Origin of the sequence: Bradyrhizobium iriomotense (assembly GCF_018129405.1) — a bacterium.
Taxonomy (GTDB): Bacteria; Pseudomonadota; Alphaproteobacteria; order Rhizobiales; family Xanthobacteraceae; genus Bradyrhizobium; species Bradyrhizobium iriomotense_B.
Genome location: NZ_JAFCLP010000003.1, coordinates 168,492 through 337,500 on the forward strand (window position 1 = coordinate 168,492; position 169,009 = coordinate 337,500).

Below are 169,009 nucleotides of genomic sequence, written 5' to 3' on the forward strand. Positions count from 1 at the left end.
CGGACGCAGAGAGCTCGGTGACACCGGAGACGACCTGCACCTTCGCCTTCACCTCGCGCATCATCGACAGGCCCTTGGCGAAATAGGGCGAGGTCAGGAAGGCGAAGGCATGCGGCAGCGCGGCGAAGTAATTGCCGCGCTCGGTGGTATCGAGAATGCGGTCGATGCGGCCGCCAAGGCGCAAGATCTGCGCGGCGAGCAACCAGAGCAGCGGCCCCTGCCCCGCGATCACCGTGCGCCCGTCAGGCACCAGCGCCGAGGATTTCAGCATGGTCTGCGCCGCGCCCGCGGTCATCACGCCCGGCAGCGTCCAGCCGGGAATCGGGAACGGCCGCTCCAGCGCGCCGGTCGCGAGGATCACGCGCTTCGCCTTGACGAAGGCCGAGGCGCCGCCGATCGAGACGGCGATGTCGAGATTGCGGTCGAGGCTCCAGACGGTCGCACGCTGGATGACTTCCGCGTTGCTCGCGCGCAGCGACTGCACGAGATCGGCACCGATCCAATAGTCCGCTCCGAGCTGGTTGCGATCGGTCACGGGCGTCGAAGCGATGGCGCGAAACACCTGGCCGCCGGGGCCGATATTCTCGTCGAGCAGCAGCGTTGAGAGACCGGCTTCGGCGGAGGTCGCGGCAGCAGCAAGACCGGCGGGCCCGGCACCGATCACGACGACGTCGTAGTCTTCGCGCTTGGGAGCCACAGTCATTTTCCGATCTCCCGCTTGCCCTTCTGAATCTCGATCTGCATGCCCTCAGCGACAGGCACGAGGCAGCCCTGACGGTTGCCGACGCCGTCGATGGTGACGAGGCAGTCGAAGCACACGCCCATCATGCAATAGGGCAGACGCGGCGCGCCGCTGACTGCAGTCGAGCGCCGCGCGTCGCGGCCCGAGGCCAGCAGCGCGGCGGAGACGGTGTCGCCCTGGCGCGCCGCGACGGCAACGCCGTCGACGAAGATCTGCACCTGTGGCCGTTTGTCCTGTTCGGATCGTCTAAACATGGGATGCCTCTTGGCTCCTTCTCTGAACTCGGTGGAGCGTAGGAAAATCAGGTGCGACGGCGATGGCTTCACCTCTCCCCAGCGGGGAGAGGTCGGATTGCGTAGCAATCCGGGTGAGGGGCCGCAGCACGAGGTGAGGCCGTAACCCCTCACCCGGACCGCATCTTACGATGCGCTCCGACCTCTCCCTTTGGGAGAGGTGATCGGAGTTCTTGGCTGCCATCGATCCAACCCAAACTCCTCGCATCTCAATAACCGCTACTGCTCGCAGCGCCCGCGCCGCCAAACCGGCTGGCCGAGAACGCGCCGACCAGCTCGGGCTCGAGCGCGCCCTGCGCCACCATGCGCGCGATCTCGAAAGCGTGGTTGGAGGCGAGCGTCACGCCGGAATGGCAGCAGGCGACGAAGGCGCCGGGATGCGTCTCCGACTGGTCGTAGATCGGAAAGCCGTCCTGCGGCATGACGCGAATGCCGGACCAGCTCCTGATCACATTGAGTCGCGACAGATGCGGAAACATGCGCTGCGCGCGGTCGGCCATCACGCCGCTGATCGAAGGCTTCAGCGTGCGATCATCGAGCTCATCCTCCTTGCTGTCGCCGATCATCACCGTGCCCTCGTCGGTCTGGCGGATCGTGGTCAGCGGATGCGGCAGGAACGGCATGGTGCGCTCGGTCACGACGACCTGGCCGCGGGTCGGCCCCATCGGCGCGTAGAGGCCGACCATCGGCGCCAGCGTCTGGTTGGCATTGCCGGCGGCGAGCACGATCTTGGCGGCACGCAGCTCGCCCTTGGGCGTCGTCAGGCGGAATTCGCCGCCGCTCTTGCTGATCGCCGAGACCGGACGCTCCGGGAAATAGTCGATGCCGAATGCCTTGAAGCCGGTGTGAAATGCGCGGAACGTGCGCAGCGAATTGACGTGGCCGTCGAGCGGGCAATAGCTGCCGCCGGAGACCTCGGGCCCGATCAGCGGCAGCGCCTTCTTCACCTCGGAGGGCCGCAACATCTCCATCTTGTAGTCGGCCGCGCCGGCCTGGTTGTGCATGCGCTTGACGAGCTCGGTGCGCTGGCCGAATTCCTCCTCGCCGAGCGTCAGATGAAAGCCGCCGTTCTGCTGCAGCGAGACGTCGAGGCCGGTCTGCTGCTTCAGCTCGGAGGCGAGCCGGCCCCATGCATGAGACGCCTGCACGGTCCAGACCGTATAGGCGGGCATGCCGAGCCCCTTGCTCTGCACCCACACCAGCGCAAAGTTCGCGCGCGACGCGCGCTTGGTGATGTCGCCTTCGTCGAGCACGGCGACCTTCTTGCCGAGCCGGCCGAGGCCCCAGGCAATGGCGGAGCCGAGCAGCCCGCCGCCGACGACGGCGACGTCGTAATCTCCTGACATAGGTTCTCCTATCGTCCCGTATCGCCTTTGCCGGCGAGCACGCGGTCGAGCCCGTAGAAGCGATCGAGCAGAATGAGGGCGGTCATGGTGATTGCGATCACGCAGGCCGAGACCGACGTCACCAGCGGATCGATGTTGTCCTGGATATAAAGGAACATGCGCACCGGCAACGTCTCGGTGCCGGGCGCGGCGAGGAAGACGGTCATGGTGAGATCGTCAAAGGACTGGATGAAGGCGAGCGCCCAGCCGCTAATGACGCCGGGCAGGATCAGCGGCAGCGTCACGCGGCGGAACAGCGTCCAGCCGCCGGCGCCAAGCGAAACCGCAGCCATCTCGACGGTGCGATCCATACCGGTCGCCGCCGCCAGCGTCAGCCGCAGCGCGAACGGAAACACGATGATGACATGGGCGATGATCAGCGCCGCAAAGCTGCCGCCGAGACCGGCCGAGGTGAAGAAGCGCAGGAAGGCGATGCCGAGCACGACATGCGGGATCATCAGCGGCGACAGGAACAGCGCTGCCAGCGCATCGCGGCCGCGGAAGCGATAGCGCGCGATCGCGAGCGCCGCGGGCACCGCGAACAGCAGCGCGACGAGGGAGGACAGCGCGCCCAGCCCAAGGCTCACCCAGAAGGCGTGGATGAATTCGGGGTAGTTCAGGATGGTCCTGAACCAGCGCAGCGAGAAGCCGTTGGTCGGCAGTGACAGAAAGCCTTCGGGCGTGAAGGCAACGAGGCAGACGACAAGGATCGGCGCCACCGTCACGATGACGAAGATGGTGTGGAAGATCAGCGCGAGCGGGCCGTTTTGTCTCATCGGAACACCTCGGCATAGCGCCGCTCGATCAGCGCGTTGCTGCCGACGACGATCAGCACCAGCGCGACCAGCAGCAGCGTGGCGACCGCCGCCCCCAGCGGCCAGTTCAGCGTATTGAGGAATTCGTCATAGGCGAGCGTCGCCGCGACCTTGAGCCGGCGGCCGCCGATGATCGCGGGCGTCGCAAAGGCGCTGGCCGAAAGCGAGAACACGATGATCGCACCCGACAGCACGCCCGGCATGATCTGCGGCATGATGATGCGGCGGATGATGGTCACGGGGCCGGCGCCGAGCGACATCGCGGCATTCTCGATCTGCGGATCGAGCCGCTGCAGCGCCGCCCAGACCGACAACACCATGAACGGCATCATGACATGGGCGAGCGCGACCACCATGCCGGTTTCGGTGAACATGAACGGAATGGGCGAACGGATCGCACCGAGCGACATCAGCAACTTGTTGACGAGGCCGTTGTTGCCGCCGAACAGCAACGCCCAGCCGAGCGTGCGCGCGACGACGGAGATCAGCAGCGGGCCGAGGATGACCAGCAGGAAGAAGCTCTTCCAGCGGCCGCTCATGCGGTTAAGGATGTAGGCTTCGGGTGCGCCCAGCAATGCCGTGAGCAGCGTGGTCAGGATCGCGATCCGAAACGTCCGCCAGAACATCTCGGCGTAATAGGGATCGGTCGCGATCTCGTGCCAGTTCTTGAGAATGAAGACCGGCTCGATGCCCTTGTACTGGCCCCAATCGTGGAACGACAGCATCACCGTCATCGCCAGCGGAATCAGCAGCACGCCGACGAACAGCATCAGGGCGGGCGCCGTCAGCGCCCATGGCGTACGCGCGCTGCGCTCCTCGGCCGCCGCGCTCATGCGCCACCCCTCGCGCGCACGCTCATGTCCTCGGGCCGCCAGGTGAGGCGAACCGCGTCGCCTTCGGCCGGCTGCGCTTTGCCGTCATTCTGGCGGATCACGATCGCCGGGCCACATTCGCTGTCGCACTGGAACAGCCAGTGATTGCCCTGGAAGATGCGCGTGATGATTTTTGCGCTGAGCCCTGTATCGCCAAAGCCGATTCTTTCGGGGCGAACGCTGACGGTCACGGGACCGCCGAGCCCGGCCGGCGCCGGCGCGCGCCAGGAGCCCGCCACCAGCTGCGTGGGTACGACGGTTCGGTCGATCGTCCCGGCAAAGTCGTTGGTCTTGCCCAGAAACTGCGAGACGAAGGCCGAGGCCGGCCGCTCATAAGTCTCTTGCGGCGTGCCGATCTGCTCGATCTTGCCCTGGCTCATCACCACGATGCGGTCGGACAGCGACATCGCCTCGTTCTGGTCGTGGGTGACGAGGATGGTGGTAGTGCCGATGGTGCGCTGGATCTGGCGCAGCTCGATCTGCATCTCCTCGCGCAGCTTGGCGTCGAGATTGGACAGCGGCTCGTCGAGCAGCAGCACGCTCGGCTTGATCACCAGCGCCCGCGCCAGTGCCACGCGCTGCTGCTGGCCGCCGGACATGCGGCGCGGATGGCGGTCCTCGTAACCGGCGAGCCCCACCATCGCGAGCGCGGCGCGGACGCGCTCGGCCCTTTCAGTGCGCGGCACGCCACGCATCTCGAGGCCAAAGGCGACGTTCTCCGCCGCGGTCATGTGCGGAAACAGCGCGTAGCTCTGGAACACGATGCCGAGGCCGCGCTTGGCCGGATGGATCGCGGTCAGGTCCTTCCCCTCGAGGCGGATCGCGCCGCGCGTGGGATCGAGGAAGCCCGCGATCATCTGCAGCGTGGTGGTCTTGCCGCAACCGGACGGGCCGAGGAAGGAGATGAACTCCCCCTTCCCCACCGACAGACTGAAGTCGTCGACGACGGTCTGCGCGCCGAACTGTTTTGCGACCCGATCGAGCTCGAGATAGGCCATGACGCTGTCTCCGCTGCGACCGATCAGCGTTCGACCTCGCGATTCCAGCGCTTGGTCCACTCCTCGCGCTTCTCGTTGATGACGGTCCAGTCCGGATTGTACAGCTTCGCCGCGCGCTCGCCGATCGGCGCCATCTTGCCGAGCTCCGGCGGGATCACCAGCGATTTCAGCACCGGACCGTAGCCATAGTCCTTCAGCATCACGAGCTGGATCTTGGGATCGAGCAGCATCTTGACGAAGCTCGCAGCGAGCGGCGAGGCATTCGGCTTGGTGATCGGACACGCCGTCGTCAGCAGCGTCGCGGCGCCTTCCTTGGGATAGACGAAGTCGACGGGGAAGCCGGTGTTGGCAAAGCTCTGCACCCGGCCGGTGCCCCACACCGCGATCACCGCCTGGCCCGACTGGAACAGCTCGGTCATCTTGCCCGGCGACGGCTCATAGGCAAGCACGTTCGGATTGATCTGCTCCTTGAAGATCTTGAAGCCGGAATCGACATTGGTCTCGCCGCCGCCATTCATCTTCGACAGCATCACCAGCGCTTCGAGGCCATAGGTGTTGTTGATCGGCGGGATCACGAGCTGCTTGGCGTATTTCGTGTCCTTCAGGTCGTTCCACGAGGTCGGCGGCGCCCAGCCTTTCTCCTTGAACACCTTGGTGTTGTACATCAGGCCGGTGGCGACGATGCCGATCGCGACGGCGCGATCGTCCTTGAAGCGGGCGGTGTCGTAGAGATCGGCCGGCAGGCCGTCGAGCTTGCCGCAGAAGCCGAGCTGGATCGCCTGGTACATCGGACCGTCGTCGACGATGGCGACGTCGATCTGCTGGTTGCCCTTCTGCGCCTGGAGTTTCGCCAGCGTGTCGGTGGAGTTGCCGGCGACGTACTCGACCTTGACGCCGTTCTCCTTCTCGAAGGCCGGGATCACCTCGTCGCGGATGGTCTTCTCGAACGAGCCGCCGTAGCCGGCGACATAGAGCGTTTTCTGCTGGGCCGAGGCGACCGACGGGGCGGCAATGAGCGCCGCGATGCTGACCGCTGTCAGAAGGCGAAGAGTCTTCATATGGACCGATCTCCAATACCGGAATGAGGTGACGTGCCGACGAGTCTCGCTGGCTGAAGCGCGTTGCCGCATTTCCTTCCGCGCAAACCCTCTCCGATCAGGGCTCCGGCCCCCGTTCGGCGGGTTTTGGCGCGATCTGGAGGTTTGAACCCCTCCAATCTGCCGAAAAAGCGGGCTGTCTCCAGTCCTGATGAAAAAGATCGCAACCTATACTTCCATCGTCCAATGAATAATGGCACCCTCTGCATGCATAAATGTTATGAATGGAAACAGGAATATGGCCCGGATCAATTCGCGGCAGGTGGAGGCCTTCCGCGCGACAATGCTCACGGGCAGCGTGACCGAGGCGGCGGCGCTGATGAAGGTGACGCAGCCGGCCGTCAGCCGGTTGCTGCGCGACCTCCAGGCCCTGCTGAAAATGGAGCTGTTCGAGCGGCGCGGCACCGGCCTGGTCCCGACCGCCGCGGCGATGGCGCTCTACACCGAAGTCGAGCGCTCCTTCGTCGGCCTCGAACGCATCACCGCGGCGGCGGAAGAAATCCGCGGACGCCGCACCGGCTCGCTACGGATCGCAGCATTGCCGGCGCTTTCGAACGGCTATCTGCCGCGGCTCACCGGTCACTTCCTGAAGGAGCGGCCAAACCTCAACCTGGCCTTCTTCGGTGTCATCTCGCCGATCGTGGTCGACTGGGTGCTGAACAATCAATGTGACGTCGGCTTTGCCGAGGTGCCGATCGCGCATTCCGGTCTGCCGAGCCAGAGACTGCCAGCGCCGGCGCGCGTCGCAGTGCTGCCGACCGGTCATCGCCTCGCGGAAAAGGAAGTGCTGGAGCCGCGCGATTTCGAGGGCGAGACCTTCATCTCGCTGTCGGCGGGATCGTCGAGCCGGCATCTCGTCGACCAGGTCTTCCATCGCCACGATGTCCGCCGCGTGCTCCGGGTCGAGACCACGCTGTCGGAGATCATGTGCGGCATGGTGTCGTCGGGCCTTGGTGTCGCGATCTGCGACCCCTTCACCGCGCAGGAATTTGCAACGCGCGGCGTCGTCGTGCGCCGCTTCGTGCCGCGCATCGACTTCGAATTCTCGGCCGTCTTTCCGGCGCAGCGCAGCCCGTCGCCGGTGGCGCTGGATCTGGTCGAGACCATGCGCAAGGCGCTGGTGGCGTTCGAGGACCTGCCGGAGACGGCGCTCAGCCGTTGAACGCGGCCTGCGCCTCCGGCAGGTCCCAGATCTTGCCGATCGCAGCGGTGCCCGCCGCCGCAATCGCAGCCTCGTCGGCGCCGAGATAGCGGCCGGCATCGACCAGCACACGGCCGTCGACCATGACCTGATCGATGTTGGCGCGATTGGCGAGCGCGATCAGCGCACGGCGCGGATCGAACAGCGGCTGAAGGTGGGGATGAGTGAGATCGACGACGGTGAGATCGGCGGTCGCGCCGGGTTCGATGCGGCCGAGATCCGGCCGCTTGATGACGTCGGCGGCGACAGTCGTGTTCGCTTCGATCAACTCGGGTGAGTTCGCGACATCAGGACGCGCCGAGGTGATTTTGGAAATCAGCGATGCCGCATTGAGCTCGCCGAGCAGATCCATGTTGTAGCCGTCGGTGCCGACCACGGTGCGCACGCCATGCTCGGCGAACCGGCTGAACGCCGCGGTGATGCCGGCGCGCGCGAACACGCGCGGACAGTTCAGCACGGTCATGCCGCGCGCGGCCATGAGCTTGAGGTCGTCGTCGCTGCTGAACATGCAATGCGCAGCCATCAGATCGGGCGCGAGCAAGCCGAGCCAGTCCAGATATTGCGCCGGCGTGCGGCCGCCATAACGCTTGCCGATGGTCTCGACCTCGCCGCGGCTTTGCGCCATGTGCGTCGTGATGGGCACACCGAGCTCGCGCGCTCGCACGGCGCAGGCCTTCAAGAGATCGGGGCCGCAGGTGTCGGTGGCATGTGGGCTCATGGCGAGGCTGATGCGACCGTCGCCGCGATTGTTCCAGCGTTGATAGAGCGCATCCCACGTCGCCATGTCGGCGGCGCCGTCGTCGCCGGAATAGCGCACCACGCCATCCGGCCCTGCCTTGGCATCGGACGTCGAGAACAGATAGGGCGCGCCGTAGAAGCGGATGCCCATCTCCTCCGCCGCATCGAACATCTCGGGGATCGAATTGCGGAACGGCTCCATCACCGTTGTGGCGCCGCCCTTGAGGAGCTGGAGGATGCCGAGCCGCGCGACCGCGAGACGCTCCTCCGCCGACAGGATATCGGCGCCGCGCTTGGTGAGCGGCAGCAGCACCGTGTAGACGATGCTTTGGTTGTTCTTGCGGCCGTTGCCGTCCTCGGTGTGGCTGCGTGCCACCGCCTCTGAGAAGCAATGATTGTGCAGGTTCAGCAGGCCCGGCAGCACGAAGCGGCCGGGGCGGTCGTAGACCTGATCGGCGCTGGGCTTGTCGCGCGTGACTGCCGCAATCTTCTTGCCTTCGACCAGAACCCAATGATCGCGCAGCACATCCTGCGCGCCGTCTTTGCGTGACAGCACATAGCTGCCGAAAATTGCTGTGGTGCTCATGCGGGGCGTACGTTCCAGAACACGGCGGTGCCGTCGAGAATGCCGGTGATGGCCTTGCGATAGGCGGTCGGCTGCTTGTACAGGCCGATCGGAATATAGGGGATTTCCTCGAACGCGACCGCCTGGATCTCGCGGCAGATGCGCTGCTGCTCGGCGAGCTGGGAGGCCGCCAGCCACTGGCTGCGCAACTCGCCCATCTTCGTGCTCGCATACCAACCGGCGACCTTGCCTTCGCCGCGGATGTTGGTGTTGCCGGCGGGGTTGAGCCAGTCGATGCCCTGCCAGTTGCCGACGGCCGCGCTCCAGCCGCCCTGCCCGATCGGATCCTTCTTCAACTGGCGCTGCAACACCACGGCAAAATCGAGCCCGGCATATTCGACGTTCATGCCGGCCTTGCGCAACGAGTCGACGGCGATCTCGCCGAGCGGCTTTTGCGCCAGCGAGTTGGTGGGGACGAGCAGCACGATCTTCTCGCCATTGTAGCCGGCGGCGTTCAGGTCGGCCTTGACCTTGTCGTAGTTGCGCGGCCCGCGGAACACGTCGAGGCCGACGTCGCTCGCCATCGGCGTGCTAGGTGCGAAATAGCCGATCGGTGACACCTGGAAGGCCGGATCGGTGCCGGCAACCGCGGTCATGAACGCGGACTGGTCGATCGCCCCCAGCAGCGCGCGGCGGACGGCGGGATTGTCGAACGGCGGCTGCAGGTGATTGAGGCGCAGCATGCAGGCATAGCCGCGGGGATCGAGGACGCGGGTCTCGATGTCGCCGGCGGCCTTGATCACCGGCAACAGATCGTGCGGCGTGGTCTCCTGCCAGTCCTGCTCGCCGGTCTGGAGCGCGGCGACGCCGGTGCCGGCATCGGGCGTGGTGGTCCAGACCACGCGGTCGTAGTGCACGATCTTCGGCCCCGCGGTCCAATCCGGCTTGCCGTCGGTGCGCGGCTGGTAGCGCTCGAATTTGGCATAGGCGTTGCGCGCGCCCTGCACGCGCTCGTCGGCGAGGTAGCGGAACGGACCGCTGCCGATGACCTCGGTGAGCGGCTTGAACGGGTCCTGGCTCGCCAGCCGCTCCGGCATCATGAAGCAGGCATTGATCGCGGCCTTGCCGAGCGCCTGCGGTAGCAGCGGGAACGGGCGCTTGAGACGGAAGCGGATGGTGCGATCATCGGCGGCCGAGAGTTCGGCCGTCGCCTCCAGCAGCTCGCCGCCAAAACCGTCGCGCGCGGCCCAACGACGGATGCTAGCAACGCAGTCGCGCGCGAGCACGCGCTCGCCGTCATGCCAGAACAGGCCGTCGCGCAAGCTGAGGTCCCACTGGAGTTGGTCGCCGGAGACGACGTGCCCCGACAGCATCTGCGGCGAAACCTGGAGCGACGAGCTCATGCCATAGAGCGTGTCGTAGACCATGAAGCCGTGGTTTCGCGACACCTGCGCGGTCGAATAGATGGGATCGACGAAGGCGAGATCGATGACGGGAATGAAGCGCAGCGTGGATTGGGATTCAGCGCGGACGATGCCCGGCAGCGACAGCGTCGGCACGGCTGCGGCGGCCTTGAGGAGCGAACGGCGGGAGATGGGCATTACAAAGGCTCCTGACGAAATCGAACTGATCGCTTTTTCTTACGTGTTCAACAAGACCGCGCCGATCGCCGCCGCGACTGCCTGCTGCGCAGGTTCAATGACGGGCACGCCGATCGCATCCGCGATCGCCGCGCGATGCGAGGCCATGCCGGCGCAGCCCATGACCACGACATCGGCGCGGCATTGCGTGACCAGCGCGCGGCCGGCTTCGATCAGCCGCCCGCGGATGTCTGCGCCTGCCGTCTCAGCCGCGCTCGCGCCGACCGACCAGCTTCCGGCATAGCGGCTGTCGACACCCATCACCCGCACCATGCGCTGCTGGCGTCGGATGCTCGACGGCGACAGGGCGATGATGCCGAAGCGTTCGCCCAGCATCAGCGCGCGGAAGATCGCGCATTCGGCGATGCCCAGCACAGGGCGGCCACCGGCCGCCTCACGCACCGCATGCAGGCCGGGATCGCTGAAGCAGGCGAGCACGAAGGCATCGGCATCGTCGCGCGACACGCGGTTCACAAGCGGCATGACGACGCTGTCGGCGTCGCGCTGCGAGCTGATGCCCGGCGGGCCCTCGGCAAGGCCGACCACCTCGATGTCAGGCCCGCCGGCGATGCGCAGCGGCGCCACCGCGTCGTCGATCGCCGTCGTCACCGACGCAGAGGAGTTGGGGTTGACGACGAGGATGCGGCGACGGGTCATGACTTGGCTCAGCGGTTGGCCGCTTCGTGGCGCAGGAAGTTTTCCGCGATTTTCTCGCCGGTGGTGATCCAGACATCCGGGCACGACTTGGCGTAGGTCAGGAACTCGCGCAGCAGGCGCAGCCGCATCGGGCGGCCGCTGCATTGCGGATGCAGCACCGTCGTCACCATCGCGCCCCAGTCGCGGACCTCGTCCAGCTCGTCCTTCCACATCGAGAGCACATGCTCCTTGGGGAAGATCGAGCGCGGGCTGAAGCGGGCGGAGAGGCCGTGCATCCAGTCGTCATAGCTCGCGGTCACCGGCAGCTCGATCGTGCCGGGCTTGCCGTCGGCGAGACGATGGCGGTACGGCCGCACGTCGTCGCGGAACGAGGAGGTGTAGACGATGCCGTGGCGCACCAGCGCGACGCGCAGCTCCTCGGTGAACTCGCCGTAAGGCGCGCGATAGCCGGTCGGCTTGACGCCGAGCCGGCGCTTCAGCGCCTCAAAGCCGCGCTCCAGCTCCTCCTCGATCCAGGGATCGCCGGGATCGGGCAAGAGATGGTGATAGCCGTGATGGCCGATCTCGTGGCCGGCTTTCAGAATCGATTCGGCCATCGCCGGATGCGCATCGACCGACCAACCCGTGATGAAGAACGTCGCCTTGAGATCGAGCTGGTCGAGCAGCTCCAGCAGTTTTGGCGTGCCGACGCGCGCCTCGTAGCCGCCATAGCTCATGGTGATGAGCCGCTGCGCATGCACCGCGTCCTTGCTGGTCCAGGCGCTCTCCGCGTCCACGTCGAACGACAGGAACATCGCCGACTTGTACGGCTTCGGCCAGGGATAGTCCGGCGCTGGATCTGCGGTGTTGGCCGGAACGAGCGGGATGCTCTTGAGTGCCTTACTGTCCAGCATTGATGGTCGCCTTCTCTAATCCGTTGTCGTTGAGTTTCCACTTGGCGAGCAGGGTACGATACGTGCCGTCCGCGATCAGCGCATCGACGGCCTCGAGCATGGCCTGCTGAAGTGCCTTTTCCTTGACCGGCAGCGCGATGCCCGTGAACTGCGTTGCGAAGGGATCGCCGACCGGCGCATAGGTGCCGGGCTCGAGGTCCATCAGATAGGGCAGCGTCTCGTTGCCCTGTACGGCGGCGTCGATACGGCCCTGCCTGAGTTGCGTGCGCGCATCGGCCGAGCCGTCGGTGCCGACGAACTGGATCGGATTGCTGCCGCAGTTCTTCTGGCTCCACTTCTCGATCTCTGCCGGAAACATGGTCCGGCGGCTGGCGCCGACCTTCTTGCCGCAGAGCGCAGCCATGTCCTTGAACTCGGACGCACGGGACTGCTGCACGAAGAATTTCGGACCGCTGCGCAGATAATCGACGAAGGACGCGATCTCGTGCCGGCTCGCATAGTCGGTGAAGCCGGACAGGATGGCATCCACCCGCCCCGTCGAAATCGACGGCATGAATTCGGCAAAGCTGGTCTCGGTCCATTCGATCTTGACGCCGAGCTTGCGGCCGATCGCCTCGCCGAGATCGATGTCGAATCCGGACAGCGCGTTGGTCGCGGGATCACGGAACTCCATCGGCGGATAGTTCGGCACCAGCGCCACCTTGAGGCTGCCGCGCTTTGCGATATCAGGTGGCAGCTCGATCGCCAACGCCGAAACGGTCATGGCGCCAACCAGCGCCGCCGCAACCAAAAGCCTCTTCATCACCACACCCCCAATGTCAGATCACAGCCGAAAGAAATGCCTTGGTGCGCTCCTCGCGCGGCGCGCCCAGAACGTCCGAGGCGCGGCCCTGCTCGACGATCGCGCCCTGGTCCATGTAGACGACGCGGTCGGCGACCTCGCGCGCAAAGCCGAGCTCGTGCGTCACCACCATCATGGTCATGCCGCTCTTCGCCAGCTCCTTCATCACCGCGAGCACCTCGCCGACGAGCTCGGGATCGAGCGCGCTGGTCGGCTCGTCGAACAGCATCAGCATCGGCTTCATCGCGAGCGCGCGCGCAATCGCCACGCGCTGCTGCTGGCCGCCGGAGAGCTGCGCGGGATAGGAGTCCGACTTGGCCGCCAGCCCGACCCGACGAAGCAGCTCGAGCGCTTCAGTGCGCACCTCATCTAGCTTTCGCCCCTGCACCTGGGTCGGACCCTCGGTGATGTTCTCCAGCGCGGTCTTGTGCGGAAACAGATTGAAGCGCTGGAACACCATGCCGGTCTTAAGCCGCTGCCGCCCGATCTCGCGCTCGGAGAGGCGGTGAAGCTTCCCACCGTGCTCGCGCACGCCCAGCAGCTCTCCGTCAAGCCAGATGCCGCCACTGTCGATCATAGCCAGCTGGTTGATGCAGCGGAGCAGCGTGGTCTTGCCCGAGCCAGAGGCGCCGATCAGGCACATCACCTCGCCGGGCCAGACGTCGAGCGAGACGCCTCTGAGAGCCTGGAACTCTCCAAAATTCTTGCTGACGGTGCGAATCGCGACGAGGGGTTTTGTCATCGCGCCAGCCGCAATGTGCCGCGTGCAAAGCGGCGTTCGAGCAGCATCTGCAGCGGGGTCAGGATCGAGACCACGAGCAGATACCAGAGTCCGGCCACGATCAGGAGCTCGATGACGCGGGAGTTGGCGTAGTAGATGTTCTCGGCGTTGTGCAGCAGCTCCGGATACTGGATGACGCTCGCGAGCGAGGTCGCCTTCACCATGCCGATGAACTCGTTGCCGAGCGGCGGGATCACCACCCGCATCGCCTGCGGCAGCACGATCCGGCGCAGCGCGCGCAGCCGTCCCATGCCGATCGCCTGCGCCGCCTCATATTGCCCGATGTCGACCGACAGCATGCCGGCGCGCATCACTTCGGAGGTGTAGGCGCCCTGGTTGATGCCGAGCCCGAGCAGCGCGGCGAGGAACGGCGTCATGACGTCCACGGCGCGCGCGCTCCACAGGCCCGGAATGCCGATGGTCGGAAACACCAGCGCGAGGTTGAACCACAGCAGCAGTTGCAGGATCAGCGGCGTGCCACGGAACAGCCAGGTGTAACCCGCGGCCACCGTCTTCAGCACCGGATTGGGCGACAGCCGCATGATCGCGACGACGATGCCGAGAAAGATGCCGAGCATCATCGCCAGCACCGCCATCACCATTGTGTTGACGATGCCTTCGAGGATGGCCTTCACGGTCAGGAAGCGGCTCACATAGGACCACTCGATCTGACCGTTCGCAAACGCGCGCACGATCGCCGCCAGCACGAGGACGATCAGGGCCGCGCTGATCCAGCGGAACCAGTGCGGCTCGCGCGCGATCCGCATGCCCGACAGATCGGGAAATCCCTCCGCGAGTGCCGGCGCCGGCTTCATTGCGGCGCCGCGTTCAGCATGGGCTGGGCCACCGCGTTGGCCCCTAAGCCCCATTTGTCGAGGATCGCCTTGTAGGCGCCGTCGGCGATCATCGCCGAGAGCTTCTCGGTCACGACCTCGCGCAAGGCCGCATCGTCCTTGCGGAACATGATGCCTTGATAGCCTTTGGCGAAGGCCTCACCGACGATGCGGTATTTGCCGGGTTCCTGCGTCTGCGCATAGGGCAGCGTCTCGCTGCCCTGCACGGCGGCATCGATGCGGCCCTGCTTGAGCTGGTTGCGGACGTCGATCGAGTTTTCGCCCGGAACGTACTGGATCGCGGGTTTGCCGGCCGGCTCGCAATTCTGCTTGCTCCACTTCTCGATCTCGACCGGGAAGCTGGTGCTGCGGGTGGTGCCGACCTTCTTGCCGCAGAGATCGGTCGCGTCCTTGGCCGCGTTGTCCGCCATCACGAAGAACTGCGGGCCGGTTGCGAGATAATCGACGAAATCGGCGGTCTCGCGCCGCGAGGCGCGGTCCGAGATACCGGAGATGATGAAGTCGGCGCGCTTGGTCTGGAGCGAGGGGATCAGCTCGGCGAACGGCGTCTCGCTCCAGACGATCTTGAGGCCGCCGAGCCGCTTGGCGAGCTCATTGGCGAGATCGATGTCGAGCCCGACCAGCTCGTTGGTCGCGGGATCGCGATATTCCATCGGCGCGTAGGTGGAGTTGACCGTGAGTTTTAGCGCGCCCGCCTGCTTGATCTCCGCCGGCAACTCGGCGGCCTGCGCGGAGGTCACCGCAGCCAGCGCGGCAACAGCGAGAGAAAATGAGAGGCGTGTCATGTCAGCTCCTTTGCCCATGTCAGCTCCTTTGCCAGCGCCGTGCCACTTGCTCAGTCGGCGTCGAGAACGGCCGGCTCGATGACGCCGGCGCGTTCGGTGATCACCCTGTATTGCTCGGGCCGCCGGTGGGCGGCGAAGTTGAACATCTTGTCCTTGCCCTGGCGGCAGAGGTCGAGATCGATGTCGGCGACGATCACCTCGTCGGCCAGCGTCTGGGCCTGTGCGACGATGCGGCCATTGGGATCGACGATGCAGGAGCCGCCGATCAGCCCGGAGCCATCCTCCTCGCCTGCCTTCGCCACCGAGATCGCCCAGGTCGCGTTCATGTAGGCGTTGGCCTGCGTCACCAGCGTCGAGTGGAAGGTGCGCAAGGCTCCGTCTTCCGTCGTGCCGCCATTGGGATCATAGGCCGCCGAATTGTAGCCGATGCAGACGAGCTCGACGCCTTGCAGGCCGAGCACGCGCCAGGATTCCGGCCAGCGACGATCGTTGCAGATCATCATGCCCATGATGGCGTGAGCCCAGGCCGAGCCGGCGCGGAAGGCGGGAAAGCCGAGGTCGCCATATTCGAAATAGCGCTTCTCGAGCTGCTGGTAGCGCGCACCCTCGCGAGGCTCGACCGAGCCCGGCAGGTGCACCTTGCGATAGCGGCCGAGAATCTCGCCGTCGCGATCGACCAGGACAGCGCAATTGTAGCGGCGGCCGTCCGGCGTCAGCTCGGCATAGCCGACATAGAAGCCGACGCGCAGCGCACGCGCGCGGTCGAACAGCTTCGCGACCGCCGGGTTCGGCATGCCGCGCTCGAAATACCGGTCGAGCGCCTCGCCCTCGAGCAGCCAGCGCGGGAAGAAGGTGGTGAAGGCAAGCTCCGGAAACACCACGAGGCTGGCGCCGCGGCCAGCGGCCTCCTCCAGCAGCGCAAGCATCCGCGCCAGCGTATGCTCGCGCGAGTCTGCTTTTTGCGTCGGGCCCATCTGGGCGGCGGCGGCGCGAAGGACACGAACCAAGATTGCCTCCAATCTGTGCGCAGTGCTGCCTCAATGGGCGAATGAACCCTTTGATGCGACGTGCAAATCTGCCGCCATTACGGGTGAGCGGGGCTGCAAAATCAATTCGTTCTGCTATGATCTTTTAGCCCTGAGTATAATTGGCAGTGATATGAACCTGCGTCAGCTCGAGATCCTCCGCGCCGTCATCCGCCACCGCACCACAGTGGCGGCGGCGGACGAACTGGCGCTGTCGCAGCCGGCGGTCAGCAACGCGCTGAAGACGATGGAGGCGCAGGCGGGCTTTGCGCTGTTCGAGCGCGTCAACAACCGGCTGTTTCCAACCGCCGAAGCGATGGCGCTCTACAAGGAGAGCGAGGCGATCTTCGCGTTGCACGCAAAACTCGAGAGCCGTGTGCGCGATCTGCGCGAGAACCGCTCCGGACATCTCGCCATCGTGGCGACCCCGCCGCTCGCCTACAGCATCATTCCGTCCGCGCTGTCAGGCTTTTTGCGCCGCCGCCCGGAGACGCGCGTGTTCTTCGACGTGCGGCGCTACGAGGGCATCATCGAGGGCGTGCTCAGCCGTGTCGCCGAGCTCGGCTTCGCGCTCGGGCTGACGCATCATCCCGGCATCGCGCATGAGGTCGTGCACACCGGCGAGATGGTTTGCGTGCTGCCGCCGCAGCACCCGCTCGCCGACAGGCCCGTCATCTCGGCCGCGGATCTCTCCGGCCTGCCCTTCATCGGGCTCGAACGCGGCACGCGGCTGGGCGAAGCCGTGCGCGACAGTTTTGCCCGTGCCGGCGCGCCATTCCAGCCGACCGTCGAGGTGCGCTACTGCAACACGGCCTGCGTGCTGGCTGCCGCCGGCGTCGGCGCCGCGGTGGTCGACCCGTTCTCGCCGCGGCAGAACGGCGGCAGCGGCCTGATCGTGCGGCCGTTCACGCCGACGACGCACGCGGTCGCCTACATGCTATGGTCGGAAGCCGAGCCGCTGTCGCGCCTGGCCAAGGCGTTTCTCAACGAGGTGCGCAAGGAAAGCGGGCTGCTGGAGCGCACAGCGCCACACCAGCAACATGGGGCAGAAAGCGACTGAGCTTCGCGACCTTTTGACCCGGGGGGCACATGGCACGCATCACCATCATCGAGACCGGACAGGTCCCGGCAAAATTTCGCGAGCACCACGGCTCGTTTCCGGACATGTTCGAACGGATGATCCGCATCGAGGATCCGACGGCGACGGTCGAGGTCGTCAGCATCCCCAACGGCGATGCGCTTCCCGATCCCGGCAAGCTCGAAGCGGTGCTGATCACGGGCGCTGCCGCCGGCGTCTATGACGGGCTCGACTGGATCGCACCGCTGGAGGACTTCGTCCGCAAAGCCTACACCAACAAGACACCGATGGTCGGCATCTGCTTCGGCCACCAGCTGATCGCGCAGGCGCTCGGCGGCACCGTGCGCAAATCCGAGAAGGGCTGGGGCATCGGGCGGCACGTCTACCAGGTGCTGCCGGAGAACGGCGTCGTCGACGGCGAAGCGGTTGCGATTGCCGCCTCGCATCAGGACCAGGTGATCGAGCCGCCAAGCGATGCGCTGACGATCCTCTCCTCCGAGTTCACCCCGCATGCCGGCCTGCTCTACGCCAACGGCGCAACGCTGACCGTGCAGCCGCATCCGGAATTCGATGTGGCGTTCGCGCAAGTATGCTGCGATCTGCGCGACGGCAAGGCGCCGGATGATGTTGTGGCCACGGCGAGGGCGTCGCTGGCGGAGCCGATGGATAATGCGAAGCTCGGCGAGGCGATTACGCGGTTTTTGGCAAGGCGCCCGGCGCCTTAGTCGCGCACTTTGCCCTCTCCCCTTGTGAGGGAGAAGGCACAGGGACATAAATGTCTCTGGACGCTTTAGGCTGGATGAGGAATGAGCCCAATTCGTCGCACGATAAGCCTGATGGTTGCACTCGTCCTAATCATCGTAGGGCTGGTGGCTCTGATATATCTCCTATTCTTCGCGCTTCGGTGGAAGGGCTGGATGCTAATGGCCGCCGGTTTCGTGACGGCGTTAGGCGGCATGTGGTTTTGGGAGGACTTTCCGAAAGCAAGAGCGAAGAGCAATGGGGGCGGTTAGATAATCAGAACGGATCCGTCCCCAGCCCCGGCACATCGGCCGGCCGCGACCCTGGCGCCGGCCAGTGAAACCGGCGGTCCTTCTCCGCAATCATGATGTCGTTGATCGAAGCCTCGCGGCGCTTCATCAGGCCGTGCTCGTCGAACTCCCACTGCTCGTTGCCGTAGGAGCGATACCACTGGCCGTTTCCATCGTGCCATTCGTATTGGAAGCGCACCGCGATGCGGTTGCCGTCGAAGGCCCAGAGGTCCTTGATCAGGCGGTAATTCTGCTCCTTCTCCCATTTGCGTGTGAGGAAGGCGACGATGGCCTCGCGGCCCTGAAACACCTCGGAGCGGTTACGCCAGCGGCTGTCCTCGGTATAGGCGAGCGAGACCCGAACCGGATCGCGCGAATTCCAGGCGTCCTCGGCCATGCGCGCCTTCTGCGCGGCGGTCTCTCGGGTAAAGGGCGGAAGCGGCGGGCGCGACATGGTGGCCTCATCGGTTGATCGGGGCCGCAAATCTATCGCTGCAATTGACGGAGTCGATAGGCCATCATCTTTCGGCCGATCACTTATCGGGCGATCAGGAAATCAAATCAGCCTTCATCAAGGCGCGGATCGATTTCGGGATCGGCTGGGCGCGGCCGCCGCTGATGAAGGCGACGCGCACCTCGGCCTTCACCAGCACGTCCTCAGCCCGGCGAACCTCCTGTGCCAGCATGATGGAGGCGCCCTTCACCGCGATCGGCCACGTCACGACGTCGAGCACGTCGTCCATCCGCGCGGGCTTGAGGAAATCGAGATGCATCGAGCGCACGACGAAGGCAAAGCCCGCGCCTTCCGTCTCCACCTGCTCGAACAGCGCCTGCTGCTCGGCGCCCATCAGCCTGAGATGATTGGTGCGGCCGCGCTCCATGTAGCGCAGATAATTGGCGTGATAGACGATGCCGGAAAAATCCGTGTCCTCGTAGTAGACGCGGACCTGCATGTGGTGGCGGCCGTCGCGGATCTCGCCGTCGAGATGGGCAGTCATTTTGGCCTAGAGCTTCTCTGTCTGCGAGCTTCCTCGAGAAACTCTTCCAAATTCCAAGACACGACACGATCCGCCGCTACATCGACCATCCCTTCGTTAATGGCAGATCTTAGCGCACGCAGCTTTTCAAGGTTTTCGGCGGTTCGTTCCATTGCGCGATGCTAGCGCTTCGGTCGCCGCCGCACAATCAGGCACAGCTATACTACGCCACCACCGGCGCCCGCCCCAGCGTCACCTCGACGATCTCCGGCGGCACGCCGACACGGACCGGCATGAGGCTGCAACCGAGGCCGCCGGAGATGATGACGTCGCATTTCAGCCTGACATGTCCATAGGCGAGCCGCAGACCCTGCTGCTTCGGAACGGCCGGCGACCAGCCGAGTAGGCGGACCTGGCCGCCATGGGTGTGGCCGGACAGTTGCAGCGCGACGCGCGCGGGCACGCGCGGCGCGATATTGGGCTCATGGGCGAGCAGGATCACGGGCGCGTCGTCGGTGACCTTGGCGAGCGTCGCGGTGAGATCGTCGGCACCGAAGCGTCCCGTGCTCCGGAAGCGCCGCGCCGGCAGGAAGGCGAGTTGATCGCCGAGCCCGGCGAGCCAGAAGGAACGGCCGTCCTTGGTGAGGCGCACGGCGTCGTTCTCGTAGACGGGAATGCCGGCCGTCTCCAACGCGCGGTGGGCGACCGTCGGCCCATGCCCCGCCTGCTGCACGGCCCTGTCGACCCAATAATCATGATTGCCCATGACGGCATGGACGCCGAGCGGCGCCTTGAGGCCGGCAAGCACCCTCGCCCACTCGCTCGACGGGATGATGCGCGTGACGTGGTGAAGGCCGGCGACATAGTCGCCGAGCAGCACGATGAGGTCGGCGTTCAGTGCGTTGGTGCGATCCACGATGCCCTCGATCCGCTCCAGCGACATCCAGGGATCGCAGGCATGAATGTCGGCGATAACGGCGATCTTGAGCGGAAGGTCCGCCGGCCACTGCCGCGGCATCGGATGATAGCGGGTGACGCGGAGCCGCAGCATCGGTTCGACGCCGACGCCGTAGGCCGCGCTCGAGACGCCGAGGGCTGACAGGGCCCCGATGGAACGGATGAAATGACGGCGCGTGATCATGGACGCTCGATGGTGATGCTGCTCCTTGATGCGACCCGATTGGAGCGGAATTGGGGTAGGCACGTGCAGACCGTCTGCAGCTGCGTGCAGAGGCCTGCACAAAACTTACCAGCGGCTTTCGCCGACCAGCGCATCCAGCCGCGTCTTCAGCTCGTCGGACGCCTGGTAGTACCAGACACCGCCGAGCAGGTCACGAAAACGTTCGTTGACCTGCGCCTCGTGCTCGATGCGGTCGATCGTCCCGACGCTGATCACGTCCTCAAGAGGCCCCGCGGCCAGCAGTGCCAGCAGCACCGGATTGGACTCGATCTTCAGGATCTCCAGGATCAGGTCGATCATCCTGTCGGGATCGTCCTCGCGCAGGTCGCGCTCGAAATCCATGATCGTGAACAGATTGTCGTCCTGGTCGCGTTCGGATTTCGAATATTGCTCGATCCAGGCGCCGGCGAGCTCTGTGACCGACATGTTGGCGCAATCGAGCGGCTCGCGCGGCGTACGCTGCGCCAAATGGTCGGCATGCCAGGCCTCGCTGTCGGCGACCCCTGCAATGCGCGACATCACGGGATCATCGGGATCGACATGCACGCCGCCAAGCAGCCAGCGCAGCCGGTCATTGTGCGCGGCTTCGCGCTCGATCCGCGCGATCACGTCCGGCCCGTGCGCGTAGAGCAGCGCCAGCAGGAACTTGTCGTTGAGCTGCATCACCGTCGGCTTGTCGGCCTCCGTCTTCAGCACCTCCAGCACCAGATCGAGCGCAGCCTGCGGCAGGCGATGCGGCAGATGATCGAAATAGAGTTTGATGGCCCAGATGCTGCCGGCCTGGTCGCGCCGGCTGACGCGCTGAAGCGCGCGCCACATCGATGCCAGCTCGCTGATCGGCAGGGAATCGAGGAATGCCTCGGTCTGGTCCGGCGTGCGCAGCTGCGGCGCCGCCGCGACGGTCTCGAGCAATCCGGTATTGTCCGCTGGCGCCATTCCTTCCCACTCCGATCCATCAGCGGCGACACCGTTCGCCGCGCGTTCGGATTAGTGATCGGATGAAACCGGCGGGTTCATGGGCTGCGGCGATCAGTCGTCGCTTTCGTCGGTGCCGAACAGGCCGAACTGTGCCGCATCGCGATTGGGCTCGGCGAGGCCGAGATGGCGGAAAGCGTGCGAGGTGAGCAGGCGACCGCGCGGAGTACGCTGGAGATAGCCGCACTGGATCAGATAGGGCTCGATGATGTCCTCGATCGCATCGCGCGGCTCGGACAGCGCGGCGGCCATGGTCTCGACGCCGACGGGACCGCCGCCATAGTTGAGCGCGATGGTCGAGAGATAGCGGCGGTCCATCGCATCCAGGCCCGCGGCGTCGACCTCGAGCGCGCTCAGCGCGTGATCGGCGATCTTGCGATCGATCGTGTCGGCGTTCGCCGCCGAGGCGAAATCGCGGACGCGACGCAGCAGGCGCCCGGCGATGCGTGGCGTACCGCGGGCGCGGCGCGCGATCTCGTTGGCGCCATCCGCGCTCATGCCGACATTGAGCACGCGCGCGCCACGGCTGACGATGCTCTCGAGCTCCTCGATGGTGTAGAAATTGAGCCGGACCGGAATGCCGAAGCGATCGCGCAAGGGATTGGTGAGCAGGCCGGCGCGCGTGGTGGCGCCGACGAGCGTGAATTTCGACAGCTCGATCTTCACCGAGCGCGCCGCCGGGCCCTCGCCGATGATGAGGTCGAGCTGGAAATCCTCCATCGCGGGATAGAGCACTTCCTCGACCGCCGGGCTGAGGCGATGGATCTCGTCGATGAAGAGCACGTCGCGCTCTTCGAGATTGGTGAGCAGCGCGGCGAGATCGCCGGCCTTGGCAATCACCGGGCCCGACGTCGCACGAAAGCCGACGCCGAGTTCTTTCGCCACGATCTGCGCCAGCGTGGTCTTGCCGAGGCCGGGGGGACCGACAAACAGCACGTGATCCAACGCCTCGCCGCGCTTGCGCGCGGCTTCGATGAAGATCGAGAGGTTCTTGCGTGCCTGCTGCTGGCCGACGAAATCGGACAGCGATTGCGGACGCAGCGCGGTGTCACCGACATCGTCGCTGCGGCGCTCGGGCGAGACCATGCGGCTGGCTTTGGGATCGCTCACTTCGCCAATTCCTTCAGGCCGAGGCGAATGAGCTGCGCGGTCTCGGCGCCTTCACCCGCGCTGCGCGAGGCCGATGCAATGGCCGCAGCCGCCTGCGGCTGGCCGTAGCCGAGATTGACCAGCGCGGAGATCGCATCCGCCACCGGGCGCGGCGCGCGCTGGTCGTCGACGGCGCCGGCAAGATGCACGACGGCCGGATCGACATTGGCGAAGGCCGGCGCCTTGTCCTTCAATTCGGTGACGATGCGCTCGGCGACCTTGGGGCCGACGCCGGGCGTACGCGACACCGCGGCCTTGTCGCGCAGCGCGATGGCGTTGGCGAGATCGGCAGGCGACAGCGTGCCGAGCACCGCGAGCGCGACCTTGGCGCCGACGCCCTGCACGGTCTGCAGCAGGCGAAACCATTCGCGCTCCTGATCGGTGCGGAAGCCGAACAGCTTGATCTGGTCCTCGCGGACATAGGTCTCGATCGACAGCACGGCGGCTTCGCCCGGCGAGGGCAGATGCTGCAGCGTGCGCGACGAGCAGTGCACCTGATAGCCGACGCCGCCGACATCGAGGATGACGAAGTCCTCGCCGTAGGAATCGATCAGGCCCTTGAGTTTGCCGATCATAGTCCGGCCACCTTCAGCCTGAGCGCCGTGCTCTGGCGGTGATGGGCATGGGTGATGGCGATGGCGAGCGCGTCGGCAGCATCAGCGGACGGCGGCTCGGCTTTCGGCAGCAATATCTTCAGCATCATCGCGATCTGTTGCTTGTCGGCGTGGCCGGCGCCGACCACCGTCTTCTTGACCTGGTTCGGCGCATATTCGGCAACGCTGATGCCGAACATTGCAGGCGCCAGCATGGCGACGCCGCGGGCCTGGCCGAGCTTCAGCGTCGCAACGCCGTCCTTGTTGACGAAAGTCTGCTCGACCGCGGCTTCCATCGGCTGGTGGCTGGACAGGACGGACGCGAGTCCTTCGTGGATCGCGAGCAGCCGGCTCGACAGAGGCAGATCGTCCGGCGGTTCCACCGAGCCGCAGGCGACGTAGATCAGGCGATTGCCCTCGGCCTCGATCACGCCCCAGCCGGTGCGGCGCAGGCCGGGGTCGATGCCGATGATGCGAACGGGGCCACGAATCGGGAGCGCAGTCATGGGCCAGTGATAGCGGCTGGCCGCGGCGGGGGAAACAGAAACAGAACGGAAGTAACAGGGGAAGTGGGGTGTCTCGGGTGAGCACCGCCGCCCACTCCCTACTCCGCCGTCATACCCCGCGAAGGCGGGGTATCCAGTACGCCGCGGCTTATCCGTATTCCTCTGGCGTCTCGAATACTGGGTCGCCCGGTCAAGCCGGGCGACGACAGCGGAATTCGGAGCCGGCGTCAGCCACCCATCTTCGCCATCAGCGCGTCCGACACCTCGAAATTGGCGTAGACGTTCTGGACGTCGTCGTGCTCGTTGAGCAGGTCCATCAGCTTGAGCAGCTTCTCGCCGGTTTCGTCGTCGACCGCGACCGTATTCTGCGGCTTCCAGATCAGCGCGGCCTTGCGCGGCTCGCCGAACTTGGCTTCCAGCGCCTTGGCGACGTCGCGATAGCCTTCGGTCGAGGCGTAGATCTCGTGGCCGCCTTCGCCGGAGATCACGTCGTCGGCGCCGGCCTCGATCGCGGCATCCAGCACCGCGTCGTCGGAGGCGACGCTGCGGTCGTATTCGATGATGCCGGTGCGGTCGAACATGAAGGAGACCGAGCCGGTTTCGCCGAGATTGCCGCCCGACTTGGTGAAGAAGGAGCGGATGTCGGAGGCGGCGCGGTTGCGGTTGTCGGTCAGCGCCTCGACGATGACGGCGACGCCGCCCGGGCCGTAGCCCTCGTAGCGGATCTCGTCATAGTTCTCGCCGTCGCTGCCGAGCGCCTTCTTGATGGCGCGCTCGATATTGTCCTTCGGCATGTTCTCCTGGCGCGCGGCGATCACGGCGGCGCGCAGGCGCGGATTCATGGCGGGGTCGGGCGTCCCCAGCTTGGCCGCGACGGTGATTTCCCGCGCCAGCTTGCCGAACAGTTTCGACTTCTGCGCATCCTGCCGCCCCTTGCGGTGCATGATGTTCTTGAATTGGGAATGTCCGGCCATGCGTGGTCTCTTGTGGAATAGTCAGCCAAAGGTGAGCGTGGGAAGCGCGGCCTTATAGGCCGCCAACCCACCGGAATCAAAGGGGCCCTGAGGCTTCACGGTAGCACTGTAAAGATAGCCACCGGAATGGACCGTGCCCAGATGTCGGGCATTGTTAACCCTGATTTCATTCCGGGCTGCGAAAATAGCCTCCGCCCGCCCGCCGACAAGAGAGACCTCATGGCATTCGGACTGTTTCGGAAGCGTCGGCCCGATATGGCTGCGCCGGTGGTCACCCCGCAGGCTGCGCAGCCGGCGGCCATTCCCGAGCCGGTCCCGGCCAATGAGGGCGATTCGGCCAAGGAAATCCTGGAACTGCTGGAACTCGAGCTCGGAGCCATGATCCGCCAGCTCGAGCGCGCCGCCAATTCGGTGGCCGGCGGCGCCGAAGCGACCGCCACGACGCTTGCCGCCATTCGCGACCGCACCGACGCCCTGACCGGCCGCACCAACGCCGCCCAATCGACCGCATCCACCTTCGCCCATGCCGCCGACAAGTTCACCCAGTCCGCGCAAGGCATCGGGGCGCAGGTCCGCGCGGCCGGCAAGCTCGCCGACGAGGCCAGCGCGGCGGCGCAGGAAGCGCGCGCCAATGTGGATCGCTTGCGCGAGTCCTCCGCCGCGATCGGCAACGTCGTCAACCTGATCGCGCAGATCGCGCGCCAGACCACGCTGCTCGCGCTCAACTCGACCATCGAGGCCGCGCGCGCGGGCGCCGCCGGCAAGGGATTTGCGGTGGTCGCCACCGAGGTCAAGGCGCTCGCGGTGCAGACGCAAGGCGCGACGGAAGAGATCACCAGGAAGATCGACGCGCTGCAGCGCGATGCCGCAGGCTCGGCCGATGCCGTGCACCGCATCTCGCAGGCGATTGAGGCAATCCGCCCGGTGTTCGAGACCGTCAACGGTGCGGTCGCCGAGCAGAACGCCACTACGAGCGAAGTCTCCGGCAATGCCGCCAGCGCCTCGGAGTTCATCATCTCGGTCGGCGAGAGCGCGGCCGAGATCGACGCCGCCACCAAGGCCGCCGAGACCCACGGCGAGAGCGTCGCCAGCGCCGGCAAGGCCGTCACCACCTTCGCGCAGAAGCTGAAATCGCGCTGCGCGGTGCTGCTGCGCCAGAGCGAGCACGACGACCGCCGCAAGACCGAGCGGTTGCCCTGCCATCTCAAGTTCGAGAGCGCGCGCGCCGTGATGCCGGTCTATGAAATCTCGATGGAGGGGGTGCTGATCGGCGGCGCAGACGCCGGCCGGCTGGCGTCGCAGGCGGTGATCGAAGGCAGCCTCGAACAGGTCGGCGCCTGCCGCCTGCGTGTGACCGAGCAATCCAAGGCCGGGGCGCGCGCGCAATTCGTCAACCCCAATGCCGAGCTCTGCGAGAAGATCGAGGACAAGCTCTGGTCGATCCACGAGGAGAACACCGAGTTCGTCACCCGCGCCATGGAAGCGGGCAACACGCTGACCCAAATCTTCGAGCAGGCTGTCGCGCGCGGCGACGTCAAGATCGACGACCTCTTCGACACCGACTATGTGGAGATCGCCGGCACCAATCCGCAGCAATACCGCACCCGGTATCTCGACTGGGCCGACCGCGCGCTGCCGCCGTTCCAGGAAGGCTTTCTCGCCAAGGACCCGCGCATGGCGTTCTGCGCCATGGTCGACCGCAACGGCTTTTTGCCGGTGCACAACAAGATCTATTCGCACCCGCAGCGGCCGGGTGACGTCGCCTGGAACACGGCCAACAGCCGCAACCGGCGCATCTTCAACGATCCGGCGGGGCTCGCCGCCGCACACAACCAGCGCTCCTACCTGGTCCAGAGCTATGCCCGCGACATGGGCAACGGGAACACGGTGATGATGCGCGAGATCGACGTGCCGATCCGCGTCAAGGGCCGGCACTGGGGCGGATTCCGCACCGCTTATAAGCTGTAATGCCCGCTCTCGTGCACTCCTGGGCAAGACGCCCGGCGCGAATCATCCTCTAAGTCAAAACTGGAATGGGAATGCCGCCGAGAGCCGATCACCGGTCCTGACTGGAGAAGCGCGTACATGTCCCTGGCACAACTTGCAGTACTGGACACCGGATCGAACCGGACGCTGGCTGAACGCCTGATCGACCAGCTCGCCGACCGCATCGGCGGCCTCGGCGTCGAGCTCGCCGACATCGCCGGCAACGTCCAGGAAGTCGCGAACCGTGTCGTCAACCAGTCGGAACGGTTCCACCACCTGCAGAAGACGGCCGAGACGATGGTCTCGGCCAATCACGACATCGCCAACGCATCGCAGGCGGTGCAGACGACGACGTCCGCCGCGGTCGGCGAGATCGCGCAGTCGCGTAGCGCCGTCGATACCGCCGTCAGCCACATCTCCGAACTGGTCGCCGCTGTGGAACGCATCGAGGCGCGCCTCAGCGCCGTGGGCTCGGCGCTGGCGCAGGTGGCAAAGGTGTCCGGCTCGATCGAGGCGATCGCGAAGCAGACCAATCTGCTCGCGCTGAACGCAACCATCGAAGCGGCGCGCGCCGGCAATGCCGGACGCGGCTTCGCGGTGGTCGCAAGCGAGGTGAAGAACCTCGCGGAAGCCACCCGCCAGGCCACGCATCAGATCTCCGACACCGTGCGCGATCTCGACGGCCAGATCGAAGGCCTGATCGGCGAAAGCAGCGACGCCTCGCAGCGCGCCAAGACCGCCGGCGAAGGCGCTCAGCAGATCTCCGGCATCATCTCGCGCGTCCAGCAGGGTTTTGCCTCGGTGGAAGCGGAGATCGACAGCGTCGCGCGCGCGGCGACCTCCAATCTCGGCCATTGCGACACCGTGATCAGCGAGCTCAACGAGCTTGCCAAGGGCGTCGACCTGTCGTCGCACGACCTCAGAAACGCCGATCAGCGGGTGGCCAAGCTGCTCGACACCTCCGAGGGCCTGATCGCGCTGATCGCCGACAGCGGCGTCGAGACGTCGGACGCGCCGCTGATCCGTGTCGTCGTCGAGACCGCCAAGCAGATCTCGGCCGAGTTCGAGGCCGCGATCGAGCGCGGCGAGATCACGCTCGACCAGCTCATGGACGAGAACTACCGCGAGATATCAGGCACCGATCCGAAGCAGTACAACACCGCCTACGTCGAGTTCACCGACCGCGTGCTGCCCGCGATCCAGGACCCGATCCAGAAGTGCGATCCCCGCATCGTGTTCTGTGTCGCCTGGGCCAAGGGCGGGTACCTGCCGACCCACAATCCGAACTACCGCCTGCCGCAGGGCAAGGACCCGGTCTGGAATAACGCCAACTGCCGCAACCGCCGCCTGTTCACCGATCGCGCGGTGAAGAAGGTCGCGGCCAACACAAGACCGTTCCTGCTCCAGACCTATCGCCGCGACATGGGCGGCGGGCAGTTCGTGCTGATGAAGGACCTGTCCTCGCCGATCGTGATCCGCGGCAGGCACTGGGGCGCCTTCCGGATGGGCTTTCGCCAGGGCTGACGACCGGTGCGACGGTGCTCCGGCATCGCTGAAATAAAAAAGCTCGAAAACAACCCCATGCACAGTAGCCGGGGTGTGCGGAATCAATGGCTTATGCCGGCAGGCCGTGGCGCGCTTTGACTCGTCGGGCAAAACAGGGGCATAATGCTATTATTCCGAAATAGCCATGCGCTCCCCTTCCTTCTCCCCTTGCGGGAGAAGGTGGCGCGAAGCGCCGGATGAGGGGTCTCTATCGGCGGCCAAAGCTGCTTCGGAATGAGAGAGGATCATACGCGGAGACAGACCCCTCACCCGATTGAGTCTGCATCTACCGGCGTCGCGGCCCTCTCCCACAAGGGGAGAGGGCACAGCAATCGGCGTTGCGATCGATGCGTCCCCGCCGTGCTCGCCGTCCCTGACTTTCCCAATCGCACGATTTTCGTCATCGCATGGTTTTGCGCATTCGCACGACCATTTGCGGCGATCGAGGGCGCGCGCGAGGGAAATGCGTCAAAACATGACGATTATCATATCAAATAGCCCAAAATCCTCGCAGCGATCGCCGCACAAATTCGTGAACGTCATGGCCTGAGGCTTCGATCGCGCAAATATGCATTGCCGGAAATTTGGACGCTTCATCGTTTCGCATCGTTATGATTATGGTCGCGCGCAAATCGCCGACGCCGCAAGCGCTCGTCGAGCAAGGGGATGCACATGGCAACAACACTCACCATCAACGGCGAGACGAAATCGTTCGACGCGCCACCTGAAATGCCCTTGCTGTGGGTGCTGCGCGACATCCTCGGCATGACCGGCACCAAGTTCGGCTGCGGCATCGCGCAGTGCGGCGCCTGCACGGTGCATGTCGACGGCAAGGCGGTGCGCTCCTGCGTGCTGCCGGTGAGCGCCGTCGCGAACCGCACTGTGACCACCATAGAGCATGTCGGCAGCACGCCTGCGGGCGCGAAGGTGCAGAAGGCCTGGCTCGAGGCCGAAGTGATCCAGTGCGGTTACTGCCAGTCCGGCCAGATCATGGCGGCTGCCGCGCTGCTGGCGGCAACGCCGAACCCTGACGATTCCGACATCGACGCCGCGATGGCCGGCAACATCTGCCGCTGCGGCACCTATGTGCGCATCCGCGAGGCCATCAAGCACGCGGCCAACGGCCGGCAGTCGTGAGGTCCGCCATGAATGCACACAACAATCTCTCCCGCCGTTCGCTGCTGACCGGCGGCCTCGCCACCGGCTTCCTGCTCGCCTTCCATCTGCCGCTGCGCGCCGCCGTCAACGAGCCGGTGCAGCCGCGCGATACGACCGAGGGCAAGTTCGCGCCGAACGCCTTCATCCGCATCGACGAGACCGGCCGCACCGTGCTGATGATGCCGCAGGTCGAGATGGGCCAGGGCACCTACACGTCGATCTCTGCCGTGCTCGCCGAGGAGCTGGATGCCGACTGGAGCAAGGTCGAGGTGCAGCACGCACCGCCGAACGACAAGCTCTACGGCAATCCGACCTTCGGCCTGCAGGTCACCGGCAATTCCAACTCGATCCGTGCCTGGTGGCTGCCGCTGCGCCAGGCCGGCGCCACCGCGCGCGCGATGCTGGTGCAGGCCGCCGCCAGCCAATGGGGCGTCGAGCCCTCCAGCTGCACGGCCGCCAAGGGCGAAGTCGCGCACGAAGCGAGCGGCCGCAAGCTCGCTTACGGCGCGCTGGCGCTCGCAGCGCAGGGGCAGACGCCGCCGAAGGATGTCGCACTGAAAGACCCCAAGGACTTCGTCATCATCGGCCAGCCCTTGAAGCGGCTCGACACGCCGGACAAGGTCAACGGCAAGGCCGTCTACGGCATCGACGCGATCCTGCCGGGCATGAAGTTCGCCACCGTCGCCGCCTGCCCGGTATTCGGCGGCAAGGTCGGCAAGGTCGATGACAGTGCCGCGATAAAACTCCCCGGCGTGCGCAAGGTCGTGGTGCTCGACGACATGGTCGCCGTGATCGGCGATCACATGTGGGCGGCGAAGCAGGGCCTCGAAGCGCTCAAGATCGAGTGGAACGAGGGACCCAACGCTGAGATCACCACCAAGGACATCTGGGACGATCTGCGCAAGGCCAGCCAGAAGGATGGAGCGGTCGCCAAGTCCGACGGCGACATCGCCAAGGCGCTGGCGAGCGGCGACAGGTTCGAGGCGGCTTACGAGCTGCCGTTCCTGGCGCACGCCTCGATGGAGCCGATCAACGCCACCGTCCACGTCAGGCCGGATGCCTGCGAGATCTGGACCGGCACGCAGATCATGACGCGGGTGCAGTCGGAGGCGGCGAAAGCCGCGGGCCTGCCGGTCGACAAGGTGATCGTCAACAACCACCTGCTCGGCGGCGGTTTCGGCCGCAAGCTCGAGCCCGACATGGTGATCGCGGCGGTGAAGATCGCAAGGCAGGTCGACTACCCCGTGAAGGTGGTGTGGACCCGCGAGGAGGACATCCAGCACGACGTCTACCGTCCGGTCTATCGCGACCAGATCACCGCGTCGCTGGTCGACGGCAAGGTTGCGGGCTGGAAGTACAAGGTCGCCGGCTCCGCCGTGCTCGCACGCTGGCTGCCGCCGGCGTTCCAGAAGGGCATCGACATCGACGCAATCGATGCCGCGGTGGATGCGCCCTACGACTTCGCCAACTTCCACGTCGAATATGTCCGCGCCGAGCCGCTGTCGGTGCCGACCGGCTTCTGGCGCGGCGTCGGTCCGAACAACAACGTGTTCGCGGTCGAATGCGCGATGGATGAACTCGCGCGCAAGGCGGGCAAGGACCCGATCGAGTTCCGCAAGTCCATGCTGACGAAGAATCCGCGCATGCTCGCGGTGCTGAGCCAAGTCGCGGAGAAATCCGGCTGGGGCCAGAAGCTGCCGCCGCGCGTCGGCCGCGGCGTCTGCGTGCAGCCGTCCTTCGCAAGCTTCATCGCGACCGTGGTCGAGGCCGAGATCGACGACATCGGCGAGATCACCCTTCGCCGCGTCACATCGGTGGTCGACACCGGCATCGCGGTGAACCCCGACACGGTGAAGGCGCAGATCGAGGGCGGACTGATCTTCGGCCTCACCGCCGCGCTCTATGGCGAGATCACCATCGACAAGGGCCGCGTGCAGCAGTCGAACTTCCACGACTACCGCATGATGCGCATCAACGAGACGCCGAAGATCGAGGTGATCGTCGTAAAAAGTGGCGAGGCGCCCGGCGGCATCGGCGAGGCCGGCGTCAATGCCGGACCGCCGGCGCTGCGCAACGCGATCTACGCGGCAACGGGCGTAGCGCTGCGGCGCCTGCCGATCGATCGAAAACTGCTGGCTGCGGGGAAAAAGGCATGAGCGGCAAGATGCGTATCCTCACTGGCATCGTCGTGATCGTCATCGTCGCGGTGGCGCTCGGAGTCTGGATCATCCGCGGGCCCGGCCCGCTCGACTTCGCCGGCGGCACCAAGGTGGCACTGGCGGATTACCGCGCCGGCAAGCCCACGGGCGTGCCGGCCAAGCTGGAGAAAGCGAGCCTCATTGAACGCGGCGAATATCTCGCCAAGTCCGCCGACTGCATGGTCTGCCACACCAAGCCGGGCGAGAAGGACTATTCCGGCGGTCTCGCCTTCAAGCTGCCGTTCGGCACGCTCTATTCGACCAACATCACGCCGGACAAGGACACCGGCATCGGCAATTACAGCGACCAGGACTTTTTGAACGCGGTCCAGCACGGCAAGCGCCGTGACGGCGCGCGGCTCTATCCGGCGATGCCCTACACGTCCTACACCCTCATGACGGACGAGGACGTGCTGGCGGTGAAGGCCTATCTGTTCAGCCTGCCGGCGGTGCGCGCCAAGGCGCCGGACAATACGCTGTCGTTCCCGTTCAACCAGCGCTGGGCGATGATCGTCTGGTCGGCCGTGTTCAATCCGGACACGCGCTTCACGCCAGACACATCGAAGAGCCCGGAGTGGAATCGTGGTGCGTATCTCGCCGAGGCACTGGCGCATTGCGGCGAGTGCCACACGCCGCGCAATCTCGGCTTCGCGCTGGATAATCGCAAGAAGTTTGCCGGCGCCATCACCGCGGGCTGGCGCGCCTTCAACATTTCTTCCGACAAGGCGACCGGTCTCGGCAACTGGAGCGATGCGGATCTGATCTCGTATCTGTCGCTCGGCCACGCGCCGGGCCACGGCTCGGCCTCGGGTCCGATGGGTGAAGCGGTCGACCACAGCTTCAGTCAGTTCGCGCCCGAAGACATCAGCAGCATCGTTGCCTACTTGCGCAGCGTGCCGCCGCAGCCCTCATCCGACCTGCCGGCCACCACGGCGCCTGTCGCCCCCGCCTCGCACCGCGACGGCGTCACGGCAGACGCGCGCGGCAAGAAGATGTTCGCCAGCGCCTGCGCCAGCTGCCATGGCTGGAGCGGCGAGAGCCCGGTCTCGCCGATGGCAACCCTCACCGGCACCTGGGCCGTCAACGACCCCGCCGCCACCAACGTCGCGCAGATCGTGATCTCGGGCACCAGGCGCCACACACCCGACAGTGCGCTGTCGATGCCGGCGTTCGGCAATGCCTACACGGATGACGAGATCGCGGCGGTCGCGAATTACGTCACGGCGCGGTTTGGTGCGAAGGGCTCGAAGCTAACGGCGAAAGACGTGGCGGAGCTACGGGAGCAGACGGCGGAGTAATCGCACGGCGAGATTGGCGCGTGACCGCGCGTCAATCTCCGCCGTCGTCCCGGACAAGCGCAGCGCAGATCCGGGACCCATACGCCGCAGCAATCGTTTTGCGAAGACTCGGAGTGGCCAGCTTCGTGCAGCAACGACGCCCTGGGGTGGGTCCCGGCCTTCGCGGGGATGACACCGAGAGTGTAGCGCCGCCAGCTAGCTCAACCGAAACCTCGGCATCGTCGGCTCAAGCCAGAGCGGCAACATCGTCCGTTCGAACGTCGGAGGCTTGAATCCCTTGTACTCCCGCATGATCATCGCCCTGACGGCGGCGAGATCCGGCTTGCCGTCAGGCAAAGGCTCGGGATTTTTGTCCGACCGAATGAAGTCGGGCGCCGTGCCCGGCAGTTTGTACAGATTGAAATCGCTTCGGCGCGTGGCGAAGTCGGCTTGCAGATAACCCTCCGCCATCATCACACTGGCCGGCGCAAGGTAGAATCCGTCTTCGCGATAGGGACCAAGAACCGAAAAGGTCCTGGAGCCCCGGGCAACGCCGACAAGCTCGTGACTGAGGCGGACCAGTTCGACATCCTTGCCGCCGGCCCTGATGTGCACCCGGCGCAGGGGAAGCTCCGCGGCGTCCTGCGTGACGACACTGACGAGCACGACCACATGCTTTGCGGTCGCGGCATATTCCTCCGGACTCATCGGCCAGGCGAAATCGATCGCCGAGCCTCGCGCCGCATTTGGCACCAATCGCGCCGTCTCGATGGCGGATTTCTCCAACCGCCTTGCGATATCGGCAGGAGACACGGCCCCGCGGGTCGCCGGCCGTGGCTTGCTCATGATCTGCGCGAACGCACCATGCGAGAGCAGCAGTAACAGTAGGATCGCGACGAGCCTTGGCACGACAAACTCCCGAGCAGATTCAGGGATGCATCCCAGTATCGTAGGGTGGTGACGCGCTAGTTAACTTAACCAGTACCGTAGGGTGGGCAAAGCGAAGCGTGCCCACGCACTTTTGCGAACATGGAAAGAGATCGTGGGCACGGCGCAAGCGCGCCTTTGCCCACCCTACGATTTCTGAGCGTGCAGCTTCGTTCGCTAGCTCAACCAGAATTTCGGCGTCGCGGGCTCCAGTCTTCCGCCCACACGCACCGGCGCGATCTTCAGCGCAAGCCCTGTCGCGTCATCCGTTTCCACCGCAACGCCGCTGAGCGTCGCGACGCCCGCGGCCGGCTCGAAGCGGCCTGACGGAATCCCTGATGTGAACCGGCGCAGCGGTTCTTCCTTCTGCATGCCGATGATGGAGTCGTAGTCGCCGGTCATGCCGGCATCGGTCATGTAGGCGGTGCCGCCCGAGAGGATCTGGTGGTCGGCGGTCGGCACGTGCGTGTGCGTGCCGACGACGAGGCTGGCGCGGCCGTCGCAGAAGAAGCCGATGCCCTGCTTTTCGCTGCTCGCTTCGCAATGGAAATCGACGACGATCGCGTCCGCGGCAACGCCGAGCGGACACGCGCCGAGCTCGCGCTCGAGCGCGGCAAAGGGATCGTCGAACGGGGTCATGAAGACGCGGCCCAGCGCGTTGACGACGAGCGCGTGCTTGCCGTTCTTGGTCTCGACCAAAGCGGCGCCGCGGCCGGGCGTGCCGCGCGGATAGTTTGCGGGGCGCACCAGGCGGTCGGCGCGCTCGATGAACACCAGGGCTTCACGCTGGTCCCACGAGTGGTTGCCGAGCGTCACCGCATCGGCGCCGGCCTCGATGAACTCCCGGTAGATCGCTTCCGTGATGCCGAAGCCGCCGGCCGAATTCTCGCCGTTGACCACGACGAAATCGAGCGACCAGTCCTTGACCATGCCGGGAAGATATTCGGCGACGGCCTCGCGCCCGCTACGGCCGACGACATCACCCACGAAGAGAATGCGCAACTTCAGAACTCCGGAAATCGAACACGTCCGATTCCGTTAGCACATAATCCAGCGCCACGTCGTGGGATAGTGCCGGAACCGCCTCGATCTCCTGCGCTGCAAAAGCAAGCCCGATGCCGACGATGTGCTTGGTTTTGCGCAAATGCGCGAAGGTGAAATCGTAATGGCCCGCGCCATAGCCGATGCGATGGCCGAGGCGGTCGAAGGCGGCGAGCGGCGTCAGCATGATGTCGGGGATGACCTCGGCCGCGGCAGGCGACGGCTCGGGAATGCCGAGCGGGCCGAGCATCAGGCGGTCGTTCGGATGGAAGATGCGGAAGATCAGCGATTGTCCGCGCGCGGTGACGCAGGGCAGCGCCAGCCTGGCGCCCTGCTCCGCGAGCTTCGTCAACAGCGGCATCGGATCGATCTCGCTGCGGATCGGCGAATAGCCGGAGACGATGCTGCCCGGCAGCAGCTCGAACGGCAGCCCGCGCTTGGCGAGCTTTGCGGCCGCTGCCGTGCGCTTCTTCTCGCTCAGCGCATCGCGCTTGGCGAGGGCTTTGGCACGGAGCTCGGCTTTCGAATTTGACATGCGCTTTGGTCCCCCACGTCATCACCCGCCTTGTGCGCCCTTGCGCACTGGAGCGGGTGATCCAGTATTCCAGAGACGCCAATGCTAGAACCTCGACGCCGCGGCGTACTGGATGCCCCGGTCCTCCGTGCGCAATTGCGCACTCGGCGGGGCATGACACCGAACCTTGAGCTGAACCGCAAGCGTGTCGGGGACGCAATCTCGACAGGCACGAACCAGAAGAAAACAGTGCGAAGCCGCGTACGCCGTTGAAGCACTCGATCCCGGAGTTCCCTACGAAAGTAGGTGGGCACCATATGTCCGGGCCCACGGGCCCGGCCAGGGACAGTTCCCTAAAGGATCGATAAGGCCCCGGGGATATATGGCTCCTGACGCACGTCGCAGCCTCGCCCGCGCAATGTAACAACGATACTGACGAATCGCCAGCCCGACCGGCAGGCCGGTGCAAAATCACCCGATCGCGATGCCGTTGCCGACGGTCCGGTTCAACACCTGGGTCGACTTCTCGATGCGCTCGGCGGCGGCGTTCAGGGCGTTCACCACCGCGGTCTGGGTCATGCGGGCGCGCTCGACGGCGGCGTTGCGGAAATCTCGGAGCTCGGTCAACTCCTGCTCGAGGGTTCGGACGCGGTTGCTGGTGTCGATCAGCTCGTCGCAGACGGTCAGCGCGGCCATCACGGTCAGCCGTGCATCGCCGATCTCGCCGAATTTTCCGCGCAGCGACTGGATGCGTGTCTCCAGGGTTTCGGCGAGCTTGAGCAGCCGCACCTCCTGGCCCTCCTCGCAGGCCATGCGGTATTGCCGGCCATTGATGGTGACGTTGATGTGGCTCATCCATCCTCTCCGGTATCGAGCACCGAGCGTATCGTGACGATTGCGGAATCCAGGCGGTCGGAGATCTCGCGATTGGTGCGCTCGAGCTTGCGCGCCTTCACCAGCGCGCCGTCGAGCTCGTCGGCAAGTCGCGACCGGTCTGCGCCCAATGCCTGGATTCGCGCCGCGAGTTCGTTCTCGTCGCGATCGGCATCGCGCCGCCGCTCGACCGCGCTTTCGAGCGAGTCGAGCGCCGCCATGAGCCTGCGGGTCGCGATCTCGATCTCGACGGCAGAGGACTCCGTCATGGCAGAGCTGTTGGACACGCGATCGTTCATGCAGTCAGCGGCGGAACCTGGCGGCCTTTGCCCAGTGGCCTTTCCCTGGAGCTTGCCGTCCGGCAAAAGACTCGGTTCGGCAAGCGGTTAGAAGCAGAAATTTACGTGGCAAGCTAGCCAAGCGCAACGCCGCCCCGAAATTGTGCACCGTTTGTCGGGGGCATGACCTCGTCGGAAAACCGGACGCCACTCTTCCGGGTCATGCCGCAAGCAACTTTTACCGCCGCCATGGCGTTTGATTGCCTTGGACTCCCGGAACCGAGGTGCTATCCAGCCCCCCATCTCCCGTGGCCGCCAGGCGCGATCCCGCGCGGCGCGCACGGCCATCAAGCGCCTCATTTCAGACGGATTTTCATCATGATGCAGCTCGACGCCACCCGTATGGCCCATACGCAGGTCGATGCCACCCGTATGGCCAATGCGATCCGCGGCCTTTCGATGGACGCTGTCGAGAAGGCCAAATCGGGCCATCCCGGCCTGCCGATGGGCGCCGCCGACATCGCCACGGTGCTGTTCACGCAATTCCTGAAATTCGACGCCGCCGCGCCCGCCTGGCCGGACCGCGACCGCTTCGTGCTGTCGGCCGGCCACGGCTCGATGCTGCTCTATTCGCTGCTGTATCTCACCGGCAATGCCGAGATGACGCTGGACCAGATCAAGCAGTTCCGCCAGGTCGACTCGCTGACCCCCGGCCATCCCGAGAATTTCCGCACCAAGGGCATCGAGACCACGACCGGCCCGCTCGGCCAGGGCATCTCGACCGCGGTCGGCATGGCGCTCGCCGAGAAGATGCTCGCCGCCGAGTTCGGCAAGAAGATCGTCGACCACCACACCTACGTGCTCGCCTCCGACGGCGACCTGATGGAGGGCATCTCGCAGGAAGCGATTGCGATGGCCGGGCACTGGAAGCTCAACAAGCTGATCGTGCTCTATGACGACAACGGCATCTCGATCGACGGCCCGACCTCGCTCGCCGATTCCGTCGACCAGGTGAAGCGCTTCAAGTCCGCCGGCTGGGCCGCCGAGAAGATCGACGGCCAGGACCAGGCCGCCATCGCCGCAGCGATCACGCGCGCGCAGAAGTCGAACAAGCCGACGCTGATCGCCTGCCGCACCACCATCGGCTTCGGCGCGCCGAACAAGGCCGGCACCTCGAAGGTGCATGGCGAGGCGTTAGGGGCCGACGAGCTCAAGGCCGCCAAGGAAAATCTCGGCATCTCGCTGGAGCCGTTCGCGGTCGCCGATGACGTGCTGAAGGCCTGGCGCGCAGCCGGCAGCCGCGGCGCTTCCGCGCGTCAGGAATGGGAAGCGCGGCTCGGCGAGCTCGGCAGCCGCAAGCGTGCCGAGTTCGAGCGCCGCCTGCGCCATGAGCGTCCGGCTTCGCTGGCGAAGGCGCTGAAGGCGCACAAGAAGGAGCTGCTGGAGAAGCCGCTCGTTGCCGCCACGCGCAAATCGTCGGAAGCGGCGATCGAGGCGATCGCAGCCGCGATGCCGATGGAATTTTTGGCGGGCTCGGCCGATCTCACCGGCTCCAACAACAACAAGGCGAAGTCGGCGACCGCCTTCTCGGCCAAGACGCCGAAGGGCCGCTTCATCCATTACGGCATCCGCGAGCACGGCATGGCGGCTGCGATGAACGGCATCTTCCTGCATGGCGGATTCGCACCGAACGGCGCGACCTTCCTCGTCTTCACCGATTATGCGCGGCCGGCGATGCGCCTTGCCGCGCTGATGGGCGCCGGCGTCGTCTACGTGATGACGCACGATTCCATCGGCCTCGGCGAGGACGGCCCGACCCATCAGCCGGTCGAGCATCTCGCCGCACTTCGCGCCATGCCCAACATGCGCGTGTTCCGCCCATGCGATTCCATCGAGGTCGCCGAGTGCTGGGAACTGGCGCTGAACCGCGTCGACGGTCCGACCGTGCTGGCGCTGACGCGGCAGAACCTGCCGCAACTCCGCACCACCGCCCCGAACGACAATCCCTGCGCAGCCGGCGCCTATGAACTGGTTCCGGCGCAGGGCGAAGCCAAGGTATCGCTGTTCGCGTCCGGCTCGGAGGTCGAGATCGCAGTTGCCGCGCAGAAGCAGCTCGCCGAGCGCGGCATCGCGTCACGGGTGGTGTCGGTGCCCTCGCTCGAGCTTTTGTTAGCGCAACCAGAAGCCAAGCGCGCCGCCATCATCGGCAATGCGCCGGTGAAGATCGCGATCGAGGCCGCGGTGCGCTGGGGCTGGGATGCCGTGATCGGCCAGGATGGCGAATTCATCGGCATGCATTCCTTCGGCGAAAGCGGCCCGGCGAAGGAGCTTTACAAGCATTTCGGCATCACCGCCGAGGCTGCGGTTAACGCCGTGCTGAAGCGCGTCAGCTGAGAGTTGAGCTTGTCAAAAAAAAGGACTACGTAACGTCTCATATGATCAAGCCCCCGCCCGGCCGAACCGGGCGTCCGCCCTAAAAAACCCACGCAGGCGCGCGAAGCGCGTTGTGCGGGACGACAACGGTCATTGAAGGAGACGAAACATGGCAGTCCGCGTCGGAATCAACGGTTTTGGCCGCATCGGCCGCAACGTGCTGCGGGCTATCGCCGAGTCAGGCCGCAAGGACATCGAGGTCGTCGGCATCAACGATCTCGGCCCGGTCGAAACCAACGCCCATCTGCTGCGTTTCGACAGCGTCCATGGCCGCTTCCCCGGCACCGTGACCGTCGACGGTGACTCGATCAACCTCGGCAGCGGCAAGATCAAGGTGACCGCCGAGCGCGATCCCTCGAAGCTGCCCTGGAAGGATCTCGGCGTCGACATCGCGCTCGAGTGCACCGGCATCTTCACCTCGAAGGACAAGGCCTCCGCACATCTGACCGCCGGCGCCAAGCGCGTGCTGGTCTCCGCGCCCGCCGACGGCGCCGACGCCACCATCGTCTACGGCGTCAATCACGAGACGCTGACCAAGGATCATCTGGTCGTTTCCAACGGAAGCTGCACCACCAACTGCCTCGCGCCGGTCGCCAAGGTGCTGAACGATCTCGTCGGCATCGAGACCGGTTTCATGACCACGATCCACGCCTATACCGGCGACCAGCCGACGCTGGACACGCTGCACAAGGATCTCTACCGCGGCCGCGCGGCCGCGATGTCGATGATCCCGACCTCGACCGGCGCTGCCAAGGCGATCGGACTCGTGCTGCCGGAACTGAAGGGCAAGCTCGACGGCGTCGCGATCCGCGTGCCGACCCCGAACGTCTCGGTGGTCGACCTCAAGATCGTCGCCAAGCGCGCCACCGATGCGAAGGAAATCAACGCGGCGATGAAGCGCGCCTCCGAGCAGCAGCTCAAGGGCATCCTCGGCTACACCAGTGCGCCGAACGTCTCGATCGACTTCAACCACGATCCGCACTCCTCGACCTTCCACGAGGACCAGACCAAGGTGCAGAACGGCACGCTGGTGCGCGTGATGTCCTGGTACGACAACGAGTGGGGCTTCTCGAACCGCATGGCGGACACCGCCGTCGCGCTGGCGAAGGTGATCTAACTTCGCTGCGATTTCGTCATTCCGGGATGGTCCGAAGGACCAGACCCGGAATCTCGAGATTCCGGGTTCGCGCTAAGCGCGCCCGGAATGACAGTCCAAATGGTTGAGACCATCTCATGGCGAACAAATTCCGCACCCTCGACGACGTCGACGTGAAGGGCAAACGCGTGCTGCTGCGCGTCGATCTCAACGTGCCCATGGACAACGGGCGCGTCACCGACGCAACGCGGCTCGAGCGCGTCGCGCCGACCATCACCGAAATCTCGGACAAGGGCGGCAAGGTCATCCTGCTCGCGCATTTCGGCCGGCCGAAGGGCCGCGATGCCAAGGACTCGCTGCAGCCAGTTGCCGAGGCGCTGTCCAAGGTCGTGAAGAAGCCCGTCGGCTTTGCCGAGGACTGCATCGGCGAGGCTGCGGCCACAGCCGTTGCGGCCCTGAACGACGGCGACATTCTCTGTCTGGAAAACACCCGCTTCCACAAGGAAGAGGAAAAGAACGATCCCGCCTTCGTCGCGGAATTGGCAAAGCTCGGCGACATCTGGGTCAGTGACGCGTTCTCGGCCGCGCACCGCGCCCACGCCTCGACCGAAGGCCTCGGCCACAAGCTGCCGGCCTATGCCGGCCGCACCATGCAGGCCGAACTCGATGCGCTGGAGAAGGCACTGGGCTCGCCGACCAAGCCGGTCATCGCCATCATCGGCGGCGCAAAAGTCTCGACCAAGATCGACCTGCTCGAAAATCTCGTCACCAAGGTCGACGCGCTGGTGATCGGCGGCGGCATGGCCAACACCTTCCTGCACGCCCAGGGCGTCGCGGTCGGCAAGTCGCTGGCCGAGAAGGATCTCGCCCCGACCGCGCTGCGCATCATGGAGAAGGCGGAAGCCGCCAACTGCGCGATCATCCTGCCGGTGGATGCCACCGTCGCCTATCATTTCGCCGCGAACGCGCCCTCGCACGCCTATGGCCTCGATGCGATCCCGGCCGACGGCATGATCCTCGACGTCGGCCCGCAATCGATCGTGCGCGTCCAGGCCGCGATCGACGATGCGGCGACGCTGGTCTGGAACGGCCCGTTGGGAGCCTTCGAGCTGCAGCCGTTCGACCGTGGCACGGTCGCGGCCGCCAGGCACGCCGCCGAGCGCACCAAGGCCAAGAAGCTGATCTCGATCGCGGGCGGCGGCGACACGGTTGCAGCCCTCAACCAGGCCCATGTGGCCGGTGACTTCACCTATGTCTCGACCGCCGGTGGCGCATTTCTTGAATGGATGGAAGGCAAGCCCCTGCCCGGCGTCGAAGTCCTGCGCATCAAGTAATTCGTCGGCAAGAAAGAAGCGGCCCTGTAGGCCCAAACGGAGAAAAAGACACATGGCTCGGATCACGTTACGTCAATTGCTCGACCATGCGGCGGAGAACGATTACGGCGTACCGGCCTTCAACATCAACAACATGGAGCAGGCGCTGGCGATCATGGACGCGGCCAACCAGGTCGACGCGCCCGTCATCATCCAGGCCTCGCGCGGTGCGCGCTCCTACGCCAACGACGTCATGCTCAAGCACATGATGGACGCGGTGACCGAGATCTATCCGCACATCCCGGTCTGCGTGCATCTCGACCACGGCAACGAGCCCGCGACCTGCATGACCGCGATCCAGGCCGGCTTCACCTCCGTCATGATGGACGGCTCGCTCAAGGCCGACGGCAAGACGCCGGGCGACTGGGGCTACAATATCGGCGTCACCAAGACCGTGACCGACATGGCCCATCTCGGCGGCATCTCGGTCGAGGGCGAGTTAGGGGTGCTCGGCTCGCTCGAAACCGGCATGGGCGACAAGGAAGACGGCCACGGCGCCGAAGGCAAGCTCAGCCACGACCAGCTGCTGACCAATCCGGACGAGGCCGTGAAGTTCGTGCAGGAGACCAGGGTCGACGCGCTCGCGATCGCGATGGGGACTTCTCACGGTGCTTACAAATTTACCCGCAAGCCCGACGGCGACATCCTCGCCATGAACGTGATCGAGGAGATCCATCGCAAGCTGCCGAACACGCACCTCGTGATGCACGGCTCCTCCTCGGTACCGCAGGACCTGCAGGACATCATCAACGCCTATGGCGGCAAGATGAAGCCGACCTGGGGCGTGCCGGTGGCCGAGATCCAGCGCGGCATCAAGAACGGCGTGCGCAAGATCAACATCGACACCGACAACCGCATGGCGATGACCGGCCAGATCCGGAAGGTGCTGAAGGACAATCCGGAAGAGTTCGATCCGCGCAAGTACCTGAAGCCGGCGATGGAAGCGATGACCAAGCTGTGCAAGCAGCGGCTGCAGGAGTTCAACACCGCGGGCCAGGCCTCCAAGATCAAGAAGGTCCTGACCACCGCCGAGATGGCCAAGCGCTACGCCAAGGGCGAGCTTGATCCCCGCGTCGCGTAAGCGATCGCGCGGTGGCGTGAGGCTAGATGCGCCCTATCCTCCCCTCGCCCCGCTTGCGGGGAGAGGGTCAGGGTGAGGGGGAGTCTCCCCGGGGGCGGTAGTAGACGGACTCGCGGAGAGTCCCCCTCACCCGGATTTTACGCTGCGCGCAAAATCCGGCCTCTCCCCGCAAGCGGGGAGAGGCGAAGAACCTCCCTCCCCCCTTTACCCTGCGACGAACGTTAACTCGGCAATTGCCCGAGAACGGTCTATTTTCACGGGCAAGGGCAGAATCGTTTTGGGAGGACCTCTCGATGAATCTGACTGAGCTCAACAGGATCGCGACCGCCATGGTTGCGCCGGGCAAGGGTATCCTTGCCGCCGACGAATCCTCCGGCACCATCAAGAAGCGTTTTGACGCGATCGGCGTGGAATCGACCGAGACCAACCGCCGCGACTATCGCGAAATGCTGTTCCGCTCCAACGAAGCCATGAGCCAGTATATTTCCGGCGTGATCCTCTATGACGAGACGATCTGGCAGACGGCCGCGGACGGCACGCCCCTCATCAAGCTGATCGAGAGCAGCGGCGCCATTCCCGGCATCAAGGTCGACGAAGGCACGCAAGGCCTGCCGATGTGCCCGGGTGAGCTCGTCACCGTCGGGCTCGACAAGCTCGCCGAGCGGCTGAAGAAATATTACGAGCGCGGCGCGCGCTTCGCCAAATGGCGCGCGGTGATCGACATCGGCAGCGGCATTCCCTCGATGACGGCGATCGGCGTCAACGCCCATGCACTGGCGCGCTATGCCGCGCTGTGCCAGGCCGCACAGATCGTGCCGATCGTCGAGCCTGAGGTGCTGATGGACGGCGACCACGACATCGATCGCTGCTATGACGTCACCCAGCGCGTGCTCAACAAGACGTTTCAGGAATTGCGCGTGCAGCGCGTCGCGCTCGAAGGCATGGTGCTGAAGCCGAACATGGCGATCTCAGGCAAGAAATGCACAAAGCAGGCCTCCGTGGAGGAGGTCGCGGAGAAGACGATCCGGCTGCTGAAGGCCTGCGTGCCGGCGGCGGTGCCGGGCATCGCCTTCCTCTCCGGCGGCCAGTCGGACGAGGAGGCAACCGCGCATCTGAATGCCATGCACAAGCTCGGTCCGCTGCCCTGGGGCCTGACCTTCTCCTACGGCCGCGCCCTGCAGGCCGCGCCGCAGAAGGCCTGGTCGGGCAAGGCCGAGAACGTCGCTGCCGGACAGCGCGCCTTCAGCCATCGCGCCCGGATGAACGGCCTCGCCTCCAAGGGCGAATGGCAAAGCAGCCTGGAAAAGAAGGCAGCCTAGATCTTGTCGAACAAACCGCCCCCGCCGCGCCCGGCGCCGCGTCTCTATCTCGCGACGCCTGTTGTCGATGATCCCGCTGCGCTCGTCGCCGAGCTGCCGGCTCTACTCGCCTCCGCCGATGTCGCGGCCGTATTGCTGCGGCTGAAGGAGACCGACCAGCGCACCATGACCTCGCGCATCAAGGCGCTCGCGCCGCCGGTGCAGAAAGCGGGCGCGGCGCTACTCGTCGACGGCCATCCCGAGCTCGTCGCACGTGGTGGCGCCGACGGCGCACACCTGCCCGGCATCGCCGCGCTGAAGGAGGCGCTGCCATCGCTCAAGCCCGATCGCATCGCCGGCGTCGGCGGGCTGACGACGCGGCACCATTCCATGGATGCGGGCGAGATGGGCGCCGACTATGTGCTGTTCGGCGAACCCGACGCGAAGGGCCAGCGTCCCTCGTCGCAGGCGATTGCCGAACGGCTGGACTGGTGGGCCGAGCTGTTCGAGCCGCCCTGCGTCGGCTTTGCGACGTCGCTGGAGGAGGCCTACGACTTCGCCGTCAGCGGCGCCGATTTCGTGCTGGTCGGCGACTTCATCTGGGCCGATCCGCGCGGGCCCAAGGCTACGCTGATCGAGGTCGATGCTGCGATCAAGAAGGCCCATGCGACGGCGCCGGGCGGCCAGGATACTGCCGGTCAGGAGCACGGCTAGCGCCTGACATGAAGCTCCAGCGCATCACCATCCTGGCCACGCTGCTGCTCACTGGGCCCGCGGCCGCGCAGCTCCAGATCACGCCGCCGGCGACGACGCCGAGCCCTTCGGCCGAGAAGCAGAAGCCCAAGGCGCCTCCGCCCGCCAAGAAAAAGGAGGCCGCGCCGGCGCCGAAGCCTTCGGCCTCGCCCAAGCCCGCCGCTTCTCCAAAACCTCAGCTGCCCGCGACCGTGATCCCGGCGCCGCCGACCGACACGCCCGGCGTCGATCTGGTGTTCGGCGCCTACCAGCGCGGCCAGTACAAGACCGCGTTCGAGCTCGCCACCGCCCGCGCTGCAGCCGGCGATCCCAAGGCGATGACCATGCTCGGCGAGCTCTATTCCAACGCCATGGGCATCCGCCGCGACTACGCCAAGGCGCTCGAATGGTACAAGCGCGCCTCCGACGCCGGCGACCGCGAGGCGATGTTCGCCCTCGCCATGCTGCGCATTTCCGGCCGCGGCGGCCCGGTCGACAAGGGCGAGGCGGTCAAGCTGATGGCCTCCGCCGCCAAGCTCGGCGAGCCCAAGGCGGCCTATAACCTCGCGCTGCTCTATCTCGACGGCCAGACCCTGCCGCAGGACGTCAAGCGTTCCGCCGAGCTGCTGCGCCAGGCTGCGGACGCCGGCCTGCCCGAGGCGCAATACGCGCTCGCGACCTTCTACAAGGAAGGCACCGGTGTGCCGAAGGACCCCGAAAGGGCGGTGCGGCTGCTACAGGCCGCCTCGCTCGCCGACAATGTCGATGCCGAGGTCGAATACGCCATCGCCATGTTCAACGGCACCGGCACGCCGAAGAACCAGCCCGCGGCTGTCGCGTTGCTCCGCAAGGCCTCGCGCCAGGGCAGCGCGATCGCGCAGAACCGCCTCGCCTGGGTGCTGATCAACGGCATGGGCGCGACCGCGGACAAGATCGAGGGCTTCAAATGGCACCTGGTGGCCAAAACCGGTGGCAAGGGCGATCCGGAGCTCGACAAGCAATTGTCCGATCTGCCGGCCGACGACCGGGCCAAGGCGGAGGCTGCCGCCAAGAAATGGCTCGGGACCAAATGACTTGACGCGGGGCCCCTCACGGGGCACCCAGTCCCTCAAACAGGCGTGTTTCTGCGCCCATCTCCCCCGATCAAGACCCAGAGCACATGCTGTATTCCGCCACTATCAACGTCATGGTCAAGGCGGCGCGCCGCGCCGGCCGCAGCCTCAAGCGCGATCTCGGCGAGATCGAGCATCTGCAGGTCTCGCTGAAGGGGCCGGCCAATTTCGTCTCGCTCGCCGACAAGCGCGCCGAGGAGATCCTGTACCAGGACCTCGCCAAGGCCCGGCCCGGCTACGGCTTTATCGGCGAGGAAGGGGGAATGCGCGAGGGCACCGACAAGAGCCACACCTGGATCGTCGATCCGCTCGACGGCACCACCAACTTCCTGCACGGCATCCCGCAATTCGCGATCTCGATCGGGCTCGTGCGCGAGGGCACGGTGATCGCCGGCGTGATCTACAATCCCGCCAATGACGAGCTCTACATCGCCGAGCGCGGCAAGGGCGCCTTCCTCAACGACCAGCGCCTGCGCGTCGCCGGCCGCCGCCAGCTCAACGAATGTGTGGTGGCCTGCGGCCTGCCCCATATCGGCCGCGGCGACCACGAGGAATTCCGCCGCGAGATGACCGCGATCCAGGACCGCGTCGCGGGCCTCCGCCGCTTCGGCGCCGCCTCCCTCGACCTCGCCTTCGTCGCCGCCGGCCGCCTCGACGGTTACTGGGAGCGCGACCTGCAATCCTGGGACATCGCCGCCGGCATGCTGATGGTGCGCGAAGCCGGCGGCACCGTGAGCGATATCGCAACGCCGGGCGACCCGCTGGTCACGGGGCACGTCGTGTGCGGGAATGAGTACGTGCACGGGGAGCTGGTGAGGATTTTGAGGAAGTAGGGGGTACTCCCCTCGTGAGACGGCCTCAGTTGGAGAGGCCGACTCCAAGGACGAATAACCGCTTAGGCTGCACAAGAGCGCCGCCATTCTCCAGTTTGCGCGCAGGCTCCCATGAGTCGTTATCAGCCACGCTTCCGGCCCGGGCTGGTAAAACCAACACTGGAACCCCAACTAAAATTCTTCTGATTCTTGGAAAAGATTCGGAGTTGAGGTTTGGACAGACTGCATCAATGGCCCTCGCTGCGATCTCGAGTTCTGTATCGTCGGCGGTCTGATGGTGAAGTATTACAATTTGCCAAGATGCAAGTTTCGTGTCGAACCCGGAAGTATGTATTGAAACAAAGGGCTCCTGAGGCTGCTCTCTGGTCAGCAAGACCGGTACGGAGATGGTACGGCTTACCCGGACTTTTGGAATTTGATCACTGAAGGTTTGCTCTATCAGATGCCTATATGTGGGTCGTTTCTTCAAGTGCCGCGGATCGCACGCTTCGTTTGTTCCAGAGCTTGCGAAAGGCGCGCCGATCAAAGGCAACGGCCCCTGAACGGGCTCGTCCTCAGGAGGCATCGGTAGCAATGCAAGGTCCACATTATAGTAGTCAAACTCCCGCTTGAGTTTCTTTCTATCAATACTTAGGAAACTCAATCGGTCCTGCGCGAGGACCGAACAGCAACATGACCAAGCGAGAAGAAGTACCAGCACACCACGACCAAAGACCCTAGATGCTGCGTGCCAGGATCGCGTAGATTCGCCTGGGTGAGTGCTCACGATATCTCAACGATTTAATAAAGGCCGCGCGGATGCGACGTTTCTTCTCATCTGAAAGATCGAGACCAGCAGAATATCCGATATCGACATCATAGTCCGCTACGTACATGCCGGTGACTTGATATTTCCCCTCCTGCACCAAGAGGCGGCAGGAACCCGCCGAACTTTTTCTAGAGCGGAAAACCAGGTCTCTCCGATTGATGTCCCGCGAAGCATTAGCCAGTTGCTCGTCGTCAGCCAATAGAAGCTGCCCATTCGTCAACTTAATGGAGACGTAGTCCAAATATCCAATAAATTGCCGCGGGAGATTGGGAAAGTCTCGTTCCAGACTCTTCCTTTCGTTCAGCACGTCTGAGAGCGAAACGTTACTCAGGTTGATCGAGTATTTAATGATGCCATCAGGTACCGAGATCGGTCGAATGGCGCTCGCATCAAACGCTCGGTGCGGGCATCGCTTATCCATATTCCAAACTGCTGGCCGCTGACGAAACACGTCTTCGCTGGAAACCACGATTGGAACACCAATGGATCCTGGTACCCCCTTGTAGTTGTTCAGACTTCGGGGCTTACTGCGTACAGGCAGATTATCCGGCGCCTGGACCAACTTGGCACCAGGATGCGTCCAGAAAACGTGGCTCTCTACCGTCGGCGTTACACAGCCACCGAGCGCTATTGCCGAACCCATCAAAGTGGCGGCCGCTGCCCTTTTCATCGGTGACCCCGGCTACTTGCTAGTTTTGAGAAACTGCCGAGCTTCCTCTAGCGACGGCTTAGCCGGAATCCAGTTCAAGCCAAATAGGACCAGGTCCGAAGTCACATAGACCGTCGCGTCCGTGCAGTCCTTTTCAATATCGACGCTCTCTGTGTTCTTGGCTCCAACGTCGGCAGCGCCCGCAAGCGATTGCTCCTTTACAGCATTCTTTTTGAGCTGCGATCCGCTGAGGACCCACTTTCCATCAATGAGAACCTTAACTTCGTTGTTGCCGGAAATTCCTACATCAATCTTGCTACCACCAATCTCAAACGAAACCGTCGAGTCCGTATTTGGAGCCTTCTCGGCCGAACCTTCTTTACCCTTCTCCTCTTTCTTAGCTTCCTCTTTCTTAGCTTCCTCCTGCTTAGTTTCGTCCTTCTTTGGGTCGTCTTTCTTCCCAGCAGAGCAGGCCTTTATCCCACCTTGAATCTCTCTCTTCCAAGACACCGAACCGCCTGCACTCAATCCTCCGAACAACTGAGCAAACTTTAGATCCAACGTCTTGATGGTCAGATTCTTCTTCGATTTAAGCGAGGCGCGCAGAGTGCCAACACAATTCTCCACTATGATCACGGCATCGTTGATCACACTGGGGTTATCTGCTTTGCAACTGGGGTTTGTTTTGAGGACGTCTATCGCCGCATCCGTTACGTCAGGGAGGGTTGTGATAACACTGTCCACTCGAACGCCGACCTCATCGATATCCGCCAGATCGACATCCACAAGGTTGAGAAACTCGCCAACTTTAAGGTTGACTTTCAATTCAGCTCCGACAGCAAAGCTTATTGCCTTGTGATCCGCAATATCCGCCGGACCAATTTCGTCTGCTAAGAGTTTTTTGGTTCGACAGTATGGCTTCTTTAGATCGATATCGACCAGTGACCCTGCCGCTGCCCTCTTTGGGACGAAGATTGTTCCAGCATTCATTGGCGAAGGACGGCGCTCCTTCCCAATTAGTTGCGGCGCGGTCCCTGAGGTGAGTACACACCTCTTGTTGCTCCACAGATAAACAGCAGTCGTGAGCGGCTCTTTTGACTTTAGAATTTCGTCCGCATGGAATTGAGCGAAAGCATCAGTCGAAAAAAGTGCAACTATGGTGCATAGCAGAAAGCGATGGATCATCTTGCCCCCCAACTCAGCCGCTCAAAATCTGCAACAGGATTGGCCACAAATCAACCATAACGTGTTGGGGCAAGCACCTTCACGGTTGACCTGTTTTCAGAAGATTCATTGAGCCTCTAAGAGGCGACAGCTTAAGGCTTCACCGGCGCCGGCGGCCCATGCGCCTCGCCTTCCCTCACAGCCTCCGGCTCCCGATCCCCCGCCAGCACACGCTGCACCGAGACGAAGAACACCGGCACCATCAAGAGCGCCAGGATCACCACGGCGATCATGCCGCCCATCACGACGCTGCCGAGCGCCTGCTGGCTGGCGCCGCCGGCACCGTGGGCGATGGCCATCGGCAGCACGCCGCAGATGAAGGCGAGGCCGGTCATCAGGATCGGGCGGAAGCGCAGGCGGCAGGCTTCGATGGTGGCTTCGACCAGCGGCTTGCCCTCTTTTCGCAAATCCTTGGCGAACTCGATGATGAGGATCGCGTCCTTTGCCGCAAGGCCGATGATGGTGATCAGGCCGACGGTGAAATAGACGTCGTTGGGCAGGCCGCGCAGCATCGCCGCGATCACGGCGCCGACGATGCCGAGCGGAACGGTGAGCAGCACCGCGAGCGGAATGGTCCAGCTCTCGTAGAGCGCAGCGAGACACAGGAACACCACGAAGATCGATAGGGCGAGCAGGAACGGCGCCTGCGAGCCCGACAGCTTTTCCTGCAGCGACTGGCCGGTCCATTCATAGCCGAAGCCGCGCGGCAGCTTGCCCGCGAGCCGCTCCATCTCGGCGATGGCATCGCCCGAGGTGAAGCCGGGCCTGGCTTCGCCGGAGATGCGCACCGCGGGATAATAGTTGAAGCCGGCGATCTGCGTCGGGCCGCGCGCCCATTCCACCGTGGCGAAGGAGGAGAACGGCACCAGCTGGCCGCGGCTGTTCTTGACGTTGTAGTTGAGGATGTCCTCGGTCCGCATGCGGTCTCGGCTATCTGCCTGCACCACGACGCGCTGCATGCGGCCGCGGTTCGGGAAGTCGTTGATGTAGTTCGAGCCGAGATTGGTCGAGATCGTGTTGTTGATGTCCTCGAAGGTGACGCCGAAGGCGCCGGCCTTTTCGCGGTCGATCACGAGATTGACCACGCCCGCCTCCGGCAGGCCTTCGATGTAGACCTTCTGCAGCACCGGGCTCGCATTGGCTTCCGCGATCAGCTGGTCGGCGGCGCGCATCAGGGCCGGATAGCCCTTCTGGCCGCGATCCTGCAAGCGGAACGAGAAGCCCGAGGAGTTGCCGAGATTGTCGATCGGCGGGGGCTGCAGCGCGGAGATTTTTGCGTCGCGAATCGACGACCCCAGATCGCGGTTGATGTCATTGACGATCGCCGCGGCCGACTCGCTCGGGCCGCGCTCCGACCAATCCTTCAAGGTGATGAAGGCCTGCGCGGTGTTCATGCCCTGGCCGGAGAAGCTGAAGCCGGTGAGGAAGGTGACGTTGTCCACGCCCGGCCGCCGCGCCAGATATTTTTCGACCTTCTCGATCACGGCCTCGGTGCGGCCGTAGGACGAATCCGACGGCGTCTGCACGTCGGTGGTGATGAAGCCCTGGTCGTCGATGGGCAGGAAGCCGCCGGGCAGACTGACGAAGGCCCAGGACAGGCCGACGAGCAGCGCGACATAGACCAGCATCAGGCGGCCGGTGCGCTTCAGGGAGAAGCCGACGGTGCTCGCGTAGCGAAACCGGCAGGCCTCGAGCAGATGATTGAACCGGCTGAACACGAAATTGGTCGAATGGCCGTGCCCCTTGGCAACGGGCTTGAGCAGCGTCGCACACAGCGCCGGCGTCAGCGACAGCGCCAGGAAGGCGGAGAAGCCGATCGCGGCAACCATCGTCACCGAGAACTGGCGGTAGATGATGCCGACCGAACCGGGGAAGAACGCCATCGGCACGAACACCGCCATCAGCACCAGCGTGATGCCGATGATGGCGCCGGTGATCTGCGACATCGCCTTGCGCGTCGCTTCCTTCGGCGGCAGGCCCTCCTCGGCCATGATGCGCTCGACGTTCTCGACCACGACGATGGCGTCGTCGACGAGGATGCCGACAGCGAGCACCATGCCGAACATCGAGAGCATGTTGATGGAGTAGCCGGCGAGCAGCAGCGTGCTGCAGGCGCCCAGCAGCGCCACCGGCACCACGATGGTCGGGATGATGGTGTAGCGGATGTTCTGCAGGAACAGGAACATCACCACGAACACCAGCACCACGGCCTCTAGCAGCGTCGTCAGCACCTTCTTGATCGAGGCCTCGACCACGGGCGTGATGTTGTAGGGGATCTCGTAGGAGATGTTGGCCGGGAAGAAGCGCGACAGCTCCTTCATCTTGGCCTCGACCGCGCTCGCGGTCGCCAGCGCATTGCCGGTCGGCGACATCAGCACGGAAAGACCGGCGGTCGGCTTGCCGTCGAGGCGGGTGTTGAACTGATAGCTGAGGCCGCCGACCTCGATGCGCGCGACGTCGCGCAGGCGCACGGTCGAACCGTCGGCATTGGCGCGCAGGATGATGGCGCCGAATTCGTCCGGCGAGGAGAGCTGGCCCTTGACCAGCACCAGCGCCGAGGTGCGCTGGCTCGAGGTCGACGGCTCGGCGCCGATGCTGCCGGAGGCGACCTGCGCGTTCTGCGCGGCGATGGCCTTGTTGACGTCGTCGGCGGTGAGCCCGTAGCCGACCAGCTTGGCCGGATCGACCCAGACGCGCAACGAGCGCTCGGTCGAATAGAGCGTGGCGCGGCCGACGCCGGGAATGCGGCGGATTTCGCCGAGCACGTTGCGGATCATGAAATCGCCGAGGCCGACCTCATCCAGGCTGCCGTCGGTCGAGTTCAGCGTGATGATCTGGAGCACTGCGCTGGAGGCTTCCTCGATCAAAATGCCCTGCTGGATCACCGCGCGCGGCAGGCGCGCCTCGACGCGCTTGATGCGGTTCTGCACCTCGACCGAAGCCGCGCTGGTGTCGGTGCCCGGCACGAAATTGGCGATGATCTCGACCTGGCCGAGCGAGTCGCTGGTCGATTCGAAATTGAGGATGCCGGAGGCGCCGTTGAGCTCCTCCTCGATCAGCCGCGTGACACTGTTGTAGAGATTTTCCGGCGAGGCGCCGGGATAGCTGGTCGAGATCGAGATCGAGGGCGGCGCGATGATCGGATATTGCGCGATCGGCAGCAGCGGCACCGCAATCGCGCCGATCAGACAGATGAACAGCGCGACCACCCAGGCGAAGATCGGCCTGTCGATGAAAAAACTCGGCATGGCGCGTTACCGCGTGAGCTTCTGGGCGTGCCGGTTGTCCGCGGTCGCATCCGCCTCCGACCAGGATTGCGGCTTGACCTTGTCGCCGGCGGCGAACTTCTGGAAGCCTTCGACCACGACCTTGTCGCCCGCCTTCAGGCCTTCGGTGACGAACCAGAGTCCGTCCTGCACCGAGCCCGTGCGCACCGGCTGCACCGCGATGTGATTGTCGTCCTTGACGACGAACACCTCGCTGCCGCCGCCGCCATTGCGCTGGATCGCCTGCTGCGGCACCGCGATGGCGTCGCTGTCGAGACCCTGGTCGATGCGGACGCGGACATACATGCCCGGCAGCAGCTCGCGCTTGGGATTGCGGAATTCGCCGCGCAGCGTCACCTGCCCGGTATGGGCGTCGACCTTGGCATCGGAGAACAGCAGCTTGCCGTCGAGCGAATAGAGCGTGTTGTCGTCGAGCACGAGGCGCACCTTGGCGGCATCGGCCGCGATGCGCTCGAGGTCGCCGCTCTCGAAGGCGCGGCGGAGCTGGTTGAGCTCGGTCACCGACTGGGTGAAGTCGGCATAGATCGGATCGAGCTGCTGGATGGTTGCAAGATTGGTCTCGTTCTGCACCGCGAGCGCACCCTCGCTGACGAGGGCAGCACCGACGACGCCGTCGATCGGCGCGCGCACGGTGGCATAGTCGAGGTTGAGCTTGGCGCGGGCGAGATCGGCCTTGCGGCCCTCGACCTCGGCATGGGCCTGGCGTTCGGCGGCGATCGCCTTCTCGTTCTCGGCTTCGGGGGCCGCGCGATCCCTGGTGAGGGTGGCAATGCGGTGCGCCTGCTGCTTGGCCTGCATCAACGCGGCCTCGGACTTGGCGACCGCCGCCTCGTTCGCCATCACCTCGACCTCGAACGGACGCGGATCGATGCGGTAGAGCGGATCGCCGGCCTTCACCTCGCTACCCTGGCGGAACAGGCGTTCGACCACGATGCCGGAGACGCGCGGCCGCACGTCGGAGACACGCGTCGGCGCGATGCGGCCCGGCAGCTCGCGCACCACGGCGCGCGGTTGCGGCTTGACGACGACGATGCTGACGTCAGGGTCGGCCGGCGGGGCGGCGGACACGGCGGAGCTTGATTCGTCGCAGCCCGCTAGCAGCGGCGCAAGGGCCGCGAGCATCATTGCAACGCATGCCGATCGCGCACGAAGTCCTGACATGAAGTGAACTGCCCCGATATTGTTGAAACTGCTTACGCCGCGCGCGCCCGTTCTGGGCGATTTGCGCGCAGCTGATGCCGTCAAGATAGAATGGACTTGCTGCGACGCAACGCATGCTGCGGGCGGCTCAATGTCACACGACCTATCGTACTGACTTTTTGAGGCTTTTCGGGACTCACCGGATTGTGAGTCGGGTTCCATCAGTGGCTGCTGCGACAGAAGATCGCAATCAATCGACGGCCTTCATCCGGTACTGGCTGACACCCCATTCCGTTCCGCCGGCATAGCCGAACAGGCCTGAGGTCGCGAGGCAGAACCAGCGCCAGCGCCGCATCCAAAGACCGGTGTCATCGCCATAGACCTTGCGCAAGGCCGCCTCGATCGTCTCGTGATGCGCGTCGAAATTGGCAAGCCAGTCGTTGGCGGTGCGCTGATAATGCGTGCCGCTCCAGCACCATTCCTTCTCGACCGTGAAGATGTCGTCGAACTGCCTGACGAGGTGATGGCTCGCCATCAGGCCGCCGGTGAAGACGTGCTGCGCGATCCAGTCGTCGCGATCGGCCGGGTCGAACAGGTGCGAGCCGGTGCGATGGGTGGCGATGTGCATGAAGAAGCGCGCCTCGGGCGCGAGCCACGAGCGCAGGCGCGTCATCAGCTTGCGCCAGTTCATCATGCGCTCGAACGTCTCGACCGCGACGATGCGGTCGAACTGGCTATCGGGCTCGAACACGTTCATGTCTGCGGTGACCACGCGCAGATTCAAAAGCCCGCGCAGCCGCGCCTCCTCCTCGATCAGGGCGCGCTGCGCCTGCGAGTTCGACACCGCGGTCACCGTCGCGTGCGGAAACTGCCGCGCCATCCACAGCGACAGCGAGCCCCAGCCGCAGCCGAGTTCGAGGATGGCCTGGCCGTCGGCGAGACCGGCATGCTCGACGGTCTGGCGCAGCGCCTCCTCCTCCGCCTCCTGCAGGGTGGTCACGTCCGTCTTGTAGAAGCAGCACGAATATTTGCGATTGGGGCCGAGCACCTTTGCGACGAAGGACGCAGGCGCCTCGTCGTGCCCGGCGTCCCCGGCAATCGGCCGCAGCATCATCCGCCCGGCGAAGGCGGCATCGTCGGCCGCGTCCAATGCCGACAGCCGCGTCGCCGCGCGGGAGCACAGGCGCTGGATCGCCGCGCGGATCACGACGTCCGGCAGCGGCACGCGTTCGGCAGTCCCGATGATCGCGGACACGACGCTCATGCGGCCACTCCCTTGGTCAGGTCTGGTCGGGCGGCGGAGGGAAGAACGGGCAAGTGCCGGCAACAGCCGGGGCACCCACAGGGCGCAGGCGGCCTGCGGGGATGCCGAAGTCTTGCAAATGTCACGCTATCAAAGCGCGGTTTCCGCCTTGGGTTCCGGAAGCTCGCCAGAAATCGGCGCATCCGGCGCTTTTTTTGGGCCGGGCCTGTGCCATAGTGCGCCCCGCAATCACGTTCGTAACGGATGATACCGGCCATGCCGTCAGGCGCCTCGCCCCGCTCCTCCATTGACATTGAATATACCAAGCTGTCCTCGCCCAGCGTCTTCCTGGTGCGGATGCTGGTCTTCCTGGTGCTGTGCACCCTGGTGGGCGTGGTGCTCTACAAGCAGATCATTCAGGCCTTCTTCGCCAATCCCGGGCTCAACGCCCTGATCGGCGGCGTCCTGTTCATCGGCATCATCCTGGCCTTCCGCCAGGTCATCCGGCTCTACCCTGAGGTGTCCTGGGTCAACAATTTCCGCATCGCCGATCCGGGCCTCGCGCCCGCCCGGCACCCGAAACTGCTGGCGCCGATGGCGATGATCCTGGGCGGCGAGCGCACCGGGCGGATGACCATCACCCAGACCACCATGCGGCACCTGCTCGATTCGATCGCGACTCGCCTCGACGAGGCCCGCGACATCTCCCGCTACATGACCGGCCTCTTGGTCTTCCTCGGCCTGCTCGGCACCTTCTGGGGCCTGATCGAGACGGTCGGCTCGGTCGGCAAGGTGATCGACGGGCTCAAGGTCGGCGGCGATTCTGGGGCGCTGTTCGACACGCTGAAGGAGGGCCTCGCCGCCCCGCTCGGCGGCATGGGCATCTCGTTCTCGAGCTCGCTGTTCGGCCTCGCCGGCTCGCTGATCCTCGGCTTCCTCGATCTGCAATCGAGCCAGGCGCAGAACCGCTTCTACACCGACCTCGAGGACTGGCTCGCCACCACCGTGCGCGAATATGGCCGCGGCGAGGTGCCTGTCGCCGCCGCCGGCGGCGGCGTTGCCAGCGGCGAGCTTCAGGCCGCGGTCGAGCGCCTGCGCTCCGTACTCGAGGACGGCAGCGCCAGCCGCGGCACCACGGCGGCGATGGCGAGCCTTGCCGAAGCCATCCAGGCGCTGGTCTCGCACATGCGCACCGAGCAGCAGATGATCCGCGAATGGGCCGACGGCCAGGGCGAGCAGAACCGCGAGATCCGGCGCCTGCTGGAACGGATCGCGCGTCAGCCGGAAAAGGGTTAGCGACATGGCTCTCGCGCGCGGCCGCCGCAACGAAGGCGCCTTCAACTACTGGCCGGGCTTCGTCGACGCGTTGTCGACGCTGGTGCTGTCGATCGTGTTCCTGCTGTCGGTGTTCCTGGTGGTGCAGTTCTTCCTGTCGCAGGAGGTGACCGGCAAGGACAAGGCGCTGGAGCAGCTCAACGCCAAGATCGCCCAGCTCAACGAGCTGCTGTCGCTGGAAAAGCTCGGCAAGCTCACCCTCGACGACCAGGTCTCGCAGCTGAGAGCCGGCCTGGCCTCGGCCGAGTCCGAGCGCGACCGCGTCAAGGGCCTCTATGAGGGCTTAGCTGCCGCCGGCAACGACGCGCAGGGCAAGACTGCCGAACTCGGCAAGGCGCTGGATTCCGAGAAAGCGGTCTCGGCGCGGGCGCTGGCGCAGATCGAGGTGCTGAACCAGCAGATCAGCGCGCTGCGCCGGCAACTGGCGGCGCTGGAGGAGGCGCTGGATGCATCGGAAAAGCGCGACAAGGAATCGCAGAACCGGATCGCCGATCTCGGCTCGCGCCTGAATGTGGCGCTGGCGCAGCGCGTGCAGGAATTGTCGCGCTACCGCTCGGAATTCTTCGGCCGCCTGCGCGCCATCCTCGGTAACCGCCCCGACATCCGCGTGGTCGGCGACCGCTTCGTATTCCAATCCGAAGTGTTCTTCGACACCGGCCAGGCGACGCTGCTGCCCGAAGGCCGTGCCGAGCTCGACACCTTGGCAGCCGCGCTGATCGAGCTCGACAAGAAGATCCCGAGCGATATCCCCTGGGTGCTGCGCGTCGACGGCCACACCGATTTGCGGCCGGTGAGCGGCGCGAACTTCAAGTCGAACTGGGATCTGTCCGCTGCCCGCGCCATCTCGGTGGTGCAATATCTGATCTCGCTCGGCGTGCCCGCCCAGCGTCTCGTCGCCGCCGGCTTCGGCGAATTCCAGCCGCTCGACACCGGCAACACGGAAGAGGCCTACAAGCGCAACCGCCGCATCGAGCTGAAGCTGACGGAGCGCTAGTGAGCGCGCTGCACCTCCGCCCCTACCGCCCCGAGGACGAAGCCGCCTCGATCGACCTCTGGCATCGCACCTGGCAGCAGGCCTATCCGCAGATCGATTTCGCCGCGCGGCTGGAATGGTGGCGCGAGCGCTGGCGCAAGGATCTGGTGCCGAAAGCCTCGATTGTCGTTGCCGAACAGGACGGCGTGCTGACCGGTTTCGTCACCATCGACGGCGAGGGTTATCTCGACCAGCTCGTGGTCGATCCCGCGCATTGGGGCTCGGACGCGGCAAGGCTGCTGGTGGATGAAGCCAAGCGGCTGTCGCCATCAGGCGTCACGCTGCTCGTCAACAAGGACAATTCGCGCGCCATCCGCTTCTACGAGCGCAACGGCTTTGCCCATGCCGGCGACGATGTGAACCCGACCTCGGGCCGGCCGGTGCTGAAGATGGTGTGGCGGGCGTGAGCCCGGTCACGCAGGGATCCTACGGCGCCGGTTATTCGTTGTCTCAGACATGGCAAGCCGATGGAGACGACCGATGAAGCTGAGCGAGCTGGCCAAGGGGTCCTCGGTGATGCTGGGCGTCATCGTCGCCGGATTTTTATCGACGACCTATGTCGACCAGCGCTTTGCGACATCGAGCGCTCCTGCACAGACGAATACCCCCGGACCATCGGCCTGCGTGGACGCAGATGGAAGCTGGAAGAACTGGCCGTGGCCCAACGTGCCGGCGCTGTCGCCGAAGTGCCGGTGATCGGAGGGCTTCTCCAACACTCCGCTGTCATGCCCCGCGGAGGCGGGGCATCCAGTACGCGGCGGCCCTTCCGCATCTGACTAGCGTCTCGGAGTACTGGATTCCCCGCCTGCGCGGGGAATGACACTGTGGTTGTGGTGACGATCGCAGCGCCTACCGCCCTCACGCCCCCTCGAACTGCAGCCTCGCCAGCCTGGCATAGAGCCCGTTCGCCGCCACGAGCTCGGCATGCGTGCCCTGCTCGACGATCTTGCCGTGGTCCATCACCAGGATGCGGTCGCAGGACAAGACGGTGGCGAGGCGATGGGCGATCACCAGCGTGGTGCGGTGGCGCATCAATTCTTCCAGAGCGGTCTGCACCAGCGTCTCGCTCTCGGCATCGAGCGCGGAGGTGGCTTCATCGAGCAGCAGCAGCGGCGCATCGCGCAGGATGGCGCGGGCGATCGCGATGCGCTGGCGCTGGCCGCCCGACAGCGTCACGCCGCGCTCGCCGAGCGGGGTGTCGAAGCCTTCGGGCAGGCGGCGGATGAATTCGGCGGCGTGCGCAAGCTCGGCGGCGCGCTCGACCTCGGCGTCGGTCGCATCGGGCCGGCCGAAGCGGATGTTCTCGCGCGCGCTTGCGGCGAACACGTTGGATTCCTGCGGCACCAGCGCGATACGGGAGCGGAAGTCGCGCGGATCGGCGGACTTCACCGGCACGCCGTCGAGCGAGATCGCGCCATTGCGCGGATCGTAGAAGCGCAGCAGCAGATGGAAGATCGTGCTCTTGCCGGCGCCGGAGGGACCGACGATCGCGACCTTCTCGCCGGGCCGCACCGTGAACGACACGGCGTCGAGCACGTTGACGTCGGGACGCGCCGGATAGGCGAAGCTGACGCGGTCGAAGCCGACCTCGCCGCGTGGCGGCACCGGCAGCGCGCGCGGTGCAGCGGGCGGAGCGATCTCGGGCTGCACGTGCAAGATCTCGAACAGGCGCTCGGCAGCGCCGGAGGCGGCCGAAACCTCGCCCCAGACCTCGCTGAGCTGGCCGAGGCCGGCGGCGGCAAAGGCCGCATAGAGCACGAACTGGCCGAGCCGGCCGGGTGTGATGGCACCGGTGAGCACGTCATGCGAGCCGATCCAGAGGATCGCGACCACGCTGGCGAACACGATGAAGATGATGATGGCGGTGAGCACGGCGCGGGCCTGGGTCGAGGTGCGCGCGGCTTCATAGGCCTGCTCGACCTCGCCGCCAAAACGCTTCTCGGCAAAATTCTCGCTGGTATAGGCCTGCACGGTGCGGATCGCGCCGACCAGCTCGCCCGCATAGGCGGAGGCATCGGCGAGCGTGTCCTGCGCATTGCGCGAGAGCCGGCGCACCCAGCGCCCGAACGCGACCAGCGGCAGCACGATCAGCGGAATGGCGAGCAGCACGAAGCCCGACAGCTTCGGGCTGGTGATCACCATCATCGCGGCCGCGCCGAAGAACATCATCAAATTGCGCAAGGCGATCGACACGGAGGCGCCGACGGCGGACTTGATCTGGGTGGTGTCCGCGGTGAGACGCGAGATCAATTCGCCGCTGCGCGCGGAATCGAAGAAGGACGGCGACAGCGACAACAGATGCGCGAAGACGTCACGGCGCAAATCGGCGACGATGCGCTCGCCGATCGTCATCACGAGGTAGTAGCGCGCCGCGCTCGCCAGCGCGAGCACGGCGACAACGGCGATCATCACCGAGAAGTAGCTGTTGATCAGCTCGATGCCCTCGGGCGTCAGGCCGAAATCGATCATCCGGCGCACCGCGACCGGCACCAGCAGCGTGGTCAGCGCCGCGATCGTGAGCGCGACAAAGGCGAGCGCGGCGCGGCCGCGATAGCGGCTCACATAGGGCGCGAGCGCCAGCAGCGGCCGCAGCTTCGCGCGCCCCTTGGCGGGCTGCTCGATCAGCTCGGCCTCGATCGACGGGGCTTCCGCCGGCGCGGTGTCGCGCTCGTCGCGGTACTGGTCATCAAGCCGTTCCACTGCGCTCATGAGATCGGACCCAAGCAGACAATGCCCCCACATAGGCCGGTGCAGGGGGAGTGGCAAATCCGGGATGTCCCTTAGGGGACGGCCCGGTTCTCAAGTCCCCACAATGGCTTGTTTTAAGGGGGCCTGTGGGGTATAGAGCCGCCCAAATCCGTCATTCGCTAGCCACCCACGAAGGCGCCGGCGCGCCGAGGAATTGCCATGAAAGCCGAAATTCACCCGAATTATCATACGATTACGGTCGTGATGACCGACGGTTCCGAGTACCAGACCCGCTCGACCTGGGGCAAGGAAGGCGACAAGCTGCACCTCGACATCGACCCGAAGTCGCACCCAGCCTGGACCGGCGGCAACGCCCAGATCATGGACCGCGGCGGCCGCGTCTCGCGCTTCCAGAAGAAGTTTTCGGGCTTTCTCAAAAAGGATTGATCCGGCCCGCAAGGCTGGAGACGAAAAACGCCCCCGGAGAGCCGGGGGCGTTTTTGTTTTCTATCACACTGTCATTCCGGGGCGGCTCACAGAGCCGAACCCGGAATCTCGAGATTCTCTGGTGCGCAAGTGCGCACCATAGTTCGCGCTTCGCGCGCCCCGGAATGACAGAGAGTGAGCTTACCGCTCGAACGCGGCCTTCAGCGCGTTGAGGTGCGGCACCAGCGGGTTGCCGATGGCGACGTGTTCGGCCGGCGGGGTGTGGATGGTGGTGTCGAGGCGGCGCACGCGGGTCTGCAGGCTCATCGAGCGATGGATCAGCTCCTGGAGCTGCGAGGGCAGCTTCTCGATGGTGTCGGCGGGGCCGGGATCGGCGGCGGTGAGCTTGACCTTGGTCTTCTCGCGGTTGGCCTGCATCAGCGTCATCTCGCCTTCCTTCACCGCGCGATGCAGCAACAGCCACGAGGCGAGCTGCATCAGGCGGGTTGTGAGGCGCATGCTCTCGGTCGCATAAGTGAGGCTGACGGCGCGGTCGAGCGCCTTGGCCTCGACGCGGCCGGCGCCGTCGAGATAGGCGGCGGTCTCTTCGACCAGGTCCATGCCCTCGCGGAACAGCGCGCCGAACGCCGCAGAATTGGTGAAACGCTCGCTGAGTTGAACGAGAGCACCTTCGGCCTGCAAACGTTCCATGGTTAACGCCCCTTACGCAACTGTTTACCCGTCCGGCTTTGGCGCCGGATTATGATGAACAAATCATTGCGCGGGCGAAGCGCGGAGTCCAGCGACAAGCGCGGATATGGTTTCCGCGCGTCATTCCTCGGAATTCAACCGGAAAGAGACGCATGTTTTGACGCGTTTTCCTGAGGCGAACCCACTTCGCTCGAAAACGCTTTGGACCAAAAAAAGAGCCGCCGGAGACCGGCGGCTTTGAAAGTTGATAACAGGGAGGCGTCAAACAGAGTGGACAGGAGCCACTCGGTGTCCAAACGAGGACAGTTCCAGTCATAAACCCGAAAGCTTAATCGACCGTAAACGAACGATTTTTTTGAGGGTTCGTTAGCCATGTCGGCCAGCGGCCGAGTGCGGTGCGGAACAATTTCGCGGTCGTCGCACCGGGCCAGCTACACATTCCGCTGTCGTCCCGGACAAGCGTCAGCGCCGATCCGGGACCCATAGCCACAGGCGGATGTGGTGACGGGGATTCGGAGTTGCCGGCGCCGCGCGACAACATCACCTTGTGGGTATGGGTCCCGGATCGGCGCGCGCTTGGGGCGCGCTTGTCCGGGACGACAGTGATCGTGCGGCGGCGACTACGACTTGAAAAAACTGTTCGCCGCATCGCGCGAGGCGCGCTTTTTGGTGGCGGCTTCTTCCAATCGCACGATCTCGGTCTTGAGCAGAGCGACGCGCTCGGTCAGTTCCTCCACTGACAAGAGTGAGAGATCCTGTCCGATTTCGTGCGTGACCTTCTTGCGCGGGCGGTCGTCATCTTCCATCGCCATGTCGTTCCTCCTGCGTTCGCGCCTGCTACACCGCTGAGGCGGTTGCCAGCTTGGGCGGCGCTGGCTAAGCAATGGCCTCGTTTCCTCCCGCACCTTTGCTCAAGGACACATCATGGACAAGCTGCCCGCGCAAATGACCGTGGTCGCCATCTCCAAGCCTGGCGGACCGGAGGTGCTGGTGCCGGAACAACGAAGCCTTCCGCAGCCCGGTCCCGACGAGATCCTGGTCAAGGTCGAGGCCGCCGGCGTCAACCGGCCCGACGTGGCGCAGCGCTCCGGCGCCTATCCGCCGCCGCCCGGCGCCAGCGACCTGCCCGGCCTCGAGATTGCCGGTGAAGTGGTCGCCGTCGGCAGCAACGCCAAGCGGCACAAGATCGGCGACAAGGTGATGTCGCTGGTCGCCGGCGGCGGCTATGCGCAGTACTGCATCGCCCAGGATGCCCAGGCCATGAGCGTGCCGCCGGCGCTGTCGATCAAGGAGGCCGGTGCGCTGCCGGAAACCCTGATGACGGTCTGGCACAACGTGTTCGAGCGCGGCGGCCTGAAGGCCGGCGAGACGCTGCTGATCCATGGCGGCTCCTCCGGCATCGGCACCATGGCGATCCAACTCGCGAAGGCGTTCGGCGCAAAGGTGTTCGTCACCGTGGGCTCGCAGGACAAGATCGACGCCTGCCTCAAGTTAGGGGCCGACCGCGCCATTAACTACAAGACCGAAGACTTCGTCACTGTGGTCAAGGAAGAGACCAACAAGGCCGGCGTCAATCTGATCCTCGATATGGTCGCCGGCGAGTATGTGGACCGCAACTACGATGCCGCCGCAGTGGACGGCCGCATCGTGCAGATCGCGACCCTCAACGGTCCCAAGATCACCGCCAATATCGCCAAGGTGATGGTCAAGCGCCTGACCCATACCGGCTCGACGCTGCGCCCCCGTAGTAATGCGGACAAGGCGGCGATGGTGGCCGCAATCGAGCAGAAAGTGATGCCGCTTTTGCGCGAAGGCCGTGTCAAACCGCTGATGGACAGCACTTTCCCGCTGGAAAAGGCCGCCGACGCCCACCGGCGCATGGAGACGAGCGCACATATTGGCAAAATTGTGTTGGAGGTCTAGGCCAGCGGCCCACTGGAGACGCCGGAAACCCTTTGATTTTCCTCGCTTTCGTGGCATCTATCGCGACGCACCGAACCAATTCTGTCCGGTGTGAAATCGTCTTCCACCGAAGAGTTGCGTCGAACGCGGAGAACTGGCCTTGCGTCTGATCAGGTGCCTCGCGCCCATCGCGCTGGGCCTCATGATTCTTGTCGCCGCGTACCCCGCGCGCGCGCTCGACGCCGTCAGCGTCCGCAGTGACGCGCCCGCGATCGACCTCACCGGCGTGCTCGAGCATCAGCGCAGCGATGCCGACCGCATCCAGGTCTCGACCGCGCCCGGCACCGACGGCATCGTCCGCCGCATCGAGGTGCGCGCCCGCGAGGGCGGACAGAACTGGGTGGTGTTCGCGCTCGCCAACAACACCGACGACCAGCTCGACCGCCTGATCGTCGCTCCGCACTACCGCATCGTCTCCTCGGGATTGCTCTGGCCCGACCTCGGGCTGTCGCGCATCGCGACGATCACGCCTTCGATCGGCGACCGGCCCGAACGTCAGGAAAGCGCAACCGCGGACGTGTTCCGTATCACGCTCGATCCCGGCGCCGTCGTCACCTTCGTCGCAGAGCTGCGCACCGACAAGCTGCCACAGCTCTATCTGTGGGAGCCGGAAGCCTACAAAGACAAGGTCAACTCGTTCACGCTCTACCAGGGTATCGTGATCGGCATCTCCGGCTTGCTTGCGCTGGTGCTGACCATCCTGTTCGTGGTGAAGGGCAGCATCATGTTCCCGGCCGCCGCGGCGCTGGCCTGGGCGGTGCTGGTCTATATCGGCGTCGATTTCGGCTTCTGGGGCAAGGTGCTCGACATGTCGAACAACGCCGAGCGCATCTGGCGCGCGGCGGGCGAGGCGATCCTGGCGGCGACGCTGCTGGTGTTCCTGTTCGCGTATCTGAACCTCAGTCGCTGGCATGTGCGCTATTCGCACATCACGGTGGGCTGGCTGGCGTTCCTGGGATCTCTCGTCGCACTCGCGCTGTTCGATCCGGCCGTCGCCTCCGGGATCGCGCGCATCTCGCTGGTGCTGATCGCCTTCGCTGGTTTCGCGCTGATCGTCTATCTCTCCACCCACGGCTTCGACCGCGCGGTGCTGCTGATCCCGACCTGGTTCCTCCTCGTGGTCTGGGTGGTTGCGGCCGGCATGACGGTCGCGGGCTCCGTCACCAACGACATCGTCGGCCCTGCCCTGCTCGGCGGCCTCGTGCTGATCGTGATGCTGATCGGCTTCACGGTGATGCAGCACGCCTTTGCCGGCGGCGGTGCCACCACCGGCGTCGTCTCCGACATCGAGCGGCGGGCCTTGGCGCTGGCCGGCTCCGGCGATCTGATCTGGGACTGGGACGTGTCCGCCGACAAGGTCTTTACCAGCCCCGAGACCGAAGCCCTGCTCGGACTGAAGCGCGGCACGCTGGAAGGCCCGGCCGCCTCGTGGCTCGAGGTGCTGCATCCGCTCGACCAGGACCGTTTCCGCGCCGCGCTCGACAGCGTGCTCGACCAGCGCCGCGGCCGCCTGGTGCAGGATTTCCGCCTGCGCACGCCGGATGGTCACTTCATGTGGTTCGCGCTGAAGGCGCGCCCGGTGGTCGGCTCCGACGGCGAGGTCTCGCGCGTGGTCGGCACGCTCACCGACGTGACCGAGCTGCGCAACGCCGAGGAGCGCCTGCTGCACGATTCCGTGCATGACAACCTCACCGGCCTGCCCAACCGCAAGCTGTTCATGGACCGGCTCGGCGCGGTCGCAAACTTCGCCAAGACCATGCCGACGCTGCGGCCGACGCTGATGGTGATCGACCTCGACCGCTTCAAGCAGGTCAACGATTCCGTCGGCATTGCGGTCGGCGATTCCATCCTGCTGACGCTCGCCCGCCGCCTCACCCGCATCCTGAAGCCGCAGGACACGCTGGCGCGGCTGGCCGGCGACCAGTTCGGCCTGATCCTGCTGTCGGAGCAGGATCCGGCGCGGATCACCAATTTCGCCGAGACCATCCGCAAGACCATCCGCGCGCCGATCGCGTTCAACGATCGCGAGATCTTCCTGACGGCTTCAATTGGCCTTGCGCTCTCCGACCCGCAGACGCAGCTGACGGACGAGATCATCAAGGACGCCGAGCTTGCGATGTACCATTCCAAGCGCATCGGCGGCGACCGCATCGACGTCTACAAGCCGGCGATGCGCGCGCGAAAGACCGACCGCCTGACGCTGGAGAGCGAATTGCGCCGCGCCATCGAGCGGCAGGAGATCACGATCCTGTACCAGCCGATCGTGCGGCTGGAGGATCGCTCCGTCGCCGGCTTCGAGGCCCTGGCGCGCTGGGATCATCCGAAGCTCGGGCGCATGGCGCCGTCGGAGTTCATCTCCATCGCGGAAGAGACCGGCCTGATCGTCGACCTCGGCATGTTCGTGCTCGACCAGACCGCCAAGCAGCTCTCGGTGTGGCAACGCGCGATGCGCTCGCGCGAGCCGATCTTCGCTTCCGTCAACGTCTCCTCGCGGCAGCTGCTGCGCCACGACCTCATCCACGACATCCGCACCGTGCTGTCGCGCTCCTCGGTGGCGCGCGGCACGCTCAAGCTCGAGCTGACGGAATCGCTGGTGATGGAGAATCCGGAGCACGCAGCGCAGATGCTGACGCGCATCCGCGAGCTCGGCACCGGGCTGTCGCTCGACGATTTCGGCACCGGCCATTCCTCGCTGGCCTATCTGCAGCGCTTCCCGTTCGACACCATCAAGATCGACCAGTCCTTCGTGCGCACCACCAACCGCGGCACCCGGCCGGTGATCCTGAAGTCGATCATCGCGCTGGCGCACGATCTCGGCATGGACGTCGTGGCCGAAGGCGCCGAGACCGATTCCGACGCGGTCGAGCTCTACCAGATGGGCTGCGAATACGCGCAAGGTTTTGCCTTCGGCGAGCCGATGGACGCCGATGCCGCGATGCGCCTTCTGACAGAAGTGCGGCTGGAAGCGGCGAGCTGATCGCTCCGCGAGTCCGGTATCGTAGGGTGGGCAAAGGCGCACTTGCGCCGTGCCCACCATCCAGAAGTGGTGGGCACGCTTGCGCTTTGCCCACCCTACGAGACCGTTGGATGCGGAGAGACAGTCAGCCCCTCACCGCCGCCGGTCGTTCTTCCGCTTCGTAAACCGCACGCTCTGGCCGTCAGGCATCCGTGTCGCCACGAAGCCGGCGGCGAGGCAGGCTTCGCGCTGCGGCATCTGGATGTCGGGGCTGCGCAAGCTGTCCCACCACGAGGCGCGATTGGCCGCGCGCGGCAGGGCTACGCCGATGATCTCCTCGATCTCTTCGAAAGTCAGCACGAATTCCGTCTGCTTCTGCCGCAGCAGATAATCGCGCAACGCGTCGTAGTCGTTCACAATCGTCCTCTCGTGCCCGGAGATCTGGCCTGCCGAAAATCGTTAGCCGCATCAACCGATTCTTAACTCATTGCGGCAGCGCCGTACCAGCTTAAACACTGCTCAAGGTTTAGGGCGCATCCATCAGGGTCGGGAGCAAGCGATGCTGTCTGGATGGCGCGAAGTCATGGCCCGCCGGCCGTGGCGGATTTCGGCGAAATTGTTGATCATCTCGTCCGTGGTGACGGTGATCGGCTTTTCCGCCATTTGCGTCAACGTCATGCTCGACATGCGCCGCGGTGAGGAGGCGCTGGCCCGCCAGACGCTGGAAAACCTCGCCACGACCATCGAATCCGACATCAGCCGCAACATCGAGATCTACGATTTGTCGCTGAAGGCAGTCGCCGGCAACATGCTGCTGCCGGAGCTCGCCACAGTCTCGAAGCCGATCCGCCACCTGATCCTGTTCGATCATGCGACGACGGCCCGGCATTTCGGCGCCATCCAGGTCTATGATGCGGAGGGCCGGCTGACCATCGACGCATCCACGCTCGACCCGGCACCCGAGAATCGCGGCGACGAGGATTATTTCAAAATCCACCGCGACAATCCCGGCGCCGGGCTTTTCATCAGCCGCCCGATGCTGTTCCGCGGCGCTTATTCGATCGTGCTGAGCCGGCGCATCAGCGACACCGATGGTGGCTTCCTCGGCGTCGTCGCGGGCGCGATCCGCTTCGGCTATTTCCACGAATTGTTCGAGCGCCTGAGCCTCGATCCCGAAGATACGATCACGGTGCTCAAGCGCGACCGCACCATCATGATGCGGCGGCCGTTCGATCTCGACGTGATCGGCAGGAACCTGAACGACCGTCAGAACTGGAAGGCCGACAATCTTCGCGTCGGCGGCTCCTATGCGGGGCAAGGCCCCGTCGACACCACGCCGAGGCTCTATGTTCGCAGCAACGGCGACAGCCCGCTGTTCGTCGTCGCCGGCAAGCCTCTGAGCGCAGTGTTCGAGCTATGGCGGAAGGAAGCCTATCGAATCGGCGCCGTGGTGCTGGCGCTCATCGTGTTCATGCTGGCATCGACGCTCGTGCTCGCGCGCGAGATCGGGCGGCGCGCCGAGGCCGAGCGCAAGCTCGAGGAGCTGGCGACGACGGATGCGCTCACCGGATTGAAGAACCGCCGCAGGTTCGACACCGTCATCGACGTCGAATGGCGGCGCGCCATGCGCCAGAAGACGCCGGTCGCGCTGCTGATGATCGATGCCGATCACTTCAAGGCCTACAACGACACGTTCGGCCACCAGGCCGGCGACCAGGTTCTGGTCGGCATCGCCATCTGCATTTCCGACTCGGTGCGGCGCGCGGGCGACTGCGCCGCGCGTTATGGCGGCGAGGAATTCGCGGTGCTGCTGCCGGACACCTCGGCCACTGAGGCCTTCAAGATCGCCGAGACGATCCGCCTCAAGGTGCAGGGCTGGTCCGACGACCAGGCGGCATCGACGGTGTCTTGCGGCATCGCCAGCCTCGTCCCCGCCGCCGGCATGGACTGGACGATCCTCGTTGCCGCCGCCGACAAGGCGCTCTACGCCGCGAAAGCCGGCGGCCGCAACCAGTCCGTGGTCGCGAGCCTGCCGAAGCTGTCGCTGGTGGCGTGAGGGGTTGCATCTACGGCGTCGTTGCGATGAGCAGCGCGCCAAATACTCAGCGTCGTCCTGGCGAAAGCCAGGACCCATTACCCCAGGGAGCAGTTTGGCGAAGACTCGTGGTCGTCGATCCGGGCCACAATTTCGTCTTGGGGTAATGGGTCCTGGATCGGCGCTACGCCCTGGACAACGCTATGCGTTGCCCAGGGCTACGCTTGTCCAGGACGACGTTGGAGAGCTACTGCCCCAGATACTTCTTCATCTCCGCGATCAGGCCGTCGCGCAGCTCGGGGCGCTTCAGGCCGTAGGCGATGTTGGCGCGGAGGAAGCCGGGCTTGGAGCCGCAATCATGACGCTCGCCCTCGAACTCGACGCCGTAGAATTTCTGCGACTTGGCAAGGCCGATCATGGCGTCGGTGAGCTGGATCTCGCCGCCGGCGCCGCGCTCCTGGGTCTCCAGGATCTTGAAGATCTCCGGCTGCAGGATGTAGCGGCCGGTGATCGAGAGGTTTGAGGGCGCGGTGCCCTTGGCCGGCTTCTCGACCATGCCATCGACCTCGAACATCTTGCCGGTGCGTTTGCCGACGCCGCAGATGCCGTATTGATGGGTGAGATGATCGGGCACCGCCTCGACCGCGATCAAATTGGATTTCTCGCCGAGCGTCGCAGCCGTCTCGATCATCTGCTTCAGGCAGCCGGGGGTGTTGAGCACGAGCTCGTCCGGCAGCACGACCGCGAACGGCTCGTTGCCGACGATGTCGCGCGCGCACCAGACCGCGTGGCCGAGGCCGAGCGGCGCCTGCTGGCGGGTGAAGCTGACGGCGCCGGCGTCCGGCTGGTTCTGCGCCAGAATCTCCTGCTCGGCCTTCTTGCCGCGCGCGGCCAGCGTCGCGTCGAGCTCGAACATCCTGTCGAAATGGTCTTCGATGACATTTTTGTTGCGGCCGGTGACGAAGATGAAGTGCTCGATGCCGGCCTCCCTCGCCTCGTCATAGACATACTGGATCAGCGGCTTGTCGACGATGGTCAGCATCTCCTTCGGCATCGCCTTGGTGGCGGGCAGGACGCGGGTGCCGAGGCCGGCGACGGGGAATACGGCTTTGCGAATTTTCATGGGATTGATCGAATACCTGAGGGCAAGCGTGACGGGAGCAATGGCATCTTGCTAGCTTGTTTGCAGCCGCTAACAAAGGCGGATGTGGGGCCTCGCGCATGCCGAGTTAAGAAAAAAGCAGCCATTAAAATTTCACCTTTGTTAAGCAATTGGCAACCGTAACCGGGCCTCCTGATGGCGGATTTTTGGCCGGACAGGTGGGACATGATGCAATCGATGGCAGGGCTGGCAAAACGTGCTGGATCCGTGACCTCTGGAGCGATGATTGCGGCCGTCTTGTTGCTGCCGGCTTGCGCACATGCTCAGGCGCGGAACGGGCTGTCGAACCTGTTCGGCGGCATTTTCTCAGGCTCGAACCCTGCTCCATCACAACCCGCGCCCGGCCCCAACGGCGCTCAACCCTGGAGCGGCGAGGACGGCGCCTCCGGCCATCCGCTGATGACGGCCGCCGCGATCCGCGAGGCCGCCGGCAATTTCAACAATTGCGTTGCCGGCATGTGGCCCGACGCCGCACGGCGCGGCATCACCCAGGACAACTTCCAGCGCTTCACCGCGGGCCTCAGCCCCGATCTGCGCATCATGGACCTGATGGACTCGCAGCCGGAGTTCACAAAATCGATCTGGGACTATCTCGACATCCTCGTGAACGACAACCGCCTCGCCAAGGGCCGCGAGGTGCTCGCCAAATACAAGGCGCAGTTCGACGCCACGGAGAAGGCCACCGGCGTCGATCGCTACATCATCGCCTCGATCTGGGGCATCGAGTCCAATTACTCGACGCAGATGGGCGACCGCAGCGTGCTGCAATCGACCGCGACGCTCGCCTGCATCGGCCGCCGCCAGGCCTATTTCAGGGACGAATTCCTCTCCGCATTGGAGATCCTCAACCGCGGCGATCTGCGCCCTGAGCAGATGCGCGGCTCCTGGGCCGGCGCCTTCGGCCCGACCCAGTTCATGCCGACCGCGTTCAAGCGCTTTGCCGTGGACGGCGATGGCGACGGACGGCGCGACGTCGTCGACAATCCCACCGACCTGATCGCCTCCACCGCCAACAATTTGAAGAAGGACGGCTGGCAGTCCGGCCAGACCTGGGGCTTCGAGGTCGTGGTGCCGCAAGGGTTCAACTACATGCTGGCCGACCGCGCCAAGGCGCAGACGATTGCGCAATGGGAGAAGCTCGGGCTGAAGCGGGCCACAGGCCAGCCCTTCCCGCACCCGGCGGAGAAAGCCTATCTTCTGGCGCCGGCGGGCGCGCAGGGCCCCGGCTTCCTGATGCTGCAGAACTACCGTGTCATCATGAAGTACAACCCGGCCGAGGCCTATGCGCTGGCGATCGGCCATTTCGCCGACCGCCTGCGTGGAGGGCAGCCCTTCGTGCAGCCCTGGCCGCGCCAGGAGCGCGAGCTGTCCCGCACCGAGCGGCTGGAACTGCAGCAGCTCCTGGCCCAGCGCGGCTTCTACAAGGGCACCCCGGACGGCCAGTTCGGCGGCCAGACAAGGGAGGCGCTCCGCAACTTCCAGGCCTCGATGGGGATCCCTGCGGACGGTTTTGCCTCCTCCAACGTGCTGGACCGGCTGCGCGGGCGGTAAAATCGCGCCGAAAGTAACCCTGAACAGGGATTTTGCCCGGCGGCCTTGACGGGGGCGGCTGTTCCCCGGTGTATGGCGCGAGAATCCGTCAAAAATCCGCAACGGAATCTGCCCGTTTGGCGCCCGATTCCGTTATTATATCGAGCCTATTCCAGACCCCATTGCGCGCGGCCGAGATCGCATGTCGAAGAAGTCCCTGTTCAAGGCGCTGACCGAGACCGGCCCGCTGATCGCGCTGGGGACGGCGCTTGCGATATTGGTCTCGGTCGCGGGGCCCGCTTCCGCACAGTTCTTCAACTTCCCCGGCTTCGGCGGCCCGCCGCAACGTTCGGCCCCGCCGCCGCGCCAAGGCGGAGGAGGAGGCGGAGGCGGCGGTGGATGGTTCGGCGGCGACTTCTTCGCGCCGTTCCAGCAGCAGCAGCCGCAGGCCCCGCGCCAGGACTTTTCGCGCGCGCCGGCACCCGCCAAGCGCGACACCACGCCGGACAAGAACGTGCTGGTGATCGGCGACGCCATGGCCGACTGGCTCGCCTACGGCCTCGAGGACGCCTACACCGAGCAGCCCGACATGGGCGTGATCCGCAAGCACAAGACCACGTCCGGCCTGATCAAGTATCAGCCGAAGGGCGAGCCTTCGGACTGGACCGCGGCGGCGAAAGGCATCCTCGAGACCGAGAAGCCCGACGTGATCGTCGTCATGCTCGGCCTCAACGACCGCATCGCGATCCGCGAGCCCGTCGCCGACAAATCCGACAAGGCCTCGGACAAGGACAAGAAGAACGACAAAGGCGCGCGCGCCAAGCAACCGGCCAAGCCCGGCGACGCCAAGCCCGACACCGCTGCCAAGCCGGACGACAAGCCTGCCGATGCCGACTTGCCGCAGGATGACGCCGACAATGCCGACGCGCCTGCGGCCGCGCCGGAAAAGACGGCGCGCAATCCGAACGGCCTCTACGAATTCCGCGACGAACGCTGGGTCGAGCTCTACACCAAGAAGGTCGAGGAGCTGGCCAATTTGCTCAAGGCCAAGGGTGTGCCGGTGCTCTGGGTCGGCCTGCCCGCAATCCGCGGACAGAAGGGGACGGCTGACATGCTGTTCCTGGATTCGCTCTATCGCGAGGGCGCGGCCAAGGCCGGCATCACCTATGTCGACGTCTGGGACGGCTTCGTCGACGAGGCCGGCCGCTTCCTGCAGAAGGGCCCGGACTTCGAAGGCCAGATCCGCCAGCTCCGCAGCTCGGATGGAGTCTACTTCACAAAGCCGGGCGCGCGAAAACTCGCCCACTATGTCGAGCGCGAGATCACGCGCCTGCTGGCGGGGCGCTCCGGCCCGATCGCGCTGCCGAGCGAGCCTGCAACGCCCGACACCAGCGCCGAGCCCGGCAAGCCGGCGCCGCGTCCGCTGGCCGGGCCGATCGTGCCGCTGGTCGCGGCCTCGATCTCGACCGATCAATTGCTGGGCGGCCCGGGCTCGCGTCCCGCCGCCGTCGACGCGCTCGCCGCGAAGACGATGGTGAAGGGCGAGCCGCTGACCGCCCCTGCAGGCCGCGCCGACGATTATGCCTGGCCCCGCCGCGAGGTCGGCCGCGAGCAGGCCAAGGGCGATACGCCGATGGCGGCGACGACGCCCGACGGCAACGCCGCGTCGTCCAATTCATCGGGAGCGGCCGCTGCGATCGCTCCACCGAAGCTCGCGCCAAAGAAGCCGCCGATGCAACTTCAGCAGCCGGCACAGGCGACGCCGTCGTTCCGCGATTTCTTCGGCTTCGGCTCTCCGCAACCCGCACCGGGGCCGCGGCAATTGGCACCGGCGCCGGGGCCGCGCAATCCGAATCCGAACCCCGCGATTCCGCGTCCGCCGGGTAATGTCGGGCGATCGGCGGAAGTGATCCGATAGTCGATTTCTGTTGATTTGAAATGTCATTCCGGGGCGCGCGAAGCGCGAACCCGGAATCTCGCGCCGTAACATCTGGATTCCGGGTTCGCCGCGTCAACGCGGCGCCCCGGAATGACGGCACGGTTCCTAGCCGTAATAGCGCCAGCGCGGCGGCGGACGGCGGGCGGGGCGCGACATCAGAAGCGCGAGCGCAAAGCCGATGCCACCGGCGACGAGCAGCGCGCCGAGCGGATTGTCCCGCACTTTCTTCGACAGCGCCTGCGTGCCGTCGCGGAAGGTCTCGCCGCTGTTCTCATAGGCGTCCTTGGCGTAGCTCGTCGCGGTATCCGCAGCATCACGCACGGCATCCTTGGCCTGGCCGTAGAGATTCTGCACCGTACCTGCAGCTTCGCGCGCCTTGCCCGACGCCTCCATCTTGGCATCGCCTGCCATGTCTCCGACTGCGCCTTCCGCGCGTCCGGCGAATTCCTTGGCTGATCCGACAATCCGATCCGTGTCCATGATGCTCCTCCTCGGGGGTCAGCCCAAGTAACCGATCAGGAGCAGCGCAGTTCCAAGTGTCAGTGAAAGTGTGTAGTGCGTAGCCCGGATGAGCGAAGCGACATCCGGGACTTTGCTTGCACCGTTCCCGGGTATCGCTGCGCTCACCCGGGCTACAAGATTTACAAGATCAGCCCGCCGTCGACGACGAGCGTCTGGCCGATGATGTAGGACGACAGCGGCGAGGCCAGGAACAAAGCTGCGCCCGCCATGTCGGCCGGCGTGCCCAATCGCCGCAGCGGAATGCGCGACAGCGCCGCTTCGAGCCGCTTGGGATTGTCGGTCGTCACCTTCGTCATCTTGGTGTCGACGAGGCCGGGCGCGATGCCGTTGACGCGGATGCCGTCCTCGGCCCAGGCCTCTCCCAGCGTGCGCGTCAATCCGACCGCGCCGGTCTTCGAGGCGTTGTAGGCGGGATTGCCCATCGTGGAATGATAGGCCGCGGTCGAGGACACCATGATCAGCGCGCCCTTGGCATCCCGCAACATGGCATGAAACCGCGTCGCGCACGCCATCAGGCTCATCAGGTTGACCTCGACGACCTTGCGGAAGCCATCCATCTCGAATTCGCCGCGGCGATAGATCACCGCGCCCTGCGCGAGCACAAGGATGTCGAGGCGATCGAACGACGGCTTGAACGCTTCGATCGCAGCGGCATTGCTGACGTCGAGCTGCGCGTAAGCAAGACCGCTAAGATCGGAGCCTTCGTCGGCCGAATATTCCGTTGCGTGAGCACGCGTGCCGCAAACGGCAACATGCGCGCCCCTCGTTCGAAAGGCTTGCGCGATGCCGTTGCCGATGCCGCTGGAACCGCCGACGACCAGCACCTGCCTGCCCGAAAAATCCAGCTCGTTCGCCATCGCGGCCTCCCCTTTTGCTTTGCTTGTTTGACCTGTCTGCGGATCGATGCCAGCCTTGTCAATCTCATAACAACAAGCAATACGCCGCGAGGAAACAGCATGTCCGAGTCTAGGGAGCTCAGCCGGTCCGTGAAGGGCCTCACCGTTCTCGTCACCGGCGCGGCCAGCGGCATGGGCCGCGCCACGGCGCGCGTATTCGCGAGTGAGGGCGCGAACGTCGCCGTCACCGATTATGACGAGCATGGCGCGCTATCCGTTGCCAAGGAGATCGTGGCGAGCGGCGGGGCAGCGAAGGCGTGGAAGCTCGATGTTGTCGACGGCGGCGAGATCAAGCACGTGGTCAGCGCTGTCGCCGCGCATTTCGGCGGGCTCGATATCGTCGTCAACAATGCCGGCATCTCCGTGCGCGTCGCGATCGACGACGAAGCTTACGAAGACGCCTGGGCCAAAGGCATCGCCGTGATGCTGACGGCGCATCCGCGCATCATCCGCGCCGCGCTGCCGCATCTGCGCAAGTCGAAGAGCCCGCGCATCGTCAACATCGCCTCCACCGAGGCGCTCGGCGCTACGGCGCTGCACAGCCCCTATTCGGCGGCGAAGGGGGGCGTCGCGAGCCTCACCCGTTCGCTGGCGGTCGAGCTCGGCCGCGAGGGCATCACCGTCAACTGCATCTGCCCGGGCCCGATCCGCACCGCCATCACCGACCGCATTTCCGAGGAGCACAAGACCATCTACGCCAAGCGCCGCACTGCACTCGGCCGTTACGGCGACCCCGAGGAGGTCGCGCATATGACGCTGAGCCTGTGCCTGCCAGCGGCGTCGTTCCTCACTGGAGCCGTGATCCCGGTCGACGGCGGGCTGATGGCGCGGAACGCGTGAGAGCCATCGAGAGAGCGTAGCCCGGATGAGCGAAGCGACATCCGGGGCTTTGCCTGCACCGCTCCCGGGTATCGCTGCGCTCACCCGGGCTACATCGTGCCTGCTACGGGCTGCCATGCGCGCCGCGCGTTGACAACTGCGAGTGCAGGAGTAGCTTTTTCGCAGACAGAGCGGGACCAACCGCTCGCGGTTCGCGGGAGAGAACACCATGACGATCGCCATCCGGCAGCTTCAGAAGCATTTCGTCGGCGAGGTTTCCGGCCTCGATCTGCGCAAGCCCCTCACCGAGGCGGAGGCACGCGAGATCGAGGCTGCCATGGACAAGTATGCTGTGCTCGTCTTCCATGACCAGGACATCACCGACGAGCAGCAGATGGCCTTCGCCCTGAATTTCGGCCAGCGCGAGGATGCGCGCGGCGGCACAGTGACCAAGGAGAAGGATTACCGGCTGCAGTCCGGCCTCAACGACGTCTCCAATCTCGGCAAGGACGGCAAGCCGCTGGCAAAAGGCAGCCGCGCGCATCTGTTCAACCTCGGCAACTGCCTGTGGCATTCCGACAGCTCGTTCCGCCCCATTCCGGCAAAATTCTCGCTGCTGTCGGCGCGGGTGGTGAACCCGAAGGGCGGCAACACCGAATTCGCCGACATGCGCGCGGCCTATGACGCGCTCGACGAGGAGATCAAGGCGGAGATCGAGAACCTCGTCTGCGAGCACTCGCTGATGTATTCGCGCGGATCGCTCGGCTTCACCGAGTACACCGACGAAGAGAAGGAGATGTTCAAGCCGGTGCTGCAACGGCTGGTGCGGACCCATCCCGTGCATCGCCGCAAATCGCTGTATCTGTCATCGCATGCCGGCAAGGTCGTCGGCATGAGCATGCCGGAGGGACGCCTCCTGCTGCGCGATCTCAACGAACACGCGACGCAAGCAGAGTTCGTCCACGTCCATAAATGGAAACTGCATGATCTCGTGATGTGGGACAACCGCCAGACCATGCACCGCGTCCGCCGCTACGACCAGTCCCAGCCCCGCGACATGCGCAGGGCGACGGTAGCGGGGACCGAGCCGACGGTGCAGCAGCAGGCGGCGGAGTAGGTGCCGCACACACCGCTGTCGTCCCGGACAAGCGCAGCGCAGGGCAACGCGCAGCGTTGTCCGGCGTGGAGCGCAGATCCGGGACCCATAGCCACAGGGCGTGGTTTGGCGAAGACTCGTGGTGACCGGCCTGCCTCAAACTCCACCCTGGGGTTATGGCTCCCGGATCTGCGCGCGCTTGTGGCGCGCTTGTCCGGGACGACAGCCGGAATCAATCCTCCTCGTCGTCCTGGACCAGCGAGCGGAGCGAGCGCCGATCCAGGACCCATTACCACCGGACGCAGTTTGACGAAGGCCGGTGGTTACCAGCCTGCCTCAAACAACGCGTCCGGTGGTAATGGGTCCTGGCTTTCGCCAGGACGACAGCTGAGGACGGAGCAACGGCGGAGGCAGGACGACAGCAACGCCAGCTACGCGTGCCCCGCCTCGTTCGAGAGCATGCCGGGGTCGATGCCGATCTTGCGCAGGGCGCGGTCGTATTTCTCGTCGACGTCGTCGCCGAAGATCAGGTCCGCATCCGCATCGCAATGCAGCCAGCCATTGCTCTGGATCTCGGTCTCGAGCTGGCCCGGCGCCCAGCCGGCATAACCGAGCGCGAGGATGGCGTGCTTGGGGCCGGAGCCGTTGGCGATCGCGCGCAGGATGTCGACGGTCGCGGTGAGGCAGACGCCGTCATCGATCCGCAGCGTCGCGTTCTCGATGTAGAAGTCGCTGGAATGCAGCACGAAGCCGCGGCCGGTATCGACCGGCCCGCCGCGCAGCACCTTCATGCTTTCGGCATTCTCCGGCAGCTTGATGTGCTCGCCCTTCCTGATGATGCCGAGCTGCTGCAACAGCTCGGGAAAGTCGATGCTGCCGGCGGGATGGTTGACGATGATGCCCATGGCGCCTTCCGCCGAATGCGCGCAGAGATAGATCACCGAGCGCTCGAAGCGGGGATCGCCCATCACGGGCATCGCAATCAGGAGGCGGCCGTCGAGATAGCCGGCTGAATTCGGAAGCGTCGGGCCCGCCTTGCGGGTGCTTTCGCCCGTCCTCTTGCCTGTGGGAGCCATCGGTGAAGCACTCCGGTTTCAATTCCTATCCTGATGTCGGACCTAGCCGCTGTCAAATCAAGGCTTGCAGAGATTTGATTCGAGTGCATCCATCACAAGCAATTCAATGGTTTGCCCTGGGGTGACCCTGTAAAGACTTGCCATGCTCACACAAGTTCCCCCGCGTACGGCGATCGGCGTCGCAACAGCCCTGCTTGCGTCAGCGCTGGCCATGACTGCCCATGCCGACGACGCCTCGCCGTGGCAGCGCGACGGGCATTCCGCAGTGCGGCTGCTCGCGGGATCGCGCAGTGGCGCCGTGCTGCTCGGCGGTATCGCCTTCCAGCTCCAGCCGGGCTGGAAGACCTATTGGCGCATGCCCGGCGATTCCGGCGTTCCGCCGCGGTTCGACTTCTCGAAATCAGAAAATGTCGAAGCGGTGACGGTGATGTGGCCGGCGCCGCTGAAGTTCGACGACGGCGCGGGCGGCCATTCGATCGGCTATCGCGACCAGATCGTGCTGCCTCTGCGCATCGTCGCCAAGTCCGCCGACAAGCCGGTGACGCTGCGTGCCGAGATCAACTACGCGGTGTGCGAGAAGCTGTGCATTCCCGTCGAGGCCAATGCCGAGCTCGGTTTCAACAGCGTCGCCTCGACCGAAGATGCGAACCTGCGCGCGGCGCTCGACACCGTGCCGAAGCCCGCCACGATCGGCGATCCCAATCCGCTCACCATTCGCGACGTCAAGCGTGACGGACCCAAGAACGTGGTGGTCGACGTCGTTGTGCCCGACAGCCGCAACGTCAATCTGTTCGTCGAAGGGCCGACGCCCGACTGGTCGCTGCCGATTCCCGCGCCGGTCGAGCCCAGCCCGCCCGGCGTGAAGCGCTTCTCGTTCGAGCTCGACGGGCTGCCGCCGGGCGCCAAACCCGAGGGCGCCGCGCTGAAGTTCACGCTGGTCGGGCCCGAGAAGTCGTACGAGTTCAATACGAACCTGGAATGATGTTTCCCGATCGTCCCCGCTCCCGTGCATATTGCACACGAGAACGTGTACTCGAGAAGGCGCAGACGTCAGCCTCTGACGCTCAAGCGGAAATCTTACGATCGGCCAGAGCATTACTGTTCCTGGACCCAGCGCAGTCCCAATTTTGGCGATGCCGAAGCAGCATGGTCAGTCTCGCAAGCGTCGTATAGGCTCTGTCAGACGTGGCATTCAGCGCCACGTCAAACCACAAGGAGCAAGCCATGATGAATCCAAGGATTCTTGGCGCGGCCGTGGTTGCGGCATCCGCCTTGTTCAGTTCTGCTGCACCAGCGCAGTGGGCCCAATCCAATCCGGACCTCTGCCAAGCTGAATTCGCCAACTGCACGGGTCTTGGAACCGGCAGCCCCCCCACCGCCCCTCGGTATCGGCAAGCATCTCGTCGAACCGCGTCTCGACAGCCGGCACCAGTAGGCGCTCCCGCCGCCGGCAGCTGGGGCAATCCCGGCGGCTGGGGCAATTCCTACGCCATGTATGGCGGCGGCGGCGGCGGTTACGGCTGGAACGGCAGCTGGTCTCAATATGCCGCCCGCAACGGCATCGTCTGCAGGCCTGGCACCAATTACAAGGGTGCTGACGGTCGCCAGCATCTCTGCCAATAACCCATCCGCACTTAAGGCTACGTCAGGCGGCCCCAAAGGGCCGCCTGTTTCATGCCGGACCGTGGTTCTCGTCCTGAGTGGGTCAACGTGGAGGCGGCCAGACGCTTGTCTTCCAGCTGATGGTCGCTGGCCGCTCTCGGCACAGCACTCACCTCATACGCGGCCTGACCACCGCGCCAGTTCATGCGTACGCGCCCTAGGCCAGGACAAAATCGTTGACCCAACCGTATCTTAACGAATGGTTGCTAGGTCAAAGGCTGCCGCAGCATGCGGAACGCTTGGTGCGGACGCTTGGGGACCTCGACGTGGCCGTGATGGATGCACAACCCGCAACGACCGGACCGGCCGGGCTGATCGCGCGGCTGCGCGGCAAGCTGACGGGCGGATCGAGCGAGGCGTCGCTGACGCGGCGGCTGGCAGGGACCATCTTCATCATCCGTGTGATCAGCGCGGGCCTCGCCTATGTCTCGCAGGTGCTGCTCGCGCGCTGGATGGGCACGTCCGACTACGGCATCTATGTCTATGTCTGGACCTGGGTGCTGCTGCTCGGCAGCATGATGGATCTTGGCATCTCGGCTTCCGCGCAAAAGATCATTCCGGAGTACCGTGCCAGCGACGAGCATGCGCTGCTGCGCGGCTTCCTCTCCGGCAGCCGCTGGCTGACCTTTGCCGTCTCCACGCTGGTGTCGCTGGCGCTTGCCGGCATGGTCAGGCTGCTCTCGCCCTGGATCGATCCAACCGAGGTGCTGCCGCTCTATATCGGCTGCATGACACTGCCCGCCTTCGTCGTCGCCAATACCCAGGACGGCATCGCACGCTCGCATGACTGGATGCAGCTCGGCCTGATGCCGCAATTCATCATCCGCCAGGCGCTGATCATCGGCATCACGGGCGCCGCCTTCCTGCTCGGCTATCATCTCGGCGCGGTCGCCGCGATGGTCGCGAGCGCCAGCGCGGTGTGGATCGCGATGACCGGGCAGATGGTGGTTTTGAACCGCAAGCTCGCCGATCACATCGAGCCCGGGCCGAAGGCCTACGACGTCAGCGGCTGGCTCGCCGTGTCGCTGCCGATCCTGCTGGTCGAGAGTTTTTATTTGCTCCTGTCCTACACCGACGTGCTGGTGCTGCAGCAATTCCGTCCCTCCGACGAGGTCGGCGTCTATTTCGCCGTAGTGAAGACGCTGGCGCTGGTCTCGTTCATCCACTACGCGATGTCGGCGACGACGGCGCATCGCTTCGCCGAATACAACGCCAGCGGCGACAAGGCGCGGCTGTCGGCCTATGTCGCGCACGCCATCAACTGGACGTTCTGGCCGTCGCTGGCGGCGACCATCGTGCTGCTTGCGCTCGGCAAGCCGCTGCTGTGGCTGTTCGGGCCGCAATTCGTGGTCGGCTACGACATCATGCTCGTCGCCGCGATCGGCCTCGTGGTGCGCGCCGCGATTGGCCCGGTCGAGCGCCTGCTCAACATGCTCGGCCAGCAGAAGATCTGCGCGCTGGCCTACGCGCTGGCCTTCGTGATGAACCTCGTGCTCTGCGTGATCCTGGTGCCGCGCTTCGGCGGCCACGGCGCGGCGGCCGCCACCTCGATCTCGCTCACCTTCGAGACGGTGCTGCTGTTCTGGATCGTGCGGCAGCGGCTGGGACTGCACGTGCTGGCGTTCGGTAAATAGGTGCTGACGCCAGGAAACGGCTGTTTCGCGACACGCGGGCGATGGAGGCGAAACTCCTATCCGCTCACGGTCCGCAGCATGATTTTTCTTATTCTACCCAAGTAGTTGCACATCAGGGAAACTTTATTCTACGTCATATTGCCCAACCGACGAGATAAACCTAAGATTCCCCAGACCATGATCGATCCACTCTACGTCGCCTCCGGATTTGGCGTCGGCCTGCTTGTCGGGATGACCGGCGTAGGTGGCGGCTCGTTGATGACGCCGCTGCTGATCCTGCTGTTCGGCGTCCATCCCTCCACCGCCGTCGGCACCGACCTGCTCTATGCCGCCGCCACCAAGACTGGCGGCAGCTTCGTGCATGGCTGGTCGCGCAGCGTGCACTGGCCGGCGGTGCTGCGGCTCGCCTGCGGCAGCATTCCGGCGAGCGCCCTGACGCTGCTGGTGCTGTGGAAGCTCGATCTCAGAAGCGATACCGAGCGCAGCCTCGTCAATCTGGTGCTGTGCTTTGCCCTGCTGCTGACCGCCACGTCGCTGATCTTCCGCAAGGCGATCATGGAGCGTTACCGCAGGACGCTGGAGCGGGTCGACGAACGCACCACGGCGATCGCGACCGTCATCACCGGGATCGTGCTCGGCGTGCTGGTGTCGATTTCGTCGGTCGGCGCCGGAGCCGTCGGCGTGACCGTGCTGCTGCTGCTCTACCCGCGCCTGCCGATGGCAACCATCGTCGGCTCCGACATCGCCCATGCCGTGCCGCTGACGCTGGTCGCCGGCGTCGGGCACTGGGCGCTCGGCGATGTCGACTGGGGCCTGATGGGCGTACTGCTGCTGGGCTCGCTGCCCGGCATCATCGTCGGCAGCTACAGCGCGACGCGCGTCCCCGAGACGGTGCTGCGCCTGACGCTTGCCAGCGTGCTGTTCGTGGTCGCCGGCAAGATCATGTTCGCGGAGCTGAATTTGTCGTCGGCCATCGTGACGGCGCTGGCCTGGACGCATTGAGCGGGGAGCGACCGCCGCTCCACTCTTGCTGTCATCGCCCGGCTTGACCGGGCGATCCAGTACTCCGAGACGGTTGTGGTCTAGCCGATGAGCCGCGGCGTACTGGATGCCCCGCCTGCCGCCTACGCTAAAGCTTCGGCGCCCCTGGACCTCTACCCCGGCGAAGCCTTGGCGTAGCCGGGTCGCGGGGCATGACCGAGAGTTATTCGGTCGACGCGTACTACTCCGCGGTCCAGCCACCGTCGATCGAGAGGTTGGTGCCGGTGATCTGCGCGGCGTCGTCGCTGCACAGGAACAGCGCCAGCGCTGCGACCTGCTCGGAGGTGACGAACTCCTTGGTCGGCTGCGCGTCGAGCAGCACGTCGTTGATGACCTGTTCGCGCGTCAGGCCACGCGCCTTCATGGTGTCGGGGATCTGCTTCTCCACCAGCGGGGTCCAGACATAGCCGGGGCTGATGCAGTTGCAGGTGATCTTGTGGGTCGCGACCTCGAGCGCCACGGTCTTGGTCAGGCCGGCGATGCCGTGCTTGGCCGACACATAGGCGGACTTGAAGGGCGAGGCGACCAGCGAGTGCGCCGAGGCGGTGTTGATGATACGGCCCCAGCCCTTCTTCTTCATGCCGGGCACCGCGGCGCGGATGGCGTGGAAGGCCGATGACAGGTTGATCGCGATGATCTGGTCCCACTTCTCGACCGGGAATTCCTCGATCGGCGAGACGAACTGGATGCCGGCATTGTTGACGAGGATGTCGACCGAGCCGAACGACTTCTCGCCGAGTGCGATCATCCCGGCGATCTCGGCGGGCTTGGTCATGTCGGCGGGCGAGTAGACCGCCTTGACGCCGAAGTCGGATTCGATCTTGGCGCGCTCCTTCTCGATGTCCTCCGGCGAGCCGAAGCCGTTGATGACGACGTTGGCGCCGGCCGCGGCAAAGCCGCGCGCGTAAGCGAGCCCGATGCCGCTGGTCGAACCGGTCACGACGGCGTTCTTGCCTGAGAGACTACCCATGTTCTTCGCTCCTTTTTGGCGGGGGCGCGGTGACGTCCCCCGTGAGATCGTAGGTCACCATGGTCTCGCCGGACTGCGGCTGGTCGAGCCAGTCCTTGTGGCGCATCGACAGATGCACGTCGCGCACGCCGGCTTCCCAATGCTCGACCATGGCGACATGCGAGAAGTCATAGTCCTTGGACGAGGATTCGTAGTTCTTGCTGCGATAGATCAAATGCACCACCGTGACGGTGCTCTCACGAGATGCCTTGGCGAGGAATTCGACGGAAGGGTCGTTCTTGAGATAATCGGGCAATTTGGAAATCAGGTCGCGCACGGCCCGGCGGGCATTGTGGATCTGCTTGTTCTTGTCGGTGTTCATCCGCGTGCGGCTGGAGAAGCGGATGTCCTTCTCGCGTTCGGTCGCCTCGAGCAGCGAATTTGGCAAATCGCCGCGCGCCGAGAACAGGTCGACCTGGAAGATCAGCATGTCACGCGCGAGCTCTGCGTCGAGCACGTAGTCGAGCGGGGTGTTGGAGGCGATGCCGCCGTCCCAATAATGCTCGCCGTCGATCACGACGGACGGAAAGCCCGGCGGCAGCGCGCCGGAGGCCATGATGTGCTCGGGGCCGATCTTCTTGCCGAGCTTCTTGAACTCGTAATTGTCGAAATATTTGAAGTTGCCGGAGGTGACGCCGACCGCGCCGACGGAGAAGCGCGTCTTGAGGTCGTTGATGCGGTCGAAATCGACCAGCCGCTCCAGCGTCTTCTTGAGCGGGGAGGTGTCGTAATAGCTTTCCGCCTCGGGATGGCCCGGCGGCCACATCGGCGCGGGCGGCACGCGCGGGACGAAGAAACCGGGCACGCCGAAGGTGGCGATCAGCGCGGCACTCGTCGAGTTGAACAGCTCGCGGCTGTGATCGCTCTTGCCGACCGGCTTCCACGGCACCGGCGCCGACACCATTTCCCAGAATTCCTTCAGCCGCTCGACGCGGGTGTGGCCCTCATTGCCGGCGATGATCGCGGCGTTGATCGCGCCGATGGAGATCCCGGCGACCCATTCCGGTTCGAAGCCGTAGCCGCACAGCGCCTGAAAGGCGCCGGCCTGATAGGAGCCGAGCGCGCCGCCGCCCTGCAGGACCAGGACGCGTTGCGCATTCGCGGGGACGCTGGCGGATTCCGGGCTATGATCGGTCATGCGGGAACAATAGCATAAGGGAACAACAGCAAATGGCGCGCCACCGTGGCGACAGTCCGCCGCCGCGTCAATGCATCCGGGGATCAAGTCTGGCTTATCGGGGCTCGGTTGAGGCCAGGATCATGGTCCAGAACACCTTGTACTTGGTGCCCGGAGCATAGCTCGCCGCAATGCCCAATTTTGTGACACCGCTCTTGAGCATGTTGGCGCGGTGCGGAGGCGAGTCGCGCCAGCCGGAAAACGCTTCCGCCAGCGTATGATAGCCGGCCGAGACGTTCTCGACCGCAGCCGTGGCCGGATAGCCGCCGGTGGCCAGGCGCTTGGCCAGCGGCGCGCGGACGTCGTGGTCCATCTTGTTGGCCGCCGCCATGGCCTGGGACTGGGATTCGGCGAGCCGCATCAGATCAGGGTCGATCACAACCGTGCCGAGCATGTTGTTCTGGCGGTATTGCGAAATCATCACCGCGGCGGCCTGCGCGTCGAGCTTGGCGCCCGGGACCGCCATGTCCGTATACATCGACGGCTGTTGGACCGGTGCTTCGTTGCCGGCACAGCCGGCGAGCAGCAAAATGATGAGAATTGCGGCCGCAGCGCGCATGAATCGAGGCCCCCAAATGAGGGGCCGTTGTTGCATACCAACCGTGGCTGAAAGGTGAATTTTGAGGAAAATCGACGCAAGTCGTTCCGGGGCGATGCGAAGCATCGAACCCGGAATCTCGAGATTCCGGGTCTGGTCCTTCGGACCATCCCGGAATGACAGCCTCTCCTAACCCGCAAATATCCGGTAGCGGCGGGGATTGAGGCCGATGGTGTCGCCGGCGCGCAGTTCCTTGTCGCGGGGGGCGTCGATCTCGATGGTTTCACCACCTGACAGCGCGACCTCTGCCCGCTGCACCGGGCCGAAATTGCGGACGTGCTGGACTGCGCCCTCGAAGGCGCCGGTGCCGGGCGGGCCGACCAGCATGTCATGTCGCCGTACGAACAGCTTTGACGCGCCAGGCACGAGGCCCTCCGCCGTGAGCTGAAGCGGCCGGTCGCCGAGCCTGATCACGCCGCCGTCGACCTGGACCGGCAGCTCGATGGACTCGCCGATGAAACCGTGGACGAAGGCCGTCGCCGGAGTCTCATAGACATCGTCAGGCGAGCCGATCTGCTCGATCCGGCCCTTGTCCATCACCACGACGCGGTTGGCGACTTCGAGCGCCTCCTCCTGGTCGTGGGTGACGAAGATCGAGGTGACGTTGATCTCGTGATGGAGCGAGCGCAGCCATCTGCGCAGCTCTTTCCGCACCTTCGCGTCAAGCGCGCCGAAGGGCTCGTCGAGCAGGAGGATGCGCGGCTCGATCGCGAGCGCGCGGGCAAGCGCGATGCGCTGGCGCTGGCCGCCGGAGAGCTGGCTGGGGTAGCGGTCGGCGAGCCAGTCGAGCTGCACGAGGTCGAGCAGCTCTTTCACGCGCGCACGGATGGTGGCTTCGTCCTTGCGGACCGCGCGCGGCTGCACGCGCAGGCCGAAGGCGACGTTCTCGAACACCGTCATGTGGCGGAACAGCGCGTAGTGCTGGAACACGAAGCCGACATGGCGTTCGCGGGCGCCCTGCGCCAGCGCGTCCTCGCCGTTGAAGGAGACCTCGCCGGAATCAGGCCAGTCGAGGCCGGCGATGATCCGCAGCAAGGTGGTCTTGCCGGAGCCGGAGGGCCCGAGCAGCGCCAGCAATTCGCCGTTGTCGACCTTGAGGTCGACGCCGTCGAGAGCGGCAAAGCTGCCGAACTTCTTGACGAGATTCCTGACTTCAATGGTCACTTGCGTCTTCTCCTTCGTCGAGATGACGTTCGAGAACGGTTTTTGCGATCAGCGTGATCAGCGCCAGCATCGCGAGCAGTGAGGCGATCGCGAAGGCGGCGACGAACTGGTACTCGTTGTAGAGGATCTCGACCAGCAGCGGCATGGTGTTGGTCTCGCCGCGGATGTGGCCGGAGACGACCGAGACCGCGCCGAACTCGCCCATCGCACGCGCATTGCAGAGCAGGACGCCGTAGAGCACGCCCCATTTGATGTTGGGCAGCGTGACGCGGAAGAAGGTCTGCAGGCCCGAGGCGCCGAGCGAGATCGCCGCCTCCTCCTCCTGCGTACCCTGCTCCTGCATCAGCGGGATCAGCGCGCGCGCCACGAACGGGAACGTCACGAAGGTGGTCGCGAGCGCGATGCCCGGCACCGCGAACAGGATCTGGATGTCGTGATCCCTGAGCCAGTTGCCGAAATAGCCTTGCGCGCCGAACAGCAGCACGAAGACGAGGCCCGAGATCACCGGGCTCACGGAGAACGGCAGATCGATCAGCGTGATCAGGAAGGTCTTGCCCCTGAACTCGAACTTGGCGATGGCCCAGGCGGCGACGAGGCCGAACACGAGATTGAGGCCGACCGAGATCGCCGCGACGATCAACGTCAGCTTGATCGCCGCCATCGCCTCCGGCTCGGCGAGCGCGGCGAGATAGGCGAGGATACCGCGCGAAAACGCCTGCGCGAACACGACAACCAGCGGCAGCACGACGAAGACGGTGAGGAACATGATCGCCAGCGTGATGATGGCGATGCGCACCGCGCGCGGCTCGGTGCGGAGGTTGTCGCGCGCGGCCGCCGCATGCGCGCGCGCCTTGGCATCGGAAGCCTGGAGCGACACGGTGTCTGCGATCTGCATCGTCATCGCATCCCCCTCAGCGCGCCGGAATCCGGCTCTGCGCCCAGCGCTGGAGCCGGTTGACGGCGAAGATGACGACGAAGGAGACGACAAGCATGACCACCGCGATGGCGGTCGCATCGGCATAGCGGAATTCGGAGAGCCGGATCACGATCAAGAGCGGCGCGATCTCGGAGACGTTGGGCAGATTGCCGGCGATGAAGATCACCGAGCCGTATTCGCCGACGGCGCGGGCGAAAGCGAGCGCGAGGCCCGTCAGCAACGCCGGCGCCAGCGAGGGCAGGATCACGCGAATGATGGTCTGCCAGCGGCTGGCCCCCAGGCTGCCCGCGGCCTCCTCGATCTCGGGGTCGAGATCCTGGAGCACCGGCTGCACCGTGCGCACCACGAAGGGGATGCCGATAAAGATCATGGCGACGAAGATGCCGACCGGCGTGAACGCCACCTTGATGCCGAGCGCGGCGAGCGGCGCCCCCAGCCAGCCCTTCTCGGCGAACAGCGCGGTCAGCGCGACGCCGGCCACCGCCGTCGGCAGCGCGAACGGCACGTCGACGATGGCATCGAAGATGCGCCGGCCGGGAAAGCGGTAGCGCACCAGCGCCCAGACGATGATGCTGCCCATCACCAGATTGACGCAGGCCGCCGCAAAGGCGAGCCCGAAGGAGACCCGGAGCGCGTTCAGGGTGCGGCGGCTGGAGAGGATGGCCCAGAACTGTTCCGGGCTCAGCTCGAGCGTGCGCAGGAAGAGGCCGGCGAGTGGAATCAGGATAATGACGGACAGCCAGGAAAGCGTCAGTCCCATCGTGAGACCGAAGCCCGGCAATGTCCGGCGTTGTGCTGCGAGTGCGCTCACCAGGCCCCCTGCTAAAGCCTCCTACGACGGCGCCCGATCAGTTCTTGTAAATCTGATCGAAAACGCCGCCGTCGGCAAAATGTTCCTTCTGCGCCTTGGTCCAGCCGCCGAAGACGTCGTCGATCGTGAACAGCTCGACCTTCGCGAAGGAGTTTTCGTACTTTTTCGCGATCTCGGCATCGCGCGGACGGTAGAAGTTGCGCGCGGCGATCTCCTGGCCTTCCTTGGTGTACCAGTACTGAAGGTAGGCGTCGGCGGCGTTGCGCGTGCCCTTCTTGTCGGCAACCTTGTCCACGATCGCGACCGGCGGCTCGGCGAGGATCGACTGCGGCGGCGCCACGATCTGGAATTTTTCGGGACCGAACTCCTTGAGCGCGAGATAGGCCTCGTTCTCCCAGGCGAGCAGCACGTCGCCGACGCCGCGCTCCACGAAGGTCACGGTGGCGCCGCGCGCGCCGGTATCCAGCACCGGAACCTGCTGGTAGAGTTTTCCGATGAAGTCCTTGGCCTTGTCGGCCGAGCCGTACTTCTTCTGCGCAAAGCCCCAGGCGGCGAGATAATTCCAGCGCGCCCCGCCCGAGGTCTTCGGGTTCGGGGTGATCACGGCGACACCCGACTTGAGCAGGTCGTCCCAGTCCTTGATGCCCTTGGGATTGCCCTTGCGGACCAGGAAGACGATGGTCGAGGTGTAGGGTGATGAATTCTGCGGCAACCGCTTCTGCCAGTCGGCTGCGGTGAGGCCCTTGCCGGCGATGGCGTCGATGTCATAGGCGAGCGCCAGCGTCACCACGTCGGCTTGCAAGCCGTCGATAACGCTACGCGCCTGCGACCCGCTGCCGCCATGCGACTGCTTGATCTCGACGCTCTTGCCGGTCTCCTTCTGATAGGCGGTCGCGAATGCCTTGTTGAACTCACCATAGAGTTCACGCGTCGGATCGTACGACACGTTCAAAAGATTGATGTCAGCGGCGAGAGCCGAGCTTGCCCAAAGCAATCCTGCCGCGAGCGGAACGATACGGCGCATCATGTCCATCTCCATTCACCTCGACGACATCGGCGTCATCGATGGCAGGCATAACTCGGGGCGAAACGCTCTTAAGTCAACGGAACCGGATTTTCTTGTTCGCAGCCTGGCAGCTCAGCTGTGCTACGAAATCTTCATCGTGTGGATGCCGCATTCTGTCTTCGCCCGGCCGCGCCAGCGACCGGCGCGCGCATCCTCGCCCTCGGCCGCTCTGCTGGTGCAAGGCATACACCCAACCGACAGGAAACCGGAGGCAGCCAGCGGATGACGCGGCAATTTGGCGCGGACGAAGATCGCCTCGAGCTCCTCGCGCGAGACATTGGCGAAGGGATTGAACTTCAGCCGCGCGCCGTCGTCCTCGACAACGGGAATATCGGCGCGCACATTGCCCTGAAAGCGCTTGCGGCCGTTGAGCCAGGCGTCGAACGGCTTCAGCGCGCGCGCCAGCGGTTCGACCTTGCGGATGCGGCAGCAGGCATCGGGATCGGAGAACCAGAGGTCGCGGTCGGGATCTTCACGCGACAGCGACTCCTCGGCCGGCTTGATCGAGCGAACATCCTTGAGACCCAGCGCCGCGATCAGCGTGTCGCGATAGGCCAGCGTCTCCTCGAACAGCCATCCGGTATCGAGGAAGATCACGGGGATCGCAGGATCGACATCCACCATCACCTTCAAGAGCGTCGCCGATTCCGTGCCGAAGGAGGACACGAGCGCAAGCTTCTCGCGCCCGACCGTCTTCAGCGCCGCGGCAATGACCTCCGCGGGCGACGCATCGCGCAGGGCGCGATCGAGCTCCGCCGCCGAAGGCAACGCAGACACGGACGAAACCTGAGGCGCGATCGCGTTCACGTGCCGACACCTTCGGAGTGACGCAGCTGCATGCGCCGGTGCAGCGCCGTGATGCGACCGTCACCTGTCGGCTGATAGAACACCGAATAGCGCTTCGCGGTCTGCATGAAGGCTTCCGCGTCGGCCTGCTTCTTGACCTCGAAAGAATCGAAACCGGCACGCAGCATGAAGACGAACTGGTCGCGCAGCACCTGCCCCGTCGCGCGCAGCTCGCCGCGATAATTGTAGCGCTCGCGCAGCAGCCGCGCCTGGCTGTAAGCGCGCCCGTCCCGGAAGGTCGGGAACACCAGCGCGACCGCGGCGATCTTGCCGAGATACGGCACGAGCTCGGCGATGTCGCGATTGTTCGGCCAGATCACGCCGACCTTGCCGGCGCGCTTGAGCAAGCCTTCGGCTTCGCCGAGGAAGCGCTCGGCCGGCACCAGGATGTCGCCGCCCTCGGGCAGCGGTGTGTCGACGGCGAGCTTGACGAAGCTGTCGTCGACGATCTTTCCGCCGTTAACGAGTGGCATAGACACGCTCCTTGAAGGGTTCGACACCGAGGCGCTTCACCGTGTCCATGAACAGCTCTTCGGGCCGCTCGCGCAGCGCCAGATAAGCTTCCACGATGTCCTCGACGACGTCGGCGACCTCGTCGAACTTGACGCCGGGACCGATCAGGGTGCCGAGCGCGGCGTTCTCGTCGGCGCGACCGCCGATGGTGATCTGGTAGACCTCCTCGCCGTTCTTCTCGACGCCGAGAATGCCGATATGGCCGACATGGTGGTGACCGCAGGCATTGATGCAGCCGGAGATGTTGATGTGGAGCCGGCCGATCAGGTTGGCCAGCTCGTGATTGGCAAAGCGCCGCGTCAATTCCTGCGCGATCGGGATCGAGCGCGCATTCGCCAGCGAGCAATAGTCGAGCCCGGGGCAGGCGATGATGTCGGTGATCAGGTTGACGTTGGGCGTCGCGAGGCCAAGCTTGTCGAGCGCCTTCCATAGCGCGGGCAGGTCGCGCTTGGCGACATGCGGCAGCGCAAGGTTCTGCTCGTGGCCGACGCGGATCTCGCCGAAGGAATATTTGTCGGCGAGATCGGCGAGCGCATCCATCTGCTCGGCGGTGGCATCGCCGGGAGGCGCGCCGATCGGCTTCAGCGAGATCGTGACGACGGAGTAGCCGGGGTTCTTGTGAGCGGCGACCGAGTTCTTGCGCCAGGCCTCGAACTCGGGATCGGCCGCGGCCTGCCGCAGCTCGTCCGGCATGTGCGGCAGCTTCTCGTAAGCGGGATAGATGAAGCGCGAGCGGATGTCCTCGATCACTTCGTCGTCGATCTGGAGCGAGGAATAGCGGATTTGCTGCCACTCCTCCTCGACCTCACGGGAGAACTTCTCGATGCCGAGCTCGTGCACCAGGATCTTGATGCGCGCCTTGTAGATGTTGTCGCGGCGTCCGTACTGGTTGTAGACGCGCAGAATGGCCTCGATATAGCTGAGCAGATCGCGGCCGTGGACGAAGTGCTTGATGGTCTTGCCGATGAACGGCGTGCGGCCGAGGCCGCCCCCGACCAGAACCTCGAAGCCGGTCTCGCCCTTCTCGTTCCTGATCAGACGCAGGCCGATGTCGTGAACCTTGATCGCGGCGCGGTCATGGTCCGACGCGGTGATCGCGATCTTGAACTTGCGCGGCAGGAACGAGAACTCCGGGTGCAGCGTGGTGTGCTGGCGGATCAGCTCCGACCAGATGCGGGGATCCTCGATCTCGCCCGGCGCGACGCCGGCCCACTGGTCCGAAGTGACGTTGCGCATGTTGTTGCCGGAGGTCTGCATCGCGTGGATGCCGACCTCGGCGAGATCGGCGAGCGCATCCGGCAGGTCCGACAGCTTGATCCAGTTGAACTGGATGTTCTGCCGCGTGGTGAAATGACCGTAGCCGCGGTCGTATTTGCGCGCGACATGTGCAAGCGCCCGCAACTGGTTCGACGCCAGCGTTCCGTAGGGAATCGCGACGCGGAACATGTAGGCGTGGAGCTGCAGATAGACGCCGTTCTGCAGGCGCAGCATCTTGAATTCGTCCTCGGTGAGCTCGCCCGAGAGACGGCGCTGCACCTGGTCGCGGAATTCAGAGACGCGCTCGTTGACCAGCGTGCGGTCGATTTCGTCGTAAGCATACATGATTAAAGTGCCTTACAGCTCGACCTGCGATCAGACCGGCAAGCCGATTGTCACGCCGTCGCGGCGGATCTGCTCGCGCAGATTGCCCGGCAGGATCTTGCCGGCATCGTCGACCTGCACCGGCGCGATATAGGGGCCGATCGCGCCGACGTCATCGGCCACAGCCTCGGCAAGCAACGCTTTCGCCTCGTCCGAGTTTCGCACGATCGCGGCATCGGTCAGTTCCACGGACCAGCCCTTGGCGGCGGTGCGATAGACTACGACGCCATCCCAGGTGCGGTTGGCGGTCACAACGGACGGGCCCGTGATTTTCAGTTTTTGTTGCAGAGGGGAGGTCATTCGGCTGCATCCAACAGGTCAGAGATGATTTGTTTGGGTGTTTGGCGGCGAAGCGAGCCGGCATGCCGGACCACGTCGCCGATGATGAGAATGGCGGGACCGCCCTGGATCCGCCGAACGAGCTCGGGCAGGTCGCGCAGCGTACCGATTGCTCCTTGCGCATCGGGCCGCGTGACACGGGCGAACACGCCGACCGGCGTCTCCGGCGAGCGGCCGGCCGCGAACAAGCCGGCGCGCACGGCGGGCGCCGCGGTCATGCCCATGTAGACCACGACCGTCATCTTCTTGTCGGTCAGGGTCGACCAGTCCACGGTTTCCGCATCGCGCGCCTTGTGAGCGGTGAGGAAAGTGATGCGGGTCGCCTCGTGACGATAGGTGAGCGGCACCTCGAAATCGGCGGCGCCGCCGAGCCCGGCCGTGATGCCGGGAATGATTGAGTAAGCGACACCGGCGGCGCGCAAGGCTTCGACCTCTTCGCCGCCGCGGCCGAACACGAAGGGGTCGCCGCCCTTCAGCCGCACCACGCGCTGGCCTGATTGCGCGGCCTCGATCATGCGCTTGTTGATGGCGTCCTGGCCGATGCCGGGCTTGCCGACGCGGCGGCCGACCGGCACGCGCGTGGTGTCGCGGCGGATGCGGTCGAGAATCTCGGGCGAGACCAGCTCGTCGTGGAAGACGATGTCGGCGTCCTGAAGTGCACGCAGCGCCTTGATGGTGAGAAGATCAGGGTCGCCGGGACCGGCGCCCACAAGCGCGACCGAGCCTTCCGGCTTGTCGGCGCGCGCGAACTCTGAGGGATCGGAGATCGCCTTGAGCGATGCGTCCGCTTCGCCCTTGCGGCCGGCGAGCACGGCGGCGCCGATCGGACCGTCGATCACGCGCTCCCAGAAGCGGCGACGCAGCGGAAACTCGGCGATGCGCTCGTTGATGGATTTGCGGAAGGTGCCGATGAACTCGGCGAGCTCGCCGATGCGCGCCGGCAGCAGCGCCTCGATCTTCTCGCGCACGCGCCGCGCCACCACCGGCGAGGTGCCGCCGGTACCGACCGCGACCACGACATCGCCGCGATCGACGATCGCCGGGAAGATGAAGCTGGAGTGCTCGAGATCGTCCATGACGTTGACGGGCAGGCCGAGCGCCTTGGCGCGAACGGACATCGCAACGCCGACATCGCCGGCGCCTGCGCAGACGATGGCGATGACGCCGGAGAGATCAGCGCTCAGCGGATCGCTGGTCGCGATTTCGATGCGCGCGGTGTCCTCAGAGTTGAGTCCAAGATCCTGATTGCCGTCGATCGCATGCACGCGGATGCGCGCGCCGGCAGCGGCGAGCACGCGCAGCTTGGCGCGCAAAAGCTCACCCGCGCCGATGAGAACCACCGGACCGGCCTTGAGATCGAGAAACACCGGCAAGAACCGCATGCGATACTCGCTTCCCCCACATCCGGGGTTGACTGGAATTATTTTCTATATATGTGTCGTTTGGAGCGCGCAAAGAGAAAATTTTTTCTTCTCTTCTGCACCGCAACTATAGAATTTTCGCCTCCAAACGCAAAGTGCCAGAGATGCATCTTCTCAAGGACGATTCCGCAGTTGTCGGAGTGAGCAGCCCGGCCCCCGTCAGCCGCTCAGGCTCGCAAGAATTTTCTGCTGATGTTGCGCCCAGCATGGACCATCTCGACCAGCTCGAGGCGCAGAGCATCTACATCTTTCGTGAGGCCTTCGCCCGCCTGAAGAAGATCGCCCTGCTGTGGTCGCTCGGCAAGGACTCCAACGTCATGATCTGGCTGGCGCGGAAAGCGTTCTTCGGCCGCATGCCGTTCCCGGCTCTCCATGTCGACACCGGCAAGAAGTTTTCGGAGATGTATCGCTTCCGCGATCATTACGGGAAGGAGTGGGATCTCGACCTGCGTGTCGAGCCCTGCCCGCCCATCGACGCCGTCGACCCAACGCTGCCGCCGGCCGCCCGTTCCGCCGCGCGCAAGACCGAGGGCCTCAAGATGGCGCTTGCCAAATACGGCTTCGACGGCCTGATCGCCGGCATCCGCCGCGACGAGGAAGCGACCCGCGCCAAGGAGCGCGTGTTCTCGCCGCGCGGGCTCGAAGGCAATTGGGACGTGCGCGATCAGCCGCCGGAGTTCTGGGATCATTTCAACGCCTCGCCGCCGCAAGGCGCGCATTTGCGCATCCACCCGATCCTGCATTGGACCGAGGCCGACATCTGGGCCTACACCAAGCGCGAGAACATCCCGATCATCCCGCTGTATCTCGCCAGGGACGGCAAGCGCTATCGCTCGCTCGGCGATCAGGACATCACCAACCCCGTGAATTCGACGGCGTCCAGCATCGACGAGATCCTGGTCGAGCTCGAGCAGACCAAGGTGCCGGAGCGCGCCGGACGCGCGCTCGACCACGAGACCGAGGACGCCTTCGAGCGCCTTCGCGTCGCCGGCTATCTCTGATCAAGGACGCTTTGCGGCTATGAACATGATCGTCACCCCCGCTTCGCCGGCCACTCCGAACGGCACCACGCGTCCGCAGGTCCGCATCGTCATCGTCGGCCACGTCGACCACGGCAAGTCGACGCTGGTCGGCCGCCTGCTGCACGAAACCGGCAGCCTGCCCGACGGCAAGCTCGAAATGCTGAAAGCCGTCAGCGCACGGCGCGGCATGCCGTTCGAATGGTCGTTCCTGCTCGACGCGCTGCAGACCGAGCGCGACCAGGGCATCACCATCGACACCACGCAGATCCGCTTCCGCACCAATTCGCGTGACATCGTCCTCATCGACGCGCCCGGCCATGCCGAATTCCTGCGCAACATGATCACCGGCGCCTCGCAGGCCGACGGCGCGGTGCTGATCATCGACGCGCTCGAAGGCGTGCGCGACCAGACGCGGCGGCACGGCTATCTCCTGCATCTGCTCGGCGTGAAGCAGGTCGCTGTCGTCGTCAACAAGATGGATCGCGTGGATTTCTCCGCGGACCGTTTCAAGGACATCAGCGACGAGATCTCCGCGCATCTCAACGGCCTCGGCGTGACGCCGACCGCCGTGATCCCGATCTCGGCGCGCGACGGCGACGGCGTCGCCGAGCGCACCGACCGCATCGGCTGGTACAAGGGCCCGACGGTGGTCGAGGCGCTCGACAGGCTCGAGCCGGCGCGGCCGCTCGAAGCGCTGGCGCTGCGCCTTCCGGTGCAGGCGATCTACAAGTTCGACGACCGCCGCATTGTCGCGGGCCGCATCGAATCCGGCAGCCTCGTTGCCGGCGACGAGATCGTGATCATGCCGGCCGGCAAGATCGCCAAGATCAAGACGGTCGAGAGCTGGCCGGCGACGCCGGTGGCGGGACGGCAAGGAGCCGGCCGCTCGGTCGGCATCACGCTCGACCGCGAGTTGTTCATCGAGCGCGGCGACATCATCGCCCATGCCGGCACCGCCCCGCGAGAGACCCGCCGCCTGCGCGCGCGCATCTTCTGGCTGCACGACAAGCCGCTCACCAAGGGCGACCAGCTGCTGGTGCGCTGCGGGCCGAAGGAAAGCCGCGCCACCGTCGTCGCCATCGAGAAGGCGGTCGACCCCGGCGAGCTCTCGAGCAGCGAGAACAAGGCGATCGGCCGCAACCATGTCGGCGAGATCGACATTTCTCTTTCGAATCCGATTGCCACCGATCCCTACACCGAGAATCCGCGCACCGGCCGCCTCGTGATCGAGGTGTCCGGGCGCATCGCCGGCGGCGGCCTCGTGCTGTCGGTCGATGCCGGCCAGCGTGCCGTGCCGGTCGATATCGTGCCGGTGGAATCCGCGCTGCGTCCCGACGAGCGCTCGGCGCGCTATCAGCACAACGGCGCCGTGGTCTGGCTCACGGGCTTGCCGGCCTCCGGCAAGTCGACGCTGGCGAAGGCGCTGGAGCGGCGTCTCTTCACCAATGGCGGCTCGCCGATCCTGCTCGACGGCGACACGCTGCGCGCCGGGCTCAACAGCGATCTCGGCTTCTCCGCCACGGATCGCAGCGAGAACATCCGCCGCCTCGCCGAGGTCGCGACGCATCTCGCCCGCAACGGCCACATCGCGATCGTCGCCGCCGTGTCGCCGGGCCGCGAGGACCGCGCCACCGCACGTCGCATCGCCGACACCGCGTTCCGCGAGATCCATGTGGCGACACCGGCCGGCGTCTGTGAGGAGCGCGATCCCAAGGGGCACTACAAGAAGGCGCGCGCCGGCGCGCTCGCTTCGTTCACCGGCATCGGCAACGACTACGAGGCACCGCAGGCCGCCGAGCTCGTGATCGACACGTCGAAGCGGACGGTCGCCGAGGCGGCCGACGAGATCGAGCGGATGCTGAAGACATCAGGCGTGCTGTTCGACGAAGTCGTGGACCTCGCGGCGAATATTTGAGGGCTGCGCGCCGCTTAAGGGGCACACTCCGCGCACATCAATGGTGTCGTCCTGGCGAAAGCCAGGACCCATACCGCGTGATCTATCGATCGGGCACGCAAGCAGTCCCGGAACTATAAGCCTTCGCCAAACTCCTCCCTGGGGTAATGGGTCCTGGCTTTCGCCGGGACGACGTCGGGAGAGACCGTCGCCTTCGCGTCCACGCGATCCGACCCAGTCCCCCACTTATCCTTGACATTTTGACAAACCCCCGGGGGTCTTCTCACCGCCCCGATTTTGGGGCTAATAGGTCCCGAAAGCCGCTCCCTTGGAGCGCATTTTGCTGCTGTCGGGTCAAAAGCAGCCAAAAACAGCCATTTCCAACAAGAAAGCCCATCATGAAACGCGTCGACGCCCACGGATTGAAGATCGCTCCCGTCCTGTTTGACTTCATCGCCAAGGAAGCGGCCCCGAAAACGGGGATCGCGCCGGATGCGTTCTGGGCCGGGGTTGCTGCCATCATCAAGGACCTCGGGCCGAAGAACCGCGAACTGCTGACGTTCCGCGACACGCTGCAGGCCAAGATCGACGACTGGCATCGTGCCAACAAGGGCAAGGGGCTCGACCTCGACGCCTACACCGCCTTCCTCAAGGAGATCGGCTATCTCGTCCCGGAGCCGGCGACGCAGAAGGTCGAGACCGCCAATGTCGACGAGGAGATCGGCAAGATCTGCGGCCCGCAGCTCGTCGTGCCCCTCACCAATGCGCGCTATGCGCTGAACGCGGCGAATGCACGCTGGGGCTCGCTCTACGATGCCTTCTACGGCACCGATGCGATTCCGCACGATCCGTCCGAGAGCGGCAAGGGTTACAACAAGGCGCGCGGCGACAAGGTGATCGCCAAGGCCAAGGCGTTCCTCGACGCCGCCGCGCCGCTCGCGACCGGCAGCCACACCGACGTCACCGCCTACAGCGTCGTCGCGGGACAGCTCGCGGTGAAGCTGAAGAGTGGCAACGCGACCGCGCTGAAAAACGCCGCGCAGTTCGCGGGCTTCCAGGGCGATGCGGCCGCACCGAGCGCGGTGCTGCTCGTCAACAACGGCTTGCATGTCGAGGTGAAGATCGATCGTGGCAGCACGATCGGCAAGGACGATCCGGCCGGCGTCGCCGACATGATCATGGAAGCCGCGGTGTCGACCATCCTCGACATGGAAGACTCGGTCGCCGCGGTCGATGCCGAGGACAAGGTGCTGGTCTATCGCAACACGCTCGGCCTGATGAACGGCACGCTGTCGGCCGATTTCGAGAAGGGCGGCAAGACGCTGACGCGCTCGCTCAATGCCGACCGCGTCTACAAGACACCGGACGGCAAGGGCGAGGTGAAGCTGCACGGCCGCAGCCTGCTCCTGATGCGCAATTGCGGTCACCACATGTTCACCGACGCGGTGCTCGACGAGAAGGGCGAGGAAGTGCCGGAGGGACTGCTGGACGCCGCCGTCTCGGGCCTGCTTGCCATCCACGACCTCAAGGGCAATTCCAAGGTCAAGAACAGCCGCACCGGATCTGCCTATATCGTCAAGCCGAAGATGCACGGCCCGGACGAGGTGTCGCTGACCTGCGAGATCTTCGACCGCGTCGAGAAAATGCTCGGCCTGCCCGAGAATACGCTCAAGGTCGGCATCATGGACGAGGAGCGGCGCACCACCGTCAACCTCAAGGCCTGCATCCAGCGCGCCTCCAAGCGCATCATGTTCATCAACACCGGCTTCCTCGACCGCACCGGCGACGAGATCCACACCTCGATGGAAGCGGGTCCCATGATCCGCAAGAACGAGATGAAGGCGCAGGCCTGGATCAAGGCCTATGAGGACTGGAACGTCGACATGGGCCTGATCGACGGTCTCCCCGGCCACGCCCAGATCGGCAAGGGCATGTGGGCCGCCCCCGACAAGATGGCGGACATGCTGGCGCAAAAGCTTGGCCATCCGCAGGCCGGCGCCACCACCGCCTGGGTGCCCTCGCCGACCGCCGCGACGCTGCATGCGCTGCATTACCACCAGGTCAACGTGATCGCGCGCCAGCAGGAGCTGGCCAAGGGCGGCCCGCGCGCAAAGCTCTCGGACATCCTCACCATCCCGGTGTCGAAGTCGAACTGGGCGCCCGACGACGTCAAGCAGGAGATCGACAACAACTGCCAGGGCATTCTGGGCTATGTCGTGCGCTGGATCGACCAGGGCGTCGGCTGCTCCAAGGTGCCCGACATCCACGACGTCGGCCTGATGGAAGACCGCGCGACGTTGCGCATCTCCAGCCAGCATCTCGCCAACTGGCTGCACCAGGGCGTGATCACCGAGGCGCAGGTGATGGAGTCGCTGAAGCGCATGGCCGTCGTCGTCGACAAGCAGAACGCCGGCGATGCAATCTACAAGCCGATGGCGCCTGCCTTCGACGGCGTCGCCTTCAAGGCGGCCTGCGACCTCATCTTCAGGGGACGCGAGCAGCCGAACGGCTATACCGAATACATCCTCACCGCGCGCCGCCGCGAGGCCAAGGCGCTGGGTTGAGCGAAGTCACTGGAACGTCAAAGCCCCGGCCTGCGCCGGGGCTTTTTCGTTGGGCTCCTGTAGCCCGGATGAGCGAAGCGACATCCGGGACCGGCAGAGCTTGGGGCAAGACCCCGGATATCGCTTCGCTCATCCGGGCTACGAAACCATCGCTCCCGGCAGACGAAACGTCGCGACAGCTTGCGGAACGGCTGCGCGCGCCTCGCGTTGTCCGGCCATCAACCATGGGAGATGGTCATGGACTGGAATCGGATCGAAGGAAACTGGAAGCAGTTCAAGGGATCGGCCAAGGAGAAATGGGGCAAGCTCACTGACGACGACCTCCAACTGATCGAGGGGCGTCGCGAGCAGCTCGAAGGCCGGATCCAGGAACGTTACGGCAAGGCCAAGGACCAGGTTCGTCAGGACGTCGACGACTGGCTGAAGTCACTGCACTAGCGCAGTATGAAAGAAGCCCCGGCTCAAGCCGGGGCTTCTTGTGTAGGGATCAGTCGCCCGGATGAGCGAAGCGATATCCGGGTCGCTAGAATACCGTCAAATATTTCAACAGCGACACCACGCCGATGATGATGACGATGACGCGCGCGATCTGCTTGGCGCGGCCGTCCATCGGCAGCATGTTGATGAGATAGAGCACGAGGATGACGACGAGAAAGGTGACGAGGACGCCGATCAGCATTGCAGGGACCCCCCTTCTGGCAAATTGCTAACGGTGTCCTAACGCCCGTCTCGCGCGCCGGTTCCATCCCGGCAACCCATTGCAACTTCTAGTAAATGCGTATTTCTACCAGCAGGCTGGCTGCCTAAAACTTTACCCTTTTCCTCTCACATGCAGAAACCGTCTGGCCATGAGGCGCCAACGGCATGTGATTGCCGATTAATGGGCCCCTCCTTTTCGATTGTTGCCGGGGCGCCTTCACGAACTTCGATTTGGGAATTGGGGGACCTCGATGCTGAATCGTCTGACCGTATCCGCGCTGCTCAAGGCGGTGATCGCGATCACGTCGGTCTGCGTGGTCGTTGCGCTCTCGCTCACCGCCTATGCCTCCTGGGACCGGCTGAAGACCGCCAACCGCATCTCGCAGATCGCCGACGCGTCCGCCGACCTGTTCAAGGCGATGCACAATCTGCGGACCGACCGTGCGAGCACCAACCGGCTCCTCAACGCGACCGAGCCGATGGATGCCGAGATCGAGAAATATCTGCGCGCGATCCGGGACGCCGAGATGCCGGCGATGGCGCACGCGCTGGAGCTGCTGCCGACGATGGAGTTTCCGCAGTCCGGCACGCTGGTGCCGGAACTCGCGCGCCTTTACAAATCGGCGAGCGAGCAGCAGAAGCAGTTCTGGGAGGAGGTCGTCAAGCCCAAGGACCAGCGCCGCGCCGGCCTGCCGAAGGAATACATGGAGACGACGCAAGGCCTGCTCGACACGCTCGACAAGCTCTCGAACGTCCTGGCCGCGACCGTCAATCACCAGGACGCGGCGATCGACCAGCTGCTCTCGATCAAGCAGAATGCCTGGCTGCTCCGCAACACCGCGGGCGAAGCGTCGCTGATCATCTCCCTCGGACTCAACAGCGGCCGGATCGCGCCGGAGGCGCGCCTCGCCTACACCCAATTCGTCGGCGGAACGGCGGCGCTGTGGAAGGCGCTGGAATTGTCGGCCTCGGGCATGGAGCTGCCGCCGGCACTGTCGTCGGCCATGGCCGCGGCCAAGACCGCCTATTTCGATCCGCAATATCTGGCCCTTCGCGATCGCCTGGCCAACACGCTCGCCAATGGCGAAAAGGCCGAAATCACCGCGAACCAGTGGACGCCGGTCACGGTGGGCCGCCTGTCCAGCGCGGTTACCGTCGCCGAGACAGCGCTCGACGCCGCCAAGAGCCATACGCTGGAACAGCGCGGTGGTGCGCTGCGCGCGCTGATCGTGCAGCTCGTGCTGCTCGCGCTCGCCCTCGCCCTTGCCGGCGGCGCGATCATGCTGGTCAGCCGCCGCGTCATCCGTCCGCTCAACACCATCCGCGACGCCATGCTCAAGGTTGCCGGCGGCGACCTCGCGGTCGACAGCGGCTATCTCGACCGCAAGGACGAGATCGGCGCGCTCGCCGGTGCGCTGGAAGCCTTCAAGCAACAGGCGACCGACAAGCTCAAGATCGAGGCGCAGGAGCGCGAGCGCAATGCGGGTGCTTCCGCGCGCCAGCGCACGATCGAGGCCTATGTCGGCGAGTTCGAGGGCGTGGTCCGCAAGACGCTCGGCGAGCTCAGCGAAGCTTCCGGCGAGATGCGCAAGACCTCGGGCGACCTGTCCGCCGTGTCGCGCCAGACCAACGACCGCGTGCAGGTCGCCGGCAAGGCCTCCAACGACGCCTCGATGAGCGTCGACAGCGTCGCCGCGGCGGCCGAAGAGCTCTCTGCCTCGATCAACGACATCAGCCAGCAGGCCGCGCATGCCGCCGGCATTGCCGGCCGCGCCGTGACCCAGGCGCGCGAGACAGACGGCACCGTGCAAGGTCTGGCAAAATCCGCCGGGCGCATCGGCGAGGTCGTCGGCCTCATCAACACCATCGCAGCGCAGACCAATCTGCTCGCGCTCAACGCCACGATCGAGGCCGCGCGCGCCGGCGATGCCGGCCGCGGCTTTGCCGTGGTCGCCTCCGAGGTCAAGTCGCTGGCAAGCCAGACCGCGAAGGCCACCGAGGAAATCTCCGAGCAGATCGCAGACATCCAGAAGGTCGCCGGCGACGCCATCAACGCGATCCAGACCATCGGCGGCATCATCGGCGAAGTGAACGAAGTGGCGACCGCCATTGCCGCCGCCGTGCAGGAGCAGGGCGCGGCGACGCAGGAGATCACACGCAGCACGCAATATGCGGCGCAGGGCACCAGGAACGTCTCGGACAACATCACCGGCGTCAAGGCCGACGCGGATGCCGCCGCTGCGGCCGCGGACAATGTGAAGCACGCCTCCGAGTTGCTGGAGAGCCAGAGCCGCCAGCTCGGCCACGAGGTCAGCGACTTCCTCGGCAAGATCCGCGCGGCGTAGGGCTGGGCTTCACACACACAATCAGCCGCGCCACCTTCGTCGTCCTGGCGAAAGCCAGGACCCATAACCACCGGCCGTCGTAACAGGCAGGCTGGTGGTTGGCATGTGCCGCCACGCTCACATTCGGGGTAATGGGTCCTGGCCTTCGCCAGGACGACGATGGGGCGCCCGTAATTTTACGGCAAAGGCACTGTCTAAGTTTTTACCCTTTTCGGGCCAAATGCACGTCAAGCGCTTGCCATAGGCAGGTGTTGCTATCGCGTGCAACCCTTTGGTCTTTCGAAGTTCGTTGGGGGGCTGCCGTTCGGGGCCACGAACTTCGAAATGCGTACCGGGGTGTCCGATGCTCAACCGCCTGACCGTATCCACGCTGCTGAAAGCGGTGATCCTCTCGACCGCGCTCGTTGTGGTCACCGGCTTCTCGATCAGCGCATGGAGTTCATGGACCCGGCTTCAGCAGGCAAACCGGATCGTTGCGGTTTCCGGCGCTTCGGCCGAAGTGTTCAAGGCGATGGCCAACATCCGGGCCGACCGCTCGACCAGCAGCCGCCAGCTCACCTCGGATGTCCAGTTGGACCAGGACATTGAGAAATATATCCGCGGAATCCGCGACATCCTGATGCCGGCGCTGGCGCGCACCGTCGAGATTCTTCCCTCGATCGGCTTGCCGCAGGGCGAAACGACGGTGTCCGACCTCGGCCGGCTGAACAAGGTGCTGCTTGAGAAGCAGGCGGAATTCTGGACCGAGGTTGCCAAGCCCAAGGCTTCGCGCCGCGCAGCTCTCGCCAAGGAATATACCGATACCGAGGATGGGCTGATGGCCATCCTCGAAAAGCTGGCGCCGATGCTCGGCGCGAGCGTCAATCATCAGGACGCGGTCATCGACCAGCTCCTGATGATCAAGCAGATGGCCTGGCTCCTGCGCCTGAGTGCCGGCGAGTCCTCGCTGATCGTCGGAAACGCACTCGGCACCGGCAAGATCACGCCCGAGCTTCAGCTCGCCTATACCAAGTTCGTTGGCGGCACCGATACGGCCTGGAATGCGATCGAGCTCGCCACGGTCGGCATGCAACTGCCGCCCGCGCTTGCCGCGGCCATGGCGAACGCCAAGACCGTCTATTTCGACCCGCAATACGCCACCACGCGCGACGGCATCATTGCCGCGGTCGCCAAGGGCGAGAAACCGTCGATGACGGCCAACCAGTGGAGCCCCTATTCGGTCGGCCGCATGGCGAGCGCAATCAAGTTCGCCGACGCCGCGCTCGAGGCAGCCAAGGACCATTCCGCGGCCCAGCGTGCGACCGCGGTGCAGTCGCTGATCGTCAATATCGCCCTGCTCATCGCCGCGATCGTCCTGACCGGCGCCGCCATGCTGGCGGTCAGCCGCCGCGTGATCACGCCGCTGCACCGGATCCGCGACGCCATGCTCAAGGTTGCCGGCGGCGATCTCACCGTCGACAGCGGCTATCTGGACCGTCACGACGAGATCGGCTCGCTTGCGGGCGCGCTGGAGACGTTCAAGCAGCAGGCGATCGACAAGCTCAAGATCGAGGAACAGGAGCGCGAGCGCAACGCCGGCGCCGCCGCGCGCCAGCGCGCGATGGAGGCCTATGTCGGCGAGTTCGAGGGCGTGGTGCGCAAGTCGCTGGGCGAATTGAGCGAGGCCTCCGGCGAGATGCGCAAGACCTCGGGCGACCTCTCCGCGGTCTCGCGCCAGACCAATGAGCGCGTCGAGATCGCCGGCAAGGCGTCCAACGACGCCTCGATGAGCGTCGACAGCGTAGCCGCTGCCGCCGAAGAGCTCTCGGCCTCGATCAACGACATCAGCCAGCAGGCCGCGCATGCCGCGGGCATCGCCAGCCGGGCCGTCAGCCAGGCCCGCGAGACCGACAGCACCGTCCAGGGGCTGGCGCAATCCGCCGGGCGCATCGGCGAGGTGGTCGGGCTGATCAACACGATTGCGGCGCAGACCAACCTGCTGGCGCTCAACGCTACGATCGAGGCTGCGCGCGCCGGCGAGGCCGGCCGCGGCTTTGCTGTGGTTGCCTCCGAGGTGAAGTCGCTGGCGAGCCAGACCGCGAAGGCGACCGAGGAGATCTCCGAGCAGATCTCGGACATCCAGAAGGTCGCGGGCGATGCCATCAACGCAATCCAGGCGATCGGCGGCATCATCGGCGAGGTCAACGAGGTCGCCACCGCCATCGCCGCCGCCGTGCAGGAGCAGGGCGCGGCGACGCAGGAGATCACCCGCAGCACACAATATGCCGCGCAGGGCACTAAGAACGTCTCGGACAACATCACCGGGGTCAAGGCCGATGCCGACACCGCGGCCGGCGCGGCGGAGAACGTCAAGCAGGCCTCGGAGACGCTGGAGACGCAGAGTCGCCAACTCGGTCAGCAGGTGAGTGATTTCCTCGGCAAGATTCGCGCGGCTTAGGGCACGCTGGGGCAACACATTCAATGTCGTCCTGGCGAAAGCCAGGACCCATAACCACCGGCCTCTGCAATGGGCAGGCTGGTGGTTATCTGCGTGCCGTCAAACTCGCATTTGGGGTAATGGGTCCTGGCTTTCGCCAGGACGACAGGGGGCTACTCCTTCGCCACCACGGGCACCTGACGGAATTTGGCGCGCACCGATTCCGGCAGCGGCGAGAAATTCATCGCGACGCCGCGGCGGTCGTTGGCGTTGCGGCTCGCGACCACCAGGCCGCCGCTACCGGCGACGATGTCACCCTTGCGCAAGGTGGGGTCGTCCTCGACCTTGACCTGGGCAAGCCCCACCGGATCCTTGCCGTTGCAGCTGCAGCCCGCAACGATCTCGTTGCGGTAGCGGAACGCATTCGGCAGGTCGGAGTACGATTTCCCGCTCTCGGTCGTGGCGTCGTCGATGTTGCTGCCATAGATCAGCGAGGTCTCGGAAGCCGGGCAGAAGCTTTTGCAGGATTGCACCTTGCTTTCGGTATCATTCCCTTGCGCCGGGAAATACCGGCCATCGCAGCCGCGCACGCAATAGGCCGCGCCGCCGCCATAGGCGGCCCGCTGCCGCGGCGCGTCGTAGCGCGGCATGTCGTCATTCGGGAACGGAGTGCGGATCTGTGGCGGCCGCGCACCGAACGCGCCGAACAGCGCCGAGAAAAAATCTTCGGCATGCGCTGGCGGCGCCAATCCTAGACCGGCGGAGATAGCGACCAGAACTGCCGCACCGCCGGCCAGTTTGCCAATCAGGCGTCTCTTCATATCACCTCACTCAAACTCTTCAGTTCACGGCAGACGTCGAGATGTTCAAGGCCTGCCGGCCTGACGGCAGCGTCGCCGCCGCGGGGCGCTTGCGAACGGGATCGCCACCTTTCGCCATCAGCGGAGCGTTCTTCGGCAGCACGACGACCTTGGCGCCGACATTGACGCGGCTGAACAGGTCGGTAACGTCTTCGTTGGTCATGCGGATGCAGCCGGAGGAGACGAACTTGCCGATCGTGGTGGGATCGTTGGTGCCGTGGATGCGATACTCGCTCGATCCCAGATACATCGCGCGCGCGCCGAGCGGATTGCCGGGGCCACCGGCGACGAAGCGCGGCAGGTAGGGCTGGCGCGCGATCATCTCGGCGGGCGGATGCCAGTCCGGCCATTCCGCCTTGCGGCTGATGCTCTGGACGCCCGCCCAGGTAAAGCCCTCGCGGCCGACGCCGACGCCATAGCGGATCGCCCGGCCATTGCCGAGCACGTAATAGAGGTATGTATTGCCGGTATCGATCACGATCGTGCCGGCCGGCTCGCTGCGGTCGAAACTAACGATCTGCTTGCGCAGCCGGTCGGGAAGCCGGGCATCCTCATCGGTCGCCTGCGCGTCGTCGTTCACATAGCCGCGCGAATAAGTCTGATCCTGCGGATAAGTATGCGGTTGCATCGGGACATAGCCAAACGTTTGCGCGCTCGCGGCTCCGAAGGGCACGACAAGCAGTGCGGCGGCGAAGGCAAAAGTGGTGATGGCGCGCGGCGAGACGCGGCGGCGGGCTGGAGAGACCATTGTCATGTGCTGCCCCATTGGATGCGCGCATCAGGGTGATGCGGCTTGCCAACAAACGCAGCCGGAGCGACTCAAGTTCCGCGCCTCATTGCGGCGGCCACGTCACAGTCAAGCGAGCGCAACTTCACGAAGCCGCGATGGAACCTGGATGCCGCCTAGGACGTTGTGAGGTCATCAATGGGCGCGCGGAAGCTTTCCGTGCGGGAGAGGTATTGTGCGCGTCCTTCCCAGTGAGCGTCTGATTCCCGGCAGCGGCGAAGGTGACCCGCTACCCGGCAGCCACGCCGAACTGCCGCCGGTCATCCGCCGCACCGAGTTCGTCGCCTTCGCGCTCGCCGGCCTGCTGCTGATCGCAGTGGTCGCGGTGCTCTACGTCGCCAAGGCGTTCTTCCTCCCCGTGGTCATGGCCTTTGTCATCGGCACCATGCTGTCTCCGGCGGCAACCTTCCTGGAAAACCGCAAGGTGCCGCGCGCCCTCGGCGCCGTCCTGATCGTGATTGCCGTGACCGCCGTGGTGACTTTCATCGTCGCCCTGATCGCCTCGCCCGTGATGGAGTGGAGCTCACGCCTGCCGGAGCTCGGCGCACAGCTGAAGGACAAGCTGCACGTGTTCGACCGGCCGCTGGCGCTGTGGCGTGAGCTGCAAGCCATGCTCGGCGGCTCGGAGGGGCTGCCCAGCTTCCAGCTGCCGAAATTCGAATGGGTGCAGCCGACGCTTGAATTCCTCTCGCCCACCTTCACCGAATTCCTGCTGTTCTTCGTCACGCTGATCCTGTTCATCGCGAGCTGGCGCGATCTGCGGCGGGCGTTGATCATGACGTTCAGCGACCGTGATGCGCGGCTGCGCACGCTGCGCATCCTCAACGAGATCGAGGTCCATCTCGGCAATTACCTGCTGACGGTGACCGTCATCAATATCGGCGTCGGCATTGCCACCGGCCTCGTCTGCGCCGTGACCGGCATGCCCAACCCGGCCGGCCTCGGCGCACTTGCAGCAACCCTCAACTTCATCCCGATCATCGGACCGATCGCGATGTTCGCCGTGTTGGTCGTGGTGGGGCTGGTCGCCTTCCCGACCATCGGCGGCGGCCTGGCTGCCGCCATCGCCTTCGGCGGCATCACGTTCCTGGAAGGACATTTCGTCACGCCGACCATCATCGGCCGCCGCCTGGCGCTGAACGCGCTGGCGGTGCTGCTGGCGCTGGCGTTCTGGACCTGGCTGTGGGGGCCGATGGGTGCCTTCCTGTCGTCGCCGCTGCTCATCGTCGGGCTGATCCTGAAGGAACATCTGTTGCCGGAGGATGCGCCGCAGCTGCCGCAGGATTGACGCGGTTTCCGCAATCGGAACTTACCCGAGGACGAAACGTTTTCCGGCTATCTCAGCCGCAAACAGTTCGGAGCCCCAGATGTCAACGAGCGATGCCGAAGCCGGGATGAGAGACTGGACCGACAAAGCCACCAGGGAACGCCTCGAGAAGGATGTAGCAGCCGTGAAAAGCGATATCGCCGCCCTCACCGATCAGATCACCGACGCGCTCAACACCTTTGCCAATTCCACCAGCAGGCAGGCCAGGCGCGGCTACCGCCAGGCGCGCGAGAACATGGATTCCGCGATCGACGACATGTCGGAGCGCGGCAGCGCCATGATGGGCGCAGCGCAGGATGCCTATGGATCGATCGAGGAGACGCTGGAAGATGCGATCACGCAACGGCCGCTGGCGACCGTCGGGCTCGCGCTCGGCATCGGCTTCCTGATCGGACTAGCCTGGCGCCGGTAAGGATGCCGGCGAAGGTTGAGGCGGCGTTGCGGCGCCGCCGATGTCGGCTTGTGATGACCAGGCTTGTGGGGATCCGAGGAGCAAGGCCATGTTTCAGCGCATCATCGACGGCATCAGTGCATCGACCGGCACGACGGTCCGGCTGACGTCGCTTGCCGCGGGCGCTGCATTCGCGCTTTTCATCACGACATGCTTCCTCTGCGCCGCAGCCTTCATCGCAGTCCTCGAGAAATACGGTCCGGTGCAGGCCTGCCTCGCGGGTGCCGGCGTGTTCTTTCTGCTGACCCTGACCGCCGCGGTGAGCTACTGGGCGTACAAGCGGCAATTGCGGGAGGAGGCCCGCATCGCGGCCGAGCGCGCCGCGAAGTCGACGGTGCAGAGCATGCTCACCGACCCCATGCTGCTCGCCACCGGGCTGCAGATCGTCCGTGCCATCGGGGTCAAGCGGCTGTTGCCGATCCTGGCTATCGGCGGCGTCGCGCTGGGAATCATGGCGAGCCGGGCCGGCGTCGCCGACGAAGCATCGCCAGAACCCGCCGAGTAACGGCTAATATCTCAGTCCAGCGCGCCGCTTCCGGCATCGACCAGCACCGGGCTGAACAGGCGCGAGGTCAGCGGCCCCTGCCCTTGGTCCAGATCGGTGCAGCAGCGACCGTGACCGATGGCGCAGCGCGGTCACGGAGGATACCAGACCCGGATTCTCCGACCCGAGGGCGCTGATCGCGGAGGCGCCGGCGGCGAGCGCAAGACAGACCGTCTGCCTTTGCAGAAGTTGCGTCCCGGGCGGGTTAAGCGGGGGCCAGCAAATGCCGCGGCAGGCCCTGCGCAATTTTACGCCAGCCGGGACAAACCGGCCCTGCTCACGCAAACGCTACTCGGATAGGCAGGCGGTTGCCGGTAAAAGCATCATCCTGATTCCCAAAGCTATTTTACTCAATGAAACCGTCCGTCAAGGCGAACCTCGCCGCATTTCAGCACGACGCCAGGCTCTATCTGACGCTCGGCATCGCCAATTGGTCCGTATTCGTCGACCATATTCCGAACAACGTCGTCAACCTGTTGACGCTGCGGAATTTCGGCTTCAGCGGCGCGGCGGACCTGTTCGTGTTCGTGGTGGGCTACGGCGTCGCCATCATCCACGGCAGGATGGCGCTGGAGCGCGGCTACGTTGTCGCGGCGACGCGCGTCTTTCGCCGTGTCTGGCGGCTCTATGCCGCCTATGTCGTGCTGTTCGTGATCTATATCGACACCATCGCCTATGTCGCCTCGCAATCGATGGCGCCGGAGATCATCCACGAATACAACATCTCCGGGATTCTCGAGCACCCGCTGCGCATCCTGATCCGCGGCCTCGTGCTCCAGGAAGAGCCGCTGAACCTCGACCTGCTGCAACTGATGATCCCGCTTATGGCGTTCTTTCCGTTCGTGCTGTGGGGGCTGCTGCGACGGCCGAATCTGACGCTGGCGGCATCGGTCGCGCTGTACCTCGCCGCGCGCTGGTTCGACTGGAATTTCCGCGTCTATCCGGACGGTGAATGGACCTTCAATCCGCTGTGCTGGCAGATGCTGATGGTGCTGGGCGGCTGGTTCGCCGTCACAGGCGCGCCGGGGCGTGTGCTGCGCGACATGTCCTGGCTGCGCATCCTCGCCGGCGCCTACCTGGTCTTCGCGATGGCCATCACATTGATGCGCCATTCGCCGACGCTGTCGGCCTACCTGCCCGATCTGCTCCTCAACAGCATCGCGCCGACCGACAAGGAAAATCTCGCGCCCTATCGCGTGGTCCACTTCCTCGCCCTCGCGTTCATTGCGACCCATCTCATTCCGGCCGATCACCCCGGCCTGACATGGAGACCGCTGCAGGCGGTGATCGCATGCGGCGAGGAATGGCTCGCGGTATTCTGCGTCGCCGTGTTCCTGTCCTTCGCCGGCCACCTCATCCTGATCACCGGGCCGAACCTGGTGCTGATGCAGGTCGCGGTGAGCATCACCGGCTTCGCCGCGATGACCGGGCTCGCCTACTACATCGCCTGGTCGAAACGGCAGGATCTGCCGGCAGCCCTGCGGCAGAAGGCCTAGAGCGCGATGATATCTGGATGAATCGTCATCGCGCTTTAGGTTGTTGTTTGCGCATAATCTTTTTCGGAAAACCGCTTCGCACTTTTCCGGATCATGCTTTAGAGCCAAATCGCGCCGGCCAAAAAATCGTGCGATTCTGCTAGGCCGAAAGCGGCCGCTGCGCTATGCCGGGACTCTGCGTGAGGAGACCGGCGTGGCGATGGCGAAAGGCGGGGGTGAAGAAGCGGAGAGCGCGCCCCGGCGCGGCCGGCCAAGGTCGATCGAGACCACCAACGCCATCCTCGAAAGCGCCTATGCGCTGATGGCGGCCACCGGCCTTGCCGCCACCACCATCGATGCGATCGCGCGCCACTCCAGCGTGTCCAAGATGACGATCTACAAATGGTGGCCGTCGCGGGAGGCGCTGCTGATCGACGCCTTCCTCCACCATGCCGCGCAGATGCTGCCGCTGCCGCCTGCGAGCGCCGGCACGCCCGCGGCGCGCGCGCGGCGCCACGCCACCGCCTATGCCGAAGCGCTCCAGGGCGAGTTCGGCAAGGTCCAGCTCGCCGTCATCTCAGAATGCATCTCCAAGACCGGCTCGGCCGAGCTGTTCTACGCCCGCTATCTGCAATTCCGCCGCAACGCGCTGGTGGACATGATCGCCGCGGGCCAGAAGGACGGCAGCATTCTGGCCGAGGGGCCCCCCGAGAATCTCTACGACGCGATCTATGGCAGCCTGTTCTACCGCTACATTTTCGGCATCGCGCCGATCACACCCGGCTACGCGCGCAATCTGGTCGATCTGGTGTTGCGGCCGAAGGACTAGCGCATGATCCGGACCCGAAGAGCCGCGTTGGCGCAAAGTGCGAAGCGGTTTTCCGAAACGATCATGCCCAAGAGAGTAAGCGCCTATCGCACAGGCCTGACCGGCGCCGAGATCTTGTCCGTGCGGTCGCGCTCGGTCATGTCGATCACCGTCTCCATCGGCGCGGTCAATTCGTAGACGTAGGAGACGTCGGTGAAGAAGCGCTTGGCGGTGCCCCCCAGCGCCTCGGGCGCGACGCGATCGAGCAGGATCAGGCCGAAATCGGAATCGGGCCGGCGCGTCGCCTCGCTGGTGTTGAATTCCTCCCAGCGGAAATGGAAGACCTCTTCGGGCGCATCGCCCGTCACCGTCCAGTTGGCGGTGATGTGCGGATGCTTGCCGACCAGCGACAGGCCCTCGTCGGAATGCGAGGCGAGCTCGAAGAACAGCAGCGACAGGCTCTGCGCGGCGCGCGCGCTGACCGCGATATCGGGGCCGGTGACGGCGATCCGATCGGCATGCGGAATCGCGCGCGCCTCGAACAAGCCCTTCAGCTTGACGCCCTGCCACTGGCTCTCGCTGAGCAGCGAGACCACGTTGGACATGGCGTGGATGCGGCCGATCAGCAGTTCGCGCGCGACGTCGATGTCCGAGCCATGGCGCAGCGTGCGGGTCACGATCGACTGGATCACGGCCAGGATGTTCTTCACGCGGTGATTCAGCTCGTCGATGACGGCGGTCAGGCGGCGCTCGAAGCCGATCCGCACCTGGATCTCCCGGCTGAGCCGCAGATTGTTGTAGGCGACATAGCCGAACAGGCCGCACACCATCGCGGTGATGGCAAAACCGATCGCCGCAACGATGATCGCGGTCTGCTCGGCGCGGCGCGCCGAATTGGTCTTCGCGTAATAGCCGAGCTGCCAGTCACGGCCGCCGAAGCTCACCGTGCGTGTCGCCGACGGCGGCGGGCCGTCCGCGCCCATGCGCGTGGAGACAACGCCCTGGTCGTTGGCGACGAGCTCGCCGCCCTCCTTGCGCGGATCCCTGAGCGCGACCGAGAACAACGACATGTCGTCATTGGTCAGCATCAGCGTGGCAAGCTCATACGAGAACGTGACGAACCCGGCCGGCTCCGTTGCCCCCTCGGGAATGACGGGCGCAGCCACGATGACGCCGATCGGGCCGTTCCCGCGCAGCAGCGGCACCGGGTCGGAAGCAACCGATCGCTTCTCGATCCTGGCCCGGGCGAGCATCGCGCTGCGCACCGGATCCTGGTCATAGCTGCGGCCGGGCAATGCCTTGGTCTCGTCACTGCGCGGCTCGAGGTCCATCAGGACGTCGATCGGATGGGTGAGGCTCGCGGGGGCGATGGGCTTGTCGCTGTAGTCACGGATCTGTGGCTTCGGAAAGCCGGCCGCCGCGATCGCCGCCTGCGCCGCGGCGAGCTCGTTCGGCTGGAGCCGGGCAACCCAGCCGGCCACGACGAAATCGGTCTTGAACGCGTAGATCGCCGAGCGCAGCGGCTCCAGCATGTTGGGCTTGAGCACCGAGGGCGCGCGGAACAGGCCTGAGGCGACACGCGCGAGCAGCTCGCGCTCGGTGAGCCGGTCCTGAACCAGGCTTGCATGGACGTCGATCGCCCGCGCGAGCGCGATCCGGTCCAGTGCCAGCTCCTGATCGTGGACGCGATAGGCCGCAAGCCCGGAAAGCAGGGCTCCGAGCAGAGCGATGAAGCCGATGATGAAACCCAGCCGGACCACGCGACTACTCAGACGGAAGCGGGAGGTCGGCAATAAACACGGAGCATATGAACGCCGCTCGAACGGCCATGTGCCGAAACAGGGTGAACCCCAATGGCGGAGATAATGGAGGAGGAGGCATCAGTACGCAACTTGGGTCGCCTGAAAAGCTTAATCCGCCCGGCCGGCCGAGGGTCCGGCCGGGGTGGAGTTGCCCCGGGCACCGGAGGTATTCAATCGCCGTGTCCGAAATTTGTTCCGCAAGGCGCAGCCCTGCCCCAGGCGTTAACGGCGAAAACCGCCTGCGCCAAGTCGTCGCGTCGGTCAGCCCGTCCGTTTCAGCCCGCCTTTGGCCTCGATGAAGCCGACGATGCGGTCGAGCCCCTCGCTCTTCTTCAGGTTGGTCATGACGAAGGGACGCTCACCGCGCATGCGCCTGGCGTCCGTCTCCATCTTCTCGAGGGAGGCGCCGACATGGGGTGCAAGATCGATCTTGTTGATGACCAGAAGGTCGGACCGGGTGATGCCGGGGCCGCCCTTGGATGGGATCTTGTCGCCGGCAGCGACGTCGATGACGTAGATGGTGAGGTCGGCAAGCTCCGGGGAAAAGGTGGCAGCGAGATTGTCGCCGCCGGACTCGATCAGCACGAGGTCGAGGCCCGGGAATTTCGCGCGCATGTCCGCGACCGCTGCGAGATTCATCGAGGCGTCCTCGCGGATTGCCGTGTGCGGGCAGCCGCCGGTCTCGACGCCGGCGATGCGATCCGGCGTCAGCGAGCCCGACCGCACCAGGAATTCCGCATCCCATTTGGTGTAGATGTCGTTGGTGATCGCGGCGATGTCATAGTGCTCGCGCATGGTCTTGCAGAGCAGGTCCATCAGCGCGGTCTTGCCCGATCCGACCGGGCCGCCAACGCCGACACGCAAGGGGCCGTGAGAAGTCGCCATAGATTCTTCCCTATCGTCGTCCTGGCGAAAGCCAGGACCCATTACCACCGAACTCGGTTGTCGCGGTGAACTGTGGCCGCGGCCGTCCATAACCACAAGCATTCGTGGTAATGGGTCCTGGCTTTCGCCAGGACGACGGCGGAGTGTGACGCAGCACGCTCACGACCTGAACAGCCGCGTATATTGCGTCTCGTGCCGCAGGCTGGCGAGATCGGCGCGGAACGTGGCGCTGCCGAGATCGTCCAATGTCGCATTCAGCGCACGATTGGCGGTGGCGGCCACCGCTGCTTCCAGCCGCACCAGCACGCGCTGGCTGTCGGTCTGGCCGAGCGGAATGAGGCGGCTGGCCGCCGAGATCCAGTTCGAGACCAGCGCATGCAGGAAGGCGTGCAGCGTCGGCGCCAGCGGCACGCCGTGCATAGCTGCGACCACACCGACGGCGACGGGATAGACCAGTGGCGTTCTGCATGCGGCAACCATGGCATCCAGGCCTTCCGCATCCCACGCGGCGCGGGAGATATCGATGAAGGCGCGGCCCTGCGAAGCCGTCTCCAGCTGCCTCTCGCGCGACGGCACGAAAGCGCTCGCGAGTTCCGCGATGTCGCGCAAGGAGGTCTCCTCGCCCGCTTCCGTGGCGCGATAGGCCTGGACCAGGAAGATCGCATCGCAGAAGCCCGAGCCGTCGCCGAGCATCGCATCGAGCCAGTCCGCGAGCGTCGCGATGTCGACGATGTCGCCCGCCTCGACGGCCCATTCGATGCCGCTGGAATAGGAGAAACCGCCGACGGGGAACGACGGCGACAGCCAGGTCATCAGCCGGTACAGCGCCGCCGCCTCGCGTTCGGCGAGGTCACCGGTACCGACAGGCTCATTTGTGGTCATGAGCATGCTTGTGGCCGTGGTGATGGTCGGGATGGTCGCAATGCTCGTCGTGGTGATGGTGGTGCTCGTGGCCATGATCATGCGCGGCTTGATCATGATGATGGTGGTCATGGCCGTGATGATCATGGTGATCGTGATCGTGATGTGAATGACCATGGTGCGCATGGTCGTCGTGCCCATGCGCGTGACCGGCGTCGGCATAGGCGCCGCCTTCGGGATCGAACGGCGCCTCGATCTCGATCACGCGCGCGCCGAGGCCTTTCACCATGGCCTCGATGACATGGTCGCGGCGGATGCGCAGGCTCTTGGCCATGATCTGCGTCGGCAGGTGGCGGTTGCCGAGATGCCAGCCGACGCGGATGAGATGATGCGGATCGCGGCCGCGGATCTCGAGCAGCGGCTCCGGCGCCGCGACCACCTCGACCAGCCTTCCGTCCTCCAGCACCAGCGCATCGCCGCCGCGGAGCGCGACGGCGTTCTCCAGGTCGAGCAGGAATTCGAGGCCGCGCGTCCCCGTCATTGCCATGCGGCGGCGGTGCCGATCGTCGAAATCGAGCACGACCGTGTCCGCCGGCGCCTCCGTAAAGCGGTGTTGTCCCCTGACCTGCGTCGCCCGGATCATGCGTCTTACCTCTTTACCGTGTCTCGACCTTCTCGGGCGTGATGTATTCGATCTTCGGCGGCGCCGTGAAGCATTTGACGGCGACCCGGCCGAACGTCTTCATGTGCTCGGCGGCGCGATGCGGTCCCAGCGCCTCCATGTTCTCCCACTGCTCGACGAACACCATCTTGGCGGGATCGGTGACGCTTTCGTGCAAATCATAGGCGATGTTGCCGGGCTCCTTCCGCGTCTCCTTGATGCAGGCGATGGCGGCTGCAATGAATTCGGCGCGCGTCTCGGGCTTGATGGTCAGGGTGGCGACGACGTAGATCACGAGAAATCCTCCCGGCTTTTCTTCTAAAGGTTACGATACCGGGCGGGACATTAGACCAGGCGGGACCGAACGCAACACCGGAAAAGCCGTCCCCGGACGCGCACTCAAGCCATATTCCGGGGACATGCGTCGAGGCGCTATTTCAGTACATGAAATATCGCTGCGCCATCGGCAGCACCTCCGCCGGCGCACAGGTCAACAGCTCGCCGTCGGCGCGGACCTCATAGGTCTCCGGATCGACCTCGATATTGGGCGTGGCGTCGTTGTGGATCATGCTCTTCTTCGAGATCTTGCCGCGGGTGTTCTGAACCGCATAGAGCTTCTTCTCGATGCCGAGCTTTCGCGCCAGGCCGCCGGTGACCGCGGCCTTCGAGGTGAAGACGACGGAGGACGCCGTGCGCGCCCTGCCGAAGGCACCGAACATCGGCTGGTAGTGCACCGGCTGCGGCGTCGGGATCGAGGCGTTGGGATCGCCCATGGGCGCCGCAACGATCGTGCCGCCCTTGACGATGCAATCCGGCTTGACGCCGAAGAAGGCCGGCGACCACAGCACGAGATCGGCGAGCTTGCCCTTCTCCACCGAGCCGATCAGCTTCGACACGCCGTGCGCGATCGCGGGATTGATCGTGTATTTGGCGATGTAGCGCTTGACGCGGAAGTTGTCGTTGTCCTTGCCCTTGTCCTGCGGCAGCGACCCGCGCTGCTTCTTCATCTTGTCGGCGGTCTGCCAGGTCCGGATGATGACCTCGCCGAGACGGCCCATGGCCTGCGAGTCCGAGGACATCATCGAGAGCGCGCCGAGGTCGTGCAGGATGTCTTCGGCCGCGATCGTCTCCTTGCGGATGCGGCTTTCGGCGAACGCCAGGTCTTCCGCGATCGAGGGATCAAGGTGGTGGCACACCATCAGCATGTCCAGATGCTCGTCGATGGTGTTGCGCGTGAAGGGGCGCGTCGGATTGGTCGAGGACGGCAGCACGTTCTTCAGGCCGGCGACCTTGATGATATCGGGGGCGTGGCCGCCGCCGGCACCTTCGGTGTGGAAGGCGTGGATGGTGCGGCCCTTGAACGCCTTGATGGTGTCCTCGACGAAGCCGGATTCGTTCAACGTGTCGGAATGCAGCATGACCTGAATGTCGTAATCATCCGCCACCGACAAGCAATTGTCGATCGCGGCCGGCGTGGTGCCCCAATCCTCGTGCAGCTTCAGCGCGCAGGCGCCGGCCTTGATCATCTCGACCAGCGCGGCGGGCCGCGAGGCATTGCCCTTGCCGGAAATGCCGAGATTGACCGGGAAGGCGTCGAACGACTGGATCATCCGCCCCATGTGCCACGGCCCCGGCGTGCAGGTGGTGGCGAAGGTGCCGTGCGAGGGGCCGGTGCCGCCACCCAGCATCGAGGTGACACCGGACATCAGCGCGTGCTCGATCTGCTGCGGGCAGATGAAATGGATGTGGCTGTCGAAACCGCCGGCGGTGAGGATCTTGCCCTCACCCGCGATGACGTCGGTGCCGGGCCCGATGATGATGGTGACGCCCGGCTGGATGTCGGGATTGCCGGCCTTGCCGATCGCCGAAATCATGCCGTCCTTGATGGCGACGTCGGCTTTCACGATGCCCCAGTGATCGACGATCAGCGCATTGGTGATGACGGTGTCGGCCGCGCCCTGCTTGTTGGTGACCTGCGACTGCCCCATGCCGTCGCGGATCACCTTGCCGCCGCCGAACTTCACCTCCTCGCCATAGGTGGTGAAATCCTTCTCGACCTCGATGATGAGGTCGGTGTCGGCCAGCCGCACCCTGTCGCCGGTGGTCGGGCCGAACATGTCGGCATAGACGGAACGCTTTATTTTGACGGACATCACAAGCCCCGTTTGCGATTGAACTGTTGGCTGCTCACAGCAAGGCCCTCGCTGTTTTCACGGCATCATCGAATTTCGTATCGAGCCACGCATTGCCGCCGCGGCAACCCGCCACGACCTGCGTGGCCCAGTCGCTGTAGTCGGCGAGGTCGTCGCGCTCTTCAGTGGTCGGATCGGTATGAATGCGCGTGCCAATATTGCTGATCTTGTCGGCGATCTTGATCAGCTTGGCGCCGGGGGACTTGTGCGGCGCGTCCTCGATCTGCTTCTGCCGCCGCTTTGCCTTCGGCAAGCTCATGTCGTCGGTGCACTCGGCAACGAGCGAGGCGATACGCTCGGAAAATCTCTGCGCGAGCTCCTCGCGTGTGGTGTCGGTGTCCTCGATTGTGTCGTGCAGCCAGCCGGCTGCGACCAGCTCGGCATCGGCGCCATCGGTCGCGGTCGCAAGCAGGTTCGCGACCTCGGCGAGGTGATTGATATAGGGCTCATTGCCGCGCCCCTTGCGCGCCATGCCGTTGTGGCGGTGCGCGGCGAGGTCTGCGGCTTCCGAGACGAGGCGGATTGGCGGGAGCATGGGAAATACCTCCGTTTCCGCCTCAACCGTGCCGCGCCATGCTCGTTCCTGTGGAGCTCACAGCTTCCCCATGACATCGCCGCGGAAGCCGTAGATCGTCTTCTTGCCGGCCAGCGCGACGAGCTGGACGTCGCGGGTCTGGCCGGGCTCGAAGCGGACGGCGGTGCCGGCGGCGATGTCGAGGCGCATGCCGCGGGCCTTCTTGCGGTCGAACTTCAGCGCAGGGTTGGTCTCGAAGAAATGATAGTGCGAGCCGACCTGGATCGGGCGGTCACCGGTGTTGGCCACCGTCAGCGTCACGGTCTTGCGGCCGGCATTGAGCTCGATCTCGCTGTCCTGGATGAAGAGTTCGCCGGGGATCATTCTATCCTCCTCGTCATTCTGGGGCTCGCGCAGCGAGAACCCGGAATCTCGAAACCAAAACCTCTGGATTCCGGGTTCGCCCTGCGGGCGCCCCGGAATGACGCGTGTGTTTACCTGATCGGCTGGTGCACGGTGACGAGCTTGGTGCCGTCCGGAAAGGTCGCCTCGACCTGGATGTCGTGGATCATCTCGGGAATTCCCGGCATCACCTGGTCGCGGGTCAAAACCTGCGCTCCGGATTGCATCAGCTCGGCGACGGTGCGGCCGTCGCGGGCGCCCTCGAGAATGAAATCGGAGATGATCGCGATCGCCTCGGGATGATTGAGCTTGACGCCGCGGTCCAACCTGCGGCGCGCCACGATCGCCGCCATCGAGATCAGAAGCTTGTCCTTTTCGCGGGGAGACAGATTCATGCGAAATCTCTTCCGTTCAACACGTCAATTCAGCCAGTCAGTTCAGCCAGAGCCGCGGCAACGCCGCGCCGGTGCGCGCCAGCACGGCCATCATGTCGGCGCGCAGGCGGGCCGCATCTTGGGCACAGAACCGCGCCATTGCAAAGCCATTCCATGCCGAGATTCCGACCTCGCCGGAGAAAGACTCCGACGCTTCCCGGATGCGCTCGACCAATGCCTCGTCACCGGGCACGATCAGGGCCGTGCCGATCGCCGCGCCACCCTTGGCCACGGCCGATCGCGCGAGCTTGGCACCGATGTTGCCGTCGAGCCTGACCGTCTCGGCGAACACCACTCTGCCGCCGCGGCGCATTCGCCAGCGGTCGACGAACTCGCCCTGCTCCATCCGCTCGCCCATGGCGGTACGGCCGAACACGACGATCTCGCAAAGCAGGAGCGAGGCGGCCTCGTCGAGCTCGATATCGAAGCGACGCTGCACGCGGGCACGGTCGAACAGGATGGTCTCCTGCGGAAGCCAGGACAAATGCGCCCCCGCGCCGGCCTTCAGCGAGATATTGAGCTGCGCCGCCGGGCCCGGCGCGCGGTAGACCTTTTCCGCCGCCGCCGTGGTCAGCGTCAGCCGCGCGCGATCCGCCGCCGATATCTCGATATCGAAGCGATCGCCGCCGGCAACGCCGCCGGCGGTGTTGACAAATACGCCGGACAGGCCCTGATCTTCCGGCGAGGGAAAGCGAACGCGGAGCGAGCCGGATTCATGCAAGGCGCCGCGCCGCGTCACGCCATCGTGCGCATGCACGTCGAACCGCACCGCGCCACGGGCGCGGTTGGCTTCGAATATCGTGGACGTGTCTGACAGTTCGCTGCGCATCCGTCTCCCCAGCCGGTCGCGGCAGGATTTTGCGGCTTACAGCGCCATCTGGCGGCTGATCTCGCTCGCGTCGAGGTTGGAGCGGTCGCAGGTGAATTTCACCGCGCCGCGATCCATCACCGCGAAACTGTCGCCGAGTTCGCAGGCAAAGTCGAGATATTGTTCGACCAGCACGATAGCGATGTTGCCGAGGTTGCGCAGATAGGAGATGGCGCGGCCGATGTCCTTGATGATCGAGGGCTGGATGCCTTCGGTCGGCTCGTCGAGCAGAAGCAGCTTCGGCCGCATCACCAGCGCGCGGCCGATCGCGAGCTGCTGCTGCTGGCCGCCGGAAAGGTCGCCGCCGCGCCGGCCAAGCATGGATTGCAGCACCGGAAACAGCGAGAAGACGTCGTCCGGAATGTGCTTATCCTCGCGCTTGAGCGGACCGAAGCCGGTCTTGAGATTCTCCTCGACCGTCAGCAGCGGAAAGATCTCGCGGCCCTGCGGCACGAAGCCGATGCCCTTGCGCGCCCGCTCATACGGCTTGAGGCCGGTGATGTCGTTGCCGTCGAACACGATCGCGCCCGAGGAGATCGGATATTGCCCGACCATGGCGCGGAGCAGCGAGGTCTTGCCGACGCCGTTGCGCCCGAGCACGCAGGTCACCTTGCCCGGCTCGGCCGAGATCGAGACGCCGCGCAGTGCCTGGGCAGCACCGTAGAACAGGTTGATGTCCTTGACCTCAAGCATCGCTCAGCGTCCCAGATAGACTTCGATGACCCGCTCGTTGGACGAGACCTGGTCGATGGTACCTTCCGCGAGCACCGTGCCTTCGTGCAGACAGGTGACCTTGACGCCGAGCTCGCGCACGAACGTCATGTCGTGCTCGACCACCATGACGGTGTGGGTCTTGTTGATCTCTTTCAAGAGCTCGGCGGTCAGATGCGTCTCGACGTCGGTCATGCCGGCAACGGGCTCGTCGACCAGCAGCAGCTTCGGGTCCTGCGCCAGCAGCATGCCGATCTCGAGCCATTGCTTCTGGCCGTGGCTGAGGCTGCCGGCGAGGCGGTTGCGGGCCTCGGTGAGGCGGATCGTCTCCAGCACCTTGTCGATGCGCTCGGACTCCGCCCTGCTGCCGCGCCAGAACAGCGTGCCCTTGACGCTGTGATCGACATTCAGCGCCAGCAGCAGATTGTCCTGCACGGTCTGGCTCTCGAACACGGTCGGCTTCTGGAATTTGCGGCCGATGCCGAGCTCGGCGATGCGGGTCTCGTCGAGGCGCGTGAGATCCGTGACGCCGTCGAACAGCACGGTGCCCTCGTCCGGCTTGGTCTTGCCGGTGATGATGTCCATCATCGTGGTCTTGCCGGCGCCGTTCGGGCCGATGATGGCGCGCATCTCGCCGGGGGCGAGCGTCAGCGACAAATTGTTGATGGCGTGGAAGCCGTCGAAGGAGACGTGCACACCGTCCAGGTAAAGCATTGCGGAGGTCGCGCGGGTGTCCATGACGTTCATTGCGCCTACTCCGCCATCTTGGGTTCGGTGACGCCATCTTCGGCCGCGGCGCTCGCAGCGGACGCTGCGGTGCTTTTTTCCTTCGACTGATCCCACCAGGCGTTGAAGGTACCGACGATGCCCTTGGGCAGCAGCAGCGTCACCAGGATGAACAGCGCGCCCAGCATGAACAGCCAGTACGGCGCCAGCACGCCCGAGGTGAAGAACGTCTTGGCGTAGTTGACGACGACGGCGCCGAGCGCGGCGCCGACCAGCGTGCCGCGGCCACCGACCGCGACCCAGATCACCGCCTCAATCGAATTGCCCGGTGCGAATTCTGAGGGGTTGATGATGCCGACCTGCGGCACGTAGAGCGCACCGGCGACGCCGGCCATGCAGGCCGACACCGTGAACACGAACAGCTTGTAGGATTCGACGCGGTAGCCGAGGAAGCGCGTGCGCGATTCCGCGTCACGCACGGCGATCAGCACCTTGCCGAGCTTGGAGGAGACGATGGCGCGGCAGATCAGGAAACCGATGATCAGCGCCAGGCAGCTCAGCGCGAACAACGCGGCACGCGTCCCCTCCGCCTGCACGTTGAAGCCAAGAATGTCCTTGAAGTCGGTCAGGCCGTTGTTGCCGCCGAAGCCGAAATCGTTGCGGAAGAAGGCGAGCAGCAACGCGTAGGTCATCGCCTGCGTGATGATCGACAGATAGACGCCGGTAACGCGGGAGCGGAAGGCGAGCCAGCCGAAGCAGAAGGCGAGCAGGCCCGGCACGACCAGCACCATCAGCGCTGCGAACCAGAACATGTCGAAGCCGTACCAGTACCAGGGCAGCTTCTGCCAGTTCAGGAACACCATGAAGTCGGGCAGGATCGGATTGCCATAGACGCCGCGGGTGCCGATCTGCCGCATCAGGTACATGCCCATGGCGTAGCCGCCGAGCGCGAAGAAGGCGCCGTGACCGAGCGAGAGGATGCCGCAATAACCCCAGATCAGGTCGATGGCGAGCGCCAGGATCGCGTAGCAGACATATTTGCCCCAGAGCGCGACGAGATAGGTCGGCACTTGCAGGAACGAGCCGGCGGGCAGCAGCAGGTTGGACAGCGGGATCAGCACGCCCAGCGCGGCGACAACCAGCAGGAAGATCGTCGCGCCGCGGTCCAGCGATCGCGTCAGCATGTGAGGGGTCATGCTTCCACCGCACGGCCCTTGAGCGCGAACAGACCGCGCGGCCGCTTTTGAATGAACAGGATGATGAGAACGAGGATCGCGATCTTGCCGAGCACCGCGCCGGCGACCGGCTCCAGGAACTTGTTGGCAATGCCGAGCGTGAAGGCGCCCACGAGGGTCCCCCATAGATTACCCACACCGCCGAACACAACCACCATGAAACTGTCGATAATGTAGCTCTGGCCGAGATTGGGGCTGACATTGTCGATCTGCGACAGTGCGACGCCGGCAATGCCGGCGATACCCGAGCCGAGGCCGAAGGTCAGCGCGTCAACGCGCGAGGTGGCGATGCCCATCGAGGCCGCCATACGACGGTTCTGGGTCACCGCGCGCATCTCCAGGCCGAGCGCGGTGTAGCGCAGCATCGCAAGCAGGATCGCGAACACGGCCAGTGTGAAGCAGAGGATCCAGAGCCGGTTATAGGTGATGGTGATCTGGCCGAGCTCGAACGCGCCGCTCATCCAGGAGGGGTTGCCGACCTCGCGGTTGGTCGGGCCGAACATGGTGCGCACCGCCTGCTGCAGCACCAGCGACAGGCCCCAGGTCGCGAGCAGCGTCTCCAGCGGACGGCCATATAGGAAGCGGATGATGCTGCGCTCGATCAACACGCCGATGGCGCCGGCGACGAGGAAGGCGAGCGGCACGGCGATCAAGAGCGAATAGTCGAACAGGCCAGGGTAGCGGGTGCGGATCACCTCCTGCACCACGAAGGTGGTGTAGGCCCCGATCATCACCATCTCGCCATGGGCCATGTTGATGACGCCCATCACGCCGAAGGTGATGGCAAGCCCGATCGCGGCGAGCAGCAGCACCGAGCCGAGCGAGAGGCCGTACCAGGCGTTCTGCACCGTGGACCAGACCGCGAGCGAAGACTGGATCGAGCTTATTGCACTGGCTGCAGCCTTGGTCACCGAGGCCGGCTGGTCGCCCATGCCGGTGAGCAGCGCCATCGCCTCCTGGTCACCGCGCGCCTTGAGTGTGGCGACGGCCTCGAGCTTCTCGACCTCCGTGGCGTCGGACTTGAACAGCAGGATCGCCGCACGGGCTTCACCGAGCGCCGTCTTGACTGACTTGTTGCTTTCCTTGGCGAGCGCCGCATCGACCGCCTCGAGCGCGGTTTCTTCGTGCGACTTGAAGACGGATTGCGCGGCCTGCAGGCGCGTTCCGACATCCGGCGACTGCAGCGTCAGGCTGCCGAGCGCAGCATCGACGCTGCGGCGCAGGCGGTTGTTGAGGCGAACTGCGCTCGCACTGTCGGGAACGCTGGCGACGGCCTCGCCGGTCGCGGCATCGATCGACTTGCCGTCGGTGCCGGTGACGTAAACCTTCTTGCTGTCAGGATCGGCCATCAACCGGCCGTCCTGGAGCGCGCTGATGATGGGGAAAGCCAGCTTGTTGCCGCTGCTGGCGATCACGCCGACCGCTTCTTCGGTGTCGGAAAAATCGTCGTTGGCAAATTTGGCGACCGCATCCTCGAACGGACCCGCAAAGGCCGGCAGTGCAAACGCGATCAGAAGCAACGAGAGCAGCAGCGAACAGAGACGGGCGGGCAAATTGGCTGGCACTGTGAATGACCCCGGCAGAAATGGGTGGAGAAGGCGGCGGGATCGCCGCCTTCCCCGATCGTGCAATGGAGCGTCAGACCCGGATCAGGAGCCCGAGCCGAGGCACTTGTTGGTCTTGGTGTTGAAGTTGCCGCACTTCTTGCCGACCCAGTCACCGATCAGGTCCTTGGAGCCGTCGAGTTCCTTCGACCAGGCATCGCCCGCGACGAGGCCCGGGGTCTTCCAGACCACGTCAAACTGGCCGTTGCCCTTGATCTCGCCGATGAACACCGGCTTGGTGATGTGGTGGTTCGGCAGCATCTTCGACACACCGCCGGTCAGGTTCGGCGCCTCGATGCCGGGAAGCGCATCGATCACCTTGTCCGGATCGGTCGACTTCACCTTCTCGACCGCCTTCACCCACATGGCGAAGCCGATCACGTGCGCTTCCATCGGATCGTTGGTCACGCGCTTCGGATTCTTGGTGTAGGCCTGCCAGTCCTTGATGAACTTCTCGTTCGACCCGTCCTTGGTCTTGATCGACTGGAAGTAGTTCCAGGCGGCGAGATGGCCGACCAGCGGCTTGGTGTCGATGCCGGCGAGCTCTTCCTCACCCACCGAGAACGCGACCACCGGGATGTCCTTGGCCTTGATGCCCTGGTTGCCGAGCTCCTTGTAGAAGGGAACGTTGGCGTCGCCGTTGATGGTCGAGACCACCGCGGTCTTCTTGCCGGCCGAGCCGAACTTCTTGATGTCGGCCACGATCGTCTGCCAGTCGGAGTGACCGAACGGCGTGTAGTTGATCATGATGTCTTCCTGGGCGACACCCTTGGACTTCAGATAGGCTTCCAGGATCTTGTTGGTGGTGCGCGGATAGACGTAGTCGGTGCCCGCGAGCACCCAGCGCTTCACCTTCTCTTCCTTCATCAGATAGTCGACGGCGGGGATCGCCTGCTGGTTCGGCGCCGCACCCGTGTAGAACACGTTGCGCTCGCTCTCCTCGCCCTCGTACTGCACGGGGTAGAACAGGATGTTGTTGAGCTCCTTGAACACCGGGAGCACCGACTTGCGCGACACCGAGGTCCAGCAGCCGAACACGACCGAGACCTTGTCCTTGGTGATCAGCTCGCGCGCCTTTTCGGCGAACAACGGCCAGTTCGAGGCGGGATCGACGACGACGGCCTCGAGCTTCTTGCCGAGCACGCCGCCCTTCTTGTTCTGCTCGTCGATCAGGAAGAGGATGGTGTCCTTCAGCGTGGTTTCGCTGATGGCCATGGTGCCGGAAAGGGAGTGAAGCACACCGACCTTGATGGTGTCGTCGGCGGCCTTGGCGCCGGTCAATGAGGCCAGACCGAGCATCAGTCCGGCGGTCGCGGCGAGCACGCCGCGGCGGCTAAATGACGCCGCTCTATCGCGAGTGGATTTGGTAAGCATTTGTGTATCATCTCCCTGACGCAGACGTGAAAAGACGCTGCGAAACGGCCCCACGGCCGCCTGCGATTAACGGAATCGCAAGAACCATGCCATGGGCTGAACACACGATAACTACTTGGTTTCATTTAATAATTCGACAGAAATCAAAGTTTCGCCGCAGTCAGATTGCCCAAAACTTGAGCGAATAAAATGTATGCTAATGTGGCAGACAGTTTATTTATTGAGCAAAATTGCGCTTCTGTCTAAATTTCCGGCATAACTATTTCTGCACCGCAACCGCTGTTTGGGGCCGACTTGCCTTGAAAGCGCCCCCTCAATGTTCCATATGAACGGCCGAGACCTCTTGCGAATCAAGGGGTCGTAGCGAGCCGCGTGTTCTTAAGCCCCTCCGGGCCTCTGGCTTGCCCCATATCTCCCAAGCCATCCGACACCCCAAACACGCAGGTGTCTTCTTGACACCCTTTTGCGCGCGCCGCGCTGAATGCGCCGGGCGCCCGCTTTTGACATGGAAAGAACCCATCTTTTGACTTCGTTTCAGGACTTCGGCCTCGCCGAACCCATCGCGCGCGCTCTTCGTGAAGAGAACTACGTCACTCCAACCCCGATCCAGGCCCAGACCATCCCGTTGGCGCTGACCGGCCGCGACGTCGTCGGCATCGCCCAGACCGGCACCGGCAAGACCGCGTCCTTCGCGCTGCCGATCCTGCACCGCCTGCTCGATAACCGCATCAAGCCGCAGCCCAAGACCGCCCGCGTCCTGGTGCTGTCACCGACCCGCGAGCTGTCCGGCCAGATCCTCGACAGCTTCAACGCCTATGGCCGCCACATCCGCCTGTCCTCGACGCTGGCCATCGGCGGGGTTCCGATGGGCCGCCAGGTCCGCGCCCTGATGCAGGGCGTCGACGTGCTCGTCGCCACCCCCGGCCGTCTGCTCGACCTCGTGCAGAGCAACGGATTGAAGCTCTCGAGCGTTGAATTCCTCGTACTCGACGAGGCCGACCGCATGCTCGACATGGGCTTCATCAACGACATCCGCAAAATCGTCGCCAAGCTGCCGATCAAGCGGCAGACCCTGTTCTTCTCGGCGACCATGCCGAAGGACATCGCCGAGCTCGCCGATTCCATGCTGCGCGATCCCGCCCGCGTCGCGGTAACCCCGGTGTCCTCGACTGCCGAGCGGATCAACCAGCGCATCCTGCAGGTCGACTTCGCGGCCAAGCCCGCCTTCCTGACCAAGCTGCTGCAGGACGAAGCGATCAACCGCGCGCTGGTCTTCACCCGCACCAAGCACGGTGCCGACAAGGTCGTGAAGACGCTGGCCAAGGCCGGCATCGCCGCCAACGCCATCCACGGCAACAAGTCGCAGAATCACCGCGAGCGCACGCTTGCCCAGTTCCGCACCGGCGAAATCCGCACCCTGGTTGCCACCGACATCGCCGCCCGCGGCATCGACGTCGACGGCATCAGCCATGTGATCAATTTCGACCTGCCCAACGTGCCCGAGACCTATGTGCACCGCATCGGTCGCACCGCGCGCGCAGGCGCCGACGGTACCGCGATTTCGCTGGTCGCGGGCGGTGAGGAGCTCAGCTATCTCCGCGACATCGAGCGGCTGATCAAGGTGGCGCTGCCGCGCGAAGACCTCCGCACCGATGCCGGCCGCCGCGATGCGGGTCCTCCCGCGCCGCAGCAACGACAGGGCCGCGGAGGCCGCCCCGGCCAGCGTCCGCAAGGCGCACGGCACGGCGACGGACGTCGGGCCGACGAAAGGCATGGCGACGGACGTCACCATAGCGCCGGGAAGCAGGGCGACGGACGCCCCGGTGAAGGCCGGCACGGCGGCGACGCGCGGCATGTTGATGGACGATTCAACGACGGCCAGAACGCCTCAAAGGGGTCTCGCCGCCGCCGCTCCGGTGCTAATAAGCTGGGACATTCGCAAACCGATCGGTCGGAACAGCGTCCCGCGCATAGCGCCGGAAAGCCTGATGGGATACAAGGCGTGGCCTTTCTGCGCCGTGAGAGTCGGCCGAACGGCCAATCGACCCGCAAACCCTATTCGCACTAGCCGTCCACGACCTGGAGATATCAATGGCTAAGGAAGAGCTGATCCAGTTCGAAGGACTGGTCACCGAAATCCTCCCCGACGCCCGCTACCGCGTGCAGCTCGACGCCGGACACGAGATCGTCGCCTACACCGCCGGCAAGATGAAGAAGAACCGCATCAAGACGCTCGCGGGCGACCGCGTGACCGTGGAGATGTCGCCCTATGATCTCGAGAAGGGCCGGCTGATTTTCCGCCACAAGGACGAGCGTCCCGCAACATCTGGCGGACCGCCGCGCGGTGGCCCGCAGCGCGGTGGCCAGTTCCGCCGCCGCTAAGCGCCGAATAGTCAGTCCGCGCACAAGCGCGGAATTAAAATGCTGACCTGTATGCTGATCCGCCGCGCGCATCGCGGCGGATCAAAAAATCGTGCACGTCCGGATTGTTTTGAAGCCCCATTTCCAATAAAATGAATTAATCGATTTTCGGCCGGACGACATTGGCATCCACCGGTATAGCCGGTTCAGACACGCTGACGACCCTTCCAGAAATTCGATCTAACCTGTCCGCGCGAGCGGGCTCTTACATTGTTTATCTGAGAGGGAACTACCCCGTGAGCATGGGAACCGTGAAGTGGTTTAACGCGACCAAGGGCTTCGGCTTCATCCAGCCCGACGATGGCGGCAAGGACGTGTTCGTGCACATCAGCGCCGTCGAGCGCGCCGGCCTCGGCACGCTGCGCGAAGGCCAGAAGATCTCCTACGAGATCGTCGCCGATCGCCGGTCTGGCAAGTCGGCCGCCGACAACCTTCGCTCCGCCGGCTGAACCCACGGACCTTCGGTCCGGATCAGCTCGACCGAGCAAGTCGAAGCAACAACGGAAAAGGCCGTGCGCGATGCACGGCCTTTTTTCATGTTGGAGACCGGTGCACTCAGTAGGTCGTGCAGGCGGTAGCCGGGCTGTAATAGACGCAGGTCGACTGGCGCGGCCTTGTATAGGCGACGTCGCTCAACGTGATCGCGCTCTTGAGCGCATAGCCGACCGACGGCGTGTAGGTGTAGCTGACCTCGCTGAAGATCAGATAAGTGCCACCGATCGCCAGCGTCGTGGGAATCGTGACCAGGGACTTCTGCGTCCGTGGCACCGATCCCTTGCTCCACTGCACATGCGCCTGCAGGCTCGAGGGATCGACATAGAGCTCGGTGATCGTCGCCAAGACCGGCGAGGTGGCATAAGGCGTCATGATGCCAGTCGAGGCGGCGAAGAAGTTGGTCATGTCGGTATCGCCGACCGACGTCGACTGCGAGGTGAGGTCCGACAGCGTCCGCGCCATCAGCGTCACCTTGCGATCGATCGCCACGGCCGACGAGAACTCGACCGTGCCGAAGAACATCACCAGCATCAGCGGCACGACCACCGCGAATTCAGTGGCTGCCAGACCTCTGCCATCGGCAAGGAATTCGTGCGCGGAGAGACGCATCGCCCGCCAGATTTTCGCAATCGCCTGCATCGTTCCGCCGATCCGTTGGTCTATTGTTTGAGCATGATCTATTCGGAAAACCGCTATGCACTTTTCCGGATCATGCTCTAGTAGGGCTCGTTCTTGAACGCGGCCGTGGCCACCAGCAGCCGCTTGCTGCCGGTGAGATTGGCGATGTCGTAGCCAAGCCCGGTCACGAACAGCGGCCACTGGTAGAACAGGCGCACCACCACGATGTCGCCGGCACTGCCCGGGCTGTAGCTCATGCTCGTGTCGAAACTTCCGGAGCCGTCGATGTGGCTCGACAGCGTGACCGCAGAGAAGGACGAGAAGCTCGTGACGTCGACGTAGAGCTTGCTGCAATCGAACAGCGCCGGGATCTGGCTACAGACGTAGGTCTTGAACGTCGCTTGCGTGCACGGCGTGCCGACGCCGGACACCGCACAGGCGGTCACCGAACCCGATTGCGCCTGCCCGGTCAGCACCACCCGCGCGGAATTCTGCGTGATGGTCTCGAGCACCTGGCTCGCGAAGAACATGAGCGCCGTCTCGATGATGGCGAACAGCAGCGCAAAGAAGATCGGCGCGACCAGCGCGAACTCGACGGCCGCGGAACCGCGGCGGTTGCGGCGAAACCGGCGCAGCACGGTTCGCAGCGTGAACCTCACGGGTGCAGGCGTTGGCATCGCGTCAAGTTTCCCCAAGAGCGGCGATCATCCGCTCCATTCGATAGCTAAAACTGATTGTTTAAGTGTTTCAGGACCGCCGCGGCCGGCGGAACACACCGTTAAGGGGTCGTTAACCAGGGACGACCCGAGGCGTACCGCGGACTGCCGAGCGCAACGGTCCGGACTGAACCGCACGATCCGGCCACCGCCAATCGAACTTGCTCGCTGGCTTCGTTAGTTGGTCTCGTTAGTTGGTCTTGGCACCCGCGCCGGCATTGCCGCTGGCATTGCTGCTGAGCGAACCGGCCTGGCCCATCGTGGTATTGAAGTAGTTGTCGCTGTCGCCCAGCGTCACGCGGCGCTGGCAAAGCGGCAGGCAGCTGTAGGACTCGCGCTCGACCCCGCGATAGACGGTGACGAGCCGATCGCTCGGACCTTCGACCTGGATCTGGCGGTCGACCAGGATTTCGCCGGCGCGATCCAGTGCGATGAAATTGGTGGCGCCGTAGCCCTTACCGGTCACGACGATCATGCCGCCGGGCTGGAGCGTGACGTCGGCGATCAGGGGATTTCCGACCACGATGGTCGCCACCTTGCCGGGCAGCCGGACCAGCTTGGCCTGGTCGACGTTGACGGCGATGGTATCGGCGGTGGATTCGGCAAGGCCGGCAGAAGGCGATGCCAGCACCGCGGCCGCAACCAGAAGACAGACGCGCGCATGGCGGCGCAGCAGTTGTTTACGCATACTCTTACCCCCGGGACGTCACAAACCGGCAGAAGCGATCAGATACAGCGGAGCCGGTGCCCGACCCCGCTAACCTGCCCTCAATTCGTGAACGTTCCGCAAATTCGCCTTCTATCGTTTGAACGGACTGACGATTTGCCGCCCTCTAGGACTCTAAAGCGCGATGAGATTGGGATGAATCCTCATCGCGCTTTAGGTTGTTGTTTACGCATGATCTTTCCGGAAAACCGCTTCGCACTTTTCCGGATCATGCTTTAGCGACGGAACGGATAGGCAAGCTGCCCTCCGATCTCCTTCGGCATGGTCGCTTCGTCCTTGCCATAGTCCTGCGGCAGTTTCCCCTCCGGCATGCGGAAGGTGCCGAACAGCACGTCCCAGACAGGGAACGTCCCGGCGAAATTGGTGTCGCCGCCGTCTTCGAGCGGAGTGTGGTGCCAGCGGTGGAATACCGGCGTCGCCAGCACGTATTTGAACGGCCCGAAGGTCCAGTTCAGATTGGCGTGCACGAAGGCCGAATGGAAGGTCGTGAACGGGGAGACCCAGATCATGACGTTCGGCGAGATGCCGGCCATCAGCAGCACGACGTCGACGCCGATCGTGCCGAGCATGAGATTAACGGGATGGAAACGGGCTGCCGAAATCCAGCTGATCTCCTCGGAGGAGTGATGGATCGCATGGTACTTCCAGAACTCGCCGCCATGGAATAGCCGGTGCAGCCAGTACAGCATGAAGTCCGACAGCACCAGGAACAGCACAGCCTGAACCCAGAGCGGCAATTGCGCCAGCGGGCCGTGGCCGTTGTCGTAGAAGGCGATGAGATCGTCGGCGTCGTGGATGTTGAAGAAGACGCTCGCCCCGACGATCAGGAGCCCGATCCGCATGGTGCGGGCGAATACCGGCACGAAGAACCAGTAGCAGATGTCGGTGACAATCTCCCGCTTGCGCCACCACGGCACGCCGGGATTGCAGGCCCAGAAGTGCTCGAGCACTGTGAAGACCAGCGCGAGCACGAAAGTGACGGGGACCACCTTCGCGATGGTCTCGCCGAGCATCAGGGCGACTTGCATGGGCAGGCTCGACATCGTCGCCTCTCTTCCGAATTGCTGGTCCTCCTACGCCTACTCCGCGAAATTTAAGGGAGGGTGAAGCCGGCGACGCAGTTGCAGCGCGTCCGGAACCGGAGCGAATTTCGATAGGTGCTTTAAGGCGAAATTCACTTTGGGCAAAAGCATCGCGCAGGAATTGGGTTTACACGATCGAATTAACTCTACCGAAAGAGCTCGGCTCTCATGGTCTTCGCGTCAACGACAGCGCCGAACGAGGCGATCCCACACCAGATGGAGTTTGTTCATGAAGAACTTGATTGCGCGTTTCGCGAAGGATGAATCCGGCGCCACCGCCATCGAATACGGCCTGATCGCCGCCGGCATCGCGCTGGCCATCATCACCGTCGTCAACAATCTCGGCAGCACGCTGAACACCAAGTTCGGCTCGATCAGCTCCTCGCTGAAGTAAGCGACCGACAAACGACGGCAAAAGCCCCGGACCTCCGGGGCCTTTGTTTTTCTGAGTACGGCGAGTTCCAGTGGCGTTGCGAAAGTACAGAACGGATGCCGCGGTTGCGGCGAGCGAGGCGCAGGCGGCGCCGACCGGCTCGCCGGCCTATTGGGTGTGCCTTGCACTGCTGCTGGCAACGGTCGCACTCGCCGCGCGCATTGCCAGCCTCTGGTGAGCACGCCTCTGGCGGACTGCGCCCAGCCGGCCGCTGCTGCCGTTGTCGGTTTGTTTAGCACTGCCGGCTAGCATCGCGCGACGCCAGACCCCGCGACAAATCCAGGCCTCAAGACGCAGCCCATGATCCTCGACCTTGCGCGCCTCCTGCTCTTCCCGGCCCTGCTGGCGTTCGCCGCCGCGAGCGATCTCTTCACGATGACCATCTCGAACCGTGTATCGCTGGCGCTGGTCGCGGGCTTCTTCGTGCTCGCCCTTGCCGGTGGCATGGCACCTTACGAGATGCTCAGTCATGTCGGCGCCGGCGCGCTTCTGCTGGTCGTGGCCTTCACGTGCTTTGCGATGGGCTGGGTCGGCGGCGGCGACGCCAAGGTCGCAGCCTCCGTCGCGCTCTGGTTCGGCTTCGCGCACCTGATGAACTTCCTGCTCTACGCCTCGCTGTTCGGCGGCGCGCTGACGCTGCTCCTGCTCCAGTTCCGGCAATGGCCGTTGCCCTACGGCCTCGCGGGCCAAGCCTGGCTTGCACGACTGCACGCCAAGGAGAGCGGCATACCCTACGGCATCGCGCTCGCGCTGAGCGCGCTGATGGTCTACCCGGAGACCGAATGGGTGAAGGCGATCGACCTCGCTCACCTCGCACTGCGCTGAACACACCGGGTAAACCCGGCGTTAAGGCGATTTAGATACGCCTCATTAACCATGCTTTGACGAATAGCTGGTCAACTGCCGATTACGGCGGCGGCAGCGTCGCGGCGTCTTGTTGGAAAGTGAAGCGTATGAATAGGGCACGCATTGTCGTCCTGACGGTCGCCATCTGCGCCGGCGGCGTCGCCGCGTACCTGGCGAGCGGCTCGGACAATTCTGCGCCGCCTCCGGTGGCTCCGGTCGCGCAGCTTCCGACCGTCGACGTGCTGGTGGCCAAGAACGACATCGGTCTCGGCCAGACCGTCAAGCCTGAAGACGTGCAATGGCAGACCTGGCCGGCCGCGACCGCCAGCTCGACGTTCATCCGCCGCAACGAGCGCCCGGAGGGCGCAACCCAGGTGACGGGCTCGATCGCACGCGCCCCCTTCATCCAGGGTGAGCCGATCCGCGACCAGAAGCTGGTCAAGGCCGAGGGCTCCGGCTTCATGGCGGCGATCCTGCCCACCGGCATGCGCGCGATCTCGACCGAGATCTCGCCGGAGACCGGCGCAGGCGGCTTCATCCTGCCCAACGATCGCGTCGACGTGCTTCTGACCCGCCGCCTCAAGAACCCCGATCAGAGCAGCGGCGCCCCCGATATCATCAGCTCCGAGATCATTCTGGCCAATATCCGAGTCCTGGCCATCGACCAGGCACCAAAGGAAAAGGACGGCCAGAACGCGGTGGTCGGCAAGACCGTCACCCTCGAGCTCAATCCCGCACAGACGGCGACACTGTCCGCCGCGCGCCAGAGCGGCACGCTGTCGCTGGCGTTGCGCAGCATCGCCGACGTCAAGATGAGCGAGATCACGCTCGATGATTCCGCACAGAAGCGCGATGGCGTTTCGATCATTCGCTACGGCATCCCGAGCGCGACGGCAAAGGCACGATGAGGGCAGTCGATATGAAATGCAGGGCAGATCTGACGACGATGCGAACCTCCGTGGTCCGCGCCCTGTCGTTATCGGCCGCCCTCGCGCTGGTGCTCGACCCGGCGCTGACCCCCGTGGTCGCCGCCAACTATCGCCCCGTGGCGCCGGCCGCCGCCGACGGCCAGATGAACGCGCGCTTCCTTTCACTCGGCGTCGGCAAATCGATCGTGATCGATCTGCCGCGCGACATCAAGGACGTGCTGGTCGCCGACCCCAAAATCGCCAATGCGGTGGTGCGCTCGGCGCAGCGCGCCTACATCATCGGCGCCTCGGTCGGCCAGACCAACATCGTGTTCTTTGATTCCGCCGGCCAGCAGATCGCGGCCTACGACATCGCGGTCAAGCGCGACCTCAACGGCGTGCGCGCCGCATTGAAGCAGGTCCTGCCTAATTCCGACATCCAGATCGACGGGCTCGGCGAGGGTGTCGTTCTGACCGGCAGTGTGGCTAGTCCAATGGAGGCGCAGCAGGCCAACGAACTCGCCGCGCGCCTCGCCGGCGGCGCCGACAAGGTGGTGAACTCGATCGTGGTCCGCGGCCGCGACCAGGTCATGCTGAAGGTGACGGTGGCCGAGGTCCAGCGCAGCATCGTCAAGCAGCTCGGCATCGACCTCTCCGCGAACCTGAACTACGGCACCTCGGTGGTGAGCTTCACCAACTCGAACCCGTTCACGGCCCTAGGTCGCAATCTCGTGGACGGCAACAATCTGACCACGAAGTTCGGCACGTCGGTGCAGGCCACGCTGCGCGCGATGGAGACCGCGGGCGTGATCCGGACGCTGGCGGAGCCGAACCTGACCGCGATCTCCGGCGAGTCGGCGACCTTCATCGCCGGCGGCGAATTCCCGGTGCCGGCAGGCTATGCGTGCGATCCCACGACGCATGTCTGTACAACCCAGATCAGCTTCAAGAAGTTCGGCATCTCGCTCAACTTCACCCCCGTCGTTCTGACCGAGGGCAAGATCAGCCTGCGCGTGATGACCGAGGTCTCGGAGCTTTCGAACGAGAATTCGATCACCCTGTCGCAGGCGGTGACGTCGACGTCGGTGAACTCGCTGACGGTGCCCTCGATCCGGACCCGCCGCGCCGAGACCTCGCTGGAAATTCCCTCCGGCGGCGCCATGGCGATGGCCGGCCTGATCCAGCAGCAGACCAAGCAGGCGGTGAGCGGACTGCCGGGCCTGATGCAGCTTCCGGTCCTCGGCACGCTGTTCCGCAGCCGCGACTTCGTCAACAACGCGACCGAGCTGGTTGTGATCGTGACGCCTTATGTCGTTCGCGCAACGGCGCCGAAGGACCTGTCGCGGCCGGATGACGGCTTCGCCGCGCCTGCGGACCCGCAGGCTGAGCTGATCGGCAACATCAACCGCATCTATGGCGTGCCCGGCCGGGCCGAACCGGCCCGGAATTACCGTGGCACCTACGGCTTCATCACCGACTGAGGCGGAACGGGGACTTCGAGATGACCACAAGACCACCCCAGCTTCGCAAACGCGCCATCGGCTTCGGCGGCGCGCTCGTCGGCATCGCGCTTGCGCTCGGCGGCTGCCAGCACGATGAAGTGACGACCGCCTCCATTCCCGACGACTACAAGCAGCGTCACCCGATCGCGGTCGAGGAGCAGAACCGCTCGATCGTCGTCTTCGTCGGCCACGCCCGCGGCGGGTTGACCGCCGCCCAGCGCGCCGACGTGATGGGCCTGGCATCGGCCTGGCTGCACGAAGGCACCGGCGCCATCCATATCGATGTGCCGTCCGGCACGCCGAATGCCCGCCCGGCAGCCGAGTCGATGCGTGAGATCCAGGCGATGCTGAGTGCTGCGGGCATTCCGCCGCGCGGCATCATCACCCGTCCCTACCAGCCGCAAGACAAGCGCTTCCTGCCGCCGATCCGGCTGACCTATTCCAGGATCGCCGCAGTCGCGGGTCCCTGCGGCCTGTGGCCGGAGGACATCGGCCCGTCGATGAAGAACAAGAGCTGGTTCGAGAACAAGGACTACTACAATTACGGCTGCGCCTATCAGCGCAACATGGCCGCCATGGTCGACAACCCGGCGGACCTCGAGCAGCCGCGTTCCGAAACGCCGTCCTACACGACGCGGCGCACCGCTGCGTTCGAGAAGTATCGCAAGGGAACTCCGACGGCCGTCGTCTATCCTGAAGCCGAAAAGGCCAAACTCAGCGAAACCGGCAAATGATCAGCTACGCTCGCCAGCCCCAAGAAGAGCAGCCGGAAGCGTCGCTCCCCCCGGTCGAGGAGCATATTGCGCCAGCGCCGCGCGTTTCGGTCCAGGCTTTCTGCGAGACCGTGGAGACCGCTGCCGCTGTGCAGTCGGCCGGTGAGGATCGCCGCCTCGGCAAGGCCCACCTGAAGATCCAGATGGGCGGCATGGCGGCCGCGATCGAAGCCTACCGCTCGGCCCCCACGCCGAACGTGATCGTGCTCGAGAGCGACGGCCGCAACGACCTCCTGGGCGGCCTCGACCAGCTCGCCACCGTCTGCGACGCCGGCACCCGCGTGGTGGTGATCGGCCGCATCAATGACGTCACACTCTATCGCGAGCTGGTGCGTCGCGGCGTCAGCGACTACGTGCTCGCGCCGGTCGGCCCCATCGACGTCGTGCGCTCGATCTGCAACCTGTTCTCCGCACCGGAAGCCAAGGCGGTCGGCCGCATCATCGCGGTGGTCGGCGCCAAGGGCGGCGTCGGCGCGTCCACCATCTCCCATAACGTCGCCTGGGCGATCGCGCGCGATCTCGCGATGGACGCGGTGGTTGCCGATCTCGACCTCGCCTTCGGCACCGCCGGGCTCGACTACAATCAGGACCCGCCGCAGGGCATTGCCGACGCGGTGTTCTCGCCCGACCGCGTCGATACCGCCTTCATCGACCGTCTGCTGTCGAAATGCACCGACCACCTCAGCCTGCTGGCGGCGCCCGCCACGCTCGACCGGGTCTATGATTTCGGCACCGACGCCTTCGATGCCGTGTTCGACACGCTGCGTGCCACCATGCCCTGCATCGTGCTCGACATCCCGCACCAATGGTCGGGCTGGACCAAGCGCGCCCTGATCGGCGCGGACGACATCCTGATCGTGGCGGCGCCGGACCTTGCCAATCTGCGCAACACCAAGAACCTGTTCGACCTGCTGAAGGCCTCGCGCCCGAACGACCGGCCGCCGCTCTACTGCCTGAACCAGGTCGGCATCCCGAAACGTCCGGAAATCGCCGCCACCGAGTTCGCCAAGGCAATCGAGAGCCAGCCGGTCGTCTCGATCCCGTTCGAGCCGCAGATCTTCGGCTCGGCAGCCAACAACGGCCAGATGATCGCGGAGATCTCTGCCAACCACAAGTCGATCGAGATGTTCCTCCAGATCGCCCAGCGCCTGACCGGCCGCAGCGAGACGAAGAAACAAAAGTCGTCCTTGCTTTCACCCCTGATTGAGAAGTTGCGGCGAAAATAAGCCGCCGCATGGAGTCGTTAAGTGTTCGGTAAGCGTAGCGGAACAGACACCGACTTTCGGGCCCCCAAGCCCGGCGCCGTGTCGCCAGAGCCTGTCGCGGCTCCGGCGCCGACGGTGTCGCGCGCGCCGCCCCCGCCGGCCGTCGCCTCGCCGCCGCTTGCCCCGATCAAAGCCCCGCCGCCGCCTCCGATGGAGAACCGCCGCTCGGACAATTATTACGAGGTCAAGGCAACCATCTTCGGCGCGCTGATCGAGGCGATCGACCTTGCCCAGCTCGCCAAGCTCGATTCGGAATCGGCCCGCGAGGAAATCCGCGACATCGTCAACGAGATCATCGCGATCAAGAACATCGTGATGTCGATCGCCGAGCAGGAGGAGCTGCTCGACGACATCTGCAACGACGTGCTCGGCTACGGTCCGCTGGAGCCGCTGCTGTCGCGCGACGACATCGCGGACATCATGGTCAACGGCGCCAACACCGTCTACATCGAGGTCGCCGGCAAGATCCAACGTACCGGCATCCGCTTCCGCGACAACCAGCAGCTCCTCAATATCTGCCAGCGCATCGTCAGCCAGGTCGGCCGGCGCGTCGACGAATCCTCGCCGATCTGCGACGCACGCCTCGCCGACGGCTCCCGCGTCAATGCCATCGTGCCGCCGCTGTCGATCGACGGGCCCGCGCTCACCATCCGCAAGTTCAAGAAGGACAAGCTGACGCTGGATCAGCTCGTCAAGTTCGGCGCGATCTCGCCCGAGGGCGCCGAGATCCTCCAGATCATCGGCCGCGTCCGCTGCAACGTGCTGATCTCCGGCGGTACCGGCTCGGGCAAGACCACGCTGCTCAACTGCCTCACCAACTACATCGAACACGACGAGCGCGTCATCACCTGCGAGGACGCCGCCGAGCTCCAGCTCCAGCAGCCCCATGTGGTGCGGCTCGAGACCCGCCCGCCCAACATCGAGGGCGAGGGCCAGGTCACCATGCGCGAGCTGGTACGCAACTGCCTGCGTATGCGTCCTGAACGGATCATCGTCGGCGAAGTCCGCGGACCCGAGGCGTTCGACCTGTTGCAGGCCATGAACACCGGCCACGACGGCTCGATGGGCACGCTGCACGCCAACAATCCGCGCGAGGCGCTCTCGCGCTGCGAATCCATGATCACGATGGGCGGCTTTTCGCTTCCGTCGCGAACAATTCGCGAGATGATCTGCGCCTCGATCGACGTCATCGTCCAGGCGGCGCGCCTGCGCGACGGCTCGCGCCGCATCACCCACATCACCGAGGTGATGGGCATGGAAGGCGACACCATCATCACCCAGGACATCTTCGTCTACGACCTGATCGGCGAGGACGCCAACGGCAAGATCATCGGCCGGCACCGCTCGACCGGCATCGGCCGTCCGAAGTTCTGGGAACGCGCCCGTTATTACGGCGACGAGAAGCGCCTTGCCGCCGCGCTGGACGCTGCGGAAGTGGCGCCGACGAAATGAGCGGATCAGCAACGCCATGAACATGCAGGTCCTCGCCCTCGCCTTCCTCGCCACCGCCGCTGTCGGCGGCATCGCCTGGGTCTTCCTCTACCCGTTGCTGTCCGGAGAGCGGCAGGCGGAAAACCGCCGCGCCTCGATCGCGCGTGCCGACGCGCCCGCGGCCAAGCAGACCGAAAAGAGCCAGCGGTCGCGCCGCGAGCAGGTCGAGAGTTCGCTGAAGGATCTCGAGGCACGGCGTCAGCAGGAGAAGAGCGTTCCGCTCAGCGTCCGCCTGTCACAGGCAGGGCTGGACTGGACACCGCAGAAATTCTGGATCGTGTCCGCGGTCGTGGCGGGCGTGCTGTTCGCGGCCGCCATGTTCGTCGGCGGCGGCCTGCTCGGCGCCGCCGGCCTTGCCTTTGCCGGCGGCCTCGGCCTGCCGCGCTGGGCACTCGGCTTCCTGAAGAAGCGCCGCGAAGCCAAATTCCTGAAGGCGCTGCCCGACGCCGTCGACGTGATCGTCCGCGGCATCAAGGCGGGCCTGCCGCTGTTCGAATCGATCAAGGTCGTCGCCGCCGATTCGCCCGAGCCGCTGCGCAGCGAGTTCCTGGCGATCATCGAGACGCAGGCGATCGGCATGCCGCTCGGCGAAGCTTGCTCGCGCCTCTACGACCGGATGCCGCTGCCGGAAGCCAATTTCTTCGGGATCGTCATCTCGATCCAGCAGAAGTCGGGCGGCAATCTCTCCGAAGCGCTCGGCAACCTCTCCAAGGTGCTGCGTGACCGCAAGAAGATGAAGGAAAAGATCCAGGCGATGTCGATGGAAGCCAAGGCCTCGGCCGGCATCATCGGCTCGCTGCCGCCGATCGTGATGTTCCTCGTTTATCTCACGACGCCGCACTACATCTCGCTGCTGTGGACCCATCCTACCGGACAGCTCATGCTGGTCGGCTGCGTCATCTGGATGTCGATCGGCATCATGGTGATGAAGAAGATGATCAATTTCGATTTCTGACGGTGGCGCATGGTCGAATTTCTCGTCTCGAAACTGCATGACGTCCGCTTCATGACCATGCTGCTGGCGGCCATCGCCGCCAGCGCCACCGTCTATACGCTGGTGATGCCGCTGTTCGCCGGCGAAGGCCTCTCCAAGCGCATGAAGGCGGTGGCAAGCGAACGCGAACGCATCCGGCAGCGCGAGCGTGACCGTCTCAACAAGAACGAAAAGGTCTCGCTGCGCCAGACACCGAAGCAGATCGTCTCCAAGGTCGTCGAGGACTTCAATCTCACCAAATGGCTCGCGCAGGAAGCCGCCCGCGACAAGCTCATCATGGCGGGCTACCGCGGCCAGGCGCCCTACATCACCTTCCTGTTTGCGCGCATGGTCGCTCCGATCGTGCTGTTCATGGGCTCGATCCTTTACGTGTTCCTAATCGCGCACATGGACAAGCCGCTGCCGATCAAGATCGGCATCTGCATCGGCGCCGCCTATGCCGGCTTGCAGGCGCCGATGCTGTTCCTCAAGAACGCGATCTCCAAGCGCCAGCTCTCGATCAGGCGCGCCTTTCCCGACGCACTCGACCTGCTGCTGATCTGCATCGAATCCGGCATGTCGGTCGAAATGGCGTTCCGGAAGGTCGCCACCGAGATCGTGGGCCAGTCGATCGCGCTGTCGGAAGAGTTCGCGCTGACCACCGCCGAGCTGTCCTATTTGCAGGACCGCAAGGTGGCCTACGAGAACCTGGCGCGGCGCACCGGGCTCGAGGGCGTCAAATCGGTGTGTCTGGCGCTTCAGCAGGCGGAACGTTACGGCACTCCGCTCGGGCACTCGCTGCGCGTCATGGCGCAGGAAAACCGAGACATGCGCATGAACGAGGCCGAGAAGAAGGCGGCCGCGCTGCCGCCGAAGCTGACGGTCCCGATGATCCTGTTCTTCCTGCCGGTGCTGTTCGTCGTCATTCTCGGGCCGACCGGCATCAAGATCTCCGAGCTGCAGTGACACGAAAGGCGGACCGCGCGCGGTCCGCCTTAGTGAAGTCAGGACGAAGCGATCGGGTGGCGGATCAGTCGGACTGGCTGAGCGAGGCGACCGGCGTCCGCTTCGGCGCGCCGCGCTGGCCCTCGCTGCGGCTCAGCATGTCCTTGAGATAGGCGACATTGGCCGCGGCCTGGTCCGGTGGCAGGTCTGCCTTCACGATGGTCTCGGCCTCGGCGAAGCGGCCCTGGAGGCCGACGACCAGGCCGAGATTCTGCCGCACCCGGCTACTGGCGCGCGGCGATGCATAGGCTTGCCGCAGCGCCTCCTCGGCCTTCGGCAAGTCCCTCGACAGCATGTAGGACAGGCCGAGATTGGAGAGCACGCCGGGATCGCCCGGTGCGATCTTCAGCGCGCTCGCGTAATAGGAGCGCGCCTCCTCGTGACGGCCCATCTGATCGAGCGCCGTGCCCTGCACCGAGAGCAGGCGCCAGTCCGGATTGTCGGGCGAATGCGCCTTCGACAGCACATCGAAGGCCTGCTGGAAATTGCCGTTGTCGGCGAGCGCGCGGCCGTACTGGGCGAGCAGCGCCTTGTTGCCAGGATTGGCGATGGTCGCCTGCTCGAGCACGGCGGCGGCCTGGGCGCGCTGGCCGTTGGCGCGCAGCGCCTGGCCATAGCCGAGCGCAGCTTCGGCATCCTTGGGATTGGCGCGGTAGCGCTCGCCATAGACTTCGACGGCACGCGAGGGATCGCTGGGAGCTGCCTCCGCCTTCGACCCGATCGAGCCGGTGACGTCGGAGAGCTTTGACATTGCCGTGCAGCCGCCGAGGCTGATCGCCACCATCGCGACGAGCGAGGCAGACGCAAGAAGCCGGGCAGGACTGAACCGTTGGCGCATGACGCTTTGACTCTCGAGCGGATGGATCGAGCCGAACGCGCCAGCAATAGACTGTTAACCCTAATGGCCGGTTAATGCCGCCCCTCACGGCGGCGTCTGCGGCGGGGCCTCGCCGCCGAGCCCCAGATCGAGGCCGAGCACCTTCATTTGCTGGTTCAGGTCCCACAGCAGTTGCAGCACCTGCGCCTCGACGTCGGTCCCCGTGCGCGGCATTCCCGGCCATTCGCGCCGGAGATCCTCACGGCTGACCAGACGCCTCGCACGGAGCTCGTCGAGGTGAAGCCGATCGATGCCGAGCACGCCGGCGGATTGCTCGACCAACCGGCCCAGCAGCACCGCCACCCCGGCTACCGCGTCGGCATCATGCCTGGGCGCCGACCTCGATACCTTGCGGTCGAGATCGGCCCAGGTCTGAGAGGTGACGAGATAGGTGTGGAGCGCATTCACGGAGGCCGGCTCGCCGCCGGCGTAGAAGGCACGGCGCATCAGCAGCCGGCGCGCCAATGCCGCCACCTGGTCCCGCCCCAGTGTGGCGTTTGAAGCGATCTCGATCGCTGTCTGGACGGCCGGATCGCGGGAACAATCCCGCCCTGCCGGCAGGCGGATGACGCCGTCCGGCAGGTTCAAGTCGAGCGGGTGGAAGCCGCCGCCATTGCGCGGCCGCGAATGGCGCGTGATCGCAAATCCATATTCGGAATTGCCGGCATCGGACATCGGGCCGAAATGGATGATGTTGAATCCGGCATCGTCGCCGCCCTGCCCTGTCGAGGATGGGCAGGACAGCACGTAGATCGTGCGCCAGAACGCATCACCCTTGCTCCGCGTCGCGCGCGGATCCGGAATCGAATAGCGGGTCAGTCCCTCGACATGCCGGTGACCGTGCAGAACCAGATCGATATTGAGCGAGGTCGCCGCTTCGAGGAAGGTCGCGGGCGCGGCGAGATACATCAGCGGCTCATCCGGCGCGCCGAGAAACCGCTTCCCTTCGCCGGTCGCCTGCGGCAGCGGATGATGGTGCAGCGCCAGCACCCGCACCAGGTTTTCGGCCGGCTCGAAATAATCGGCGCGTCCCGCCGATCCAAGGCTGCCTGCGAGCTCGACACTCAGCCGGGCGGAATCGGCAACCATGGCGCTGTAGGTGCCCTGGTCGATATTGCCGCTCGCCAGCGCCGTGAGGCTTGCGCGGTTGGAATCCAGCAGCACCAGATCGAGGCCGGCCTGGCCGTAGTAGACGCTCTTCGAGGTCCGCGGCAGATGCAGGTAATCATAAACGTCGTGACGGCCCGCACGCTGGCTCGCCCGCTTGACGTCGTGATTGCCGGCGACCGCCTGGATGTCGGTGAACAGCCCGGTCTGCCGGAAGGATGCGATGACCGCGAGCGCTTCGTCGAGCGCGCGTGGCGTCGGGTCGTCCACGAGATCGCCCGTGATCACCAGGATACGATCGGGAACGTCGGCGAAGTCCGCCATCCTCGCGCGCAGAGCAGCGACGAGCGTCTCGATCGTCGCGAGCAGCCGGCCTGACCCGTCCAGATGCAGGTCGGAGATCTGCGCAATAACGAACGATCTATCCATTTTGCGCCGCTCATTGCAAATGCTGCGCCGCCCAGAACGATGAGAAAAATACCTTGGACGAATAGCTCGAGGTGCGCCCAGAAACGCACGGCACAATCTAAAATATTCTCCAATAATGCCACAACCGCAGCGCTAGTAAAGCCCTGCGATGAACGGCAGTTCTCAACGTGGATACGAGAGTTGCCGCACGACGGTTTCGTTTCGTCCGATCAATATTCGATGGCAAGCCGCTTGCGGATTTCGTCGACCCGTTTGTCGAGCGCATCGAAGCGCGCGTGGACGGAGCGGTCGTGAAGATAGAAGACGTAGCCGCCGGCAAGGAAGGCAAAGATCCAATGATGATGCTCGACATAGCCAAAGATCACCTCGACGGCCTGGCCGATGAATGTGACCACGCTCCACACGAATTCCATTGCATTTCCTCCCGGCAGGCCTTGCCTCTAGCTGCCGGCGATCTGCGTACACCTGGCAGCCATTGCCGGAACCTAGCATGGCCCACTTGCTGCGAGTAGCGGCTCACTGAGCGGTGACAGCAAAGCCGATTGCGGCCACGGCAAAACTCTGCGAAGTCTCCTGGAGTTCGCCTGACCTGCCTGACCTGACGATCCGGACCCGCCAATGCCCTCTGTCTTCGAGACGTCCTCAACCGCCATCCCGATCACCTTCGTCACCAAGTCGAGCTGGGACGGGTTGCGCGAAAGCTTGCTGCCGGCGCAACGCCAGTTCGCGACTGCCAGCGCTTATTCCGCCAAGCCCGGCGGTTACCTCGCGCTGCCCACACCCGACGGCGCGATCGCGCAGGTGCTGTTCGGCCTCGAGGACGAAGGGGCAAGATCGCGCGATCTGTTCCGGCCGGGCGCCCTGCCCGGCCTGCTGCCGCCGGGGACCTACCGCTTCACCAATGCACCGCACGACGCACGGCTCGCCGCGCTCGCTTTTGCACTGGGGTGCTACCGCTTTTCCCGCTACCGCAAGGCCGAAAGGCCCGAGGTCCGCCTGGTGCCGCCCGACGGCGTCGACGCCGCCGAGATCGATCGCATTGCGGACGCGGCCATGCTGGCGCGCGACCTCATCAACACGCCCTCCAACGACATGGGCCCGGAGCAGCTCGCCGCAACCGCGCAAGCGCTCGCCGCCGAATTCGGCGCGAGCTTTGCCTGCACCATCGGCGAGAACCTGAAGACGAATTTTCCGCTGATTCATGCCGTCGGCATGGCATCTAGCCGCGCACCGCGGCTGATCGACATCGGCTGGGGCGATCCTGCCCACCCCAAGGTGACGCTGGTCGGCAAGGGTGTGTGCTTCGACACCGGCGGGCTCGACCTCAAGCCGTCGAGCGGCATGCTGATCATGAAGAAGGACATGGGCGGCGCCGCCAACGTGCTGGCGCTGGCGCGCATGGTGATGGATGCGAAGCTGAAGGTGCGGTTGCGCGTGCTGATCCCGGCGGTCGAGAACGCGGTCGCGGGGAATGCCTTCCGCCCGCTCGACATTTTTACGTCGCGCAAGGGCATCACGGTCGAGATCGGCAACACGGATGCGGAAGGCCGGCTCGTGCTCGCCGATGCGCTGGCGCTCGCCGACGAGGAGAAGCCCGACCTGCTGATCGACCTGGGCACACTGACCGGCGCCGCGCGTGTCGCGCTGGGGCCGGATTTGCCGCCCTTTTACACCAATGATGAGACGCTGGCCACTGAGGTCGCGCGCTGCGCGGTGAAGGAGAACGATCCGTTGTGGCGCATGCCGCTGTGGCCGCCTTACGATGCGTGGCTTGACTCCAAGACCGCCGCCATCACCAACGCACCATCGGGCGGCTTTGCCGGCTCGATCACCTGCGCGCTGTTCCTGCAACGCTTCGTCGAGCAGGCCAAGAGCTGGCTGCATGTCGACATCTACGGCTGGACACCGTCGGCGAAGCCGGCGCGGCCCGAAGGCGGCGAATGCCAGGCCGCGCGCGCCATCTACGCATTGCTGAGCGAGCGCTATGCGTGATCCAGAAAACGATCCAAGGCTGACGCCGGCGCGGGGCGACCTCGCCGCCAAATATCTCGAAGGCAAGGTCGAGGCGCAGCGCTTCGTCGAGGGTGAAGAGTTCGAGGTGGTCGAGCCGATCGCTTCTGTGCGCGAGCAGCCGTCCTCAGGCGCGATGCTGATGACGGAGGCGCTGCGCGGCGAGCGCGTCACGATCTACGATCGCAACGGCGAGGGCTGGGCCTGGGGCCAGCTCAATGCCGATGGCTATGTCGGCTGGCTGCCCGATGCAGCGCTGATGAAGCCAGCGACCGCGCCGACGCACAAGGTCAGCGCGCTGCGGACGCTGGCCTTCCCCGGTCCCTCGATCAAGCTGCCGCCGGCCGCCACGCTCGTTCTGGGATCAAGGATTGCCATCGTGCGAGAGGACGGCAGCTTCGCCGTGACGCGCGACGGGACCTTCGTGCCAAAGACACATCTCGCCCCGCTCGATCATCGCGAGCCGGATTTCGTTGCCGTCGCCGAGCGCTTCGTCGGCACGCCCTACCTGTGGGGCGGCAAGAGCAGCCTCGGCATCGATTGCTCGGGCCTGGTGCAGGTGTCGCTGACCGCTTCCGGCATCGGCTGCCCACGCGACAGTGACATGCAACTGGTAGGACTCGGCCGCACACTGGAGCCGAACGAGCGGAGCAGCTTGCTGCGCGGCGACCTGATCTTCTGGAAGGGTCATGTCGCCATCGTGCGCGACGGCGACACCATGGTGCACGCTAACGCGCATCACATGGCGACGGTGATCGAGCCGATCGAGCCGGCGATTGCGCGGATCAAGGCGGCCGGCAGCGAGGTCGCCGCGATCAAGCGGCTATAGGGTGTCCGCGTCCGCTTTACCTCCGGAAGGCGACGTCGAAACCGATATGACCGCATGTCGGTCTCGGGCCTAACTTGAGCGGAACCGACTGCGACACTCCAGCGCAGATGGAACCGGAAGTCTCATACGTTCCCCAAGCTCTCATGGAACACACGCAGCGATCGCTCAGGCAAGTCGTCGCTCGAAGGGCAACCGCCGCCGGCCTAGCAGCACCTCGCGGCGCAGCTACGGAACAACGTTACAACTGAGAGATTTGCGGAACGAAACGCGCCGTCGGTCTTTCTCTGGCTTTGGGAGGTCTCATGAGTTCTCAAGCCAGAGAAGGCGCGTGTGCATTCGCTTGGCGGAACTATCTGCTGCTCAATAGCGGCATCAGCGAGAATGATAACAGGCGTTCCGCCCTCTATCGCTACATCGCCAATCTTCGCGATATCGGCGAAGACGACTTCGATCTCTTGCAAACAGCCGCAGTCGCTTACTTGAAAAAATTGGATGAACTGCATGACGACCAATGTGCGCGACTCGCGGCAGACCAGGTTTTGGCCGAGCGTTTAGAAGCACGTTCACAACCGGAGAGGTGAATTTAGGCCATAACACCCAGAGCGAAGGAGCGAATACGATGGCAGACAAGACCGCTTCCGCAAACGATCTCGCGCGCGATCCACAACGGCGCATCGCCGCAGCGACAGCAATCGGCATGAATGCCTTGAAGCCGATGATCCACTTTCAGGTCTCGATGCTGAGGATGTGGGCCGATAGTATCGAGAAGTTCGCGGGCAATTACGAAAAGAAGCTGGAGGAAACAGCGACCACGGTCGAGGAACGAGACAAGGAACGCGCCGCGTAGATCAACTCGACTGGCAGGTGCAAGCCCGCTTTGGCGACGAGCAGAAGCATCCGCGGGGAGCCGCGCTACGCGCGCCCCCGGAATGACGGACGTTACGTCGCCACCGCCCCATTGCCCGCCGTCTCCAGCCGGAATGCCGCAGCGAACAGCGCACGTGTGTAATCCGTCTTCGGGTTCTTGAACAACTCGGCTGCCTGGCCTTCCTCGACCACCTTGCCGCCGCGCATCACGATGAGATGGCTGGCGAGCGAGGCGACGACGCGCAGATCGTGCGAGATGAACATGTAGGTGAGCTCACGCTTGCGCTGGAGCTCGCGCAACAGATCCACCATCTGCGCCTGGAACAGCATGTCGAGCGCGCTGGTCGGCTCGTCCAGCACGACGAAATCCGGCTCCAGCACCACCGCGCGCGCGATGCTGATGCGCTGGCGCTGGCCGCCGGAGAATTCGTGCGGATAGCGGAAACGCGTATCCGGATTGAGCCCGACATCCCCGAGCGCCTTGACGACGCGCGCCTCGCGCTCCTCGCCCGACAGCTTGGGCTGATGCACGGAGAGACCTTCGGCGATGATGTCGGCGACCGACATGCGCGGGCTGAGCGAGCCGAACGGGTCCTGGAACACGATCTGCATGTCGCGTCGGAACGGCCGCATCTCCTTGAAGCGCAGGCCCTGGATGTCGTTGCCGAGGAATACGATGCGGCCGTTCGAGGAGATCAGCCGCAACAGCGCCAGCCCGAGCGTGGTCTTGCCCGAGCCGGATTCGCCGACGACGCCGAGGGTCTCGCCCTTGCGCACGGCGACACTGACGCCGTCGACCGCCTTGATGTGACCGACCGTCTTGCGCATCAGGCCGCGCTTGATCGGAAACCACACTTTCAGATCATCGGCCGACATCACCACCTGCGCACCCGGCTGCGGCGGCGCCGGATCGGGCTTGGGCTCGGCCGCAAGCAGATCGCGCGTATAGGGATGTTTCGGGGACTTGAAGACCTGCTCGACCGGCCCCTGCTCGACGATCACGCCACCCTTCATGACGCAGACCGTGTCGGCGATGCGGCGCACGATGCCGAGGTCGTGGGTGATGAACAGCAGACTCATGCCGAGCCGCGAGCGGATCTCGGCGAGCAGCGCCAGGATCTGCGCCTGCACGGTGACGTCAAGCGCCGTGGTCGGCTCGTCCGCGATCAACAGGTCCGGCTCGTTGGCGAGCGCCATCGCGATCATCACGCGCTGGCGCTGGCCGCCGGAGAGCTGGTGCGGATAGCTCTTCAGCCGCGTTTCGGGCTCGGGGATGCCGACCTGCGTCAGCAGCTCCAGCGTCCGCTTGCGCGCCTCGGCATTGCTGGTGGGATTGTGCAGCTGGATGATCTCGCCGATCTGCGCCTCGATCGTGTGCAGCGGATTGAGCGAGGTCATCGGCTCCTGGAAGATGATGGAGATGTCGCTGCCCCTGATCTCCCGCATCTGCTGCTCGGACTGGTCGATCAGCTCCTGTCCCTTGAAGCGGATACTGCCCGAGGGATGGGAGGCGTTGGGATAAGGCAGGAGCTTGAGGATCGACAGCGCGCTGACCGACTTGCCGGAGCCGGATTCGCCGACCAGCGCGACGCATTCGCCGCGCTTGATCTGAAACGAGACCTTGTCGACCGCGAGCGTGGTGGCGCCGCCTTGGTGAAAGGCCACCGAAAGGTCGCGCACGCTGAGCAGGGGCTGGTTGATCGCGTCCATGATCTTACCTGAACGTCTTGCGCGGATCGAAGGCGTCGCGCACGGCTTCGCCAATGAAGATCAGGAGCGACAGCATGATCGCGACCGAGAAGAAGCCGGAGAAGCCGAGCCACGGCGCCTGCACATTGGCCTTGGCCTGCGACAGCAGCTCACCGAGCGAAGGCGATCCCGGCGGCAGGCCGAAGCCCAGGAAATCGAGCGCCGTCAGCGTCATCACCGAGCTCGACACGATGAACGGCAGGAAGGTCATGGTCGCGACCATCGCGTTCGGCAGCAGGTGGCGGAACATGATGACCGGATTGGAGACACCGAGCGCCCGCGCCGCCTGGATATATTCGAAGTTGCGCCCGCGCAGGAACTCGGCCCGCACCAGACCGACCAGCGAAACCCAGGAGAACAGCAACAAGATACCGAGCAGCACAAAGAAGCCGGGCACGAGCACCGAGGATAGGATCAGGAGAAGATAGAGCGAGGGAATTGCCGTCCAGATCTCGATGAAGCGCTGGAAGATGAGGTCGACCCGGCCGCCGAAATAGCCTTGCACCGCCCCCGCCGCGATGCCGATGATGGACGAGACGATGGTGAGGCAAAGGCCGAACAGCACCGAGATGCGGAAGCCGTAGATCAGCCGCGCCACCACGTCGCGGCCTTGATCGTCGGTGCCGAGCCAGTTGTATTCGAGATCGCGGCAGCTCTTCAGGCCCTTCTTCTCGACCACCGGCTGGCACTGCTTCTCCGTCAGCATCCAGGTTGGCGGCGACGGCGCCGGCGTCGGCAGGTCGAGATTGTGCGTGTCGTAGGAGTAACGGATCAGCGGCCAGACGATGGTGCCTCCCTTGTCCCTGATCAGCTTCTGCAAGTAGGGGTCGCGGTAATCGGCCGCCGTCTCGAAATCGCCGCCGAACGTCGTCTCCGAATAGGTCACGAAGGCCGGCCAATACAGACGCCCGTCGAACTTGATCAGGAACGGCCGATCATTGGCGATCAGCTCGGCGAACAGCGAGATCACGAACAGGGCAATGAATATCCAGAACGACCAGTAGCCGCGGCGGTTGGCCTTGAAGTTCTGCCAGCGCCGCCTGTTCAGCGGCGAAGGGGCGAACGGCTTGCGCGTGATCGGAACAACATCGCCGAGCGGCGACTTCGCGGTGGTCTCGATCGGCGTCGGCGCGGTGATCGTCATCAGACCTCCCGTGCCTCGAAATCGATCCGGGGGTCGATCCACATATAGGTCAGGTCGGAGATCAGATTGATCACGAGTCCGACCAGCGAAAAGATGTAGAGCGTACCGAACACCACGGGATAGTCGCGGTTGAGCACGCTCTCGAAGCTGAGGAGCCCCAGCCCGTCCAGCGAGAAGATGGTCTCGATCAGAAGCGAGCCGGAAAAGAAGGCGTGAATGAAGGTCCCGGGGAAGCCGGCGATCACGATCAGCATGGCGTTGCGGAAGACGTGGCCATAGAGCACCCGGTTTTCGCTGCAGCCCTTGGCGCGCGCGGTCATGACGTATTGCTTGCGAATCTCGTCCAGGAACGAGTTCTTGGTCAGGAACGTCATGGTTGTGAACGCACCTAACCCCATGGCGATCAGCGGCAGGGTCAGATGCCAGAAGTAATCGATGATCTTCCAGTACCAGGGAAACTGCGACCAGCCGTCCGAGGTCAGTCCGCGCAACGGGAACCAGTTGAAGAACGAGCCGCCGGCAAACAGGATGATCAGCAGGATGGCGAACAGGAAGCCAGGAATGGCATAGCCGAGCACGAGCACGGTCGAGGTCCAGGTGTCGAACCGCGCGCCGTCGTTCACGGCCTTGCGAATGCCGAGCGGGATCGAGATCAGGTAGGTCAGAAGCGTCAGCCAGATTCCGAGCGAGATCGAGACCGGCAGCTTCTCCTTGATGAGCTGCAGAACGCTGACGTCGCGAAAATAGCTCTTGCCGAAATCGAAGCGGGCGAAATTCCACACCATCAGCGCAAAGCGTTCCGGCGCCGGCTTGTCGAAGCCGAACTGCACCTCCAGCTTCTTGATGAAATCAGGATCGAGACCCTGCGCACCGCGATATTTGGAATTGATGGCATCGCCGCCGGCACCGACCTGCCCCGGTGCCCGCTGCGCAAAATCGCCGCCGCCCGAAATGCGCGAGGTGCCGCCGGTGTCGGCACCCGAGAGTTGCGCGATCACGCGCTCGACGGGCCCGCCCGGCGCGAACTGCACCACGACGAAGGAAACGAAGAGAATCCCGAGCAGGGTCGGGATCATCAGAAGGAGACGGCGGGCGATATAGGCGCTCATGATTATTTCGCCTGCTCGAGCTTGGCCGCCTTGGCGGGTTCATACCACCAGATGTCGGGAGCACCGACGCCGTTGGCGTAACGCGGCAGCTTCTGCGGATGACCGAACTGATCCCAATAGGCGAGCCGGTGGGTCTTGTTATACCATTGCGGCACCCAATAGCGGCCGGCGCGGAACAGCCGATCGAAGGCCCGACAGGCGACCGTCAATTCGTCGCGGCTGTCGGCCGCCATGATCTTCTCGATCATGGCGTCGATCGCCGGGCTGGCGACGCCCGCGAGATTATACGAGCCCTTGGTGTTCGCGACCTGCGAGGAGAAGAACGCGCGCATGGCATCACCCGGCGTCGCCGACATGCTGAAGCGCTGGATCGTCATGTCGAAGTCGAAATCTTCCTGCCGCGCCTTGTGCTGCACGGGATCGACGACGCGCACGCTCGCCTCGATGCCGAGCGTGCCCAGATTCTTGATGTAGGGCGCGTGGTGCGGCTGGAACGAAGGCTCGTCCAGCAGAAACTCGATCTTGAAGACCTCGCCGTTCGGCAGCACCCGCTTGCCGTCCTTGATCGGCACGCCGGCCTCGGTCAGCAGTTGCTGTGCCTTGCGCAACAAGCTTCGGTCCTGCCCGGAGCCGTCGGAGACCGGCGGCGTGAACGGCGCCGCGAACACCTCCTCGGGAATCTGGCCGCGGAACGGCTCCAGCAGCTTCAGCTCTTCCGGCGACGGAGGCCCGTTGCTGGCCATCAGGTCGGAATTCTGGAATGGCGACACCGTACGGGCATAAGCGCCGTACATGATGGTCTTGTTGGTCCATTCGAAGTCGAAGGCGTTGATCAGGGCCTCGCGCACGCGCGGGTCTTTGAACTTCTCGCGCCGCGTGTTGATGAACCAACCTTGCGCACCGGACGGCGTATCGTCGGGCACGACCTCCATCTTGACGCGACCATCCTTCACGGCCGGAAAGTCGTAGCGCGTCGCCCAGATGCGGGAGGTGAACTCCTCGCGATAGAGATAGTTCTTGCCGGTAAAGCCCTCGAAGGCGATATCGCGGTCGCGATAGAATTCGTAGCGCACGACATCGAAATTGTAGCTGCCGCGGCAAACCGGCAGATCGGCGGCCCACCAGTCCTTCACCCGCTCGAACTCGATGTAGCGATTGACCTCGAACCTGCCGACCTTGTACGGACCCGAGCCGAGCGGAATCTCCAGCGACGACTCGTCGAACGGGCGGGATGCGTAATACGCCTTGGAGAAGATCGGCAGACCCGCGACATAGAGCGGCACGTCGCGCGCACGTCCCTTGGCGAAGGTGACGACGAGCGTCGCGTCGTCGAGCGCTTCCGCACTGACCATGTCACGCATCTGCACGATGATCAGCGGATGTCCCTTGGTCTTCAGCGCCGTCAGCGAAAACGCCGCATCGTGGGCAGTGAGCCTGGTCCCGTCATGGAATTTCGCCTCGGGCCGCATGGTGAAGCGATAGACCAGCTTGTCGGGCGATATCTGCACGGATTTGGCCGCCAGCCCGTACATCGCGTCCGGCTCGTCGTTTGCCCGAACCATCAGCGGCGAAAACGTCATGTCCATGCCTTGCGCGCCGTCGCCTTTCAGGATGAAGGCGTTGAGCGAGTTGAAGGTCTGGTAGGACTGGTTGTAGGCGCGCACCGACGGAATGAGGGAGAACGTGCCGCCCTTCGGCGCGTCGAGTTTGACGTAGTCGAAGTGGTGGAAGTCGGCGGGATATTTGAGATCGCCGAAGGCCGAGATGCCGTGGGCCTCGGCCGGCCCCTCCGACGCCGCCGCGCCGCGCGACAGAGCGGCGCTGAGCGCACCGCCGGCACCCAAAACCAGCACATGCCGGCGTGAAAGTTGCGCCATGCGGGGGATATCCTTCACGACTTCTTTGCGATCCGCGCCGCCTTGTCTGCGTCGTACCACCAGATGAACGGGAAACCGGACTGACCGTATTTGGGCAATTCCGAGGGCCGGCCGAAGCGATCCCAGCGTGCGGTGCGTATCTTGGTGTAGGTCCACTGCGGCACGACGTAGTGATTCCACAGCAGCACGCGGTCAAGCGCCTTGGTGGCCGCGACGAGATCGTCGCGATCCCTGGCGTAGATCAACCGTTCGATCAGCTTGTCGACCGCCGGATTCTTGATGCCCGTGATATTGCGCGAGCCGGCAATGTCGGCCGACTTGGATGACCAGAACTCGCGCTGCTCGTTGCCCGGCGATTGCGACTCGCCCCAGGAGTTGGTGACGACGTCGAAATCCCAGTCGCGCGTCCTGTTCTCGTATTGGGTCGGATCGACCGTCCGCACGCTGACGGCGATGCCGAGCCGCTCCAGTGACGGCTTGTAGAACAGCGTGACCCGTTCGAAGCTCGGATCCTGGTTCAGCAATTCAAGCGAGAACTGAGCGCCGGTCTTGACGTCGATCAGCTTGCGGTCGCGCACCTCGTAGCCGGCCTCCTTGAACAGGCGCAGCGCCTCGCGGAGATTGTCGCGCACGGCTTCCGGACTGCCGCCGACCGGATTGGTGTAGGCCGTCGTGAAGACTTCGGGCGGCACTTCGGCACGAACAGTCTCGAGGATCTCGAGCTCCTTGCCCTGCGGCACCCCGGTCGCCATGAGCTCGTCGATGCCGTCGAAATAGCTGCTGATGCGCTTGTACTGACCGTAGAAGATCTGCTTGTTCATCTCCTCGAAGTCGAAGGCATAGTTGAGCGCACGGCGCACGCGCGGATCGCTGAACTTGGCGCGGCGCAGGTTTGGGACGAAAGCCTGCATCACACCCGAGCTGCGATTGGCGAACTCCTCGAGGATCACGCGCTTTTCGGCCACGGCCGGGAAATCGTAGGCCGTCGCCCAGTTCTTCGCACTGTTCTCGGTGCGCCAATCGACCTGATCGGCCTTGAAGGCCTCGATCGCGACGGTGGCATCGCGGAAATACTCGTAGCGCAGCTCGTCGAAATTGTTGCGGCCGACATTGGCGGGGAAATCGCGCCCCCAATAATCCTTGACGCGCTCCAGCACGATCGAGCGACCGGCAACGAATTCCTTGACCTTGTAGGGTCCGGAGCCGAGCGGCACTTCCAGCGTGGTCGCGGAGACATCGCGCTTGCGGCCCTGCGCGTCGGTGCCCTCCCACCAATGCTTCGGCAGGACCGTGAGCTGGCCCACGATCTGCGGCAGCTCGCGGTTGCCCGGCGCATCGAACACGAATTTCACGTCGCGCTCGCCGACCTTCTCCGCCTTCACCACATGGCTGTAATAGGCCGAGTACATCGGGTGGTGCTTCTTGAACGAATCGAGCGAGAAGATCACGTCCTCGACGGTGACGGGCTTGCCGTCGTGCCATTTGGCCTGCGGCCGCAAGCGATAGGTGACGAAGGAGAAATCGTCCGGATGGCTGACGGCTTCGGCCAGCGCGCCATATTCGGTCGAGACTTCGTCGAGCGCGGGCGTCAGCAGGGATTCGTAGATGAACGCGACCGCTCCGGAAACCTGGCCCTTTACCCCCGACACGACGATGTTGAAATTGTCGAACGTGCCAACGGCGATCTGGCGCGCGACGCCGCCCTTCGGCGCTTCCGGATTGACGTAGTCGAAGCGCTTGAAGTCGGCGGGGTACTTGACCTTTCCGAACAGCGAAAGCGCATGGCGCCAGGTCAGCCCATTTGAAGGCAGTTCGCTCGCCGATTGCGCCTGGGCCGCGCCGACGACGGGAACGCCCGCCACGGAACCGAGGACGGGAAGCGCTGCGGCCGCAGTGCCGGTGAGCAGGAGATCGCGTCGGGTGATGGCCAAATCAACATTCCTGTCTTGAAGGAGGCTACTCCTTTAAGGTCCCAATATAGGCGAGGTTTCGACGGAATATGTTGCTTTTTCCTCATGTTGGAAGGCCGGACGGCCTCTCAGATGCGGCCAAAAGCCCCGATAACGAGCCCGCGAGGTCCGGATAAGGAAACGGCCAGGCTTTTCAGCCTGGCCGCATCTTCCAAGATCGATTCTTGAAGGCCTTACTTCGACGCCGTCGGCAGCGGCTGCGGATGCTCCGACAGCGAGTTCAGATAGGCGATAACGTCGGCGCGCTCGGAATCCTTGGGGATACCGGCGAAGCCCATCGCGGTGCCCGGGATGAATCCCTTCGGATTGGCGATGAACTTGTTGAGGTCGTCGAAGGTCCAGGTGCCGCCCTTGCCCTTCATCGCGGCCGAGAAGTTGAAGCCACCACGGCCCTGGCCCCTGGCCTCGCCGACGACGCCATAGAGGTTCGGACCGACGCGATTCGGGCCGCCCTTCTCGAAGGTGTGGCAGGCGCCGCACTTCTTGGCGGCGGCCGCGCCCTTCTCGACCGAGGCGGTCTGGAGCAGCTTTTCGATCGGCTCGGAGGAGGCCGCGGCAGCGCCGCCTTCCTTGCCGTGGCCGGCGTCTTCCTTCACCGCGATCTCGAAACCCGGCTTTTCCGGCATCTTGGGGGAGAACAGCGCACTCGCGGTGAAGCTCGTCACCAGCAGGATGAGACAGGTGCCGAGCACGGCACCGAGAATCTTGTTGAGTTCGAAAGAGTCCATTTCCGGCCAGGCCCCACACCGCAAGAAGGAAACAGCGGCCCAAGCGGCCGCCAGGACGAGCCTCGGGAGAATCAGAACGTTCCTTGTTGTTTCCCCGAGTTTTGCCACTGAGATATCGGTTTGCCCGGGGTCTGGCAACCCGTATAAGCGACCCGGCTTCGAACCCGTCCCCACCCCATTTCTCGGCGCGGAAAACGCTCCGTTTCCAGGCCCTTGACCCCAGACCTTTGAACCCAATGATCGATCCCCGCATCCTGGTGCTGATCCCGGCCCGCATGGCCGCCACCCGCCTGCCCGGCAAGCCGCTCGCCGATATCGCGGGCCTGCCGATGATCGTGCATGTGCTGCGCCGTGCGGAAGCCGCCGGCATCGGCCGGGTTGCGGTAGCCACGGACACGGACGAAATCGCCTCGGTCGTGACCGCCCATGGCGGCGAGGCCGTGATGACCCGCGCCGACCATCCTTCCGGCTCCGACCGCATCCACGAGGCCATGCAGAAGCTCGATCCCGCGGGCAAGGCCGAGATCGTGATCAATCTCCAGGGCGATTTCCCGACCATCACGCCGGCAACCATCCGCGAGGTGCTGCCGCCCTTTGACGATCCCGCGGTCGACATCGTGACGCTGGCCTCGCAGATCCACACCGAGGAGGAGGACCTCGCGCCGAGCGTGGTGAAGGCCATCGGCTCGCCGATCGGGCCGAAGCGATTGCGTGCACTTTATTTCACCCGCGCCACCGCCCCTTACGGCGACGGACCGCGATACCACCACATCGGCCTTTATGCCTATCGCCGCGCGGCGCTGGAGCGGTTCGTGTCGCTGCCGCCCTCGCCCCTCGAAAAACAGGAGAGCCTGGAGCAGCTCCGGGCAGTGGAGGCCGGCATGCGCATCGACATCATGATCGTCGACAGCGTACCCCGCGGCGTCGACACGCCGCCCGATCTCGAAACCGCGCGCAGCCTCCTTTCCAAATCCTGAGCCGCTGCTACAAGGCCGACCATGAGCAAGATGAAGATCGCATTCCAGGGCGAACCCGGAGCCAATTCCCACATCGCCATCGTCGAGGCCTACCCCGACGCCGAGCCGATGCCCTGCGCCACGTTTGAAGACGCGCTGTCGGCGATCTCCTCGGGCGAGGCCGATCTCGGCATGATCCCGATCGAGAATTCGGTCGCCGGCCGCGTCGCCGACATCCATCACCTCTTGCCGGCCTCCGGCCTGTTCATCATCGGCGAATGGTTCTTGCCGGTCCGCCATCAGCTGATGGCGGTGAAAGGAACCAAGCTCGAAGACATCAAGAGCGTCGAGAGCCATGTGCACGCGCTCGGTCAGTGCCGGCGCATCATCCGCAAGCTCGGCATCAAGCCGATCGTGCACGCCGACACCGCCGGCAGCGCCCGCGACATTTCCGAGCGAAAGGACAAGACCGTCGCCGCGATCGCCTCGCGCCTCGCCGCCAAGATTTACGGCCTCGACATCCTCGCCGAGGACATCGAGGACGAGGCCCATAACACCACGCGCTTCGTGGTGCTGGCCCGCGACCCGAAATGGGCCGCGCAAGGCTCGGGCCCGCTGGTCACCACTTTTGTATTCCGGGTGCGCAATCTTCCCGCAGCGCTCTACAAGGCGCTCGGCGGCTTCGCCACCAACGGCGTCAACATGACCAAGCTCGAGAGCTACATGGTCGACGGCAATTTCTTCGCCACGCAGTTCTACGCCGACGTCGACGGCCACCCTGAGGACAAGGGCCTTGCCTTCGCCATCGAGGAGCTGAAATTCTTCTCGCGCGAATTCCGCATCGTCGGCGTCTATCCGGGGCATCCGTTCCGCGCGACATTCAGCGAGTCGCAGGATTGACCGTCGCCCCGGCGAAGGCCGGGGCCCATAACCACCGGCCTCAGTTGGTGCGCACGCTGCCAGTTGCCAATCTTCGCCAAACGTCCGTCTCGGAGTATGGGTCCCGGCCTTCGCCGGGACGACAGCTTAAGCCGCCTGCTTCGCCAGCCCAAACGCCTCCGCCAGCAGCGAATACGACCTCTTCCGCGCCTCGTGATCGTACACGGCGGTGATCATCATCAGCTCGTCCGGCTTGCTCGCATCGATCAGCGGCTGCAGCTTTTGCTGCACCGTCGCCGGATTGCCGACGAACAGGCGCGAGCGGTTGCGGGCAATCGAGGTGCGCTCGGAATCGGAGTAAGGATAGGCCAGCGCCTCCTCGACGCTCGGCAGCGGCAGATATTGGCCGCGGTCGCGGCGGAGGCGATTGAGGTCGAACGACGTCGCGAGCTTTTCGGCCGCCTCGTCCGTCTCCGCCGCAATGACGGCCACCGCGAGGATCGCATGCGGGCTCGCACGCCAGGCCGACGGCTGGAAGCGATTGCGGTAATGTACCATCGCGTCGATCGCATCGTGGGATGCGAAATGATGCGCGAAGGCGAAGCCCATGCCGACTTGCGCGGCGAGCTCCGAAGAATAATCGCTGGAGCCGAGCAGCCAGATCGGCGGCAGGGCGGTGTCGTCGGGCATCGCCACGACGTTGTTGTAGGGGTGACCTGACGGAAATTCGCGCGTCTCCCACAGGATCAGTTCGTGCAGCCGCTCCAGGAAATCGTCGCCCTCGCGGCGATCGAGCCGGCTGCGCAGCGCGTAGGCCGTGGCGCCGTCGGTGCCGGGCGCGCGGCCGAGCCCAAGGTCGATGCGGCCGGGAAACAGCGCCTCCAGCATCTTGAAGCGCTCGGCCACGACCAGCGGCGCGTGGTTGGGCAGCATCACGCCGCCTGAGCCGACGCGGATGTGCTTCGTGACCGCCGCGATCTGCCCGATCATCACATCGGGCGCCGGGCTCGCGACCGAGGCGAGGTTGTGATGCTCGGCGAGCCAATAGCGGACATAGCCGAGGCCATCGACATGCCGCGCCAGGTCGATGCTGTTGCGCAGCGCCGCGGCCGGCTTGGTGCCTGTGGTGACGACGGAGAGGTCGAGGACTGAGAGCGGGATCATGGCGGGTTAACGTAGTGAAGGGCCGCGCGGCGGCAATGGGTCGGCGACGCAGGTCTGGCGTGTGAGGGCCGCGCCTGTGCGCCCGCCAACTGTGACGTTGGGACGAAGGCAGCACGAGAAACACAATCATCACACTGCCCACCCCGGCTTTGGCGGTACTGTACTCCCGCTAATCTACGTCAAATATTTAAATTTACTATATAATTTCTACATCCGCCGATATCCCACCCGGATTTGAAAATGGCAGAAAAATACCACACCATCTAACACAAGTGGGCGATTTCCCATTCCCAATGGGCTGTCGACCTTTCGGGCTTTGCCCTATCTTAGGCTCTCCCAATCTAGACCCGACGGCCGGCCAGACCTGGCGGGATCCTTAGCGAGTGGTGCCATGACTGACCTGACGACCCCTGCGACAGCCGACCGGCAAGACGGGCACCTGAAGCGGCCTGCGATCTCCTTCGAGTTCTTTCCGCCCAAGACCGAGGAGATGGAGCGCAATCTCTGGGAGACCATCAACCGGCTGGCCCCGCTCGACCCGAAATTCGTCTCGGTGACCTATGGCGCCGGCGGCTCGACACGGGAGCGCACCCACTCCACCATCACGCGCATCCTGAAGGAGACTGCGCTGCTGCCGGCGGCGCATCTGACCTGCGTCGGCGCCTCGCGCGGCGAGATCGACGAGATCGTCGACCGCTATCACGAGGTCGGCGTCCGCCACATCGTGGCCTTGCGCGGTGATCCCGCCGGCGGCATCGGCACGCCCTACTCCAGCCATCCCGACGGCTACCAGAGCTCCGCGGACCTCGTCGCTGGGATCAAGAGGCGGCACGCGGATATCGAAGTGTCAGTCTCGGCCTATCCCGAGAAGCACCCCGAGGCGCGCGACTTCGACGCCGATCTCGACACGCTGAAGGCCAAGGTCGATGCCGGCGCGACGCGCGCGATCACCCAGGTGTTCTTCGATAACGACTTTTACTTCCGCTATCTCGACCGCGTCCGCGCGCGCGGCATCGACATTCCGGTCGTGCCGGGCATCATGCCCATGCACAATTTCAAGCAGGCGCGCAATTTCGTCACCCGGAACGGCACCTCCGTGCCCGACTGGCTCGCCGCGAAGTTCGAGGGCCTCGATGACGATGCCGAGACGCGCAAGCTGGTGGCCGCGACCGTCGCGGCCGGCCAGGTGCAGAAGCTCGCCAAGCACGGCGTCGACACCTTTCATTTCTACACCATGAACCGCGCCGATCTCGTGTTCGCGATCAGCCATTTGCTCGGCATTCGCGCCAAGAGCGCCCAGAAGGCTGCGTAAGAGAAGATGACCGTACCCGTTTCTGCCAAGCGAACTGCCCTGCTGAACGCCGCGCGCGAGCGCATCCTCGTGCTCGACGGCGCCATGGGCACGATGATCCAGAATCTGCAGTTCGACGAGAAAGCCTTCCGCGGCGAGCGCTTCAAGAATTTCCATCGCGACCTGCGCGGCAACAACGACCTGTTGATCCTGACCCAGCCGCAGGCGATCGAGGACATCCACGCCGCCTATTTGCGCGCCGGTGCTGACATCGTCGCGACCAACACGTTCTCGACGACGTCGATCGCGCAGGCCGATTACGACCTCACCGACATCGTCTACGAGATGGCACGCGAAGGCGCGCGCCTCGCCGGCAATGCCGCACGCCGCGTCGAAGCCGAAGACGGCAAGCCGCGCTTCGTTGCGGGTGCCATCGGCCCCACCAACCGCACCGCCTCGATCTCACCCGACGTTTCCAACCCCGGCTACCGCGCCGTCACCTTCGATGATTTGCGCAAATCCTATGGCGAGCAGATTCGCGGCCTGATCGACGGCGGCGTCGATTTGCTGCTGGTCGAGACCATCTTCGACACGCTCAACGCCAAGGCGGCGCTCTATGCGATCGCCGAGATCACCGAAGAGCTCGGCATCGACATGCCCGTGATGGTGTCGGGCACCATCACCGACAAGTCCGGCCGCCTGCTCTCGGGCCAGATGCCGGAAGCGTTCTGGAATTCGGTGCGGCACGCAAAACCCATCACCATCGGCTTCAACTGCGCACTCGGCGCGGAAGATCTGCGCGCGCACATCGCCGATATCGGCCGCGTTGCCGATACGCTTGTGTGCGCCTATCCGAACGCCGGCCTGCCCAATGAATTCGGCCAGTATGACGAGACGCCGGAGTACATGGCGCGCCTCGTCGGCGAGTTCGCGCGCGACGGCCTCGTCAACATCGTCGGCGGCTGCTGCGGCACCACGCCGGACCATATCGCGGCGATCGCCGCTGCGGTCGGTCCGCACAAGCCGCGCATCGTGCCGGAGATCGAACCACGCCTGCGGCTCTCCGGCCTCGAGCCGTTCGTGCTGACGGACGCGATTCCCTTCGTCAACGTCGGCGAGCGCACCAACGTCACGGGATCGGCCCGCTTCCGCAAGCTGATCACCGCCGGCGACTACACCGCCGCGCTGCAGGTCGCGCGCGACCAGGTCGAGAACGGCGCGCAGATCATCGACGTCAACATGGACGAAGGCCTGCTCGATTCCGAAGCGGCGATGGTGACCTTCCTCAACCTCGTCGCCGCCGAGCCCGACATCGCCCGCGTCCCTGTCATGGTCGATTCCTCGAAGTTCTCGGTGATCGAAGCCGGCCTGAAATGCGTGCAGGGCAAGCCGGTCGTCAACTCGATCTCGATGAAGGAAGGCGAGGAGAAGTTCATCCACGAGGCGAAGATCGCCCGTCGCCATGGCGCGGCGGTCGTGGTGATGGCGTTCGACGAGGTCGGCCAGGCCGACACGTTTGCGCGCAAGACCGAGATCTGCAAGCGCGCCTACGACATCCTGGTGAACAAGGTCGGCTTCCCGCCCGAGGACATCATCTTCGATCCCAACATTTTTGCGATCGCGACCGGCATCGAGGAGCACAACAATTACGGCGTCGACTTCATCGAGGCGACGCGCTGGATCCGCCAGAACCTGCCCGGCGCGCACATCTCGGGCGGCGTCTCCAATTTGTCGTTCTCGTTCCGCGGCAACGAGCCGGTGCGCGAGGCGATGCACTCGGTGTTCCTGTATCACGCCATCAAGGCCGGCATGGACATGGGCATCGTCAATGCCGGGCAGATGATCGTCTATGACGACATCGATCCGGAGCTGCGCCAGACCTGCGAGGACGTCGTTCTCAACCGCGACCCCGGCGCCTCCGAACGGCTGCTGGCGCTCGCGGAGAAATTCCGCGGCAAGAAGACCGAGAGCAAGGAAGCCGACCTCGCCTGGCGCGAATGGCCGGTGCAGAAGCGGCTGTCGCATTCGCTGGTGCACGGCATCACCGAGTTCATCGAGCAGGATACCGAAGAGGCCCGCAAGAATTCCTCGCGTCCGCTCGACGTCATCGAGGGGCCGCTGATGGCCGGCATGAACGTGGTCGGCGATCTCTTCGGCGACGGAAAAATGTTCCTGCCGCAGGTGGTCAAGTCCGCGCGCGTCATGAAGCAGGCCGTTGCTTACCTGATGCCGTTCATGGAGGAGGAGAAGGCGCGCAACCTTGCCAGCGGCATCGGCACCGAGAGCTCCTCGTCCGCCGGCAAGATCGTGCTTGCGACGGTGAAGGGCGACGTCCACGACATCGGCAAGAACATCGTCGGCATCGTGCTCCAGTGCAACAATTTCGAGGTCATCGACCTCGGCGTGATGGTGCCGGCCGCCAAGATCGTCGAGACCGTGAAAGCGGAGAAGGCCGACATCGTCGGTCTCTCCGGCCTGATCACGCCCTCGCTCGACGAGATGGCGTTCTTCGCCGGCGAATTGCAGCGCGAAGGGTTCAAGCTGCCGCTGCTGATCGGCGGTGCCACGACCAGCCGCGTGCACACCGCAGTGAAGATCGACCCGAGCTATCGCGCCGGCCCCGTCGTGCACGTCAACGACGCCAGCCGCGCCGTCGGCGTCGCCTCCTCGCTGCTCTCGCCCGAGAAGCGCGAGGCCTATGCCGCCGAGGTCCGCGCCGAATACGCAAAGATCTCGGAGGCGCATTTGCGCGCGCAGGCCGACAAGAAGCGCCTGAAGCTCAGCGACGCCCGCACCAACCGCGTGCCGGTCGATTTCGCGAAGAACAAGCCGATGAAGCCGACCTTCCTCGGCATCCGCAGCTTCGACGCATACGACCTCGCCGAGCTCGTGCCGTATATCGACTGGACGCCGTTCTTCCAGACCTGGGAGCTCGCGGGACGCTTCCCCGCCATTCTCGATGACGCCAAGGTCGGCGAGGTCGCGCGCTCGCTCTATGACGATGCGCGCAAGATGCTCGACACCATCGTCAAGGAGAAATGGTTCCGGGCGCGCGCGACGATCGGCTTCTGGCCGGCGAATGCTGAAGGCGACGATATCGTGCTCTATGCCGACGAGAGCCGCACGAAGCAAATCGCGACACTGCACACGCTGCGCCAGCAGCTCGAGAAGCGCGAGGGCCGTTTCAATGCGGCGCTCGCCGACTTCATCGCGCCGGCGGGTGTGCCCGACTATATCGGCGGCTTCGTCGTCACCACGGGCATCGGCGAGGATGCGGTTGCCGACCGCTTCAGAAGCGCCAATGACGATTACTCCTCGATCCTGTGCAAGGCGCTGGCCGACCGTCTCGCCGAAGCCTTTGCCGAGCGCATGCATGCCCGCGTGCGCCGCGAGTTCTGGGCCTATGCCCCGGACGAGGCGCTGTCCAACGACGAGCTGATCCTCGAAAAGTACTCTGGCATCCGCCCCGCGCCCGGCTATCCCGCGCAGCCTGATCACACCGAGAAGGGGACGCTGTTCGCGCTGCTCGATGCCGAGAACACGGCCGGTGTGAAGCTGACCGAGAGCTTTGCGATGTGGCCGGGCTCATCCGTGTCCGGGCTCTATTTCGCCAGCCCCGAGAGCTATTATTTCGGCGTCGGCAAGATCGAGCGCGACCAGGTCGAAGACTACGCCGCGCGCAAGGGCATGAGTGTGGCGGAAGCCGAGCGCTGGCTCGCGCCGGTGCTCAACTACATCCCGTCACAGCAGGCCTTCGTGGCAACGCCGGCGAACGACGAGACGTCGAAAGACCTCGCCTCGCATCCGCCCGGCTGCACCTGCGCGGTGCATCTGGTCTGGCAGAAGAAGCGCGCGGGCGCGGGCTAGTCGCGCCTTCCAAAACAAAAATGCGAAAACAACCCCATGCACAGTAGAATGGGGTTGAAAGGATTGACGAATTTCGGTCTTGCCGAAACGGCCTTGCGGCGTCGGGCAAAACAGCGGTAATATTTCATCATCGCCCGTCGTCGTCGGTAAGGGAGCGCGCGCGCCACACCGTCGGTGTCGTCCTGGCGAAGGCCAGGACCCATACCGCGTGATCCATCGATCAGAAGCGATAGCAATACCGAACGACGAATCTTCGCCAAACTGCGCCCTGGGGTAATGGGTCCTGGCTTTCGCCAGGACGACATTGGAGAAGCAGCGCGTGCGCAGCCACTTCGCCATGACGGTTTCGTTGCTCATCCCTTCGGCGGGGCCAGCGGCTGCACGATTTCCTGGAATGGCGCCAGCGCGTCGCAGCGCTCGGCATGCGCTGACAACGCCGGATACCGCGCGGCATCGAACAGCTGCGGATGGGCTTCGCGGGTGAAGCGGACGACGCAGGCGACCACGATGTCGGCATGGCCGATGCGGTCACCCAGCCAGTACGGCGTCGTCACCTTGACGCGCTCGGCTTCCAGCACCTTCAGGACGTCGCCGATCTGTGCCTGGCAGCGCTCGACCCATAGCGCGAGCTGCTCCTTCCGCAGCACGCGCTCGTAGAGCAGGCTGACCGCCTTGTCGCCGAGACCGGAGGCGAGCGCGCAGATGCGCAGGTGCTTGCGCCGCCCGGCGCCGCTGCGCGGCAGCATCGCTCTCTCCGCGCCGACCAGCTCGTCGAGATAATCGAGGATGCTTGCGCTCTCGATCAGCGCCTCGCCGTCGTCGAGCACCAGCGTCGGCACGCGCCGCAGCGGGTTATACGGTGCAATCTTGTCGGCATCGCCGAAAGTCGACCACGGCTTGTGCTCGAAAGCGAGCCCGTAAAGCCGCAGCGCAATCGCGACGCGGCGGACGAAGGGGGAATCATATTGGCCGATCAGGAACATGGTTCGCGCTCTTCTGGTTCATTGGACAAGGCAGGGCCGATCAGTATCCTCGGGAAGAGCGGCGCGGCGCAAGGAAGATGTTGGACATGGAGCATTGAGCCGGATGCATCGGCGCGCTCGACAGCATCACGCGCACCGCGCGCTCAAAGACCGTCCCGGATCTCGCGCTTGATGGCGGCGATCGCGGTTTCGTTGCGCTTGTACATCGTCCACTGCTTGATCCGCTTGGCGCGTACCAGCTTTGCCGCCGTCAGCACCCGCATGTGCTCGCTCAACGTCGGTGCGCTGACGCCGAGCTTTTCGGCGATCAGCAGTCCGCAGACGCCGTCCTTGACCAGATCGCCATCGGCCTGCTCGCGGAAATGCTTTCGCGGATCCCGCAGCCAATCCAGGATTTGCAGGCGGCGTTCGTTGGCGAGCGCCCGCAAGGCGACGGCAAATTTCATTTAGCCATTTTGCTAATTACCTAATTGATGTCAACTCTCCCTTGCGCTATTCTGGATGGCATCATGACAGCGACAACGGACATCAATCGGGAGCGGATCGCGGCGACCGAGGCGGTCATTCGTCCGCATATCAGGCGCACACCGCTCATTCAGGCCGACCTCGCCGATTTCGGCCTGCCGGCGACACGCGTCACGTTCAAGCTCGAGATGCTGCAGCATTCCGGATCGTTCAAGGCGCGGGGCGCTTTCGCCAATCTGCTGTTGCGGCAGGTGCCGGAGGCCGGCGTCGTCGCGGCATCCGGCGGCAATCACGGCGCGGCCGTCGCCTATGCTGCGCAGCAGCTCGGCGTTCCCGCCACGATCTTCGTGCCCGATATCACCTCACCGGCCAAGGCCGAGCGCATCAGCGGCTATGGCGCAAAGCTCGTGATCGCAGGCAACCGCTACGCCGATGCCCTTGCCGCGAGCGAGGCGCATGTCGCGCAGACCGGCGCGCTTGCGATCCATGCCTACGACCAGGCCGAAACCCTGCTCGGGCAGGGCAGCGTCGCCCTGGAGCTGGAGCAGGACGCGCCCGACATCGACACGCTGCTGGTGGCGGTCGGCGGCGGCGGGCTGATCGGCGGCATTGCGGCATGGTGTGCCGGCCGGACGCGCATCGTGGCGGTCGAGCCGGAGCAGTCGCCAACCCTGCATGCCGCCTTCGCGGCCGGCGCACCGGTCGATGCGCCGGCCGGCGGCATTGCCGCCGACAGCCTCGCGCCGCGACGCGTCGGCTCTTTGATGTTTCCGATCGCGCGCTCCCATGTCGAGCGCGTCGTCCTCGTCAGCGACGAGGCGATCCGGCAGGCCCAGGCCGCGCTGTGGTCGCGCCTGCGTCTCGTCGCCGAGCCCGGCGGCGCAGCCGCGTTTGCCGCGCTGCTTTCCGGCCGCTATCGTCCCTCGGCCGGCGAGCGCATCGCGGTGCTGGTCTGCGGCGCCAACACGACGGCGGTGAATTTCGACAGCTAGTTGCAGGCGTGTAGCCCGCATGAGCGCAGCGACATGCGGGGACTTCTTGTGAGCGATTCCCCGGATATCGCTTCGCTCATCCGGGCTACGATGCCGTTACGTGTTGATGCATCGATTTGAAGGAGAAGAGCAGCACCACGCTCCGTCATTGCGAGCCAACGGGTCCGCGCGTGGCGCGGCCCGATGACAGGCTCCGCGAAGCAATCCAGAATCCTTCCGCGGCAAGATCCTGGATTGCTTCGTCGCAAGAGCTCCTCGCAATGACGGTGAGGAGGCAGCCGCACCCTATTCGATAATCGGCACATGCTTCGCCGCATCGCGCGGCGCCATGCCGTCGAGGCGTGGATCGTCGGCGATCTCGATCTGGCGGCGGAACGGGCGGAAGCCGGAGCGCTGGTAGAATGCGACGGCGGAGGGATGATCGAAGGTGCAGGTGTGCACCCAGACGCGGCGGACGTCGCGCGACCACGCAATTTCCAGTGCGCGGTTCATCAGGAAGCGGGCCGCGCCGGTGCCGATCAGCCTCGCGGTGACGCCGAAATAGACCAGCTCGCATTGGCCGGGCTGACGGAAATCCAGCTCCAGCAGGCCTTCGTCGTGACCGTCGACGGCCAGTGCATAGACTTCGACGCCCGGCGCGTGGATGATTGCGGCGAGCTCCGTGTCGGTCATGCGCGGACGCGAGAACCACAGCCACTCCTCGCCGACGCGGCGGTAGAGGTCGCGGTACCAGTTGGGCGCGGGGGCGTCGACCTTGCGCAGGGACCACGCGCCTGGCGGATCGGCGCGGCGCGCGGGAGGTGCGGTCATCTCCAGGTGGGTGACGACGGCGGCGATCTTGCCGGCGGGGACGTCGGAATAGCCGTCGGGGAGGATCATGGGATGCGTCCCTTTGAAGCTGAACGCCGGCCACACACTCCGTGTCGTCCTGGCGAAAGCCAGGACCCATTACCACAAGTTGGTCGTTGTTGCGGCAGGCTGGGGCCGATAGCGGTCCAAGGCAACTTGGCTCGGTGGTTATGGGTCCTGGCTTTCGCCAGGACGACGGCGGAGTTTTTGGATGCGCGTCATTCACCTCGGCGGCAGTGTGATCGCCTCCACTATTATCAGTGCGCGTTGCGCGCCCGCTATTCCCCCTCGTCGCTCGCGAGCACGCCCTTCACTGCCCTTGCCCAGCCGGCGAGCTTCCGTTCGCGCGTCGCTTCGCTCATGTTCGGCTTGAAGCGGTGCTCAAGGCGCCAATTGTCGGCGAATTTGGTCGGCTCGGGATAGACGCCGGCGTTGAGGCCGGCGAGATAGGCAGCGCCCAGCGCCGTGGTCTCCTGGATCACGGGGCGGTCGACGGGGGCGTTGAGGAGATCGGCGAGGCGCTGCATGGTCCAGTCGGAGGCAGTCATGCCGCCGTCGACGCGCAGCACGACGCTGGCGGTTTCGGAGCTTGGCCAGTCCGCGCGCATCGCGGCCCACAGATCAAACGTCTGGTAGCAGACGCTTTCGAGCGCGGCGTGGGCGAGCTCGGCGGGGCCGGTGTTGCGGGTGAGGCCGAACAGCGCGCCGCGCACGCGCGGATTCCAGTAGGGCGCGCCCATGCCGACGAAGGCGGGGACGAGATAGACGCTCTGCATGGAGTCCGACTGATCGGCGAGCGGTCCAGTCTCGGCGGCGTGCTTGATGATACCGAGGCCGTCGCGCAGCCATTGCACCGCGCTGCCGGCGACGAAGATCGAGCCTTCGAGCGCGTAGGTGCGCTTGCCCTCGAGCTGGTAGGCCACGGTGGTGAGCAGCTTGTTCCTGGAGACGACGGGCGTGGTGCCGGTGTTGAGCAGGGCAAAGCAGCCGGTGCCGTAGGTGGACTTCATCATGCCCGGACGGAAGCAGGCCTGGCCGATGGTCGCGGCCTGCTGGTCGCCGGCGATGCCGGAGATCGCAATCGTGCCGCCGAACAGGTCGGGCGTGCTCTCGCCGAAACGGGCGGAGGAGTCCTTCACCTCGGGCAGCATCGAGCGCGGCACGCCGATGATCTCCAGCAGTTCGTCGTCCCACTGGCCGGTGTGGATGTTGAACAGCAGCGTGCGCGAGGCGTTGGTGGCGTCGGTGGCGTGCACCTTGCCGCCGGTGAGGCGCCAGAGCAGATAGCAATCGATGGTGCCGAACATCAACTCGCCGCGCGCGGCGCGTGCGCGGGCGCCGGGGACGTGGTCGAGGATCCAGGCGACCTTGGTGCCTGAGAAATAGGGATCGATGATCAGGCCGGTCTTCTCAGAGATCACGGGCTCGCGGCCGTCCGCTTTCAGCTTCGCGCAGATGTCGGCGGTGCGACGGTCCTGCCAGACGATGGCGCGGTGCACGGCTTGGCCCGTGGCGCGGTCCCACACCACGGTGGTCTCGCGCTGGTTGGTGATGCCGATCGCGGCGATGTCCTTTGCGCTGATGCCGGCATGCTCGATCGCCTCGCGGCAGACCATCACGGTCGAGGTCCAGATGTCCTCCGGCTCGTGCTCGACCCAGCCCGAGGCCGGAAAGTGCTGCGGAAACTCCTGCTGTGCTTTTGCTGCGATGGAAATATCGCCGCGAAACACGATCGCGCGTGAGGAGGTGGTGCCCTGGTCGATGGCGAGGACAAAAGACATGGCGGCTTACCCTGGCGTTTTCTTGGCGTTTCCCTGATGGGGTCGTTGTGTCGGGCCAAAGGGAGCGGATTGGAGGCGGAAGGTCAATATCCCAGAGAGCGCCCCAAGCTCGCCGTCGTCCCGGCCTAGTGCGCTATTGCGCACGGGCGCCGGGACCCATAACCCCAGGAAGAAGTTGTAGAGCTGGCTGGTCACAACGAGTCTTCGCCAAACCACTTCCTGTGGTTATGGGTCCCGGATCTGCGCTTGCGCTTGTCCGGGACGATGCGCGGAGAGATCAGCGCCAACCCGCTACACCGCCGCCGTCGTCACGCCGCCGTCGATGACGATGGTCTGGCCGGTCATGAAGCTCGAGGCATCCGAAGCAAGATAGGCCACGGCACCGGCGATCTCGTCGGGTTCGCCGATGCGGCGCAGCGGCGTGGTGGCGGTGCGGCGCTTGAGCATGGCTTCGTCTTCCCAGAGCGCGCGGGCGAAATCGGTTTTCACGAGGCCCGGCGCGATGCAGTTGACGCGGACGCCTTTCGGGCCCCATTCGCCGGCGAGACTGCGGCACAGCGCGAAGTCGGCGGCCTTTGAGATGCCGTAGGCGCCGATCACGGTGGAGCCGCGCAAGCCCCCGATCGAGGAGATGATGATCACCGAGCCGTTGCCGCGCTCGGCCATTTGCGGGATCGCGAGCGCGGAGAGCCAGATGTTGCTCTTCACGTTGGAGCCCATGATCTTGTCGAAGGCCTCATCGGTGATGTCGAGCAGAGGGCCGTAGTACGGATTGACCGCGGCATTGCAGACGAGGATGTCGATCTTGCCGTAGTGCTTCGTGCTGCCTGCGATCAGCGCCTCGACCTCGTTCCTGCGCGCGATGTTGCAGGGGATGACGATGGCATCACCGCCGGCCGCGTTGATGCCGTCGGCGACTTCCTTGCAGGCCTCCGCCTTGCGCGAGGAGACCACGACTTTCGCGCCGAGCTTTGCCAGAAGTTCGGCCGATGAACGGCCGATGCCGCGGCTCGAGCCGGTGACGACGGCGACCTTGCCGGTGAGATCGAACGGGGTGTTTTTCATTGTTGTCGGCCTCGCTGCTTCCACTTGTTTCCTCGTCATTGCCCGCCCCGATCGGCACAAAGCCCCGGCCAAGCGTTGGCTTGGCCGGGGCGCGAGGATTGCGGAGAGTGTGGCTTGCGCTGCACCGTCTGTCGAGAGCAGACGGCAGCGTGGTGCGGCCGTCAGTTCTGGTCGTCGCCGAGCGCTGCGACAAGCTTGTCGTAATACTTGCCGACGAGATCGATGTTGCCCTTGTTCTCGATGGCCGGCGCCGGCGTCTTCAGCGCGGCGTTGAGCTCGTCGAGGGCTTCCTTCTTGTCCTTGGCCGGCATCTTCTTGTCGGCCTGGACCTGCGCGATCTGCGCCTTGATCACGGCTTCGGTGCCGACATATTTCTTGGTGGCGGGATCGAAGCCGCCGATCACCAGGCTGATGTTATCGACGACGTTGTTGTAGTCGTCATAGCCGGCGAAGCCGTGTTTCTTGGCGACGCCGTCGAGCTGGCCGATCACCTTCTGGTCGGGCGCGGT

The 169,009-nt window shown here is 64.8% G+C and carries 156 protein-coding genes and 1 other RNA gene (2 of these 157 only partly in view); 64 read left to right on the forward strand and 93 right to left on the reverse strand.

Features of this window, described 5'->3' with window-relative positions:
- The 7 genes from JQ592_RS09930 to JQ592_RS09960 form a co-directional block, all read right to left on the reverse strand.
- Positions 1 to 703 carry the 5' end (the start) of an NAD(P)/FAD-dependent oxidoreductase gene (locus JQ592_RS09930; protein WP_211402692.1) on the reverse strand. The gene continues 716 nt to the left of window position 1, outside the view, so the window shows 703 of its 1,419 coding nt (coding positions 1-703); it begins with the start codon at positions 701 to 703; its stop codon lies beyond the left edge, outside the window.
- A complete protein-coding gene (locus tag JQ592_RS09935; RefSeq protein WP_122405657.1) occupies positions 700 to 996 on the reverse strand; it encodes a (2Fe-2S)-binding protein in 297 nt (98 codons plus the stop codon). The genes JQ592_RS09930 and JQ592_RS09935 overlap by 4 nt, the downstream gene beginning before the upstream one ends.
- A gap of 248 nt (positions 997 to 1,244) precedes the next feature.
- Complete coding sequence (locus JQ592_RS09940; RefSeq protein ID WP_211402693.1) at positions 1,245 to 2,381, reverse strand: NAD(P)/FAD-dependent oxidoreductase; 1,137 nt, start codon at positions 2,379 to 2,381, stop codon at positions 1,245 to 1,247.
- Between the two features lie 8 nt (positions 2,382 to 2,389).
- Entirely contained in the window at positions 2,390 to 3,196 is an 807-nt protein-coding gene (locus JQ592_RS09945) for an ABC transporter permease (RefSeq protein ID WP_211402694.1), read from the reverse strand.
- Complete coding sequence (locus JQ592_RS09950) at positions 3,193 to 4,068, reverse strand: ABC transporter permease (protein WP_211402695.1); 876 nt, start codon at positions 4,066 to 4,068, stop codon at positions 3,193 to 3,195. The genes JQ592_RS09945 and JQ592_RS09950 overlap by 4 nt, the downstream gene beginning before the upstream one ends.
- Complete coding sequence (locus JQ592_RS09955) at positions 4,065 to 5,105, reverse strand: ABC transporter ATP-binding protein (protein ID WP_211402696.1); 1,041 nt, start codon at positions 5,103 to 5,105, stop codon at positions 4,065 to 4,067. Before JQ592_RS09955 ends, JQ592_RS09950 begins: the two co-directional genes overlap by 4 nt.
- A gap of 23 nt (positions 5,106 to 5,128) precedes the next feature.
- The gene (locus JQ592_RS09960) at positions 5,129 to 6,163 is read right to left on the reverse strand and encodes an ABC transporter substrate-binding protein (RefSeq protein ID WP_092254576.1); all 1,035 of its coding nucleotides are present in this window, start codon (positions 6,161 to 6,163) and stop codon (positions 5,129 to 5,131) included.
- Between the two features lie 277 nt (positions 6,164 to 6,440).
- On the opposite strand from JQ592_RS09960, the gene JQ592_RS09965 reads away from it, so the two are divergent.
- Positions 6,441 to 7,364, forward strand: a complete 924-nt coding sequence (locus JQ592_RS09965) for a LysR substrate-binding domain-containing protein (RefSeq protein ID WP_211402697.1) — start codon at positions 6,441 to 6,443, stop codon at positions 7,362 to 7,364.
- On the opposite strand, the gene JQ592_RS09970 is transcribed toward JQ592_RS09965, so the two are convergent.
- Genes JQ592_RS09970 through JQ592_RS10010 form a run of 9 tightly spaced genes read right to left on the reverse strand, consistent with a single transcriptional unit; the run spans position 7,354 to position 16,164 of the window.
- Positions 7,354 to 8,727 carry an amidohydrolase family protein gene (locus JQ592_RS09970; protein WP_211402698.1) on the reverse strand — a complete coding sequence of 458 codons (1,374 nt, stop codon included), beginning with the start codon at positions 8,725 to 8,727 and terminating at the stop codon, positions 7,354 to 7,356. The two genes, JQ592_RS09965 and JQ592_RS09970, sit on opposite strands and share 11 nt — an antisense overlap.
- Positions 8,724 to 10,307: an ABC transporter substrate-binding protein gene (locus JQ592_RS09975; protein WP_211402699.1), complete on the reverse strand. Its 1,584-nt coding sequence runs from the start codon at positions 10,305 to 10,307 to the stop codon at positions 8,724 to 8,726. Before JQ592_RS09975 ends, JQ592_RS09970 begins: the two co-directional genes overlap by 4 nt.
- A 39-nt stretch (positions 10,308 to 10,346) precedes the next feature.
- Entirely contained in the window at positions 10,347 to 11,003 is a 657-nt protein-coding gene (locus JQ592_RS09980; RefSeq protein WP_211402700.1) for an aspartate/glutamate racemase family protein, read from the reverse strand.
- An 8-nt stretch (positions 11,004 to 11,011) separates the two neighbouring features.
- Positions 11,012 to 11,896 (reverse strand): polysaccharide deacetylase family protein, encoded by an 885-nt coding sequence (locus JQ592_RS09985; protein WP_211402701.1) that lies wholly within the window; start codon positions 11,894 to 11,896, stop codon positions 11,012 to 11,014.
- Entirely contained in the window at positions 11,883 to 12,698 is an 816-nt protein-coding gene (locus tag JQ592_RS09990; RefSeq protein ID WP_211402702.1) for an ABC transporter substrate-binding protein, read from the reverse strand. Before JQ592_RS09990 ends, JQ592_RS09985 begins: the two co-directional genes overlap by 14 nt.
- Before the next feature lie 16 nt (positions 12,699 to 12,714).
- Positions 12,715 to 13,479 (reverse strand): amino acid ABC transporter ATP-binding protein, encoded by a 765-nt coding sequence (locus JQ592_RS09995; protein ID WP_211402703.1) that lies wholly within the window; start codon positions 13,477 to 13,479, stop codon positions 12,715 to 12,717.
- Positions 13,476 to 14,333 (reverse strand): amino acid ABC transporter permease, encoded by an 858-nt coding sequence (locus JQ592_RS10000; RefSeq protein WP_211402704.1) that lies wholly within the window; start codon positions 14,331 to 14,333, stop codon positions 13,476 to 13,478. Before JQ592_RS10000 ends, JQ592_RS09995 begins: the two co-directional genes overlap by 4 nt.
- Complete coding sequence (locus JQ592_RS10005; protein WP_211402705.1) at positions 14,330 to 15,157, reverse strand: ABC transporter substrate-binding protein; 828 nt, start codon at positions 15,155 to 15,157, stop codon at positions 14,330 to 14,332. The genes JQ592_RS10000 and JQ592_RS10005 overlap by 4 nt, the downstream gene beginning before the upstream one ends.
- A 50-nt stretch (positions 15,158 to 15,207) precedes the next feature.
- Positions 15,208 to 16,164, reverse strand: coding sequence for an N-carbamoyl-D-amino-acid hydrolase (locus JQ592_RS10010; protein ID WP_211402706.1), 957 nt, complete (start codon positions 16,162 to 16,164; stop codon positions 15,208 to 15,210).
- Positions 16,165 to 16,315: 151 nt separating this feature from the next.
- On the opposite strand from JQ592_RS10010, the gene JQ592_RS10015 reads away from it, so the two are divergent.
- Together JQ592_RS10015 and JQ592_RS10020 are read left to right on the forward strand one after the other, a co-directional pair.
- Positions 16,316 to 17,242, forward strand: coding sequence for a LysR family transcriptional regulator (locus tag JQ592_RS10015; protein WP_211402707.1), 927 nt, complete (start codon positions 16,316 to 16,318; stop codon positions 17,240 to 17,242).
- A gap of 29 nt (positions 17,243 to 17,271) precedes the next feature.
- On the forward strand, positions 17,272 to 17,985 hold the full coding sequence (locus tag JQ592_RS10020; RefSeq protein ID WP_211402708.1) for a type 1 glutamine amidotransferase: 714 nt from the start codon (positions 17,272 to 17,274) through the stop codon (positions 17,983 to 17,985).
- A gap of 292 nt (positions 17,986 to 18,277) precedes the next feature.
- Here JQ592_RS10020 and JQ592_RS10025 read toward each other — a convergent pair whose 3' ends face one another.
- The 8 genes from JQ592_RS10025 to JQ592_RS10060 form a co-directional block, all read right to left on the reverse strand.
- Positions 18,278 to 18,745, reverse strand: a complete 468-nt coding sequence (locus JQ592_RS10025; RefSeq protein WP_211402709.1) for a DUF1348 family protein — start codon at positions 18,743 to 18,745, stop codon at positions 18,278 to 18,280.
- 94 nt (positions 18,746 to 18,839) lie between these two features.
- Positions 18,840 to 19,289: a tol-pal system-associated acyl-CoA thioesterase gene (gene ybgC, locus JQ592_RS10030; RefSeq protein WP_211402710.1), complete on the reverse strand. Its 450-nt coding sequence runs from the start codon at positions 19,287 to 19,289 to the stop codon at positions 18,840 to 18,842.
- A gap of 202 nt (positions 19,290 to 19,491) precedes the next feature.
- Positions 19,492 to 20,409 (reverse strand): metallophosphoesterase, encoded by a 918-nt coding sequence (locus tag JQ592_RS10035; RefSeq protein ID WP_211402711.1) that lies wholly within the window; start codon positions 20,407 to 20,409, stop codon positions 19,492 to 19,494.
- Between the two features lie 105 nt (positions 20,410 to 20,514).
- On the reverse strand, positions 20,515 to 21,384 hold the full coding sequence (locus tag JQ592_RS10040; protein ID WP_211402712.1) for a DUF6869 domain-containing protein: 870 nt from the start codon (positions 21,382 to 21,384) through the stop codon (positions 20,515 to 20,517).
- Between the two features lie 93 nt (positions 21,385 to 21,477).
- A complete protein-coding gene (gene ruvB, locus JQ592_RS10045) occupies positions 21,478 to 22,533 on the reverse strand; it encodes a Holliday junction branch migration DNA helicase RuvB (protein ID WP_018646709.1) in 1,056 nt (351 codons plus the stop codon).
- On the reverse strand, positions 22,530 to 23,147 hold the full coding sequence (gene ruvA / locus JQ592_RS10050) for a Holliday junction branch migration protein RuvA (RefSeq protein ID WP_091881493.1): 618 nt from the start codon (positions 23,145 to 23,147) through the stop codon (positions 22,530 to 22,532). The genes ruvB and ruvA overlap by 4 nt, the downstream gene beginning before the upstream one ends.
- A complete protein-coding gene (ruvC, locus tag JQ592_RS10055) occupies positions 23,144 to 23,671 on the reverse strand; it encodes a crossover junction endodeoxyribonuclease RuvC (protein WP_018646707.1) in 528 nt (175 codons plus the stop codon). Before ruvC ends, ruvA begins: the two co-directional genes overlap by 4 nt.
- 227 nt (positions 23,672 to 23,898) lie before the next feature.
- Positions 23,899 to 24,645 (reverse strand): YebC/PmpR family DNA-binding transcriptional regulator, encoded by a 747-nt coding sequence (locus JQ592_RS10060; RefSeq protein WP_211402713.1) that lies wholly within the window; start codon positions 24,643 to 24,645, stop codon positions 23,899 to 23,901.
- Positions 24,646 to 24,864: 219 nt separating this feature from the next.
- On the opposite strand from JQ592_RS10060, the gene JQ592_RS10065 reads away from it, so the two are divergent.
- From JQ592_RS10065 to JQ592_RS10085, 5 genes are all read left to right on the forward strand, one after another.
- Entirely contained in the window at positions 24,865 to 26,613 is a 1,749-nt protein-coding gene (locus tag JQ592_RS10065; RefSeq protein WP_211402714.1) for a methyl-accepting chemotaxis protein, read from the forward strand.
- A gap of 117 nt (positions 26,614 to 26,730) precedes the next feature.
- Positions 26,731 to 28,155: a methyl-accepting chemotaxis protein gene (locus JQ592_RS10070; protein WP_211402715.1), complete on the forward strand. Its 1,425-nt coding sequence runs from the start codon at positions 26,731 to 26,733 to the stop codon at positions 28,153 to 28,155.
- A 693-nt stretch (positions 28,156 to 28,848) separates the two neighbouring features.
- Positions 28,849 to 29,313, forward strand: a complete 465-nt coding sequence (locus JQ592_RS10075) for a (2Fe-2S)-binding protein (protein WP_183248845.1) — start codon at positions 28,849 to 28,851, stop codon at positions 29,311 to 29,313.
- An 8-nt stretch (positions 29,314 to 29,321) separates the two neighbouring features.
- Positions 29,322 to 31,490 (forward strand): xanthine dehydrogenase family protein molybdopterin-binding subunit, encoded by a 2,169-nt coding sequence (locus JQ592_RS10080; RefSeq protein WP_211402716.1) that lies wholly within the window; start codon positions 29,322 to 29,324, stop codon positions 31,488 to 31,490.
- Complete coding sequence (locus JQ592_RS10085; RefSeq protein WP_211402717.1) at positions 31,487 to 32,830, forward strand: c-type cytochrome; 1,344 nt, start codon at positions 31,487 to 31,489, stop codon at positions 32,828 to 32,830. The genes JQ592_RS10080 and JQ592_RS10085 overlap by 4 nt, the downstream gene beginning before the upstream one ends.
- 195 nt (positions 32,831 to 33,025) lie before the next feature.
- On the opposite strand, the gene JQ592_RS10090 is transcribed toward JQ592_RS10085, so the two are convergent.
- From JQ592_RS10090 to JQ592_RS10115, 6 genes are all read right to left on the reverse strand, one after another.
- Complete coding sequence (locus tag JQ592_RS10090) at positions 33,026 to 33,718, reverse strand: hypothetical protein (protein ID WP_211402718.1); 693 nt, start codon at positions 33,716 to 33,718, stop codon at positions 33,026 to 33,028.
- A gap of 195 nt (positions 33,719 to 33,913) precedes the next feature.
- The gene (locus JQ592_RS10095; RefSeq protein ID WP_211402719.1) at positions 33,914 to 34,738 is read right to left on the reverse strand and encodes a TIGR00282 family metallophosphoesterase; all 825 of its coding nucleotides are present in this window, start codon (positions 34,736 to 34,738) and stop codon (positions 33,914 to 33,916) included.
- Positions 34,716 to 35,312 carry a 5-formyltetrahydrofolate cyclo-ligase gene (locus JQ592_RS10100; RefSeq protein WP_211402720.1) on the reverse strand — a complete coding sequence of 199 codons (597 nt, stop codon included), beginning with the start codon at positions 35,310 to 35,312 and terminating at the stop codon, positions 34,716 to 34,718. The genes JQ592_RS10095 and JQ592_RS10100 overlap by 23 nt, the downstream gene beginning before the upstream one ends.
- Before the next feature lie 229 nt (positions 35,313 to 35,541).
- Positions 35,542 to 35,702: non-coding RNA, 6S RNA (ssrS, locus tag JQ592_RS10105), on the reverse strand.
- A 60-nt stretch (positions 35,703 to 35,762) separates the two neighbouring features.
- Positions 35,763 to 36,146 (reverse strand): cell division protein ZapA, encoded by a 384-nt coding sequence (locus JQ592_RS10110; RefSeq protein WP_061025095.1) that lies wholly within the window; start codon positions 36,144 to 36,146, stop codon positions 35,763 to 35,765.
- A complete protein-coding gene (locus JQ592_RS10115; RefSeq protein WP_063694167.1) occupies positions 36,143 to 36,463 on the reverse strand; it encodes a DUF4164 domain-containing protein in 321 nt (106 codons plus the stop codon). The genes JQ592_RS10110 and JQ592_RS10115 overlap by 4 nt, the downstream gene beginning before the upstream one ends.
- 357 nt (positions 36,464 to 36,820) lie before the next feature.
- Between JQ592_RS10115 and tkt the strand changes: the two genes are divergently transcribed.
- The 8 genes from tkt to JQ592_RS10155 all read left to right on the forward strand — a co-directional run bounded on the left by tkt (position 36,821) and on the right by JQ592_RS10155 (position 46,400).
- On the forward strand, positions 36,821 to 38,836 hold the full coding sequence (gene tkt, locus JQ592_RS10120; RefSeq protein WP_211402721.1) for a transketolase: 2,016 nt from the start codon (positions 36,821 to 36,823) through the stop codon (positions 38,834 to 38,836).
- A gap of 148 nt (positions 38,837 to 38,984) precedes the next feature.
- A complete protein-coding gene (gene gap, locus JQ592_RS10125) occupies positions 38,985 to 39,992 on the forward strand; it encodes a type I glyceraldehyde-3-phosphate dehydrogenase (RefSeq protein ID WP_211402722.1) in 1,008 nt (335 codons plus the stop codon).
- A 116-nt stretch (positions 39,993 to 40,108) separates the two neighbouring features.
- A complete protein-coding gene (locus JQ592_RS10130; protein WP_211402723.1) occupies positions 40,109 to 41,305 on the forward strand; it encodes a phosphoglycerate kinase in 1,197 nt (398 codons plus the stop codon).
- A 52-nt stretch (positions 41,306 to 41,357) separates the two neighbouring features.
- Positions 41,358 to 42,425 carry a class II fructose-bisphosphate aldolase gene (gene fba / locus JQ592_RS10135; protein WP_211402724.1) on the forward strand — a complete coding sequence of 356 codons (1,068 nt, stop codon included), beginning with the start codon at positions 41,358 to 41,360 and terminating at the stop codon, positions 42,423 to 42,425.
- Positions 42,426 to 42,718: 293 nt separating this feature from the next.
- Positions 42,719 to 43,744 carry a class I fructose-bisphosphate aldolase gene (locus JQ592_RS10140; RefSeq protein ID WP_211402725.1) on the forward strand — a complete coding sequence of 342 codons (1,026 nt, stop codon included), beginning with the start codon at positions 42,719 to 42,721 and terminating at the stop codon, positions 43,742 to 43,744.
- Between the two features lie 3 nt (positions 43,745 to 43,747).
- Positions 43,748 to 44,437 carry a thiamine phosphate synthase gene (locus JQ592_RS10145; protein WP_211402726.1) on the forward strand — a complete coding sequence of 230 codons (690 nt, stop codon included), beginning with the start codon at positions 43,748 to 43,750 and terminating at the stop codon, positions 44,435 to 44,437.
- A gap of 8 nt (positions 44,438 to 44,445) precedes the next feature.
- The gene (locus tag JQ592_RS10150; RefSeq protein WP_211402727.1) at positions 44,446 to 45,528 is read left to right on the forward strand and encodes a tetratricopeptide repeat protein; all 1,083 of its coding nucleotides are present in this window, start codon (positions 44,446 to 44,448) and stop codon (positions 45,526 to 45,528) included.
- Between the two features lie 86 nt (positions 45,529 to 45,614).
- A complete protein-coding gene (locus JQ592_RS10155; RefSeq protein WP_211402728.1) occupies positions 45,615 to 46,400 on the forward strand; it encodes an inositol monophosphatase family protein in 786 nt (261 codons plus the stop codon).
- Between the two features lie 716 nt (positions 46,401 to 47,116).
- Here JQ592_RS10155 and JQ592_RS10160 read toward each other — a convergent pair.
- The 5 genes from JQ592_RS10160 to JQ592_RS10180 form a co-directional block, all read right to left on the reverse strand.
- Positions 47,117 to 47,878: a hypothetical protein gene (locus JQ592_RS10160; protein WP_211402729.1), complete on the reverse strand. Its 762-nt coding sequence runs from the start codon at positions 47,876 to 47,878 to the stop codon at positions 47,117 to 47,119.
- Between the two features lie 12 nt (positions 47,879 to 47,890).
- The gene (locus JQ592_RS10165; protein WP_211402730.1) at positions 47,891 to 49,042 is read right to left on the reverse strand and encodes a hypothetical protein; all 1,152 of its coding nucleotides are present in this window, start codon (positions 49,040 to 49,042) and stop codon (positions 47,891 to 47,893) included.
- Between the two features lie 131 nt (positions 49,043 to 49,173).
- On the reverse strand, positions 49,174 to 52,329 hold the full coding sequence (locus tag JQ592_RS10170) for a multidrug efflux RND transporter permease subunit (protein WP_211402731.1): 3,156 nt from the start codon (positions 52,327 to 52,329) through the stop codon (positions 49,174 to 49,176).
- Positions 52,330 to 52,335: 6 nt separating this feature from the next.
- The gene (locus JQ592_RS10175; RefSeq protein WP_211402732.1) at positions 52,336 to 53,529 is read right to left on the reverse strand and encodes an efflux RND transporter periplasmic adaptor subunit; all 1,194 of its coding nucleotides are present in this window, start codon (positions 53,527 to 53,529) and stop codon (positions 52,336 to 52,338) included.
- A gap of 229 nt (positions 53,530 to 53,758) precedes the next feature.
- A complete protein-coding gene (locus JQ592_RS10180; protein ID WP_211402733.1) occupies positions 53,759 to 54,772 on the reverse strand; it encodes an SAM-dependent methyltransferase in 1,014 nt (337 codons plus the stop codon).
- Between the two features lie 255 nt (positions 54,773 to 55,027).
- Between JQ592_RS10180 and JQ592_RS10185 the strand changes: the two genes are divergently transcribed.
- The 4 genes from JQ592_RS10185 (at position 55,028) to JQ592_RS10200 (ending at position 57,815) form a co-directional block, all read left to right on the forward strand.
- Entirely contained in the window at positions 55,028 to 56,047 is a 1,020-nt protein-coding gene (locus tag JQ592_RS10185) for a flagellar motor protein MotA (protein WP_211402734.1), read from the forward strand.
- Between the two features lie 4 nt (positions 56,048 to 56,051).
- Positions 56,052 to 57,080 (forward strand): peptidoglycan -binding protein, encoded by a 1,029-nt coding sequence (locus JQ592_RS10190; protein WP_211402735.1) that lies wholly within the window; start codon positions 56,052 to 56,054, stop codon positions 57,078 to 57,080.
- A complete protein-coding gene (locus JQ592_RS10195) occupies positions 57,080 to 57,526 on the forward strand; it encodes a GNAT family N-acetyltransferase (RefSeq protein ID WP_211402736.1) in 447 nt (148 codons plus the stop codon). Before JQ592_RS10190 ends, JQ592_RS10195 begins: the two co-directional genes overlap by 1 nt.
- A gap of 73 nt (positions 57,527 to 57,599) precedes the next feature.
- Entirely contained in the window at positions 57,600 to 57,815 is a 216-nt protein-coding gene (locus JQ592_RS10200) for a hypothetical protein (protein ID WP_211402737.1), read from the forward strand.
- Positions 57,816 to 57,977: 162 nt separating this feature from the next.
- On the opposite strand, the gene JQ592_RS10205 is transcribed toward JQ592_RS10200, so the two are convergent.
- Complete coding sequence (locus JQ592_RS10205; RefSeq protein ID WP_211402738.1) at positions 57,978 to 59,828, reverse strand: ABC transporter ATP-binding protein/permease; 1,851 nt, start codon at positions 59,826 to 59,828, stop codon at positions 57,978 to 57,980.
- Between the two features lie 198 nt (positions 59,829 to 60,026).
- Here JQ592_RS10205 and rpmE point away from each other — a divergent pair, with 198 nt between their 5' ends.
- Positions 60,027 to 60,254: a 50S ribosomal protein L31 gene (gene rpmE / locus JQ592_RS10210; protein WP_183250231.1), complete on the forward strand. Its 228-nt coding sequence runs from the start codon at positions 60,027 to 60,029 to the stop codon at positions 60,252 to 60,254.
- Positions 60,255 to 60,434: 180 nt separating this feature from the next.
- Here rpmE and JQ592_RS10215 read toward each other — a convergent pair whose 3' ends face one another.
- Together JQ592_RS10215 and JQ592_RS10220 are read right to left on the reverse strand one after the other, a co-directional pair.
- A complete protein-coding gene (locus tag JQ592_RS10215) occupies positions 60,435 to 60,944 on the reverse strand; it encodes a DUF1465 family protein (protein ID WP_183250229.1) in 510 nt (169 codons plus the stop codon).
- A gap of 620 nt (positions 60,945 to 61,564) precedes the next feature.
- On the reverse strand, positions 61,565 to 61,756 hold the full coding sequence (locus JQ592_RS10220; protein WP_211402739.1) for a DUF1192 domain-containing protein: 192 nt from the start codon (positions 61,754 to 61,756) through the stop codon (positions 61,565 to 61,567).
- A 112-nt stretch (positions 61,757 to 61,868) separates the two neighbouring features.
- Between JQ592_RS10220 and JQ592_RS10225 the strand changes: the two genes are divergently transcribed.
- Both JQ592_RS10225 and JQ592_RS10230 read left to right on the forward strand, forming a co-directional pair.
- Positions 61,869 to 62,867 carry an NAD(P)H-quinone oxidoreductase gene (locus JQ592_RS10225; protein WP_211402740.1) on the forward strand — a complete coding sequence of 333 codons (999 nt, stop codon included), beginning with the start codon at positions 61,869 to 61,871 and terminating at the stop codon, positions 62,865 to 62,867.
- Positions 62,868 to 63,006: 139 nt separating this feature from the next.
- Positions 63,007 to 65,883: an EAL domain-containing protein gene (locus JQ592_RS10230; RefSeq protein ID WP_211402741.1), complete on the forward strand. Its 2,877-nt coding sequence runs from the start codon at positions 63,007 to 63,009 to the stop codon at positions 65,881 to 65,883.
- Positions 65,884 to 66,015: 132 nt separating this feature from the next.
- Here the strand turns inward: JQ592_RS10230 and JQ592_RS10235 are convergent, their stop codons facing one another.
- Positions 66,016 to 66,279, reverse strand: a complete 264-nt coding sequence (locus JQ592_RS10235; RefSeq protein ID WP_211402742.1) for a DUF7662 domain-containing protein — start codon at positions 66,277 to 66,279, stop codon at positions 66,016 to 66,018.
- Between the two features lie 142 nt (positions 66,280 to 66,421).
- Between JQ592_RS10235 and JQ592_RS10240 the strand changes: the two genes are divergently transcribed.
- Entirely contained in the window at positions 66,422 to 67,918 is a 1,497-nt protein-coding gene (locus JQ592_RS10240) for a sensor domain-containing diguanylate cyclase (RefSeq protein ID WP_211402743.1), read from the forward strand.
- A gap of 226 nt (positions 67,919 to 68,144) precedes the next feature.
- Here JQ592_RS10240 and JQ592_RS10245 read toward each other — a convergent pair whose 3' ends face one another.
- Positions 68,145 to 69,020 carry a UTP--glucose-1-phosphate uridylyltransferase gene (locus JQ592_RS10245; RefSeq protein ID WP_211402744.1) on the reverse strand — a complete coding sequence of 292 codons (876 nt, stop codon included), beginning with the start codon at positions 69,018 to 69,020 and terminating at the stop codon, positions 68,145 to 68,147.
- A 261-nt stretch (positions 69,021 to 69,281) separates the two neighbouring features.
- Here JQ592_RS10245 and JQ592_RS10250 point away from each other — a divergent pair, with 261 nt between their 5' ends.
- Both JQ592_RS10250 and JQ592_RS10255 read left to right on the forward strand, forming a co-directional pair.
- Complete coding sequence (locus JQ592_RS10250; protein WP_433996412.1) at positions 69,282 to 70,610, forward strand: lytic murein transglycosylase; 1,329 nt, start codon at positions 69,282 to 69,284, stop codon at positions 70,608 to 70,610.
- A gap of 181 nt (positions 70,611 to 70,791) precedes the next feature.
- Positions 70,792 to 72,507, forward strand: coding sequence for an SGNH/GDSL hydrolase family protein (locus tag JQ592_RS10255; RefSeq protein ID WP_211402746.1), 1,716 nt, complete (start codon positions 70,792 to 70,794; stop codon positions 72,505 to 72,507).
- 126 nt (positions 72,508 to 72,633) lie between these two features.
- Here JQ592_RS10255 and JQ592_RS10260 read toward each other — a convergent pair whose 3' ends face one another.
- On the reverse strand, positions 72,634 to 73,008 hold the full coding sequence (locus JQ592_RS10260; RefSeq protein ID WP_211402747.1) for a CsbD family protein: 375 nt from the start codon (positions 73,006 to 73,008) through the stop codon (positions 72,634 to 72,636).
- Between the two features lie 161 nt (positions 73,009 to 73,169).
- A complete protein-coding gene (locus tag JQ592_RS10265; protein WP_211402748.1) occupies positions 73,170 to 73,907 on the reverse strand; it encodes an SDR family NAD(P)-dependent oxidoreductase in 738 nt (245 codons plus the stop codon).
- A 99-nt stretch (positions 73,908 to 74,006) separates the two neighbouring features.
- Here JQ592_RS10265 and JQ592_RS10270 point away from each other — a divergent pair, with 99 nt between their 5' ends.
- The gene (locus JQ592_RS10270; RefSeq protein WP_211402749.1) at positions 74,007 to 74,786 is read left to right on the forward strand and encodes an SDR family NAD(P)-dependent oxidoreductase; all 780 of its coding nucleotides are present in this window, start codon (positions 74,007 to 74,009) and stop codon (positions 74,784 to 74,786) included.
- A gap of 208 nt (positions 74,787 to 74,994) precedes the next feature.
- On the forward strand, positions 74,995 to 75,882 hold the full coding sequence (locus JQ592_RS10275; RefSeq protein ID WP_211402750.1) for a TauD/TfdA dioxygenase family protein: 888 nt from the start codon (positions 74,995 to 74,997) through the stop codon (positions 75,880 to 75,882).
- Positions 75,883 to 76,292: 410 nt separating this feature from the next.
- On the opposite strand, the gene JQ592_RS10280 is transcribed toward JQ592_RS10275, so the two are convergent.
- Complete coding sequence (locus JQ592_RS10280; protein WP_211402751.1) at positions 76,293 to 76,937, reverse strand: YqgE/AlgH family protein; 645 nt, start codon at positions 76,935 to 76,937, stop codon at positions 76,293 to 76,295.
- A gap of 142 nt (positions 76,938 to 77,079) precedes the next feature.
- On the opposite strand from JQ592_RS10280, the gene JQ592_RS10285 reads away from it, so the two are divergent.
- From JQ592_RS10285 to JQ592_RS10295, 3 genes are all read left to right on the forward strand, one after another.
- On the forward strand, positions 77,080 to 77,919 hold the full coding sequence (locus JQ592_RS10285; protein WP_211402752.1) for a protein-disulfide reductase DsbD domain-containing protein: 840 nt from the start codon (positions 77,080 to 77,082) through the stop codon (positions 77,917 to 77,919).
- A gap of 946 nt (positions 77,920 to 78,865) precedes the next feature.
- Complete coding sequence (locus JQ592_RS10290; RefSeq protein WP_211402941.1) at positions 78,866 to 80,233, forward strand: flippase; 1,368 nt, start codon at positions 78,866 to 78,868, stop codon at positions 80,231 to 80,233.
- A 177-nt stretch (positions 80,234 to 80,410) separates the two neighbouring features.
- Entirely contained in the window at positions 80,411 to 81,235 is an 825-nt protein-coding gene (locus JQ592_RS10295; protein WP_211402753.1) for a sulfite exporter TauE/SafE family protein, read from the forward strand.
- A gap of 220 nt (positions 81,236 to 81,455) precedes the next feature.
- Here JQ592_RS10295 and JQ592_RS10300 read toward each other — a convergent pair whose 3' ends face one another.
- From JQ592_RS10300 to cysG, 12 genes are all read right to left on the reverse strand, one after another.
- Positions 81,456 to 82,244, reverse strand: coding sequence for a 3-hydroxybutyrate dehydrogenase (locus tag JQ592_RS10300; RefSeq protein WP_211402754.1), 789 nt, complete (start codon positions 82,242 to 82,244; stop codon positions 81,456 to 81,458).
- A complete protein-coding gene (locus tag JQ592_RS10305) occupies positions 82,237 to 83,421 on the reverse strand; it encodes a DUF3734 domain-containing protein (protein WP_211402755.1) in 1,185 nt (394 codons plus the stop codon). Before JQ592_RS10305 ends, JQ592_RS10300 begins: the two co-directional genes overlap by 8 nt.
- 94 nt (positions 83,422 to 83,515) lie before the next feature.
- Positions 83,516 to 84,019 carry a CAP domain-containing protein gene (locus JQ592_RS10310; RefSeq protein ID WP_211402942.1) on the reverse strand — a complete coding sequence of 168 codons (504 nt, stop codon included), beginning with the start codon at positions 84,017 to 84,019 and terminating at the stop codon, positions 83,516 to 83,518.
- A gap of 168 nt (positions 84,020 to 84,187) precedes the next feature.
- Complete coding sequence (locus tag JQ592_RS10315; protein ID WP_211402756.1) at positions 84,188 to 85,222, reverse strand: sulfate/molybdate ABC transporter ATP-binding protein; 1,035 nt, start codon at positions 85,220 to 85,222, stop codon at positions 84,188 to 84,190.
- On the reverse strand, positions 85,212 to 86,123 hold the full coding sequence (gene cysW / locus JQ592_RS10320) for a sulfate ABC transporter permease subunit CysW (RefSeq protein WP_211402757.1): 912 nt from the start codon (positions 86,121 to 86,123) through the stop codon (positions 85,212 to 85,214). The genes JQ592_RS10315 and cysW overlap by 11 nt, the downstream gene beginning before the upstream one ends.
- 10 nt (positions 86,124 to 86,133) lie before the next feature.
- On the reverse strand, positions 86,134 to 86,970 hold the full coding sequence (gene cysT, locus JQ592_RS10325) for a sulfate ABC transporter permease subunit CysT (protein WP_211402758.1): 837 nt from the start codon (positions 86,968 to 86,970) through the stop codon (positions 86,134 to 86,136).
- A 37-nt stretch (positions 86,971 to 87,007) separates the two neighbouring features.
- A complete protein-coding gene (locus JQ592_RS10330; protein WP_211402759.1) occupies positions 87,008 to 88,009 on the reverse strand; it encodes a sulfate ABC transporter substrate-binding protein in 1,002 nt (333 codons plus the stop codon).
- 108 nt (positions 88,010 to 88,117) lie between these two features.
- Entirely contained in the window at positions 88,118 to 88,843 is a 726-nt protein-coding gene (locus tag JQ592_RS10335; RefSeq protein ID WP_211402760.1) for a phosphoadenylyl-sulfate reductase, read from the reverse strand.
- On the reverse strand, positions 88,840 to 89,355 hold the full coding sequence (locus tag JQ592_RS10340; RefSeq protein WP_211402761.1) for a DUF934 domain-containing protein: 516 nt from the start codon (positions 89,353 to 89,355) through the stop codon (positions 88,840 to 88,842). The genes JQ592_RS10335 and JQ592_RS10340 overlap by 4 nt, the downstream gene beginning before the upstream one ends.
- Entirely contained in the window at positions 89,342 to 90,997 is a 1,656-nt protein-coding gene (locus tag JQ592_RS10345) for a nitrite/sulfite reductase (RefSeq protein WP_211402762.1), read from the reverse strand. The genes JQ592_RS10340 and JQ592_RS10345 overlap by 14 nt, the downstream gene beginning before the upstream one ends.
- Before the next feature lie 30 nt (positions 90,998 to 91,027).
- A complete protein-coding gene (locus tag JQ592_RS10350; RefSeq protein WP_211402763.1) occupies positions 91,028 to 91,336 on the reverse strand; it encodes a DUF2849 domain-containing protein in 309 nt (102 codons plus the stop codon).
- On the reverse strand, positions 91,333 to 92,757 hold the full coding sequence (gene cysG / locus JQ592_RS10355) for a siroheme synthase CysG (protein WP_211402764.1): 1,425 nt from the start codon (positions 92,755 to 92,757) through the stop codon (positions 91,333 to 91,335). The genes JQ592_RS10350 and cysG overlap by 4 nt, the downstream gene beginning before the upstream one ends.
- A gap of 245 nt (positions 92,758 to 93,002) precedes the next feature.
- On the opposite strand from cysG, the gene cysD reads away from it, so the two are divergent.
- The 4 genes from cysD (at position 93,003) to JQ592_RS10375 (ending at position 98,714) form a co-directional block, all read left to right on the forward strand.
- Entirely contained in the window at positions 93,003 to 93,797 is a 795-nt protein-coding gene (gene cysD, locus JQ592_RS10360; RefSeq protein ID WP_211402765.1) for a sulfate adenylyltransferase subunit CysD, read from the forward strand.
- A 19-nt stretch (positions 93,798 to 93,816) separates the two neighbouring features.
- Entirely contained in the window at positions 93,817 to 95,733 is a 1,917-nt protein-coding gene (cysC, locus tag JQ592_RS10365; protein WP_211402766.1) for an adenylyl-sulfate kinase, read from the forward strand.
- A 377-nt stretch (positions 95,734 to 96,110) separates the two neighbouring features.
- On the forward strand, positions 96,111 to 98,276 hold the full coding sequence (locus tag JQ592_RS10370) for a malate synthase G (protein WP_211402767.1): 2,166 nt from the start codon (positions 96,111 to 96,113) through the stop codon (positions 98,274 to 98,276).
- Positions 98,277 to 98,513: 237 nt separating this feature from the next.
- Entirely contained in the window at positions 98,514 to 98,714 is a 201-nt protein-coding gene (locus JQ592_RS10375; protein ID WP_026312563.1) for a CsbD family protein, read from the forward strand.
- An 85-nt stretch (positions 98,715 to 98,799) separates the two neighbouring features.
- On the opposite strand, the gene JQ592_RS10380 is transcribed toward JQ592_RS10375, so the two are convergent.
- Positions 98,800 to 98,955, reverse strand: coding sequence for a Thivi_2564 family membrane protein (locus JQ592_RS10380; RefSeq protein WP_130363252.1), 156 nt, complete (start codon positions 98,953 to 98,955; stop codon positions 98,800 to 98,802).
- Between the two features lie 271 nt (positions 98,956 to 99,226).
- Between JQ592_RS10380 and JQ592_RS10385 the strand changes: the two genes are divergently transcribed.
- Complete coding sequence (locus tag JQ592_RS10385; RefSeq protein ID WP_211402768.1) at positions 99,227 to 101,320, forward strand: methyl-accepting chemotaxis protein; 2,094 nt, start codon at positions 99,227 to 99,229, stop codon at positions 101,318 to 101,320.
- Between the two features lie 343 nt (positions 101,321 to 101,663).
- Positions 101,664 to 103,757, forward strand: a complete 2,094-nt coding sequence (locus JQ592_RS10390) for a methyl-accepting chemotaxis protein (RefSeq protein ID WP_211402769.1) — start codon at positions 101,664 to 101,666, stop codon at positions 103,755 to 103,757.
- A gap of 152 nt (positions 103,758 to 103,909) precedes the next feature.
- Here the strand turns inward: JQ592_RS10390 and JQ592_RS10395 are convergent, their stop codons facing one another.
- Together JQ592_RS10395 and JQ592_RS10400 are read right to left on the reverse strand one after the other, a co-directional pair.
- Positions 103,910 to 104,557, reverse strand: coding sequence for a DUF2865 domain-containing protein (locus JQ592_RS10395; RefSeq protein ID WP_211402770.1), 648 nt, complete (start codon positions 104,555 to 104,557; stop codon positions 103,910 to 103,912).
- Positions 104,558 to 104,576: 19 nt separating this feature from the next.
- Positions 104,577 to 105,350: a L,D-transpeptidase gene (locus JQ592_RS10400; RefSeq protein ID WP_211402771.1), complete on the reverse strand. Its 774-nt coding sequence runs from the start codon at positions 105,348 to 105,350 to the stop codon at positions 104,577 to 104,579.
- A 208-nt stretch (positions 105,351 to 105,558) separates the two neighbouring features.
- Here JQ592_RS10400 and JQ592_RS10405 point away from each other — a divergent pair, with 208 nt between their 5' ends.
- From JQ592_RS10405 to JQ592_RS10425, 5 genes are all read left to right on the forward strand, one after another.
- The gene (locus JQ592_RS10405) at positions 105,559 to 106,671 is read left to right on the forward strand and encodes an AI-2E family transporter (RefSeq protein WP_211402772.1); all 1,113 of its coding nucleotides are present in this window, start codon (positions 105,559 to 105,561) and stop codon (positions 106,669 to 106,671) included.
- Positions 106,672 to 106,750: 79 nt separating this feature from the next.
- The gene (locus JQ592_RS10410) at positions 106,751 to 107,122 is read left to right on the forward strand and encodes a DUF883 family protein (RefSeq protein ID WP_211402773.1); all 372 of its coding nucleotides are present in this window, start codon (positions 106,751 to 106,753) and stop codon (positions 107,120 to 107,122) included.
- Between the two features lie 88 nt (positions 107,123 to 107,210).
- A complete protein-coding gene (locus JQ592_RS10415; protein ID WP_211402774.1) occupies positions 107,211 to 107,666 on the forward strand; it encodes a hypothetical protein in 456 nt (151 codons plus the stop codon).
- Positions 107,667 to 108,058: 392 nt separating this feature from the next.
- Complete coding sequence (locus JQ592_RS10420; RefSeq protein ID WP_211402775.1) at positions 108,059 to 109,201, forward strand: OpgC domain-containing protein; 1,143 nt, start codon at positions 108,059 to 108,061, stop codon at positions 109,199 to 109,201.
- Positions 109,202 to 109,400: 199 nt separating this feature from the next.
- Entirely contained in the window at positions 109,401 to 110,009 is a 609-nt protein-coding gene (locus JQ592_RS10425; protein ID WP_211402943.1) for a TetR/AcrR family transcriptional regulator, read from the forward strand.
- A gap of 83 nt (positions 110,010 to 110,092) precedes the next feature.
- Here JQ592_RS10425 and JQ592_RS10430 read toward each other — a convergent pair whose 3' ends face one another.
- From JQ592_RS10430 to urtA, 15 genes are all read right to left on the reverse strand, one after another.
- The gene (locus JQ592_RS10430; protein WP_211402776.1) at positions 110,093 to 111,748 is read right to left on the reverse strand and encodes a CHASE domain-containing protein; all 1,656 of its coding nucleotides are present in this window, start codon (positions 111,746 to 111,748) and stop codon (positions 110,093 to 110,095) included.
- 303 nt (positions 111,749 to 112,051) lie between these two features.
- On the reverse strand, positions 112,052 to 112,675 hold the full coding sequence (gene ureG / locus JQ592_RS10435; RefSeq protein WP_211402777.1) for an urease accessory protein UreG: 624 nt from the start codon (positions 112,673 to 112,675) through the stop codon (positions 112,052 to 112,054).
- Between the two features lie 159 nt (positions 112,676 to 112,834).
- Positions 112,835 to 113,563, reverse strand: coding sequence for an urease accessory protein UreF (locus tag JQ592_RS10440; protein ID WP_211402944.1), 729 nt, complete (start codon positions 113,561 to 113,563; stop codon positions 112,835 to 112,837).
- Entirely contained in the window at positions 113,544 to 114,179 is a 636-nt protein-coding gene (locus JQ592_RS10445) for an urease accessory protein UreE (RefSeq protein WP_211402778.1), read from the reverse strand. Before JQ592_RS10445 ends, JQ592_RS10440 begins: the two co-directional genes overlap by 20 nt.
- A 13-nt stretch (positions 114,180 to 114,192) precedes the next feature.
- Positions 114,193 to 114,492, reverse strand: a complete 300-nt coding sequence (locus tag JQ592_RS10450; protein ID WP_025033972.1) for a putative quinol monooxygenase — start codon at positions 114,490 to 114,492, stop codon at positions 114,193 to 114,195.
- Positions 114,493 to 114,634: 142 nt separating this feature from the next.
- Positions 114,635 to 116,350, reverse strand: coding sequence for an urease subunit alpha (gene ureC / locus JQ592_RS10455; RefSeq protein ID WP_211402779.1), 1,716 nt, complete (start codon positions 116,348 to 116,350; stop codon positions 114,635 to 114,637).
- A gap of 34 nt (positions 116,351 to 116,384) precedes the next feature.
- Positions 116,385 to 116,924, reverse strand: coding sequence for an HD domain-containing protein (locus JQ592_RS10460; protein WP_211402780.1), 540 nt, complete (start codon positions 116,922 to 116,924; stop codon positions 116,385 to 116,387).
- Positions 116,925 to 116,981: 57 nt separating this feature from the next.
- Positions 116,982 to 117,287, reverse strand: a complete 306-nt coding sequence (locus tag JQ592_RS10465; protein WP_211402781.1) for an urease subunit beta — start codon at positions 117,285 to 117,287, stop codon at positions 116,982 to 116,984.
- A gap of 110 nt (positions 117,288 to 117,397) precedes the next feature.
- Positions 117,398 to 117,700, reverse strand: coding sequence for an urease subunit gamma (locus JQ592_RS10470; RefSeq protein ID WP_025033968.1), 303 nt, complete (start codon positions 117,698 to 117,700; stop codon positions 117,398 to 117,400).
- Between the two features lie 37 nt (positions 117,701 to 117,737).
- Positions 117,738 to 118,568, reverse strand: a complete 831-nt coding sequence (locus JQ592_RS10475; RefSeq protein ID WP_211402782.1) for an urease accessory protein UreD — start codon at positions 118,566 to 118,568, stop codon at positions 117,738 to 117,740.
- 36 nt (positions 118,569 to 118,604) lie between these two features.
- Entirely contained in the window at positions 118,605 to 119,300 is a 696-nt protein-coding gene (gene urtE / locus JQ592_RS10480) for an urea ABC transporter ATP-binding subunit UrtE (protein WP_183247111.1), read from the reverse strand.
- Positions 119,301 to 119,303: 3 nt separating this feature from the next.
- Positions 119,304 to 120,065: an urea ABC transporter ATP-binding protein UrtD gene (gene urtD, locus JQ592_RS10485; protein ID WP_211402783.1), complete on the reverse strand. Its 762-nt coding sequence runs from the start codon at positions 120,063 to 120,065 to the stop codon at positions 119,304 to 119,306.
- A 5-nt stretch (positions 120,066 to 120,070) separates the two neighbouring features.
- Entirely contained in the window at positions 120,071 to 121,240 is a 1,170-nt protein-coding gene (gene urtC / locus JQ592_RS10490; RefSeq protein ID WP_211402784.1) for an urea ABC transporter permease subunit UrtC, read from the reverse strand.
- Positions 121,237 to 122,844, reverse strand: a complete 1,608-nt coding sequence (gene urtB / locus JQ592_RS10495; RefSeq protein ID WP_211402785.1) for an urea ABC transporter permease subunit UrtB — start codon at positions 122,842 to 122,844, stop codon at positions 121,237 to 121,239. The genes urtC and urtB overlap by 4 nt, the downstream gene beginning before the upstream one ends.
- An 84-nt stretch (positions 122,845 to 122,928) precedes the next feature.
- A complete protein-coding gene (gene urtA / locus JQ592_RS10500; protein WP_183247104.1) occupies positions 122,929 to 124,257 on the reverse strand; it encodes an urea ABC transporter substrate-binding protein in 1,329 nt (442 codons plus the stop codon).
- 481 nt (positions 124,258 to 124,738) lie between these two features.
- Here urtA and JQ592_RS10505 point away from each other — a divergent pair, with 481 nt between their 5' ends.
- The 3 genes from JQ592_RS10505 (at position 124,739) to JQ592_RS10515 (ending at position 127,127) form a co-directional block, all read left to right on the forward strand.
- Positions 124,739 to 126,325, forward strand: a complete 1,587-nt coding sequence (locus JQ592_RS10505) for a DEAD/DEAH box helicase (RefSeq protein ID WP_211402786.1) — start codon at positions 124,739 to 124,741, stop codon at positions 126,323 to 126,325.
- Positions 126,326 to 126,348: 23 nt separating this feature from the next.
- On the forward strand, positions 126,349 to 126,639 hold the full coding sequence (gene infA / locus JQ592_RS10510; RefSeq protein ID WP_211402787.1) for a translation initiation factor IF-1: 291 nt from the start codon (positions 126,349 to 126,351) through the stop codon (positions 126,637 to 126,639).
- A 275-nt stretch (positions 126,640 to 126,914) separates the two neighbouring features.
- On the forward strand, positions 126,915 to 127,127 hold the full coding sequence (locus tag JQ592_RS10515) for a cold-shock protein (RefSeq protein WP_011084262.1): 213 nt from the start codon (positions 126,915 to 126,917) through the stop codon (positions 127,125 to 127,127).
- Positions 127,128 to 127,233: 106 nt separating this feature from the next.
- On the opposite strand, the gene JQ592_RS10520 is transcribed toward JQ592_RS10515, so the two are convergent.
- The 4 genes from JQ592_RS10520 to JQ592_RS10535 all read right to left on the reverse strand — a co-directional run bounded on the left by JQ592_RS10520 (position 127,234) and on the right by JQ592_RS10535 (position 130,277).
- Positions 127,234 to 127,812 (reverse strand): TadE/TadG family type IV pilus assembly protein, encoded by a 579-nt coding sequence (locus tag JQ592_RS10520; protein ID WP_211402788.1) that lies wholly within the window; start codon positions 127,810 to 127,812, stop codon positions 127,234 to 127,236.
- Positions 127,813 to 127,889: 77 nt separating this feature from the next.
- The gene (locus JQ592_RS10525) at positions 127,890 to 128,468 is read right to left on the reverse strand and encodes a TadE/TadG family type IV pilus assembly protein (protein WP_211402789.1); all 579 of its coding nucleotides are present in this window, start codon (positions 128,466 to 128,468) and stop codon (positions 127,890 to 127,892) included.
- 229 nt (positions 128,469 to 128,697) lie between these two features.
- Positions 128,698 to 129,195, reverse strand: a complete 498-nt coding sequence (locus JQ592_RS10530; protein ID WP_211402790.1) for a pilus assembly protein N-terminal domain-containing protein — start codon at positions 129,193 to 129,195, stop codon at positions 128,698 to 128,700.
- Positions 129,196 to 129,449: 254 nt separating this feature from the next.
- The gene (locus tag JQ592_RS10535; protein ID WP_211402791.1) at positions 129,450 to 130,277 is read right to left on the reverse strand and encodes a sterol desaturase family protein; all 828 of its coding nucleotides are present in this window, start codon (positions 130,275 to 130,277) and stop codon (positions 129,450 to 129,452) included.
- Between the two features lie 268 nt (positions 130,278 to 130,545).
- Between JQ592_RS10535 and JQ592_RS10540 the strand changes: the two genes are divergently transcribed.
- From JQ592_RS10540 to JQ592_RS10585, 10 genes are all read left to right on the forward strand, one after another.
- The gene (locus JQ592_RS10540; RefSeq protein ID WP_018646598.1) at positions 130,546 to 130,710 is read left to right on the forward strand and encodes a Flp family type IVb pilin; all 165 of its coding nucleotides are present in this window, start codon (positions 130,546 to 130,548) and stop codon (positions 130,708 to 130,710) included.
- Between the two features lie 70 nt (positions 130,711 to 130,780).
- Positions 130,781 to 130,927 carry a hypothetical protein gene (locus tag JQ592_RS10545; RefSeq protein WP_167526376.1) on the forward strand — a complete coding sequence of 49 codons (147 nt, stop codon included), beginning with the start codon at positions 130,781 to 130,783 and terminating at the stop codon, positions 130,925 to 130,927.
- Positions 130,928 to 131,049: 122 nt separating this feature from the next.
- A complete protein-coding gene (locus JQ592_RS10550) occupies positions 131,050 to 131,574 on the forward strand; it encodes an A24 family peptidase (protein ID WP_211402792.1) in 525 nt (174 codons plus the stop codon).
- A 128-nt stretch (positions 131,575 to 131,702) separates the two neighbouring features.
- Positions 131,703 to 132,503 carry a Flp pilus assembly protein CpaB gene (gene cpaB / locus JQ592_RS10555; RefSeq protein WP_211402793.1) on the forward strand — a complete coding sequence of 267 codons (801 nt, stop codon included), beginning with the start codon at positions 131,703 to 131,705 and terminating at the stop codon, positions 132,501 to 132,503.
- An 11-nt stretch (positions 132,504 to 132,514) separates the two neighbouring features.
- Entirely contained in the window at positions 132,515 to 133,984 is a 1,470-nt protein-coding gene (locus JQ592_RS10560; RefSeq protein WP_211402794.1) for a type II and III secretion system protein family protein, read from the forward strand.
- A gap of 20 nt (positions 133,985 to 134,004) precedes the next feature.
- Entirely contained in the window at positions 134,005 to 134,739 is a 735-nt protein-coding gene (locus JQ592_RS10565) for a CpaD family pilus assembly protein (RefSeq protein WP_211402795.1), read from the forward strand.
- Complete coding sequence (locus tag JQ592_RS10570; protein WP_211402796.1) at positions 134,736 to 136,004, forward strand: AAA family ATPase; 1,269 nt, start codon at positions 134,736 to 134,738, stop codon at positions 136,002 to 136,004. The genes JQ592_RS10565 and JQ592_RS10570 overlap by 4 nt, the downstream gene beginning before the upstream one ends.
- Positions 136,005 to 136,025: 21 nt before the next feature.
- Positions 136,026 to 137,495, forward strand: a complete 1,470-nt coding sequence (locus tag JQ592_RS10575; RefSeq protein WP_211402797.1) for a CpaF family protein — start codon at positions 136,026 to 136,028, stop codon at positions 137,493 to 137,495.
- Between the two features lie 16 nt (positions 137,496 to 137,511).
- Positions 137,512 to 138,489, forward strand: coding sequence for a type II secretion system F family protein (locus JQ592_RS10580; protein ID WP_211402798.1), 978 nt, complete (start codon positions 137,512 to 137,514; stop codon positions 138,487 to 138,489).
- A 9-nt stretch (positions 138,490 to 138,498) separates the two neighbouring features.
- Complete coding sequence (locus tag JQ592_RS10585; RefSeq protein WP_211402799.1) at positions 138,499 to 139,473, forward strand: type II secretion system F family protein; 975 nt, start codon at positions 138,499 to 138,501, stop codon at positions 139,471 to 139,473.
- Between the two features lie 64 nt (positions 139,474 to 139,537).
- Here JQ592_RS10585 and JQ592_RS10590 read toward each other — a convergent pair whose 3' ends face one another.
- The 3 genes from JQ592_RS10590 to JQ592_RS10600 form a co-directional block, all read right to left on the reverse strand.
- Complete coding sequence (locus JQ592_RS10590) at positions 139,538 to 140,350, reverse strand: tetratricopeptide repeat protein (RefSeq protein WP_211402800.1); 813 nt, start codon at positions 140,348 to 140,350, stop codon at positions 139,538 to 139,540.
- Between the two features lie 84 nt (positions 140,351 to 140,434).
- On the reverse strand, positions 140,435 to 141,925 hold the full coding sequence (locus JQ592_RS10595) for a metallophosphoesterase family protein (RefSeq protein WP_211402801.1): 1,491 nt from the start codon (positions 141,923 to 141,925) through the stop codon (positions 140,435 to 140,437).
- A gap of 209 nt (positions 141,926 to 142,134) precedes the next feature.
- Positions 142,135 to 142,338, reverse strand: a complete 204-nt coding sequence (locus tag JQ592_RS10600) for a hypothetical protein (RefSeq protein WP_211402802.1) — start codon at positions 142,336 to 142,338, stop codon at positions 142,135 to 142,137.
- A 205-nt stretch (positions 142,339 to 142,543) separates the two neighbouring features.
- On the opposite strand from JQ592_RS10600, the gene JQ592_RS10605 reads away from it, so the two are divergent.
- From JQ592_RS10605 to JQ592_RS10620, 4 genes are all read left to right on the forward strand, one after another.
- Positions 142,544 to 143,917 (forward strand): leucyl aminopeptidase family protein, encoded by a 1,374-nt coding sequence (locus JQ592_RS10605; protein ID WP_211402803.1) that lies wholly within the window; start codon positions 142,544 to 142,546, stop codon positions 143,915 to 143,917.
- A complete protein-coding gene (locus tag JQ592_RS10610; protein ID WP_211402804.1) occupies positions 143,910 to 144,764 on the forward strand; it encodes a C40 family peptidase in 855 nt (284 codons plus the stop codon). The genes JQ592_RS10605 and JQ592_RS10610 overlap by 8 nt, the downstream gene beginning before the upstream one ends.
- 302 nt (positions 144,765 to 145,066) lie before the next feature.
- On the forward strand, positions 145,067 to 145,345 hold the full coding sequence (locus JQ592_RS10615; RefSeq protein WP_211402805.1) for a hypothetical protein: 279 nt from the start codon (positions 145,067 to 145,069) through the stop codon (positions 145,343 to 145,345).
- Positions 145,346 to 145,383: 38 nt separating this feature from the next.
- Positions 145,384 to 145,611 (forward strand): hypothetical protein, encoded by a 228-nt coding sequence (locus JQ592_RS10620; RefSeq protein ID WP_211402806.1) that lies wholly within the window; start codon positions 145,384 to 145,386, stop codon positions 145,609 to 145,611.
- 92 nt (positions 145,612 to 145,703) lie between these two features.
- Here the strand turns inward: JQ592_RS10620 and JQ592_RS10625 are convergent, their stop codons facing one another.
- The 6 genes from JQ592_RS10625 to JQ592_RS10650 form a co-directional block, all read right to left on the reverse strand.
- Positions 145,704 to 147,341: an ABC transporter ATP-binding protein gene (locus JQ592_RS10625; RefSeq protein ID WP_211402807.1), complete on the reverse strand. Its 1,638-nt coding sequence runs from the start codon at positions 147,339 to 147,341 to the stop codon at positions 145,704 to 145,706.
- A 4-nt stretch (positions 147,342 to 147,345) separates the two neighbouring features.
- On the reverse strand, positions 147,346 to 148,524 hold the full coding sequence (locus tag JQ592_RS10630; protein ID WP_211402808.1) for an ABC transporter permease: 1,179 nt from the start codon (positions 148,522 to 148,524) through the stop codon (positions 147,346 to 147,348).
- Positions 148,524 to 149,633 carry a microcin C ABC transporter permease YejB gene (locus JQ592_RS10635; protein ID WP_130363297.1) on the reverse strand — a complete coding sequence of 370 codons (1,110 nt, stop codon included), beginning with the start codon at positions 149,631 to 149,633 and terminating at the stop codon, positions 148,524 to 148,526. Before JQ592_RS10635 ends, JQ592_RS10630 begins: the two co-directional genes overlap by 1 nt.
- Before the next feature lie 2 nt (positions 149,634 to 149,635).
- Positions 149,636 to 151,510: an extracellular solute-binding protein gene (locus JQ592_RS10640; RefSeq protein WP_211402809.1), complete on the reverse strand. Its 1,875-nt coding sequence runs from the start codon at positions 151,508 to 151,510 to the stop codon at positions 149,636 to 149,638.
- Positions 151,511 to 151,524: 14 nt separating this feature from the next.
- Positions 151,525 to 153,441, reverse strand: a complete 1,917-nt coding sequence (locus JQ592_RS10645; protein WP_211402810.1) for an extracellular solute-binding protein — start codon at positions 153,439 to 153,441, stop codon at positions 151,525 to 151,527.
- Positions 153,442 to 153,653: 212 nt separating this feature from the next.
- Positions 153,654 to 154,208: a c-type cytochrome gene (locus JQ592_RS10650; protein ID WP_211402811.1), complete on the reverse strand. Its 555-nt coding sequence runs from the start codon at positions 154,206 to 154,208 to the stop codon at positions 153,654 to 153,656.
- 236 nt (positions 154,209 to 154,444) lie between these two features.
- Between JQ592_RS10650 and JQ592_RS10655 the strand changes: the two genes are divergently transcribed.
- The gene (locus tag JQ592_RS10655) at positions 154,445 to 155,185 is read left to right on the forward strand and encodes a 3-deoxy-manno-octulosonate cytidylyltransferase (RefSeq protein ID WP_211402812.1); all 741 of its coding nucleotides are present in this window, start codon (positions 154,445 to 154,447) and stop codon (positions 155,183 to 155,185) included.
- A gap of 21 nt (positions 155,186 to 155,206) precedes the next feature.
- Positions 155,207 to 156,064 (forward strand): prephenate dehydratase, encoded by an 858-nt coding sequence (locus JQ592_RS10660; RefSeq protein ID WP_211402813.1) that lies wholly within the window; start codon positions 155,207 to 155,209, stop codon positions 156,062 to 156,064.
- 126 nt (positions 156,065 to 156,190) lie between these two features.
- Here JQ592_RS10660 and JQ592_RS10665 read toward each other — a convergent pair whose 3' ends face one another.
- Complete coding sequence (locus tag JQ592_RS10665) at positions 156,191 to 157,207, reverse strand: LLM class flavin-dependent oxidoreductase (protein ID WP_211402814.1); 1,017 nt, start codon at positions 157,205 to 157,207, stop codon at positions 156,191 to 156,193.
- 391 nt (positions 157,208 to 157,598) lie between these two features.
- Here JQ592_RS10665 and metF point away from each other — a divergent pair, with 391 nt between their 5' ends.
- The gene (metF, locus tag JQ592_RS10670) at positions 157,599 to 158,519 is read left to right on the forward strand and encodes a methylenetetrahydrofolate reductase [NAD(P)H] (RefSeq protein ID WP_211402815.1); all 921 of its coding nucleotides are present in this window, start codon (positions 157,599 to 157,601) and stop codon (positions 158,517 to 158,519) included.
- 6 nt (positions 158,520 to 158,525) lie between these two features.
- On the forward strand, positions 158,526 to 162,365 hold the full coding sequence (gene metH, locus JQ592_RS10675; RefSeq protein ID WP_211402816.1) for a methionine synthase: 3,840 nt from the start codon (positions 158,526 to 158,528) through the stop codon (positions 162,363 to 162,365).
- A 353-nt stretch (positions 162,366 to 162,718) separates the two neighbouring features.
- Here the strand turns inward: metH and JQ592_RS10680 are convergent, their stop codons facing one another.
- Both JQ592_RS10680 and JQ592_RS10685 read right to left on the reverse strand, forming a co-directional pair.
- On the reverse strand, positions 162,719 to 163,348 hold the full coding sequence (locus tag JQ592_RS10680) for a glutathione S-transferase family protein (protein ID WP_211402817.1): 630 nt from the start codon (positions 163,346 to 163,348) through the stop codon (positions 162,719 to 162,721).
- Positions 163,349 to 163,491: 143 nt separating this feature from the next.
- On the reverse strand, positions 163,492 to 163,794 hold the full coding sequence (locus tag JQ592_RS10685) for an ArsR/SmtB family transcription factor (RefSeq protein ID WP_211402818.1): 303 nt from the start codon (positions 163,792 to 163,794) through the stop codon (positions 163,492 to 163,494).
- 63 nt (positions 163,795 to 163,857) lie between these two features.
- On the opposite strand from JQ592_RS10685, the gene JQ592_RS10690 reads away from it, so the two are divergent.
- A complete protein-coding gene (locus JQ592_RS10690) occupies positions 163,858 to 164,805 on the forward strand; it encodes a threonine/serine dehydratase (RefSeq protein WP_433996413.1) in 948 nt (315 codons plus the stop codon).
- 285 nt (positions 164,806 to 165,090) lie between these two features.
- On the opposite strand, the gene JQ592_RS10695 is transcribed toward JQ592_RS10690, so the two are convergent.
- From JQ592_RS10695 to JQ592_RS10710, 4 genes are all read right to left on the reverse strand, one after another.
- A complete protein-coding gene (locus tag JQ592_RS10695) occupies positions 165,091 to 165,684 on the reverse strand; it encodes a GNAT family N-acetyltransferase (RefSeq protein WP_211402820.1) in 594 nt (197 codons plus the stop codon).
- 248 nt (positions 165,685 to 165,932) lie between these two features.
- A complete protein-coding gene (glpK, locus tag JQ592_RS10700; RefSeq protein ID WP_211402821.1) occupies positions 165,933 to 167,435 on the reverse strand; it encodes a glycerol kinase GlpK in 1,503 nt (500 codons plus the stop codon).
- Between the two features lie 291 nt (positions 167,436 to 167,726).
- Positions 167,727 to 168,500 (reverse strand): SDR family NAD(P)-dependent oxidoreductase, encoded by a 774-nt coding sequence (locus tag JQ592_RS10705; RefSeq protein WP_211402822.1) that lies wholly within the window; start codon positions 168,498 to 168,500, stop codon positions 167,727 to 167,729.
- Between the two features lie 161 nt (positions 168,501 to 168,661).
- Positions 168,662 to 169,009, reverse strand: partial view of a hypothetical protein gene (locus JQ592_RS10710; RefSeq protein WP_211402823.1) — the 3' portion only. The gene runs 249 nt beyond the window's last position; the window shows 348 of its 597 coding nt (coding positions 250-597); its start codon lies off the right edge, out of view — the gene reads right to left on this strand; the stop codon is at positions 168,662 to 168,664.

Bases quoted from the DNA above. Each gene is read 5' to 3' on its own strand.
- JQ592_RS10380 (WP_130363252.1), bottom strand. From the start codon at position 98,955: ATGCTGATCGGCGTCCTCGTCACCTTTCTCGTCGTCATCCTCGTGCTC.
- ybgC (WP_211402710.1), bottom strand. From the start codon at position 19,289: ATGACTGCCCATCTCGACGGCGAGATCCGCGACGGCCGCCACCACATG.
- JQ592_RS10140 (WP_211402725.1), top strand. From the start codon at position 42,719: ATGAATCTGACTGAGCTCAACAGGATCGCGACCGCCATGGTTGCGCCG.
- JQ592_RS10245 (WP_211402744.1), bottom strand. From the start codon at position 69,020: ATGAAAATTCGCAAAGCCGTATTCCCCGTCGCCGGCCTCGGCACCCGC.
- JQ592_RS10200 (WP_211402737.1), top strand. From the start codon at position 57,600: ATGAAGCTGAGCGAGCTGGCCAAGGGGTCCTCGGTGATGCTGGGCGTC.
- JQ592_RS10275 (WP_211402750.1), top strand. From the start codon at position 74,995: ATGACGATCGCCATCCGGCAGCTTCAGAAGCATTTCGTCGGCGAGGTT.
- JQ592_RS09990 (WP_211402702.1), bottom strand. From the start codon at position 12,698: ATGAAGAGGCTTTTGGTTGCGGCGGCGCTGGTTGGCGCCATGACCGTT.
- JQ592_RS09985 (WP_211402701.1), bottom strand. From the start codon at position 11,896: ATGCTGGACAGTAAGGCACTCAAGAGCATCCCGCTCGTTCCGGCCAAC.
- JQ592_RS10625 (WP_211402807.1), bottom strand. From the start codon at position 147,341: ATGGACGCGATCAACCAGCCCCTGCTCAGCGTGCGCGACCTTTCGGTG.
- tkt (WP_211402721.1), top strand. From the start codon at position 36,821: ATGATGCAGCTCGACGCCACCCGTATGGCCCATACGCAGGTCGATGCC.
- JQ592_RS10665 (WP_211402814.1), bottom strand. From the start codon at position 157,207: ATGATCCCGCTCTCAGTCCTCGACCTCTCCGTCGTCACCACAGGCACC.
- cysD (WP_211402765.1), top strand. From the start codon at position 93,003: ATGGACCATCTCGACCAGCTCGAGGCGCAGAGCATCTACATCTTTCGT.
- ureG (WP_211402777.1), bottom strand. From the start codon at position 112,675: ATGGCGACTTCTCACGGCCCCTTGCGTGTCGGCGTTGGCGGCCCGGTC.
- JQ592_RS10530 (WP_211402790.1), bottom strand. From the start codon at position 129,195: ATGCGTAAACAACTGCTGCGCCGCCATGCGCGCGTCTGTCTTCTGGTT.
- urtA (WP_183247104.1), bottom strand. From the start codon at position 124,257: ATGCTTACCAAATCCACTCGCGATAGAGCGGCGTCATTTAGCCGCCGC.
- JQ592_RS10025 (WP_211402709.1), bottom strand. From the start codon at position 18,745: ATGTCGCGCCCGCCGCTTCCGCCCTTTACCCGAGAGACCGCCGCGCAG.
- fba (WP_211402724.1), top strand. From the start codon at position 41,358: ATGGCTCGGATCACGTTACGTCAATTGCTCGACCATGCGGCGGAGAAC.
- JQ592_RS09975 (WP_211402699.1), bottom strand. From the start codon at position 10,307: ATGCCCATCTCCCGCCGTTCGCTCCTCAAGGCCGCCGCAGCCGTGCCG.
- JQ592_RS10385 (WP_211402768.1), top strand. From the start codon at position 99,227: ATGCTGAATCGTCTGACCGTATCCGCGCTGCTCAAGGCGGTGATCGCG.
- JQ592_RS09940 (WP_211402693.1), bottom strand. From the start codon at position 2,381: ATGTCAGGAGATTACGACGTCGCCGTCGTCGGCGGCGGGCTGCTCGGC.
- JQ592_RS10615 (WP_211402805.1), top strand. From the start codon at position 145,067: ATGAGTTCTCAAGCCAGAGAAGGCGCGTGTGCATTCGCTTGGCGGAAC.
- ruvA (WP_091881493.1), bottom strand. From the start codon at position 23,147: ATGATCGGCAAACTCAAGGGCCTGATCGATTCCTACGGCGAGGACTTC.
- cysG (WP_211402764.1), bottom strand. From the start codon at position 92,757: ATGCGGTTCTTGCCGGTGTTTCTCGATCTCAAGGCCGGTCCGGTGGTT.
- JQ592_RS10535 (WP_211402791.1), bottom strand. From the start codon at position 130,277: ATGTCGAGCCTGCCCATGCAAGTCGCCCTGATGCTCGGCGAGACCATC.
- JQ592_RS10285 (WP_211402752.1), top strand. From the start codon at position 77,080: ATGCTCACACAAGTTCCCCCGCGTACGGCGATCGGCGTCGCAACAGCC.
- urtC (WP_211402784.1), bottom strand. From the start codon at position 121,240: ATGACCCCTCACATGCTGACGCGATCGCTGGACCGCGGCGCGACGATC.
- infA (WP_211402787.1), top strand. From the start codon at position 126,349: ATGGCTAAGGAAGAGCTGATCCAGTTCGAAGGACTGGTCACCGAAATC.
- JQ592_RS10190 (WP_211402735.1), top strand. From the start codon at position 56,052: ATGGCTCTCGCGCGCGGCCGCCGCAACGAAGGCGCCTTCAACTACTGG.
- JQ592_RS10000 (WP_211402704.1), bottom strand. From the start codon at position 14,333: ATGAAGCCGGCGCCGGCACTCGCGGAGGGATTTCCCGATCTGTCGGGC.
- JQ592_RS10520 (WP_211402788.1), bottom strand. From the start codon at position 127,812: ATGCAGGCGATTGCGAAAATCTGGCGGGCGATGCGTCTCTCCGCGCAC.
- JQ592_RS10410 (WP_211402773.1), top strand. From the start codon at position 106,751: ATGTCAACGAGCGATGCCGAAGCCGGGATGAGAGACTGGACCGACAAA.
- JQ592_RS10640 (WP_211402809.1), bottom strand. From the start codon at position 151,510: ATGGCGCAACTTTCACGCCGGCATGTGCTGGTTTTGGGTGCCGGCGGT.
- JQ592_RS10580 (WP_211402798.1), top strand. From the start codon at position 137,512: ATGAACATGCAGGTCCTCGCCCTCGCCTTCCTCGCCACCGCCGCTGTC.
- JQ592_RS10395 (WP_211402770.1), bottom strand. From the start codon at position 104,557: ATGAAGAGACGCCTGATTGGCAAACTGGCCGGCGGTGCGGCAGTTCTG.
- JQ592_RS10005 (WP_211402705.1), bottom strand. From the start codon at position 15,157: ATGACACGCCTCTCATTTTCTCTCGCTGTTGCCGCGCTGGCTGCGGTG.
- cysC (WP_211402766.1), top strand. From the start codon at position 93,817: ATGAACATGATCGTCACCCCCGCTTCGCCGGCCACTCCGAACGGCACC.
- JQ592_RS10560 (WP_211402794.1), top strand. From the start codon at position 132,515: ATGAAATGCAGGGCAGATCTGACGACGATGCGAACCTCCGTGGTCCGC.
- JQ592_RS09945 (WP_211402694.1), bottom strand. From the start codon at position 3,196: ATGAGACAAAACGGCCCGCTCGCGCTGATCTTCCACACCATCTTCGTC.
- JQ592_RS10660 (WP_211402813.1), top strand. From the start codon at position 155,207: ATGAGCAAGATGAAGATCGCATTCCAGGGCGAACCCGGAGCCAATTCC.
- JQ592_RS10590 (WP_211402800.1), bottom strand. From the start codon at position 140,350: ATGCGCCAACGGTTCAGTCCTGCCCGGCTTCTTGCGTCTGCCTCGCTC.
- JQ592_RS10610 (WP_211402804.1), top strand. From the start codon at position 143,910: ATGCGTGATCCAGAAAACGATCCAAGGCTGACGCCGGCGCGGGGCGAC.
- JQ592_RS10060 (WP_211402713.1), bottom strand. From the start codon at position 24,645: ATGGCCGGACATTCCCAATTCAAGAACATCATGCACCGCAAGGGGCGG.
- JQ592_RS10080 (WP_211402716.1), top strand. From the start codon at position 29,322: ATGAATGCACACAACAATCTCTCCCGCCGTTCGCTGCTGACCGGCGGC.
- JQ592_RS10460 (WP_211402780.1), bottom strand. From the start codon at position 116,924: ATGCTCCCGCCAATCCGCCTCGTCTCGGAAGCCGCAGACCTCGCCGCG.
- JQ592_RS10340 (WP_211402761.1), bottom strand. From the start codon at position 89,355: ATGCCACTCGTTAACGGCGGAAAGATCGTCGACGACAGCTTCGTCAAG.
- JQ592_RS10550 (WP_211402792.1), top strand. From the start codon at position 131,050: ATGATCCTCGACCTTGCGCGCCTCCTGCTCTTCCCGGCCCTGCTGGCG.
- JQ592_RS09950 (WP_211402695.1), bottom strand. From the start codon at position 4,068: ATGAGCGCGGCGGCCGAGGAGCGCAGCGCGCGTACGCCATGGGCGCTG.
- JQ592_RS09965 (WP_211402697.1), top strand. From the start codon at position 6,441: ATGGCCCGGATCAATTCGCGGCAGGTGGAGGCCTTCCGCGCGACAATG.
- JQ592_RS10525 (WP_211402789.1), bottom strand. From the start codon at position 128,468: ATGCCAACGCCTGCACCCGTGAGGTTCACGCTGCGAACCGTGCTGCGC.
- JQ592_RS10370 (WP_211402767.1), top strand. From the start codon at position 96,111: ATGAAACGCGTCGACGCCCACGGATTGAAGATCGCTCCCGTCCTGTTT.
- JQ592_RS10680 (WP_211402817.1), bottom strand. From the start codon at position 163,348: ATGTTCCTGATCGGCCAATATGATTCCCCCTTCGTCCGCCGCGTCGCG.
- JQ592_RS10160 (WP_211402729.1), bottom strand. From the start codon at position 47,878: ATGAAAAGGGCAGCGGCCGCCACTTTGATGGGTTCGGCAATAGCGCTC.
- JQ592_RS10155 (WP_211402728.1), top strand. From the start codon at position 45,615: ATGCTGTATTCCGCCACTATCAACGTCATGGTCAAGGCGGCGCGCCGC.
- JQ592_RS10240 (WP_211402743.1), top strand. From the start codon at position 66,422: ATGCTGTCTGGATGGCGCGAAGTCATGGCCCGCCGGCCGTGGCGGATT.
- JQ592_RS10470 (WP_025033968.1), bottom strand. From the start codon at position 117,700: ATGAATCTGTCTCCCCGCGAAAAGGACAAGCTTCTGATCTCGATGGCG.
- JQ592_RS10185 (WP_211402734.1), top strand. From the start codon at position 55,028: ATGCCGTCAGGCGCCTCGCCCCGCTCCTCCATTGACATTGAATATACC.
- JQ592_RS10280 (WP_211402751.1), bottom strand. From the start codon at position 76,937: ATGGCTCCCACAGGCAAGAGGACGGGCGAAAGCACCCGCAAGGCGGGC.
- JQ592_RS10130 (WP_211402723.1), top strand. From the start codon at position 40,109: ATGGCGAACAAATTCCGCACCCTCGACGACGTCGACGTGAAGGGCAAA.
- JQ592_RS10300 (WP_211402754.1), bottom strand. From the start codon at position 82,244: ATGGGTAGTCTCTCAGGCAAGAACGCCGTCGTGACCGGTTCGACCAGC.
- JQ592_RS10305 (WP_211402755.1), bottom strand. From the start codon at position 83,421: ATGACCGATCATAGCCCGGAATCCGCCAGCGTCCCCGCGAATGCGCAA.
- JQ592_RS10400 (WP_211402771.1), bottom strand. From the start codon at position 105,350: ATGACAATGGTCTCTCCAGCCCGCCGCCGCGTCTCGCCGCGCGCCATC.
- JQ592_RS10595 (WP_211402801.1), bottom strand. From the start codon at position 141,925: ATGGATAGATCGTTCGTTATTGCGCAGATCTCCGACCTGCATCTGGAC.
- JQ592_RS10065 (WP_211402714.1), top strand. From the start codon at position 24,865: ATGGCATTCGGACTGTTTCGGAAGCGTCGGCCCGATATGGCTGCGCCG.
- JQ592_RS10345 (WP_211402762.1), bottom strand. From the start codon at position 90,997: ATGTATGCTTACGACGAAATCGACCGCACGCTGGTCAACGAGCGCGTC.
- JQ592_RS10690 (WP_433996413.1), top strand. From the start codon at position 163,858: ATGACAGCGACAACGGACATCAATCGGGAGCGGATCGCGGCGACCGAG.
- JQ592_RS09935 (WP_122405657.1), bottom strand. From the start codon at position 996: ATGTTTAGACGATCCGAACAGGACAAACGGCCACAGGTGCAGATCTTC.
- JQ592_RS10015 (WP_211402707.1), top strand. From the start codon at position 16,316: ATGAACCTGCGTCAGCTCGAGATCCTCCGCGCCGTCATCCGCCACCGC.
- JQ592_RS10085 (WP_211402717.1), top strand. From the start codon at position 31,487: ATGAGCGGCAAGATGCGTATCCTCACTGGCATCGTCGTGATCGTCATC.
- JQ592_RS10630 (WP_211402808.1), bottom strand. From the start codon at position 148,524: ATGACGATCACCGCGCCGACGCCGATCGAGACCACCGCGAAGTCGCCG.
- JQ592_RS10705 (WP_211402822.1), bottom strand. From the start codon at position 168,500: ATGAAAAACACCCCGTTCGATCTCACCGGCAAGGTCGCCGTCGTCACC.
- JQ592_RS10565 (WP_211402795.1), top strand. From the start codon at position 134,005: ATGACCACAAGACCACCCCAGCTTCGCAAACGCGCCATCGGCTTCGGC.
- JQ592_RS10250 (WP_433996412.1), top strand. From the start codon at position 69,282: ATGATTGCGGCCGTCTTGTTGCTGCCGGCTTGCGCACATGCTCAGGCG.
- JQ592_RS09960 (WP_092254576.1), bottom strand. From the start codon at position 6,163: ATGAAGACTCTTCGCCTTCTGACAGCGGTCAGCATCGCGGCGCTCATT.
- JQ592_RS10255 (WP_211402746.1), top strand. From the start codon at position 70,792: ATGTCGAAGAAGTCCCTGTTCAAGGCGCTGACCGAGACCGGCCCGCTG.
- JQ592_RS10540 (WP_018646598.1), top strand. From the start codon at position 130,546: ATGAAGAACTTGATTGCGCGTTTCGCGAAGGATGAATCCGGCGCCACC.
- JQ592_RS10440 (WP_211402944.1), bottom strand. From the start codon at position 113,563: ATGCTCATGACCACAAATGAGCCTGTCGGTACCGGTGACCTCGCCGAA.
- JQ592_RS10350 (WP_211402763.1), bottom strand. From the start codon at position 91,336: ATGACCTCCCCTCTGCAACAAAAACTGAAAATCACGGGCCCGTCCGTT.
- urtD (WP_211402783.1), bottom strand. From the start codon at position 120,065: ATGAACGTCATGGACACCCGCGCGACCTCCGCAATGCTTTACCTGGAC.
- JQ592_RS10110 (WP_061025095.1), bottom strand. From the start codon at position 36,146: ATGAGCCACATCAACGTCACCATCAATGGCCGGCAATACCGCATGGCC.
- JQ592_RS10465 (WP_211402781.1), bottom strand. From the start codon at position 117,287: ATGATCCCCGGCGAACTCTTCATCCAGGACAGCGAGATCGAGCTCAAT.
- JQ592_RS09955 (WP_211402696.1), bottom strand. From the start codon at position 5,105: ATGGCCTATCTCGAGCTCGATCGGGTCGCAAAACAGTTCGGCGCGCAG.
- JQ592_RS10165 (WP_211402730.1), bottom strand. From the start codon at position 49,042: ATGATCCATCGCTTTCTGCTATGCACCATAGTTGCACTTTTTTCGACT.
- JQ592_RS10265 (WP_211402748.1), bottom strand. From the start codon at position 73,907: ATGGCGAACGAGCTGGATTTTTCGGGCAGGCAGGTGCTGGTCGTCGGC.
- JQ592_RS10695 (WP_211402820.1), bottom strand. From the start codon at position 165,684: ATGATCCTCCCCGACGGCTATTCCGACGTCCCCGCCGGCAAGATCGCC.
- JQ592_RS10650 (WP_211402811.1), bottom strand. From the start codon at position 154,208: ATGGACTCTTTCGAACTCAACAAGATTCTCGGTGCCGTGCTCGGCACC.
- JQ592_RS10225 (WP_211402740.1), top strand. From the start codon at position 61,869: ATGGACAAGCTGCCCGCGCAAATGACCGTGGTCGCCATCTCCAAGCCT.
- ureC (WP_211402779.1), bottom strand. From the start codon at position 116,350: ATGTCCGTCAAAATAAAGCGTTCCGTCTATGCCGACATGTTCGGCCCG.
- JQ592_RS10215 (WP_183250229.1), bottom strand. From the start codon at position 60,944: ATGGAACGTTTGCAGGCCGAAGGTGCTCTCGTTCAACTCAGCGAGCGT.
- JQ592_RS10175 (WP_211402732.1), bottom strand. From the start codon at position 53,529: ATGTCAGGACTTCGTGCGCGATCGGCATGCGTTGCAATGATGCTCGCG.
- JQ592_RS10600 (WP_211402802.1), bottom strand. From the start codon at position 142,338: ATGGAATTCGTGTGGAGCGTGGTCACATTCATCGGCCAGGCCGTCGAG.
- JQ592_RS09995 (WP_211402703.1), bottom strand. From the start codon at position 13,479: ATGACAAAACCCCTCGTCGCGATTCGCACCGTCAGCAAGAATTTTGGA.
- JQ592_RS10375 (WP_026312563.1), top strand. From the start codon at position 98,514: ATGGACTGGAATCGGATCGAAGGAAACTGGAAGCAGTTCAAGGGATCG.
- rpmE (WP_183250231.1), top strand. From the start codon at position 60,027: ATGAAAGCCGAAATTCACCCGAATTATCATACGATTACGGTCGTGATG.
- JQ592_RS10585 (WP_211402799.1), top strand. From the start codon at position 138,499: ATGGTCGAATTTCTCGTCTCGAAACTGCATGACGTCCGCTTCATGACC.
- JQ592_RS10415 (WP_211402774.1), top strand. From the start codon at position 107,211: ATGTTTCAGCGCATCATCGACGGCATCAGTGCATCGACCGGCACGACG.
- JQ592_RS10685 (WP_211402818.1), bottom strand. From the start codon at position 163,794: ATGAAATTTGCCGTCGCCTTGCGGGCGCTCGCCAACGAACGCCGCCTG.
- JQ592_RS09980 (WP_211402700.1), bottom strand. From the start codon at position 11,003: ATGACCCGTCGCCGCATCCTCGTCGTCAACCCCAACTCCTCTGCGTCG.
- JQ592_RS10330 (WP_211402759.1), bottom strand. From the start codon at position 88,009: ATGGAGATGGACATGATGCGCCGTATCGTTCCGCTCGCGGCAGGATTG.
- metF (WP_211402815.1), top strand. From the start codon at position 157,599: ATGACTGACCTGACGACCCCTGCGACAGCCGACCGGCAAGACGGGCAC.
- JQ592_RS10150 (WP_211402727.1), top strand. From the start codon at position 44,446: ATGAAGCTCCAGCGCATCACCATCCTGGCCACGCTGCTGCTCACTGGG.
- JQ592_RS10310 (WP_211402942.1), bottom strand. From the start codon at position 84,019: ATGCGCGCTGCGGCCGCAATTCTCATCATTTTGCTGCTCGCCGGCTGT.
- JQ592_RS10270 (WP_211402749.1), top strand. From the start codon at position 74,007: ATGTCCGAGTCTAGGGAGCTCAGCCGGTCCGTGAAGGGCCTCACCGTT.
- JQ592_RS10505 (WP_211402786.1), top strand. From the start codon at position 124,739: ATGCGCCGGGCGCCCGCTTTTGACATGGAAAGAACCCATCTTTTGACT.
- JQ592_RS10295 (WP_211402753.1), top strand. From the start codon at position 80,411: ATGATCGATCCACTCTACGTCGCCTCCGGATTTGGCGTCGGCCTGCTT.
- JQ592_RS10115 (WP_063694167.1), bottom strand. From the start codon at position 36,463: ATGAACGATCGCGTGTCCAACAGCTCTGCCATGACGGAGTCCTCTGCC.
- JQ592_RS10220 (WP_211402739.1), bottom strand. From the start codon at position 61,756: ATGGCGATGGAAGATGACGACCGCCCGCGCAAGAAGGTCACGCACGAA.
- glpK (WP_211402821.1), bottom strand. From the start codon at position 167,435: ATGTCTTTTGTCCTCGCCATCGACCAGGGCACCACCTCCTCACGCGCG.
- metH (WP_211402816.1), top strand. From the start codon at position 158,526: ATGACCGTACCCGTTTCTGCCAAGCGAACTGCCCTGCTGAACGCCGCG.
- gap (WP_211402722.1), top strand. From the start codon at position 38,985: ATGGCAGTCCGCGTCGGAATCAACGGTTTTGGCCGCATCGGCCGCAAC.
- JQ592_RS10655 (WP_211402812.1), top strand. From the start codon at position 154,445: ATGATCGATCCCCGCATCCTGGTGCTGATCCCGGCCCGCATGGCCGCC.
- JQ592_RS10420 (WP_211402775.1), top strand. From the start codon at position 108,059: ATGAAACCGTCCGTCAAGGCGAACCTCGCCGCATTTCAGCACGACGCC.
- JQ592_RS10170 (WP_211402731.1), bottom strand. From the start codon at position 52,329: ATGCCGAGTTTTTTCATCGACAGGCCGATCTTCGCCTGGGTGGTCGCG.
- JQ592_RS10020 (WP_211402708.1), top strand. From the start codon at position 17,272: ATGGCACGCATCACCATCATCGAGACCGGACAGGTCCCGGCAAAATTT.
- JQ592_RS09970 (WP_211402698.1), bottom strand. From the start codon at position 8,727: ATGAGCACCACAGCAATTTTCGGCAGCTATGTGCTGTCACGCAAAGAC.
- JQ592_RS10040 (WP_211402712.1), bottom strand. From the start codon at position 21,384: ATGGCGCCAGCGGACAATACCGGATTGCTCGAGACCGTCGCGGCGGCG.
- JQ592_RS10035 (WP_211402711.1), bottom strand. From the start codon at position 20,409: ATGATCACGCGCCGTCATTTCATCCGTTCCATCGGGGCCCTGTCAGCC.
- JQ592_RS10635 (WP_130363297.1), bottom strand. From the start codon at position 149,633: ATGAGCGCCTATATCGCCCGCCGTCTCCTTCTGATGATCCCGACCCTG.
- JQ592_RS10100 (WP_211402720.1), bottom strand. From the start codon at position 35,312: ATGTCAAATTCGAAAGCCGAGCTCCGTGCCAAAGCCCTCGCCAAGCGC.
- ruvC (WP_018646707.1), bottom strand. From the start codon at position 23,671: ATGACTGCGCTCCCGATTCGTGGCCCCGTTCGCATCATCGGCATCGAC.
- JQ592_RS10570 (WP_211402796.1), top strand. From the start codon at position 134,736: ATGATCAGCTACGCTCGCCAGCCCCAAGAAGAGCAGCCGGAAGCGTCG.
- JQ592_RS10205 (WP_211402738.1), bottom strand. From the start codon at position 59,828: ATGAGCGCAGTGGAACGGCTTGATGACCAGTACCGCGACGAGCGCGAC.
- JQ592_RS10605 (WP_211402803.1), top strand. From the start codon at position 142,544: ATGCCCTCTGTCTTCGAGACGTCCTCAACCGCCATCCCGATCACCTTC.
- JQ592_RS10180 (WP_211402733.1), bottom strand. From the start codon at position 54,772: ATGAGCGTCGTGTCCGCGATCATCGGGACTGCCGAACGCGTGCCGCTG.
- JQ592_RS10260 (WP_211402747.1), bottom strand. From the start codon at position 73,008: ATGGACACGGATCGGATTGTCGGATCAGCCAAGGAATTCGCCGGACGC.
- cpaB (WP_211402793.1), top strand. From the start codon at position 131,703: ATGAATAGGGCACGCATTGTCGTCCTGACGGTCGCCATCTGCGCCGGC.
- JQ592_RS10475 (WP_211402782.1), bottom strand. From the start codon at position 118,568: ATGCGCAGCGAACTGTCAGACACGTCCACGATATTCGAAGCCAACCGC.
- JQ592_RS10425 (WP_211402943.1), top strand. From the start codon at position 109,401: ATGGCGAAAGGCGGGGGTGAAGAAGCGGAGAGCGCGCCCCGGCGCGGC.
- urtE (WP_183247111.1), bottom strand. From the start codon at position 119,300: ATGCTTGAGGTCAAGGACATCAACCTGTTCTACGGTGCTGCCCAGGCA.
- JQ592_RS10070 (WP_211402715.1), top strand. From the start codon at position 26,731: ATGTCCCTGGCACAACTTGCAGTACTGGACACCGGATCGAACCGGACG.
- JQ592_RS10390 (WP_211402769.1), top strand. From the start codon at position 101,664: ATGCTCAACCGCCTGACCGTATCCACGCTGCTGAAAGCGGTGATCCTC.
- JQ592_RS10445 (WP_211402778.1), bottom strand. From the start codon at position 114,179: ATGATCCGGGCGACGCAGGTCAGGGGACAACACCGCTTTACGGAGGCG.
- cysW (WP_211402757.1), bottom strand. From the start codon at position 86,123: ATGACGATGCAGATCGCAGACACCGTGTCGCTCCAGGCTTCCGATGCC.
- JQ592_RS10075 (WP_183248845.1), top strand. From the start codon at position 28,849: ATGGCAACAACACTCACCATCAACGGCGAGACGAAATCGTTCGACGCG.
- JQ592_RS10620 (WP_211402806.1), top strand. From the start codon at position 145,384: ATGGCAGACAAGACCGCTTCCGCAAACGATCTCGCGCGCGATCCACAA.